Source organism: Pseudomonas sp. CLCA07, from assembly GCF_053615335.1.
In genome coordinates this window covers 4,409,724-4,637,057 of sequence record NZ_CM132131.1, presented here as the reverse complement: position 1 = coordinate 4,637,057, position 227,334 = coordinate 4,409,724, and the positions used below count along the sequence as shown (strand labels likewise).

At 58.8% G+C, this 227,334-nt stretch carries 213 protein-coding genes, 4 tRNA genes, 4 pseudogenes and 1 riboswitch; of the genes and pseudogenes, 109 read left to right on the top strand and 112 right to left on the bottom strand.

Features of this window, described 5'->3' with window-relative positions:
* Positions 1-402: 402 nt before the first annotated feature.
* Complete coding sequence (locus tag ACWGZX_RS21305) at positions 403-1,338, top strand: LysR substrate-binding domain-containing protein (RefSeq protein WP_452625320.1); 936 nt, start codon at positions 403-405, stop codon at positions 1,336-1,338.
* Between the two features lie 3 nt (positions 1,339-1,341).
* On the opposite strand, the gene ACWGZX_RS21300 is transcribed toward ACWGZX_RS21305, so the two are convergent.
* The 6 genes from ACWGZX_RS21300 to ACWGZX_RS21275 form a co-directional block, all read right to left on the bottom strand.
* Positions 1,342-1,707 (bottom strand): 5-carboxymethyl-2-hydroxymuconate Delta-isomerase, encoded by a 366-nt coding sequence (locus tag ACWGZX_RS21300; protein WP_452625319.1) that lies wholly within the window; start codon positions 1,705-1,707, stop codon positions 1,342-1,344.
* A 57-nt stretch (positions 1,708-1,764) separates the two neighbouring features.
* Positions 1,765-2,691 carry a LysR substrate-binding domain-containing protein gene (locus ACWGZX_RS21295; RefSeq protein WP_223511400.1) on the bottom strand — a complete coding sequence of 309 codons (927 nt, stop codon included), beginning with the start codon at positions 2,689-2,691 and terminating at the stop codon, positions 1,765-1,767.
* A gap of 72 nt (positions 2,692-2,763) precedes the next feature.
* Positions 2,764-4,890: a DUF6311 domain-containing protein gene (locus ACWGZX_RS21290; protein ID WP_452625318.1), complete on the bottom strand. Its 2,127-nt coding sequence runs from the start codon at positions 4,888-4,890 to the stop codon at positions 2,764-2,766.
* Positions 4,887-5,273, bottom strand: a complete 387-nt coding sequence (locus ACWGZX_RS21285) for a GtrA family protein (RefSeq protein ID WP_452625317.1) — start codon at positions 5,271-5,273, stop codon at positions 4,887-4,889. The genes ACWGZX_RS21290 and ACWGZX_RS21285 overlap by 4 nt, the downstream gene beginning before the upstream one ends.
* Positions 5,270-5,980 carry a class I SAM-dependent methyltransferase gene (locus ACWGZX_RS21280; protein ID WP_452625316.1) on the bottom strand — a complete coding sequence of 237 codons (711 nt, stop codon included), beginning with the start codon at positions 5,978-5,980 and terminating at the stop codon, positions 5,270-5,272. The genes ACWGZX_RS21285 and ACWGZX_RS21280 overlap by 4 nt, the downstream gene beginning before the upstream one ends.
* Before the next feature lie 3 nt (positions 5,981-5,983).
* A complete protein-coding gene (locus tag ACWGZX_RS21275) occupies positions 5,984-6,952 on the bottom strand; it encodes a glycosyltransferase family 2 protein (RefSeq protein WP_452625315.1) in 969 nt (322 codons plus the stop codon).
* A gap of 276 nt (positions 6,953-7,228) precedes the next feature.
* Here ACWGZX_RS21275 and ACWGZX_RS21270 point away from each other — a divergent pair, with 276 nt between their 5' ends.
* Positions 7,229-7,420, top strand: coding sequence for a YegP family protein (locus ACWGZX_RS21270; protein ID WP_010462174.1), 192 nt, complete (start codon positions 7,229-7,231; stop codon positions 7,418-7,420).
* Between the two features lie 178 nt (positions 7,421-7,598).
* Here the strand turns inward: ACWGZX_RS21270 and ACWGZX_RS21265 are convergent, their stop codons facing one another.
* The 18 genes from ACWGZX_RS21265 to ACWGZX_RS21180 all read right to left on the bottom strand — a co-directional run bounded on the left by ACWGZX_RS21265 (position 7,599) and on the right by ACWGZX_RS21180 (position 30,606).
* Positions 7,599-8,303, bottom strand: coding sequence for an NAD(P)H-dependent oxidoreductase (locus ACWGZX_RS21265; protein ID WP_452625314.1), 705 nt, complete (start codon positions 8,301-8,303; stop codon positions 7,599-7,601).
* A gap of 9 nt (positions 8,304-8,312) precedes the next feature.
* Complete coding sequence (locus ACWGZX_RS21260; protein WP_452625313.1) at positions 8,313-9,968, bottom strand: ABC transporter ATP-binding protein; 1,656 nt, start codon at positions 9,966-9,968, stop codon at positions 8,313-8,315.
* A 2-nt stretch (positions 9,969-9,970) separates the two neighbouring features.
* Entirely contained in the window at positions 9,971-10,798 is an 828-nt protein-coding gene (locus ACWGZX_RS21255) for an ABC transporter permease (RefSeq protein ID WP_223511389.1), read from the bottom strand.
* A 3-nt stretch (positions 10,799-10,801) separates the two neighbouring features.
* On the bottom strand, positions 10,802-11,761 hold the full coding sequence (locus tag ACWGZX_RS21250) for an ABC transporter permease (protein WP_223511388.1): 960 nt from the start codon (positions 11,759-11,761) through the stop codon (positions 10,802-10,804).
* 63 nt (positions 11,762-11,824) lie between these two features.
* Positions 11,825-13,426, bottom strand: a complete 1,602-nt coding sequence (locus ACWGZX_RS21245) for an ABC transporter substrate-binding protein (RefSeq protein ID WP_452625312.1) — start codon at positions 13,424-13,426, stop codon at positions 11,825-11,827.
* Positions 13,427-13,532: 106 nt separating this feature from the next.
* Positions 13,533-14,948, bottom strand: a complete 1,416-nt coding sequence (locus tag ACWGZX_RS21240; RefSeq protein WP_452625311.1) for an aldehyde dehydrogenase family protein — start codon at positions 14,946-14,948, stop codon at positions 13,533-13,535.
* Positions 14,941-16,131, bottom strand: coding sequence for a pyridoxal phosphate-dependent aminotransferase (locus ACWGZX_RS21235; RefSeq protein WP_452625310.1), 1,191 nt, complete (start codon positions 16,129-16,131; stop codon positions 14,941-14,943). The genes ACWGZX_RS21240 and ACWGZX_RS21235 overlap by 8 nt, the downstream gene beginning before the upstream one ends.
* Before the next feature lie 27 nt (positions 16,132-16,158).
* Positions 16,159-17,766: a 5-guanidino-2-oxopentanoate decarboxylase gene (locus tag ACWGZX_RS21230; RefSeq protein ID WP_452625309.1), complete on the bottom strand. Its 1,608-nt coding sequence runs from the start codon at positions 17,764-17,766 to the stop codon at positions 16,159-16,161.
* A 10-nt stretch (positions 17,767-17,776) separates the two neighbouring features.
* Positions 17,777-19,876 (bottom strand): acetate--CoA ligase family protein, encoded by a 2,100-nt coding sequence (locus tag ACWGZX_RS21225; protein WP_452625308.1) that lies wholly within the window; start codon positions 19,874-19,876, stop codon positions 17,777-17,779.
* An 18-nt stretch (positions 19,877-19,894) separates the two neighbouring features.
* Positions 19,895-21,055 (bottom strand): acyl-CoA dehydrogenase family protein, encoded by a 1,161-nt coding sequence (locus tag ACWGZX_RS21220; RefSeq protein WP_452625307.1) that lies wholly within the window; start codon positions 21,053-21,055, stop codon positions 19,895-19,897.
* A 40-nt stretch (positions 21,056-21,095) separates the two neighbouring features.
* Complete coding sequence (locus ACWGZX_RS21215) at positions 21,096-21,887, bottom strand: enoyl-CoA hydratase/isomerase family protein (protein WP_452625306.1); 792 nt, start codon at positions 21,885-21,887, stop codon at positions 21,096-21,098.
* Between the two features lie 327 nt (positions 21,888-22,214).
* Positions 22,215-23,627 (bottom strand): amino acid permease, encoded by a 1,413-nt coding sequence (locus tag ACWGZX_RS21210; RefSeq protein ID WP_452625305.1) that lies wholly within the window; start codon positions 23,625-23,627, stop codon positions 22,215-22,217.
* Between the two features lie 193 nt (positions 23,628-23,820).
* Complete coding sequence (locus tag ACWGZX_RS21205) at positions 23,821-26,082, bottom strand: ATP-binding protein (protein WP_452625304.1); 2,262 nt, start codon at positions 26,080-26,082, stop codon at positions 23,821-23,823.
* A complete protein-coding gene (locus tag ACWGZX_RS21200; protein WP_452625303.1) occupies positions 26,079-26,852 on the bottom strand; it encodes a substrate-binding periplasmic protein in 774 nt (257 codons plus the stop codon). The genes ACWGZX_RS21205 and ACWGZX_RS21200 overlap by 4 nt, the downstream gene beginning before the upstream one ends.
* Before the next feature lie 5 nt (positions 26,853-26,857).
* Entirely contained in the window at positions 26,858-27,574 is a 717-nt protein-coding gene (locus ACWGZX_RS21195; protein ID WP_452625302.1) for a response regulator, read from the bottom strand.
* Between the two features lie 92 nt (positions 27,575-27,666).
* Entirely contained in the window at positions 27,667-28,314 is a 648-nt protein-coding gene (locus ACWGZX_RS21190) for a TetR family transcriptional regulator C-terminal domain-containing protein (RefSeq protein ID WP_452625301.1), read from the bottom strand.
* A gap of 383 nt (positions 28,315-28,697) precedes the next feature.
* The gene (locus tag ACWGZX_RS21185; protein ID WP_452625300.1) at positions 28,698-29,480 is read right to left on the bottom strand and encodes a class II aldolase/adducin family protein; all 783 of its coding nucleotides are present in this window, start codon (positions 29,478-29,480) and stop codon (positions 28,698-28,700) included.
* 76 nt (positions 29,481-29,556) lie between these two features.
* Positions 29,557-30,606, bottom strand: coding sequence for an ABC transporter substrate-binding protein (locus tag ACWGZX_RS21180; RefSeq protein ID WP_452625299.1), 1,050 nt, complete (start codon positions 30,604-30,606; stop codon positions 29,557-29,559).
* A gap of 216 nt (positions 30,607-30,822) precedes the next feature.
* On the opposite strand from ACWGZX_RS21180, the gene ACWGZX_RS21175 reads away from it, so the two are divergent.
* Both ACWGZX_RS21175 and ACWGZX_RS21170 read left to right on the top strand, forming a co-directional pair.
* Positions 30,823-32,784: an oxidoreductase gene (locus tag ACWGZX_RS21175; protein ID WP_452625298.1), complete on the top strand. Its 1,962-nt coding sequence runs from the start codon at positions 30,823-30,825 to the stop codon at positions 32,782-32,784.
* A 68-nt stretch (positions 32,785-32,852) separates the two neighbouring features.
* The gene (locus tag ACWGZX_RS21170) at positions 32,853-33,452 is read left to right on the top strand and encodes a cupin domain-containing protein (RefSeq protein ID WP_452629046.1); all 600 of its coding nucleotides are present in this window, start codon (positions 32,853-32,855) and stop codon (positions 33,450-33,452) included.
* 29 nt (positions 33,453-33,481) lie between these two features.
* On the opposite strand, the gene ACWGZX_RS21165 is transcribed toward ACWGZX_RS21170, so the two are convergent.
* The gene (locus ACWGZX_RS21165) at positions 33,482-33,811 is read right to left on the bottom strand and encodes a hypothetical protein (RefSeq protein ID WP_452625297.1); all 330 of its coding nucleotides are present in this window, start codon (positions 33,809-33,811) and stop codon (positions 33,482-33,484) included.
* A gap of 587 nt (positions 33,812-34,398) precedes the next feature.
* Here ACWGZX_RS21165 and ACWGZX_RS21160 point away from each other — a divergent pair.
* Entirely contained in the window at positions 34,399-34,689 is a 291-nt protein-coding gene (locus ACWGZX_RS21160; RefSeq protein WP_452625296.1) for a DUF3077 domain-containing protein, read from the top strand.
* A gap of 139 nt (positions 34,690-34,828) precedes the next feature.
* Here ACWGZX_RS21160 and ACWGZX_RS21155 read toward each other — a convergent pair.
* The 5 genes from ACWGZX_RS21155 to dapA form a co-directional block, all read right to left on the bottom strand.
* Positions 34,829-34,918 (bottom strand) — tRNA-Ser (locus ACWGZX_RS21155).
* Between the two features lie 83 nt (positions 34,919-35,001).
* Positions 35,002-35,715, bottom strand: a complete 714-nt coding sequence (gene purC / locus ACWGZX_RS21150) for a phosphoribosylaminoimidazolesuccinocarboxamide synthase (protein ID WP_007944067.1) — start codon at positions 35,713-35,715, stop codon at positions 35,002-35,004.
* 28 nt (positions 35,716-35,743) lie between these two features.
* Positions 35,744-36,502 (bottom strand): MBL fold metallo-hydrolase, encoded by a 759-nt coding sequence (locus ACWGZX_RS21145; RefSeq protein WP_452625295.1) that lies wholly within the window; start codon positions 36,500-36,502, stop codon positions 35,744-35,746.
* Between the two features lie 4 nt (positions 36,503-36,506).
* The gene (gene bamC, locus ACWGZX_RS21140) at positions 36,507-37,622 is read right to left on the bottom strand and encodes an outer membrane protein assembly factor BamC (RefSeq protein ID WP_452625294.1); all 1,116 of its coding nucleotides are present in this window, start codon (positions 37,620-37,622) and stop codon (positions 36,507-36,509) included.
* A 17-nt stretch (positions 37,623-37,639) separates the two neighbouring features.
* Positions 37,640-38,518 (bottom strand): 4-hydroxy-tetrahydrodipicolinate synthase, encoded by an 879-nt coding sequence (gene dapA, locus ACWGZX_RS21135; RefSeq protein ID WP_452625293.1) that lies wholly within the window; start codon positions 38,516-38,518, stop codon positions 37,640-37,642.
* Between the two features lie 327 nt (positions 38,519-38,845).
* Here dapA and ACWGZX_RS21130 point away from each other — a divergent pair, with 327 nt between their 5' ends.
* Together ACWGZX_RS21130 and ACWGZX_RS21125 are read left to right on the top strand one after the other, a co-directional pair.
* Complete coding sequence (locus ACWGZX_RS21130) at positions 38,846-39,406, top strand: glycine cleavage system protein R (RefSeq protein ID WP_027925530.1); 561 nt, start codon at positions 38,846-38,848, stop codon at positions 39,404-39,406.
* Between the two features lie 10 nt (positions 39,407-39,416).
* On the top strand, positions 39,417-39,890 hold the full coding sequence (locus tag ACWGZX_RS21125; RefSeq protein ID WP_452625292.1) for a peroxiredoxin: 474 nt from the start codon (positions 39,417-39,419) through the stop codon (positions 39,888-39,890).
* Positions 39,891-40,027: 137 nt separating this feature from the next.
* On the opposite strand, the gene ACWGZX_RS21120 is transcribed toward ACWGZX_RS21125, so the two are convergent.
* Together ACWGZX_RS21120 and ACWGZX_RS21115 are read right to left on the bottom strand one after the other, a co-directional pair.
* Positions 40,028-41,098: an AI-2E family transporter gene (locus tag ACWGZX_RS21120; RefSeq protein WP_452625291.1), complete on the bottom strand. Its 1,071-nt coding sequence runs from the start codon at positions 41,096-41,098 to the stop codon at positions 40,028-40,030.
* A gap of 31 nt (positions 41,099-41,129) precedes the next feature.
* The gene (locus tag ACWGZX_RS21115; RefSeq protein WP_028621876.1) at positions 41,130-41,369 is read right to left on the bottom strand and encodes a sulfurtransferase TusA family protein; all 240 of its coding nucleotides are present in this window, start codon (positions 41,367-41,369) and stop codon (positions 41,130-41,132) included.
* 97 nt (positions 41,370-41,466) lie between these two features.
* Here ACWGZX_RS21115 and ACWGZX_RS21110 point away from each other — a divergent pair, with 97 nt between their 5' ends.
* The gene (locus tag ACWGZX_RS21110) at positions 41,467-42,900 is read left to right on the top strand and encodes a M48 family metalloprotease (protein WP_452625290.1); all 1,434 of its coding nucleotides are present in this window, start codon (positions 41,467-41,469) and stop codon (positions 42,898-42,900) included.
* A gap of 74 nt (positions 42,901-42,974) precedes the next feature.
* Here ACWGZX_RS21110 and ACWGZX_RS21105 read toward each other — a convergent pair whose 3' ends face one another.
* The 4 genes from ACWGZX_RS21105 to rpoE all read right to left on the bottom strand — a co-directional run bounded on the left by ACWGZX_RS21105 (position 42,975) and on the right by rpoE (position 46,749).
* On the bottom strand, positions 42,975-44,402 hold the full coding sequence (locus tag ACWGZX_RS21105; RefSeq protein WP_452625289.1) for a DegQ family serine endoprotease: 1,428 nt from the start codon (positions 44,400-44,402) through the stop codon (positions 42,975-42,977).
* Between the two features lie 182 nt (positions 44,403-44,584).
* Positions 44,585-45,541 (bottom strand): MucB/RseB C-terminal domain-containing protein, encoded by a 957-nt coding sequence (locus ACWGZX_RS21100; protein WP_452625288.1) that lies wholly within the window; start codon positions 45,539-45,541, stop codon positions 44,585-44,587.
* 8 nt (positions 45,542-45,549) lie between these two features.
* Positions 45,550-46,137, bottom strand: coding sequence for a sigma-E factor negative regulatory protein (locus tag ACWGZX_RS21095; protein ID WP_223511329.1), 588 nt, complete (start codon positions 46,135-46,137; stop codon positions 45,550-45,552).
* A 30-nt stretch (positions 46,138-46,167) separates the two neighbouring features.
* On the bottom strand, positions 46,168-46,749 hold the full coding sequence (gene rpoE / locus ACWGZX_RS21090) for an RNA polymerase sigma factor RpoE (protein ID WP_007944079.1): 582 nt from the start codon (positions 46,747-46,749) through the stop codon (positions 46,168-46,170).
* Positions 46,750-47,304: 555 nt separating this feature from the next.
* Between rpoE and nadB the strand changes: the two genes are divergently transcribed.
* A complete protein-coding gene (gene nadB, locus ACWGZX_RS21085) occupies positions 47,305-48,921 on the top strand; it encodes an L-aspartate oxidase (RefSeq protein WP_452625287.1) in 1,617 nt (538 codons plus the stop codon).
* Here the strand turns inward: nadB and ACWGZX_RS21080 are convergent.
* Positions 48,890-49,342: a protein YgfX gene (locus tag ACWGZX_RS21080; RefSeq protein ID WP_452625286.1), complete on the bottom strand. Its 453-nt coding sequence runs from the start codon at positions 49,340-49,342 to the stop codon at positions 48,890-48,892. The genes nadB and ACWGZX_RS21080 overlap by 32 nt on opposite strands.
* The gene (locus tag ACWGZX_RS21075; RefSeq protein WP_007944081.1) at positions 49,326-49,580 is read right to left on the bottom strand and encodes an FAD assembly factor SdhE; all 255 of its coding nucleotides are present in this window, start codon (positions 49,578-49,580) and stop codon (positions 49,326-49,328) included. Before ACWGZX_RS21075 ends, ACWGZX_RS21080 begins: the two co-directional genes overlap by 17 nt.
* 149 nt (positions 49,581-49,729) lie before the next feature.
* Here ACWGZX_RS21075 and ygfZ point away from each other — a divergent pair, with 149 nt between their 5' ends.
* A complete protein-coding gene (ygfZ, locus tag ACWGZX_RS21070; RefSeq protein ID WP_452625285.1) occupies positions 49,730-50,671 on the top strand; it encodes a CAF17-like 4Fe-4S cluster assembly/insertion protein YgfZ in 942 nt (313 codons plus the stop codon).
* 35 nt (positions 50,672-50,706) lie between these two features.
* Positions 50,707-51,528, top strand: coding sequence for an HDOD domain-containing protein (locus ACWGZX_RS21065; RefSeq protein WP_452625284.1), 822 nt, complete (start codon positions 50,707-50,709; stop codon positions 51,526-51,528).
* Positions 51,529-51,668: 140 nt separating this feature from the next.
* Here ACWGZX_RS21065 and ACWGZX_RS21060 read toward each other — a convergent pair whose 3' ends face one another.
* Both ACWGZX_RS21060 and ACWGZX_RS21055 read right to left on the bottom strand, forming a co-directional pair.
* Complete coding sequence (locus ACWGZX_RS21060) at positions 51,669-53,057, bottom strand: sensor histidine kinase N-terminal domain-containing protein (protein ID WP_452625283.1); 1,389 nt, start codon at positions 53,055-53,057, stop codon at positions 51,669-51,671.
* A complete protein-coding gene (locus ACWGZX_RS21055) occupies positions 53,050-53,721 on the bottom strand; it encodes a response regulator (RefSeq protein WP_007944085.1) in 672 nt (223 codons plus the stop codon). The genes ACWGZX_RS21060 and ACWGZX_RS21055 overlap by 8 nt, the downstream gene beginning before the upstream one ends.
* Positions 53,722-54,114: 393 nt before the next feature.
* Between ACWGZX_RS21055 and ACWGZX_RS21050 the strand changes: the two genes are divergently transcribed.
* The 4 genes from ACWGZX_RS21050 to ACWGZX_RS21035 are packed head-to-tail and all read left to right on the top strand — an operon-like array spanning position 54,115 to position 58,158.
* Complete coding sequence (locus tag ACWGZX_RS21050; protein ID WP_452625282.1) at positions 54,115-55,092, top strand: Bug family tripartite tricarboxylate transporter substrate binding protein; 978 nt, start codon at positions 54,115-54,117, stop codon at positions 55,090-55,092.
* 58 nt (positions 55,093-55,150) lie between these two features.
* Positions 55,151-55,609 (top strand): tripartite tricarboxylate transporter TctB family protein, encoded by a 459-nt coding sequence (locus ACWGZX_RS21045; RefSeq protein WP_452625281.1) that lies wholly within the window; start codon positions 55,151-55,153, stop codon positions 55,607-55,609.
* Position 55,610: 1 nt separating this feature from the next.
* Positions 55,611-57,125 carry a tripartite tricarboxylate transporter permease gene (locus ACWGZX_RS21040; RefSeq protein WP_452625280.1) on the top strand — a complete coding sequence of 505 codons (1,515 nt, stop codon included), beginning with the start codon at positions 55,611-55,613 and terminating at the stop codon, positions 57,123-57,125.
* Entirely contained in the window at positions 57,118-58,158 is a 1,041-nt protein-coding gene (locus tag ACWGZX_RS21035) for an AbrB family transcriptional regulator (RefSeq protein ID WP_452625279.1), read from the top strand. The genes ACWGZX_RS21040 and ACWGZX_RS21035 overlap by 8 nt, the downstream gene beginning before the upstream one ends.
* 163 nt (positions 58,159-58,321) lie before the next feature.
* Here ACWGZX_RS21035 and ung read toward each other — a convergent pair whose 3' ends face one another.
* Complete coding sequence (gene ung, locus ACWGZX_RS21030) at positions 58,322-59,014, bottom strand: uracil-DNA glycosylase (protein WP_452625278.1); 693 nt, start codon at positions 59,012-59,014, stop codon at positions 58,322-58,324.
* Between the two features lie 132 nt (positions 59,015-59,146).
* Between ung and ACWGZX_RS21025 the strand changes: the two genes are divergently transcribed.
* Positions 59,147-60,259, top strand: coding sequence for an enoyl-CoA hydratase/isomerase family protein (locus ACWGZX_RS21025; RefSeq protein WP_452625277.1), 1,113 nt, complete (start codon positions 59,147-59,149; stop codon positions 60,257-60,259).
* A 50-nt stretch (positions 60,260-60,309) separates the two neighbouring features.
* Here ACWGZX_RS21025 and ACWGZX_RS21020 read toward each other — a convergent pair whose 3' ends face one another.
* Together ACWGZX_RS21020 and ACWGZX_RS21015 are read right to left on the bottom strand one after the other, a co-directional pair.
* The gene (locus ACWGZX_RS21020; protein ID WP_452625276.1) at positions 60,310-60,783 is read right to left on the bottom strand and encodes a hypothetical protein; all 474 of its coding nucleotides are present in this window, start codon (positions 60,781-60,783) and stop codon (positions 60,310-60,312) included.
* 168 nt (positions 60,784-60,951) lie between these two features.
* Positions 60,952-61,200: a hypothetical protein gene (locus ACWGZX_RS21015; protein WP_452625275.1), complete on the bottom strand. Its 249-nt coding sequence runs from the start codon at positions 61,198-61,200 to the stop codon at positions 60,952-60,954.
* Between the two features lie 285 nt (positions 61,201-61,485).
* Positions 61,486-61,587: riboswitch (guanidine-I (ykkC/yxkD leader) on the top strand.
* Between the two features lie 61 nt (positions 61,588-61,648).
* On the opposite strand from ACWGZX_RS21015, the gene ACWGZX_RS21010 reads away from it, so the two are divergent.
* The 13 genes from ACWGZX_RS21010 to ACWGZX_RS20950 all read left to right on the top strand — a co-directional run bounded on the left by ACWGZX_RS21010 (position 61,649) and on the right by ACWGZX_RS20950 (position 77,593).
* The gene (locus ACWGZX_RS21010) at positions 61,649-62,716 is read left to right on the top strand and encodes a putative urea ABC transporter substrate-binding protein (RefSeq protein WP_452625274.1); all 1,068 of its coding nucleotides are present in this window, start codon (positions 61,649-61,651) and stop codon (positions 62,714-62,716) included.
* Positions 62,717-62,732: 16 nt separating this feature from the next.
* Positions 62,733-63,548, top strand: coding sequence for an ABC transporter permease (locus tag ACWGZX_RS21005; protein ID WP_223511309.1), 816 nt, complete (start codon positions 62,733-62,735; stop codon positions 63,546-63,548).
* Positions 63,545-64,333: an ABC transporter ATP-binding protein gene (locus tag ACWGZX_RS21000; RefSeq protein ID WP_452625273.1), complete on the top strand. Its 789-nt coding sequence runs from the start codon at positions 63,545-63,547 to the stop codon at positions 64,331-64,333. The genes ACWGZX_RS21005 and ACWGZX_RS21000 overlap by 4 nt, the downstream gene beginning before the upstream one ends.
* A 12-nt stretch (positions 64,334-64,345) precedes the next feature.
* Entirely contained in the window at positions 64,346-65,071 is a 726-nt protein-coding gene (locus tag ACWGZX_RS20995; RefSeq protein WP_452625272.1) for an urea amidolyase associated protein UAAP1, read from the top strand.
* Positions 65,072-65,082: 11 nt separating this feature from the next.
* On the top strand, positions 65,083-65,724 hold the full coding sequence (locus tag ACWGZX_RS20990) for an urea amidolyase associated protein UAAP2 (RefSeq protein ID WP_452625271.1): 642 nt from the start codon (positions 65,083-65,085) through the stop codon (positions 65,722-65,724).
* A gap of 281 nt (positions 65,725-66,005) precedes the next feature.
* Positions 66,006-69,641 carry an urea carboxylase gene (gene uca / locus ACWGZX_RS20985; RefSeq protein ID WP_452625270.1) on the top strand — a complete coding sequence of 1,212 codons (3,636 nt, stop codon included), beginning with the start codon at positions 66,006-66,008 and terminating at the stop codon, positions 69,639-69,641.
* A 25-nt stretch (positions 69,642-69,666) separates the two neighbouring features.
* Entirely contained in the window at positions 69,667-71,445 is a 1,779-nt protein-coding gene (atzF, locus tag ACWGZX_RS20980; RefSeq protein WP_452625269.1) for an allophanate hydrolase, read from the top strand.
* A gap of 249 nt (positions 71,446-71,694) precedes the next feature.
* A complete protein-coding gene (locus ACWGZX_RS20975) occupies positions 71,695-71,889 on the top strand; it encodes a cysteine-rich CWC family protein (RefSeq protein WP_452625268.1) in 195 nt (64 codons plus the stop codon).
* A gap of 56 nt (positions 71,890-71,945) precedes the next feature.
* Positions 71,946-72,638, top strand: a complete 693-nt coding sequence (locus tag ACWGZX_RS20970; protein WP_452625267.1) for a pseudouridine synthase — start codon at positions 71,946-71,948, stop codon at positions 72,636-72,638.
* 313 nt (positions 72,639-72,951) lie between these two features.
* Positions 72,952-73,836 (top strand): alpha/beta fold hydrolase, encoded by an 885-nt coding sequence (locus ACWGZX_RS20965; protein ID WP_452625266.1) that lies wholly within the window; start codon positions 72,952-72,954, stop codon positions 73,834-73,836.
* A 180-nt stretch (positions 73,837-74,016) separates the two neighbouring features.
* Positions 74,017-74,090, top strand: a tRNA-Gly gene (locus ACWGZX_RS20960).
* A gap of 136 nt (positions 74,091-74,226) precedes the next feature.
* On the top strand, positions 74,227-75,651 hold the full coding sequence (locus tag ACWGZX_RS20955; protein ID WP_452625265.1) for an IS1182 family transposase: 1,425 nt from the start codon (positions 74,227-74,229) through the stop codon (positions 75,649-75,651).
* Positions 75,652-76,048: 397 nt separating this feature from the next.
* A complete protein-coding gene (locus ACWGZX_RS20950) occupies positions 76,049-77,593 on the top strand; it encodes a Fic family protein (protein ID WP_452625264.1) in 1,545 nt (514 codons plus the stop codon).
* 364 nt (positions 77,594-77,957) lie between these two features.
* On the opposite strand, the gene ACWGZX_RS20945 is transcribed toward ACWGZX_RS20950, so the two are convergent.
* The 4 genes and pseudogenes from ACWGZX_RS20945 to ACWGZX_RS20930 all read right to left on the bottom strand — a co-directional run.
* Positions 77,958-78,536: a plasmid pRiA4b ORF-3 family protein gene (locus tag ACWGZX_RS20945; RefSeq protein WP_452625263.1), complete on the bottom strand. Its 579-nt coding sequence runs from the start codon at positions 78,534-78,536 to the stop codon at positions 77,958-77,960.
* Entirely contained in the window at positions 78,499-80,046 is a 1,548-nt protein-coding gene (tnpC, locus tag ACWGZX_RS20940) for an IS66 family transposase (protein WP_452625262.1), read from the bottom strand. The genes ACWGZX_RS20945 and tnpC overlap by 38 nt, the downstream gene beginning before the upstream one ends.
* Before the next feature lie 35 nt (positions 80,047-80,081).
* Positions 80,082-80,426 carry an IS66 family insertion sequence element accessory protein TnpB gene (tnpB, locus tag ACWGZX_RS20935; protein ID WP_452625261.1) on the bottom strand — a complete coding sequence of 115 codons (345 nt, stop codon included), beginning with the start codon at positions 80,424-80,426 and terminating at the stop codon, positions 80,082-80,084.
* Positions 80,423-80,716: pseudogene (locus tag ACWGZX_RS20930) on the bottom strand (transposase); the annotation flags it as partial. The pseudogene ACWGZX_RS20930 and the gene tnpB, both read right to left, overlap by 4 nt.
* 661 nt (positions 80,717-81,377) lie before the next feature.
* On the opposite strand from ACWGZX_RS20930, the gene ACWGZX_RS20925 reads away from it, so the two are divergent.
* The 3 genes and pseudogenes from ACWGZX_RS20925 to ACWGZX_RS20915 all read left to right on the top strand — a co-directional run bounded on the left by ACWGZX_RS20925 (position 81,378) and on the right by ACWGZX_RS20915 (position 84,797).
* Entirely contained in the window at positions 81,378-82,856 is a 1,479-nt protein-coding gene (locus tag ACWGZX_RS20925) for a DUF1254 domain-containing protein (protein WP_452625260.1), read from the top strand.
* A gap of 858 nt (positions 82,857-83,714) precedes the next feature.
* Positions 83,715-84,072: pseudogene (locus ACWGZX_RS20920) on the top strand (helix-turn-helix domain-containing protein).
* Between the two features lie 455 nt (positions 84,073-84,527).
* Positions 84,528-84,797, top strand: coding sequence for a short-chain dehydrogenase (locus tag ACWGZX_RS20915; RefSeq protein WP_452625259.1), 270 nt, complete (start codon positions 84,528-84,530; stop codon positions 84,795-84,797).
* A 183-nt stretch (positions 84,798-84,980) separates the two neighbouring features.
* Here ACWGZX_RS20915 and tam read toward each other — a convergent pair whose 3' ends face one another.
* Positions 84,981-85,751 (bottom strand): trans-aconitate 2-methyltransferase, encoded by a 771-nt coding sequence (tam, locus tag ACWGZX_RS20910; RefSeq protein ID WP_452625258.1) that lies wholly within the window; start codon positions 85,749-85,751, stop codon positions 84,981-84,983.
* A gap of 349 nt (positions 85,752-86,100) precedes the next feature.
* On the opposite strand from tam, the gene ACWGZX_RS20905 reads away from it, so the two are divergent.
* Both ACWGZX_RS20905 and ACWGZX_RS20900 read left to right on the top strand, forming a co-directional pair.
* Positions 86,101-86,604, top strand: coding sequence for an inclusion body family protein (locus ACWGZX_RS20905; protein ID WP_452625257.1), 504 nt, complete (start codon positions 86,101-86,103; stop codon positions 86,602-86,604).
* 123 nt (positions 86,605-86,727) lie between these two features.
* Entirely contained in the window at positions 86,728-87,255 is a 528-nt protein-coding gene (locus ACWGZX_RS20900) for an AidA/PixA family protein (protein WP_452629045.1), read from the top strand.
* A gap of 165 nt (positions 87,256-87,420) precedes the next feature.
* On the opposite strand, the gene ACWGZX_RS20895 is transcribed toward ACWGZX_RS20900, so the two are convergent.
* Positions 87,421-88,506 carry a type I restriction endonuclease gene (locus tag ACWGZX_RS20895; protein ID WP_452625256.1) on the bottom strand — a complete coding sequence of 362 codons (1,086 nt, stop codon included), beginning with the start codon at positions 88,504-88,506 and terminating at the stop codon, positions 87,421-87,423.
* 237 nt (positions 88,507-88,743) lie between these two features.
* Between ACWGZX_RS20895 and ACWGZX_RS20890 the strand changes: the two genes are divergently transcribed.
* Complete coding sequence (locus ACWGZX_RS20890) at positions 88,744-89,154, top strand: low affinity iron permease family protein (protein WP_452625255.1); 411 nt, start codon at positions 88,744-88,746, stop codon at positions 89,152-89,154.
* 53 nt (positions 89,155-89,207) lie between these two features.
* Here ACWGZX_RS20890 and ACWGZX_RS20885 read toward each other — a convergent pair whose 3' ends face one another.
* The 5 genes from ACWGZX_RS20885 to fos form a co-directional block, all read right to left on the bottom strand.
* Positions 89,208-89,711: a DUF4142 domain-containing protein gene (locus ACWGZX_RS20885; RefSeq protein WP_452625254.1), complete on the bottom strand. Its 504-nt coding sequence runs from the start codon at positions 89,709-89,711 to the stop codon at positions 89,208-89,210.
* 65 nt (positions 89,712-89,776) lie between these two features.
* Positions 89,777-89,935, bottom strand: a complete 159-nt coding sequence (locus tag ACWGZX_RS20880) for a KGG domain-containing protein (RefSeq protein ID WP_007947610.1) — start codon at positions 89,933-89,935, stop codon at positions 89,777-89,779.
* Between the two features lie 116 nt (positions 89,936-90,051).
* Entirely contained in the window at positions 90,052-91,401 is a 1,350-nt protein-coding gene (locus ACWGZX_RS20875) for a diguanylate cyclase domain-containing protein (protein WP_452625253.1), read from the bottom strand.
* Between the two features lie 17 nt (positions 91,402-91,418).
* A complete protein-coding gene (locus tag ACWGZX_RS20870) occupies positions 91,419-92,057 on the bottom strand; it encodes a LysE family translocator (protein ID WP_452625252.1) in 639 nt (212 codons plus the stop codon).
* A 65-nt stretch (positions 92,058-92,122) separates the two neighbouring features.
* A complete protein-coding gene (fos, locus tag ACWGZX_RS20865; RefSeq protein WP_452625251.1) occupies positions 92,123-92,539 on the bottom strand; it encodes a fosfomycin resistance glutathione transferase in 417 nt (138 codons plus the stop codon).
* 53 nt (positions 92,540-92,592) lie between these two features.
* Between fos and ACWGZX_RS20860 the strand changes: the two genes are divergently transcribed.
* Positions 92,593-92,781 carry a hypothetical protein gene (locus ACWGZX_RS20860; protein ID WP_452625250.1) on the top strand — a complete coding sequence of 63 codons (189 nt, stop codon included), beginning with the start codon at positions 92,593-92,595 and terminating at the stop codon, positions 92,779-92,781.
* Positions 92,782-92,891: 110 nt separating this feature from the next.
* Here the strand turns inward: ACWGZX_RS20860 and ACWGZX_RS20855 are convergent, their stop codons facing one another.
* Positions 92,892-93,803, bottom strand: coding sequence for a LysR substrate-binding domain-containing protein (locus tag ACWGZX_RS20855; RefSeq protein ID WP_452625249.1), 912 nt, complete (start codon positions 93,801-93,803; stop codon positions 92,892-92,894).
* Between the two features lie 77 nt (positions 93,804-93,880).
* On the opposite strand from ACWGZX_RS20855, the gene ACWGZX_RS20850 reads away from it, so the two are divergent.
* Positions 93,881-94,369: a DMT family transporter gene (locus ACWGZX_RS20850; protein ID WP_452625248.1), complete on the top strand. Its 489-nt coding sequence runs from the start codon at positions 93,881-93,883 to the stop codon at positions 94,367-94,369.
* A gap of 140 nt (positions 94,370-94,509) precedes the next feature.
* Here the strand turns inward: ACWGZX_RS20850 and ACWGZX_RS20845 are convergent, their stop codons facing one another.
* The 4 genes from ACWGZX_RS20845 to ACWGZX_RS20830 form a co-directional block, all read right to left on the bottom strand.
* Complete coding sequence (locus tag ACWGZX_RS20845; RefSeq protein ID WP_452625247.1) at positions 94,510-95,841, bottom strand: MFS transporter; 1,332 nt, start codon at positions 95,839-95,841, stop codon at positions 94,510-94,512.
* 169 nt (positions 95,842-96,010) lie between these two features.
* Positions 96,011-96,937, bottom strand: coding sequence for a hydroxymethylglutaryl-CoA lyase (locus ACWGZX_RS20840; RefSeq protein ID WP_452625246.1), 927 nt, complete (start codon positions 96,935-96,937; stop codon positions 96,011-96,013).
* Positions 96,934-98,127: a CaiB/BaiF CoA transferase family protein gene (locus ACWGZX_RS20835; protein WP_452625245.1), complete on the bottom strand. Its 1,194-nt coding sequence runs from the start codon at positions 98,125-98,127 to the stop codon at positions 96,934-96,936. The genes ACWGZX_RS20840 and ACWGZX_RS20835 overlap by 4 nt, the downstream gene beginning before the upstream one ends.
* Before the next feature lie 236 nt (positions 98,128-98,363).
* A complete protein-coding gene (locus tag ACWGZX_RS20830; protein WP_452625244.1) occupies positions 98,364-99,272 on the bottom strand; it encodes a LysR family transcriptional regulator in 909 nt (302 codons plus the stop codon).
* A 200-nt stretch (positions 99,273-99,472) separates the two neighbouring features.
* Here ACWGZX_RS20830 and ACWGZX_RS20825 point away from each other — a divergent pair, with 200 nt between their 5' ends.
* The 3 genes from ACWGZX_RS20825 (at position 99,473) to ACWGZX_RS20815 (ending at position 102,984) form a co-directional block, all read left to right on the top strand.
* Complete coding sequence (locus ACWGZX_RS20825; RefSeq protein WP_452625243.1) at positions 99,473-100,708, top strand: aminotransferase class I/II-fold pyridoxal phosphate-dependent enzyme; 1,236 nt, start codon at positions 99,473-99,475, stop codon at positions 100,706-100,708.
* Between the two features lie 17 nt (positions 100,709-100,725).
* Positions 100,726-101,895, top strand: a complete 1,170-nt coding sequence (locus tag ACWGZX_RS20820; protein ID WP_452625242.1) for a multidrug effflux MFS transporter — start codon at positions 100,726-100,728, stop codon at positions 101,893-101,895.
* A 69-nt stretch (positions 101,896-101,964) separates the two neighbouring features.
* Positions 101,965-102,984 carry a DUF4917 family protein gene (locus ACWGZX_RS20815; protein WP_452625241.1) on the top strand — a complete coding sequence of 340 codons (1,020 nt, stop codon included), beginning with the start codon at positions 101,965-101,967 and terminating at the stop codon, positions 102,982-102,984.
* Positions 102,985-103,081: 97 nt separating this feature from the next.
* On the opposite strand, the gene ACWGZX_RS20810 is transcribed toward ACWGZX_RS20815, so the two are convergent.
* From ACWGZX_RS20810 to ACWGZX_RS20800, 3 genes are all read right to left on the bottom strand, one after another.
* On the bottom strand, positions 103,082-103,426 hold the full coding sequence (locus ACWGZX_RS20810; protein WP_452625240.1) for a YegP family protein: 345 nt from the start codon (positions 103,424-103,426) through the stop codon (positions 103,082-103,084).
* Positions 103,427-103,590: 164 nt separating this feature from the next.
* Positions 103,591-103,896, bottom strand: coding sequence for a ribbon-helix-helix domain-containing protein (locus tag ACWGZX_RS20805; protein ID WP_452625239.1), 306 nt, complete (start codon positions 103,894-103,896; stop codon positions 103,591-103,593).
* A 14-nt stretch (positions 103,897-103,910) separates the two neighbouring features.
* On the bottom strand, positions 103,911-104,492 hold the full coding sequence (locus tag ACWGZX_RS20800; RefSeq protein WP_452625238.1) for a DJ-1/PfpI family protein: 582 nt from the start codon (positions 104,490-104,492) through the stop codon (positions 103,911-103,913).
* A gap of 280 nt (positions 104,493-104,772) precedes the next feature.
* Here ACWGZX_RS20800 and ACWGZX_RS20795 point away from each other — a divergent pair, with 280 nt between their 5' ends.
* On the top strand, positions 104,773-105,663 hold the full coding sequence (locus ACWGZX_RS20795; RefSeq protein ID WP_452625237.1) for a DMT family transporter: 891 nt from the start codon (positions 104,773-104,775) through the stop codon (positions 105,661-105,663).
* Positions 105,664-105,749: 86 nt separating this feature from the next.
* Here the strand turns inward: ACWGZX_RS20795 and ACWGZX_RS20790 are convergent, their stop codons facing one another.
* The 4 genes from ACWGZX_RS20790 to ACWGZX_RS20775 form a co-directional block, all read right to left on the bottom strand.
* Entirely contained in the window at positions 105,750-106,964 is a 1,215-nt protein-coding gene (locus ACWGZX_RS20790; protein ID WP_452625236.1) for a class I SAM-dependent methyltransferase, read from the bottom strand.
* Positions 106,965-107,210: 246 nt separating this feature from the next.
* A complete protein-coding gene (locus tag ACWGZX_RS20785) occupies positions 107,211-107,828 on the bottom strand; it encodes a TPM domain-containing protein (RefSeq protein WP_223511439.1) in 618 nt (205 codons plus the stop codon).
* Positions 107,829-107,856: 28 nt separating this feature from the next.
* Positions 107,857-108,597 carry a TPM domain-containing protein gene (locus tag ACWGZX_RS20780; protein ID WP_452625235.1) on the bottom strand — a complete coding sequence of 247 codons (741 nt, stop codon included), beginning with the start codon at positions 108,595-108,597 and terminating at the stop codon, positions 107,857-107,859.
* Between the two features lie 33 nt (positions 108,598-108,630).
* Positions 108,631-109,239: a LemA family protein gene (locus ACWGZX_RS20775; protein WP_452625234.1), complete on the bottom strand. Its 609-nt coding sequence runs from the start codon at positions 109,237-109,239 to the stop codon at positions 108,631-108,633.
* 236 nt (positions 109,240-109,475) lie between these two features.
* On the opposite strand from ACWGZX_RS20775, the gene bglX reads away from it, so the two are divergent.
* Positions 109,476-111,767: a beta-glucosidase BglX gene (gene bglX / locus ACWGZX_RS20770; RefSeq protein ID WP_452625233.1), complete on the top strand. Its 2,292-nt coding sequence runs from the start codon at positions 109,476-109,478 to the stop codon at positions 111,765-111,767.
* Positions 111,768-111,925: 158 nt separating this feature from the next.
* Here the strand turns inward: bglX and ACWGZX_RS20765 are convergent, their stop codons facing one another.
* The 5 genes from ACWGZX_RS20765 to ACWGZX_RS20745 form a co-directional block, all read right to left on the bottom strand.
* Entirely contained in the window at positions 111,926-113,083 is a 1,158-nt protein-coding gene (locus tag ACWGZX_RS20765) for a phospholipase D-like domain-containing protein (RefSeq protein WP_452625232.1), read from the bottom strand.
* A 1-nt stretch (position 113,084) separates the two neighbouring features.
* On the bottom strand, positions 113,085-113,675 hold the full coding sequence (locus ACWGZX_RS20760; protein ID WP_452625231.1) for a YceI family protein: 591 nt from the start codon (positions 113,673-113,675) through the stop codon (positions 113,085-113,087).
* Positions 113,676-113,740: 65 nt separating this feature from the next.
* Complete coding sequence (locus tag ACWGZX_RS20755; RefSeq protein ID WP_452625230.1) at positions 113,741-114,070, bottom strand: amidase; 330 nt, start codon at positions 114,068-114,070, stop codon at positions 113,741-113,743.
* Positions 114,067-115,161: a serine hydrolase domain-containing protein gene (locus tag ACWGZX_RS20750; protein WP_452625229.1), complete on the bottom strand. Its 1,095-nt coding sequence runs from the start codon at positions 115,159-115,161 to the stop codon at positions 114,067-114,069. Before ACWGZX_RS20750 ends, ACWGZX_RS20755 begins: the two co-directional genes overlap by 4 nt.
* A gap of 158 nt (positions 115,162-115,319) precedes the next feature.
* Positions 115,320-116,198 carry an acyl-CoA dehydrogenase gene (locus ACWGZX_RS20745; RefSeq protein ID WP_452625228.1) on the bottom strand — a complete coding sequence of 293 codons (879 nt, stop codon included), beginning with the start codon at positions 116,196-116,198 and terminating at the stop codon, positions 115,320-115,322.
* A 154-nt stretch (positions 116,199-116,352) separates the two neighbouring features.
* Between ACWGZX_RS20745 and olsB the strand changes: the two genes are divergently transcribed.
* On the top strand, positions 116,353-117,108 hold the full coding sequence (olsB, locus tag ACWGZX_RS20740; RefSeq protein WP_452625227.1) for an L-ornithine N(alpha)-acyltransferase: 756 nt from the start codon (positions 116,353-116,355) through the stop codon (positions 117,106-117,108).
* Positions 117,108-117,899 carry a lysophospholipid acyltransferase family protein gene (locus tag ACWGZX_RS20735; protein WP_452625226.1) on the top strand — a complete coding sequence of 264 codons (792 nt, stop codon included), beginning with the start codon at positions 117,108-117,110 and terminating at the stop codon, positions 117,897-117,899. Before olsB ends, ACWGZX_RS20735 begins: the two co-directional genes overlap by 1 nt.
* A gap of 108 nt (positions 117,900-118,007) precedes the next feature.
* Here the strand turns inward: ACWGZX_RS20735 and ACWGZX_RS20730 are convergent, their stop codons facing one another.
* Positions 118,008-118,586: an acyl carrier protein phosphodiesterase gene (locus ACWGZX_RS20730; protein ID WP_452625225.1), complete on the bottom strand. Its 579-nt coding sequence runs from the start codon at positions 118,584-118,586 to the stop codon at positions 118,008-118,010.
* Between the two features lie 171 nt (positions 118,587-118,757).
* Between ACWGZX_RS20730 and ACWGZX_RS20725 the strand changes: the two genes are divergently transcribed.
* Genes ACWGZX_RS20725 through ACWGZX_RS20715 form a run of 3 tightly spaced genes read left to right on the top strand, consistent with a single transcriptional unit; the run spans position 118,758 to position 121,339 of the window.
* Complete coding sequence (locus ACWGZX_RS20725; RefSeq protein ID WP_150782171.1) at positions 118,758-119,060, top strand: ArsR/SmtB family transcription factor; 303 nt, start codon at positions 118,758-118,760, stop codon at positions 119,058-119,060.
* 34 nt (positions 119,061-119,094) lie between these two features.
* Complete coding sequence (locus tag ACWGZX_RS20720) at positions 119,095-120,261, top strand: MFS transporter (RefSeq protein ID WP_452625224.1); 1,167 nt, start codon at positions 119,095-119,097, stop codon at positions 120,259-120,261.
* Between the two features lie 28 nt (positions 120,262-120,289).
* Positions 120,290-121,339 (top strand): alkene reductase, encoded by a 1,050-nt coding sequence (locus tag ACWGZX_RS20715; RefSeq protein WP_452625223.1) that lies wholly within the window; start codon positions 120,290-120,292, stop codon positions 121,337-121,339.
* Between the two features lie 244 nt (positions 121,340-121,583).
* Here the strand turns inward: ACWGZX_RS20715 and emhR are convergent, their stop codons facing one another.
* Positions 121,584-122,216: an efflux system transcriptional repressor EmhR gene (gene emhR, locus ACWGZX_RS20710; protein ID WP_452625222.1), complete on the bottom strand. Its 633-nt coding sequence runs from the start codon at positions 122,214-122,216 to the stop codon at positions 121,584-121,586.
* Between the two features lie 265 nt (positions 122,217-122,481).
* On the opposite strand from emhR, the gene ACWGZX_RS20705 reads away from it, so the two are divergent.
* From ACWGZX_RS20705 to ACWGZX_RS20660, 10 genes and pseudogenes are all read left to right on the top strand, one after another.
* Positions 122,482-123,639, top strand: a complete 1,158-nt coding sequence (locus tag ACWGZX_RS20705; protein ID WP_452625221.1) for an efflux RND transporter periplasmic adaptor subunit — start codon at positions 122,482-122,484, stop codon at positions 123,637-123,639.
* Between the two features lie 3 nt (positions 123,640-123,642).
* Positions 123,643-126,807 (top strand): efflux RND transporter permease subunit EmhB, encoded by a 3,165-nt coding sequence (emhB, locus tag ACWGZX_RS20700; RefSeq protein WP_452625220.1) that lies wholly within the window; start codon positions 123,643-123,645, stop codon positions 126,805-126,807.
* Complete coding sequence (emhC, locus tag ACWGZX_RS20695; protein WP_452625219.1) at positions 126,804-128,264, top strand: efflux RND transporter outer membrane subunit EmhC; 1,461 nt, start codon at positions 126,804-126,806, stop codon at positions 128,262-128,264. The genes emhB and emhC overlap by 4 nt, the downstream gene beginning before the upstream one ends.
* A 303-nt stretch (positions 128,265-128,567) precedes the next feature.
* Positions 128,568-129,514: pseudogene (locus tag ACWGZX_RS20690) on the top strand (IS110 family transposase).
* A 361-nt stretch (positions 129,515-129,875) separates the two neighbouring features.
* Positions 129,876-131,138 (top strand): OprD family porin, encoded by a 1,263-nt coding sequence (locus tag ACWGZX_RS20685; protein WP_452625218.1) that lies wholly within the window; start codon positions 129,876-129,878, stop codon positions 131,136-131,138.
* A 353-nt stretch (positions 131,139-131,491) separates the two neighbouring features.
* Positions 131,492-132,013: a hypothetical protein gene (locus ACWGZX_RS20680; RefSeq protein ID WP_452625217.1), complete on the top strand. Its 522-nt coding sequence runs from the start codon at positions 131,492-131,494 to the stop codon at positions 132,011-132,013.
* Positions 132,014-132,049: 36 nt separating this feature from the next.
* Positions 132,050-132,292, top strand: a complete 243-nt coding sequence (locus tag ACWGZX_RS20675; RefSeq protein WP_452625216.1) for a DUF3050 domain-containing protein — start codon at positions 132,050-132,052, stop codon at positions 132,290-132,292.
* A gap of 130 nt (positions 132,293-132,422) precedes the next feature.
* Entirely contained in the window at positions 132,423-133,613 is a 1,191-nt protein-coding gene (locus ACWGZX_RS20670; RefSeq protein ID WP_452625215.1) for an NAD(P)/FAD-dependent oxidoreductase, read from the top strand.
* A 25-nt stretch (positions 133,614-133,638) separates the two neighbouring features.
* A complete protein-coding gene (locus ACWGZX_RS20665) occupies positions 133,639-134,010 on the top strand; it encodes a DUF1641 domain-containing protein (protein ID WP_452625214.1) in 372 nt (123 codons plus the stop codon).
* A 20-nt stretch (positions 134,011-134,030) separates the two neighbouring features.
* Entirely contained in the window at positions 134,031-134,852 is an 822-nt protein-coding gene (locus ACWGZX_RS20660) for a methyltransferase domain-containing protein (protein WP_452625213.1), read from the top strand.
* Between the two features lie 116 nt (positions 134,853-134,968).
* Here the strand turns inward: ACWGZX_RS20660 and pcaC are convergent, their stop codons facing one another.
* The 11 genes from pcaC to pcaR form a co-directional block, all read right to left on the bottom strand.
* Positions 134,969-135,361 (bottom strand): 4-carboxymuconolactone decarboxylase, encoded by a 393-nt coding sequence (gene pcaC / locus ACWGZX_RS20655; RefSeq protein WP_452625212.1) that lies wholly within the window; start codon positions 135,359-135,361, stop codon positions 134,969-134,971.
* Between the two features lie 10 nt (positions 135,362-135,371).
* Positions 135,372-136,178, bottom strand: coding sequence for a 3-oxoadipate enol-lactonase (pcaD, locus tag ACWGZX_RS20650; RefSeq protein ID WP_452625211.1), 807 nt, complete (start codon positions 136,176-136,178; stop codon positions 135,372-135,374).
* 11 nt (positions 136,179-136,189) lie between these two features.
* Positions 136,190-137,554: a 3-carboxy-cis,cis-muconate cycloisomerase gene (locus ACWGZX_RS20645; RefSeq protein ID WP_452625210.1), complete on the bottom strand. Its 1,365-nt coding sequence runs from the start codon at positions 137,552-137,554 to the stop codon at positions 136,190-136,192.
* A 45-nt stretch (positions 137,555-137,599) separates the two neighbouring features.
* Positions 137,600-138,904, bottom strand: coding sequence for an MFS family transporter (locus tag ACWGZX_RS20640; protein ID WP_452625209.1), 1,305 nt, complete (start codon positions 138,902-138,904; stop codon positions 137,600-137,602).
* Between the two features lie 210 nt (positions 138,905-139,114).
* Positions 139,115-139,681, bottom strand: a complete 567-nt coding sequence (pcaG, locus tag ACWGZX_RS20635; protein WP_223512214.1) for a protocatechuate 3,4-dioxygenase subunit alpha — start codon at positions 139,679-139,681, stop codon at positions 139,115-139,117.
* Between the two features lies 1 nt (position 139,682).
* Positions 139,683-140,387 carry a protocatechuate 3,4-dioxygenase subunit beta gene (gene pcaH / locus ACWGZX_RS20630; protein ID WP_452625208.1) on the bottom strand — a complete coding sequence of 235 codons (705 nt, stop codon included), beginning with the start codon at positions 140,385-140,387 and terminating at the stop codon, positions 139,683-139,685.
* Positions 140,388-140,424: 37 nt separating this feature from the next.
* Positions 140,425-141,630, bottom strand: coding sequence for a 3-oxoadipyl-CoA thiolase (gene pcaF, locus ACWGZX_RS20625; protein WP_452629044.1), 1,206 nt, complete (start codon positions 141,628-141,630; stop codon positions 140,425-140,427).
* Entirely contained in the window at positions 141,627-142,406 is a 780-nt protein-coding gene (locus ACWGZX_RS20620) for a CoA-transferase subunit beta (protein WP_007947286.1), read from the bottom strand. The genes pcaF and ACWGZX_RS20620 overlap by 4 nt, the downstream gene beginning before the upstream one ends.
* The gene (locus ACWGZX_RS20615; protein WP_223512219.1) at positions 142,406-143,263 is read right to left on the bottom strand and encodes a CoA transferase subunit A; all 858 of its coding nucleotides are present in this window, start codon (positions 143,261-143,263) and stop codon (positions 142,406-142,408) included. Before ACWGZX_RS20615 ends, ACWGZX_RS20620 begins: the two co-directional genes overlap by 1 nt.
* Before the next feature lie 214 nt (positions 143,264-143,477).
* Positions 143,478-144,824, bottom strand: a complete 1,347-nt coding sequence (locus tag ACWGZX_RS20610) for an aromatic acid/H+ symport family MFS transporter (RefSeq protein WP_452625207.1) — start codon at positions 144,822-144,824, stop codon at positions 143,478-143,480.
* Positions 144,825-144,977: 153 nt separating this feature from the next.
* Positions 144,978-145,820 (bottom strand): pca regulon transcriptional regulator PcaR, encoded by an 843-nt coding sequence (gene pcaR, locus ACWGZX_RS20605; protein ID WP_007947281.1) that lies wholly within the window; start codon positions 145,818-145,820, stop codon positions 144,978-144,980.
* A gap of 680 nt (positions 145,821-146,500) precedes the next feature.
* Here pcaR and ACWGZX_RS20600 point away from each other — a divergent pair.
* Together ACWGZX_RS20600 and ACWGZX_RS20595 are read left to right on the top strand one after the other, a co-directional pair.
* The gene (locus ACWGZX_RS20600; RefSeq protein WP_007935837.1) at positions 146,501-146,701 is read left to right on the top strand and encodes a hypothetical protein; all 201 of its coding nucleotides are present in this window, start codon (positions 146,501-146,503) and stop codon (positions 146,699-146,701) included.
* A 377-nt stretch (positions 146,702-147,078) separates the two neighbouring features.
* Positions 147,079-148,554, top strand: coding sequence for an inorganic phosphate transporter (locus tag ACWGZX_RS20595; protein WP_452625206.1), 1,476 nt, complete (start codon positions 147,079-147,081; stop codon positions 148,552-148,554).
* A gap of 264 nt (positions 148,555-148,818) precedes the next feature.
* Here the strand turns inward: ACWGZX_RS20595 and ccoM are convergent, their stop codons facing one another.
* The 3 genes from ccoM to ACWGZX_RS20580 all read right to left on the bottom strand — a co-directional run bounded on the left by ccoM (position 148,819) and on the right by ACWGZX_RS20580 (position 149,652).
* Positions 148,819-148,932 carry a cytochrome c oxidase subunit CcoM gene (gene ccoM, locus ACWGZX_RS20590; protein WP_317849332.1) on the bottom strand — a complete coding sequence of 38 codons (114 nt, stop codon included), beginning with the start codon at positions 148,930-148,932 and terminating at the stop codon, positions 148,819-148,821.
* Positions 148,933-149,076: 144 nt separating this feature from the next.
* Positions 149,077-149,238: a hypothetical protein gene (locus ACWGZX_RS20585; protein ID WP_223512222.1), complete on the bottom strand. Its 162-nt coding sequence runs from the start codon at positions 149,236-149,238 to the stop codon at positions 149,077-149,079.
* A gap of 72 nt (positions 149,239-149,310) precedes the next feature.
* Positions 149,311-149,652 (bottom strand): aspartate-semialdehyde dehydrogenase, encoded by a 342-nt coding sequence (locus ACWGZX_RS20580; protein ID WP_452625205.1) that lies wholly within the window; start codon positions 149,650-149,652, stop codon positions 149,311-149,313.
* Positions 149,653-149,870: 218 nt separating this feature from the next.
* On the opposite strand from ACWGZX_RS20580, the gene rapA reads away from it, so the two are divergent.
* From rapA to ACWGZX_RS20565, 3 genes are all read left to right on the top strand, one after another.
* The gene (rapA, locus tag ACWGZX_RS20575; protein WP_223512223.1) at positions 149,871-152,717 is read left to right on the top strand and encodes an RNA polymerase-associated protein RapA; all 2,847 of its coding nucleotides are present in this window, start codon (positions 149,871-149,873) and stop codon (positions 152,715-152,717) included.
* 352 nt (positions 152,718-153,069) lie between these two features.
* Complete coding sequence (locus ACWGZX_RS20570) at positions 153,070-153,897, top strand: lipid II-degrading bacteriocin (RefSeq protein ID WP_452625204.1); 828 nt, start codon at positions 153,070-153,072, stop codon at positions 153,895-153,897.
* Positions 153,898-153,997: 100 nt separating this feature from the next.
* Positions 153,998-154,420: a hypothetical protein gene (locus tag ACWGZX_RS20565; protein ID WP_452625203.1), complete on the top strand. Its 423-nt coding sequence runs from the start codon at positions 153,998-154,000 to the stop codon at positions 154,418-154,420.
* Between the two features lie 18 nt (positions 154,421-154,438).
* Here the strand turns inward: ACWGZX_RS20565 and ACWGZX_RS20560 are convergent, their stop codons facing one another.
* A complete protein-coding gene (locus ACWGZX_RS20560) occupies positions 154,439-155,788 on the bottom strand; it encodes a spinster family MFS transporter (protein ID WP_452625202.1) in 1,350 nt (449 codons plus the stop codon).
* 292 nt (positions 155,789-156,080) lie between these two features.
* Between ACWGZX_RS20560 and ACWGZX_RS20555 the strand changes: the two genes are divergently transcribed.
* Positions 156,081-156,446, top strand: a complete 366-nt coding sequence (locus ACWGZX_RS20555) for a YkgJ family cysteine cluster protein (RefSeq protein ID WP_452625201.1) — start codon at positions 156,081-156,083, stop codon at positions 156,444-156,446.
* Positions 156,447-156,449: 3 nt separating this feature from the next.
* Here the strand turns inward: ACWGZX_RS20555 and ACWGZX_RS20550 are convergent, their stop codons facing one another.
* Positions 156,450-157,337, bottom strand: a complete 888-nt coding sequence (locus ACWGZX_RS20550; RefSeq protein WP_452625200.1) for an NAD(P)-dependent oxidoreductase — start codon at positions 157,335-157,337, stop codon at positions 156,450-156,452.
* Positions 157,338-157,533: 196 nt separating this feature from the next.
* Here ACWGZX_RS20550 and ACWGZX_RS20545 point away from each other — a divergent pair, with 196 nt between their 5' ends.
* Positions 157,534-159,729: a hypothetical protein gene (locus ACWGZX_RS20545; protein WP_452625199.1), complete on the top strand. Its 2,196-nt coding sequence runs from the start codon at positions 157,534-157,536 to the stop codon at positions 159,727-159,729.
* A gap of 320 nt (positions 159,730-160,049) precedes the next feature.
* Here ACWGZX_RS20545 and ACWGZX_RS20540 read toward each other — a convergent pair whose 3' ends face one another.
* The gene (locus ACWGZX_RS20540) at positions 160,050-160,355 is read right to left on the bottom strand and encodes a DUF2288 domain-containing protein (protein WP_140666187.1); all 306 of its coding nucleotides are present in this window, start codon (positions 160,353-160,355) and stop codon (positions 160,050-160,052) included.
* A 350-nt stretch (positions 160,356-160,705) separates the two neighbouring features.
* On the opposite strand from ACWGZX_RS20540, the gene ACWGZX_RS20535 reads away from it, so the two are divergent.
* The 10 genes and pseudogenes from ACWGZX_RS20535 (at position 160,706) to ACWGZX_RS20490 (ending at position 168,429) form a co-directional block, all read left to right on the top strand.
* Complete coding sequence (locus tag ACWGZX_RS20535; protein ID WP_452625198.1) at positions 160,706-161,833, top strand: branched-chain amino acid ABC transporter substrate-binding protein; 1,128 nt, start codon at positions 160,706-160,708, stop codon at positions 161,831-161,833.
* 232 nt (positions 161,834-162,065) lie between these two features.
* On the top strand, positions 162,066-162,989 hold the full coding sequence (gene livH / locus ACWGZX_RS20530) for a high-affinity branched-chain amino acid ABC transporter permease LivH (protein ID WP_452625197.1): 924 nt from the start codon (positions 162,066-162,068) through the stop codon (positions 162,987-162,989).
* Positions 162,986-164,242 (top strand): high-affinity branched-chain amino acid ABC transporter permease LivM, encoded by a 1,257-nt coding sequence (locus ACWGZX_RS20525; protein ID WP_452625196.1) that lies wholly within the window; start codon positions 162,986-162,988, stop codon positions 164,240-164,242. Before livH ends, ACWGZX_RS20525 begins: the two co-directional genes overlap by 4 nt.
* Positions 164,239-165,006, top strand: a complete 768-nt coding sequence (gene livG / locus ACWGZX_RS20520; RefSeq protein WP_223512237.1) for a high-affinity branched-chain amino acid ABC transporter ATP-binding protein LivG — start codon at positions 164,239-164,241, stop codon at positions 165,004-165,006. The genes ACWGZX_RS20525 and livG overlap by 4 nt, the downstream gene beginning before the upstream one ends.
* On the top strand, positions 165,007-165,708 hold the full coding sequence (locus ACWGZX_RS20515) for an ABC transporter ATP-binding protein (protein WP_452625195.1): 702 nt from the start codon (positions 165,007-165,009) through the stop codon (positions 165,706-165,708).
* A gap of 298 nt (positions 165,709-166,006) precedes the next feature.
* Positions 166,007-166,312, top strand: coding sequence for a BufA1 family periplasmic bufferin-type metallophore (locus ACWGZX_RS20510; protein ID WP_452625194.1), 306 nt, complete (start codon positions 166,007-166,009; stop codon positions 166,310-166,312).
* Between the two features lie 25 nt (positions 166,313-166,337).
* Complete coding sequence (bufB, locus tag ACWGZX_RS20505; protein ID WP_452625193.1) at positions 166,338-167,192, top strand: MNIO family bufferin maturase; 855 nt, start codon at positions 166,338-166,340, stop codon at positions 167,190-167,192.
* On the top strand, positions 167,189-167,950 hold the full coding sequence (locus ACWGZX_RS20500; protein WP_452625192.1) for an HvfC/BufC N-terminal domain-containing protein: 762 nt from the start codon (positions 167,189-167,191) through the stop codon (positions 167,948-167,950). Before bufB ends, ACWGZX_RS20500 begins: the two co-directional genes overlap by 4 nt.
* A pseudogene (locus tag ACWGZX_RS20495) lies at positions 167,934-168,077 on the top strand (hypothetical protein); the annotation flags it as partial. The gene ACWGZX_RS20500 and the pseudogene ACWGZX_RS20495, both read left to right, overlap by 17 nt.
* Positions 168,007-168,429: a DoxX family protein gene (locus ACWGZX_RS20490; RefSeq protein WP_452629043.1), complete on the top strand. Its 423-nt coding sequence runs from the start codon at positions 168,007-168,009 to the stop codon at positions 168,427-168,429. The pseudogene ACWGZX_RS20495 and the gene ACWGZX_RS20490, both read left to right, overlap by 71 nt.
* Before the next feature lie 186 nt (positions 168,430-168,615).
* On the opposite strand, the gene ACWGZX_RS20485 is transcribed toward ACWGZX_RS20490, so the two are convergent.
* The gene (locus ACWGZX_RS20485) at positions 168,616-169,542 is read right to left on the bottom strand and encodes a LysR family transcriptional regulator (protein WP_452625191.1); all 927 of its coding nucleotides are present in this window, start codon (positions 169,540-169,542) and stop codon (positions 168,616-168,618) included.
* 104 nt (positions 169,543-169,646) lie between these two features.
* Here ACWGZX_RS20485 and ACWGZX_RS20480 point away from each other — a divergent pair, with 104 nt between their 5' ends.
* Complete coding sequence (locus ACWGZX_RS20480; protein WP_452625190.1) at positions 169,647-170,246, top strand: short chain dehydrogenase; 600 nt, start codon at positions 169,647-169,649, stop codon at positions 170,244-170,246.
* Positions 170,247-170,267: 21 nt separating this feature from the next.
* Here the strand turns inward: ACWGZX_RS20480 and ACWGZX_RS20475 are convergent, their stop codons facing one another.
* Positions 170,268-171,368, bottom strand: a complete 1,101-nt coding sequence (locus tag ACWGZX_RS20475) for an acyltransferase family protein (RefSeq protein WP_452625189.1) — start codon at positions 171,366-171,368, stop codon at positions 170,268-170,270.
* Between the two features lie 134 nt (positions 171,369-171,502).
* Here ACWGZX_RS20475 and ACWGZX_RS20470 point away from each other — a divergent pair, with 134 nt between their 5' ends.
* Both ACWGZX_RS20470 and ACWGZX_RS20465 read left to right on the top strand, forming a co-directional pair.
* Complete coding sequence (locus ACWGZX_RS20470) at positions 171,503-172,156, top strand: COG3650 family protein (RefSeq protein WP_452625188.1); 654 nt, start codon at positions 171,503-171,505, stop codon at positions 172,154-172,156.
* 95 nt (positions 172,157-172,251) lie between these two features.
* Positions 172,252-173,865 carry an NAD(P)/FAD-dependent oxidoreductase gene (locus tag ACWGZX_RS20465; RefSeq protein WP_452625187.1) on the top strand — a complete coding sequence of 538 codons (1,614 nt, stop codon included), beginning with the start codon at positions 172,252-172,254 and terminating at the stop codon, positions 173,863-173,865.
* A gap of 116 nt (positions 173,866-173,981) precedes the next feature.
* Here the strand turns inward: ACWGZX_RS20465 and ACWGZX_RS20460 are convergent, their stop codons facing one another.
* Positions 173,982-175,079 (bottom strand): PLP-dependent cysteine synthase family protein, encoded by a 1,098-nt coding sequence (locus ACWGZX_RS20460; RefSeq protein WP_452629042.1) that lies wholly within the window; start codon positions 175,077-175,079, stop codon positions 173,982-173,984.
* A 236-nt stretch (positions 175,080-175,315) separates the two neighbouring features.
* On the opposite strand from ACWGZX_RS20460, the gene nhaA reads away from it, so the two are divergent.
* From nhaA to ACWGZX_RS20445, 3 genes are all read left to right on the top strand, one after another.
* Complete coding sequence (gene nhaA, locus ACWGZX_RS20455) at positions 175,316-176,503, top strand: Na+/H+ antiporter NhaA (protein ID WP_452625186.1); 1,188 nt, start codon at positions 175,316-175,318, stop codon at positions 176,501-176,503.
* Between the two features lie 120 nt (positions 176,504-176,623).
* A complete protein-coding gene (locus tag ACWGZX_RS20450) occupies positions 176,624-177,808 on the top strand; it encodes a colicin E3/pyocin S6 family cytotoxin (protein ID WP_452625185.1) in 1,185 nt (394 codons plus the stop codon).
* On the top strand, positions 177,805-178,035 hold the full coding sequence (locus ACWGZX_RS20445) for a DUF7683 domain-containing protein (protein ID WP_452625184.1): 231 nt from the start codon (positions 177,805-177,807) through the stop codon (positions 178,033-178,035). Before ACWGZX_RS20450 ends, ACWGZX_RS20445 begins: the two co-directional genes overlap by 4 nt.
* Before the next feature lie 80 nt (positions 178,036-178,115).
* Here the strand turns inward: ACWGZX_RS20445 and ACWGZX_RS20440 are convergent, their stop codons facing one another.
* Positions 178,116-178,580 carry an outer membrane lipoprotein gene (locus tag ACWGZX_RS20440; RefSeq protein WP_223512259.1) on the bottom strand — a complete coding sequence of 155 codons (465 nt, stop codon included), beginning with the start codon at positions 178,578-178,580 and terminating at the stop codon, positions 178,116-178,118.
* Between the two features lie 166 nt (positions 178,581-178,746).
* Between ACWGZX_RS20440 and ACWGZX_RS20435 the strand changes: the two genes are divergently transcribed.
* Complete coding sequence (locus tag ACWGZX_RS20435) at positions 178,747-178,983, top strand: hypothetical protein (protein ID WP_452625183.1); 237 nt, start codon at positions 178,747-178,749, stop codon at positions 178,981-178,983.
* Positions 178,984-178,988: 5 nt separating this feature from the next.
* Here the strand turns inward: ACWGZX_RS20435 and pdxH are convergent, their stop codons facing one another.
* The 5 genes from pdxH to dinG form a co-directional block, all read right to left on the bottom strand.
* Positions 178,989-179,636, bottom strand: a complete 648-nt coding sequence (gene pdxH / locus ACWGZX_RS20430) for a pyridoxamine 5'-phosphate oxidase (protein WP_452625182.1) — start codon at positions 179,634-179,636, stop codon at positions 178,989-178,991.
* A gap of 24 nt (positions 179,637-179,660) precedes the next feature.
* Complete coding sequence (locus tag ACWGZX_RS20425) at positions 179,661-180,659, bottom strand: OmpA family protein (RefSeq protein WP_452625181.1); 999 nt, start codon at positions 180,657-180,659, stop codon at positions 179,661-179,663.
* A 113-nt stretch (positions 180,660-180,772) separates the two neighbouring features.
* Positions 180,773-181,918: a serine hydrolase domain-containing protein gene (locus ACWGZX_RS20420; RefSeq protein WP_452629041.1), complete on the bottom strand. Its 1,146-nt coding sequence runs from the start codon at positions 181,916-181,918 to the stop codon at positions 180,773-180,775.
* Positions 181,919-182,176: 258 nt separating this feature from the next.
* The gene (locus ACWGZX_RS20415; protein ID WP_452625180.1) at positions 182,177-184,678 is read right to left on the bottom strand and encodes a beta-galactosidase; all 2,502 of its coding nucleotides are present in this window, start codon (positions 184,676-184,678) and stop codon (positions 182,177-182,179) included.
* 95 nt (positions 184,679-184,773) lie between these two features.
* Complete coding sequence (dinG, locus tag ACWGZX_RS20410) at positions 184,774-186,918, bottom strand: ATP-dependent DNA helicase DinG (protein ID WP_007947234.1); 2,145 nt, start codon at positions 186,916-186,918, stop codon at positions 184,774-184,776.
* A 99-nt stretch (positions 186,919-187,017) separates the two neighbouring features.
* Between dinG and ACWGZX_RS20405 the strand changes: the two genes are divergently transcribed.
* Entirely contained in the window at positions 187,018-187,482 is a 465-nt protein-coding gene (locus ACWGZX_RS20405; protein WP_452625179.1) for a CopD family protein, read from the top strand.
* A 95-nt stretch (positions 187,483-187,577) separates the two neighbouring features.
* Here the strand turns inward: ACWGZX_RS20405 and ACWGZX_RS20400 are convergent, their stop codons facing one another.
* From ACWGZX_RS20400 to ACWGZX_RS20380, 5 genes are all read right to left on the bottom strand, one after another.
* Positions 187,578-188,525, bottom strand: a complete 948-nt coding sequence (locus tag ACWGZX_RS20400) for an IS110 family transposase (RefSeq protein WP_452625178.1) — start codon at positions 188,523-188,525, stop codon at positions 187,578-187,580.
* Between the two features lie 257 nt (positions 188,526-188,782).
* Positions 188,783-189,541, bottom strand: coding sequence for a collagen-like protein (locus tag ACWGZX_RS20395; protein WP_452625177.1), 759 nt, complete (start codon positions 189,539-189,541; stop codon positions 188,783-188,785).
* Positions 189,534-189,812, bottom strand: a complete 279-nt coding sequence (locus ACWGZX_RS20390; RefSeq protein ID WP_223512273.1) for a DUF1145 domain-containing protein — start codon at positions 189,810-189,812, stop codon at positions 189,534-189,536. Before ACWGZX_RS20390 ends, ACWGZX_RS20395 begins: the two co-directional genes overlap by 8 nt.
* A 146-nt stretch (positions 189,813-189,958) precedes the next feature.
* Positions 189,959-190,678: an OmpA family protein gene (locus tag ACWGZX_RS20385; RefSeq protein WP_452625176.1), complete on the bottom strand. Its 720-nt coding sequence runs from the start codon at positions 190,676-190,678 to the stop codon at positions 189,959-189,961.
* A gap of 91 nt (positions 190,679-190,769) precedes the next feature.
* Positions 190,770-191,459, bottom strand: a complete 690-nt coding sequence (locus ACWGZX_RS20380; protein WP_452625175.1) for an OmpA family protein — start codon at positions 191,457-191,459, stop codon at positions 190,770-190,772.
* Between the two features lie 188 nt (positions 191,460-191,647).
* Here ACWGZX_RS20380 and ACWGZX_RS20375 point away from each other — a divergent pair, with 188 nt between their 5' ends.
* The 4 genes from ACWGZX_RS20375 to ACWGZX_RS20360 all read left to right on the top strand — a co-directional run bounded on the left by ACWGZX_RS20375 (position 191,648) and on the right by ACWGZX_RS20360 (position 193,497).
* Positions 191,648-192,145 carry a DUF6231 family protein gene (locus ACWGZX_RS20375; RefSeq protein WP_046029312.1) on the top strand — a complete coding sequence of 166 codons (498 nt, stop codon included), beginning with the start codon at positions 191,648-191,650 and terminating at the stop codon, positions 192,143-192,145.
* Between the two features lie 4 nt (positions 192,146-192,149).
* Entirely contained in the window at positions 192,150-192,626 is a 477-nt protein-coding gene (locus tag ACWGZX_RS20370) for a YchJ family protein (RefSeq protein WP_452625174.1), read from the top strand.
* 170 nt (positions 192,627-192,796) lie between these two features.
* Entirely contained in the window at positions 192,797-193,291 is a 495-nt protein-coding gene (locus ACWGZX_RS20365; protein ID WP_452625173.1) for an LEA type 2 family protein, read from the top strand.
* Positions 193,288-193,497 (top strand): SEC-C metal-binding domain-containing protein, encoded by a 210-nt coding sequence (locus ACWGZX_RS20360; protein WP_150780435.1) that lies wholly within the window; start codon positions 193,288-193,290, stop codon positions 193,495-193,497. Before ACWGZX_RS20365 ends, ACWGZX_RS20360 begins: the two co-directional genes overlap by 4 nt.
* Positions 193,498-193,646: 149 nt before the next feature.
* Here the strand turns inward: ACWGZX_RS20360 and ACWGZX_RS20355 are convergent, their stop codons facing one another.
* Complete coding sequence (locus ACWGZX_RS20355) at positions 193,647-194,198, bottom strand: cysteine hydrolase family protein (protein WP_452625172.1); 552 nt, start codon at positions 194,196-194,198, stop codon at positions 193,647-193,649.
* Between the two features lie 214 nt (positions 194,199-194,412).
* Here ACWGZX_RS20355 and ACWGZX_RS20350 point away from each other — a divergent pair, with 214 nt between their 5' ends.
* The 8 genes from ACWGZX_RS20350 (at position 194,413) to ACWGZX_RS20315 (ending at position 204,283) form a co-directional block, all read left to right on the top strand.
* Entirely contained in the window at positions 194,413-196,863 is a 2,451-nt protein-coding gene (locus ACWGZX_RS20350; protein ID WP_452625171.1) for a penicillin acylase family protein, read from the top strand.
* Positions 196,864-197,055: 192 nt separating this feature from the next.
* Positions 197,056-198,090 (top strand): ligase-associated DNA damage response exonuclease, encoded by a 1,035-nt coding sequence (locus ACWGZX_RS20345; protein ID WP_452625170.1) that lies wholly within the window; start codon positions 197,056-197,058, stop codon positions 198,088-198,090.
* Positions 198,087-199,775, top strand: coding sequence for an ATP-dependent DNA ligase (locus ACWGZX_RS20340; protein WP_452625169.1), 1,689 nt, complete (start codon positions 198,087-198,089; stop codon positions 199,773-199,775). Before ACWGZX_RS20345 ends, ACWGZX_RS20340 begins: the two co-directional genes overlap by 4 nt.
* 312 nt (positions 199,776-200,087) lie before the next feature.
* Entirely contained in the window at positions 200,088-200,870 is a 783-nt protein-coding gene (locus ACWGZX_RS20335) for a transporter substrate-binding domain-containing protein (RefSeq protein WP_452625168.1), read from the top strand.
* A 56-nt stretch (positions 200,871-200,926) separates the two neighbouring features.
* On the top strand, positions 200,927-201,655 hold the full coding sequence (locus ACWGZX_RS20330) for an ABC transporter permease (protein ID WP_027925662.1): 729 nt from the start codon (positions 200,927-200,929) through the stop codon (positions 201,653-201,655).
* Entirely contained in the window at positions 201,652-202,362 is a 711-nt protein-coding gene (locus tag ACWGZX_RS20325; RefSeq protein WP_452625167.1) for an ABC transporter permease, read from the top strand. The genes ACWGZX_RS20330 and ACWGZX_RS20325 overlap by 4 nt, the downstream gene beginning before the upstream one ends.
* A gap of 24 nt (positions 202,363-202,386) precedes the next feature.
* Positions 202,387-203,505: a succinylglutamate desuccinylase/aspartoacylase family protein gene (locus tag ACWGZX_RS20320; RefSeq protein ID WP_452625166.1), complete on the top strand. Its 1,119-nt coding sequence runs from the start codon at positions 202,387-202,389 to the stop codon at positions 203,503-203,505.
* A gap of 13 nt (positions 203,506-203,518) precedes the next feature.
* Positions 203,519-204,283, top strand: coding sequence for an ABC transporter ATP-binding protein (locus tag ACWGZX_RS20315; protein WP_452625165.1), 765 nt, complete (start codon positions 203,519-203,521; stop codon positions 204,281-204,283).
* Positions 204,284-204,393: 110 nt separating this feature from the next.
* Here the strand turns inward: ACWGZX_RS20315 and ACWGZX_RS20310 are convergent, their stop codons facing one another.
* Positions 204,394-204,603: a hypothetical protein gene (locus ACWGZX_RS20310; protein WP_452625164.1), complete on the bottom strand. Its 210-nt coding sequence runs from the start codon at positions 204,601-204,603 to the stop codon at positions 204,394-204,396.
* Positions 204,604-204,710: 107 nt separating this feature from the next.
* Positions 204,711-205,277, bottom strand: coding sequence for a dCTP deaminase (dcd, locus tag ACWGZX_RS20305; protein WP_090187649.1), 567 nt, complete (start codon positions 205,275-205,277; stop codon positions 204,711-204,713).
* 355 nt (positions 205,278-205,632) lie between these two features.
* Between dcd and ACWGZX_RS20300 the strand changes: the two genes are divergently transcribed.
* Together ACWGZX_RS20300 and ACWGZX_RS20295 are read left to right on the top strand one after the other, a co-directional pair.
* Positions 205,633-205,842: a cold-shock protein gene (locus ACWGZX_RS20300; protein ID WP_002554837.1), complete on the top strand. Its 210-nt coding sequence runs from the start codon at positions 205,633-205,635 to the stop codon at positions 205,840-205,842.
* A gap of 132 nt (positions 205,843-205,974) precedes the next feature.
* Positions 205,975-207,411 (top strand): toxin-antitoxin system YwqK family antitoxin, encoded by a 1,437-nt coding sequence (locus ACWGZX_RS20295; RefSeq protein WP_452625163.1) that lies wholly within the window; start codon positions 205,975-205,977, stop codon positions 207,409-207,411.
* Positions 207,412-207,497: 86 nt separating this feature from the next.
* Here the strand turns inward: ACWGZX_RS20295 and ACWGZX_RS20290 are convergent, their stop codons facing one another.
* Positions 207,498-208,505: a DUF481 domain-containing protein gene (locus ACWGZX_RS20290; RefSeq protein ID WP_452629040.1), complete on the bottom strand. Its 1,008-nt coding sequence runs from the start codon at positions 208,503-208,505 to the stop codon at positions 207,498-207,500.
* 135 nt (positions 208,506-208,640) lie between these two features.
* Between ACWGZX_RS20290 and ACWGZX_RS20285 the strand changes: the two genes are divergently transcribed.
* The 4 genes from ACWGZX_RS20285 (at position 208,641) to ACWGZX_RS20270 (ending at position 213,442) form a co-directional block, all read left to right on the top strand.
* Positions 208,641-209,021, top strand: a complete 381-nt coding sequence (locus ACWGZX_RS20285) for an MGMT family protein (RefSeq protein WP_452625162.1) — start codon at positions 208,641-208,643, stop codon at positions 209,019-209,021.
* A 44-nt stretch (positions 209,022-209,065) separates the two neighbouring features.
* Positions 209,066-210,649: an AmpG family muropeptide MFS transporter gene (locus ACWGZX_RS20280; protein WP_223512293.1), complete on the top strand. Its 1,584-nt coding sequence runs from the start codon at positions 209,066-209,068 to the stop codon at positions 210,647-210,649.
* Between the two features lie 106 nt (positions 210,650-210,755).
* Positions 210,756-212,471: a proline--tRNA ligase gene (locus ACWGZX_RS20275; RefSeq protein WP_452625161.1), complete on the top strand. Its 1,716-nt coding sequence runs from the start codon at positions 210,756-210,758 to the stop codon at positions 212,469-212,471.
* Between the two features lie 17 nt (positions 212,472-212,488).
* Positions 212,489-213,442 carry a hypothetical protein gene (locus tag ACWGZX_RS20270; RefSeq protein ID WP_223512297.1) on the top strand — a complete coding sequence of 318 codons (954 nt, stop codon included), beginning with the start codon at positions 212,489-212,491 and terminating at the stop codon, positions 213,440-213,442.
* A 165-nt stretch (positions 213,443-213,607) separates the two neighbouring features.
* Here the strand turns inward: ACWGZX_RS20270 and dinB are convergent, their stop codons facing one another.
* A complete protein-coding gene (dinB, locus tag ACWGZX_RS20265; RefSeq protein ID WP_452625160.1) occupies positions 213,608-214,669 on the bottom strand; it encodes a DNA polymerase IV in 1,062 nt (353 codons plus the stop codon).
* 300 nt (positions 214,670-214,969) lie between these two features.
* Between dinB and ACWGZX_RS20260 the strand changes: the two genes are divergently transcribed.
* The 4 genes from ACWGZX_RS20260 (at position 214,970) to ACWGZX_RS20245 (ending at position 219,573) form a co-directional block, all read left to right on the top strand.
* Positions 214,970-215,046, top strand: a tRNA-Met gene (locus ACWGZX_RS20260).
* A gap of 231 nt (positions 215,047-215,277) precedes the next feature.
* Positions 215,278-215,354, top strand: a tRNA-Met gene (locus ACWGZX_RS20255).
* A gap of 278 nt (positions 215,355-215,632) precedes the next feature.
* On the top strand, positions 215,633-218,275 hold the full coding sequence (mprF, locus tag ACWGZX_RS20250; RefSeq protein ID WP_452625159.1) for a bifunctional lysylphosphatidylglycerol flippase/synthetase MprF: 2,643 nt from the start codon (positions 215,633-215,635) through the stop codon (positions 218,273-218,275).
* Positions 218,275-219,573, top strand: a complete 1,299-nt coding sequence (locus ACWGZX_RS20245; protein ID WP_452625158.1) for an AcvB/VirJ family lysyl-phosphatidylglycerol hydrolase — start codon at positions 218,275-218,277, stop codon at positions 219,571-219,573. Before mprF ends, ACWGZX_RS20245 begins: the two co-directional genes overlap by 1 nt.
* A gap of 534 nt (positions 219,574-220,107) precedes the next feature.
* Here ACWGZX_RS20245 and ACWGZX_RS20240 read toward each other — a convergent pair.
* A complete protein-coding gene (locus ACWGZX_RS20240; RefSeq protein ID WP_452625157.1) occupies positions 220,108-220,332 on the bottom strand; it encodes a type II toxin-antitoxin system RelE family toxin in 225 nt (74 codons plus the stop codon).
* Between the two features lie 11 nt (positions 220,333-220,343).
* Complete coding sequence (locus tag ACWGZX_RS20235; RefSeq protein WP_452625156.1) at positions 220,344-220,634, bottom strand: type II toxin-antitoxin system Phd/YefM family antitoxin; 291 nt, start codon at positions 220,632-220,634, stop codon at positions 220,344-220,346.
* Between the two features lie 517 nt (positions 220,635-221,151).
* On the opposite strand from ACWGZX_RS20235, the gene ACWGZX_RS20230 reads away from it, so the two are divergent.
* Complete coding sequence (locus tag ACWGZX_RS20230; protein ID WP_452625155.1) at positions 221,152-221,478, top strand: DUF3077 domain-containing protein; 327 nt, start codon at positions 221,152-221,154, stop codon at positions 221,476-221,478.
* A gap of 195 nt (positions 221,479-221,673) precedes the next feature.
* Here the strand turns inward: ACWGZX_RS20230 and ACWGZX_RS20225 are convergent, their stop codons facing one another.
* Positions 221,674-223,575, bottom strand: a complete 1,902-nt coding sequence (locus tag ACWGZX_RS20225) for a potassium transporter Kup (RefSeq protein ID WP_452625154.1) — start codon at positions 223,573-223,575, stop codon at positions 221,674-221,676.
* 288 nt (positions 223,576-223,863) lie between these two features.
* Here ACWGZX_RS20225 and rimO point away from each other — a divergent pair, with 288 nt between their 5' ends.
* The 4 genes from rimO to ACWGZX_RS20205 all read left to right on the top strand — a co-directional run bounded on the left by rimO (position 223,864) and on the right by ACWGZX_RS20205 (position 227,231).
* Positions 223,864-225,201: a 30S ribosomal protein S12 methylthiotransferase RimO gene (rimO, locus tag ACWGZX_RS20220; RefSeq protein WP_452625153.1), complete on the top strand. Its 1,338-nt coding sequence runs from the start codon at positions 223,864-223,866 to the stop codon at positions 225,199-225,201.
* 111 nt (positions 225,202-225,312) lie between these two features.
* Positions 225,313-225,786: an acetyltransferase gene (locus tag ACWGZX_RS20215; protein WP_452625152.1), complete on the top strand. Its 474-nt coding sequence runs from the start codon at positions 225,313-225,315 to the stop codon at positions 225,784-225,786.
* 187 nt (positions 225,787-225,973) lie between these two features.
* Entirely contained in the window at positions 225,974-226,684 is a 711-nt protein-coding gene (locus ACWGZX_RS20210) for an rRNA pseudouridine synthase (protein WP_150780411.1), read from the top strand.
* Positions 226,685-226,760: 76 nt separating this feature from the next.
* Positions 226,761-227,231: a DUF1456 family protein gene (locus tag ACWGZX_RS20205; RefSeq protein WP_452625151.1), complete on the top strand. Its 471-nt coding sequence runs from the start codon at positions 226,761-226,763 to the stop codon at positions 227,229-227,231.
* The last annotated feature ends 103 nt before the right edge of the window (positions 227,232-227,334 follow it).

Sequence of the window (227,334 nt, the reverse complement as noted above, 5' to 3'; positions counted from 1 at the left end):
TCCAGCGCCGGGCGCCGGACCTGTCAGAACAATCAACGGGAAATGCAGGAATCCGGTGGGCGTGCGTGACGACAGTGCCACAGCGCCCAGAAGGCCAACTCGGAGGGAAGTGCGACGGGACAATCGCCCATAGGTAAAACCGTAGAGGACAGATGAGTGGCAGCGTCACACGGGCGGTCAGGTCTTTAAATCTGGATTTGAAGAACTTTGGTTACGGGTTGGCTAAACAATCATCTCCTATGCACCGTCCAACCCTGTAGGAGCCGCCCGGAGCAAGCTCGGCTCCTACAGGGAATAATCAGAAATCTCCTACAGGGCATTCTCTTGGCACGATCGTTCCGTTAGGATCTTTCGCACACGTTTGCGCACTGTCAGCGCAAGGAGCACAGCGAGACAGAACGGATGCTGAACAGTAACTTGCTTAGAAAACTCGACATGCAGGACCTCATGGTGTTTGTCGCCGTGTACGAGCAAAGCAGCGTCACCGGTGTGTCGGAGGCGCTCTGCGTCAGTCAGTCCACGGTGAGTTACTGCCTGAAAAAGCTGCGTACCGGTTTTGACGACGAGTTGTTCATCAAAACCCGCACCGGTATGCGCCCCACCTACAAAGCCAGCACCATGTACACGCCTGTACTGAAAATCCTCGAGAGCATCAACCTGTGCCACGCCAGCGCCCCGGCATTTGACCCGACCCTGCACGCCGTGACCTTCAATATTTGCGCGCCGGAGTATTTCGAGCAGCTGATTTTGCCGCGTCTGCTTAAGCGCTTCGATTTCGCCGACCTGCCGGTGATGGTCAACATGTACAAGTTCGAAACCGACATCCCGGCCGACGAGTTGCGCGATGGTCGTCTCGACCTGGTGATCTGTTTCGGCCCGAATTTCCATCGCAGCCACACCGACTTCAAATCCCGGCTGTTACTGGAAGATGACTTGGTCTGCGTGTTCGACAAACGCGCCACGCCGCTGGAGCCGCGGTTAAGCCTGCAAGCCTTTGTGCAACGCCGGCATGTGTTTCCAACCCCATGGACGTCCAACACCAACATGGTCGACGGCTGGCTGGCGCAACAGGCGCACAAACGACAGATTGTCGCGCGTGCCAACAGCTACAGCGCGGCATTGAAGATGATCACTGGCACCGACTACATCCTGACCCTGCCCCGCCGTATCCAGCAATTGCTGGCAAACGAGGCAATCTTCAATCATTGCGAAGCCCCCAACGGCCTGCCGGGTTTCACCCTGGACATGCAGTGGAGTCAAAGCGCCGATCAGGACAGTGCCAACACCTGGCTGCGCGAGCAGGTGATCGACGTCTGCGCCGAGCAGGCACTGGCCTGAAATTCAGAGGTTGATGGCGGTCTTGGTGTAGGACTCGCGATCGATATCGAGGATTTCCACGCACAACTGCACTTCGACGCCGGCAGGCCATTCACACAGTTCCTGGACCACCGCCAGCAGGCTTTCGGACAGCTGCTGTTTAATCTGCGGTGAGCGACCACTCAACAATGCCAGCTTCACATGCACAAACGCCCGTTCACTCAACGCAGTACCGACCTTGAAGGTCTCGACCTTCAGCGCTCGGCTCTTGATGTCGGACTCCGCAGCAAACTGACCGGAAGCCACCAAGGCATTATTGAGTCGGATCAATGCCACGTCGGTGTTCAGCTCGGGCAGATTGGCGGTGTATTCCATGTGCAGGTGTGGCATGTGGCGGCTCCAGATATAGGGCAGAAAGATCCTACGTATAACACAGCACTGTCTTACTCACTGGGGCTGCGGCAATGGCGAGCGCTCACTCATGAACACTTCCAGACGCGAACGCAACCAGCGTTCGGCGGGGTCGGTATCGACATGGCTGAGCCAGACCATCGACAGGTCGAGGGTCGGGGTCTTGAACGGGAACGGTTCCTTGAACAGCAAACCGGATGCCGCCATGGCTTCGGCCGCGTAATCGGGCAAACTGGCGATCAAATCGGTGCCGGCGAGCAGGGCCGGCAACGAGCTGTATTGCGGCACGGAAAGGACGACCTGGCGCGTACGCCCTATCTCCGCCAGCCACTCATCGGCGTAACCACTGACGTTCGCGGTGTGGGAAACCAACACATGAGGGCGTGAGCAATATTCATCGAGCGTCAGCGGTGTGTCGGACGCATCGGCGCGCAGGATGCTCGGCATGATGTGCCGCAACAACTTGCGCTTGGCGTTGGCCGGCAGGCCACGGGTCTGGCTGATGCCCACGGTGATGTCGCCAGCCGCCAGCAAATCGGGAATGCGCCAGTAATCGACATGCTGAACCACAAACACCACCTTCGGCGCTTCCTGGCGCAAGGCGCGCAGGAGCGGCGGGAGCAGTCCGAACTCGACGTCATCCGACAGCCCGATGCGAAACGTCATGGTGCTGCTGGCCGGGTCGAAATCGTGGGTCAGGCTTAATGCCATCGACAGCGAATCCAGCGCTGGCGACAGGTATTGAATCAATTCCTCGGCGCGGGCTGTGGGCTCCATGCGGTGGCCGACGCGGATGAACAGTGGATCGTTGAACATCGTCCGCAGGCGGTTGAGCGCGGAGCTGATGGTCGGTTGACCGAGAAACAGCTTCTCTGCCACACGCGTCACGTTGCGCTCAAGCATCAACGATTCGAACACCACCATCAGGTTGATGTCCGCCTTGCGCAGTTCATTGCGATTCATTCCTTGCCCCCGGTCCCCGACACTAATGGCAGTGTAGGAAGGCGCGAGGGGAGCGTCTACGTGCAACTGCCATCAATTGACCGTCAGGGTTTTCAATCCGAGTGCGAGTACTCGCGCGTCCGGCCCCATCCCGAACTGTTTTGGTGTGACGGCATCGGCAAACTGAAATTGCAGCCTCAGTACACCCTGACTCGCTACCCGCGCTTGCATCTCGGCGGTGAGCGGCACATCGATCGTGTTGTCATCGGCCTGCTCAAGCCCCACATTCATGGCCGTCAGGTCATTGATGCTGATGGCGACACGTTGGCGGGCATGCCCGGGGGGAAGAAACGCCGTGGCCTCCAGACGCAAGGAATGCACGGGAGCCCGGACGCGGAACAGGACTTCAGCCTCAGGGTCCCTGGACCAGGTGCCCCAAAGCTCGGTATCGGACCAGCCCTTGGCCAGCAATACCGCCCCTTTGCCGCCGACGTTGAACAGTGTTTTTTGTCCGGGTTCCAGAGATGGGACCCACTCCAGCGGATTGATTTGCGAGGTGACCTGCAAACACGTGCTGCACTGTTTCCAGCCCGGAGCGAGCACCGTGAAGCCGTCAATCCTGACGAACAGATCCGTTTGGCTGTTCACGCTTCTCACGGCCTGCATCCACGCACGCTCATCGAACAGGTACAACGAATCAGCGTCGTACTTACCCGACGCCATTGCACGGGCCGTGTCCTGCTCGGACTTCATCCTGTTGGCCGTGTCCATCCGCCCCAGGTAAACGGCATTCGTGGCAAGGCCATGGACGCCGGCAAAATCAGCCACTGACATCCACTTCGGGGACTGGTTTTGCGGGACCACCCAGCGAATATTCCGGTAACGAGCCGCAGCACTGTTCCAGAACGGATCAACCATGGGCGAAGCCCACTTCGCCGCGGGCTCAACCATCAACTGCTTGCGTACCCCCACCCAGCCGGCATGGGTATCCAGAACCTGTATCAGCAATGCCAGGGACAACAGACTCACGGCGGTGCGGGGTGTATTGGCCCGGATCACCAGGAAGATGATGGCGAAGATAATCGCGTAATACACCGGCCAAAACATCCGCCCTGACGCACGGAAGATGTTGGCGATTGAAATCACCAAGGGTGGCAGTGGATAGGTCAATTCGAGCGAACCCATTGCCACATGGTTAGAAATCGAAAACAGGCTCAGCCCCACCAGCGCCGCCAGCAACAGTGGCCACCGCCGCAGTCGCAGGAAAAAACCGGTATTGCCTTGAAGCAACCCCACCAGTGCGCAAACGCCCAGCGTCATCAGCCCAAGGCCCAGAAAAAGAAACCCTTCAACATCGCCGAGCCCTTGAACGCCGGGTAAATCCTTCAGTACATAGGACCACTGCCCCGACCAATTCCCCGGATCGATCAGCGACAGCAGATTCATGGCGTACGTGCCAAAACCGGCCGCTATCGCCCCATCGCTGCCCACCGAAAAATAGCCCGCCTGCCAGCAGCAAACACTGACCAGCGAAAACAGCCCGATCAATTCGATGGCAGCAGACTGTAGTGTCAGTTTTTTCTTGAAATAACCGTTCGTGAGATCGGCGATCCAGATCACCGCAACCATCGCCAGAAAATACGCATGGATCAACGCAGCCGCCGCCAGCAACGCCCCCCAGGCCAGGCGTCGACGGCGCAATTGCGGATGCAGCCCCAGATACAACGAGGCCAGCACCAGAAAATGCCCACTCAGGGACAAATGGAAAGGCATGCGCAAGAGCATGGGCGGAACACACAGAAACAACGCCGTACTCACGGCACGAACACCCACATGGGTCGACACCAGCCCCACCAGTTTCCAGGCAAACCAGGCCTGCAAAACGAAGCAGGTCAGGAACCAGAGTCCGAAGTACTGGAAAGGCATTGGCAACAGTGAGGCGAACGGTTTGAACAGCAAAGCAAGCAGCGGATTGGAATCAGAAAAAATGATGCCATTGGCCAATTCCAGTCCATAGGAAGGATTGAGCCCGATTGGAAAGGCCCAGGGTGACTGCCGGAAAAACACCCAGCCCAGGTAATGCGTCGCCGGATCACCGTTGCCCAGCCATGCAATGTTTTGAGGGTTCAGCGCCCTTGGCCCAACGACGATGAAAAAGGCTAGAACACCGATCAACAAAGGCAACAGGTTGATCGGCAGCCGCTTAGCCAAGTCCTTCATCGATACGTCCAGAAGTTATGCAGTACAAAGGTGAAGGCCGGAATCGTCAGCGCTACCGCGCCAATCCCCAGCAAGTAATGCAGCCCGGCCATCTGTACAGCCCAGGCCACCAGCATCGCCAGCAGAAACCCGGCAACGGACACCATCATGAAACGCAGCAGTGTCCGACCGTGCAATCGCGCGGAAAAACTCCAGGTGGTATTGATCACGTAAGACACCACAGTCGCCACGGCAAACGCCACGCCATTGGCCAATGGCGGCAACGGCGACACGTAATTGATGAACAGAACCGCCACTAGCGCATGCAGGGCCGTGACGAACAACCCGGTCACGGCAAAGCGCAGGCCACGCTGGATCAGGGCGGATTTTTCGGCTGACGTCACGGCTTCTGCGCCAGTACAAACACCGTCAACCCGGCCAGACGATTGGCGTTCATGAACGGCAACTCGATGCTGCACAAGGACTTCAACAGCGTATTCACCAGCGGGTGATGGCGCTTGAGTTGCGAGCGCGGCGGCGAGGGTTGCGCGCCTTTGGGCAGCAATCGCAACGTGGCGGCAATCGGGAACACCAGGCCGAAGTAATAAGCACCCTGCTGCACCGTCAAACCAGCCGCACGGGCCACGGTTTCCAGTTGCGCCAAGGTGTAGCGGCGTTTGTGTTCAAGAAAGTCGTCGTGTCCACTCCAGAGAAACTGGAACGCGGGCACCGTCATCAGGAACCGGCTGCCGGAGGGGACTTTGTCGACATAGGCCTTGAGCAACCCGACGTCGTCGTCGACATGTTCCAGCACGTCCATCAGCAACACCAGGTCGGCGTCTATTGCCTCGATTGCGCGACGGTAATGCACCGGTTTGCCGGCGGTGCGGGCGTCCGAGTCGGCGTCGTAACTGATGTCCACGCACCACGCTTCGCTGGCCGATGAATGACTCAGAAGATGGTGAGTAAAGAACCCGGAGCCTGCGCCCACATCGAGAATTTTCTTGAACGGGGTGCTGCCGAGCACCCGCGTGGTCGCCGCCGCTTTGGAGGCGTAATACCAATGCTGATCGATGCTTGAACCGAGAATATCGGTTTCCTTGAGATCCACGGTTCAGTCCTTGGGGTCATAGACACGCCGCACCAGATACACCGGCCGGCGTTTGGATTCGATGTAGGTTCGGCCCAGGTATTCGCCCAGCACACCGATGCCGATCAATTGCAGACCACCCAGAAAGGTGACCGCCACCATCAGCGAGGCATAACCCGGAAGGTCGATACCGGAAATCAGGGTGCGCAATATGATGAAGATGGCGAACGAGAAGGAAATCAGCGAAACGAGCAGCCCGAGGTAGGTCCAGATCCGCAGCGGTTCGGTGCTGAAACTGGTGATGCCCTCCAAAGCGAAGTTCCACAAGCGCCAGCCGTTGAACTTGGTCGCTCCGGCCGCCCGCTCCGGACGTTCGTAGTTGACGTGAGTGGTGCGAAAACCGACCCAGGCGAACAGGCCTTTCATGAAGCGCCGGGATTCGGGCAAGGTCTGCAAGGCATCGATCACGCAGCGGTCCATGAGCCGGAAGTCACCGACGTTTTCCGGCAGATGTTGCTCGGCGATTTTGTTGTGCAGGCGGTAGAACCAGTTGGCTGAGGTCTGCTTGGCCCAGGAATCGGTTTTACGACTCACACGATGGCCCAGCACCACTTCATAGCCTTCACGCCAGCGAGCGATCATCTCGAGGATGACTTCGGGCGGGTCCTGCAAGTCGGCGTCGATGGGGACCACAACCTGGCCGGTGGCGGTCTGCAAACCCGCGGTCAACGCGGCTTCTTTGCCGAAATTGCGGCTCAGATCGACGATGCGCAGGCGCGGGTCCGTCCGTTGGCGTTCCAGCAACAGATCCAGTGTGGTGTCGGTGCTGCCGTCATTGACGAACACCATTTCCAGACTGATCAGCAGTTCATCCTTGAAGACGTTATTAATCCGCGCGATGAACAAATCGACGGTGGCTGCTTCATTGAACACAGGGATGACGAGCGATAACGCCAAATGCCCGGCCAGTTGCGTTCCGTGCTGATGAGTCAATTGATTGCTCTTTTTTATAGTGGTTTTTCTACAATCCGGGGTCGCCGACAGATTCTCGACGCCATGAGCCGAGTCATATTAAGCAGGACCATGGGAGGTGATGCAAGGGCGAATCTGCGGGGGTTCTGGCCATTCTCACCGGCCCGATGGCGCCGGCAGAAATATTTTCAAATGCCTGGAAACAAATGCCTGATGGCCAAAAAAACCAGCTCCGCTAGGCTTGCCCCGATGCGTCACACAGGTTGTCGCAATTACCCATCGCATGGAGCGAGCAGTATGTATTTCGAGATTTACAGGCAATCCAAAGGCACCCCGAGCACCGGCAAAGGACAATGGCGCTGGCGCCTGAGGGCGGGGAATCACGAGACCATCGCCAGCGGCGAGTCGTATGTGAACAAGGCCGATTGCCTGCACGCCATCGGGTTGATCAAAGGTGTTGAGGGGGAAACGCCGGTGAAGGAGATCTAAATCTGATAACCAATGCCGCGTCCAGGAGAACTGATTTTCCGGGTTGAATTCACTGGCCCCTTCGCGGGTAAGCCCGCTCCCACATTGGACCGAGTCATTACGCGGTCAACTGTAGGAGCGGGCTTGCCCGCGAAGGGGCCCGAAAATGCACCATCAAACTCTTGGGACAAACACGGCTTCAGACAGGCAACGGATACAACGCCTCATCAAATTGAGCCAAACGCGGAAACTGCATCGGCTGGTCATCGCTCACGTGCTCCAGTCGTTGCTGATAGTTCCTCAGGAATTCCTGGCGAGCCTCGTCGCTGATGTATGGCACGTGCCAGGCCACGAATGGTTGCAGCACGTCGAGGCCGACATACGCCAACGTGCCACGCAGGATCGGCCGTAGCATGTCTTCCAGCGGACCATGAATCGCGCCATCACCGAACATGTGCTCGCGCCCGCCCAGGGTGACAGTGACCAGCGCCTTCTTGCCGCTCAACCCGCCCTGATCGTAAAAGCGTTTACCGCCATAGCAAACTCCGGACACCAGCACCCGATCAATCCAGCCCTTGAGCATGGCCGGGGCCGAGAACCAGAAAATCGGAAAATTGAGGATCAGCAGGTCAGCCCACAGCAGTTTGTCGAGTTCTTGCTGGATATCCGGCGCCAGCGACTGACTTTTCACACCTAGACGTTGTTCCAGCGCATACACCAGGTACTCCGGGTTCTCCCGCGAAGAAAAATCATCGGCGCTGGCCACCGGGTTCCAGTTCATCGCGTACAAGTCGCTGACTTGGACCTCATGCCCCTGAGATTCAAGGGTCGAGACAGCCTGGTCGCGCAACGCGGCGGTAAAGGATTTCGGCTCTGGATGAGCGTGGACGATCAATACTTTCATGACAATTCCTTAAACATTTACCAGCGTTGAGTTTGAAGTCGGTAACGCGCGCGCGGCCAGCAACCGGTCGAGCCAGTCGGGGTCCATTTGCGGTTCGGATGAAAACAGCAGCCCGGTGTAATCCTGATGCGGCGGCGTGAAGATGGCGCTGCGCGAACCATGGTCGACCACCCTGCCCCGCTGCATCACCAGCACCTCATCGGCAATGGCCCGGACGGTGGCGACATCGTGAGTGATGAACAGGTAAGCGACGCCCAGTTGCTGTTGAATCCGGTTGAGCAGTTTCAGCACGCCTTCGGCCACCAATTGGTCCAGCGCCGAGGTCACTTCATCGCAAATGATCAATTGTGGATCGGCCGCCAAGGCCCGGGCAATGCACACGCGTTGCTTCTGACCACCGGACAGTTCGCGGGGTTGGCGCTCCATGAAGGTCGCCGGATCGAGCTCGATCATTTCCAGCAACTCGGCCACCCGCGCACGCATCGCCTTGCCTTTGAGACCGAGGTAAAAGGTCAGCGGCCGACCGATGATGTCGACGATGCGCTGACGCGGGTTCAGTGCCGTATCGGGAATTTGGTAGATCATCTGGATACGCCGCAGTTGCTCCTTGCTGCGCTGGCGAAAGTCAGCCGGCAGCACCTCGCCGTCATACAGCACCTGACCCGACGTTGGCGGCAACAAGCCGGTGATCAAACGCGCCGTGGAGCTCTTGCCGCTGCCGGACTCGCCGATCACCGCCAGGGTCTGGCCGCGATACAAGCTCAGCGAGACATCATGCAGAACCGGTTGATGACCGTAACTGGCGCAGCTTTGACGCAACTCCAGCAGCGGTTTTTCCTGCTGCGGGCACGGTTTCGGTTCGGTGTGGAAGCTGCGAACCGCCCACAATGACTTGGTGTAATCCTCCTGTGGGTCGCCGAGCATCTTGCGGGTCTCGGCCTCTTCCACCAGTTTGCCGTGGCGCAGCACCATGATGCGGTCGGCCATTTGCGCAACCACCGCCAGGTCATGGCTGATGTAAATCGCCGCGCTGCCGTACGTGGCTACCGCATCGCGAATGGCCGCCAACACTTCAATCTGCGTGGTGACGTCGAGGGCGGTGGTCGGCTCGTCAAATATGATCAAGTCCGGGTGGCAAGCCATGGCCATCGCCGTCATGACCCGTTGCAACTGTCCGCCGGACACCTGATGCGGGTAACGCTGGCCGATCTGCTCGGGATTGGGCAGACGCAGCACCCGATACAACTCCACCGCTTCGGCCATCGCCTGGGCCCGGCTCATGCCGCCGTTTTTGACGGCGGTTTCCACGTGCTGATCAATCAGTCGGTGGGCCGGGTTGAACGACGCCGCAGCGCTTTGTGCGACGTAGGCAATGCGCAAGCCACGCAGTTTGCGCAGCGCTTCGGGTTTGGCGCGCAGCAGGTCGATACCGTCAAATTGCACCGAGCCGCCGGTGATCCGGCAACCGTCGCGGGTATACCCCATGGCGGCCAGACCCAGTGTGGATTTGCCGGCCCCCGATTCGCCAATCAGCCCCAGCACTTCGCCGCGTTGCAGGGTCAGGTCGATGCCCTTGATCAGCGGATGCCAGGCGTCTTCGTAATGGCCTTCGATGTGCAGGTCGCGGATTTCCAGCAGCGGTTTTTCACTAGTGATCGCGTTCATGTTCAGCACTCCTTGAGGCCGCTGGATTTGTGCAGCATCCAGTCAACGACGAAGTTGACGCTGACCGTGATCAACGCCACGGCCAGGGCGGGCAGCAACGGGCTGATGTCGCCGAAGGTGATCAGCACCGCGTTGTCGCGAACCATGCTGCCCCAATCGGCGGTGGGCGGTTGAATGCCCAGGCCGAGAAACGACAGCGCGCTGATGAACAAAAACACAAAGCAAAAACGCAGGCCGAACTCGGCAATCAGCGGCGCAGCGGCGTTGGGCAGCACTTCGCGAGTCACCAGCCACCACAGGCCTTCACCGCGTAAACGGGCGGCTTCGACGAAGTCCTGCACCACCACGTTCATCGCCACCGCCCGCGACAGGCGAAACACGCGCGTCGCGTCCAGCAGCGCGATCACCAGCACCAGCGACGTCGCCGTGGTGCCGACCACGCTGAGGATCAGCAAAGCGAAGATCAGCTGCGGAATCGCCATCAGAATATCGACGATCCGCGACAATCCCTGATCGACCCAACCACCCTTGATCGCCGCGACCAACCCGCTCAAGCCGCCGAGCAGGAACGCCAGCACCGTGGTCAGGAAGGCAATGCCCAAGGTGTTGCGCGCGCCATAGACCAGACGGCTGAACATGTCGCGACCGAGGTTATCGGTGCCCAGCAGAAACTCGCCGCTCCACGGCGCGAAGCCTTCGCCCACCACTTGGGTTTCGCCGTACGGCGCCAGCAACGGAGCGAACAGCGCCACGAGGATGTAGAGGATGATCACCAGTATTCCGAACTGGGCGCTCAGCGGCGCCCGCACTAATTGTTTGAGCAGGTTCATGTTCTACCCCTTCGGATGCATCAGGCGTGGATTGCTGGCGATGGACAGCACATCCGCCGTGGTATTGAGCAGGATGTACGTCGCCGCGAAGATCAGGCTGCACGCCTGAACCACCGGGATGTCGCGCTTGGCCACCGAGTCCACCAGCAATTGGCCGAGCCCCGGGTAGACGAACACCACCTCGACCACCACCACGCCGACCACCAGATACGCGAGGTTCAGCGCCACCACGTTGACGATCGGCGCCAACGCGTTGGGCAACGCATGACGAAAGATGATCCGCGACTGGCTGATGCCCTTGAGCCGGGCCATTTCAATGTAGGGGCTGGCCAGCAGGTTGATCAGGGAGGCGCGGGTCATGCGCATCATCTGCGCGATCACCACCAGGCTCAGGGTCGCGACCGGCAGCACCGAGCGTTCCAGCACGCTGCCGAACGAGGCGTCCGGGGTCAGGTTGGAAATGCTCGGGAACCAGTTGAGCTTCACCGCGAACACCAGGATCAGGATGTAGGCGACAAAGAACTCCGGAAACGACACCGCGCTCAGGGCGCTGGTGTTGAGCAAACGGTCGAACCAGCTGTTGCGATACAACGCCGCGAGCATCCCCAGCAACAACGCGAGCGGCACCGAAACCAATGCCGCCAGCGCCGCCAGACTGAAGGTGTTGCCCAGGCGCGAGGCAACCAGATCGGCGATGGGCCGCTGATTGGCCAGCGAGACGCCGAGATCACCTTGCAGCAGGTGCCAGATCCAGTGACCGAAGCGGGTCAGCGGCGGCAGGTCCAGTCCCAGTTGCGTGCGAAATGCGGCAACGGTTTCCGGGGTGGCGGATTGGCCGAGCATGGCCTGGGCGATATCACCCGGGAGCATGCCGACGGCGAGGAAGATGATGACGGATACCGCGAAGAGCGATAGCAGGCCTAGGGCCAGGCGCTGCAGGAGCAACTTGAAAATACTATTCACCGCAAAGTTCCTCGTTGTAGCCAACAGGCATTTACGCCGTTACGCGCCCCTGTAAAAATCCCTTTACGCCTGCCACCAGCGCTCGATCACGCGCAGGCCGTCCAGTTCGCCGTAAGGTGCGGTCTGGCCGCCGTGCGCGACACGATTCGAACGTGCCGCCACCGAGCTGGCAAACAACGGCACAATCGCCCCGCCATCGTCCCGGCACAGCGACTGCATTTCGTTGTACATCTCACAGCGCAACGGGTCGTTCATCTCGCCACGGGCGGTATTCAGCAGCTGATTGAAGCGCGGGTTGTCCCAATGAGTTTCGTTCCACGCCGCGCCTTTGGCGTAACCGATGCTGAACATCCGGTCGGCGGTCAAACTGCTGTACCAGAACGAGGTGGTGAACGGCTGCTTCATCCAGACGTTAGAGAAGAACCCATCCGCCGGCTCACGAACCACATCGATTTCGATACCGGCCTGACGCGCCTGCTCCTTGAACAACACCGAGGCATCCACCGCACCGGCATACGCCGCGTCGGAAGCTTGCAGCTTGACCTTGAGTGAATCGACACCGGCCTGGCGCAGGTAAAAACGCGACTTGTCCGGGTCGTAAGCACGCTGTTCCAGCGCGGTGTTGATGAAACGGCTGCCCGGCTGGATCGGATGGTCGTTGCCCACCAGACCGTAGCCATGCAGCACCGAGGCCAGCAGCGTTTCGCGATTGATCGCGTGCTTCATGGCCAGGCGGACATTGCTGTTCTGGAATTGCTGGCTGTCGCACAACATCGGGAAGGTGTAGTGCTGGGCGCCTTTGGTTTCTTCGATCACCAGGTTCGGGTTGCGCTTGAGCAAGGCCACGGTTTTCAGGTCGACCTTGTTGATCACATCGACTTGCCCGGTGACCAGCGCATTGATCCGCGCCGCACCGTCGGAGATCGCGATCAACTCGGCGCTGGCGAAATGCGCGCGCCCCGCTTTCCAGTAATCGGGGCTGCGTTCCAGACCCATGCGAACGCCCGGTTCGAAGTCCTTGAGGCGATAACCGCCGGTGCCGACACCTGCCTGCCAATCCGACACGCCGTCCTTCGCCGGCATGATCACCAAGTGGTAATCGGCAACCACATAGGCGAAATCGGCGTTGCCCGAATGCAGTTCGAACACCACGCTGTCGCTGCCTTGGGCGCTGACCTTGGCCACATCGCCCAACACGGTCTTGGCCGCCGAAGTGGATTTCTCGCCGAGGTGATGCTGGATCGAAGCGACCACGTCTTCAGCGGTCAGGGTTTTGCCGTTATGGAAGGTCACGCCCTGGCGCAGCTTGAAAGTCCAGATACGTGCGTCCGGGGTCGACGTCCAGCTCTCGGCCAGTTCCGGAATCGAACTGCCGTCCACGGCAATTTCGGTGAGGGTGTTATAGACCGCCGAAAAGCCGACGAAGGTGAAAGTGTCGCTCCAGGAGCCGGGATCTTTTGAATCGGTGGTGCTGCCGCCCGCCAGGCCGAGGCGCAACACGCCACCCGGTTTGGGCGTCGCTTCTTGCGCAAAAGCCCCCATCGGCAACCCCATGGAAAACGCCCCCGCTACGGCCGCTGCAGCGGCGCTGTATTTGAGGAAATCCCGACGAGGAAAACTGAATTCATGGTTCGCTTGAGTAATCTTGTTTTTGTTATCGCTCATTGCATTGCCCCTGATCAAAAGCAGCGGAAGTAATGAATTACCGGTTTAAAGCCACGCAACGCACCGGGCCATGGCCCGGTGCGCAGATCAATTGAATCGTCAACGGTCACACCTGAATCGCCTTCACTTCAACGAACTCGTTGAGCCCTTCTTCGCCCCACTCCCGACCATTGCCCGATTGTTTGTAGCCACCGAACGGTGCCTGATAATTGAACGCCGCGCCGTTGAGGAAACACTGCCCGGCACGCAACTGCCGCCCCAGATGCAAAGCGCGCTCGGCGTTGCCGGCCCAGACACCGCTGGACAGGCCGAACGGTGAATCGTTGGCGATTTGAATTGCCTGCGCTTCATCGGCGTAAGGAATCAGGCACAGCACCGGGCCGAAGATTTCTTCCTGGGCGATGCGCATACGGTTGTCGACGTCGGCGAACAGCGTCGGGCTGACGTAGAAACCACGCTCGAACTCGCCAGCCGTGTCGCCGCCGCAGACCAGCCGTGCGCCTTCCTGCTGGCCGACCTGGATGTAATCACGCACGGTGCGCCGTTGCGCCGCCGAACACATCGGCCCGAGGAAACTCTGCGGGTCCAGCGGATCGCCCATGCGCAAGCTCTGGGTTACGGCGATAGCCAGTTCCACGGCTTCAGCGTAACGACTGGCCGGCAGCAGCATGCGGGTCAGCGCCGTGCAGGTCTGCCCGGAGTTGATCATCACGTCCTGCACGCCGTAGCGCACAGCGGCAGCAAGATCCGCGTCTTCGGCAATCAGCAGCGGCGACTTGCCACCCAGTTCCAGGCACACCCGTTTCACCGATGGCGCCGCCGCTTGCGCCACACGAACCCCGGCGCCGGTGGAACCGGTGAACGACACCATGTCCACGTCTGGGTGTTTGGCCAGCGCTTCACCCACCTTCGAACCCGGCCCGCTGACGAGGTTGAACACACCGGCCGGCAAGCCGATGGACTCGATCATCTGCGCCAGCAAAAAGGCGTGCAGCGGGGTTTCCTGACTGGGTTTGACCACCACAGTGCAACCGGCAGCCAGCGCCGGGGCGAGCTTGCCGATCAGTTGATGCAGCGGGTAATTCCACGGATTGATGAAGGCGCACACGCCCACCGCTTCACGTATCACCAGCGAGTTGCCGACCTCACGCACTTCGTCCATCAGGGCGGCAAGTTCGACGTATTGCTCCAACCCGATGATCGGGCCGTCGACCTGCACCGAGCGGCACCATTGCACCGGCATGCCCAACTCAGCGGTGATGACGGATGCCATCTCGTCGGCCCGCGCGCGCAACTGCTCGGCGAGGGCACGGATGTAGCCGGCACGCACACTCGACGGCGTGCGCGACCATGAACTGAACGCCTTGCGTGCGGCGGCCACCGCGTTGTCGACATCGCGCTCATCACCCAGCGGCACCGAGCCTGCAATCTCTTCAGTGGCCGGGTTGATCACCTCGGCGATGCCCTGCCCCGATGGGGATTGCCAGCGGCCATCGATAAACAGCGTTGTGTGGTTATGCATAGACGTGAGCTTCCATCAGTTCAGTGGCGCAACGGGTGATGCGCTGACAAGCGTCACGCAACGGTTCCGCGCCCAATACCAGCCCCAAGCGAATGTGCCCGGCGGCGCTCGGACCGAACGCTTCACCGGCCAGCACCGAGACGCCATGGCGGTCGAGCAAGCGGTCGGCAAACGCCTGGGCGCTGAGCCCGGTGTCGCGGATATCGACCATCACGAACATCCCACCATCGGGTTTCAAGGCTCGAACGCCAGGGCAATCGGCCAGGCATTCGCAGACCAGATCGCGGCGTTGGCGATAGGCTTCGCGCATCGCTTCCAGTTCTGGCAAGTTGCTTTCGAGGGCGACGACGGCGGCGTCCTGCACGAAATCCGGCAAGCCGTAGAGCATGCACAGCGCGAGGTTTTCCAGGTGCGCAGCGAGGGCGGGTGGTGCTATCGCCCAGCCGATTCGCCAGCCGGTCATGGCGTGGGATTTCGACAAGCTGTTGAGCGTCGCGGTGCGCTCGGCCATGCCCGGTAAACTCGCCGGACTGACGTGCTCACCGTCGAACAGCAACTCGCTGTAGACCTCATCGGAAATCAGCCACAGGTCGTGGGCGATGCACAGGTCGGCCAACGCTTGCCACGTGGCGCGGGACAAACTGGCGCCCGACGGATTGTGTGGACTGTTCAGCGCCAATGCCCGAGTGCGCGGCGTGATGCGGGCGGCGACGTCTTCAGGCAGCACGCGAAAACCGTTTTCGGGGCGCACGGGCACCGGCACCACCACCGCGCCACAGGCACCAAACACTGCCTCATAGGTCACGTACATCGGCTCGGCGACGATCACTTCATCGCCGGGGTTGAGTACGCATTGGGCAACGCTGAACAACGCGCATTGCGCGCCGGCCAGCACAATGACCTGATCGGCCTCGACCTGCTGGCCGCTGCGGCGTCCATAGTGTCTGGCGATGCTTTCACGCAGGGCGCGCTTGCCACGCACGTCAGCGTAGTGCGTGTTGCCGGTCAACAAGCTGTCGATGGCCGCCTGCACAATCGGCATAGGCGTGTCGAAATCCGGGTCGCCGACCGACAGCAGCAGAATGTCTTCACCCTGCTCTTGCAGCGCGAGTGCGCGGTAATGAATGTCCCAGGCGGCGGCGCCGTCACCGGCGATACGTTGAGTCAGATCGGAAAAGCGCATGGCGATACCTCTGCCAGAAAATGAAAATCAGTGCGCGCACGCATGCTTGAGTTCGATCAGGGTCACGCCGTTACGCTTGAAACCGTGGCGCAGATCGGTTTGCAGCTCGGCCAGACTTTGCGGCTGGTTCACGGTGCAGCCGAACGCGAGGCCAAGCGCGGCGAAATCCGGGTTGCGTGGCAGTACGCCAATCGGTTCGATGTCGAGCCCGAGCATGTCATCGCGGATCTGCCCCAGCGCGTCGTTGTTCCACAGCAACACCACCAGCGGGCTGTCGAGTTCTTCGACGGCGGTCGCCAGCTCTTGCGCGGTGTAGAGGAAACCACCGTCGCCGACCAACACCAGACCTGGCCGCTGCGGCGCACCGAACTTGGCGCCGATGCCTGCTGGCAAGCCGTAGCCCAAGGTGCCGTAACCGGTCGGATGCAACCAACTGCGCGGCGCCAGGCTGTTGAAGGCGTAGTTGCCGGTGTAGGCCAGTTGCGTCATGTCGGTGCTGATGAACGCATCCTCCGGCAACTCGGCGGCGATACGGTCGAGAATTGCCTGGTGGATCGACTGCAACGGGCCATGGCTTGCCTTCACGGCTTCGCGCAATGCCGCGACGGCAGCCATCGCCACGCTGGCATCACGCGCGGTGGACGGCAGACGTTCCAACAACGCGGCGAGGGTTTGCTGCGCATCGCCGTGCAACGCCAACGCGCACGGGTAGAAGTCGTTGAACTTGCGCGGGTCAATGTCCACGCGCAGCAGTTCGGCATTCAGCGGCAAGCGTTCGCGCCAGAAATCGGTGTCGGCCATTTCGGTACCAACCGCCAGCACCACGTCGGCTTCGGCGATCAGGTTCCAGCCGGGTTCCACGCACAACGTCGAGCCGGCGTTCAGCGGTGCATCCGGCGGCAGCAAGCCTTTGCCGGCAACACTGGTGAACAGTGGTGCAGCGAGTCGGGTACTGATGTCTTGCAGTGATAGCTGCGCATTCAACGCACCGCCACCGGCAATGATCATCGGCCGCTTGGCGTTTTGCAGTTTGACCACAGCCTCCTCCAGCGCCGTGGTTGACGCGGCGCCGCGACCCGGACGGCGCACGACGTCGTTGCTCCAGTCACGGGTGATTTTTGCGGACAACACGTCCAGCGGCACCGAGATGTGCACCGGACGCGGACGTTCGCTGTCGAACACCGCGTAGGCGCGGGCGATCAATTCCGGCAGGTCCTCGGCGCTTAATGCGACCGCCGAGAAGGCAGTGATCGGCGCGGTGATCGAGCGCTGGTCCTGGGTTTCATGCAGACAACCCCAGCCCTTGCCGAGGCTGGCGGTGTGGTTGACGCTGGAAATCACCAGCATCGGAATCGAGTCGGCATACGCCTGGCCGATGCCGGTCGCGGCGTTGGTCACGCCGGGGCCGGTGATGATGAAGCACACGCCCGGTTTGCCACTGACGCGCGCATAGCCGTCGGCCATGAAACTGGCGCCTTGTTCGTGACGAGTCAGGACGTGGCGAATGCCGCTGCCGGGCAGACCGCGATACAACTCCAGCGTGTGTACGCCGGGAATCCCGAATACGGTGTCGACGCCGTAGTTGGCCAGCAGACGTACCAGGGCCTGGCCGCCGGTCAATGTTGTGGTTTGCATATTCAATTCCTCATTCGTGGCCGAGGCGAATCAACGCATCGACCGCAGTCGTGCCAGCGGCACCGACCAACAATGGGTTCACATCGAGTTCCAGCAACTGCCCGGCGTTTTCGCAGGCGTAATCGGCCACCGCACGGATCGCCGCGACCAGTGAATCCAGATCCGCCGCTTCACGACCGCGAAAACCTTGCAGCAACGCGGCACTGCGCAGGCTCAACACGGCATTGCGAATGGCGCCGTCGGTGGTTGGCAGCAGCAGGCTGCGACTGTCCTTGAGCAACTCCACCAGAATCCCGCCAGCCCCGATAACCAGGGCGAGGCCGAAGTCGTTTTCACGCTTGATGCCGACGATCAATTCAGCCAGCGGCGGTTTAGCCATCGGCTCCAGCAGCACTTGATCGAACGGCACTTGCGGCGCGTACTCGGCAATACTTGCGCGCATTTTTTCCAGCGCGGCGCTCAGGGCGGTGGCGTCCTTGAGATTCAGCGCCACGGCACCGGCTTCGGTTTTGTGTGGCAATTGCGCGCTGACCGCTTTGAGCACCAGCGGATAACCCAGCGTATTGGCGTCACTCAGTGCTTTATCCGGCGTGCTCAGTACACCGTTGGGCGTCGGCAGGCCAAAGGCGCGCAATGCAGTCTTGGAATCCCACTCGTTGAGCAGGCGTCCTTCGCCGACCAAGGCGTGCGGACTGTACGGCACCAGCGCCGATTCACCGAGCGCCAGCAGCGCCTGACGATTGCGTTGATAACCGGCGATCCGGCCCCATGCAGCCAAGCCGTCTTCCACGCCTTGCAACGCCGCCACGCCCTGCGCATGCAGACGTTCACGAGCATGGGCTGGCAGCAGTTCCGGAAACGCCGAGGTGACGAAACCGGTCTTGCCGTGGCGGACCAGCGCGGCACAAAACAACTCCAGCAGCAGGTCGCATTCCTTGCGTTCGCCGGTGAACTGCGCCGGGTAATCGAGCACCAGCATCGCTGCGTCGGCTTCAGTGCGCAGGGCGCTGTCGAGCATGCGGTTCAAGGCTTCGCCATCGCCCCAGATCGCCGTGGTGAAATCCAGCGGATTGACCAGGTTGGCGTAGGTGGGCAACACCTGCGCCAGTTCTCCGACTTGGTCTTCATCGAGCTTGGGCAGACTCAAGTCATTGCGCTCGGCGTAGTCGGCAATCAAACCAGCGTCACCGCCCGAACAGGCCAGTGCGATCAAGCTGTTGCCCGTCGGTAACTTGCCGCACGCCGCCGCTTTCAGGGTTTCAACAAAACTCACCGGGCCACTGACGCGGATCACGCCAAGGCGCGCAAACAGGCTGTCGTACAGCGCATCGGAGCCGGACAGCGAACTGGTGTGACTGAGCGCCAGTTCGGCACCAATCTGCGACACGCCGGTTTTCAGGGCGATGATCGGGATGCCTTTCTCCAGCGCCTTGTGCGCGGCGCGGGCGAAACCCGGCACGTTTTTCAGGCCTTCAAGGTGCAAGCCGATGGCAGTGACGCGCGGCTCATCGAGCAACACGTCCATCAGTTCGGCGATGCCCAATTGTGCCTGATTGCCGACCGACGCCATGTAGGCCACCGGCAGCGAACGGTCGCTCATCGACAGGTTGTAGGCGAAGTTGCCGCTCTGGGTCAGCACGGCAACGCCCTTCTCCACCGGTTTGCCGCCATGGGCCACCGGCCACAGCGCGGAGCTGTGCAGGTAGTCGAGCAAGCCGTAGCAGTTGGGACCGAGCAAAGCCATGGTGCCGGCCGCTTTCAATAACTGTTGCTGCAAGGCCAGGCCTTCGGCGCCGGTCTCGGCGAACCCGGAGGCATAGCAGATTGCTCCGCCGGCACCCTTCGCCGCCAGTTCGGCGACGCAGGTCAGGGTCAGTTCGCGGTTGGTCGCGATGAACACCGCGTCCGGGCCGCACGGCAGTTCGGCAATGCTGCGCACACACGGCACGCCTTCAAGCGTGTCGTGCTGCGGATTGACCAGCCACATCTCACCCAGGTAGCCACCTTCAGCGCAGCGCTTGAGTGCGCGAGCCATGCTGCGGCCACCGACAAACGCCAGATGGCGCGGTGCGAGCAGGCGTTTGAGGTTGTCACGAATTGTCTGCGACATAGATATTCTCCGGGCCGATCAGCGCAACAGCGGCCGCAGCAATTCGCGGGAAATGATGTGGCGCTGGATCTCCGAGGTGCCTTCCCAGACGCGCTCGATCCGCGCGTTACGCCAGATGCGTTCCACCGGGCATTCATCCATCAGGCCCATGCCACCGAAAATCTGTACCGCCTCATCGGCCACTTTGCCGAGCACTTCACTGGCGAACAGTTTGGCCATGCCGGCCTCGCCATCGGTCATGGTGCCCTGGTCCATTTTCCAGGCGGTGTGCAGGGTCAGCAGTTCAGCCGCGCGGATCTGCGTGACCATGTCGGCGAGCTTGAACGAGATGCCCTGATAGGTGCCGATCGGCTGGCCGAACTGCTTGCGATCCGCCGCCCATTGCAGCGACACATCCAGCGCGCGTTGCGCCTGACCGACACAGTTGGCGGCGACCATGACGCGCCCGGCAGTGAGCCAGGCGTTGGCCACGTCCCAACCTTTACCGACTTCGCCCAACACTTTGGAAGCCGGTACGCGGCAGTCGTCGAAGAACATTTCGTAGGTGTGATAACCGCGGTTGCTCACGCACTTCGGACCACGGCGGATGGTCATGCCCGGCGTGTTGCGGTCGACCAGGAACGAGGTCACGGCGTTGCGCTTGCGGCCGTTGTGTTCGTAGGTGTCGGTCACCGCGAAGACGATGGCGAAATCGGCGTGACCGGCATGGCTGATGAAGTGTTTGCTGCCGTTCAGAATGAAGTCATCACCCTCACGTACGGCGCGGGTCTTGATCGCGTTGGCATCGGAACCGGCACCCGGCTCGGTCAGCGCGAAGCAGTCGATTTTCTCGCCCTGGATGCACGGCAACAGGTAGTCATTGATTTGATCACCGGTGCAAGCCATGAGGATTTTCGACGGCCGTGCGACGAACACATGCAGCGCCCATGAAACCTTGGACAGCTCACGCTCGATCAGCGCCTGCGACAGGTAGTCGAGACCACCACCGCCGACTTCTTCCGGCATGTTGAAGGCATAGAAACCGGCCGCGATGGCCTTGCCGCGAATCTGTGCCGCCAGCTCCGGGGAGACTTCGTCGGCACGGTCGACCGCTTCCTCATGGGGCAGCAGTTCCTTGGCGACAAAACTGCGTACCGCGTCCACCAACATTTCTTGTTCTTGGGTCAGTTGGAAATTCATGGAGCTACCTGTTGTTCATGTGCTGATGTGGTGTCGGGGCTTATCGACCGATAAAACTGGCCGGACGTTTTTCGATGGAGGCGCGTAGGGCTTCGTTGCCATCTTCGCTGCGACCGCACAACAGGCCGGCGGCCAACTCGGCTTGCAGTTGCTCCGGCAGGCTGCGTTGGGCGCCTTCACGCATGAGTTTTTTGGTCTGGGCAAACGCGAACGTCGGGCCGTTGGCCAGGCGAGTGGCCAGTTCAGTGGTGACGCCGAACAGTTGCTCATCGGCGCAGACTTCGCCGACCAGGCCGGCAGCCAGGGCGCGATCGGCGCCCCACAACTCGTCGAGGAACAGCAGGCGCTTGGCTTGTTCGGTGCCGATCAGCCGCGGCAGATGCCAACTGGCACCGGCGTCCGGCGAGTAGGCCATGCTGGTGTAACCGGCCTTGAAGCGCGCCGATTGCGCAGCAATGCGCAGGTCGCAGCACAACGTCAGGTCCATCCCCGCGCCGACGGCGGTGCCGTTGATGGCCGCGATGGTGGGTTTGTCCAGGCTGTACAAACGGCTCATCAAGGCGTGAGCGGTTTCGGTCCAGCCGTAGGTTTCGAGGGCGCCACGGGCTTCGGCTTCGGCCCACTCGGCGAGGTCGGCACCGGCACAGAAGCTACGACCGCTGCCGGTCAGCACAACGACTCGCACGGCGGGGTCGGCGTTGAAACTGTCCAACAACGCGTGGAGGTTTTTCAGGGTCGGGATGTCCAGCGCATTGCGCTGAGCAGTGCGATTGAGGGTGATCCAGGCAATGCCGGCTTCGACCTGACTGAGCAGAGAAGATTGAGTAGTCATGCGAATCCTCGAATTATTTTGATTGGTCTGAGGTGATGTGACTTGAGGCCATACTAAACGAGTGTTCAGTAAGGCGGCAATCAGCAAAGAAATGAGCTGTAACAGCTTTAAAAATAAGCTATCTGTTTGTATTTAAAGGATTTATTAGAAAATACCGGAGCTGTAAGGATTGCACTGTTACAACTTCGAACAACTGCCTACAGCCCACCGCAAAACAACTGTGGGAGCGAGCCTGCTCGCGAAGAGGGCATCACATTCAACATCTCTGTTGACTGATCCACCGCTTTCGCGAGCAGGCTCGCTCCCACAGGAGGTATGTTGTGGCAGTTATGCGGTTGGCAAACTCGGCGCCAGCACCGCTTCACGCTTGCGATGAATCAGGAAGTACGCGCCATAGCACAGCGCAATAAACCCAAAGCCCCAGTACAACGAAGGCCGTTGCGTTTCATCCAGCGCCAGAAACACAAACAGCGAGCAGCACAATGCAATGCACGTCAGCGGCAGCAGCGGGAACCACGGCGCGCGGTATTTCAGATCACTGAGTTTTCCGCCATCACGCAGATACGCCCTGCGGAATTTGTACTGCGCCAGCGCAATCACAATCCAGGTCACGGTGCCCGACATGCCGCTCACCGCCATCAGCACCATGAACAGCGTGTCTGCCGCGACAAAACTGGTCATCAGCGACACCAGCGCAAAGCACAACGTGATGCTTAGCGCCCGCAACGGCACGCCGCGCTTGCTCAAGGGCGACAGGCTTTTCGGCGCCATACCGGTCTTCGACATCGCCCACAGAATGCGCGTCGAGGCGTACAGCCCGGAGTTACCCACCGACAGAATCGCCGTGAGGATCACGAAGTTCATCAGGTCAGCGGCGTACGGAATGCCGACCATGTCAAACACCTGTACGAACGGACTTTCCATCAAACCGGCTTGCTGCCACGGCACGATTGCCGACAGAACCACAATCGCCAGCACATAGAAAATCAACACGCGAAACACCACGTTGCGCACCGCACGCGGGATGCTTTTTTCCGGTTGATCGGTTTCGCCAGCGGCCACGCCCATGATCTCGCAGCCCTGGAAGGCGTAGACAACGGTCATCATCACCGCGAACACCGCCGACAGGCCGTTGGGGAACAGTGAGTCGCCTATAAGGTTACTCATCATCGGTGCCGGTGCACCGCTGGTCAGCGGGATTGCGCCGAAGATCACCAGCACGCCGACCACGATGAAGCCAAGAATCGCCGCGACCTTGATCCCGGAGAACCAGTATTCCGCTTCACCGAAGGCGCGGGTCGCCAGTGCGTTCAAACCGAACAGCACCACCACGAACAACGCCGACCAGTACCAGATCGGCACCGCAGGAAACCAGCGCGTCATCAACATGCCCGCAGCCGTGAACTCCAGCCCCACGGTGGTCGCCCAGCTCATCCAGTACACCCAGCCGATCATGAAACCGGTGGCCGGCCCGATGAATTTGGTGGCGTGGGTTTGAAACGAGCCGGACACCGGCATTTGTACGGACAACTCGCCCAGGCACACCATGACCAGGTACATCAGGAAACCGGCAACCAGATACGCCAGAATCGCTCCCACCGGGCCGCCCTGATTGATGGTCACGCCGGAGCCCATGAACAGCCCGGTGCCAATCACGCCGCCTAGCGACAGCATGAAAATGTGCCGGCTTTTCAGGGCGCGGGTCAGTTGGATGCCTTTGGTTTCGGTAGATTTGCTCATGTCCACACCTCAATTATCAGCAAGGTGCGCGGCATGGCGCGGGGAAGGATCAGCTTTACGGCAGTTCATTATTATTATCTCCAATAAGCTTCGAAGACCGCGCGGTGGCGGTTGCGTCGATTATTGGAAGCCCATGTAAGGTCCCGTTGACCGTAAAGATCGAAGTTGTAAAAAGTCGTAACAAACTTGTACGTCAGCGGTGCAAAAGCTCCGCCAGCGTCTGTTGCGAGACCCGCAGTTGCTCCTGAACCTTGGGCGCCAACGCCCGTAATGCCGACTCGTCGTTAACCATCGCGGCCTCTTCCAAAGCGCGCAACACATTGGCCAACGCGCGAAAGCCCAATGAGTCGCTGCTTCCGGCTAGTCGATGCGCCAGGTGGGCGACTTCAGTGCAATCATCAGCCTCGATGGCTTCGGTCAGTGCTTCGCGATGCTGACTGATCGAGTCGCGCAACACCGCCAACAAGCCCTGAAGTTTCTGTTCACCGAGCAAGGTGCGATGGGTGTCCAGCAGCGGCCAATCCATCGCCTCGTCAACAGGCTGCGGCGCAGATACCGGCAATTGCCCAGCCAGCGCTTGTCGCAGGTTTTCGAGCTTCAGCGGCTTGGCGAGAATGCCATCCATCCCGGCCTCCAGATAACCGCGCATCAAGGCTGGCTGCACGCTGGCGGTCAGGGCGAAGACGCGGGTGTGACGGTTAGGACCTTGGTTGTGGCGAATCAATTTGCACAGCTCGACGCCGCTGATGCCCGGCAGGTGTACATCGAGCAGGATCAAATCGAAGGCCTGCCCGGCACATTGCACCAGCGCCTGCTCGCCTTCTTCGGCGAGCCAGACCTGATGCCCGTCGCGCTGCAACAAGCCGCTGACCACTTCACGGTTCAGCGCCACATCCTCGACCACCAGAATATTCAGTGCCCGCACGGTTTCGCTGTTCTGCACCACAACTGTAATGCCGGTTGACGCCTGCAACGTCAGCTCGAACCAGAAACAACTGCCCAGCCCGACTTCGCTTTCGACACCGATCCGCCCGCCCAATTGCTCGACCAGATGTTTGCTGATCGCCAGCCCGAGCCCGGTTCCGCCAAAGCGTTGCGCCACCTCTTCGCTGGCCTGGGTAAAGCGCTCGAAAATCTTTTCCTGCATGGCCGGGGCGATGCCGATGCCGTTGTCCGCGACGCTTATGCGCAAGCGTTGCCCGCTCTGTCCCGGAACTTGGGCCAGCAGCGCAACCTCGACCTCAACCTTTCCACCTTCGGTGAACTTGATCGCGTTGGCCAGCAAGTTGCTCAACACCTGACGCAGGAATTGTTCAGCACCGTGGTGCCGGTCGGCGACTTGCGGATCGATTCGGCAGTGCAGCGTTGTGTCGTTGCTCAACGCGCGCGGTTCCAGCAGGGTCAGCACCTCGTCGAGTAGTTGCCGGATCGAGAAATCGACCGGTTCCGGATGGCTGACGCCCTCCTCCAATCGGGCGAAATACAACACTTCGTTGAGAATCGACAGCAACCCTTCCCCGGCCTTGTACAGCGCATCCAGCCGTTTGCCGTCGAGCTCATCCAGACGTGCGCCGCGCAGTAACTCGGCCATGCCGAGAATCCCGTTGAGCGGGGTGCGCAACTCGTGGCTCATGGTCGCCAGAAACCGCGACTTGGCGAGGTTGGCGGCCTCGGCTTCGTCCTTGGCGCGCATCAGGCTGGCGGTGCGGCGCTCGACCAGCCTGAGCAGTTCATCGCGATTGTCTTGCAAGGCCAGCCGATCGGTTTCGCGCCGGTCAATGTCACTGAGAATCGCCCGACGCATATCGTCCAGCGCGTGGGCCACGGTGTCGATTTCGTCTTCGTGGGTATGCCGTCGCTTGTCCAGGTGCAAGGGCTCGTGCCAGTCACCGGCAGCGATGCGCCGGGCAAATTCGGCCATGACTTGCAGGTGACGGGTGACCAAGCGGTAAAACAGCCCCGACAACGCCACCGCCAGACCGCAAAGGAACACGCTCATCCACAACAGGCTGGTCAAACCGGTGGCGTACAGGCGCTGATGCACCGCACCCAGATCGGTGCTGACTTCTAACTGACCCAAGTGCCGGGAAGGCCCGGTCGGCGGTTGATAATCCAGTTCAAAACGCTCGATGCGTAATGGCCCGATCGGTTCGGGATTGCCTTGCAGCAGATCAAAATCGGGGCTGGTCAGGTGTACCCGCGCCACGTCGGAAAAGTCCACCAGCCCCCGCAGCTGCACGTTCAATTGTTCCTGGTTCAAGTCCCAAAGACTGCGCTCCAGACTGGCCAGATAACCGGCACGAATCAGCTCCATGCGTGAGTCAATGTCGCGCATTTCGCGGCGGTACTCGAAGTACAGCTGCACGGTGCTCGCCAGCACGGTGAAACACAGGCTGAACAACAGAATGAACAGCAGCAGACGCCGCAACAGTCCACCGGGCCGGGCGCGGATCATTTGGAATTCGCCGGCAGGTTGATCATGTCGCGGTAGGTGACTTCGCTTTCATTCAACAAACGCTCGACCTCCCCGGTATCGACCATGCGTTTCAGTTGCGCATCGATCTGCGGCATGCGCTTGGCCAACGGCGACTTGCGCGACACAGCCACCCGCAAATAGTCGACGCTCAAGGCATTGGGCAGCGCGACGATGTCTTTCGCGCCCGGCAGATTCTCGACGTAAAGCTGCCCGGTACGCCGTTCCGAGGTGATGAAATCGATTCGCCCGCGAATCAGTTTGCCGAAGTTCTGGCCACTGTCAGAGACCCATTCGATGTTCTGGTGTTGGGCGACCAAACGGTCGAAATCCACGCCATAACTTTCACCGAACAACAACCCGCCACGGTAATTGGCCAGGTCCTCCAGACGCTCGAATTTCACCGGGTGCTGACGATTGATGAACAACGCAACCTCCTCACGCAACACCGGCACCGTCGAAAAAACCATGCTCTGTTCACGTTGCGCGGTGCTGTAGGCCAACACCACATCGACCCGGCCTTCGGCGGCGTCGAGCAGGCAGCGTTTCCAGTTGCCCAGCACGATGATGTCGACGTCGTAGCCCAGTCGCCCAAAAAGGTTTTTCACCACGCTCGGGGCTAGGCCGCGCACGTGTTTGCCGTCACTCCAGGAGATCGGCGGGTACACCGGATAGTCGCAGTAGCGAACTGTTTCCACCGCCATCGCGCCGTTCGCGGCCAGTGCCCACAGCAGGCCAAGCACACGCAACATCGGGCTCAGGCCGCCACGCTGGCGGTAAACAGGTAACCGGCGCCGTGAATGGTAATGATCAACTGCGGCTCGGCCGGGTCATCATGCAACTTGCGGCGCAAGCGTCCGACCAGCACGTCGATGGAGCGGTCGTTGGGCACCCATTCGCGATTGCGGATCTGGTCCATCAGTTGATCACGACTCAAGGTGTGGCCACTGTTGCGCAGGAACACGCTGAGTAACTGGTATTCGCCGTGGGTCAGCAGGGTTTCGCTGCCAGTCTGGTCGATCAGCCGTCGGCGGTCCGTGTCCAGCGCCCAGGTGGCGAATTGTTTGACCGGTTTGGCGATGGCCACTGCCGGTTGCGGCGTCTGCGCGTGACGAACCCGGCGTATCAGGTTTTTTGCCCGGGACACCAGTTCGCGAGGATTGAGCGGTTTGATTACATAGTCATCCGCGCCGCATTCAAGGCCGACGATGCGGTCGATTTCGTCGTTGCGCCCGGTGATCAGAATGATCCCGACTTCCGAACGCACCCGCAGCTCTCGGGTCAGGGTCAGGCCATCCTTGCCCGGCAGGCGGATATCGAGCATCACCAGATCAACCGTCTGGCTCGCCAGGAAGGTTTCGGCCAGCTCCGCCGTGGCGGCGCAATGCACCTCATAACCCTCTTGGGACAAGTAGGCCTGCAGCAGTTCGCGTATCAGCGGATCGTCGTCGACGATCAATACCCGAGGAGTCATCGCATGGTGTCCCGCGTATGCCCGAAGGCGTATTTCTTATTAGAGTGTTTTGTTACTTTGGCGCCAGAGAGTATCGACAGCTGAACGACCGATCAACAACCCGTCGTCTGGACGCAAAACCGTTGGCGACCACCGGCCTGCAATCCGTCGACCCAGGCCTCGCAAATCTGGATGCCCTGCTCCGGCGTGAACGTGCCGGGATTGAGCCCCGACTCCAGCCACAAGCCGTCGAGCAATGCGCTGAGGCTGATGGCGGCCAGATCGGCGTCGAAATTTTCCCAGCTTTCTTCCTGCGCCAGTTCGGTCAATACCTTGCGCAAAATGCCACGGTACTCGCCATAGGAATGCTCGTGCGCAAGATTGATCGACTCGGCCGTGCGCACCGCGCCCCAGAATGCCAACCAGGCGTCGATCAATTGCGGATCGAGCAACTCGGCGGAAAACGAACCACGGAAGAACGCCGACAATCGCTCACGGGCGTTGGGTGCCGCGTGTTCCATGGCCTCGCGCAACAGGCTCATGACCCGACCGGTAATCGCCCGGTAGGCCTCGGCCACCAGTTCATCCTTGCCGGAATAGTGATGGCTGATCAGCCCGACCGAGACACCGGCTTCGGCGGAAATCTTGCGGATCGAGGCACCTTGGAAGCCATGGCGCTTGAGGCACACCAGCGTCGCCTCGATCAGATTGGCCTTGCGCAACTCCGGCTCCATGCGGGAAAAACGGGCTTCCTGACTCATGCGCGACACTCTCCGTGGATCAATCGTTAGGGACGCGGTGGGTTAATCCGCGCGCTGAACGACTGTACAGCAAGAGCGTGGCAAGTCTCCAGTCAGTTGCATAGCTCTGAGACCGTGTTGCCACCATCGCGGGCAAGCCACGCTCCTACATTTGATCTGTGTAAACCGGCAATTTGTGCCCGACACATAACCCTGTGGGAGCGTGGCTTGCCCGCGATGGCGGCATCACATTCAACATTGATGCCACCTGACAGTCCGCAATCGCGAGCAAGCTCGCTCCTACATTTGATCTGAGTTGCAGTCGAGTATTTGTGCCCGACACATAACCCTGTGGGAGCGAGCCTGCTCGCGAAGACGTCAGCCGCCTAATACAGGACCACAGGTCAATCCCGATAACCCGGCGCCACCCGATCAAGCAGGCGCAGCATCGCAGCCCACGCCAATTGCATAGCATCCGGGTCGCTCAACTCGCCTTCGTCCAGCGGCCGGCCAGGGTCGTTGAACTGGCGTTCGGTGTGTTCGCAGACCTGCGCCGGCGGCAAAACCAATTCACCGGCCGCTTGCGCGGCAAGCTGGATTTCGCAGGCTTTTTCCAGGTAGTACATGCGCAAAAAGGCCTGGCTGACGGTTTCACCCACGGTCAGCAAACCGTGGTTGCGCAGCATCAACACCGGTTTGTCACCGAGGTCTTGAACCAGACGCTGCTGCTCACTCATGTCCAGCGCCACGCCTTCATAGTCGTGGTAAGCAACCCGGCCATAGAACTCCATCGAGATCTGATTCACCGGCAGTAACCCGCATTTCAACGCGGCGACCGCACAACCGGATTTGGTGTGGGTGTGCAGCACGCATTGCGCGTCTTCGCGAGCACCGTGAATGGCGCTATGAATCACAAACCCCGCCGGATTCACCGGATACGGCGATGCCTCTACAGCCCGGCCATCCAGGCCGATCTTCACCAGATTGGACGCGGTGATTTCATCAAACATCAGCCCATACGGATTGATCAGGAAGTGATGCTCAGGCCCCGGCAGGCGCACCGAGATGTGGGTGAAGATCAGATCGGTCATGCGAAAGTGCGCGATCAATCGATAACAGGCAGCCAACTCCTCGCGCAGGCGTTGCTCGGTGGCGCTGCGCTGAGAAAACGTGGCGATCTCGTTCATTATTTTTAAGTCTCCAGGCTGATCGACTGCGTAAAACAGTAAGGCTGGACGCACGACGACGTCCAGCCGCTTGCGATTACTTGCTGGCCCAGGCGTTGAAACGTTCTTCAAGTTCCTCACCGTGATCAACCCAGAACGCCACGTCCATCGACAGCGCGCCCTTCAGGTTTTGCGGCGCGGTGGGCACCCATTGCGCGAGTTTGCTGTCCAGTTTGGCGGCAGCCTCGGTATTGGTCGGGCCGTAAGGGATTTGCTCGACATACTTGACCTGAGCCTCCGGCTGATTGGCGAAGGCGATAAAACGCTTGGCCTGATCGACATGTTTCGAGCCTTTGATGATCGCCCAGTAATCCATGCCATACAGACTGCCCGGCCACACCAGGTCGAGATGACTACCGCTTTGCGCAGCTGCGGCCACTCGTCCGCTGTAGGTCGAGGTCATCACCACATCCCCGGCCGTCAGCCATTGCGCCGGTTGCGCACCGGCTTCCCACCACTGGATATAGGGCTTGAGTTCGGTAAGTTTGGCAAAGGCGCGGTCGACACCCTTCGGCGTATTCAGCACGGAATACACGTCCTCGACCTTCACGCCGTCGGCCAGCAAGGCGAATTCCAGGTTGTACACCGCGCGTTTACGCAGGCCGCGCTTGCCGGGGATTTTCTGTACGTCCCAGAAATCGGCCCATGACGTCGGGGCCTGCGCCAGCTTCTGCGTGTCGTAGGCAATCGCCACGCTCCATACCAGCGCCGCCGAACCGCACGCCTGCGCGGCATCGGGAATCAATTGCTCGGCGCGGCCGAGTTTGGTCCAGTCCAGTTTCTCGTACATGCCTTCGTCGCACCCGCGCATCAGGTCCGGGCCTTCGATCTGCACCACGTCCCAATCGGCATTGCCGGTGTCGACCATCACTTTGATCCTGGCCATCTCGCCGTTGTATTCGCTCTGGATCAGCTTGCTGTGATCCGCGACGCTGAATGGCTGGAAAAAGGCCACATCCTGAGCCTTTTGGCCGGCACCGCCGTATCCCACCACCACCATGTCCGACGCTGCCTGAGCGCTGCCCAAGCCCATGGCCAGGGACAGCATCAAGGGATAAAAACCGTGCTTGAGCGTGTTCGATTTCATCAGTGGTTCCTCTTGCAGGTGCCACGCGACCAACGCCGCCGTGACCCATTTTTATTGTTGTGAGGTTCGCCCCAGGTGCGGGCGCCAAATGAATCTACTTCGAGCACCAGTAAAAAAACAAGTTGATTTTTTACTGAAGGTAAATTTCTATAGGCAAATAATAACAACGCCGAAAACCCGGCCTTTCGGCTTCAGCCCGCCTGGAGTACCCGCACCATGCCGTCCACTTCCGCCGCCTTTGCACACCTGTTTGAACCCTTGCAGTTGCGGGGAAAACGCCTGAAAAACCGCATCATGTCCAGCGGTCACGACACGTCGATGCCCACCGACAATTTGGTCAACGAGCAACTGATCGCCTATCACTCCGCGCGAGCCGAAGGTGGTGTCGGGCTGATCGTGCTGCAAGTGGCCGGGGTGCATGACAGCGCGCGGTACACCTCGCACGTGCTGATGGCCACGGACGACGCATGCATCGAGGGTTATCGAAAAATCGCTGACAGCTGCCATGCTCACGGTACGGTAGTGCTGTCGCAGATCTTCCATCCGGGGCGGGAAATCATGGAGTCCAGCGATGGCCTGCTGGCGGTTGCCTACTCGCCGTCGGCGGTGCCCAACGAGCGCTTTCGGGTGATGCCGCGTGCGCTGGATCAGACGATGATTGATGAGATCGTCACCGGTTATGGGGCTGCGGCCCGACGCCTGTATCAAGCTGGAATCGATGGTGTGGAAGTGGTCGCCAGCCATGGTTACCTGCCGGCGCAATTCATCAACCCGCGCGTTAACCGTCGCACCGATGGCTACAACGGTGAACTGGAGCAGCGCCTGCGTTTTCTGCGGGAAGTGATCGCCGCCGTGCGCGCTAACACCGATGAGCACTTCATCATCGGCTTGCGTATCTCCGCCGACGAGCGCGATCCAGAAGGGCTGACCGAGGACGAATCCCTGGCCGCCGTGCAATCGCTGCAACCGCTGCTGGATTACGTGCACATCGTCGCGGGCACCTCAGCCTCCTTGGGTGGCGCGGTGCACATCGTGCCGCCGATGGCGATCGAAGCGGCGTACCTGGCCAAGGAAGCCGGCACGTTCAAGGCCAGCCTGTCGATTCCGCTGTTCGTCACCGGGCGCATCAACCAGCCACAGGAAGCCGAACTGATTCTGGCGCGCGGCCAGGCAGACGTTTGCGGCATGACCCGAGCGCTGATCTGCGACCCGCAAATGCCCAACAAAACCGACACCGGCCACGTCGAAGATGTGCGGGCCTGCATCGCCTGCAATCAGGCGTGCATCGGCCATTTTCACAAAGGCTTGCCGATCTCCTGCATCCAGCATCCAGAAACCGGGCGCGAGCTGATCTTCGGACAACGGCAACCGGCGAAGCAACGTAAACGCATCATGATCGCGGGCGGTGGGCCCGCAGGCATGAAAGCCGCCGCCGTTGCCGCCCAGCGCGGACATGACGTGACCCTTTACGAAGCCAGTTCGCAACTCGGCGGCCAAGTCTTGCTCGCGCAACTCTTGCCCAAGCGCGCCGAATTCGGCGGCGCCAGCACCAACCTGCAACGCGAAATGGAACTGGCCGGCGTGCGCGTCGTGCGCAACACCCGCGTCGACCGGGCGCTGGTGGAACGCGAACGGCCGGACATGGTGATCGTCGCCACCGGCGCCGAACCCTATTGGCCGGCGTTCGAGCGCGGCGGTGAATTGCAGGTGGTAGACGCCTGGCAAGTGCTGCGCGAAGAGGTGCCAATCGGCCGTTCGGTGATGGTGGTCGACTGGCGCTGCGACTGGATCGGCCCCGGCATCGCCGAACGCCTGGTCCGTGCCGGGCATCAAGTGCAACTGGCGGTCAACGGCACCCATTGCGGGGAAAACCTGCCGCTGTACGTGCGCGATCAACTGGCCGGCGAACTGCACAAACTCGGCATCCCGATCACCCCCTACGCCCGCCTGTATGGCTGCGACGACAACACCGTCTACCTGCAGCACACCGCCAGCGGCGAACCGATGCTCTTTGAAAACATCGACACATTGGTGCTCTGCCAGGGCCATCAACCTGTCGATACCCTCGGCGCAGAGCTGCAAGGCCTTGTGGAGTTTCGCCGCATCGGCGACTGCCTCGCCCCACGCACCGCAGAAGAAGCCATTTTCGAGGGCTTGAAAGTCGCGTGGGAGCTTTAAGGCTGTTTATACTCCGGGGTTTTGACAGACACCCAGGTGGGGAGCACGCCATGAGCAACAGCAGCAAGATGCAGCCTGCCACTGGCGCGTCCACACCGGACAGCGCCAGCGTAGCGCCGCATTTTCTCGGCACCCGGATTCGTGGTCTGCGAAAACGCCGGGGCATGACCCTGGCGGAACTGGCGCAGATGAGCGAACTGACGGCGGGGTACATCAGCCAGCTAGAACGCAACCTCGCCTACCCTTCCATCCCTGCCCTGTTCAACATCGCCCGGAGTCTGGGCGTAACCATTCAATGGTTCTTTGCCAGCGAAACTCAAACTGCGCCGGAAGATGACGGCATCGTCGTGCGTAAAAACAGCCGCATGAGCGTGCATTACGAAGACGGTATTGTTGATCACCTGCTGACACCGCAACCGAATCGGCAGCTGGAAATGCTGCATTCGCGGTTTCCGCCGGGGTCTTATAGCCAGCAGAGTTATAGCCATGAAGGGGAAGAGGCTGGGTATTTGCTGTCAGGGAGTTTTGAGCTGTGGGTGGGGGAACGGCATTTTTTGCTGGGTGAAGGGGATAGTTTCAGCTTTTCGAGCCAGGAACCGCATCGGTATGGGAACCCGGGAGATGTGGATGCGGTGGTGATTTGGGTGGTTACGCCGCCTACGTTTTGAGCGCTTGGCATTGGCTGCCCCATGTCCGCTCACAGACTCTTCTGTTGAGCTGAATCGTCAGCAGACAGGATGAGCGGCGGCGCTGCCAGCTCCGAATCGGTATCAGCGTTCGCTTGAGGCTGGGATCTGGCGGTGACAAAAGGGGCTGCTAATCGCCGCACACCTCTTTCAATCAATGTGAGGAGTCCAAAGGTGATGAAGCCGAAGAACAGCCCGGCAACCAGAATACTCAACGGGTGTATTCGCTCTGCGTCAGAGCTGTCCATCATGTAGAAGAAAGCCTGAACCCCAACAGCCACACAGGCCGCTACGGCTGCTACCAGCTTCACAGACAACCAAAGCCGTTGCCATTTGTTCATGCTTCCTCCGTCATCCGGGCATTTGCTGTGTATTGCATGATAGCTAATGACGTGGATTTGCCTTCGAACAGTCGCTTCCTGTTTTGGCGTTCAGGTTTTGTGTTGCACAGTTAGCAGACTATCCGGGTGACTCTTGATGAAGTTGTAGGCAAAATCCGAGAGTTGCGTAAGGGGGTACGCTTGCTGTGCTTTTGAGCAGGTTACCGCCTTGTTGGCCATATATTCGGCGGGATACTCTCCAGACGTCGCTGAACATTCAGTGATCGGGCTTGGTAACCCGTCGAGTTACGCAACAGCGCTTCCTTCACAGCTTCTGGCAGTCTTACGCCTGCGAACTTGTGTTATGGCGGCTGTGCGTGGGACGCCTTCTGGCGTGCCGGTTTCCTTGACTCCCGGTTTACCAACCTGCGCGCAGCTGCCACCCATTCGCTTGGTAACGAAAGTGGCAGCTCCTTATGTCAAGGAGTTGGAAAAATGCACACTGTAAATCCGTACAAAATTGGTCTTTTCTCTCAGCGCGACTCCATGTTGCGTAAAGTTCCATCGCTCGATCTCTTCCAAAACCGCCCCTTCACTGGAGGTGGAAAATGACCGAATCTGCAGAAGCAAAAACGATCGGCTTCACCCCCATTTATTGCTCAGACAATGCAATGTTCCACGTAAGCGCGGGAGTGCCCATCAGTCTTGCATTGGCACAGGCTTCTGATTTTCTGTTCCTGGCTAAGGCGCTCGCAGAGGATGCAGCTTATGCAAAGGACACCGACCGTCATGCTTGGGCTGCGCACTATTTGACTTCGATGGGAAAAGCGCTGATCGATGATGTGGTGAAGGCTGTTTCGCCACGGCCTGTTCGGAAGAGTGAAAAGACAGCAAGTTAGTGCCTCGCCACTCTGAGTATTCGCCCGAGATATAGGGGCCTCCAACTCTGGTTGAAAGCGCAGCTAAAAATGCCCTGAGCGAAACGTCAGAAACGAAAAAGCCCCGTAACTTTTCAGCTGCGGGGCTTTTTCTATGTAATGGCGGAGAGATAGGGATTCGAACCCTAGGTACCGGTGAAGGTACAACGGATTTCGAATCCGTCCCATTCGGCCACTCTGGCATCTCTCCAACGGCGCGCATCATAACAACACTTTCGCAGGAAGCGAACCCCCTAAGCGAAATTTTTCCGTGCTATCAGATGCTTGCGTCGATTAAAGCGGTACGCCCAGACGATTGGCGACTTCTTCGTAGGCTTCGATGACGTCACCGAGGCCCTGACGGAAGCGGTCCTTGTCCATTTTCTTGCCGGTGGCCTTGTCCCACAGGCGGCAGCCGTCCGGGCTGAATTCGTCGCCCAGGACGATGGAGCCGTCGTGGAATACGCCGAATTCGAGTTTGAAGTCGACCAGCAACAGGCCGGCGTCGTCGAACAGTTTGCTCAGGACTTCGTTGACCTTGAGCGACAGTTCTTTCATGCGAACCAGTTGCTCGGCGGTGCCCCAACCGAAGGCCACGACGTGGGATTCATTGATGAACGGGTCGCCCTTGGCGTCGTCCTTCAGGAACAGTTCGAAGGTGTAAGGGTTGAGCTTCATGCCTTCTTCGACGCCCAGGCGCTTGACCAGGCTACCGGCGGCGTAGTTACGCACAACGCACTCGACCGGGATCATGTCGAGTTTTTTCACCAGGCATTCATTGTCGCCCAGCAGTTTGTCGAATTGCGTCGGCACGCCGGCGGCTTCGAGTTTCTGCATGATGAAGGCGTTGAACTTGTTGTTCACCATACCTTTGCGGTCGAGCTGCTCGATGCGCTTGCCGTCGAACGCCGAGGTGTCGTTGCGAAACAGCAGGATCAAGCGGTTAGCGTCGTCGGTCTTGTAAACCGATTTGGCTTTGCCGCGGTAGAGTTCTTCACGTTTTTCCATGATGGGCTCCGCTTGCTAAGTAGGTGGGCTAGGCGATGTGTCGCCAGTCGAGCCCTGAATCTTGATCGGCCAGTTGCAGCCATTCCGGATCGCACCCGAGGGTGTCGACAAAACATTGCCGGGCCAGCTGCGGCAGGTTGTTCTTGCTGCTCAGATGGGCCAGGACCAGGTGTTGCAGGCCTTGCCAGCCCAACTCGGACACCAGGAATGCCGCCTGGTGGTTGTTCAAATGTCCCAATTCACCGCCCACCCGCTGCTTCAGAAAGTACGGGTAGTGACCGCGAGCCAGCATGTCACGGCAATGGTTGGACTCGATCATCAACGCATCGAGGTCCCGATAGCCGTCCAGCACCTTGTTGCAATACGAGCCCAGGTCGGTCAACAGGCCGAAGCGCCGCTCACCGTCGCTGAAGACGTATTGCGTCGGCTCCTGTGCATCATGGGCCACGGCAATGACACCGATGCTCAGAGCGCCGATCTGCAGTTGCTCGCCGCCGGCCAACAGGCCAGCCGGTTCAATCGGTTTGCGCATCCCGCGCAGGGTCCCGCGACTGAGGTAGACAGGCAGATTGTAGCGCCGAGACAGCAAACCCACGCCATGCACGTGGTCGGCATGTTCGTGGGTCACGAGTATCGCGCTCAGCTGCGCCGGCTTTACACCCAGGCGCAGCAGGCGTTTTTCGGTTTCTCGCAGGGAGAAACCACAATCCACCAGCACATACGTGTCATCGCTGGCTATCAGCGTGCCGTTCCCTTGGCTACCGCTGCCGAGAACGGCAAAACGCATGTGATCAGCCCAGTTTGTCCTGAATCTCGCTCAACACTTTGCGCGCCACGTCTGCCGGTGCAACGGTGTTAATGTTCTTCTCGACGGTGACCTGGACGTTTTCGCCAACCTTGCTCAGGCGAACCTGATAACGCTCGGCACGGGCTTCCACTTCTTCCTTGCTCGGCGCGGTGCCGAACAGGCTGCTGAGGAAACCAGGCTTATCGTCTTTATTCTCGGCTTTTTCGGACAAGTTGATGTAGTACAGGCCCAGGCTGCGGTTGATGTCTTCAACGCGCCATTCGCCCTGTTCCAGCGCACGACCGACGCTCGACCAGGCACGATCCAGGTCGGTGCCGACGTTCAGAACCGGGTTGCCGCTCCCGTCTTCGCTCAGGCTGACACGACTTGGTGTATCGAAATCACGCGAAGCCAGCATGGAGACCGAACCGCCCTTCTCCGAAATGCGGCTCATGCTCGCGAGCATGTCGTTGGTCAGTGCCGCGTCCAGGCCGGTGTTGAGCGAACGGTTGGTGAACTCCACGTCGGCAGTGCTGCCGGCAGGACGTTCGGCGCTGACCACATAGATTTCACTGGTGTTGCGCTGCACGCCCGGCTCGATACGTACCCGCACGCGGGTTTGGCTGTCGGTGCTCACGCCGGCTGCGCTCATGCGCTTGGCCATTGCGGCGGACAGTTCGTCGGAATGCTGCCAGGTTGTGGTGAATTCGCCGGTTTGCGGACGCTGTTCATCCAGACGGAAACCGTTGTCCTGGAAGAACTGTACAGCCACTGGCCAGATTTCCGCCGGTGGGTTTTGCGCCAGGATCGAGCGCGAATCGCCGACTTTCTGCAGGGAGTAAGGACTGGCATCGACCGACGCCGACAACGGCTGTGGACGAGGAACGATGTATTCGCCCTTGGCGGTGTCATCAGCCACGTTACGCGGAATCGGCAGCAGCGGGTCCAGACGTTTGGCGTCTGTGATATTCGCTGGCAATTGCATCGGTGGAGTCTGTTGCGCTTCCAGGTAATCGCTACCACGGTCACGGAAATAACCTTCCGGGCCCCAGACCCATCCACAGCCACTCGTGCTGGAGATGATCAAGGCAAGTGCGGAAAGTCCGGCCATTCGCTTCATGCGTTGTACTTCCTCAATTAAACCAGGACGCCGGACTGGCGCATGGCCTGCCGCAGCGGTTCGTGACAGGCAGCACTGAGCCAGGTGAGCGGCAGACGGATACCGTCCGGCATCAAGCCCATTTCATGCAGAGCCCATTTCACGGGAATAGGGTTGGATTCGATAAACAGGGTTTTATTGAGCGGCATCAGCTTTTCGTGAATCGCGCGAGCGGTCACGGCATCGCCTTTCAGGGCAGCGTTGCACAGGTCGCTCATGTCACGCGGCGCAACGTTGGCGGTGACCGAGATGTTGCCTTTGCCGCCGAGCAGGATCAGCTCGACTGCGGTGGCGTCGTCACCGGATAGCACCACGAAATCTTTACTCACACCATCAATGATGGCCTTGGCACGGCTCAGGTCGCCGGTGGCTTCCTTGATGCCGATGATGTTTTTCACGGTCGACAGGCGGATCACGGTTTCGGTCAGCATGTCGCACGCTGTACGGCCGGGCACGTTGTAGAGAATTTGCGGGATATCGACAGCTTCGGCGATGGCCTTGAAGTGCAGGTACAGGCCTTCCTGGGTCGGCTTGTTGTAATACGGAGTCACCAGCAGGCAAGCGTCGGCACCGGCGTTCTTCGCATTGGTGGTCAGCTCGATGGCTTCGCGAGTCGAGTTCGCGCCAGTCCCGGCGATCACCGGAATGCGCCCTGCAACCTGCTTGACCACGTAACGAATCACTTCGATGTGCTCGTTCACGTCGAGGGTGGCCGATTCACCTGTAGTGCCGACCGCCACGATGGCGTGGGTGCCGTTTTGCAGGTGAAAGTCCACCAGTTTGCTCAGGCTGTCCCAGTCGAGATTACCTTGTGCATCCATGGGTGTGACCAGTGCCACCATACTGCCCGCAATCATGCAACCGCTCCTGCCGGAAAAAGAGAGCCGTAATGGTACTGGCGCCAAGATGCTTGTACAAGCGAAGTACTGCGCTGCCGCCATTCCCCTTGGCGCTGCTTTTCGCTACCCTTCAGACTTTGATCGGTACTGATAAGCTCGTACGCCAGTTTCCAGCCTCCATTTACGGCATCACAAGCCCCGATCCAGCGTTGCCACCCCTCGCTCCTGCCTCACTGGAGCATGTTGCAACCTTGTGGCTCGGGTTTTCTGAATTCGCATCCGCAGGCTCGTTCCCGGAAAAAAGCCTTTTGACGTATCGACCGCTCATCGCTTTAGGAATGCTGCATGTCCACCCCCACAGTTCGCGAACAATTCCTTGTCATCAGTGCCCTCGGCGCCAACCCCATGGAGCTGACTAACGTCCTGTGCCGCGCCAGCCATGAAAATCGCTGCGCCGTGGTCACTTCCCGCCTGACCCGTCATGGCGAGTGCAGTGCGTTGATCCTCGAGATTTCCGGCAGCTGGGACGCCCTGGCGCGCCTGGAAGGCAGCCTGCCGAGCCTCTCCAAAAAGCATGCGTTCACCGTCAATGTGGTGCGTAGCGCGGCGTTGGAGAATCGTCCTCAGGCGCTGCCTTACGTGGCTTATGTCAGTTCGGCCTATCGCTCGGACATCATCAATGAGCTGTGCCAGTTCTTCATGGACCACAACGTCGAACTGGAAAACCTGACCTGCGACACGTATCAGGCGCCACAGACAGGCGGCACCATGCTCAACGCCACGTTTACCGTGACCTTGCCGGCCGGCGTGCAAATCAGCTGGCTGCGCGATCAGTTCCTGGATTTCGCCGACGCGCTGAACCTGGATGCCCTGATCGAACCGTGGCGCCCACAAAACCCAATGTAAGGAAGCTTTCATGGCCGTTGCCATCGACCAACCGGTCGCCGACTTCGAAGCACCCGCCACCAATGGACAGACCGTCAGCCTCGCGGGCCTTAAAGGCAAGCAGGTGGTGATTTACTTCTACCCGAAGGACAGCACGCCAGGCTGCACTACTGAAGGCCAGGGCTTTCGCGATCAGCTAGAGGCTTTTAAAGCGGCCAACACCGAAGTGTTCGGCGTATCCCGTGACAGCCTCAAGTCCCATGAGAACTTCAAGAGCAAGCAGGCGTTCACCTTTGAGCTGATCAGCGACAAGGAAGAAGCACTTTGCCAGTTGTTTGATGTGATCAAGTTGAAGAAGCTGTATGGCAAGGAATACATGGGCGTTGATCGCAGCACGTTCCTGATCGACAAGAACGGTGTGTTGCGCCAGGAATGGCGTGGCGTGAAGGTGCCGGGGCATGTGGATGCAGTTTTGGCAGCGGCTCAGGCGTTGAACAAGGGCTGATTTATTCGGCGCCTGTTCGGACGCCTTCCCGAGCAGGCTCGGTCCCACCTTGGTTTTGTGTTCACCACAAATCATCTGTGGGAGTGAGTCTGCTCGCGAAGAGGCCCTTTGCCTCACCTCATTTTCCAGAATGATGCTTAAAGCAGCGGCGCCACCTCCGGTTCCTTACGCGGCCACGCATCCAGCACGGCTTTGAACAGCGTCGCCAGCGGAATCGCAAAGAACACACCCCAAAACCCCCACAACCCGCCAAACAACAGCACCGCACAAATGATCGCGACCGGGTGCAGGTTGACCGCCTCCGAGAACAGCAATGGCACCAGCACGTTGCCGTCCAGCACCTGAATAATCCCGTAGACCGCCATCAAGTAGATGAACTGATCGCTCCAGCCCCACTGGAACAGCGCAATCAGCATGACCGGCACGGTCACCACCACGGTGCCGACGTACGGCACCACCACCGACACGCCTACCAACAAGGCCAGCAGCGCCGCGTAGTTGAGGCCAAGAACGACAAAACCGATATAGGTCACACCACCGCAGATGAAAATCTCGATGACCTTGCCGCGAATGTAATTGGCGATCTGCCGATTCATTTCGTGAGCGACTCGGGTGATCAGTGCCCGCTCACGGGGCAGGTAACCGCGAACCCACTGGCCGATCATTTCCCGATCTTTCAGAAAGAAGAACACCAGGATCGGCACCAGAACGAGGTAAATCATGATGTTCACCAGCAGCGGCAGACTCGACAACGAGAACGTCAGCGCCCACTGGCCGAACTTGCCGATTTCGCCGCGCGCCACTTCGATGAACTGCAATACCTGTTCATCAGACACCATATGCGGATAGCGCTCGGGCAACAGCAATAACAACGACTGCCATTTTGCGAGCATGCCGGGCAACTCGTTGAACAGTGTAAGCAACTGATGCCAGAGCAACGGCACCACGACAATCAAGAAGACCAGCAGTGCCCCCATGAACAGCGCGAAGACCAGCCCCACCGCCACGCCACCGGGCATGCGCAGGCGTTCGAGGGTGGCCACCAGGCCCTGCATGAGATACGCCAGCACCATCCCGGCCAATACCGGCGCGAGCATGCCGCCCAAGGTGAGTACGGCGGTGAATGCCAGAAACAGCAACACGGCCAGCACCACGGCTTCTTCATCGGAAAAGTAGCGCTGAATCCAGTCGCGTAACACTTTGAACATCAATATTCCTTAGAAACGAACGCCGCAGGTTTCAGGCTTTTTTTAACCAGTAGCGGTAGACACCCGCCTCATCTTCTTCACGAAGCAGCGTATGACCGGCCAATCGGGCAAAGGTGCGGAAATCGCGCTGAGAACCGGCATCCGTGGCGATCACCTTGAGCACCGCGCCACTGGCCATGCGATTGAGTTCCAGCTTGGCCTTGAGCAACGGCAACGGACAATTCAGGCCGCTGGCGTCCAGTTCGGCGTCATGGGCTACAGCATCGGTCATTACTTCACTCCGGGCACGTGGTTGAGAGGCTTAGAATATCTGGTCGCAAGCCCAGTGTCCGGCTACAGTAAGGACTTTGTCGACTAAGGCTTTGTGCATGACTTTTTTGCGCCCTACCCTGCTGACGCTCGCTTGCCTGCTTGCCTCACCTGGCTTTGCCGACGACCTGCCGTCACTTGGCGACGCCAGTTCTGCCATCGTCTCGCCGCAACAGGAATACCAGTTGGGCCGTGCCTGGCTGGCACTGTTGCGCAGCCAGGTCCCGCAACTCAACGATCCACAACTCAAGGATTACGTCGAATCCAGCGTTTACCGATTGGTGGAAACCAGCCAGGTGAGCGACCGGCGACTAGAATTCATCCTGATCAACAGCCCGCAACTCAACGCCTTTGCGGCGCCGGGCGGGATTGTCGGGGTCAACGGCGGCTTGTTCCTCAATGCGCAGACCGAGGGCGAATACGCGTCGGTACTGGCTCACGAACTGGCTCACTTGTCGCAACGCCACTTTGCCCGAGGCATTGAAGCCCAGCAGCGCATGCAAGTGCCGATGATGGCCGCCCTGTTGACCGGGATCGTGATTGCGGCAGCCGGTGGCGGCAATGCCGGGATTGCGGCCATTGCGGGCACTCAAGCGGCGGCCATTCAGGAGCAACGGCGTTTCTCGCGCCAGAACGAACAGGAAGCCGACCGCATCGGCATTGTCAATATGGAAAAAGCCGGTTACGACCCACGCTCGATGCCGAGCATGTTCGAGCGCTTGGCGCGCCAGTACCGCTTCGACGCCAAACCGCCGGAATTTTTGATGACTCACCCGGTTACCGAGTCGCGGATCGCCGATACCCGCAACCGCGCCGAACAGGCCCCACCGGGCGGCATCGAAGACTCCATGCGTTATCAGCTGATTCGTGCACGAGTCCAGTTGTTCTATGAAGAAACCCCCGGCCTGGGCGCCAAGCGCTTCCGTGCCTTGCTTGATGAAAACCCGAAAAATGATGTCGCACGCTATGGTTTGGCGATTGCCCAAATCAAGGGGGGTCGGCTGAATGAGGCTCGGGAGAACCTCAAGCTGCTGCTGGCAAAATCGCCGAACGAGATCATCTATAACCTGGCGCAGATCGATCTGGACATGACCAACAATCGTCTGCCGGATGCTCAATCTCGCGTCGACCGAATGCTCGCTCAGTACCCCGGTAACTATCCGCTCAATCAGATACGTGTCGATTTGCTGCTGAAACAGGACCGCACCGCCGATGCTGAAAAGGCACTGGAAGGCCTGCTCAAGTCGCGTCCTGACGATCCCGACGTGTGGTATCAGGTGGCCGAGACTCGCGGCCTGTCGGGCAACATCATCGGCTTGCATCAGGCTCGCGCGGAGTACTTTGCGTTGGTCGGCGACTTTCGCCAGGCCATCCAGCAACTGGATTTCGCCAAACGTAAGGCCGGCAGCAACTTCCCACTGTCTTCGCGCATCGATGCGCGTCAGCGTGAGCTGATGGAACAGGAGCGCATGATCAAGGACATGATGGGCTGACTTTCAGCTTCAAAAGCCGGACACAAAAAAACCGCCTCTTTCGAGGCGGTTTTTTTATTCAGCCAACAACCGGATTAATCAGCCAGTTTGAAGGTGATGAAGCTGGCACGACCTTGGCGCAGAACCCGCATCGAAACCGAACGGTTCTTCGGCAGTGCCTTGGCAATGTCGGTGAACTCCTTGCTCGAGCCGATGGCCTGGTTGTTCAGGTGAGTGATGATATCACCTGGCTGCAAACCAATCAGGGATGCAGGGCCTTCCTGAACTTCCTTGATCACCACACCACCTTTGAGGTCGTAGGTTTTCTTCTGCTCATCGGAAAGCTCGGCGACGGAGACACCCAAACGATTACTGCTGATTTCAACGCCCGATTTAGGCATCGTACCCATATCTTTTTCTTCGTCAGGAATCGCGCCAACCGTTAGCTCGACATTCTTGCGCTTGCCTTCGCGAATCACTTCAAGATTGGCCTTGGAGCCCGCTTTCAGCGCGCCCACCAAGTGTGGCAAATCGGCTGACATGATGATCGGCTGGCCATTCATGCTCAGAATGACGTCACCGACTTGCAGACCACCCTTGGCAGCCGGGCCGTCGTCCTGGATCTGAGCCACCAGTGCACCGGCCGGCTTCTCAAGACCAAACGACTCGGCCAGGTCCTTGTTCACTTCCTGAATTACCACCCCCAACCAGCCACGGCTGACTTTGCCGCCATCTTTCAGTTGATTGGAAACATCCATGGCGACGTCGATAGGGATCGCGAACGATACGCCCATGAAGCCACCGGAGCGGGTGTAGATCTGTGAGTTGATCCCGACCACTTCGCCATTCAGGTTGAACAGCGGACCACCGGAGTTACCCGGATTGATCGGCACGTCGGTCTGGATGAACGGCACATAGTTTTCGTTCGGCAGGCTGCGCCCGATGGCGCTGATGATGCCTTGGGTCACGGTGTGGTCGAAACCAAACGGCGAACCGATGGCGACAACCCACTGACCGGCTTTCAGGTCCTGGGATTTACCGAGCTTGAGAACCGGCAGGTCCTTGCCTTCGATCTTCAGCAGCGCCACGTCGGAGCGCGGATCGGTACCGACCAGTTTGGCTTTCAGTTCACTGCGATCAGCGAGACGCACGAGGATTTCGTCGGCATCGGCAATCACATGGTTGTTGGTCAGAATATAACCATCAGGCGAGATGATGAAACCCGAGCCCAGGGACTGAGCTTCTCGCTGGCGATCACCGCGAGGCGAACGCGGTTGTTGAGGCATGCCCCTTTCAAAGAACTCGCGCAGCGCTGGCGGCAAGCCTTCAAGGTCCGGCATTTGCCCGGACACTTTGCGGTCAGGCAATTTCTGTGTGGTACTGATGTTCACCACGGCAGGCGAGGCCTGCTCGACGATCTGGGTGAAATCCGGCAACTCGGCTGCTTGAGCAGTGACCGCCTGACCAAGGATCAGCACGGTGGAAAAAATGGCGAGGTAGGACTTAAAGCGTGGTATCGACATACGGCTCCCGTTACGACGAGCAGGGTTGAGCGATATGGAGCAAGGGACACCGGGAACAATACGCCGGTATTTTTGTTCCGGAAACAACAAAACAAGGCTAGAGCCGTGAAACTCTAACCTATAGAAAAATTCAGGTTTGTTTGCAAATTGAAATGCTCACCAAACATTTCGACATTCACTCACTACTTGGTTGCAGTAGCATCGGTGCGCATCGACAGCGCAATCCGTTCAGCAGTGCCTATCGGGATCTCACCGACCACGGTCACCATCATTTCGCCCTGAGGCGTGGTCAGGCGCCGGGATACAGCGACAGTGGGTCCCAACTGTGTGCGGGTGTCCGTCACAGTTGCGCCATTCAATGGTTCAAGGAATACCGAGAAACGCGTCAGACCGTCGTCATACATCAGACTGTTGACCTGAGCTTTGGTCTGCGGGTCCTTGCGAGCGCTGCTGCTGGTCAATTCGAAACCGGGTGGTAACCAATCCGAATGCCAGACTTGAGCCGTTTTAATGGCGGAAGCCTTGTCACTGTCGAGAGTGACGGCCTTGCAATCGTCGCCTGCCTGCAAGTCGCTGTCAGACGGCACCTTGGTGGTATCCAATTGCGTAAACTGGAATCGCTCCAGCAACTGCCCTTTGTCATTGAGCAACAATGACTTGAGCGGCAGGCCGGTTTCTTTATCCAGATGAAGCTCAAAACCGTATCGGTGCTGATCACGTGGCGTCAGCGAAACAATCACCGCCGCACGCCCAGCCACACGCGACTTGCCAATGACGGCAAGGTCGTACCAATTCTTTAACTTTTGGGGATCCAGTGCACGAGCAGCGGAATTGGGAGTATCCCCAAGTCCTGCTATCAGGGTGCCGCTGACGCATTGAGTATGCCCATCAATGCGCACGACTTCCTGTGCTGAGCCATCGAGCTGGAGTAAACGCTCTCGGACTTTGCCATCCTGGACGCGATGCCAGATGTTATGGGTAGAAAAACTACCGTTACGCTCGTAAACGAATGTGCCGTGAAAGCTTTGCTGTTGCTCGGCCTGACCCAGACGGGTCAACCAATCCTGGGCCTCATCAGCGTGGGCTGGAACAACAAACCAGCCTGCGAGTAGAAGCGAAAGTAGAGGTATGGAGCGCATGATCCTCCTTAACGGTTTTCCAGGCTTGCTGCACGAGCATAAGGCAGCGCACTTTCAGTGCCTTTCAATGCAGCCTGTTGAGCATGTTGGCGCAAGTAGCTTGGCAGACGCTGATCGTGCCAGCCTGGCTGACCTTGCAAAACACCGTTGGCCATGGGGCCAGTGGCATCCGAACTCTCATTGTAGCCTGCTAATACAGCTGGGCCTTTAACCTGAGGAGCGGCCAGACCTGGTTGATTGGATTGCTGAGCCAGTTCGACACCAGCGATCTCGTCCTGATTGTACAAACGAACGCCAGCCAGTACAGCAAGTGTGACCGAAGCGGCAACTGCCAGACGACCCAGGCTGCGCCATGGACCACGGGAGGCTTTTGCCGGCACAGCTTCGTCGGCCAGCGCAGCAGACACTGCCGCAGCGATATCCAGGCGTGGAAGCAGCAAGTCCTTGTGCATGACTGCCCGAGCGATTTGGTAACGAGCCCAGGTTTCACGGGTTTCAACATCGTCCAAGGCATTTAATACCCGACGCAATTCCAGTTCATCCGCTTCGTTATCCATCACTGCGGACAGCGATTCCTGCAGGGCTTCACGACTCATGGCGTTCCTCTCTTGGCTATCGCCGCTGTCTCAGTTTTCCTGCAACAACGGCTGCAGGGCTTTATCGATGGCTTCCCGAGCGCGGAAGATCCGGGAGCGCACGGTACCCACCGGACACTGCATGACTGCCGCAATGTCCTCGTAACTCAGACCATCAAACTCACGTAAAGTTAAAGCTGTACGCAAATCTTCTGGCAGTTGCTGAATGGTTCGATGGACGGTGCCTTCAATCTCATCCCGCAGCAACGCACGTTCTGGCGACTCGAGATCCTTGAGGCCATGATCGCCATCGTAGAACTCTGCATCCTCGGAACTGACATCACTATCCGGCGGCCGACGACCGCGTGAAACCAGATAGTTTTTCGCCGTGTTGATGGCGATGCGGTAAAGCCACGTGTAAAACGCGCTGTCTCCGCGAAAATTTCCAAGCGCTCGGTACGCCTTGATAAAGGCTTCCTGCGCCACATCCTGGGCTTCATGGGTGTCGTGCACGAAACGCACGATCAACCCGAGAATTTTGTGCTGGTATTTCAGCACTAGCAGATCGAAAGCTCGCTTGTCGCCACGCTGAACGCGCTCGACCAGCTGCTGATCCTCTTCCTGGGTTAGCATGAACACTCCTCGATAAGCTCGGAGGAGGCTTGCATAACTGAACGACCAGACTTGCAAACATAGACTCGGGCTTTTCGCAAAAGTTCTCCCCCTCCAAGCAAGTTTCCTGCGGGCTCTGATTTGGCACGCACGAAAAGCGCAGCGCGGTTTACCCGGCTGCGCGAATAATCTTGTCATCGGATTCGCCAGCAAGGATCAAACTACAGATCCTGCCCTGAAGCCGACACTGTCCCTTGAATCTGGCAACCGTCTATTGATCTTGGGCCTTTGGCAAAAGTTCCATATTTATAAATGGACGGCACCGAGATTGTGCAACCGTGAATAGAAAAATACTGTTAAATCGACGATACAGTCGTCTTGTCGTCGATTCGACCAAAAAACCATCCGACGAAGCGTCGGGTATTTCCCGTCACAGTAGTTTCACAATGCCATTGACGCTCGGGTATTGTGCCGCGCCCCCCCTCTATATACTAGTGGGCTGTGTGGCCGACTGACTCGCCGTTCCAGCAGTCATGCGCCAACCCCGACCCGGGTCGCTTTGAGCGGAATCCTGAAATGAGCCAACAGTTTCAACATGATGTTCTGGTGATTGGCAGCGGTGCTGCCGGTTTGAGTCTTGCGCTGACCTTGCCCGATCATTTGCGCATCGCGGTACTGAGCAAAGGCGACCTCGCCAATGGCTCGACTTTCTGGGCCCAGGGCGGCGTCGCGGCCGTTCTGGATGATGCCGACACCGTCGAGTCTCACGTCGATGACACTCTCAATGCCGGCGGCGGCCTGTGCCACGAAGATGCTGTTCGTTTTACCGTCGAACACAGCAAAGAGGCGATCCAATGGCTGATCGACCAAGGTGTGCCGTTTACCCGCGATGAACAATCTGGCACCGAAGACGGCGGGTTCGAGTTTCACCTGACCCGCGAAGGCGGCCACAGCCATCGGCGCATCATTCATGCGGCCGATGCCACGGGCGCCGCGATATTCAGAACATTGCTGGCCCAGGCAAAACAACGGCCTAATATCGAATTGCTGGAACAGCGCGTCGCGGTGGACCTGATCACCGAAAAACGTCTGGGTCTGGAAGGCGACCGCTGCCTTGGCGCTTATGTGCTCAATCGCGGGACCGGCGAAGTCGACACCTACGGCGCACGCTTCGTCATCCTCGCATCCGGTGGCGCGGCCAAAGTCTACCTCTATACCAGCAACCCGGACGGTGCCTGCGGTGATGGCATCGCAATGGCCTGGCGTTCTGGTTGCCGGGTAGCGAACCTGGAGTTCAACCAGTTCCACCCCACCTGCCTTTACCACCCGCAGGCAAAAAGCTTCCTGGTCACCGAAGCCCTGCGCGGCGAAGGTGCACACTTGAAGCTGCCTAACGGTGAACGGTTCATGCAGCGCTTTGACCCGCGCGCAGAACTGGCACCACGGGACATTGTTGCCCGGGCCATCGACCATGAAATGAAGCGCCTGGGTGTCGACTGTGTCTATCTGGACATCAGCCACAAATCCGAAGCGTTCATCAAGTCGCACTTTCCAACGGTGTACGAACGCTGCCTCGAGTTTTCCATCGACATTACCAAGCAGCCGATCCCGGTGGTTCCGGCGGCGCACTACACCTGCGGTGGCGTGATGGTCGATCAGAACGGCCGCACCGACGTGCCAGGGCTGTATGCCATTGGCGAAACCAGTTTCACCGGCCTGCACGGCGCCAACCGCATGGCCAGCAACTCGCTGCTGGAGTGTTTCGTCTACGCCCGTTCAGCGGCGGCGGACATTCTTGAACAGCTGCCGCACGTGCCAATGCCAGTCGCACTGCCCATTTGGGATGCGAGCCAGGTCACCGATTCCGACGAAGACGTGATCATTGCGCACAACTGGGACGAACTGCGGCGATTCATGTGGGACTACGTCGGTATCGTGCGCACCAACAAACGCTTGCAACGGGCCCAGCACCGTGTGCAGCTGTTGCTGGACGAAATCGATGAGTTCTACAGCAACTATAAGGTCAGCCGCGATTTGATCGAGTTGCGCAACCTGGCCCAGGTAGCAGAACTGATGATCCAGTCAGCCATGGAACGCAAGGAAAGCCGGGGCCTGCATTACACCCTAGACTACCCCAATATGCTCCCGGTTGCCCTGGACACTATTCTGGTGCCGCCCACCTACGTCGACTGAACGCAAGTCGAACCCGCAGGCGTCGGTGCACATCCGCCGCCTGCGAGTCGCGGGGGACGCAGATCGATCTGACCCGCCGTTCGCCGCGCAGGCGAAACCGTAGCACCACGATCAATGGCAGCGCGAGGCTGTCCGGGCGCAGCTGCACCGGCTGCCAACCCTGCGCCTGATTCCATAACTGCCAACCCTCGGCGTCGCGTCGCAAGCCGCGAAATGCCTGTGGGTGTGTCAGCAAAACCTGACGCGGCAATACCCAAACGCCATGCGTCAGACAGCAGAAAGCGCCGAGCAGACTGGCCCAGACCGGTATAGACAGAAGAAACAACGAACCCAATGCGAATAGCTGGGCCAGGAGATACGCCGCCAGCAACTGCCGTGAGGCATGCCAGCGGCATTCGAACGTATTACTTGGGCTGGACACGGTCCAGGATCATGCGAACCATGCGCTGAAGCTCCGGATCTTCGGATTCGGCGCGTTCCATGAACCAGCCGAACATGTCCTGATCTTCGCACTCAAGCAGCTTGCGGTAGCAATCGCGGTCGACATCATTGAGGTGCGGGTAGACCTCTTTTACAAACGGCACCAGCAATACGTCCAGCTCAAGCATGCCGCGGCGGCTGTGCCAGTAGAGGCGATTCAGTTCAACATCTTCGACCATGGAGCGCTCCTCAAATAGGCGGCAAGTATACAGCCCCGGGCAGCGTCGAACAGTCGGCTTTGGTCGGGCACTGCCGACCTTTTGTGAACTACCCATTTCATGGTCGCCCCCTTATGATGTCCCCCAGACTCTTTACCCTGCGATGACCCATGGCCGATTCTGCTTTTTTCTGCACCCTGTCTCACGAAGGCGTTCTCGCGGTCCGCGGCGCGGATGCCGGCAAATTCCTGCAAGGCCAATTGACCTGCAACCTCAATTACCTGAGCGATACCCAGGCCAGTCTGGGCGCCCGTTGCACGCAAAAAGGCCGGATGCAGTCGAGTTTCCGCATTCTGCTGGAAGGTGACGGCGTTTTGATGGCGATGGCCACCGAGCTGCTGGAACCGCAGTTGGCTGACCTGAAAAAGTACGCCGTGTTCTCCAAATCCAAACTGACCGACGAAAGCGCCGCCTGGGTCCGCTTCGGCCTCGATCATGGCGATGCCGCGCTGAGCAGCCTCGGTCTTGAATTGCCGGCAGACACCGACAGTGTCGTGCGTCATGAAGGTCTGATCGCCATCCGCGTTTCACCGGATCGCGCTGAACTGTGGGTCGCCGCTGATCAGGCCAACACCATCAAGGGCAAGCTGACCGCCATGTTGCCCGAAGGAAATCTGAACCAATGGCTACTGGGCCAGATCCGCGCAGGGATCGGTCAGGTCATGCCAGAGACACGTGAACTGTTCATCCCGCAGATGCTCAATCTGCAAGCCGTCGGTGGCGTGAGCTTCAAGAAAGGCTGCTACACCGGCCAGGAAATCGTCGCGCGCATGCAGTACCTGGGCAAACTCAAGCGCCGCTTGTATCGTCTGACCCTCGATGCCGGCGCACTGCCCGTCCCCGGCACGCCGCTGTTTTCCCCGTCCCATGGCAGTTCCATCGGCGAAGTGGTCCTGGCGGCCAACGCGGAACAACACATTGAACTCCTGGCCGTGCTGCAAGCCGAAGCAGCTGAGGGAGGTGACATTCACCTCGGTACCCTCGAAGGACCGGCCCTGAACTTGCTCGACCTGCCTTACTCACTGGATCGCGACCGCGAAATCCAGCGTTAACCGCAGCATTTGTTGCAACACCCTAGAGAAACGAAATGAACGATCTGGCGGAAAAGGTCCAACAGGATTTGGTTGAGGCCATCGATAACGATGACCTGGTTCTGCCAACATTACCGGAAGTGGCCATGCAGATTCGCAAGGCCGCCGAAGACCCGGAAATCAGTGTCAGTACACTGAGCAAAGTGATCGGCCGCGATACGGCGTTATCGGCGCGCCTGATCAAAGTGGTCAACAGCCCGCTGCTGCGTGCGACTCAAGAAGTGAACGACCTGCACACGGCGATCACGCGACTGGGCGTCAACTACAGCAGCAACCTGGCGATCGGCCTGGTGATGGAACAGATTTTCCACGCCCGCTCCGAGGTGGTGCAACAGAAAATGCGCGATGTCTGGCGCAAAAGCCTGGAAATCGCCGGGGTCAGCTATGCCTTGTGCCGCCATTACACACAACTCAAACCCGACCAGGCCGCCCTAGGTGGTCTGGTGCATCAGATCGGCGTGTTGCCGATTCTGACCTACGCCGAAGATCACTATCAGCTGCTTTCTGACCCGGTCAGCCTCAACCATGTGATCGATCAGATTCATCCGTTGATCGGCGACAAACTGCTCAGGGTATGGGAGTTTCCGGAGAAACTGGTGAAGGTGCCAGGGCAATACCTGGACTTCAAGCGTGAGTCTGACCGGATTGATTATGTCGATCTGGTGCAAGTGGCCAGTCTGTATTGCCACAAGGATACCGATCATCCGCTGGCTCGAATCGATGTGTTCAACGTGCCGTCGTTCAAGAAGCTAGGGATCGATCCGCAGAACGAGGCGATGTGCCGGGATCTGGAAGAATCGCGGTCGATGTTTTACTGATCATTGTGGCGAGGGGGCTTGCCCCCGTTGGGTCGCGCAGCGGCCCCAGCTACTTGGCTGGCCAGAAACATAGTCTGTGCAGGTTTTACGACTGCTTCGCAGTCGAACGGGGGCAAGCCCCCTCACCACAGGTGATGGCTTCACTCCCCGGCAATAAAACTCACCCGAACCTTCAACCCCTTCTTTTCACCATCATGCAGGCTGATCTGCGCCAGATGCGCACGGCAGATCTCGCCGACAATCGCCAGGCCCAGCCCCGACCCGGCCACCTGCTGATTACGTCGGTAAAAGCGCTCGAACACCCGCTCCCGCTCTTCAATCGGAATCCCCGGCCCGTCGTCCTCAACCTCCAGGACCGCTGGTGCAGTGACCCGCAGAATCACATTGCCGCCCGACGGTGTATGGGCCAGTGCGTTATCCACCAGATTACTCAGCAATTCATTCAACAGCGTCGGTTCACCGCGCAGCCACACCGGCTCGTCCGCTTCCAGTGCCAGGGCAACACCGCGTGCGTGGGCCAGCGGCGCCATGGCCATGCCCAACTCCCGCGCCAACTGACTCAAATCCAGCAACTGCGCCCCGCCCTCGGCAATGGCTCGGGCACCGTTTTCGACCCGTGCCAGCGACAGCAATTGATTCGCCAGGTGCGTCAACCTATCCGTGCCTTGGGCAGCGGTTTCCAGGGTGTTGCGCCAGGTTTCGGGCTCACTCGCCCGCAGGCCAAGCTCAAGCCGCGCCTTGAGCGCCGCCAACGGCGTACGCAGTTCATGGGCGGCATCGGCGATGAACTGAGCCTGACGCTCGAACTGCTCGCGCAGCCTCTCGGTAAAGTGATTGAGCGCGCGGACCAGCGGCCACAACTCGTGTTGCACTTCCACCAACGGCAATGGCCGCAGATCATCTGACTGGCGCTCTTCCACTGCCGTGCGCAAGCGTTCCAGCGGGCGCAACGCCGCACTCACCGCAAACCACACCAACAGCAGCGCGCCAATCGCCAGCATGCCCAGCCGCAGCAACGTATCCGCCGCCAGGCTGCGCGCCATGCTGACCCGTGCCTCATCGGTTTCCGCAACGCGAATTTCCGCCATGCCATTCATGTTCGGCTCGCTGACCGGTTTGAGCAGGCTGACCACCCGCACGTTCTGCCCGCGATACGTGGCGTTGTAAAACCGTGCCAACGCCGGGTAGTCATCGGTGCGCGGCGTTCCGGGAGGTGGTGCGGGAAGGTTTTCGTAACCGGAAATCAAATTCTGATGGATGTCATTGACCAGGTAAAAGATTCGCCCCGCACTGTCGTAGGCAAACGTATCCAGCGCCACGTAGGGCACGTCGGCACTGAGCGTGCCGTCACGCTGGGTGACACCCGCCGCAATGGTTCGCGCCGACGCCAGCAAAGTGCGGTCATAGGCCGTGTCGGCCGCTTCGCGACCATTCCAGTACGCGCTCAAACCGCTGGCCAGCATTAACACCACCAGCAACAGCGCGAGGTTCCACAGCAACCGCCAGCGCAGGCTGCTGGGCTTATGCATCGCGGCTTTCCAGCAAGTAGCCAAGACCGCGGAAGGTCACGATCGCGACCGGTTGGCCGTCGAGTTTTTTGCGTAAGCGATGCACGTAGATTTCGATCGCGTCAGGGCTGGCTTCTTCGTCCAGACCGAACACCTGGGAGGCCAGTTGCTCTTTGCTCATCACCCGTCCGGGCCGGGCGATCAGCGCCTCGAGAACGGCCTGTTCACGCGAGGTCAGGGTCAGCAATTCTTCACCGAGGGTGAAGCGCCGGGTGTCCAGATCATAGGCCAGCACACCGCAGCGCTGCTGACGTTCACCGCCCAGCACACTGCGGCGCAACAAGGCTTTGACCCGCGCTTCGAGTTCGGTCAGTTCAAAGGGTTTGGCCAGGTAATCGTCAGCACCAAGGTTCAGGCCATGGACCCGATCCTTGACGTCGCTACGCGCGGTCAACATCAGCACCGGCAGGTTTTTCCCCCGGGAGCGCAAGCGCGCGAGCACTTCAAAACCATCCATGCGCGGCAGGCCGACATCGAGAATGGCCATGGCGTATTCCTCGCTGCTCAAAGCCAGGTCTGCAGCCACGCCATCGTGCAGCACGTCCACCGTCAGCCCGGTGCTCTTGAGCGCCTGGGCGACACTTTCGGCAAGCTGCAAGTGGTCTTCGACGAGCAGAACACGCATGGATCTTTACCTCATTCAGGGGATGGTCGACGCCATTCTTTGGCGCGAAGTTTACAGCCGCATCCGCTGCTGTGAAGCCTGTAAACCGTGAAAGCCTGCTGAAAGGTTAGTGAAAGGTTGGCCCGTTAGAGTCGGCCCACGGATGGTTTCGAATGCCGACCCTCCAATAGTGCTTTGAAATGTAGCTCCCGAAAAACGCCATGACGCGTTTTCGTCAATAAGAACAATAAATGAGGTACTGCACCATGCTGTCTACGCAGCTTCAGGCTTGTCCGTCCCGCCCTTTATCCAGAATCCCGTCGTTTACGCTTGCCAGCGCCGTTGCCGGCTGCACGACGCGAAACCGCCGCACCTGAAACATCCCCAAAAACAAAAACTCCCATGGAGACAATAATGAATCGATCCCTGCGCCGTTTCGCCCTCGCCGCCAGCTGTATGCTGTTCGCCGGTCAATTGATGGCCGAACCCAAACGCCCGGAATGCATCGCCCCGGCCTCACCGGGCGGTGGTTTCGACCTCACCTGCAAATTGGCGCAGAGTGCGCTGATCAACGAAAAGCTGCTGACCAAACCGATGCGCGTGACCTACATGCCCGGCGGTGTCGGCGCAGTGGCGTACAACGCGGTGGTCGCTCAGCGCCCCGCCGACGCTGGCACGTTGGTGGCCTGGTCCAGCGGCTCGCTGCTGAACCTGGCGCAAGGCAAGTTTGGTCGATTCGATGAAACCAACGTGCGCTGGCTGGCCGCCGTCGGCACCAGTTATGGCGCCATCGCAGTGAAAAGCGATTCGCCTTACAAAACCCTCGACGATCTGGTCAAAGCGCTGAAAGAAGACCCGAGCAAAGTGGTGATCGGCTCCGGCGGCACCGTCGGCAGCCAGGACTGGATGCAAACCGCACTGATCGCCAAGGCAGCCGGGATCAACCCGCGCGACCTGCGCTACGTCGCCCTTGAAGGCGGCGGTGAAATCGCCACCGCCCTGCTCGGTGGGCACATTCAGGTCGGCAGCACCGACATCTCCGACTCCATGCCGCACATCCAGAGCGGCGACATGCGCTTGCTGGCCGTGTTCGCCGAGAAGCGCCTGGACGAGCCGGAAATGAAAGACATCCCGACCGCCAAAGAGCAAGGCTACGACATCGTCTGGCCGGTGGTTCGCGGCTTCTACCTCGGGCCAAAAGTCAGCGACGAAGACTACGCCTGGTGGAAAGACGCCTTCGACAAGCTGCTGGCGTCCGAAGACTTCGCCAAGCTGCGCGATCAACGTGAACTGTTCCCGTTCGCCATGACCGGCCCGGAGCTGGACACCTACGTGAAGAAGCAGGTAGCAGACTACAAAGTGCTGGCCAAAGAGTTCGGCCTGATCCAGTGATCGCCTCTGTCTAGCGGCTGCGGCCTCGTTTCGCGGGGCCGCGGCACAGGAGTTTCCCATGCTCTTACAACGCTTTTTTGCTTCGGTGCTGTTGCTGGCCTGTGTTGGCCTGGCGCTGATGGCCTGGCCGTATCAAGCGGCTTTTTCCTACGAACCGGTGGGGCCCAGAGCCTTTCCGCTGTTGATGCTCGGGCTGATGGGCCTGGCGCTGTTGTATATGGTGTTTCGTCCCGCGCCGATCAAGCACGACGCTGACGAACCACCGATGGACCGCGAAACCCTGACCAAAATCGGCATATGCGTGGTGCTGTTGCTGGTGTTTGCCGGCACATTCGAACCCCTTGGTTTCATCGTCGCCAGCATCCTGATCGGCATTCCAATGGCGCGCCTATATGGCGGTCGCTGGGTGCCCAGCATTGTGATCATCACGCTAATGGCCGTCGGCCTTTATCTGCTGTTCGACAAGTTGATGGACGTGCCGCTGCCCTTGGGCGTGCTCGACGTTCTGGAGAACTGATATGGATACGCTTGGCTATTTGGGTCAGGGTTTCGGCGTCGCGCTGAGCCCATACAACCTGGTGACCGCCCTGTGCGGCACCCTGATCGGCACCGTGGTCGGCCTTTTACCGGGCCTGGGCCCGATCAATGGCGTGGCATTGTTGATCCCGATTGCATTCGCCCTCGGCCTGCCACCGGAGTCGGCACTGATTCTGCTGGCAGCGGTGTACCTGGGTTGCGAATACGGCGGACGGATCAGCTCGATTCTGCTGAACATTCCCGGTGAAGCCTCTACCGTCATGACCACGCTGGACGGTTACCCGATGGCCCGCAAAGGCCTGGCCGGTGTCGCGCTGTCGTTGTCGGCGTGGAGTTCGTTTATCGGCGCGTTCATCGCCACCTGCGGCATGGTGCTGTTCGCCCCGCTGCTGGCGAAATGGGCGATTGCCTTTGGGCCGGCGGAATATTTCGTGCTGATGGTGTTCGCCATTGTTTGCCTTGGCGGCATGGCCGGTGACCGACCGCTGAAAACCTTTATTGCGGCGTTGATCGGCCTGTTTCTGTCGAGCGTCGGGATCGATGCCAACAGCGGCGTTTACCGATTCACCGGGGACAACATCCACCTGACCGACGGCATACAATTTGTCGTGTTGGTGTTGGGTCTATTCTCCATCAGTGAAATTCTCCTGCTGCTGGAAAAAACCCATCATGGTCAGGAAGCAGTGAAAGCCACCGGCCGCATGATGTTCAACTTCAAGGAAGCCTCGGCGGTGTTCGTGGTGAACCTGCGTTGTGGCGTGCTGGGCTTCATCATGGGCGTGTTGCCGGGAGCCGGCGCGACCCTCGCCAGCGCCGTGGCCTACATGACCGAAAAACGTATCGCCGGTGCCAAAGGCACGTTCGGCCAGGGCGACATGCGTGGCCTTGCGGCACCGGAAACCGCCATCGGTGGCGCAGCGTGCGGCGCACTGGTGCCGATGCTGACCCTCGGTGTTCCCGGCTCTGGCACCACGGCGGTGATGATCGGCGCCCTGTCGCTGTACAACATCACGCCGGGGCCGCTGCTGTTCCAACAGCAACCCGACATCGTCTGGGGCCTGATCGCCTCGTTGTTCATCGCCAACATCATGTTGGTGATCCTCAACATCCCGATGATCCGTATCTTCACTCGCATCCTCGCCGTGCCTAACTGGGCGCTGGTACCGGTGATCGCGATCATCACCGGGATCGGCGTCTATGCGGTGCACGCCACCACCTTCGACCTGTTCCTGATGATCGGTATCGGCATCTTCGGCTACATCCTGCGCAAGCTGGACTTCCCGTTGTCGCCGATTTTGCTGGGCTTCATCCTCGGCGGCTTGATGGAACAAAACCTGCGGCGCGCGCTGTCGATTTCCAACGGTGCACTGGAAATCCTCTGGTCCAGCCCGATCACCTTCGGCTGCTGGGTACTGACCGCGATCATGCTGCTGATGCCATTGTTGCGGATCTGGCGTAAACGTTCGGCCGCTCAACGCGCTATCGCCGATGTCTGATCGAACGCCGCTCAAAGCCTGGTGGGGAACACCGCTGGTCGGTCTGCTGGGCGGTTACCTCGCCAGCCAGATCGGCTGGCCGCTGCCGTGGATGGTCGGCTCGTTGCTGGCGATCATCCTCGTGCGTTGCCTGACCCCTTGGCAATTGGCGGAAATCCCTGGCGGCCGCAAGTGCGGCCAGTGGATTGTGGGAGTCGGCATTGGCCTGCACTTCACCCCGGTGGTGATGGAGCAGGTGCTGGGGCATTTCGGTCTGATCTTCTTCGGTGCGTTGGTCACCAGCCTGTCGGCCGTGGTCGGGGTCTGGTTGATGCGCCGTACCGGCGAGGATCGCGCCACCGCGTTCTTTTCCAGCATGCCCGGCGGCTCCGGAGAGATGGTCAACCTCGGTGCTCGCAACGGTGCGGTGCTCAGCCGTGTGGCGGCGGGACAAAGTTTGCGGGTGCTGGTGGTGGTGTTGTGTGTGCCGGCGGCGTTCAAGTATTTGTTGGGTGACGGTGCGCCGGTTTTGCACGCCACGGCCGTGGACTGGCGCTGGTTGGCCTTTTTATTCCCGGCAGGCGCCTTGGCGGCGTGGCTGTGGGAGCGCCTGCGTCAACCCAACCCATGGCTGTTCGGGCCGTTGCTGGTAAGTGCGGCGGTGAGCATCGGTTGGGATTTGCACATCGGTTTGCCCAATGGCGGAAGCCAGATCGGCCAATGGCTGATTGGTAGCGGCTTGGGTTGTCACTTCAACCGACAGTTTTTTCGGCGTGCGCCTTCCTTCATGGGCCGGACCTTGATCGGCACGGTGCTGACCATGTTGATCGCCACGGCGGCGGCGCTGGGGTTGAGTGCGCTGACCCATCTGGATTTGCGCTCGCTAACCCTGGGCATGATGCCCGGCGGGATTGCGGAAATGAGCCTGACGGCGGAGACGCTGCAGTTGTCGGTGCCGCTGGTGACGGCAATGCAGGTGATGCGGTTGTTGTTTGTGTTGTTTCTGGCGGAGCCGTTGTTCAAGTATTGGAACCGGGTGCCGGAACAGTCCTGACCCGATCCCTGTGGTGAAGGGGCTTGTCGGAACGCCGCACCGCCCCGTTCGGCTGCGTAGCAGTCGTAAATCCTGCTGATTCAGTATTGCTAGGGAATGTAGGGGGCCGCTACGCGACCCAACGGGGGCAAGCCCCCTCGCCACAAAGCTCCACCAACTGACATCAAACCGGTGGCAACCGCCACTCAATCGGCGTCTCGCCATTCTGCTCAAGAAACTTGTTGGTCCGGCTGAAGTGCCCGCATCCCAGAAATCCGCGATACGCGGACAACGGCGACGGATGCACCGACGTCAGCACCAGGTGCTTGGTCGCGTCGATCAGCTTCTGTTTGCTCTGGGCATGTGCGCCCCACAGCATAAACACCAGATGCGGCTGCTGCTGGCTGACGATCTCAATGATCCGGTCCGTGAAAAACTGCCAGCCCTTATCCTTGTGCGCATTGGCATTGGCGCGCTCGACCGTCATGGTGGTGTTGAGCATCAGCACGCCTTGGTCGGCCCAGCTCTGCAAATAGCCATGGTTGGGAATATCGATGTTCAGGTCGCGTTTCAACTCTTTATAGATGTTTACCAGCGACGGCGGCGCCGGCACGCCCGGTTGCACCGAGAAGCACAAACCATGGGCCTGGCCCGGGCCGTGGTAGGGGTCTTGACCGAGGATGACGACCTTGACCTTGTCCAACGGCGTGGAGTTGAGCGCGTTGAAAATCATCGGGCCCGGTGGATAGATCTCCTTGCCCGCCGCACGCTCCTGTTGCAGGAAATCACGCAACTCTGCCATGTAGGGCTGGTCGAATTCGGCACGCAGTGCCTCCTTCCAGCTCGGTTCGAGTTTGATACGGTCGTCAGCAGTCATGGTTACATCCGGCAAAAACAATGGGGCGAACCCTAGGAAAGCCCATCACACTTGTCAATTGATCTGACGCACATCCGGCACTTTCCTGTACAGCGATCATACTGAACGCTCAAATTCCCGATCGAGGTCACGATGAATCTGCACTTCGAAGAACTCACCGGCACCGACGGCGCTCGCATCGGCATCGCCAGCCTCGATGCCGAAAAGTCCCTCAACGCCCTGTCCCTGCCGATGATCAACGCCCTGCGTGATCAAATGGACGCTTGGGCCAAGGACCCGCAAATAGTCTGCGTGTTACTGCGCGGCAACGGCGCCAAGGCCTTCTGTGCCGGCGGTGAAGTACGCAGCCTGGTGGAAGCCTGTCGCGCTCATCCCGGGGAGGTGCCGCCGTTGGCCGCGCACTTCTTTGCGGCGGAATATCGCCTGGACTTCAAACTGCACACCTACCCGAAACCGTTGATCTGCTGGGGTCATGGTTATGTGCTCGGCGGCGGGATGGGTTTGTTGCAAGGCGCGAGTATCCGGATTGTCACGCCAAGCACTCGGCTGGCAATGCCTGAAATCAGCATTGGCCTGTATCCGGACGTTGGCGCCAGTTGGTTTCTGTCGCGAATGCCCGGCAAGCTCGGGCTGTTTCTGGGCCTGACCGGTGCCCACATGAACGGCCGCGATGCAATTGACCTGGACCTGGCCGACCGTTTCTTGCTCGATGAACAACAGGAGGAACTGATCGAAGGGTTGCTGCAACTGAACTGGCAGGAACAAACGCCGATGCAGCTCAACAGTTTGCTCAAGGCCTTGCAGCAGGAAGCCGTCGGGCAAATGCCCGAAGCCCAGTGGTTGCCACGGCGCCAGCACATCGACGAATTGTTGGACGTCAGTAATGTGAGTTGCGCCTGGAAGGCCATCAGCCTGCAACGCGACAGCGCCGACCTGCTACTCAGCCGTGCCGCAAAAACCATGAGTGAAGGCGCGCCGCTGACCGCGCATCTGGTCTGGGAGCAAATCGCCCGGGCCCGGCACCTGTCGTTGGCTCAGGTTTTTCAGATGGAATACACGATGAGCCTCAACTGTTGTCGACATCCGGAGTTCAGCGAAGGTGTGCGCGCACGGTTGATCGACAAGGACCAGAAACCGCACTGGCACTGGCCGGACATCAACAACGTACCGGATGCGGTGGTGGACGCGCACTTCCAGAAGGCCTGGGAAGGTCGGCACCCACTGGCGGATTTGTCCGAATACTGAAATTCGGGCACAAAAAAGCGGCGCTTCGTGCGCCGCTTTTGTGTGAACGGTTACCGGTGGCCACCTCGGCCCATGTGGTCACCGCGTCCGCCGTGATGGCGTCCACCCCCCCGGTAATCATTATTCCAGCCACCTCGGTTGTCATTATTCCAGCCACCTCGGTTGTCATTACTCCAGCCACCTTGGTGATGACCGTCCCAGCCCTGATTCTGATGTGACCGGTAATAGCTCCGGGATTGGTAATAACGCGGGGCCGGTTGATAGATCCTTGGCTGATAGTAATAGCGCGGAGTCGGCTGGTAATACCGCGCTGGCGGTGAGTAGTACCGGGGCGGTGGCGAGTAATAACCTCCGCCACCTGAATAGTAGGATCCGCCACCGGCGTAATAGGTTGGCGCTGGCGAGGTATAGACCTCGGAACTGTAGTAGTTGGCTCCTCCATCGGAATAGGGCACGCACGCACCAAGAGACAATCCCGATAGAGCAATCAGAAGAATTCGGCGGAGCTGTTTTCGACAGAGCATGGCGGCCTCCTGGACCGCGAGTGAGCTACACCAGCGACGCTGGTGAGCGACAGTCAATTAATCGGTGACTGTCGAAAGATCAGACCTCGTTTTTCGAAATCTGGTGCGCCCATGAAACACATTGAAACATCTGCCCGATGAAAGGTTTTTCATCTATTCACGCACTGATTAATGGTGCCAGCCGTGATATCCACCGCCGTAATAACGCGGTCCGTGGCCCCCGTAATAACGGGAGCGATACCCCCCGTAATACCGTGGACCGTAATTGCCACCATGGTAGTAAGGCGAGTAATAACCGGGGTAGTAATAACCGGGGTAGTCATTAGGTGTGGCGTATGCGTCATAGGGGCCTGCGTAGTAATAGCAACCAGACATACCCAAACTGAACAACACCGTAAACACAATTCGACGCAGCATGACGGCCTCCGAAAAGACCTTGGGACAGCAGCCGACAACGGCCGGCTGACATTGCTTTTGACTTGAAAAACGGCATCGAGTGCTGGTCCGCAAATACCTTCAGATCAGCGGCCAAACCGTCCCATTGCGGTGCAGTCGCGCACCATCACAAGGCAACCGTGCAGCCCCCTCCCGACGTGGCTCTCGCGTCATCCCCCACGCTAGGGCGCTCAAGCCGACTTGGCACGTCTCTCGCTTTAGTAAAAGCGTGCAGGAGTTCTTTACAGGTTCGCGGCACCACAATTTGCAATGGCTGACTAGGGTTCCGGCTCGCTTTGAGCGAGTGGCTGGTCCGAGAGTTGGCGACCTCCAGTTGAGGTTACACGGCGGGACAAAAGCCCGGGAGACAAGCCACCGTTCGCGGTGCCGCGTTGACTCCTGCTCGCCCCTGATCAACTGGAGAACCACCATGTCCCAGCTTCGCTTACCCGCCCTGCTCGCCGCTGCGTTCGCAGCCTTCGTGAGTTTCTCGTCCCAGGCCGCCCAGAAAGACCACTTCAGTGTCTGCTGGACCATCTATGCCGGTTGGATGCCGTGGGAATACGCCGGTAGCCAAGGCATCGTCGACAAATGGGCAAAGAAGTACGGCATCAAGATTGATGTGGTGCAGCTCAACGACTACGTCGAATCGATCAATCAATACACCGCTGGCCAGTTCGACGGTTGCACCATGACCAACATGGACGCGCTGACCATTCCGGCCGCTGGCGGCGTCGACAGCACCGCGCTTATCGTCAGCGATTTCTCTAACGGCAATGACGGCATCGTGCTCAAGGGTGACGGTAAGAAAATCACCGACCTCAAGGGCATGGACGTCAATCTGGTGGAGCTGTCGGTTTCTCATTACCTGCTGGCCCGGGCGCTGGATTCGGTGGACCTCACCGAGAAAGACCTCAAAGTGGTCAACACCTCCGACGCCGACATCTCCGCCGCCTTCAACACCGAACAGGTCAACGCCGTCACCACCTGGAACCCGATGCTCTCGGACATCAAGGCCAAGCCCGAGGTGACTGAAGTCTTCAACTCCAGCCAGATCCCCGGCGAAATCATGGACATGATGGTGGTCAACAGCGCCACCCTCAAAGACAACCCGGCGCTGGGCAAAGCGCTGACCGGTGCCTGGTTCGAAGTCGTCGAATTGATGAACTCGAAAAACGCCGCCAGCAAAGCCGCGCTCGAACACATGGCCAAGGCCTCCGGCACTGACCTGACGGGTTTCCAGTCACAACTCGACACCACCAAATTGTTCGCCACGCCCAAAGAAGCCCTGGACTTTTCCACCAGCAAGCAACTGCCGGCGACCATGCGCAAAGTGGCCGAGTTTTCGTTCCAGCACGGCTTGCTCGGCGAAGGCGCCAAGGACACCAGCGCCGTCGGCATGGCGTTCGCCAATGGCGTGACCAGCGGCGACACGGCCAACCTCAAGCTGCGCTTCGACCCGACCTTCGTGCAGATGGCTGCCGACGCCAAGCTGTAAGCAGGAGGAGCTGGCCATGCGCCTGATCAATCGCCACCCGGATCGCCCGAGTCGCCTGTTGCTGGTGATCCTGCCGTTCGCCCTGGTGCTGTTCGCCTACTTCATGGGCTCGGCCGAGCGGCTGACGGACAACCCCAACGACAAGCTGCTGCCGAGCGCTGTGCAGATGACCGACGCGGTGAAACGCCTGGCCTTTGTGGCCGACACCCGCACCGGTGAATACCTGCTCTGGCAGGACAGTGCTTCGAGCCTGCGCCGCTTGGCTATCGGCCTCGGTATCAGCGCGCTGGCCGGGCTATGCCTGGGCATGGCGGCTGGCACCCTGCCGCTGTTCGGCGCGCCGCTATCCCCGCTGCTGACGGTGCTGTCGATGGTGCCGCCGCTGGCGATCCTGCCGATTCTGTTCATCGTGTTCGGCCTTGGGGAATTGTCGAAAGTGATGCTGATCGTGATCGGCATCACCCCGGCCCTGGCCCGTGATCTGGAACAACGCGCCCGGGAAATTCCGGTCGAGTTGCTGATCAAGGCCCAGACCCTCGGCGCCTCGACCTGGACCCTGATGCTGCGCGTGGTACTGCCGCAACTGCTGCCGCGTTTGCTGATTTCGCTGCGGCTGATGCTCGGTTCGGCATGGTTGTTCCTGATCGCCGCTGAAGCCATCGCCTCGACCGACGGCCTCGGCTACCGGATCTTCCTGGTGCGCCGTTACCTGGCGATGGACGTGATCCTGCCGTACGTGGTGTGGATCACCCTCCTCGCCTGGCTGATGGACTGGGGCCTGAAGCGCCTGACCCAACGTGCTTTCCCTTGGTATGAAGGAGCACGCGCATGAGCTTCATCACCGTAAAGAACGTATGGCAGCAATACGGCGATCAGGTGGTGCTCGAAAGGCTAAGCCTCAACGTCAACGAGGGTGAGTTCTGCACACTCGTCGGCGCCTCAGGCTGCGGAAAATCAACCTTCCTGCGCTTGTTGCTCGGTCAGGAACGTGCGAGTCGAGGCGAGATTCTACTCGACGGTCAGGCCCTGGCCGGTGAACCGGACTCGAGCCGTGGCGTGGTGTTCCAGCGCTACTCGGTGTTCCCGCATTTAACGGTGCTGGACAACGTCGCTCTCGGCCTCGAACTGCCGCGTTCGCCACTGCTCGGACGCCTGTTCGGCAGCGCCAAACGTGATGCGCGGGAACAGGCCTCGGTGTTGCTGCACAAAGTCGGCCTCGGCCACTCGCTGGACAAGTACCCGGCGCAGCTTTCCGGTGGCATGCAGCAACGGCTGGCCATCGCTCAGGCACTGATCATGAAACCCCGCGTGTTGCTGCTCGACGAACCGTTCGGCGCCCTCGATCCGGGTATTCGCAAAGACATGCACGCCTTGCTGCTGGAACTGTGGCGCGAGACGCAACTGACGGTGTTCATGGTCACCCACGACCTGTCCGAAGGTTTCAGCCTCGGCACGCGTCTGCTGGTGTTCGATAAAGTCCGCGTTGACCCGCACGCCCCCGGTGCCTATGGCGCGCGCATCACCTACGACATCCCTTTGAACAGCGACCGCCGCACCACCCGTGCCGCCGTCGACACCCTGCCGATGCCCCTGGCAGGCACGCTTCGTATCGCTTAGAGGAATCTGCAAATGACTGATTCGACCCTGCTGTTCACACCCTTCGCCGAAGAATTGCTGCCCGGTGGCGGTCATCGTTCGTTCGTACTGAAACGCGGTCAACTGCTGCGCCTGACCGATCTGCGTGGCGGTGCCAACGTCAGCCTGACGCTGCTCAACGCCAATGAAAAAACCGAACGCCTGAACCTGCCCGACAGCCTCAAATGCCAACACACCGCCAAGCTCACCAGCGGCCATTGCCTGTACTCGGACATGGGCCGCGTGCTGGCTGCGATCACAGCCGACACCTGCGGCTGGAGCGACAGCCTCGGCGGCGTGCTCTGTGCTGAAGAAGTCGCGGAAAAATACGGCGCGGGGCGTTATCAGGAACTGCGCAACGGCTTCTTCCGCAACGGCACCGACAACCTGTTGGTGGAGCTGGGCAAGTGGGGCCTCGGCCTGTCGGACTTGCTGATGACCCTCAACCTGTTCAGTCGCGTCAATGTCGATGAAGCCGGGCGTTTCCACTTCGTCGAAGGCAATTCCAGGGCCGGTGATTACATCGAGTTGTACGCGCCGATGGACACACTGGTGGTACTCACCGCCCTGCAACACCCGATGGACCCATCGCCCGAATACGCACCGAAACCTCTGAAGCTCAGCTGGATGAACGCCGACGCCAGCGTCGCCGAACACTGCCGCACCTTGCGCCCGGAAAACGAGCGCGGCTTCATCAATACCGACCGTCTGTTCGCCTGAGGATCGCCGCCATGTCACTTGCAATCGCTACAGCTCAAAAGCACCCAGAAGCTGCGGTGTACCGCGCGACCATCCCGGCCGGCGAACCCTGGCTGATGGAAGTCAAAGCTGGCCAGACCTTGCGCATCCTCGACCTGGAGGGCAATCAAGCGGTCGACACCTTGTTCTACAGCGTGGCCAATCCGAAAGAACGCTATGACGTGCAACGCACTTTGCGCCGGCAAAACAGCGTGTACCTGAGCACCGGCAGCGTCCTGTATTCCAACCTCGGCAAACCGATGCTGACCATCGTCGCCGACACCTGCGGGCGCCACGACACCCTCGGCGGCGCCTGCGCTCAAGAGAGCAACACCGTGCGCTACGCCCTGGAAAAACGCTACATGCACAGCTGCCGCGACAACTACCTGCGCGCCTGCGTCCACGACGGGCGACTGGGCAAAGGCGACATCGGGCCGAACATCAATTTCTTCATGAACGTGCCGGTCACGGCGGACGGCGGGTTGACCTTTGAAGACGGCATTTCGGCGCCGGGCAAATACGTCGACCTGCGGGCCGAAATGGACGTGATCGTGCTGATCTCCAACTGCCCGCAACTGAACAACCCGTGCAACGCCTACAACCCGACACCGGCGGAGTTATTGGTATGGAACTGAAACTGGCGCGGTTGCGTAAATGGTTGTTCGCCCTGTGCCAGGCCCGTTCAAGCCAGTGCATCAAATAACCGCTCTCCTGTGTAGGAGCTGGCTTGCCAGCGAAAGCGGAGTGTCAGTCGACATCAATGCTGGAGATGACGGCCTCTTCGCTGGCAAGCAGCGCCTACAAGGGTGGTGTGAATTTCTGTCATCGGGGACGGCCCTGGTGCATTTCGAAAAACTGCGGGACGGCCCGCATCCCAGGTCGAGGCTGATGCGCTATCGCCTCCGGGGGTTATGCCATGTTCGAAAAAATCCTGATTGCCAACCGTGGCGCCATTGCCTGCCGCATCCTGCGCACCCTGCGTGAATTGCAGGTCAAGGGTGTCGCCGTGTACTCCGAAGCCGATGCCGCCAGCCTGCATATCCTGCAAGCCGATGAAGCCCACAGCCTCGGTGAAGGCGCGGCCGCCGGCACCTATCTGGCGGTCGACAAGATTCTCGCCATCGCCAAAGCCACTGGCGCCACAGCGATTCATCCCGGCTACGGTTTTCTCTCAGAAAACGCCGCGTTCGCCGAGGCCTGTGAAGCCGCCGACATCGCCTTCATCGGCCCCACACCCAAACAGCTGCGTGTGTTCGGCCTGAAACACACCGCCCGCGCCTTGGCCAAGCAACACGGCGTACCGATGCTCGAAGGCACCGAACTGTTGGACAGCCTCGACGCAGCACTAATCGCAGGCGAACAGGTCGGCTACCCGGTGATGCTCAAAAGCACCGCCGGTGGTGGTGGCATTGGCATGCGCGTGTGCCGCAGCGCGGCGGAGTTGAGCGAGTCCTTCGAAGCGGTGAAACGCCTCGGCCAGAACAACTTCAGCGATGCCGGCGTGTTCATCGAGAAGTACATCCCGCGCGCGCGCCATCTGGAAGTTCAGGTGTTCGGCGACGGCCGTGGCGAGGTGATTGCCCTCGGCGTACGCGACTGCTCGGTACAACGGCGCAACCAGAAAGTCCTCGAAGAAACCCCGGCGCCGAACTTGCCCGACGGCATGGCCGAAGACCTTTGCGCAGCCGCCATCAAACTGGCGAAAGCGGTGAATTACCGCAGTGCCGGCACCGTGGAATTTGTCTTCGACAGCGAGGATCAGCGTTTCTACTTTCTTGAAGTGAACACCCGCTTGCAGGTGGAACACGGCGTGACCGAACAAGTGTGGGGCGTCGACCTGGTGCGCTGGATGGTGGAACTCGCGGCCGGTGATTTGCCACCACTGCGTGAGTTGAGCCAAGGGTTGAGAGCCGAGGGGCACGCGATTCAGGCACGCCTGTATGCCGAAGATCCGCGGCGCGATTTCCAGCCGAGCCCCGGCTTGCTCACCGCCGTGAGTTTCCCTGCCGCCAACGGCATCCAACTGCGTATCGACACCTGGGTCGAGGCCGGTTGCGAGATCCCGCCGTACTTCGATCCGATGATCGCCAAGGTCATCAGCTGGGCACCGACCCGCGAAGAAGCGCGCACCGATCTGCATCAGGCATTGGCTGACAGTCAGCTCTATGGCGTGGAAACCAACCGCGATTACTTGCGGCAAATTCTGCTGGATGTTCCGTTCGCCAGCGGCCAGCCGTGGACGCGTTGCCTGGAAGGTTTGGTCTATCAGGCCAACACCTTCGAAGTGCTCAGCGCCGGGACGCAAACCAGCGTTCAGGACTATCCGGGGCGTCTCGGTTATTGGGCGGTGGGCGTGCCACCGTCGGGGCCGATGGACAGTCGCGCGCTGCGTCTGGGTAACCTTTTACTGGGCAACGAAGAAGGTGCCGCAGCGCTGGAAATCACCATGAGCGGCCCGTTGCTGCGCTTTAATTGTGATGTGGTGGTGGCGGTGACCGGGGCGGTGATTCCACTGACGCTGAACGGTGAAACCGTCGCGATGAATACGGCGCTGTTGGTGCCGGCCGGTGCCACGTTGAGCCTAGGCACGATTGCCGGTGCAGGCGCTCGCAGCTATCTGTGCGTGCGCGGTGGTTTGCAGGTTCCGGATTATCTGGGGAGCAAAAGCACCTTCACCCTCGGCCAGTTTGGCGGGCATGGTGGTCGGGCCTTGCGGGCGGGTGATGTGTTACATGTGCCGGCCTTGATCGACCGGAGTGTCGATGCCGAACTGTCTGATATCCAAGTCACCGAGTTGCCCGCTGTGCGGCTAATCCGCGTGATCTATGGCCCGCATGGCGCACCGGAATACTTCACTGAAAAATACATCGGCACCTTCTTCGCGACCCAGTGGGAAGTGCATTTCAATTCCAGTCGAACCGGCGTGCGACTGATCGGGCCGAAACCGGAATGGGTGCGTGCCGACGGGGGCGAAGCGGGACTGCATCCGTCGAACATTCATGACAATCCGTATGCCATCGGGGCGGTGGATTTTACCGGGGACATGCCGGTGATCCTCGGTCCTGACGGCCCGAGCCTCGGTGGCTTTGTGTGCCCGGTGACAGTGATCGAAGCGGACCTTTGGCAGCTGGGGCAACTCAAGGCTGGGGACAAAATCCAGTTCCTCCCCGTCGATCTCCAGACCGCCCGCACCCTCTCCCTGAAATGGAACACCCCCTGTAGGAGCTGGCTTGCCAGCGAAGGGGCCAGTCCAGACACCGCATCAACTTCATCGCTGGCAAGCCAGCTCCTACAGGGGGTTGTGTCGCCTGTGGTGTTGGATATTGGTCAGGGGGATACGCGGCTGGTGGCGAGATTATCGGGGGACACTCATCTGCTGCTGGAAATCGGCGCGCCGGAACTTGATCTTGTTTTACGCTTCCGCGCCCACGCCCTCATGCAAGCGCTGGAAAGCAAACACCTGCACGGCGTGATCGACCTCACCCCCGGCATCCGCTCGCTGCAAGTGCACTACCAACCCGAGCAACTGCCGCTGTCCGACCTGCTCGGCATCGTCGCCGGTGAATGGGACGCGGTGTGCGCCGCCAAAGACCTGCAAGTGCCCTCGCGCATCGTGCATTTGCCGCTGTCCTGGGACGATCCGGCCTGCCAGTTGGCCATCGAGAAATACATGACCACCGTGCGCAAAGACGCGCCGTGGTGCCCGAGCAATCTGGAGTTCATCCGCCGCATCAACGACCTGCCCAATCTCGACGAAGTGCAGCGCACGGTGTTCGACGCCAGTTACCTGGTGATGGGCCTGGGCGACGTTTACCTCGGCGCCCCCGTCGCCACCCCGCTCGACCCGCGTCATCGTCTGGTGACCACCAAGTACAACCCGGCCCGCACCTGGACCGCCGAAAACTCGGTGGGCATCGGCGGCGCCTACATGTGCGTCTACGGCATGGAAGGCCCCGGCGGATATCAGTTTGTCGGGCGCACCTTGCAGATGTGGAACCGCTACCGCGAAGTCGCCGCGTTCGATGGCAAACCGTGGCTGTTGCGCTTCTTTGACCAGATCCGTTTCTACCCGGTGAGCGCCGATGAACTGCTGCGCATCCGCAAGGACTTCCCGCTCGGGCGCTTTGAGCTGAACATCGAACACAGCCAATTGAACCTCGCGGATTACCAGGCATTCCTGACGAAAGAAGCCGAGACCATCGCCGCGTTTCGCGATCAACAACAAGGCGCGTTCAACGCCGAGCGCGAACGCTGGATCGCCAGCGGTCAGGCGCATTTCGACAGCGAAGAATTGGCCCCGCAAGCGACCGAAGAGGCAGCGCTGGCCAGCGGTGAAATGAGCGTCGACAGCCACATCGCCGGCAACCTCTGGCAGGTTCAGGTGGAAACCGGCAGCCGCGTGGCCGCCGGTGATGTGCTGGTAATTCTGGAGTCGATGAAGATGGAAATTCCGCTGCTCGCGCCGATGGCCGGCGTGGTGCGTGAGATTCGTGTGCAACCGGGTTCGGCGGTGCGTGCCGGACAGCGCGTTGTGGTGCTGGAAGTCGACTGAACCCATTTCGAAAAGGATTAACTCCATGACCCTCAATCTGCAACTCGACGCCCTGCGCAGCGCTTACCGTGACGGCAGCACCACGCCTCGACAACTGCTGTCGAGCCTGCGCGACAAAGCTGCCGCGCTGAACCCGGACTATCACCTGCTCATCCACTTGCTCAGTGTCGAAGAACTGGAATCGTACCTCGCCGCCCTCGACGGTCGCGACATCGACAGCCTGCCACTGTACGGCGTGCCGTTCGCGATCAAGGACAACATCGACCTGGCGGGCATTCCCACGACGGCGGCGTGTCCCGACTTTGCCTATGTGCCAGAGCGTTCGGCGACCATCGTCGAGCAGCTGCTGGCGCTGGGGGCGATTCCGTTGGGCAAGACCAACCTTGACCAGTTCGCCACTGGCCTCAACGGCAGCCGCTCGCCGTATGGCGCGTGCCCGAACAGCGTGTTGCCGGAGTATCCGTCGGGCGGTTCCAGCGCCGGGTCTTCGTTGGCGGTGGCGCTCGGCGTGGTGAGTTTTTCGTTGGGCACGGACACGGCGGGATCTGGGCGTGTGCCAGCGGGTTTGAACAATCTGGTGGGACTGAAAGCCACCAAAGGATTGATCTCCACGGCGGGTGTGGTGCCGGCCTGTCGCACGCTCGATTGCGTCACGACCTTTACCGCGACGGCTCGCGAGGCCAGTCAATTGCTCGCGCTCACCGCACACCTCGACCCGCGCGATGAATACAGCCGCAGCAACCCGCAGTGGAATGACGGCTCGGCATTCGGTACGCCGCGCCCTTTCCGTTTCGGCGTGCCGCGCGCGCATGACCTGGAATTTTTCGGTTGCCCCGAAGGCCCGCTGTTGTTCGGGGATGCCATCGACCAACTCAAGGTGTTGGGCGGTGAAGCCGTCGAACTGGATATGTCGCCGTTTTTTGAAGCCGCACGTTTGCTCTACGAAGGGCCGTGGGTGGCCGAGCGCTACAGCGTGGCCGGGGAATTGATGGAGCAAAATCCACAAGCGGTGCTACCGGTGATTCGTGCAGTGCTAGCAAAGGCGCCGGCGGTGACAGGCGTGCAAACCTTCCGCGCGCAATACCGACTGCAAGCCTTGAAGGCGCTGTGCGACAAGGCGCTGGAAGGGCTCGATTGCGTGGTCACGCCGACCATCGGCCGCCCGGTGACACTGGCGCAGCTGGACGCCGAACCAGTGCTGCGCAATTCGGAACTGGGTTACTACACCAACTTCATGAACCTGCTCGATTACGCTGCCGTCGCCGTGCCCAGCGCTTTCATGGGCAATGGCCTGCCGTGGGGCGTAACACTGTTTGGCCGGGCGTTTACCGATCAGTATTTGTTGAGCGTGGCGGACGCTTTCCAGCGCCAGCAAGGTCTGACCACGCCGACACCCACGGCGGTTGCGCGTAATGACCGGGCGCGGTTGGTGGTGTGTGGCGCGCATCTGGACGGGCTGGCGCTGAACTGGCAGTTGAAGCGGCGCGGGGCTCGGTTGGTCGAGACGACGTTCAGTTCGCCGGATTATCAGCTGTATGCGTTGGCCGGTGGCCCGCCGTTTCGTCCGGGAATGGTTCGGGTGAAAGATGGCGGCGTGGCGATTGCGGTGGAGGTGTGGGATTTGCCGAGCAGTGAATTGGGCTCGTTCTTGACCGGGATTCCGGCGCCGCTGGGGTTGGGCAAGGTGCAACTGGCGGATGGGCGCTGGGAGAGCGGGTTTATCTGTGAGGCGTATGGTTTGGAAGGAGCGGTAGATATCAGTCATCTCGGTGGGTGGCGGGCGTACCTGCACTCCCTGACCTGAACACCCCCCCCCTGTGGGACACCAACCCCTGTGGGAGCGAGCCTGCTCGCGATAGCGTCAGCACTTCACAATTGATGCCGACTGATACACCGCCATCGCGAGCAGGCTCGCTCCCACAAGGTCCAGCGCAATTGCGCCAGTTATTTTCCAGCAGTGCCGTTAGAATGCTGCCATCGGCTCACAGCCAAGCAATCCCGCCGTAACCGCACTTGCGTGGAAATGTCTCACTCGCGTTATGAGTAACCCTTTATGAACCGGCCTGAACTGTGCCCGGCCTGCGGCGCGTCCAACGACTGCACCCTGGCCGCCCCGCAAACCGCTGATCGCGCGTGTTGGTGCTACGGCGTCAGCATCGACCCGGCCGTGCTCGAAGCGCTGCCCCCTGAACTGCGCGACAAATCCTGCCTGTGCCCCCGCTGTGCGCAGGTCGAAGCGCAGCTGTAAGCACGCGTCCGGCCGATCACGTAAGATACGCGGCCCTTTTCCACCGATCTATTGCCATGCGCGTTGACCGTTTCCTCAGCAATCTGCCGCGCTTCAACCGGAAGCAGGTACGCCTGTTGCTGGTGGAAAAGCGCGTGCGGATCGACGGAACCATCGTCAGCGACCCGCACGCCGAAGTGCTCGAATTCAGCCGCGTCGAAGTCAACGACGAGGTCCTGCAAGTCGGCAAGCCCGCACGCTACTTCATGCTGCACAAGCCACCCGGTTGCGTCAGCGCCACCCGCGACCCAGAGCACCCGACGGTCCTCGACCTGATCGATGAGCCGGACAAGGACGAGTTGCACATCGCCGGTCGCCTTGACTTCAACACCACCGGCCTGATGCTGATCACCAATGACGGCAGCTGGTCGCGACGCCTGACCCAACCGCAAACCAAACTGCCCAAGGTCTACTACGTCGAGACCGAGCAAGATATCGGGCCGCAATACGCGCTGAAATTCACAGAGGGACTGTATTTCGCCTTCGAAGACCTCACCACTCAGCCTGCCGAGCTAGAGCTTCTGGGACCGAAGTCGGCGCGTCTGAGCATCGTCGAAGGCCGGTATCACCAGGTGAAGCGCATGTTCGGCCACTTCGACAACAAGGTCCTGCGCCTGCACCGCGAGCGGATGGGGCCGCTGGTGCTCGATAACGCGCTAAAACCGGGCGAGTACCGCGCCTTGCGCACCGAAGAGATTCATTTGATCTAAGCAGGCGACCGCTCAGCAGAAGTTGTCGAACAATTTACGAATGGCTCTTGCGCGAAGGCGTCTCCCCTGCTTGAATCAGGTCGTCAGCCGAAATGTGACTGACGAGTCACCACATACTTCTAAGAAACTTTTTGCCGGTTAGAGAACCCTCAGGTTCCGCCTCAGACCGGCAGACTGCCCGCCAATAATAATACCCGTCGACCTGCTGTACCGGATCGACATGGGCCATTCAAATTCCAGGCGTATGCCTACCTGTCACAAAGCTCGTGCAATCTCATTTGCGCGCATACCCGCTTGCCAGGAGTCATATGACATGAGGCCAGAAATCGCTGTGCTGGATATACAGGGTCAGTATCGGGTCTACACGGAGTTCTATCGCGCAGACGCCGCAGAGAAGACCATTATCTTGGTCAACGGCTCGATGGCCACGACTGCGTCGTTTGCACAAACCGTGAAAAACCTTCATCCGCAGTTCAACGTGGTCTGCTACGACCAGCCCTACGCGGGCAGGTCCAAAGCCCACAACCTGCACGAAAAATTGCTGACCAAGGAAGTCGAAGGGCAGATCCTTCTGGAACTGATCGACCACTTCGGCGCCGAACACGTGCTGTCGTTTTCCTGGGGCGGCGCCGCGACCCTGGCCGCCCTCGCCCATCGACCACGACGGATCGAAAAAGCCGTGATCAGTTCGTTCTCCCCGGAGATCAACGCGCACATGCTCGATTACCTCGAGCGCGGCGTCGATTACCTCGGCAGCCGGGACGGCGACCGGGTTGGCAATCTGGTGAACAGCACCATCGGCAAACACTTGCCTAGCCTGTTCAAGCGCTTCAATTACCGGCACGTCAGCAGCCTGGCCGATCATGAATACGGGCAGATGCACTTCCACATCAGCGACCTGCTGCACAGTGATCGCCAGTGCTTCCTCAAAGCCTCGGAAAAAATCAACGTGCCGGTGCTGTTCATGAACGGCGAATGGGACGAATACACCGCCGCCGATGGCGCGCGACTGTTCGCCAACCACGTGCAGCACGCCACCTTCACGACACTGGAAGCGACCGGCCACTTTCTCGACATGGAACACAAAGCCGCCTGCCGAGACAGCCGCAATGCCCTGCTGGGGTTCCTGAAACCATCGCAGCCTGAAAGCCGAACGCGTTACCACTACGTCCAGGATCACCATGCACTGGCAATCTGAAACAGCGTCCTCGCGAGCAAGCCCCGCCCTACAGTGTTGAACGCATTCCTGTAGGCGCGTGGCTTGCCCGCGAAAGACCGCCACACGGTCTTTGGCTTGTTTCACCTGCGCTAAAGTCATCCCGCGCAAAGAAAAACTTCATTTCCACGCGCACATCTGGTACAAAGTCAGCCGCTCTGAGCGGGTGTCGTATAATGGCATTACTCCAGCTTCCCAAGCTGATAACGAGGGTTCGATTCCCTTCACCCGCTCCAATCAGACTTCAGTCTCACGTCGCTTTTTGACGGGGGATAAAAAAACCGGCCTTGATCAGACTGTGTGAAAACCTAGCAATCTGCCTGGCGATCAAAGAAAATGCTCCGCATCGAAAGATACGGAGCATTTTTCGTTATGGCCTACATCCAGGGACAGTCCCGTACCCAGACCAGTTTGTTCCCGGTTTCGCTGGAGGAGTTGATCCCTGAGGATCACCTCGTTCGCGTTATCGACATCTACGTCGCCAAGCTGGACCTGGTGCGACTGGGCTTTGATAAAGCGCTACCCAAAAGCACTGGCCGCCCCTCCTACGATCCGGCCGATCAACTTAAACTCTACCTCTACGGTTATTTCCAGCGCATCCGTTCATCACGGCGCCTCGAAGCCGAGTGCCAGCGCAATATCGAAGTGATGTGGCTGATCAATCGACTCAGGCCCGATTTCAAGACCATCGCCGATTTCCGTAAAGACAACAAACCCGCTTTTATCGCGACGTGCCGGGCCTTCGTCCAGTTTTGCCGAACGGCAGGTTTGATCGCGGGTGATCTGGTGGCGATTGATGGCAGCAAGTTCCAGGCTGTTGCTTCCTCGCGGCGTCATACGAGCTTGCAACGGCTCAAACACCAGGAGCAGAAGCTGGATAAACGCATTGCCCAGTACTTGGCCGAGCTGGATGAGGCGGATAAAACCGAAGCCGGCGAGAGGGTTGACCGCAGTGCGATCAAGACGGCGTTGGCGCAACTTGAGGTCAGGCATTCCAATAACCTGACGTGCCAAGCGCTGATGAAATCAATGGAGCTTGAGCAATTCAATAGCCACGAAAGCGATGCCCGAATGCTGCGAACGCACAAAGGGCCGCAGGTCGGGTACAACGTACAGACAGCCGTGGATGCTGAGCACTGCATGATTGTGCACCATGAAGTGACTCAGGACAGCGATGATCGCAAGCAACTTGAACCGATAGCCAAGGCCGCCAAGGAACAACTTTCACAAGATGAACTCACGGTCACCGCAGATGCGGGCTACTCGAATGGAAAGCAGTTCCAAGCGTGCGAGGATGAAAACATAACGGCTTATGTGCCTGTGGCGCGGTCACTCAACTCCTGCGGCAAGGAGCAGGCGTTTTTCGATCGAACAGCATTTGCCTACGATGCGTCGCAAGATCGATATCAATGCCCTGCCGGAAAATGGCTGATCTTTAAACAGATCAGCAATAAAGGCCGAATCTACCAGGCGGCGGTCAGCGACTGCGCAAGCTGCCCGTTAAAAGCGCAATGCACCGACGCCCAACGCCGATACCTCTCACGCCATCTGCACGAAAAGGCTTTCGAGCGAATGGAACGGCGAATGCAGGCACACCCCGAAATGATGGTCAGCCGAAGATCCATCGTCGAACATCCCTTCGGCAACCTTAAACAGTGGTTATTTGGTAACGCTCGCTTCTTGCTGCGACAGCTTGAAGGCGCGAGGGCTGAAATGGCCTTGGCGGTGAACGCCTATAACCTGAAAAGAGCGATTAACGTTCTGGGCGTGCGTCAGATGATGGCGCTGATGGGCTGAAAAGCCTTTTTTCGTCTGCTGTGAGCACAAAAGCAAACGCCCCGAACAAGTCGGGGCGTTTGCTGGAACCACCATCAGTGTGTTTTCACACAGTCTGTTGATGGCCGGTTTTTTTGTGTCTGGGGTTTGGGCGCATGGGTAACTGGGTGATTTTTTGATAAATGAATGGTCCCCATTTTTATCCGTCCCTTCGTCCATCTTCCCGCTGATCAATCAGCAATTACTCCTCCGGCAGTAGCAGCTACGCTGAAGCCCGTTAGCGTTTTTTTCGTAAATCACGGTTTCAGTATCAAATTTCAATCCGTATTAACATTTTCGCACGCTACAAAAATTAACGTTTTCGCATAAGATCGACGTTCTGGTAGCGTTTTTCTTACCCCGATAAAGGATTTCGTCAATGCAAGTCGGTTTCAAGACCCTCGCGAACCGTTATGGCATTGCACTGGCACAGCCTCTACGCATCGAGTCGACGATTGGCACTGTTCGTGTCAGCCGTGAAATTGACGGGTATGTGGAGAACCGGTACCCCCCAAGTTATCGGCCCACAGACGATTTCCCGGGTCACTTCGAATTCGGCCTCAAGTACGAAGAGATTCATCTTGAGTTCTTTGCTCGCCTGTTTGCAGCGATAGGCCCGCAGCCTATTGAAGACTGGTGTCGACGGGAGCCTTTCGGCCAGTACGCCCGTCGTACCGGGTTCCTTTACGAATGGCTGACAGGGGAACGTCTGGATGTGTCTGACGTGACCAATGGTCGCTATGTTGATGCAGTTTCGCCACACGATTACCTGACTCGGCGAGGGGCACTGCGAACGCGGCGGTGGCGAGTCAATAACAACCTGCCGGGGACTGCCGGGTTCTGCCCCTTGGTTCGCCGAACGGTTTCGGTACAGGAAGCTCTGCAATTCGATCTGAGCAAGGCATTGGAGGAGTTGGATCAGGCCTTTGGCCCCGACATTCTCATGCGCACGGCCAGTTGGTTGACGTTCAAGGAATCACGCGCGAGCTTTCTCATCGAAAAAGAAGCCGACCAGGCCGATCGCATCCAGCGGTTTGCCCATGTCATTGCTCAGCACTGCGGACACATCGAAAACCCGTTGAGCAACGACAGTTTGCAGTCCCTGCAAGCCGGCATTCTGGGGCGTGACGCCATAGGACTGGGCTTTCGGCGCTCCCCTGTATTCGTGGGTCAGGCCACGATGCGCGAAGACATCGTGCATTACATTGCGCCTCATTTCACGGATCTCGCGCAGCTATTGGCAGGGCTCAACGAATTTGAGGTCGCAACGCGTGGTGCGGAGTCATTGGCACGTGCCGCCGTGTTGGCATTTGGCTTCGTGTATATCCACCCCATGCGCGATGGCAATGGCCGGATACATCGTTTCCTGATCAACGACACCTTGATCCGGGACAAGGCCGTGCCCGACGGCGTGATCCTGCCGGTATCAGCCACAATCACCAGTTCGATCGACTTCCGGGCCGGCTACGACCGTACGCTCGAAGCGTTCTCGCGACCGTTCATGCGACGTTACGCGACAGCCTATCGCTTCGCCGAACTCGTGACCTACGAGGACGGTACTCCCAGCAATTTCATCTTCGAAGAATACGAGGACGCATGCTTTGCCTGGCGGTATCCCGATCTGACTGAACACGTCCTGTACACCGCACGCGTCGTCGAGCACACGATTCGCAAGGAAATGGCGGATGAAGCCAGAGTACTGGTGATCTTTCAGCGAGCTCAAGAGCAGCTAAAAGAAGTACTGGAGATGCCAAACCAGGATGCAAACCGCATCATCCGCTCCATCAAGGAAAACAGCTGGACAGTGTCGGGCAAGCTAAAGAAAGGGTACCCGCAGCTTGACGATGAGGCCATGGCGAAACGCGTCGTGGAGGCCGTACGTTCCGCGTTCGAGGATCGAGAGATTAGGGTTGGCGAAGAGTGATTTTCGGCGGATCTGGATAAGACGTTGGGGTCGATCGGGAAAAACAGTCTTGAAGGGGCAAGTCCAGGTGTTATCGGATATTACGGGATACTCCTACCGCCATGCCCCTTTGGACTAATGAGTCCTCCTGTCTATCAATCGAATATTCAGCAATCCACGGTGCGCAACGCAGTGCTTTAGTCTTGTGGACAAAGTGCCACTAGATATCACCGTTCAGACTCCGTAGCGTTCAACTGACATAGGGTTGGTACGTCTGACGGGCGGCCAAGACGAAAAACCGGTCCTCAGTGACCGGTTTTTTGTGGGCACGATTTAGTTGAACCGTTGATTCTTCGTAAGCGTCCGAACTACACCGCCTTGAATCTCAGACCTTGATCTCCTTTAACCACTGATTGACACGCTCCCATTCAAAAACCGTTGGATCGAAGGTACCGCCATGCCACTCCATCATGTCTTCATGCTCTGGGTGGTTGGGGTCTGCCATCACTTCAAGGAAGTCGGCATAACCTGGCCCACCGCCGATGTCTTCAGGCGGGCAAGCATTGGCGCCGTCGATGCAATACGGCACCTGAGGACATGCCACAGCGGGTAATTTCTTTTCAACTTTGATTCGGTGATCCCAGCCATCGCCGAAGTCATAGAGGTAGCGAAACGTCTTTTTCCCGTTCAACGCTTTGATCAGGGTTTTGCGGGCATCGGAGTTCACGGGTGGGCCCCATCCATCGGGGTCAGGAGTGCCGTAATTCTCTCCGGCAATTTCAAATTCATGCAGATGCTCACCTTCCCAGCCCATTGCGAACTGGATCACTGTGTGCAATTTGCTCAAAGTAATGTTCTCGGGCACCGCCACGCGGCGCCAGATGGCAGGTTCGATCCATTTCAATTCAATGTGCAGTAACAGCAAGTCAGGTTCGGGTTTTAGCAAACGAACTGTTTTGGCCATGGATCATGGTTGCCTCGCAGAATTCAGTAAGTGTGAGAGAAACGTTCCAGGGCAGCAGTTCGTCAACCCGATTGATCGGGTGCTCGGCGATGCGCTCCAGTACGTGTGTCAAATAGGCTTGTGGGTTCAGGTCGTTGAGTTTGGCCGAACCCACCAGGCTGTAAATTGCAGCAGCTCGCTCTCCGCCGGCATCGGAACCGGCAAACAGGTAGTTTTTGCGGCCCAGCGCGACGACGCGCAGCGCCCGTTCGGCGGCGTTGTTGTCGATTTCGATTCGGCCGTCATCGCAGAGGCGCGTTAAAGCCTGCCACCGGTTGAGGGCATAGAGGATTGCACCGCCCAATGTCGATTTTTTCGACAGTTGAGCCAGCGTCTGGTTAAGCCACGCGTGCAGGTGCTCCAGCAGTGGACTCGCCCGACTTTGCCGAACCGTTTTTCTATGATCTGGCGGTTGTCCTCGGATCTCGCTTTCGATGGCATACAGAGCCGCAATCCGTTGCAGCGCCTCGCCAGCAAGTGGTGAAGCCTGGTCTTTGTGGACATCGTAAAACTTGCGGCGGGCGTGAGCCCAGCACGCGGCTTCCTGAATGGTGCCCGTAGCATACAGCTGAGTAAAACCAGCGTACCCGTCAGCCTGCAAGATGCCGTTGAAGTCCTTGAGGTGAGCACGCGGATGCTGCCCCTTGCGATCCGGCGAGTAGGCAAACCAGACCGCCGCCGGTGTCGTGTAACCGGCAGGTCGGTCGTCGCGCACGTACGTCCACAGGCGAGCCGTCTTGGTCTTGCCATTGCCAGGCGCAAGTACGCCAATCGGTGTGTCGTCGGAGTGGACTTTATGGCCGCTCATGACGTGACGCTCAAGGGCGTTGATCAGGGGGCGCAGCAGTTGGCTGCTCTGGCCGACCCAGTCGGCCAGGGTTGAGCGCTCCAGATCCACGCCCTCGCGGGCGTAGATCTCGGACTGCCGATACAAGGGAAGATGATCGACAAATTTGGAGACCAGGACATGGGCCAGTAACCCCGGGCCTGCAAGGCCTCGGGCTATCGGGCGACTCGGCGCCGGCACTTGGGCGATGTGCTCACAGCAGCGACACACCCGCTTCGGACGCACATGGCGAATCACCTTGAAACGCGCTGGAACGTACTCCAACACCTCAGACACATCCTCACCCAACTGGCGAAGCTTCCCACCGCAACCAGAGCACTGCGACTCGGGCTGATGGACGTGGATTTCGCGAGGCAGATGTTCGGGCAATGGCTTGCGCCGAGAGACGGTGCGAGGTGGCGGTGCGGTGGGCGGCGTCAGTTCAGTCTGACTGACTTCCAACTCTTCAAGACTCAGCTGGAGCTGGTCGATCATCGCATCCAGTTGCTCGGAGTTGCGACCGAACTGCGTGCGACGCAGCTTGGCGATCATCATCTTCAAGCACTCAATCTCTGCCTGCTGGGCAGAGACCAGCACCTTCAAGGCTTGAAGATCATTCGGCAGGGAGTCGGTCACGAGAGTCATGACCGCATGTTACTAAGGTTTTTCAGCGCGGCAAGTCAGACCGAGAGGACAGGTGCTGTACGAATTGGCCTGCGCCAATCAATGCCCTCCAACAGCATTGATAGCTGCGCAGCGGTCAGCGACACGCTGCCGCTGGTTGCTTGTGGCCAGACGAAGCGCCCTTGTTCCAGCCGTTTGCAAAACAGGCATAAGCCGTCGCCATCCCACCACAACAATTTGATCCGATCACCACGCCGTCCGCGAAAGGCAAAAATCTGGCCGGAGAACGGATCGGCTTCAAGCTGAGTTTGCACCAGTGCCGCTAAGCCGTCGAAGCCACGGCGCATGTCGGTGACACCAGCGGCGATCCAGATACGGGTTCCAGCGGGAGGGGCAATCATCGCAGGAACTGCTGCAAGATAAGTTGCACGGTCTGCGGGTCAGGCGTACCGGTGATGCGCAGCTTGGCTTTTCCCACTTCAACAATGATCTCGGAGTGACACTCTGGCTGTGGTTGAACGTACGGCAGATCCGTGGGCATCTCGATCACCTGGACAGGCAAGAGCGTTGCACTTTGACTGACCGGGCCGAATATCCCTTCTTGGTATTGCTGCCGCCAGCGAAACACCAGGTTGGCGTTGACGTCATGTTCGCGAGCGATCAACGACACGGAGGCACCAGGCTGAAAGGTGGCCTCGACGACTTGGCGTTTAAAGTCCAGCGGAAAGTTGGGACGTCGGCCGGCGCGACGGGCAGGGGCGATTGTATCCAAGATAGTGTCCACTAAAAAATGGTGGACACTATCTTGGCTAATTTTGGTGGCCGTCAGGAGTGGGTGCTGAGCGGACGCTTACCTACCACATAACTGGCAACCGGTTTAATTACGCAAGACGAATGCCCGAACGCAAATAAAACACCGCTCAACTGACCACGCAGCTTGCTCTGTCGAACCTTGGGTTTTGAAAAGCTCATGGGCATGGGACGAAGCCGGCCCGCAACAAATTAGAACGGGACGTAAAGCTAGATGGCCCGGTACCTACAGCAATTTTCTGCGCATAAAAAAGCTGGAGGGGCTGTTGTTTGGACTGGTGACGCATTCACCTTGATTTGTCCAGAGATTTCCTAGCGGCGTAAGGTTCTTGGGCGAACAGTCACATGTTCGCCCCTCGCCACTTTCAACCTAATTCGCTCCATCGAATAGCAACATGAAATATCTAATCTATAGTTCGAGCAGTGGCTAGGGACTCTTTTCCTCATCACTATGAGGCGTAGGGGCAAAGCTCGGTGGAAAACCGAATCGCACTTCACCACTCACCAAAACGTTTTCCTTGTTCTGCATTGAAGAGGTGTTAATGCAATTTAAAAATTTAGTTTACTGTGTATCATTAGCAAGTTGTGCTTTGAGTATTTCCGTAGCGCTACCGACGCAAGCTGAAATCCGAGGACAGGCCTCTCCGGAGCAGATTAAGGCCATTGAGGACTGGACTTACACCCTGGCCGTCCAAGCGGCAACCTATGGTGCGCCGCTGGTAGCCATGTACAACCTGCGCTCCACCGTAGCGTTGGGTCAAAGTCCCAAAGCCAAGCCGAACACCATCTGGAAAATGGTCGATATTTCTACACCAAAACTCGCAGCAGAGTCCGGTTATGTATCTCCTAACCTCGATGTTATTTATGGGTTTGGCTTCGCCGATCTGAATGCCGAACCGGTCATCCTCAAAGCACCAGATTCCAACGGCCGCTACTACATGATCGAAATAGTCGACATGTGGACAAATGCTTTTGCCTATCCCGCTGGCGGCGCCTCGGGATACAAAGGAGGTACTTTTGCCTTGGTAGGGCCGGGTTGGAAAGGAGAACTCCCCCCAAACGTTAAACGAATTGACAGCCCAACCCGCTGGGTAGAACTGCAACCACGAGTGAATGTGAAAGGCGAAGCTGATTTACCGGCAGCTCGAAAAGTATTGGAAGCTATTACGTTGGAGCCTCTCTCCCAGTATCTGGGAAAACCAGCAGCCCCTTCTGCTAATTATAATTACGAAGAACCAAAAATGAAGGCAGGTGTAGCGACCAGCCACATGCAGTTCGATGAACCAGTACAGTTTTGGTCTCTCTTTTCAGCGGCGATGAATGAGAATCCGCCACCTGCCGATCAAATAGGTCCCATACTGGAAAAGTACAAGTATCTTGGTTTGCAATTGGGTAAACAGTGGAAACCAGAAGATGTAGATCCACTAATTCTCGCGCAGATGAAAAAAGCAGCGGCAACAATCGGTCAACTGGCGCTGGGCACCATGCCGCTGGCAGGTGCGCTTAAAAACGGCTGGGTCATTCCGCCTGCCAATACAGGCTTCGGTGGCACCGATTACCTCTCGCGCCTTGACGTAGCTGTGTTCGGTCTCACCGCCAATATTGTTCCTCAGGCGATTTATTATTCCGGCGTTGTTGATGGGAACAACGAACCCATGACCGGGGAAAAGAGCTACACCCTGACCTTAACCTCCCCAATGGCCTATGCGCAGCCTGTGTCACCAGGATTTTGGTCAGTGACCATGTACGATAAGGCAACCGGTTACACCACACCAAACCCGATAAATCGTTATCATCTGGCAAGTTACGACAAAGTTCAGAAAAACGCCGATGGTTCTATGACACTGTTTCTACAAGCCAGTAGTCCCGGAGCGGACAAGCAGTCGAACTGGTTGCCCACACCCAAAGGGCCGTTCTATTTGATTTTCCGTAACTATGCACCCGCGCCAGAGGTCTCGGAGGCGCTGACGAAGAACTTCCGAGACTTCCAAGGGCCGCCACCGGTTCTGCCAGTCAACTGATAGAGCCGCAAGTGTAATCACCACACCAACCTTTGCCATGTCCACCTGGCATGGCAATGGTTGCTCGGATGTCACTTATAAAGCTGGAAGACAGCATTTTTCGGGCTCGCATGTCGTCGAAACAACAACCAATCCGCGAGTAAATTCGAAGGTCTGGGAAGGTGTGTTGCCCGGACGGTTACCTTCAACCTTACTTTATCGTTAGTTGGTATTGCGTTAGCGAATGTCTAACTTCTCGAAGTGGAAGCCCTCGAATACACGCCGGATGTCCGGATGCTCGTTGATGCTGACCATCACCTTACCTTTGCCCGCAGCATAAAGTCGGCCATAGGCTGCGTACTGCAGTCAGCCAGTGGTACTTTTTCGCCACGTTGAGCGCGCCCTGAAGGGGTCGTACTTGAACAACCAGCATATCGCCCTGTCCTGCCACCGCGTTGGTTCAATGCCATGTATTTGAGGGGGAGGGCCTCGTCACAATATTTGCAACGCCTGAAATATGCCCTGCATGGCTACAAGCTCTAGTCTGCAGGGCTTTCATCTATCCCACCCCCTCCCGATCAAAGTTAGGGTGCCAACTCCGGTTTGATCGAACCCTCTTTTGAAAGTCCACCCATTCAGATGTTTTTTCATTTTTCAGTCCATGAAATCGGGGCCACCGCATCTCCCCAATCGTGACAGCCCGTAACACCGTTACACAGCCGCGCTGCATTTACTTTCATAACCTTGCACTCTGTGCAAAGGCCGATCCCCTGGAGAGCCTCACGGCCTGCCTGGGCTGCAGGTTCGATTGCACTACTTTCGAACTTGCACAAAAAAAGGACACAAAGCCCGTCGGCGGGAGGGGGAAAAGTGCATTCCTTGCCTGCGCTTTCTTCGCGCAAAAGAGACCTGACCGCTGCATTTGCTCGAGTGGAGCAACTGTGGGGGGGCAGACATTGGTTCGCCTAAAGGCGATGAGCTGGAAATTCTGGCGCTGCTCATCGAGAAATATGAAGACGAGCATTACCCAATGCCGCCCTCCGATCCGATTGAGGCCACCAAATTCTGCATGGATCAACAAGGTCTGCCCCCTCGTGATCTGGAACCTTTCATCGGTACGAGCGGGCGCGTATCCGAAGTGCTGAATCGTAAGCGCAAACTGAGCCTGTCGATGATCAAGCGTCTGCACGACGGATTGCGAATTCCTTACGAGAGTTTGCTCGCTGATGCTGCCTGACGGGCGGCCAGAACGAAAACCGGTCCTTAGTGACCGGTTTTTTGTGGGCAGGATTTGTGTGAACTGCCAGTCAACGCCTGCCAAATCAGGTGTCGACCAACTATTCACTGGTGGCGCGAAAGTGGCCAATTTTCGAAAAGGCAACGTCCTACACGACACTGGGAATTGTCCGTACACTTGCGCATTGCTGTGTTTTTACCATGAAGCCTATAGTCGACCCGCGCCCCAAATGGCGTATCGGGTTTGGCGACTCGATTCCATGGTACAGAAGCCTCCGAGTATTTCTCGGAGCGTTTTTGAGCGCACTTGGCTGCCTCTTTTTGGTGGCTGTGCGTGGGAGACCTTAGGGTCTGCCGGTTTTACCATGGCCCGGTTCGCCAACCCGCGTACAGCTACCACCCAATTGTTTGGCGACGATTGAGTGGTAGGTCTTCCTCCAATCATGGTGATCACTAATGAATGAATACATGGCTTTAACCAGCAACGCCGACGATCTACCTTCTCTGTTCGTCAACACCACCCAACCGCTGCACTCACTGCTCAGCACAGCCAGTTACAGAATTCGGGCCGTGACGCAGATCCTCGAAAACCTCGCAATGCGAGGTGACATCACGACTGACTCGGTCATCCTCAGCGATTTTGCAATGCTCTGCTGTGTGCCTTTGCGCGACGGTTGCGATGTGCTGGATGTCATCGCTCGACGTATGGATGCGGAACCATCCTGACGTGATAACGGGCGCCTTTCGGGGCGTCCTTTGCGTTTCATGGCCGACTATTGTGACGTATCACTGTGGCGAGGGAGCTTGCTCCCGCTGGGCTGCGAAGCGGCCCCCTCTTCACCCAAAAAGAAGGGGACTGCTGCGCAGTCCAACGGGAGCAAGCTCCCTCGTCACAGGTTCAGTGTGTGCTTACCGAGTCGCGACAATAAACAACCGCGGAAACGGCAACAGCACCGAACCATCGCTCAACGCCGGATAAGCCTGCTCTATCGCAGCATGGTATTGCTTGAGGTATTGCACCTTTTCCGCGTCATCCAGCGGTTCAAGAAACGGCCGCAAACCGCTGCCCTTGAACCACTCGACCACGCCCGACGCACCGTCCGCCAGCGGATGATGGTAGGTGGTGCGCCACACATCGACTCGCGCACAGTGCGGTTGCAGCATCGAGTAGTAATCGCTGGCACTCGCCATCTCTGTGCGTTGCCCGGCGGCGTCCGCCAGTTTGCTGGCCCACGGCCCCTCGGCGGCCACTTCGCGCATCAGGCGATGGGATAGCTCGTTGAGGTTGTCGGGCATCTGAATGGCCAGGCTTCCGCCCTGGGTCAGTCGGGCGGCCAGCGAAGGCAGTAACGTCCCGTGATCGGGCAGCCACTGCAACACTGCGTTGGCGAATATCACGTCGAACGGACCGCTGTCGTTCCAGGTGCCGATATCAACGGTGTCGAACTGCACGGTTGGCAAGCGCTTGCGAGCGGCTTCGATCATGTCGGTCGAACTGTCGACGCCACGCACCGTGGCGCCGCTGAAGCGCTCGACCAGTAACTCGGTCGAATTGCCGGGACCGCACCCGATGTCGATGGCTGAGCGCGCGTCCACGGGCGGGATAGCGGCGAGCAGGTCGCGCGCCGGGCGTGTGCGTTCATCTTCAAAAGCGACGTATTGTTTGGCGGACCAACTCATAGCGTTCTCCTGTCGGTGCATTGTTGTAGCCAGAGGCAGACAACCGGTTCGACACGATACCTCGACCGGTGCGTGCGGCTCTATCCCGACCTTGGACCAACACAACACATCGACCGCTCGTCGATCCAGCCATAAAGCGATTTTGACAGTCCGAATATCGCATCTATAGTCCAATCGCGGCCCGTCGGAAGGAACCCGAACCCGGTAGTTTGCACGCAAGGAGCAAGGCCAGCTCATGTTCGTGACAGGTGGGTTCCGCCCGTAGTGTTTGCGCAACGACCGCAAGGCAAGCAAGCGTTGTTGTGCCTGGAAAGATGCCAGGCGTTCACTATGAAAAAGGAGCTTTACTATGTCTCGAGTCACGGATGTACTGGTTTCGATCGACACTGAAACCATCCTGAAAAACTACCCGAACATCAGCAAAAACCCTGCCGCGCCGACGATGATCGACGTCAATCATGTGTACATGGTCACCAACCAGAACAACGTGATCAATGGCCAGGCGGGTGGCGAACTGAACTTGAAAGCACAAGTGGGCGACCTGATCCGCTGGCGGGAAACCAGCCTGTCGCAGAGCTTTGAAACAGCCGTGATTTTTTACAAATTCATCGGCAATGCCGGCAACGAGCTGATATCCACCCCCACGCCACGCAAGGCCACTGCTTGCGTGGCCGTCCCTAACACCAGTAATCCTTCGGTGCCGAGCTGCCAGAAAGTCGACAACTATTACTGGTCTTCGGAAACCCTGGCGTGCGGTAGCGTGACCTACCACTTCAACTTTTTGATCGTGGACCGCGAGTGCAAGATCGTCGGCTGCTGTTCGTGGGATCCGTTCATCACCATCCGTAATTGACGAGAGTCTGGCCCCTTGGCAACAAGGGGCTTGCCACGCAAGTTGCCGCCTCACAGGAACGGGATGTCTTGCATGAACCGAAGCGGCTGCCGTCATGTGCCAACATCATGAAAGGAATCCATGATGACTTCCGAACCGATCAAATCCCCTTCATCCAGCGTCGCGACCGCGAACAACGTATTGCTGATCGTCGATGCCGAATCGTTACTTTCACGCTATCCGCAACCCAGTCTCAAACCGCAACTTCCGACGGTGATTGAGGACGGTTTTATCTTCTTCATCGGCGGAATGCAAAGTACCAATAATGACAGCAATATGACATTGAACGCGGATAACGGGACAACGTTCCATATCCGTGGAAGAACCGTCAGTTTGCTCGCCGAACACAGTGTGGTGTTTTACGAGATGTCCGTGGGCGATGCCGGCGTACTGTCAGCGCCCAAGTTGGTGGTCCATGGCAACCTGACGGTACCTGCGCCAGACCCTGCAAATCCAACCGAGCCAGGTAACCATGTGGCTGACGATCATTATTGGGAATGCACTCGGCTGTCCTCCGGGGTGGAGGCGTGTGAGCTGAATTTCATGCTGATCAACAAAAGTTGCGAAGCATTGGGTTACTTCAGTTGGGCAGTGGACGTGAAGCTGAAGTAGCAAACAGCAGCCACAAAAAACCGACCGCTTGGGCTTATGCCGGAGAAAGCACAAGCAATAAGAAACCTGTGGCGAGGGAGCAAGCTCCCTCACCACAAGATCAGCATCATCCTTAACTGGCATTAGCCGCATGGGACAATTTTTGCTGGTTTACGGCAAGCGGTGCTAGGCGTAATACCCAACCGTTTTCTTCAAATGATCCGAATACTCGTAGATATCGTCTATCGAATTTATCGCATGTCGGGTTTCATTCTTCTCTTCGTCAAAAATGCCGATGTACTTCTGTGAACGATTGAAGTGCAGACGGCAGATCGGTTTACGGTTGTTGTCGTCGAGCAGAATACCGAAGTAACTCTGAGTGTCGCGCTGAACAATCCGCTTTGCATCGACCACAGACCGAACCACGGCACGAACGATGTGATAACCCTCCAGTTCTTCCAATGTCGTCAGGACCTTGTCCTCTGACTCGTCCCGCACATCCACCTGCTCAGCCCCACTGGACGAAACTGGCAAAGAAGCCAACGCAGGTTGTATTGCACCGCTCATGGCGGATTTTAGTCTTTCGTTGATTTGGTCATTGAGAAATTGCACGACCGCTTTTCTTGTCAGTTCATGAAACTGCTCGCGAACCTTTTGAGTAATCACCCCGTCGTAGACACGCGAAGCGAACACTTTGACGAAGTCGTCATCGGGTTTGCTGACCTGAGCCGCAATGACCTTTTTAATTTGGCTGACGTACTTCAACTCACCTGCGGCGCTGATGATCGAATCCACATCGAAAGCTGACTTAGTGAGTTTCACCAATTCCGGGACGGAATATTCATCGATGTCCAGCAGGTCGAGTTCAAGGAACGGCTTCTCATCCATCTTGTTGGGCGCATCCAGGTCAGTGAAGAATTTGTAGACCTGACCGTTAGTAAGGATGGAGATTCGAGCACTGGTGACATGGAAATAACGAAACAACTGAGACGCGTGATTGATGTGCAGTGGCTCGCCTATTTTTTTGCACTCGATAAGGATCTGAACTTCTCCACCCTTCATGATTGCGTAATCAATTTTTTCTCCTTTTTTCGTGCCGATATCGCAAACGAATTCGGGAGTCACTTCAGTCGGATCGAAGACATCGTAGCCCAGCACTGTGCTGATAAAGGGCATGACAAAAGCGTTTTTGGTCGCTTCTTCCGTCTGAATTGCAGCGCTCTGCAAACGAACTTTGGCGGCTAGACTTGCTAACTTTTCGAAGAATTCCATGAGTGACCTCTTAGCTGGTTTCGATCCGTGTGCTTGCATGCTGGCAAATTGATTGCCCTTGATACTAGACACAAACCGGCACAAAGAAAGATTCCGATCAGGAATTGCGAAATACGGAGGTTTCTTACATCCGAATCCAGTGCAATACGGGTTTCAATGAATACGCAAAGCCCGAAAGAATTTTCATCCTGCCCGCGCTGTCACACATTCAGGCGCATCCCAATAAGGAACACGGCAATGAAATTCGCAAAAATCTCGCAGAAACTCGCCCTGTGGGCCGGCAGTCCCAAGACGTTTATGGGGGCGCTGATTCTTATTGCTCTGTGGGGCTTGAGTGGGCCGATTTTTGGTTTCAACGACACTTGGCAACTGGTGATCAACACGTCCACCACGATCATCACGTTTCTGATGGTGTTCCTGATCCAGAACACGCAGAACCGCGATACCGACATCCTGCATTTGAAAATCGATGAGTTGCTGCGGGTGAACAAGGAGGCGAAGAACGCGATGCTGGGGCTGGAGGTACTGGACCTCAAACAACTGGAAGCGCTGCGCCGGCACTATCGCGCCATGGGTGAAAAAGAGGTGCATGACCTGGCGGGGCTGGCGACATCGAGCCAGCGCAAACAGAATTTTAACGAGTGCTGAGCAAAATGAAACGGCGCGTGATGTGAGTCACGCGCCGTTTGCTTTAAATGCCACTATCGACCGGCTTGCAACGCCCTGGCCATTTGCAGATGGTTTTGCAGTTTGGGCAGGGTTTCTTCAGCGAAGGCTTTGATTTCCGGCAAGTCGCTGGTCTGCGCTTCCTGCTGGAGTTGTTCAATGGCTGCCTGGGTGGTTTTCACCTGACTCGCGGCGTAGGCCTGATCAAAGGTTGCACCGTCCATCACTTGCGGCATCAAGGCTTTGGCCTTCTCGACCACTTCCTCCCGCGGGGCTACTGGCAAATCCAGTTGTTTGGCAATTTTCGCCAGGTGCTGGTTGGCGGTAGTACGGTCATTGATGACGACGATGGTGTAGTCCTTGACCTCTTTGGATTCGGTTTTCTGGTGTGCCAGTCGACTGGCTTCAATGTCGGCCATGCTTTGGGCCGAGGCATCGTTGATGAATTCTGCGGGGGACTGGGCAAAAGCGCTGCTGGCACACAGGCTCAGTAACGTGACAAAACCTGCATGACGTATTCGGGTGGCCATCCTGTTCATGGTCGCGCCCTCCTTGTAAAAAAATTCAAACGGGAGCTTTCGCCCCCGCCTCTCAATCACCACCACTACTTGGATTTCTGACCACCTTTGCGGCCCATTTCGGGTTTCGAAGAGTCTTTATCAACAGTCGTGGTGGTAGTTTTCCCACCTTTGCGACCGGCTTCAGACGCCTTAGTTCGATCGTTGGCGAAGTTTCCCGAGTTCGAGTTTCTTGAGTTAGGCATGATTCTCTACCTCTTGGTTATGACCCAGGCGAGCAACAGCCCGCATAAAATCAGAATCGAGTGGCCCCAAAAGGTTTAGAAAAGCTGAAAACGCAGCGACGAACGGCGGCGCAGTTTCAGACTTCGAGCCGCAGATGATGCTGGCGTTTGGCGGTGTACATGGCCTCGTCGGCATACCTGAGCAACTGCTGTTCTTCGGTGCCGTGTTCGGGGAATTGAGCGACGCCGATGCTGATCTGGATGTTCAGGCTGTGCCCGTCCAGACGCAGCGGCTGCGCCAGGACCCGAAGGATTTTTTCCGACACACGGTCAGCGTCCTCCGAAGCGTGGATGCTGTGCAGCAGCACCACAAACTCGTCGCCGCCGATGCGTGCCACGGTGTCGGTTTCGCGAACACAACCCTTTAGTCGATTGGCCACCGCTTGCAACAGCATGTCGCCCACCGTATGGCCGTGGGTGTCGTTGACGTCCTTGAAACGATCGAGGTCGACGTACAACAACGCCATGCACCCGCCATCTGCCCGAGCCTGCGCCAATGAAGCCTTGAGACGATCACGCAGCAGCCCGCGATTGGGCAATTGAGTCAGCTGGTCGTACTGCGCCATTTGCTGCAGTCTGGCAAGCAATTGCTTGCGCTCGATGGCGGTCGCGACCTGAGCGCAGACGTATTGCAACAGTTCCTTGTCCTGCTCCGTATAGCGCTCGCCCCCCGGTACGCTTTTGACGATGAGCGCGCCGATGGTGCCGTTTTTCGAGTTCAGTGGCACACCCAGCCAGCAGGGCGAATTCGGGCCTTCAACCGACATCTCGAAGCCTGCGTGCGAATGGTCCTGTTCCGGGGACAGTAAAATCGGCTGACCGCTGCGGATCACTTCCGCACCCAGGCGCCCGGTCATGGTGCCAGGCTGCTCGGATTGCAGTTCTTCGTCGTCGACGTGATAAGGAAAATTCAGCTGCGCGCAGTGTTCGTCATACAGCGCCACGGAGAAATTCAGTGCGGGCAGCCATTCGCCGATGATCAAGTGAACGCGTTTGAACAGCGTCAGTAAATCTTCAGCGGCGTGGGCCGCCTCGGAGATCGCATACAACGCCGCTTGCCGGGATTCAGCCTGCTTGCGTTCGGTGATGTCCCGGGCCACGGCGATGCGCAACTGATCGACTTCCGACCAGCGTGCCGACCAGAGGATATGCACCACTTGGCCGTCCTTGCGCAGGTAGCGGTTTTCGAAGTTGAGTTTGGGCTCGCCGCCCATGATTTCCCGAGCGGCGTCGAGGGTGCGCTGGCGATCGGCAGGATGCACCAGATCGATCATCGACTGGCCGATCATCTCGTCGGGGGTGTAACCGAAAATGTGCTCGAAAGCCGCACTGACAAATACGAAGCGACCTTGCTTGTCGACCGCGCAAACGGCGTCCAGCAACAGATCGATATAGCTCGCCAGCGGCGCGGAGTTTCTGTTTGCCATGGAGCCCTGCTCTAGATTCAAGCCTTGTTCGCGACCAACCCGGGCAACGCGTGCGCCAGGGCGTTAATGGCAAAACCGATAAACATTACCCCGCACAACCGGGTGATCGCCAGTTCATGGCGCTGATACAAGGTACGAACCTGCCGCGCACCGACGATGCCGATGAGAATAGCGTAGGCGATCAGGCCACCGACGAAGCTCAGGACAATCAACCAAGGCAACATCGACCAGTGCAGCAGTTCCGCGCGACTCGACAATAGCGCCGTGAACGTGGCCACCGCCACCGGGTAAGCCTTGGGATTGGTCAGACCGAACAGAATTCCGTGCCAGAACGGCTGGCGAGCCGGGCCTTGAGGCGCCTCGGCACTGCTGCGTTTCGCCCGCACGGCGCGCAAACCGAGCCAGAACAAATAGAGACCGCTGAGCACGCCCAAGACATCGAACGCCGTGCTGCCGATTTCCCGCGCGCCGACAATCGCGATCAACGCGGTGCTGCACCAGACCACATCACCGAGCAAATGCCCGCACAAAAACCCAGCCCCTGCCCGCCGGCCGCGCGCCGCGCCAATGCCGAACACCGCCAACACACCCGGCCCCGGCGTGATGCCGTAGATGAAGCCCGAGGCGAGAACAGCCATTAGCAGCGATGGAGTCATCGGGAAATCCTTTTGAACTATTTGGTGAATGGGCGCCAGTCTATCTCAGGTCCTTGCGCCTCGACTTACTGATCGTCGAAGAACTTCATTCCCTCATAAGGCCGCTGCCGACAGGCCGCCAGTCGTGACGCCAGATCGCCGACATGGGCTTCAAGCTTGTGGCCGTCCGGGTCGAGGAAATAGAACGACGCGCCTTCGCTGCGGTTGTCGCGCCATTCTTGAACATTGGCGGATCGCAGGCGCTCGACGAGCATGGGGAAATCCGCTGCGTCTAGGCTGAAGGCGTAGTGGGTGTAGTCGGCAGCGGGCTCGGACTGGCGCAGTGGATCGAGGGAAAGGCACAGCCAGAGCCCCGGAAGCGAAAGGTAGGCGCCGGTGTCCCAAGTCGCTCCGAGGCGCAGTTGCAGGAGTTTTTGGTAGAACGTCACGCTGCGGTTCAGATCCGTGACGGCGAGGGTCAGGTGGTTGAGGCCGGTTAGCAATTTCGTTACCTCACGGGTATGTTCTGAATGGCAGTATCTGGAGCGCAATACTAATGGAAAAGGCTAAACCCAAAAATCTCAGCGAATTGCTATCGACAGGCTTGGCGCACGAGTACTCAGTGCACGAGGCCTTGATGATCGACGAAATTCAGCGAGCCCTGAGTGAAGCGGATAATGGTGATTTCGTGAGCCCAAAAGAGCTGAAAGCAGTAATTAGCAAATGGGTAACTGATATCAGCTGATAGCAGAATTTCAAAACCGTATTGCTCGTCTCAACCACAATACTGTTCGCTTGAGAACTCTAGAGTTGAGCAAAAAATCTGTGGCGAGGAAACGTGTAGGAACATCGCGATCAGCCGCGCGTTATCACGTCCTCAATCCGCCCATTCAACCAATTCAACGCCTGATCCCCGCCCCGCCGCTTGTGCCACACAAGCACAAACGTAAACGACGGAATATGAAACGGTGGCGGCACCACCACCAACGACCGCTCATCAATGTCGCGCAGTCCACGCGACGCCACAGTCAGAATCAAATCCGTGCCGCTGATGAATTCCGGCGCCACGCTCCAGTGCGGCAGGCTGATGGCGACCCGTCGGCGCTCGCGCAATGCCGTCAGCGCCCGTTCGATTTCCAGGGTGCCGCTGCCGCGCATTTCCAGCAGGACATGTGGACGGGCGAGGTAGGTTGGCAGGTCCAGCACGCCGTCAGCGGGCAGGCTGTTGCGGTCGACGAGGCAGGCGTAGTGCTCTTCGAATAGCGGGGTGCTGCGTAACTCGTTCGGCAACTCTGGAAAGACGCCCGCCGCGACGTCGATGTCGCCGTTGAGCACGCCATCAAGCATGCCTTCGCGGCTGGCGTGGCTGATTTGCAGGTCGATACCGGGCGCTTCCCGGCGCAAGGTTCGAATCAGCCCTGGCAAGACAATCGCGGCGCCGTAGTCCGACATGGCCAGGCGAAAGGTGCGCTTGGCGGTGACCGGATCGAAGGTGTTCGGCGCCAACAGCGATTGCACCTGGGCCAGCGCTTCGGCCAGCGGGGCGACGAGCTCCAATGCTCGCGGCGTGGCAACGAGACCGGCCCCCGCGCGCACCAGCAATGGATCGCCGAGCATGTCACGTAATCGCGCCAGGGCATGGCTGACCGCCGGCTGACTCAGGTGCAGGCGCTCGGCGGCGCGGGTCACGTGCTGCTCGCTGAGCAAGGCGTCGAGGATTACCAACAGGTTGAGGTCGATGCGTCGTAGATCATTCATCTGATGCATGTTCTGGATAGCAATTTGGAATTTAAATCTGCGCGACGAATACTCTAGAGTCCAGCAAAACCTGTTGGAGAACGATCATGAGTACGTTGCATTGGGCCGGGTTGTTGCTGCTGGCCGTGATTGCCGGAGCGGTGGTGCCCTTTCAAAGCGCGATCAACGCCAACCTCACGCGCGGTTTGGGCCATCCGTTGTGGGCGACGCTCGCGTCGTTGCTGGTGAGTATCGTGGTGTTGCTGCCGATTATTGTGGCGCTGCGTTTACCGTTGCCGTCGATGGGGTTTATCAGCAAGGCGCCGCTGTGGATGTGGGCCGGAGGGGCGTTTGGGGTGTGTTTTATTTCGTTGGCGCTGATGCTGCTGCCCAAGCTCGGGGCGTCGGGATTTATTGCTTTAGCGCTGGCGGGACAGGTGGTGGCGTCGTTGGTACTGGATCACTTTGGGTTGTTTGGGTTGGTGGAGCGGCAGATGACCTTGCCGCGGGTGATTGGGGCGGTTTTGTTGGTAGCCGGTGTCGCGCTTATTCAGTTCAGTGGGACGCCGGCCAAGGGATTGGTGACGGCGGGTTGAGGGGATAACTGACAGTGAGATGTTGACTGTCAGGCCGCCATCGCGAGCAGGCTCGCTCCCACCTTTGATCGGCGGCGTGGCACAGATCGAGTGTGGGAGCGAGCCTGCTCGCGATGGCGGCACATGCAGCACCGCAGATTTCAGAACTTGTCGAGTGTGCGCAGCTTCTGCGGCAACCCCCACAACAGCAGTGCAACCGCGATCAGCGCGCAGACACCGATGACATACAACGCCGGTGTGGTGCTGCCGGTCAGGTCCTTTATCCGTCCGACCATCACCGGGCTGACGATGCCGCCGAACTGACCGAGGGTGTTGATCACCGCAATCCCGCCCGCCGCCCCTGCGCCGGCACCGGCCAGCAGTTTTGGCGGCAGGGTCCAGAAGCTCGGTATCGACGCGATAATCCCGGCACCGAGCAAGCCCAGCGCAACAATCAGGAAGGTCGTGTGGTTGGCGAAGATCCCGGCGCAGAAGAAACCCACCGCGCCCACTGCCACCAGTCCTGCGACAAACTTGCGCCGCTCACCGGTCGAATCTGACAACCGCCCGATCACCACCATGCTGATTGCGCCGCAGATGTAAGGGATGGCAGTCAGCAAACCGATCATCACCGGGCTTTCAGTGCCCGCACTGCGGATCAGTTGCGGGGCCCAGAAATTCAAGCCGTAGGACGCCACTTGAATCAGGAAGTAGATCAGCCCCAGCGTCAGGAAACCCGGAATACGCAGCGCGGCGAGCAGCGAGCCGCCACTCTTGTGCGGTTCATGGTGCGCGATGCGGCTGGCCAGCAGCGTCTTCTCTGACGGCGTCAGCCAATGGGCGTCTTCGATGCGGTCCTTGAGCAACGTCAGCACCAGCAAGCCGAGGCCGATGCACGGCACGCCGCCGAGCAGGAACAGCCAGTGCCAACCGCGCATATCGAGGAAACCGTCGAGGTGTTGCAGCACCAGCCCGGAGAACGGTGCACCGACCAGACCAGCAAACGCCGACGACAAAAACAGCATGGATGTAATGCGCCCGCGATAGTGCTGCGGGAACCACAGCGTCAGGTAATACAGGACTCCCGGCGCAAAACCGGCCTCCATCGCGCCAATCACAAAGCGCAACGCGTAGAACTGCCATTCGCTGTTAACGAAGACCATGGCGGCAGTGGCGAGGCCCCAGGACATCATGATCCGGGCGATCCAGCGCCGCGCACCGACCTTGTACAGCATCATGTTGCTCGGCACTTCGAATATCACGTAACCGACCACGAACAGCCCGGCGCCGAGGCCGTAAGCGGTGTCGCTCAGGCTCAGGTCGGTTTGCAGCTGGAACTTGGCGAAGCTGATGTTGATGCGGTCGAAAAACGCGAACAGGTAGCAGACCATGATCAGCGGCATCAGGCGCCAGGCGACCTTGCTGACCAGGGCTTTTTCTTCGTCTTGGCTAACGGACGGGCTCGCACCCGCCTCCAGTACATTGAGGCTCATGATGATTCTCCAGGCGGACTTCCCTTGGGTGTCCGATTGTTTTTGTTGTCTGGTTGAGATGTGTAGGAGCCGAGCTTGCTCGCGATGACAGAGTCACATCCAACATTGATGTCGACTGAACCACCGCTATCGCGAGCAAGCTCGGCTCCTACAGGGGATTTCGGTGTGGTCAGTAAGGGCTCGGGTGCAGGTCGCAATTGCGTCCGGCCTTGGCCAGTTGACCGGGCACTTCATGGCCCAGCAGCGCGGGCAATCCTCGGGACAAGCGCAGCAGCAGCGGCAGATCGATGCCGGTGTGGATGCCGATTTCATCGCACAGGTTGACCAAGTCTTCAGTACAAATATTGCCCGAAGCACCCGGCGCGAACGGGCAACCACCGAGCCCGCCGAGCGCCGCGTCGAACCGTCGGGCTCCGGCCTCGTAGGCCGCCAGCACGTTGCACAAGCCAAGGCCGCGGGTGTTGTGGAAATGCAGGGTCAAATCCACGGGCGAAACCCGTTGCAGGACTCGACGGACCAGGCGGTCAACCTGTCGAGGATTGGCCATACCGGTGGTGTCGGCCAGGGTAATGCCTTGAATCCCGAGTTCCTGATAGGCATCGACGATTTGCAGCACGCGATCCTCATCAATCTTGCCTTCGAACGGGCAGCCAAAGGTGGTGGCGATGCTGCCGTTGAGTCGCACCTGCGTGCCCTTTACGTAGTGCACAATCTCGCCGAACGCGGCCAACGAGTCTTCGCAACGCATGCGCATGTTTGCCAGGTTGTGAGTCTGGCTGGCGGACATCACCAGGTTCAGCTCATCGGCTTGCGTCGCCAATGCCCGTTGCGCGCCCTTGAGATTGGGGATCAACGCGACGTAGATCACCCCCGGTTGCCGGGTGATGCCCTTGAACACTGACTCGCCATCGCGCAACGCCGCAATGGCTTTGGGCGACACGAACGAGCCGGCTTCGATGCGGCTGAAACCGGCCAGCGACAGCTGATCGATCAGGGCAATCTTGTCGGCGGTTTCGACCCACGTCGGCTCAATCTGCAAACCGTCGCGCGGTGAGACTTCCTGAACGATCAGGGTTTGGGAAAAGTCAGTGATCATTGCACCACCCCTTCAGTTTTCAGGCGTTCAATGTCGGAGTCCGTCAGGCCCAGCCCAGCGAGAATCCCGTCGGTGTGCTGGCCCAGGCTTGGCCCCGACCAGTTCACCCCACCGGGGGTTTCCGAAAGCTTTGGCACGATACCCGGCATCTTCACTTTGGCGCCGCCCGGCAGGTCGGCACTGAGCAACATGTCCCGCGCCTGATAATGCGGATCGGCGACGATGTCGGCCACCGAATAGATGCGCCCGGCGGGGACTTCGGCAGCTTCCAGCGCCGACAACACAGCGTCGATGGGCAGACTGCTGGTCCAGTGGGTGATCGCGGCGTCGAGCACATTACTTTTCAATGCACGGCCATCGTTATGGGCGAATTCCGCTGCATCAGCCAGATCGCGCCGACCGATGACCTCCATCAAGCGCTTGTAGATCGGGTCGCTGTTGCCGGCGATTACCACGTAAGCGCCATCGGCCGTCAGGTACGTATTGGACGGGGCGATGCCCGGCAAGGCACCGCCGCTGCGCTCACGAACATGGCCGAGCATGTCGTATTCCGGCACCAGGCTTTCCATGACATTGAATACGCTTTCGGCCAGCGACACATCGACCACTTGCCCGCCGCCCTGCCCGGTTTTGACCCGCAGCAACGACATCAAGGCGCCGATCACCGCATGCAGCGACGCGAGGGAATCGCCGAGGCTGACACCCACCCGCGCCGGCGGTGAACCGGGGGTGCCGGTGGTGTAGCGAATCCCGCCCATGGCCTCGCCGATGGCGCCGAAACCCGGGCGATCACGGTAGGGGCCGGTCTGGCCATAACCGGAAATCCGCACCAGCGTCAGGTTAGGATTGAGGGCGTGCAACACGTCCCAGCCCAAGCCCAGTTTTTCCAGCGCGCCGGGGCGCAGGTTTTCGATCAGCACGTCGGCACTGGTCGCCAGTTGCTTGACCAGTTCGATGCCTTCAGGGGATTTGAGGTTGAGCGCCAGCGACTTCTTATTGCGCGATTGCAGGTACCACCACAGCGACGTGCCTTCGTGCAGTTTTCGCCACTTGCGCAGGGGATCGCCCTGACCCATGGCTTCGATCTTGATCACCTCGGCGCCGAACTCGGCAAGCATGCGCGCGGCGAAAGGTGCGGCGATCAGCGTGCCGATCTCGATCACTTTGATGGCGCTCAGTGGGGCAGTCATCGCGGGGTACCTCTTGTTCTTGGAATATGAGCCAAGGCTAGAGGAGCGAGGGGTGAGGAATCCAACCTTCAGTTGGCAACGGGCGTTCGTGAAATGCGAACGCTTCGGAAGATTGCCGCGACCTCAGGTCCGCCATCGCGGGCAAGCCCGGCTCCTACAGTGGTTTTGTGAACACTGGAGATCCAATGTGGGAGCCGGGCTTGCCCGCGATGAGGCCGGCCCTACCAACGATAATCTCAGACCAGCCCGCGCAACTGCTCAAACAACATCCGACTCACCGGCGACAACCCCGCTTCATCCCGCACCACAATGATCAACGCCCGATCCGACCACTCATCGGTCAACGGCACCGCATGCAGCCCCAACGCCCGGCCAAACAACTCATAAGCCTTTTGCGGCAAAATCCCGATGCCCATGTTGGCCTGGACCATCCGGCACATGGCATCGAAACCCGGCACATGAATGCGCAACCGCAACACTTTGCCCGCCTGACGCGCCGCCGCATGGGTGCGCATGTTGATCGAACTGGCCGCATGCAAACCGACGTAATCACTGTCCAGCGTGTCCGCAAACGCCAGGCTCGAACGACTCGCCAACGGATGATCCGGCAGCATCAACACCACCAGCTTGTCCTGCCGGTAAAGCACGCTGTGCAACCCTTTGATGTCGCTGTCGATGGAGCAAATGCCGAGGTCCGCCACGCCGTCCAGCACCCCCTGAATCACCCCGCTGCTGGGACGTTCTTCAAGGTCGGTCTTGACCTGCGGATGACGCTCGGAAAAGTCCCGCAAGTCTTCAGGCAAAAACTGAATGATCGCCGAGAGGTTGGCGAGCATGCGCACATAGCCGCGAACGCCGTGACTGTGTTCGCCCAGTTCAAGGCCCATTTTCTCAACGTTGAACAGCATCTGCCGGGCATGGTGCAGCAAGGTTTCGCCGGCCGGCGTCAGGGTCATGCCTTTGGCCTGGCGCACGAACAGACTGATCCCCAGCGCCTCTTCCAACTCCATCAAGCGCTTGCTGGCCGCCGACACCGCGATGGCTTCACGCGCGGCGGCACGGGTCAGCGTGCCCTCTTCGTGGACGGCGACGAACAGCTGGAGGGTGATCAGGTCGAGACGGCGGATCAGGCTTTTTTGCAGCATGGAGGGCTCGATGACTTCTGTGCGGCTGAATGGGCAGGATAACCGGGTTTTGCCCCACATCCACACCGCCATCGCCCTACACATAAATCTCTTGTAACACTCAACCGAAGCGGAAACGGCCGATTCAGCGTCAACCTCGCACTCTGTAAAGTCTGGCAACACACACGGACGGCTTCACCACTCAAGGACAGACACTTCAAATGGACCAGACAACGCACGCGGCAAATACCTTCACCAACTATCGAAAACTGATCGCGCTGGCCGATCACGACTGGGAGGTCGCAGAAACCGGGAAAGTCGCGGGACTGAATGTCGACATCAGAAGCAGCAACCGCATGGTTGACCAGCACGGACGCGCGTTTCATCACTTCTGCACCACCTCATACCTGGGCCTGGATCACCATCCCGACTTGCTCGACGGCGCCATGACTACCTTGTGGGAAACCGGCACCCTGCGCGTCGCCAACTCAAAAAACCGCTGCAAACTGGCGATCCTCGAACAGTACGAAACCGAGCTGTCAGCGTTGTTCGGCGCCACCTGCCTGAGCACCTTGTCGTGCAGCGCGGCGAGTGCCGGCATCCTGCCGCTGCTGGCCAGCGGCGTGTTCACCGAAAACCGGCCGCCGGTGATGGTGTTTGACCGCTTGGCGCACTACTCGATGAATCACCTCAAAGCCGCCTGCGCCGATGAAACCAGGGTGGTGACCAGTCCGCACAACGACATGGACTTTCTGGAAACCCAGTGCCAGCAAAACACCAGGGTTGCGTATGTTGCCGACGGTGCGTACAGCATGGGCGGGGTCGCCGACATGGACAGTCTTTTGTACCTGAAGGACCGTTATGGGTTGTTTCTCTACCTCGACGACTCCCACGCGCTGTCCGCCGTTGGCACATTCGGTGCCGGCCTGGTGCGCCCCAGGTTTCAGGCCCTGGAAGATGACGGCCTGATCGTTGCCTCATTGGCCAAATCGTTTGGCGCCAGCGGCGGGCTGGTGATGCTGGGCAATGAACGGCAGAAAAAGCTGATTCAACGCTACGGCGGCCCCAGCAATTGGTCGCAAAGCCTGAACAGCGCGGCCATCGGTGCGGGCAGAGCCTCCATCCAGTTGCATCAAACGCCGGCATTTGTCGCGTTGCAGGAAAAACTTCAGGTTAATATCCGGCTCTTTGACAGCCTGATCCGAACCGCACAGCACGGCAGCAACATGGCGATTCGCTTGATCCACTGCGGTGAAGCGGTGCTGGCCAACCGCATCGCCATCGCATTGGCCAATCTCGGTTTCTTCACCTCGGCGGTGTTTTTTCCGGTGGTCGCACAAGGCAAGGCTGCTCTGAGAATCACTTTGCGGGCGGACATGGAACCGATGCTGATCCGCCACTTTTGTGAGCTTGTCACTGAGCTTTTATGCACACCCGCCGGGGTCGTCGGCGACTGAACACCAGGGAAGATGTCATGAAGAGCCGCACCACCCTCCTCGTCACTTGCAGCACGGTTTTTCTCGCTCAACTGGGTATGAGCATTTACCTGCCGGCTCTGCCGGAAATGGCTCGGCATTTGTCAGCCGACGCCTCGCAGGTGTCCTGGGGGTTGGCGGTGTACTTGATCGGGATGGCGCTGCCGATGTTGTTCTGGGGCAGCCTTGGTCAGCGCATTGGTCGCAAGCCGGTATTGCTCGCGGCGCTGGGCATTTATGGGCTGGGCAACCTTGCACTACCGCTGGGCCAGACACTTGAATCGTTCCTGATGATTCGACTGATTCAAGGCATCGGTGCCAGCGGAATTTCGGTGATGGCCCGGGTGCTGATCCGCGACAGCTTCCGCGGCGATCTGCTGGCGAAGGCGTTGTCGTGGATTTCGATTTCATTTGTGGTGGCGCTGGGAATCGGCCAGTACTTGGGGTCAGTTATTCAGGTGGCGCTGGGCTGGTCAGCGATCTTCTATCTGTTAGGGGGCGCGAGCCTGCTGATGGCGACGGTTGTGGCGCGGGTCCCGTTTGCGCTGCTGACCGAGGACAATGTGCAGTCGTCCGCATGGCCGAGTTACGGGCGCATTCTGCGCGATCGTGCCTTCCTGCTGCCGGCCCTCACCGGCGGCCTCGGTTATGGGGTGATCGTCGCCTTCAACACCGCCGCGCCGTTGATTCTGCAAGGTCCGTTCAATTGGTCGGCTGTGGAATACGGGCTGCTGGGCTGGCCGATCAGTGCGGCATATTTTTTGGGGGCGTTGGGGGTCAATGGCTTGGTACTGCGCACCGGTCAGCGCCGATTGATGACGGCCGGCGTCGGACTGGTACTGGCCGGCAGCGCGGTGATGTTACTGGGCAGCGTCGCTGGCACAGCCATTGCGCTGCTGTTCTGGTTGCCCTATTGCGTGGCGGTGTTCGGGCAATCGCTGACCTACCCGATCAGCCTGTCGCTGGCTAACGACGGCTCACCGGTCGGCGGCGCTTATGCGATGGCCCTGAGCGGCTTTATTCATCAACTGATGGCTGCCGTGATTGGCGCGATTGCCAGCCTGATTGCCAGTCCGCAGGCGTGGCCGCTGTCGCTGTTGTGCACGTTGCTGGCGGTGGGCGCGATGCTCTGCGTAATGCTCGCGCCGGGTCGCCAACCTACATGTTGATCTGACTCGACGCCCGGCCGTGATAAAGTCGCCGCCCATTAGCCCCTTTGCTTCGAGACGACCACCGCAATGACCGATTTCCAGGATGTTGATGCCCAACTTGAAGACTGGAACGCCTTGCGCGCCACCGCCTCGTTCAGCGGCTTGCTGGTAGGCAACGGCGCCAGCCGCGCCGTGTGGGACGATTTTGGTTACGACTCGCTGTTCGAGAATGCGCGCACCGTCGAAGAAAAACCGCTGAGCCAATCCGAGCTGAGCGTGTTCGAGGCGATGCAGACGCGCAGTTTCGAACAAGTCCTGAGCGCGCTGAAAACCACCAGCCGGGTCAACAAGGCGTTGGCTGTCAGCTCCGCCGCACCGCGCAATCGTTATTACGCGATCAAGGAAGCGCTGATCAACACCGTGCACGCCGTGCATATTCCATGGCGGCTGGTGGTGTCTTCGACGTTGGCGACCATCAGCCAGGAACTGGGTAACTATCGGACGGTGTTTACCACCAACTATGACTTGCTCAATTACTGGTCCATCCAGCATCAGCCAGACGCGATCACCGACCTGTTCCAGGGCACCGAGCCGGGCTTTGACCTGAGCGCCACGGCGACCGAGAAAACCCGTTTGTTGTACCTGCACGGTGGTTTGCATCTGGTGCGAAATCAGGACGGTACGGCGCGCAAACTGATGTCGACCGAGGGCACGTTGCTCGGCAGTTTCGCGATCAACAATACGATCAAGACGCTGGATGACGTGCCGCTGTTTGTGAACGAAGGGCCGGCGCAGGACAAGCTCAAGACGATTCGCAGCTCGGATTATCTGTCGTTTTGTTATGACCAGTTATTGGGGCATGGCGACGGGTTGTGTGTCTTTGGTCATGCGTTGGGCGAGCAGGACAGCCATATCGTTCATGCGCTGCGCCAGGCGAAACCCACGGTGGTGGCGATCTCGATTTATCCGCGCAGCAAAGCGTTTATTCAGCATCAGAAGCGACATTACGCGAAGGTGTTTGAAGGGACGGGATCGCAATTGCGGTTTTTTGATTCGAAGACGCATGTGCTGGGTAGTCCTAAGCTGACTGTTCCAGTCGAGGTTTAGGGGCGACCCGGCTGGCCTCTTCGCGAGCAGGCTCGCTCCCACCTTTATCGCGTTCCCGCAGGACAAATGCGGTCGAAAGTGGGAGCTGTGGTTTGGTTTAGAGCACCGGCAAGGTCTTGTCCTTGATTACCGTGGTCGGCCCGTTGGCCTTGACACTGGCGATGCCTTTTTCCCGTGCGGCATCGGAGGAATAGGCTTCGCTGCTGCCGATGATTTCGTGGTTGGCGGCTTTGAGGTTGAAGTAAGGATGGCCATCCTTGGTGGTCTTTTTCTCGTAGCGTTCATCCAGCGGACTGTTCTTTTGCACCGAGGCAATGCCGTTGTCGGCCGCGCTGCGGGTGGTGTAATGCTCGCTGGACAGAATGGTTTCGGCATTGGCCGCCTTCAAGACAAACCGAAACTGGCCGCTGCTGGTTTTGCTCACTTCGTACCATCCGGACATGCTCTTTCTCCTTGGCAATTGAGAGGCTTCGCGCTTCAGAGTAAAGACCAGCCTGCTGATTCTGTCGCCTGTACCGGCCCCTTCGCGAGCAGGCTCGCTCCCACATTGAAATACGGTCTAATGTGGGAGCGAGCCTGCTCGCGAAGGGGGCAACCCGGTATTCGCTACTTCACCACCGCCCGAACCACCGACAACTCCGGCGCAACTACCCGCCGCTGACTCACATAGCGCATACAACTCACCCGCAAAAACGACGCAAAATTCACCACTTCCCCGCGATAATCCATCACCTCCTCATAGAGCTTGGCGATCAGCTGATTAGTGGTCATACCGTCGACTTCGGCGATTTCGCTGAGGATGTCCCAAAACTGATTCTCCAGCCGCAGGGTGGTGACCACCCCGCAGATGCGTAGCGAGCGGGAGCGCGATTCGTAGAGGATCGGATCGGCCTTGACGTAGAGCTCGCACATGGACAAGTCCCTCGTTACAGCGTGATTTTGGTACCCAGCAACCCGAGGAAACCGGCGAGCCAGCTGGGGTGCGCCGGCCAGGCCGGGGCGGTGGCCAGATTGCCTTGAACATGGCCCTGCGTCACCGGGATGTCGATGAACGTACCGCCGGCCAGTCGCACTTCCGGGGCACAGGCCGGGTAAGCGCTGCACTCGCGCCCTTCGAGAACGCCGGCCGCCGCCAGCAATTGCGCGCCATGGCACACGGCAGCAATCGGCTTGCCGGCCTTGTCGAAGGCGCGTACCAAATCCAAAACTTTTTCATTCAGGCGCAGGTATTCCGGCGCACGGCCGCCGGGGATCAGCAGCGCGTCGTAGTCGGCTTCAGCGACTTTGGCGAAGTCGAAGTTCAGGGCGAACAAGTGGCCGGGCTTTTCACTGTAGGTCTGGTCGCCTTCAAAATCGTGGATGGCCGTGCGCACGGTCTGGCCCGCGGTTTTGTCCGGGCAAACGGCGTGGACGGTGTGGCCAACCATCAGCAGTGCCTGGAACGGCACCATCACTTCGTAGTCTTCGACGTAATCGCCGACCAGCATCAGGATTTTTTTAGCAGCCATGGGGAGGACTCCTCTGGGGGGACATTCGCAGGAGTATTCAAGGTAGTCCTTATCCGCGGGGTCGGGTAATAGCCAGCTACTACCGCGTTATCGTTCATCGCGAGCAGGCTCGCTCCCACAGGGAATTTGTGAACGCCATAGATCCAATGTGGGAGCGAGCCTGCTCGCGAAGGGGTCCTCAAACTGTACGGATAACTCTGCGCCTAGCTGTAACAGCTCAGCCAGCGCGGTTTGTGGCTAGATGAAGACTCTTCCCCCACTCTGAATTCTGGTTGCCATCATGTCCTCGCGCGAAAACACCGGCATGGCCCTCGGCCTGCTCGGTGTTGTGATCTTCAGCCTCACCCTGCCCTTCACACGGATCGTCGTGCAGGAATTGCATCCGCTGCTCAATGGCCTCGGCCGGGCTCTGTTTGCAGCGGTGCCAGCAGCGATGCTGTTGCTGTGGTGTCGGGAGAAATGGCCGACCTGGAAACAGGTCAAAGGCCTGACCCTGGTGATCGCCGGAGTCATTCTGGGTTTTCCGGTGTTGTCGGCCTGGGCCATGCAAACCTTGCCGGCGTCCCATGGTGCCTTGGTCAATGGTCTGCAACCGCTGTGCGTGGCGCTGTACGCCGCGTGGTTGTCCCATGAACGACCGTCAAAAGCCTTCTGGGCCTGCGCCGCGCTGGGCAGTGCGCTGGTGCTCGGTTATGCGCTGATCAGCGGTGCGGGCAGCATTCAGGCCGGTGATTTGCTGATGCTCGGGGCGATTGCGGTGGGTGGTTTGGGTTACGCCGAGGGCGGACGCCTGGCCAAGGAGATGGGCGGCTGGCAGGTGATCTGCTGGGCACTGGTGCTGTCGACGCCACTGTTGATCGGGCCGGTGGTGTACCTGGCGCTGCAACATCAGGGCGAGATTTCGGCCAAGACCTGGTGGGCGTTTGGTTACGTTTCGCTGTTTTCGCAATTCATCGGCTTCTTCGCCTGGTACGCAGGGCTGGCCATGGGGGGGATTGCTCGGGTCAGCCAGATTCAGCTCCTGCAGATCTTCTTCACCATCGCCTTCTCGGCGCTGTTCTTCGGCGAACACATCGAGCCGATCACCTGGCTGTTTGCTGCCGGGGTGATTGTGACGGTGATGCTGGGGCGCAAGACCGCGGTTAAACCCGCACGCATTGCCACCGCCTGAACTGTAGGAGCCCGGCTTGCCGGCGATGGCGTACTCGAAATCGCCATCGCCATCGCCATCGCCGGCAAGCCGGGCTCCTACAGTGTTTAGAGGTAGCCGTCAGCTCGGAGCAGGGTTTCGAGACAGTGTTCGCTGATGTGGTAGAAATCCTTCAGCTCCTGAATCTTCACCAACAGCTGGGCCGGGTCCACCGGCTCGGCGCGTTTGACCGCCAGGATCATCTTGTTCTTGTTGGTGTGGTCCAGTGAAATGAACTCGAACACCTTGGTTTCATAACCGCAGGCTTCGAGGAACAACGCGCGCAAACTGTCGGTGACCATTTCTGCTTGCTGACCCAGATGCAGACCGTATTGCAGCATCGGCTTGAGCAGTGCCGGACTCTGGATTTGCAGGCGGATCTGTTTGTGGCAGCACGGCGAACACATGATGATCGAGGCGCCGGAACGGATGCCGGTGTGGATCGCGTAGTCGGTGGCGATGTCGCAGGCATGCAGCGCGATCATCACGTCCAGTTCGCTCGGCGCCACGCTGCGCACGTCACCGCACTTGAACACCAGCCCCGGGTGCTCAAGCTTCGCGGCGGCGGCGTTGCACAGGTTGACCATTTCTTCGCGCAACTCAACGCCCGTCACCACGCCTTCGGCGTTCAAGGTGTTGCGCAGGTAGTCATGGATGGCGAACGTCAGGTAGCCCTTGCCTGAACCGAAATCCGCCACCTGCACCGGCTTGTCCAGCGCCAGCGGTGAGGTGGTCAGCGCATGGCTGAAGACTTCGATGAACTTGTTGATCTGCTTCCACTTGCGCGACATCGCCGGGATCAGCTCGTGCTTGCTATTGGTCACGCCGAGGTCGGCGAGGAACGGCCGGCTCAGGTCGAGGAAGCGGTTTTTCTCGCGGTTGTGCTCGGCGGACGGCACTTCACGCAATTGCTGGGGTTTGCTCTTGAACAGCGAAGACTTGCCCTTTTTGCTGTATTCAAGCTGGGCTTCGTCGGTCAATGACAGTAAATGCGCATTTTTGAACGAGACTGGCAGCAACGCAGCGATGGTCGCGACGCCCACTTCAAGCGGCAAGTTTTTGGTGATGTCGCGGGTTTTGTAGCGGTAGACGAAGGACAGGCAAGGCTGATCCTTGACCGTCAGCTGCTTGATGATCAGGCGCTGCAAATCCACTTCAGTGCCGACGTACTTGGCCAGCACCAGCTTAATAAAGGCGTTGGCGTCGAGGCTGGTTTGCAGCAGGTCGATGAACTGGGCGTGGTGATCCGGCGCGAGGCTGGCGGGAGTAACGGTGACAGACATGGAAAAAACGGCCTCGGGCGGTGCGGATCGGGAATGGCGGGTATTTTAGGGGGGATGGCCGTTCGGGACACGCAGTTATTTACCGAACGGTGCAATCTGTAGCAGCTGGCGCAGCCTGCGTCCGGCTGCGCAGCAGTCGTAAAACCGGCATGCTTGGTTTACCTGAAAGACCGCAGCGCCTGAATTCACGACTGCTACGCAGCCGAACGCAGGCTTCGCCAGCTGCTACAGGGAATGAGTTGCGGCTTAGCCCAACACCACCAACCGGTTCGGCAACTCATTCCTCTCCTGCGTTACCGGCACATGCACTTTGAGCAACTCGCCACATGCCTCGATGCAGGTCACGAACCCTTGCAACGTCTGTCCCTGCTTCACCTGCTGGGTAAACGCCGCAACTATCGCGTCCCAGTTCTTGTTGTCCAGCCGTCTGGAAATCCCTTCATCCACCAGGATCTCCACATAGCGCTCCGCCTCGCAGACAAAAATCAGCATCCCGGTGCTGCCGACCGTGTGGTGCAGGTTCTGCTCCAGAAATTGCCGGCGCGCCAGGTTCGAGGCGCGCCAATGCCGCACCGAGCGCGGGACCAGGTGCGTGGTGACTTTGGGAAGGCGGAACACCAGGCACAGCACGATAAAGGTAATCCATTGCACCAGCAGCAAACTGTGCAGGGTCAGCCAGCCGGTCAGGTAATGCACGATCCCCGGCACCATCAGCGCCAGCAGGCTGGCCCACAGTAGCGGGATGTACGCATAGTCGTCGGCGCGGGCGGCAAGCACAGTCACCAGTTCGGCGTCGGTGTCGCGTTCGACCCGGGCAATCGCCTCGGCGACTTTGCGTTGTTCGTGTTCAGTCAGTAACGCCATGTTTAAAAGTGCCTGCTCATTATTGTTATCACCAGCCGCCCGACGAACCGCCGCCCCCGAAACTGCCCCCGCCGCCGCTGAAGCCCCCGCCTCCACCGCCACCACCAAAACCACCGTTCGAACCACCCGACCCTCCTCGGCCGGCAGGCAGAATCCCGAACATCTGCAAAACAAAAAACGTCAGGATGAACAGCATCACCAGAAACACAAAAATGCCGGGATGGCGCGCAACGAAGTCGCTGTTTTCATCACCTCGCGGTTCATAGACCGTCGACGGCTCATCCAGCGAACTGCCACCCAACACCACCAGCATCGCCGCAACCCCGTCGCTGATGCCTTTACTGAAGTTGCCGGTCTTGAACGCGGGGGTGATCACCTGATTGATGATCACCGAACTTTGCGCGTCGGTCAGACGGTCTTCGAGGCCATACCCGACTTCGATGCGCAATTTACGCTCATCACGCGCGACGATCAGCAGCGCGCCATTGTTTTTGTCTTTCTGCCCAATACCCCAGGCGCGCCCCAGTTGGTAGCCAAAATCCGCGATATCGGTGCCTTGCAAGTCCGGCAGGGTGACCACCACCAACTGCTCGCCGGTGGCGGTTTCATGGGCCTGAAGCTGCTGGGTCAGCTGCTCGCGCACCGACGGCTCGATCATCTGGGCGTTATCGACCACCCGCCCGGTCAGTGACGGAAACTTCAACTCGGCCTGCGCCGTCAGGGCACACACCCAGAGCACCAGCATCAGGCCCACTTTCAACACACGCATTGGCAATCTCATCCGTGGTAATGCTTCAGCCGATCAAAATTTCACTTCGGGCGCCTTATCGGCATCCGGCGTGGTCGCCTCGAAGGTTTCGCGGATCGGCAAATCGCTGTACATCACCGTGTGCCACAGGCGACCGGGAAAGGTGCGGATTTCGGTGTTGTATTTCTGCACCGCAAGGATGAAGTCACGACGGGCCACGGCGATGCGGTTCTCGGTGCCTTCAAGTTGCGACTGCAATGCGAGGAAGTTCTGGTTGGCCTTGAGGTCCGGATAACGCTCGGACACCACCATCAAACGACTCAAGGCACCGGTCAGTTGATCCTGGGCCTGCTGGAACTGTTTGAGTTTTTCCGGGTTATCCAGCGTCTTGGCGTCCACTTGAATGGACGTCGCCTTGGCCCGTGCTTCGATCACTGCAGTCAGGGTTTCTTCTTCATGCCTGGCGTAGCCTTTGACGGTTTCCACCAGATTGGGGATCAAATCGGCGCGGCGCTGATACTGGTTTTGCACCTGGCCCCACGCGGCTTTGGCCTGCTCGTCGAGGGTCGGAATCGTGTTGATGCCACAGCCCGCGAGCACGGTGGTCAGCAACATCAAGGCTGCAACCTGCAGGCTAGACCGATAGTGGTGTCTTGCATTCATCTGGGTCACTCCCTGGCACATTCCATTGAAAAACAACCTGTACCCTTCTGACCGGGCACTTGGGGCATAATCTGCCGCCGCCACTGGATTGCATCGAGCCAATGGGCTAAAAGATGCCCCCAGCGCAAAACACTGCGCAAGTGTGCATGCATTTACCTGAACAACAATAGTCGCTCCCTAACTTTTGGCTGACCGGCGCGTATTCACGGCCGTTTAGGCTTTTGAGAAAACCATTCATGAAGAAGCTGTGTTTGTTGGGCCTGTTCGTCAGCCTGGCCAGTCATAACGTATTGGCCGCCACGACGCCCGCACCTCTAGAGAACAAGGACGCCTTCATCAACAATTTGATGAAGCAGATGACCCTCGATGAAAAGATCGGCCAGTTGCGCCTGATCAGCATCGGCCCGGAAATGCCACGCGAGCTGATCCGCAAGGAAATCGCAGCCGGCAACATCGGCGGCACGTTCAATTCGATCACCCGCCCGGAAAACCGTCCGATGCAGGACGCGGCCATGCGCAGCCGGTTGAAGATCCCGATGTTCTTCGCCTACGACGTGATCCACGGCCACCGCACCATTTTCCCGATCCCGCTGGCCCTGGCCTCGAGCTGGGACATGGACGCCATTGGCCTGTCCGGGCGCATCGCCGCCAAGGAAGCCTCATCGGACGGCGTCGACCTCACCTTCGCGCCGATGGTCGACATCTCACGCGACCCGCGTTGGGGCCGTACTTCCGAAGGCTTCGGTGAAGACACCTACCTGGTGTCGCGCATTGCCGGCGTCATGGTCAAAGCCTTCCAGGGCACCGGTGCCAACGCGGCCGACAGCATCATGTCCAGCGTCAAACACTTTGCCTTGTATGGCGCGGTCGAGGGCGGTCGCGACTACAACATCGTCGACATGAGCCCGGTCAAGATGTACCAGGATTACCTGCCGCCATACCGCGCCGCGATTGACGCCGGCGCTGGCGGGGTGATGGTTGCGCTGAACTCGATCAACGGCGTGCCGGCCACGGCCAACACCTGGCTGATGAAAGACCTGTTGCGCAAGGAATGGGGCTTCAAAGGCCTGGCCGTCAGCGACCACGGGGCGATTTTCGAGCTAATCAATCACGGCGTTGCCCGTGACGGTCGCGAAGCCGCGAAGCTGGCGATCAAGGCCGGCATCGACATGAGCATGAACGACACCTTGTACAGCAAAGAGCTGCCGGGGCTGTTGAAAGCGGGCGAGATCGAGCAAAGCGACATCGACAATGCCGTGCGTGAAGTGCTGGCGGCCAAGTACGACATGGGTCTGTTCAAGGACCCGTACCTGCGCATCGGCAAGGCCGAGGATGATCCGGCCGACACCAATGCCGACAGCCGCCTGCACCGCGCCGAGGCCCGCGATGTCGCGCGCCGCAGCATGGTGTTGCTGAAGAACCAGAACGAAACCTTGCCGTTGAAGAAAACCGCGAAAATCGCTTTGGTGGGGCCGCTGGCCAAGGCACCGATCGACATGATGGGCAGTTGGGCCGCCAACGGTCGCCCTGCGCAATCAGTCACGCTGTTCGACGGCATGACCGCTGCACTGGGTTCGCAATCGGCGCTGATCTACGCCCGTGGTGCCAACATCACCAGCGACAAGAAGATGCTCGATTACCTGAACTTCCTCAACTTCGACGCCCTGGAAGTGGTGGATGATCCGCGTCCGGCCAACGTGTTGATCGACGAAGCGGTGAAAGCGGCCAAGGACGCTGACATAGTGGTGGCAGCGGTTGGCGAGTCCCGTGGCATGTCGCACGAATCGTCGAGCCGCACGGACATCAACATTCCGCAAAACCAGCGTGAACTGATCCGTGCCCTGAAAGCCACCGGCAAGCCACTGGTGCTGGTGTTGATGAACGGCCGTCCGCTGTCGATTCTCGAAGAGAAAGAACAGGCTGACGCGATTCTGGAAACCTGGTTCACCGGCACCGAAGGCGGCAACGCCATCGCCGACGTGCTGTTCGGCGACTACAACCCGTCGGGCAAACTTCCGATCACCATCCCGCGCTCGGTGGGTCAGATTCCGACCTACTACAACCACCTGAGCATTGGCCGGCCGTTCACTCCGGGCAAACCGGGCAACTACACCTCGCAGTATCTCGATGACACCACCGGTCCCCTGTTCCCGTTCGGCTTCGGTCTGAGCTACACCGACTTCAGCCTGAGCGGCATGGCCCTGTCGTCGACCACGCTGAACAAGACCGGCAAGCTCGACGCTAGCGTCACGGTGAAAAACACCGGCAAGCGTGACGGTGAAACCGTGGTGCAGTTGTACATTCAGGACGTGACCGGTTCGATGATCCGACCGCTCAAAGAACTGAAGAACTTCCAGAAAGTCATGCTCAAGGCTGGCGAACAGAAAGTCGTGCACTTCACCATCACCGAAGACGATCTGAAGTTCTACAACACCCAGCTCAAGTACGCTGCTGAGCCGGGCAAGTTCAACGTGCAGATCGGCCTCGACTCCGAGGACGTGACACAGCAGAGCTTTGAATTGCTCTAATCCACCAGGCAACACATAACCACTGTAGGAGCCGAGCTTGCTCCGGGCGGCGTTCCGACGATGAGGCAATAACATCCAACACCAATGTTGACTGTTACACCGCCATCGCGAGCAAGCTCGGCTCCCACAATAGTTTTAGGGTGTTGCAGAGATTGGTATCAACCCCTGAGATTGAGCAGATTCACCACCAACCGATCCACCCATCCCCAGACCCGTTGCTTGACCCGCTTCCACAGCGGTCGGCGTTGCCATGCCTCCAGGCTGACCTCCTGACTCTGCGCAAAGTCGCGCTCGAAACTCCCCGCCACTGCCCGCGTCAGCCCCGGGTCCAGCGCTTCTAGGTTGGCTTCCAGGTTAAAGCGCAAATTCCAGTGATCAAAATTGCACGAGCCGATGCTCACCCAGTCATCGATCAAGACCATTTTCAGGTGCAGGAAACACGGCTGGTATTCAAAAATCTTCACGCCAGCCTTGAGCAGTCGTGGGTAATAGCGATGCCCGGCGTAACGCACCGATGGGTGATCAGTGCGCGGCCCGGTCAGCAGCAGGCGCACATCGACGCCTCGACTGGCGGCACGACGCAGTGAGCGGCGGACTTTCCAGGTCGGCAGGAAATACGGAGTTGCCAGCCAGACCCGTTGCTGGCCGCTGTTCAACGCGCGAACCAGTGATTGCAAAATGTCGCGATGCTGGCGGGCGTCGGCATAGGCCACCCGGCCCATGCCCTCACCCATCGACGGCACCCGTGGCAGGCGCGGCAAGCCGAAATGCGCGACCGGTTTCCAGGCACGTCGATAGCGGTTAGCGATCCATTGGCGGTCGAACAGCAACTGCCAGTCAATGACCAAAGGCCCGGTGATTTCCACCATCACCTCGTGCCATTCGCTGGTGTCTTCACCCGGCGTCCAGAACTCATCGGTAACGCCCGTGCCACCGACCACCGCCAGGCTTTGATCCACCAGCAACAGCTTGCGGTGATCGCGGTAAAAGTTGCCGATCCAACGGCGCCAGCTCAGGCGATTGTAAAAACGCAGTTCGACCCCGGCCGCCATCAGGCGCTGACGCAAGGTCAGCGTAAATGCCAGACTGCCGTAGTCATCGAACAGGCATCGCACCCGCACACCGCGCTCAGCCGCCGAAACCAATGCTTGCACCATGGCTTCGGCACAGGCGCCCGCCTCCACCAGATACAGCTCCAGTTCGACCTGTTCTTCGGCGCGGGCAATTGCTACCAGCATGCGCGGGAAGAACTGCGGACCGTCGATCAGCAGTTCAAAGTGGTTGCCTTCACGCCAGGGGAAAATTGCACCAGCCATGTCAGCGCGCCGTGAAAATCAGTACCGCACCCACCGGCACCGACAAGCTGATGACCGACAAACCGGCGACCTTGCGCAACGCTTCCAGCCCGGGAGCCAAATCGAAGTCTTCGGCATTGATGACCAGTGGCTCGAGCGTTACCACCTGAAAGCGTCGATCGTCGAGACGCGTCGCCAGCAGTTCGGCGTTGTATGAGTGTTGCTTGCCATGCAGGTTGACGGTCAGCGGCAAGCGCAACTCTAACTGCGCGCCAGGCGCGAGGTCGTTGATGGGACGCAGATCAATCTGCGTGGTGATCAACGCTTCGGGAAAGGTCTGGATCTCGAACAACTCCTTGCGCATGCGTTCATCGCGCAACGGGATGCCACTGTTGACCGACTCCAGCTCGACTTCCACCTCGGCCAGGCCATTGGCATCGACCTTGCCATGCAGCACCAGAAAGCGCTGCACTTCGGAAATGTTGGCGTTTTTGGTGCTGATGAACGACAGCCGCGAGGACTCGCCGTCCAGATACCAATCGGCCTGGGCCGACAGCGTGGCGCCGGCCAACAGCAGGAACGTGAGAGTTTTGCGCAGGGAGCGGTTGAACATAGAGACTCGTGGGGCAGATAAACCTGCACGAACCTTAACCGCCCGGCAGCCAATTGCAAAACTTGCTACGGAATCAGACGGCATCCTTGGCGTTCGCCGAGCCACGCCGCGCTGTTGCTGCGGCCCATTCCGCTGACGGTCACGCGTTTGCTGGCGGCGTCATCGACAAAGCGGCTGGTGGGCAGCCATTGCATTACATAGCTGTGGCAATACCCGGCCTCGTTGTTCATCACATACCGGCACGAGCAATACTCCTTGGCGGTGTAGGCGCTGATGATTTCGGGGAAGGCCCACAGCGCCACTCGCTCCTGCCAGACCCAGCCAAGCAAGGCGATCAGCAGAATCAACAGCAACGTGCTGAACGGCCGGCGACGAAAAAATCCTCGGCGACTCATGGCTGCACCTTTTGCGCAAATGCCTTGAGCGCAAGTTTGAGCAAAACATTGTGCTGGTAGCTGCCGTCGCGATCATCGCCATAGCGCACGATCACCAAACGTTCACTGGGGATCACATACAGCGCCTGGCCCCAATGGCCCAGCGCCGCGAAGGTGTCGGCAGGAGCATCGGGCCAGGGTTGTGTCGCCCCTTCCACCGCGCGGTTGAGCCACCATTGACCACCGGGCACAGCGTCATCCTGATGGGCTTGATAGTGGGCAAACGGTTCACGATTGAAGGCGACCCAGTCTTTGGGCAGCAACTGACGATCCTGCCAGCGCCCGTCGCGAGCCATCAACAAACCGACTCGCGCCAGATCCCGAGCCGTGAGGTAAGCGTAAGACGAAGCAACGAAAGTACCCGTGGCATCAGTTTCCCAAACGGCATGATGGATGCCCAAAGGCTCGAACAGTGCGGTCCATGGATAGTCCGGATAACGCGTCGGACTGACGATGTTTTTCAGCGCGGCGGACAGTAGATTGCTGTCACCGCTGGAGTACCGAAAGGCCTGACCGGGTTTGGCGTACTCGGCGTGATCGGCAGTAAATGCGGCCATGTCCTGATGTCCACGGGTGTAGAGCATGGCCACCACCGAGGACTTTAACGGTGCGTATTCGTAGTCTTCCTGCCAGTCCAGCCCCGAGGCCCAGTGCAACAGGTCAGCCATGGTCACAGCGGGGTGTTTTTTTATCGGTGGATAAAACGTCTGCACCGAATCCTGGAGTTTGAACAGGCCTTCGCCATACGCCACCCCCAGCACCGTGGCCATGAGGCTTTTGCTGATGGACCACGTCAGGTGTGGCGTGTCGGCGGTGGTCGGGCCGGTGTAGCGTTCGTAGATCAACTGGCCGTCGCGGATCACCAGCAAGGCGTCAGTGCGGATGCCTTTGCGGGTGCTGTCGTCGCGGGGTGGGAAGGCGTAGGTTTCCAGGGTTTGTAGCGCCGGGCCGTTGACGGTCGGGCCGGGAGACCATTGCTCGGCTGGCCAGTTTTCGGCGTGGGCTGTGAGGCCGAGCAGTAGCAGGACAATCAGGGACAAGCCTTTGAACATGGCGTGGGCTCGGGAGGATTAACGTGCAGAGCCTAGTTGAGGTTGATGACAGTTTTGGAGTTTGTGTTGACCTTGAGGCCGCCATCGCGAGCAAGCTCGGCTCCTACAGTTTGAAATGCATTCCCCTGTAGGAGCTGGCTTGCCAGCGAAGGGGCCAGTCAGATCACCGCCAATGCCTTAACCAACCGCTTACCTCTGGCCCCTGCCGCCAAATCCATCACCAGCCGATCGCGCTGCCACATCGCCGCCCAATGCGGCGGCCCGTCAGCCAGCGCCTGATCAATCTCGACCTTGAGCCCCTCGAACTGGGCAAACAACCCACCCAGCAACACATGCCCGGCCGGATTGTTCGGTGCCTGACGGCTGACTTCCGCGCACCCGGCCAGCAGCGCCAGTAACCGCAGTTGCAAGGCTTGCGGCCAGTCACTGTCCTGGCCAATGCCATACAGCCACGCGGTCATGGCGCTCAATACGTACACATCTTCAAGGGTGCGGAACGGTTTGACGTAAGCGTCCCAACCGTCCCCCGCCAACAACTCGCACAGGGCGTTGTCGAGAAACAACTTGCCATGACTGATGTCCGGTATCAGCGCAATGGCCGGGAGTTTTTCCAGGCGCACGCCCGGTTCATCGGGGTAGACCACGGCCAGGCTCAGGCGAGCCGCCTCGCCGGGCGCGTCACTGCGGGCGGCGATTAACAGCCACTCGGCGGCATCACCGGCGGTGACGAAATCCTTGCGCCCGCTCAGACGCAAATCGGTGAGGCGGGTTTGCATGTCTGCCGGCCGCAGGCTGCGCTGTTCGGTCGCGCACAACGCGCCGAGGCTCAGCGGCGCGCTCGGCCAGAGCATCCGCAACGCCGCCTGATACCCCACCAGAAACGCCAGCCCCGGCGTGGCCATCAGGCGCGCGCCCGCCACTGCCAACTCGAACGGCGTCACCGTGCCCAATTGATGCAACAAGGTCGCGAAACCTTCCGCCAGGTCCGGGTTGGCGGGCAGGCGTTCGCGGCGCTTCAACAGGGTTTGCCAGGGCATAAGAGGCTCCTCGTGGGCTGTCATATAAGCATCACCAAAGCTTAATGGCGATGACACTGGGGCTACATAGCCTGACCTTGCACAAAACGGCTACATAAAGAAAGTCGATCCGCTGTAACCCACGTCAGGTGAACAGCCCGCAAGGAGATTTGCAATGACTCAGATCGCCCGCATCAGCGACACCGGCAACGACCGCCGCCTGCAAGCCGAACGACTGATCGGCAGCGAGGCCTTGCAGGAAGCCCAGGCCTTGCGCTTCAACGTGTTCAGCGGCGAATTCAACGCCAGGCTGAAAGGCGCCGAGCTGGGTCTGGACATGGATGACTATGATGTTCACTGCGCCCACATCGGTGTGCGTGACTTGAACACCGGTCGTCTGGTGGCTACTACCCGTTTGCTCGACCACACGGCGGCCAGCAGCCTGGGCAAGTTCTACAGCGAAGAAGAATTCAGCCTGCACGGCCTGGTGCACCTCAAAGGCCCGATCCTGGAAATCGGCCGTACCTGCGTCGACCCGGCCTACCGTAACGGCGGCACCATCGCCGTACTTTGGGGTGAACTGGCCGAGGTGTTGAACCAGGGCGGCTACAGCTATTTGATGGGGTGCGCGAGCATTCCGATGCAGGACGGCGGCATTCAGGCCCACGCGATAATGCAGCGTCTGCGCGAACGCTACCTGTGCACCGAACACCTGCGCGCCGAGCCGAAAAAGCCGTTGCCGAGCCTGGATATCCCCTCCAACGTCATCGCCGAAATGCCGCCGCTGCTCAAGGCCTACATGCGCCTCGGTGCGAAGATCTGCGGCGAGCCGTGCTGGGACGAAGACTTCCAGGTCGCCGACGTGTTCATCCTGCTCAAGCGCGACGAGCTCTGCCCGCGTTACGCCAAGCACTTCAAGGCGGCCATGTGATGAACCGCCTGCGGGTGTACGCGCGGATTGCGCGAGTGCTGGTGGTGGTCGCACTGGGTTTGAGCATGGCCAGCGTGTTCGGACTGTTCGAGCGTATGGGCATCGCCCACTCGATGGTCCGCCGCCAGCGCTGGTCGCGATTTTTCATGGGGCGATTGAGCAATGCCCTGCCCTTCCACGTCACCGTGCATGGCGAGTTGCCCAAGCAACCGATGCTCTGGGTCAGCAATCATGTGTCCTGGACCGACATCCCGCTGCTGGGCATGCTCACGCCGTTGTCGTTTCTGTCCAAGGCCGAAGTGCGCACCTGGCCAGTGGCGGGCTGGTTGGCGGCCAAGGCCGGCAGTCTGTTTATCCGTCGCGGGTCGGGTGACAGTCAGCTAATCCGCAAACAAATGACCCGGCACCTGGAACAGGCCCATCCGCTGCTGATGTTCCCGGAAGGCACCACCACCGATGGCCGTTCGTTGCGCACGTTTCATGGGCGCTTGCTGTCGGCGGCGATTGATTCAGAGGTGCAGCTGCAACCGGTGGCGATTCGTTACCTGCGCGAGGGTCAACTCGACACCTTGGCACCGTTTATTGATGACGATGATCTGCTCTCGCACTTGATGCGCTTGTTTGCCAATGACCGGGGGAATGTGGAGATTCATCTGCTCAAGCCGATCGCTTGTGAAGGCCGGGAGCGTGCGGCGCTGGCGTTCGAGGCGCAGCAAGCGGTGCAGACAGCGTTGTTTGGGGCAATTCCGGAGAAGCAGGAAGCCCCGATGCGCCCCGCAATCGCAGCATAAACACACATCCCTTGTGGGAGCGAGCCTGCTCGCGAATGCAGTTTGTCATCCAACATTGATGTCGACTGATACACCGCATTCGCGAGCAGGCTCGCTCCCACAAGGGGTTTATGGTGTTGGGTAGTTTTGGGCGAATACCTGAAGCTGTGGATAGAAAAGCCTGAAGTCCTCGCTCAACGGCTCATACAAGCGCCGCAACTCCTGCATCGCCCCCGCCAGTTCCTCAGGCCGGGTCAACCGCCGCGAAATCCCCCGCAACACCTGCTCCAGCACCTCAAACTCCCGGTAGGAACCCAACCAGTCATTCGCCACCATGTGCGGCGCGATCTTTGCCAAACGCTCCGGCAATTGCGGCTCGGCCGTCAGTACCCGGTACACATCTGATGTGAACAATGCCAGTGGCCGGTCGGCGTACAGCGTCCAGTCGCGTGCCAGGCAATGGTCGAAAAACACGTCGAGCACGATCCCGGCGTAACGCCGGCGCGTCGTGGAAAACCGCGACAACGAAACATCCACCAACGGATGGCGGTCGGTAAACACGTCGATGCTGCGATGCAGCTGGATGGCCGCCTCAATCTCCGGATCGTATTGCCCTTGCAGCCGTCCTTTGACGAAATCGCCATACAGACTGCCGAGCAATTGTCCGGGACGCTGGCCACCGAGGTGAAGATGTGCGAGATAGTTCATGGGCGCAGCTTAGCACTGCACCATTGTTTCTTTACACTCACGCATCGTTATAACCCGATATACCGATTTATGCGGTCATCAGACCAAAATCATATTGGTATATCGCGAAATACCGATTTAAAGTTCGCCTCATCGCGATATAGCGTTTTACTAATCACGAGCTCCCAAGCCATGAACCTCGACCTCGACGAAATAATAAAAGCCCTGGCACACCCAGTACGGCGAGAAATCCTGCACTGGCTCAAAAACCCGGACGTCGAATTCCCTGACCAGTCCCACAGCAACGAGCACGGCGTTTGCGCCGGGCAGATCGATCAACGTTGCGGCTTGTCGCAGTCCACGGTGTCCGCACACCTGGCAACCCTGCAGCGCGCCGGCCTGATCAGCAGCCGCAAAGTCGGCCAGTGGCATTTTTTCAAACGTAATGAGGAAACCATCCAGGAGTTCCTCAAGACCTTCAGCAAAGAGCTCTGACCCTTAACGTCAGTCAGCCAACAAGGAATCAACAATGCCCCTCTCGCTTCTCATTCTGGCCTTGAGCGCCTTTGCCATCGGCACCACCGAGTTCGTCATCATGGGCCTGCTGCCTGATGTGGCGGCGGACCTCGGTGTGTCGATCCCCGGCGCCGGCTGGTTGGTGACCGGTTACGCCCTAGGCGTGGCCATCGGGGCACCGTTCATGGCACTGGCCACCGCCCGGCTGCCGCGCAAGGCTGCACTGGTTGCGTTGATGGGTATTTTCATCGTCGGCAATTTGCTTTGCGCCCTGGCCAGTGACTACAACGTGTTGATGTTTGCACGAGTCGTCACGGCCCTCTGTCACGGTGCCTTCTTCGGTATCGGTTCGGTGGTGGCGGCAGGCCTGGTGCCGGCCAACAAACGCGCTTCGGCTGTGGCATTGATGTTTACCGGCCTGACCCTGGCCAACGTGCTCGGCGTTCCACTGGGCACCGCGCTCGGTCAGCAAGCCGGCTGGCGTTCGACCTTCTGGGCCGTGACCGTGATCGGTGTGATCGCCTTGATCGGTCTGATCCGTTTCCTGCCGGCCAAGCGCGATGAAGAAAAACTCGACATGCGCGCCGAACTGGCCGCACTCAAGGGCGCCGGGATCTGGTTGTCCCTGAGCATGACTGCGCTGTTTGCCGCCTCGGTCTTCACCCTGTTCACCTACGTCGCTCCGATGCTGGGCGAAGTCACCGGTGTCTCGCCACGTGGCGTGACCTGGACCCTGATGCTCATCGGCCTAGGCCTGACTGTCGGCAATATCATTGGCGGCAAACTGGCGGACAAAGGCATGGCCGCAACGCTGATCGGCGTGTTCATCAGCATGGCGGTGGTGTCCACCGTACTGACGTGGACCAGCGTCGCGCTGATCCCGACCGAAATCACCCTGTTCCTCTGGGCCACGGCATGTTTTGCCGCCGTCCCGGCCTTGCAAGTGAACGTGGTGACCTTTGGCAAAGCGGCACCAAATCTGGTGTCGACCCTGAACATCGGCGCTTTCAACATCGGCAACGCACTCGGTGCCTGGGTCGGCGGCAGCGTGATCGCCCACGGCTACGGCCTGACCAGCGTACCCCTCGCGGCCGCCGCACTGGCGGTGCTCGCCCTGCTGGTGACCCTGATTACTTTCCGTCAGAGCGGCAATCCCGAACTGGCTCCAGCGACTCACTAAACCACTGAGACCTCACGAGGGTGCATTCATGACGACTATTTTCGATCCGATCAAACTGGGCGACATCGAGTTGGCCAACCGCATCATCATGGCGCCGCTGACCCGCTGCCGCGCCGACGAAGGCCGCGTGCCAAACGCGCTGATGGCCGAGTACTACGTCCAGCGCGCCTCCGCTGGCCTGATCCTCAGCGAGGCCACGTCGGTCACGCCGATGGGCGTCGGCTACCCGGACACCCCGGGCATCTGGTCCAACGACCAGGTCCGCGGCTGGGCTAACGTGACCAAAGCCATCCACGGCGCGGGCGGCAAGATCTTCCTGCAACTGTGGCACGTCGGCCGGGTTTCTCACACGTCGTACCTGAACGGCGAAGCGCCGGTCGCACCGAGCGCCATCCAGCCAAAAGGGCACGTCAGCCTGGTTCGCCCATTGGCCGATTACCCAACCCCGCGTGCCCTGGAAACCGCTGAAATCGCCGACATCATCGACGCATACCGCACCGGTGCCGAGAACGCCAAGGCCGCGGGTTTTGACGGCGTGGAAATCCATGGTGCCAACGGTTACCTGCTTGACCAGTTCCTGCAAAGCAGCACCAACCAGCGCACCGACCACTACGGCGGTTCCCTGGAAAACCGTGCGCGCCTGCTGCTGGAAGTGACCGACGCTGCCATTGAAGTCTGGGGCGCCGGCCGCGTTGGTGTACACCTGGCACCGCGCGCCGATTCCCATGACATGGGCGACGACAACCTCGCAGAAACCTTCACCTACGTCGCTCGCGAACTGGGCAAACGTGGCATCGCGTTCATCTGCTCGCGTGAAAAAGAAGCCGGCGACAGCCTTGGCCCACAATTGAAAGAAGCGTTCGGCGGCCCGTACATCGCCAACGAACGCTTCACCAAGGACAGCGCCAACGCCTGGCTGGCCAGCGGCAAGGCGGATGCGATCGCCTTCGGCGTGCCGTTCATTGCCAACCCGGACTTGCCGGCACGTTTGAAGGCCGATGCGCCGTTGAACGAAGCGCGTCCAGAACTGTTCTACGGCAAAGGCCCGGTGGGTTACATCGACTACCCGGCGATGTAAGCATTAATCACTGAAATGCAAAAAAGCCCCGACTCGTGAGAGCCGGGGCTTTTTCGTTTTCAAGTGGCGTGCACACACACATTCACACCCAAGACACAAATTCCCTACAAATTACGTAGCTCGCTACCTGTCATCCTGGCGAGCGTGCGTATATAAAAGCACCCCAATGTTGTCAGGCGAGCACCGAAGGCGTCAGCGCCTGCCTTTGCAGCTGATACAAGCGGAACCAATTACGCTTTTTGTTTCATTTGCGCAGGCTTGGGCTCAAGCGCAGCATATCCAGCCCGGTCTCCACCCAACGCTCGGCGTCGGTGTGCAATTGAAAACTGTCGGGCGCCAGCAGCCACTGGTACAGGATGCCATCGACATACGCATGCAGACTGATGGCCGCGCGCGCCGTGTCGAGGTCTTCGGGCATTTGCCCCCGATTCACGGCATTACTCAGGGCCAAGGCGATTCGCACATTGCATTCCAAGCTGACCGTTCGGCGCTGCTGACGCAGGTCGCACATTTCATCGGTGAATTCGCACTTATGAAACAAAATCTCATTAATACGTCGAGTCTTTGGATCCAGCGCAACTTGATGAAACAAATGAATCAGCAGCTTGCGCATGCAGCCGAGCGGATCGAGCTCATCTTCGCTTTCACTGGCCCTGGCCATCTCATCCAGCGGCTCATGCAAGGTATCCAGCATGGCCTGCACCAGATCAGCCTTATTGCTGAAATGCCAGTAGATAGCACCGCGAGTCACGCCGGCCAAGGTAGCGATGTCCGCCAGTGTCGTGCGCGCCACGCCCCTTTCATAAAAGGCTTTCTCTGCCGCTTCAAGTATCTGGCTGCGGGTTTCTTGGGCTTCCTCTTTCGTGCGACGGACCATGGCAGTAAAACCTCAATCAGGATGCTTCAGCGATGTCTGAACATCAGCTGAATAAAAGTGGAGCAACCGCTCTTGGGCGCCGTCCCCGTCTTACAATTCAAACCTTTGAACGGCTTTTGTAACGATGTGGGTACACAGCCAAGGTGTTTACAAACAGCCATGAACGTAAGTATATTCCTTAGCAAGCTACTTATCCACTCAGCACCCCATTTTTACCCTTCCACCTTTCTCGTGCGCATTCTGCGCGCCTGACCCGAGGATTTTCATGCAATTCAAGCCAGCTGTTACCGCTCTGGTCACTGCCGTCGCCTTGGCATCGCTGCTCAGCGGATGCAAAAAGGAAGAAGCCGCACCAGCCGCACCGCCTCCTCAGGTCGGCGTTGTTACCCTGCACCCTCAAGCCTTCACCCTGACGTCCGACCTGCCAGGTCGTACCAGCGCATACCGCATCGCCGAAGTTCGTCCGCAGGTGAACGGCATCATTCTCAAGCGCATGTTCAAGGAAGGCGGCGACGTCAAGCTTGGCCAGCAGCTGTATCAGATCGATTCGTCGGTGTATGACGCTACGTTGAAAAGTGCAGAAGCCAACCTGCAACAGACCAAGTCGATCTCCGACCGCTACAAGCAACTGGTCGCCGAACAGGCGGTGAGCCGTCAGGAATACGACACGGCCGTGGCCAACCGGATGCAATCGGAAGCCGCCCTGCAAACCGCTCAGATCAATGTGCGCTACACCAAGGTTTACGCACCGCTGACCGGTCGTATCGGTCGCTCTAACGTGACAGAAGGCGCGCTGGTGACCAGCGGCCAGGTCGATCCGATGGCGGTGATCCAGCAAATCGACCCAATCTATGTCGACGTGACCCAGTCCTCGGTGGAATTGCTGCAACTGCGCCACGAACTGGAAAGCGGTCGCCTGCAAAAGGCCGGCGACAACTCGGCGACGGTGAAGCTGACCCTCGAAGACGGCAGCCAGTACAAGCTGGACGGCAAACTGGAATTCTCCGAAATCTCGGTTGACCAGACCACCGGTTCCGTCACTCTGCGTGCCGTGTTCCCGAACCCTGAGCACACCCTTCTGCCGGGCATGTTCGTTCACGCCCAGTTGCAGTCCGGTGTAAACGCGGCAGCGATTCTGGCGCCGCAACAAGGCGTAACGCGCGACCTTAAAGGTACGCCGACTGCACTGGTCGTCGGCCCTGACAACAAGGTCGAACTGCGTCAGCTCAAGGCCAACCGCACCGTCGGTAGTCAATGGCTGATCGAGGACGGACTGAAGGCAGGCGATCGCCTGATCACCGAAGGGCTGCAATTCGTCAAGCCTGGCATCGAAGTCAAAGCCACTGAAGCGACTAACGTTGGCGTAAAGAACCCGGCCCCCGCACAGGCAGCTGACAAAGCTTCCAGCGGCAAAGGGGAGTAAACCATGTCGAAATTTTTTATCGACCGTCCGATTTTCGCCTGGGTGATAGCCCTGGTGATCATGTTGGTCGGGGCACTGTCGATCCTCAAACTGCCGATCAACCAATACCCGAGCATTGCGCCACCTGCGATCGCCATCTCCGTGGCCTACCCGGGTGCTTCGGCACAAACGGTACAAGACACCGTGGTACAGGTGATCGAGCAACAGCTCAACGGTATCGACCACTTGCGTTATGTGTCCTCGGAAAGTAACTCCGACGGCACCATGACCATCACCGCGACCTTCGAGCAAGGCACCAACTCCGATACCGCGCAGGTTCAGGTCCAGAACAAACTGAACCTGGCCACCCCGTTGCTGCCGCAAGAAGTGCAGCAGCAAGGTATCCGCGTCACCAAGGCGGTAAAGAACTTCCTGTTGGTGATCGGCGTGGTCTCGCGTGACGGCAGTATGACCAAGGACGACCTGTCGAACTACATCGTGTCGAACATGCAGGACCCGATCTCGCGGACAGCCGGTGTCGGTGACTTCCAGGTATTCGGCTCCCAGTACGCCATGCGTATCTGGCTCGACCCGGCCAAGTTGAACAACTTCAACCTGACCCCGATCGATGTCAAAACAGCCATCGCCGCACAGAACGTCCAGGTGTCATCCGGCCAGCTCGGCGGCTTGCCTGCCCTGCCCGACACACAGCTGAACGCCACGATCATCGGCAAGACCCGCCTGCAGACCGCTGAGCAATTCGACAAGATCCTGCTCAAGGTCAACAAGGACGGCTCTCAGGTTCGCTTGAAAGATGTCGCCGATGTCGGTTTGGGTGGTGAAAACTACAGCATCAACGCCCAGTTCAACGGCGCGCCGGCTTCCGGGCTGGCAGTGAAACTGGCCACCGGTGCCAACGCTCTGGATACCGCCAAGGCTCTGCGCGCGACCATCGACAGCCTCAAGCCGTTCTTCCCTGAAGGGATGGAAGTGGTGTTCCCATATGACACCACCCCGGTGGTGACCGAATCGATCAAAGGTGTGGTTGAAACCCTGGTCGAAGCAGTCGCACTGGTGTTCCTGGTGATGTTCCTGTTCCTGCAAAACTTCCGCGCCACCATCATCACCACGATGACCGTGCCGGTGGTGTTGCTGGGTACGTTCGGCATCCTCGCGGCAGCCGGTTTCAGCATCAACACCCTGACCATGTTCGGTATGGTCCTGGCCATTGGCTTGCTGGTGGACGACGCCATCGTTGTGGTGGAAAACGTCGAACGGGTGATGAGTGAAGAAGGCCTGTCGCCCAAGGAAGCCACCAAGAAATCCATGGGCCAGATCCAGGGCGCACTCGTCGGTATCGCCCTGGTGTTGTCGGCGGTTCTGCTGCCAATGGCGTTCTTCAGCGGCTCCACCGGCGTGATCTACAAGCAGTTTTCGATCACCATCGTCTCGGCCATGGCCTTGTCGGTACTGGTTGCACTGATCTTCACCCCGGCGCTTTGCGCCACGATGCTCAAGCCGATTCCGAAAGGCGAGCACGGCACCCCGAAACGCGGTTTCTTCGGCTGGTTCAACCGCAACTTCGACCGGGGCGTCAAAAGCTACGAGCGCGGCGTAGGCAACATGCTCACGCAGAAGGCACCGTACCTGCTGGCCTACCTCATCATCATTGTCGGCATGATCTGGTTGTTCACCCGTATCCCGACGGCGTTCCTGCCTGAAGAAGACCAGGGCGTATTGTTCGCCCAGGTGCAGACACCGGCCGGTTCAACCTCCCAGCGCACCCAGGTGGTCGTGGACGAGATGCGTGAATTCCTGTTGCGTCCGGGCAAGGATGGTGGTGAAGGCGATGCGGTGAACTCGGTGTTTACCGTGACCGGCTTCAACTTCGCGGGTCGTGGCCAGAGCTCGGGTATGGCGTTCATCATGCTCCGGCCATGGGACGAACGTAACGCCGACAACAACGTGTTCAAGGTGGCGGCCCGTGCCCAGCAGCACTTCTTCACCTTCCGTGATGCCATGGTGTTTGCCTTCGCACCACCGGCGGTACTGGAACTGGGTAACGCCACCGGTTTCGACGTGTTCCTTCAGGACCGTGCCGGTATCGGTCACGAAAAACTGATGCAAGCACGCAACCAGTTCCTCGGCATGGCAGCACAAAGCAAGATTCTGACTCAGGTCCGTCCGAACGGCCTGAACGACGAACCGCAATTCCAACTGGAAATCGATGACGAGAAGGCCAGTGCCCTGGGCATTACCATCGCCGACATCAACAACACCCTGTCGATCGCGCTGGGCAGTAGCTACGTCAACGACTTCATCGACCGTGGTCGAGTGAAGAAGGTTTACGTACAAGGTCAGCCCGGCTCCCGTATGAGCCCTGAAGACCTGCAGAAATGGTATGTGCGCAACAGCGCCGGCACCATGGTTCCGTTCACGGCGTTTGCCAAGGGTGAATGGATTTATGGGTCGCCGAAACTGGCCCGTTACAACGGCGTAGAAGCGATGGAAATCCTCGGCTCCCCGGCGCCGGGCTATTCCACCGGTGAAGCCATGGCCGAAGTCGAAGCCATAGCCGCCAAACTGCCGGCGGGTGTCGGTATTTCCTGGACCGGCCTGTCGTACGAAGAACGGTTGTCCGGTTCGCAAGCGCCAGCGCTGTACGCCCTGTCGCTGCTGATGGTGTTCCTGTGTCTGGCGGCGCTGTATGAAAGCTGGTCGATCCCGATTGCGGTGATGCTGGTGGTGCCTTTGGGGATCATCGGTGCACTGATGGCGACCAGCTTGCGTGGCCTGTCCAACGACGTGTATTTCCAGGTGGGTCTGTTGACGACCATCGGCCTGGCGGCGAAAAACGCCATTTTGATTGTCGAATTTGCAAAGGAACTGCATGAGCAAGGGCGCAGCCTGCGCGATGCAGCGATTGAAGCCAGCCGGATGCGTTTGCGACCGATCATCATGACCTCGCTCGCCTTCGTCCTGGGCGTGGTGCCACTGGCCATTTCCACCGGTGCAGGTTCGGGTAGCCAGCATGCCATCGGCACCGGAGTGATTGGCGGTATGATCACCGCTACCGTTCTGGCGATCTTCTGGGTCCCACTGTTCTTCGTCACTGTGTCGTCCATCGGTCAGCGCAAAATAGTCGACCCGGATGACGCCACTGAAACTCCTAAAGAGGCTGGCCAATGAGCAAGTCGCTACTCTCCCTAGCCGTCGCCGCGTTTGTGCTTGGTGGTTGCTCGCTGATACCCGATTATCAGCAGCCTGAGGCACCAGTGGCAGGCCAATACCCGCAGGGTCCGGCGTATTCGCCGGCCCAGGCGCCGAGCCAGGCTGCGGCGGAGCAAGGCTGGAAGCAGTTTTTCCATGACCCGGCCCTGCAACAGCTGATTCAGGTCGCACTGGAAAACAACCGCGACCTGCGTGTCGCGGCGCTGAACATCGATGCCTTTGCGGCTCAATACCGCATCCAGCGTGCCGACCTGTTCCCGGCCGTCTCGGCCAATGGCAGCGGCAGCCGCCAGCGCGTTCCGAATAACGCTACGCAGACCGGCCAGTCAGGTATCGTCAGTTCCTACTCGGCCACGGTCGGCATCAGTGCCTATGAACTCGACATGTTCGGTCGGGTTCGCAGCCTCAGCGAAGAAGCGCTGCAAAAATACTTCGCCACGGAAGAAGGTCGACGCAGCACGCAGATCAGCCTGGTGGCCAACGTGGCCAACGCCTACCTGACCTGGCAAGCCGACAAGGAACTGTTAAAAGTGACCCTGGACACCCTCGGTGCGTTCGAGGAGAGCTACAAGCTCACCGCGCGCAGTGCCGAAGTCGGTGTGGCGTCGGCACTGGACCTCGCCCAGTCGCGCACCTCGGTGGAAAACGCCCGGGCGCAACTGGCGAAGTACACCCGCCAGGTCGCTCAGGATCAAAACAGTCTGGTGCTGCTGCTCGGCACCGGCATCCCGGCCAACCTGCAAGCCGCCAAGCCGCTGTCTGACGATTTGCTCAGCGATGTGCCAGCCGGTCTGCCATCGGACTTGCTGCAACGTCGTCCGGACATTCTCCAGGCCGAATACAACCTCAAGGCCGCCAACGCAAATATCGGCGCGGCACGGGCTGCGTTCTTCCCGAGCATCAGCCTGACGGCCAACGCCGGCACCCTGAGCCCGGACTTGTCCGGTCTGTTCAAGGGCGGTTCGGGCACCTGGTTGTTCCAGCCGCAGATCAACTTGCCGATCTTCAACGCCGGCAGCCTGCGCGCCAGCCTGGATTACTCGAAAATCCAGAAAGACATCGGTGTGGCGAACTACGAGAAGTCCATTCAAACGGCCTTCCAGGAAGTCGCCGACGGCCTGGCCGCCCGCGAGACCTACACCGCTCAGTTGCAGGCTCAGCGTGACTTTGTCACCGCCAACCAGGACTACTACCGTCTGGCCCAGCGTCGTTACCTCATTGGTGTCGACAGCAACCTGACCTTCCTCGATGCCCAGCGTCAGCTGTTCAACGCCCAACAAGTGTTGATTACCGACCGTCTGGCGCAACTGGTCAGCGCGGTCAACCTGTACAAGGCCCTGGGTGGTGGCTGGAATCAGCAGACCGCCAAGGTCGAACCGCTGAAAGAAGAAGCGCCGAAGATGAAGTTGTTCTGATAGCGCGGTGAAAACAATGAAGCCCACCTTTTGGTGGGCTTTTTGTTGGCTGCTGAAAAGTTGAGTGGCCAGTTCCGGCCTCTTCGCGAGCAGGCTCGCTTGTATGGTAGGACTTGAAGGGAGGAGGAGGGACAAGGCTCGTTTCTGACTGTTGACGCAGTACAGACCGTGGGAGATTTCGCCCCTCCTCCTTTCACCCAAGCGCCGATAAAGAATGCTTCTGGCTAGACCGACGATAGGAACAAGCCTGCGCCTCTGGGTGAGCCCTTCAAGTGCTTAAAACCTTATCCCGGAGGAAATCCAATGGCAATGCCGGTTCTTGTTTCAAAGCCGATCGTGGGTGTGGATGTCGCCAAGAATGAATTGGTGATTTATCAGGCAGAGTTCGATTTGCTCGAAGAAATCCCCAACACCAAAGCGGCCATCAAGCAGTGGTTGAAGGCCTTGCCGGGGACAGTGGCGATCGCCATTGAGGCCACCAACATCTATCACCTGGAGTTTGCTGACTTGGCCTATGAGGCCGGTTGCACTATTTACATGGTGGGCGGCTATGAACTCAGTCATTACCGAAAAGGTGTCAAAGTTCGCGCCAAAACTGATGCGCTAGATGCCAAGTTACTTGCCCGTTATTTAAAGAACGAAGCTGAGGAGCTTCATCCGTGGACCCGCCGTCACCGCTGTACCGCCAGCTCTTGAGCCTTTTCCGCCGCCGGGCGGCTTTGGTCCAGGCGCGAGTTGGCCTGGTGCAAAGCTGGGCGAATGAACCGTTGCTGAAAACCGCTTTCGCCGAGCAAGTGAAATCCATGCAGCAACTTGAAGTGCTGGTCGAAAAGACGATTAAGGACCATCTGAAAGAAGCCGGCTTGCTCGGCCAGTTAAAGCGGTGTCTGAAAGTTGAAGGTATTGGTTTTTTGACCGGAGCTCGCTTGATTGCGGCTTTTCAGCGGGGTGACTTCAGAAACGCGAATGCCTTTATCGCCTTCTTGGGAATGGATTTGCGGGTGGCGAAGTCAGGACAAAAAGATTGTCGCCGGAGTTTGAGCAAGCGAGGTGACCCAGAGGCCCGGCGCCTTTTGCACAATGCAGCGATGTCGGCCAGCCGAACGGCGGCCTGGAAAGGATTTTACGAAGCGCAAAGAGCTCGGGGCTTCAGCACCACTCAGGCGCTGGTAATGCTGGCTCGCAAGCTTGCTCGGGTTGTATTCGCCCTGCTGAACGGGCAAAGCGAATACCAACCGAAAACCAGTTGAGGGCTTCCCCTCAACCATAGAATCTCCCACAGGGGGGCCTCAATGAACACAATACTGATGAACAACAGAGACCAATGTGGGAGCGAGCCTGCTCGCGAAGAGGCCCGCCCATTCACCACAAATCCCTGGCCAATCTTACGTTCGATAATCGCCCACATCCCGCTTTCACCAATTGAACCACCTAGTACATTCCCCGCACCATCCTTCGCACAAGACCAACAACATCAGGTTCACCCTATGCCCCCGCGCCCTGCCCTGTCCGGCTGATTCCGCTCCGTTTAATCAATCCGTTCTTTTGACTGCAACCCGACGTTGCGGCAGCGCCCTGTTTCATCCCCAACAATTAGAGAGACCCGAGCCCATGACGCCTTCTTCCGCGCAGTATTTGTTCCCCGGCCTGATTGCCATTGCTGTGGCCACGGCGGCCCTGCCCGCCCAAGCCGAGGATTCGGGGTTTGTCGAAGACGCCAAGGTCAACCTGAACCTGCGCAACTTCTACATCAACCGCAACTACGTAAACCCGGCCTTCCCCCAGGGCAAGGCTGAAGAGTGGACGCAGAGCTTCATTTTCGACGCCAAGTCCGGTTTCACCCAAGGCCCGGTGGGGTTCGGCGCGGATGTGCTGGGACTGTTGTCGGTCAAGCTCGATGGCGGCAAAGGCTCGGGCGGCACCCAGCTGCTGCCGATTGGCAGCGACGGTCGCCCGGTCGATGACTTTGGTCGTCTGGCGGTGGCCGGGAAGATGAAAGTGAGTAAAACCGAAGTGAAGGTCGGCGAGTGGATGCCAATACTGCCCATCCTGCGTGCAGACGATGGCCGCTCGCTGCCGCAAACCTTCCAGGGTGGCCAGCTGACGTCCACCGAGATCAGCGGCCTGACGATCTACGGCGGCCAGTTCCGCCAGAACAGTCCGCGTAACGATGCGAGCATGGAAGACATGTTCATGAACGGCAAATCCGCGGCCTTCACTTCGGACCGTTTCAACTTCGGCGGCGGTGAATACACGTTCAACGACAAACGCACCCAGGTCGGTGCCTGGTATGCAGAACTCAGCGACCTCTACCAGCAACAGTATTACAACCTGAACCATAGCCAGCCGATTGGCGACTGGGTCCTCGGCGCCAACCTTGGTTATTTCATCGGCAAAGAAAACGGCAGCGCCCTGGCCGGCGACCTCGACAACAAAACCGGGTTCGCCATGCTCTCGGCCAAGTACGGTGGCAACACCTTCTACGTCGGCCTGCAAAAACTCACCGGTGACGATCAATGGATGCGAGTCAACGGCACCAGCGGCGGTACCCTGGCCAACGACAGCTACAACTCCAGCTACGACAACGCCCAGGAAAAATCCTGGCAGGTGCGCCACGACTACAACTTCGTCGCCCTGGGCGTTCCCGGTCTGACGCTGATGAACCGCTACATCAGCGGCGATAATGTGCATACCGGCACAATCACCGACGGCACGGAATGGGGCCGCGAATCGGAACTGGCCTACACCATACAAAGCGGCCCGTTGAAGAGTTTCAACGTCAAATGGCGCAACGCGAGCATCCGCAAGAGCTTCAGCACCAACGAATTCGATGAAAACCGTATCATCATCAATTATCCGATCAGTTTGCTGTAAGGGCATCCCACCACGAAAAACCAAAACACTAAGCCACATCGGAAGTGGCTTATTCAAAAACGTCGAGCATGCTTTCGTTGCCGGACAATCTTATAACCAATCCAACGCCCTCCTATTATTAAAACGCCTTAAATCCTGTTAGTTTTAACAGTAGATGGCCATCCACCAAACTTCTAATATCTGCCTAAAGCAACACTCCGCAGATGACAACCATGGAAGGGAATACTATGAACTGGTGGCAGATCGATACATTGATTATGTTTTCTTATGGCTTCGTCCACTCCTGCCTGACAACCCAGCCGGCGATGAAACTTTACGAATTATTATTCCCCGAATGGAGCTGAAACCTCGGCATGTGTGTGTTTTCTGCCGCCACACTGGCGCTCGGCATCATTTACTGGCAACCCTCTGGGCATTATATCTATGTCTTGATTCCGGGCAGCCCGCTGTTTCACTTTGCAGCGTTATCAATGGTGACTCTATTGGGCCTCACTATTTACTGCTTTCGTTATACCTCCACATTTTGGCAGTGGCTCGGTGCTCACCAATTAATTGCCAAATTAAGAGGTCAAAAAGCCCCTACGCCTTACCGAATGAACGTACAAGGCATCAAACGATACATACGTTTCCCCCATCATACTTTTCTGATGTTGTTTTTCTGGGCCCACCCGATCATGACCTACGACACATTGCTCTTTTCGGTCGGCACCACGATCTATATGTATTTGGGTACATGGCACATGGAAAAACGTCTCGAGTCCATTTTTGGAAATGAATGGCGAGCTTATAAAAAAGTGACTGGATTAACGCTGCCGTCACCTAAGGCATGGTCACGACTTTTTGCAGATCTTCGTCAACCGCGCAATGCCATTTAACGCAAGCGCTTAAACCTCTTTGCAAGGAAGCAATCCATGTTTGAAAAAGAGCTCAGGCCGTATCAGGATCGATTGGCCCAACACCCGATTTATGACGCTATTCGTTCGGTCGAACACGTCAGAATATTCATGAGTCGCCATGTCTTTGCAGTATGGGACTTTATGAGCCTGGCCAAACGCCCGCAACGCGACTTCACCTGTGTCGAACTGCCCTGGATGCCGGTGCCGAGTGAAAATAGTGCCCGCCTCATCAATCAAAAAAAATATTGTCTCGATTAATCATCACGCCGCAAGTGCGGGAAAAAGCACTGCGCGCAGCTGTTGGATATCGACAGTTCAGAGCAAACCTTTTTTCTTCCGTTATCTGCGGATGCTGTACGTGAAGATGCCATGACCACGGAGGTCAGATATGAGCAAGCGAATAGTTATCGTCGGTGGCGGCGTCGGTGGAACCATGTTGGCCAATCAACTGGTCAACAAGCTGTATCCAGAAATCCTGCGCGGCGAAGTCTCGATTGCACTGCTGTCCAACTCCCCCGATCACTACTACAAACCTGCGTTCATGTACGTGGCGTTCAACCAGTTCTTTGCAGAGGATCTCAAGCGCCCGGAACGTTCTTTGTTGCGCCCGGAAATCAGCTTTCACGTCGAAGAAGTCACGCGTTTCGATTTCCCTGGCCAACAGCTGAAAACCCGCAGCGGCAAACACTACAGCTATGACTTTCTGGTCATCGCCACCGGTTGCGTCCCCGCGCCTGAGCGTATTGAAGGCTTGAAAGAAGCCGGCGACCACTTCTACCAATATCAACCCGCCCGGCAATTGGCAGAACGCCTGAGCACGATCAAGAAGGGCCGGATTTTCATCACGGTCTCATTCCCGCAAACGCCCAATGTGCCGCACCAGTGCGGCATTGCCCCGGTGGAAACCACGTTGATGCTCGACGATTTCCTGCGCCGTCGCGGCGTTCGCGACAAAATAGAAATCGTCTACACCTACCCAACCACCGCTCAGTTGTTGCGTAACTGTCTGTTCCTGCAGAGGCCTACCGGGGAAATACTGCCGGGCATTTTCGAGCAGAAGAACATTCACTTCCAACGCGGCTTCACCCTCGACAAGGTCGACAAGGATGCAAAGATCGCCTACTCGGCAGAAGGCGACGAGCAACCCTTCGACATTCTGATGGCAACGCCGCCGATCCGCGCCGTGGATGCGGTGCTGGAATGCGGCGTCTCGCAAGCACCGAACCACGAAGGCTGGCTGCCGACCAACCATGAAACCCTGCAAGTCTATGACCTGGACGGCGTCTACGTGATTGGCGACACCGTCGACCTGCCGGTGAGCAAGGCCGGGGGCGCCTGCCATAACCAGGCGCCGGTGATCGCCAACAACATTGCCGCCGAAATTCGCCTCGGCGCGCCGAACAGTGTCTACGACGGGCGGGTTCAAGCCGTGGCGCAAATGGGCCTCAATGCCGGCATGCCGCTGTGGTACGACTACGCCCGGGACGTGTTGCCGACCCCGCCAACCAAACTCGGCGGCCTGCTCAGGCATGGCTTCAATCGTGGCCTGTATTGGGCGGTTGCCCGTGGAATGCTTTGACCCGCACAGGGAGGAGTGAACGGTGATGAACCCATTGGATGAAACACTTGCGGTCAGTGCCACCGAAACGCCGGAGCTGAGCGCGTTGATGGCCAAACTTCAGCCGCTGATCGACGGCGGCCGGCTCGACAATATTGTCGATCTGCTCTCACTGGCCTCGGACATGATCGACTTGCTGGACACGGCGATGGTGGAAAAACTGGCGCAATTGTTCGAAAGCGCCACCGCCACCACATGGGCAGTTGGAAACGCCGTGCGCATGGCCAAGGCCGACATTGGCGCCAACCCCGAGCCGCCCGGCGTCTATGCGCTGATCAAACTGCTGAACGACCCGGACACGCGTAAAGGCGTCGCCGTGGTCCTGAAAACATTGAACGTCATCGGAAGACAACTGTAATCGCCAGAGAGGATCACCTCATGAGCGTCAAACTCGAAACGGCAGGGATAGCCTGTACTGACTGGGACGCCAAGGCGTACCAGCAATTCTCCCGACTTCGACAACGACCGGTGAATGAATTGCTCTACCGTGTCGACATCAAAAAGCCCAAACGCATCTACGACCTGGGGTGCGGCACAGGCATTGCGACGCAGGTTCTGGCCAAGCGCTGGCCCCGAGCGCACCTGTTGGGCATCGACAGCTCGGAGCAAATGCTTCAGGAGGCCAGGTGTTTGCCGATCAGGGCCCGATGGAAACACTGCGACCTGCAAAACTGGCAACCCGAACAACCCGCCGATCTGCTGTTTGCCGCCGCCGTGCTGCATTTCATCGACGATCATCCACAGCTGTTGCCTCGATTGCTCAAGCACTTGAACCCGGGCGGCTGTCTGGCGGCGCACATGCCCGATTGGCGCGATGCGGTGTGGTATCAGCTAATGCTCGACACCCTCGACAGCGGCGGCCACAACGGTCAACCGCTAGGGACACCGCAGCTACGTGAAAGCATGGCGCGGCGGCCGCTGTTGTCGCTGGAGGACTACTACCGTTTGCTGGCGCCGCTCTGCGCCACGCTGGATATCTGGGAAACCGAGCAGCTTCAGGTCGTCGATGGCAAGTCGCCGATTTATGACTGGATCAAGGTGTCTGCGTTGCGGGCGGTGATGCAGGGATTGAAGGATGACGAACAGGCGAGGTTCATCTATCACTTCACGATGCGGGTGCATGCGCATTACCCGCAGGAGGGGGATGGGCATACGTTGTTTCCATTCAAGCGGGTTTTCATTGTGGCCACCGTTGAATAAGGATCAAGGCGACGACCGCTTTCGCGAGCAGGCTCGCTCCCACATTGAAATGCGGTCAACTGTGGGAGTGAGCCTGCTCGCGAAGGCGTCAGTTCAGGCACCATCAAATCCCGAGATCACTCCCGCGACTCAACCCCCAACTCATCCCAAACTGACTCCGCCAAATGGAACGTCGCATTCGCTGCCGGGATGCCGCAGTAGATCGCGCTCTGCATGATCACTTCCTTGATCTCGCCCCGGGTCACGCCGTTGTTGGCGGCGGCACGCAGGTGCAGTTTGAGTTCTTCGTTGCGATTCATGCCGATCAGCATGGAAATGGTGATCAGGCTGCGGGTGTGGCGCGGCAGGCCCGGGCGAGTCCAGATGTCGCCCCAGGCGTGGCGGGTGATCATCTCCTGAAATTCCGAGTTGAATTCGGTCAGCGCGTTCAGGCTGCGGTCGACGTGAGCGTCGCCGAGTACTGCGCGACGGACTTTCATGCCCTCGTCGTAACGTTGTTTCTCGTCCACAACAATCCCCTTAATGAGTGTTCAAAAACGCCAGGACCCGCTCGCTGAATGCGGCGCTGGCCTGGACGTTGGACAAGTGTGCGGCGTAGAACTCGGCGTATTCGGCGCCTGGCACATGTTCTTGAATGAAGTGTCCGCCAGACGGCGGCGTGACCGCGTCTTCAGTGCCGGCGATTACCAGCAGCGGCGCCTTGATCGAAGACAGCTGTTCACGGAAGTCGGCATCACGCACCGCCGCGCAATTAGCCGCGTAGCCTTGAGGCGAAGTGGCGGCCAGCATGTCGGTGATTCGCTTCGCGGCAGACGGATTGGCTTCGGCAAAGTCTGGGGTAAACCAGCGTGCAATCGAGGCATCGCGCAGTGCGACCATAGCGGCAGGACCGTCACGCAGCACGGTTTCAATGCGCGGGTTCCAGATCGACGGGTCGCCGATTTTCGCGGCGGTGTTGCACACCACCAGTTTGTTCAATCGATCACCGGCATTGATCCCCAGCCACTGGCCAATCAAACCGCCCATGGACAAACCGCAGAAATGCGCGCGTTCAATGTGCAACGCATCCAGCAGCGCCAACACGTCACGGCCCAGCTGCTCGATGCTGTACGGGCCCGGGGTCACCAGCGATTGGCCGTGACCACGGGTGTCGAAACGCAACACCTGGAAGTGTTCGGTGAACGCTGCAATCTGTGCGTCCCACATGTGCAGGTCGGTGCCCAGCGAGTTGGACAGCACCAATACCGGTGCCTCCTCAGGCCCATCGAGTTGCGGCCCTTGAATTTGGTAGTGCAGTTCGCCCTCGGCGAGTTGTACAAAAGCCACAGTAATCTCCTTCAGGCAGTCAACGCAGAATGTTCAGCTACCGCCCGCTCGACCCAGGTATGGGCCTGGCCGAGGTAATGGGCGGGGTCCAGCAGACGATCAAGTTCAGCAGCAGAAAGCTCGGCGGTCACTTGCGGCTCGTCACCGAGGACGGCGCGCAGATGACGTTGTTCAGCCACCGCACGTTTGCAGCAGAGTTCCAACAAATGATGCGCGGTGTCGCGGCCGACCCGTTGGGCGAGCACGATGCTCACCGCTTCGGCCAGCACCAGGCCTTGGGTCAAATCGAGGTTGCGAGCCATGCGATTCGCGTCCACTTCCAGTCCCTGCGCCACCAGCAATGCTTGCTTGAGGCTGCCGGACACCAGGCAGCAAATCTCTGGCAGGGTTTCCCACTCGGCATGCCATAGACCGAGGCTGCGTTCGTGTTCCTGCGGCATCGCGCTGAAAAGTGTCGAGAGTAAGCCCGGCACACGCGTCGCCGCACCGATCAGCACTGCCGCACCGACCGGGTTGCGCTTGTGCGGCATGGTCGAGGAACCGCCCTTGCCCGGCGCCGAAGGTTCGAAGACTTCGCCCGCCTCGGTTTGCATCAACAGGCTGATGTCGCGGCCGAGTTTGCCCAGGCTGCCGGTGATCAATCCCAGCACCGAGCCAAACTCCACCAGACGATCACGCTGGGTGTGCCAAGGTTGATCCGGCAAGGTCAGTTGCAGTTCCTCGGCCAATGCTTCAGCAATCGGCATCGCCTGTGCACCCAGGGCCGCCAGGGTTCCGGAGGCGCCACCGAATTGCAGCACCAACAGACGTGGCTTGAGCTCTTGCAAGCGTTGACGGCTGCGAGTGACCGCGCCCAGCCAACCGGCGATTTTCATGCCGAGGGTGACCGGTGTTGCATGCTGCAACCAAGTGCGGCCAGCCAAGGGTGTGGTGACATAACGTTTGGCTTGAATCGCGAGGGTGTCGCCCAGTTGCGCCAGGTCACTTTCGATCAGCGCCAGCGCCCCACGCAATTGCAACACCAGGCCGGTGTCCATCACATCCTGGCTGGTCGCGCCCAAATGCACATAGCGCTCTGCTTCGGCATCACTGACCGCGATCTGCTTGCCCAACGCCTTGACCAATGGAATGGCGGAATTGCCCGCGGTAGCAATCGCCTCGCCGAGGGCGGCAAAGTCGTAATGTCCGGCCTGACACGCGGCTTCAATGGGGGCGACAGCCGTTGGCGGAATCAGTCCGACATGCGCCTCGGCCCGGGCCAGTGCGGCTTCGAAATCGAGCATGGCCTGTACGCGGCCTTGATCGCAAAACACCTCACGCATATCGCGCGCAGTGAAATAGGCATCGAACAATTGATTGCCCGGTCGCTCGTTCATAAACAGTCCTTGGAGGCGCGGGCCCGTCAGGCCCGCACGTAAAGATCAAAGGTCGTGTTGCAAATACTTCGGCTGTTTCGGCAGACGCAAACTGAACAGGAACGCCACCGCCATCATCACCGTAACGTACCAGTAGAAGGAGTTCTCCATGCCCACGGCTTTCAGGCTCAGGGCAACGTATTCCGCCGAACCACCGAAGATCGCATTGGCCACCGCATACGCCAGGCCAACGCCCAGGGCGCGCACTTGCGGCGGGAACATTTCGGCTTTTACCAGGCCACTAATCGAGGTGTAAAAGCTCACGATCGCCAGCGCCACGGTAATCAGCACAAAGGCCAGGAACGGACTGCTGACACTTTTCAGGCTCAACAGAATCGGCACGGTGCACAACGTCCCGAGGGCGCCGAACCAGAGCATCGAGTTACGTCGACCGATCTTGTCGGCGAGCATGCCGAAGAGCGGCTGCATGCACATATAAAGGAATAGCGCGCCGGTCATGATGTAACTGGCGGTCTTGGCCTGCATCCCGGCAGTGTTCACCAGATACTTCTGCATGTACGTGGTGAAGGTGTAGAAAATTAGCGAGCCACCGGCGGTATAACCGAGCACGGTAATGAACGCGGCTTTATGGTCGCGGAACAACGCACTGATGCTGCCGGCGTCCTTGTTTTCGCGCATTTCCTTGCTGGTGGTTTCTTTGAGCGAACGACGCAGGTACAGCGAAATCAGCGCCGCGCACGCACCGACCACGAACGGAATGCGCCAGCCGTAGGCGCGCAACTCATCCTCGCTGAGGAACTGCTGCAGAACCACCACCAGCGACACCGCCAGTAACTGCCCGCCAATCAGCGTCACGTACTGGAACGAGGCGAAGAAGCCGCGCTGGCCCTTGAGCGCGACTTCGCTCATGTAGGTTGCGGTGGTGCCGTACTCCCCGCCTACCGATAAACCTTGAAGCAAACGCGCGAACAGCAACAGGATCGGCGCCCAGACACCGATGCTGTTGTAGGTCGGCAGGCACGCGATGAGCAACGAACCGAAGCACATCATCAGAATCGAGATCAACATCGAATTCTTGCGCCCGTGTTTGTCCGCCAGTCGACCGAAAATCCAGCCGCCGATAGGGCGCATCAGGAACCCGGCGGCGAATACGCCAGCGGTGTTGACCAACTGCACCGTAGGGTTGTCGGACGGAAAAAAGGCAGGTGCAAAATAGATCGCGCAAAAAGCGTAGACGTAGAAATCGAACCATTCCACGAGGTTGCCGGACGAAGCGCCGACAATGGCAAAGATCCGCTTGCTGCGTTCTTCACCGGTGTAGTGAGCTGTAATAGCCGTGGGCGTTGTCATTGTTTTTCACTCAATGAGGACAGTGAGAGTCTAGACACACTTCGCAACAATCCCGTTCCGCAAATGCATTAGCAACACAGATCCCCTGTAGGAGCTGGCTTGCCAGCGAAAGCGGTGTGTCAGGCGACATCTATATTGACTGACACACCGCTTTCGCGGGCAAGTCGGATCGCCGCACCGCCGCTCCTACAGGGTTTTTGTGGTGTTCATTCAATAATCGAAGAACACCGTCTCCGCGTCAGTGCCCTGCAAAATCACATTCCATTGATAAACACCCGACGCATCCTGCTTCGCCAGCAATGTACTGCGGCGCTCGGCCGGTACACATTCCAGCAGCGGATCCGCCACGTTGGCCGGTTCGCCATCGAAGTAAATCCGCGTCAGCAAGTGCTTCACCAACCCGCGCGCAAACACCAGCACCACCAGGTGCGGCGCCTGGGTCGAGCCCTTCAGGCCTTCAACCGTACCCGGCTTGATGGTGGTGAAACGAAAGCGCCCTTCGGCATCCACCGGCACCCGGCCAAAACCTTCGAAGTTCGGGTCCAGCGGTTTATCCTGATCATCCTCCGGATGGTCGTACTTGCCGGCGGCGTTGGCCTGCCAGACTTCCAGCATCGCGTCGTTGACGACATCGCCGTTGCCATCGATGACTTGCCCGGTGATCGCCACGCGCTCGCCTAGGGTTTTCTCCACTGTCAGGTCTTCGCGGTTCAGCCAGGTCAGGCCAATGTGGTAATACGGCCCGACGGTGTGGGACGTGGTCGCGTTCAGCGTCATCTTATTTCTCCATCGGCGTGGCATCGCGGCCGCGCAAGACGATGTCCCAGCGATAACCGAGGGCATAGGAAGGGATGGTTTTTTCCAGATCGAACGTCGCGATCAAACGCTCTTTGGCGCTGGTATCGGGCACGCAGTTGTAGATCGGGTCGTAGGCCAGCAGCGGGTCGCCCGGGAAATACATCTGCGTGACCAGGCGCGTCAGAATGCTCGGCCCGAACAGCGAGAAATGGATGTGCGCCGGGCGCCACGCGTTGTGGTGGTTGCCCCACGGATAGGCGCCGGGCTTGATGGTCTGGAACTGATACCAGCCATCGGCGTCGGTCACGGTGCGGCCGGTGCCGGTGAAGTTCGGGTCCAGCGGCGCGTCATGAAGGTCGCGGGCGTGGTTGTAGCGACCGGCGGCGTTGGCCTGCCAGATTTCCACCAGAATCCCCGGCACCGGCAGACCGTTTTCATCCAGCACGCGACCGTGAATGATGATGCGTTCACCCAGTGGCTCGCCCTGGTGCTGAACGGTCAGGTCGTTGTCCGTCTCGTTAACGCGATCGGCGCCAATGGTCGGCCCGGTGATCTCCGACAGCGAGTGCGGCAAAAACACCAACGGCTTGGACGGCGAGCGCAGGTTGGTGGATTGATACGTCGGGTGCAGGTAGTCGGGCTGAGTGCCCTCCTGCGGGCGGCGGTAACCAGGCTTGTCAGTCATTTCGCTTTCCTCTGTTCTTATTTGTCGACGCGGCGTGTCAGACGCGTTCGATCGCCAGGGCCAGACCCTGACCCACACCGACGCACATGGTCGCCAGACCTTTCTTGCCACCGGTTTTTTCCAGATGATGCAGCGCAGTCAGCACCAGACGCGCACCGCTCATGCCCAGCGGATGGCCCAAGGCAATGGCGCCACCGTTCGGGTTGACCTGCGCCGCGTCGTCCGCCAGTCCCAGTTCACGCAACACTGCCAGGCCCTGGCTGGCGAAGGCTTCGTTCAGTTCGATCACGTCGAAATCACTGACCGCCAAGCCAAGACGCTCGGTCAGTTTGCGCACCGCCGGGACCGGGCCGATGCCCATCACCCGAGGCGCAACGCCAGCGCTCGCCATACCCAGCACTTTGGCGCGGGCGGTCAGGCCGTGTTTTTTCACGGCTTCGGCCGAGGCCAGAATCAACGCCGCCGCACCGTCGTTGACGCCCGAAGCGTTGCCAGCGGTGACGGTTTTGTCGGGGCCATTGACCGGCTTGAGTTTGGCCAGCATCTCCAGTGTGGTATCGCCACGAGGATGCTCGTCCTGCGTGACGACTGTTTCACCCTTCTTGTGGGCAATTCGCACTTCAACGATTTCTTCGGCGAAAAATCCTGCGGCTTGCGCGGCGGCTGTGCGCTGCTGGCTGCGCAGTGCAAAAGCGTCCTGGTCTTCACGAGACACTTCGTAATCGTCGGCCACGTTATCGGCGGTCTGCGGCATCGCATCCACGCCGTACTGCGCTTTCATCAACGGGTTGATGAAACGCCAGCCGATGGTAGTGTCTTCCAGTTTCATGTTGCGCGAGAACGCCGCGTCGGCTTTGCCCATCACGAACGGTGCGCGGGACATCGACTCGACACCGCCGGCAATCGCCAACTCCATTTCGCCGCTGGCGATCGCGCGGAATGCGGTGCCGATGGCATCCATACCCGACGCGCAGAGGCGGTTGAGCGTGACGCCCGGAATGGTTTCCGGCAGCCCTGCCAGCAGCAACGCCATGCGGGCAACGTTACGGTTGTCTTCGCCGGCCTGGTTGGCGCAGCCGAAGAACACCTCGTCCACCGCGTTCCAGTCCACCGACGGGTTGCGTTCCATCAGCGCCTTGAGCGGCACAGCGGCCAGATCGTCAGCGCGAACCGCCGACAGACCGCCGCCGAAACGGCCGATGGGGGTGCGAATGGCGTCGCAGATATAAACGTCACGCATCAGGCTTCTCCGGGTGCTTGGCCGTGGGCGGCAGCAGTGCGAGCTTCCAGATCCCTGAGAGCAGTGAGTTCGACCTCAGTGGGCTCGGCCGTGTTTTCAACCGTGTCGGCGAAGCGAATCGCCCAACCGGTGGCGGCGACCACTTGCTCACGGGTCACGCCTGGGTGCAGCGCGGTGACTACAAATTCATGGGTGCCGGCTTCCGGTTCCATGATGCACAGGTCGGTAATAATGCCCACCGGACCGGCGCCCGGCAGACCGAGACGCTTACGTGAATCACCGCCCTCGCCATGGCCGACCGATGTAATGAAGTCGAGTTTGTCGACAAACGAACGCGCCGACTGCTTGAGGATGATCAGTACGCTTTTGGCCGAACCGGCAATCTCCGGTGCGCCACCAGCCCCCGGCAGACGAACTTTCGGCGCATGGTAATCGCCGACCACGGTGGTGTTGATGTTGCCGAAACGGTCGACTTGCGCAGCGCCGAGGAAGCCGACGTCAATGCGCCCGCCCTGCAACCAATAGCGGAAAATCTCACCGGTCGGGACCACGGTGTCGGCGGTTTCCGCCAGCTCACCGTCACCAATCGACAGCGGCAATACGCTTGGCTTGGCGCCAATCGGACCCGATTCGTAGATCAGGACAACGTCTGGCGAGGAGGTAAGACGCGCCAGGTTGGCCGCTTTCGACGGCAGGCCGATGCCGACGAAACACACCGAACCGTTCTTCAAACGGCGAGCAGCGGCAACAGTCATCATTTCATTGGTGGTGTAGGTCATTACTTGGCCTCCGAAGCAGCGGCCAGCTTGGCCTGGAACTCGCTGAAGTCAGCGCAGCCGTGGATGTATTCGTTGATCCACGCCGTGAAGGTTTCACGGTCGCGGGCAATCGGGTCCCAGGCTTGGTAGAAACGGTTGTCACGCTCGGTGTAACCATGAGCGTAGGAAGGATGCGCGCCGCCAGGTACATGGCAAACTGCGCTCAAGGCCCAGGTCGGCAGAACACAAGCGTTCATCGGTGCATTGAGGTCGTCGACGATTTCTTCGACGGTGACGATGCAACGCTTGGCGGCCAGTGCGGCTTCTTTCTGCACACCGAGAATGCCCCACAGCAGCACATTGCCTTTGCGGTCGGCTTTCTGCGCGTGAATGACCGTGATGTCCGGACGCACCGAAGGCACGGCTGCCAACACTTCACCGGTAAACGGGCAGGTGACGGTTTTGATCAGCGGATTGACCTTCGGCAGGTCAGAACCGGCATAGGCCCGCAGCACCGCGAACGGTAGGCCAGAGGCGCCAGCGACGTAGGCATTGGCCAGGTCGGCGTGGCTGTGTTCTTCGATCTCCAGCGCGTGCGGCCACTGCTTTTCGACGGCATCACGCAGACGGTGCAGCGAACCCACACCCGGGTTGCCGCCCCAGGAGAAAATCAACTTGCGAGCACAGCCGGCGCCGATCAACTGGTCGTAGATCAGGTCCGGGGTCATGCGTACCAGTGTCAGGTCTTTCTTGCCCTGACGAATGATTTCATGACCCGCCGCCGTAGGGATCAAGTGAGTAAAGCCTTCGAGCGCGACTGTATCGCCGTCGTTTACGAATTGCTTCACCGCGTCGTGCAGCGAAAGGATTTCAGCCATGGGGCAGGCTCCCGTTTTGTTATGAACCGACAGTGGAAGAAAAAGGCGCGATGCGCAGCGCCGGAATGACTGAAGGTTAAGCCTGTGCAAAACGCCAAACAATCCGATAATCGACTAAGTGTTCGTTTATCGAACATATTGTTGTCTCGCTACCGATCCCCAAAAAGCATCGCGAGCAGGCCATCAAAACCACTCGATATTCCGGATCAGCCCCTCAGGTCGCATCCGCATGACTGACCATGCCCTTGATCACCACCGCCGTGGTCGCCAACGCCGCCGGAATCACCAGCGCCGTCAGCACTTGCTCAAAATTCCAGCCCAGCCCTAGCAATGTTGCGCCCATCCACGCACCGAGAATCGCGCCGAAACGGCCAATCCCCAGCATCCACGACACGCCAGTCGCCCGCCCTTGCGTCGGGTAAAACCGCGCCGCCAGCGATGGCATCGCCGATTGCGCACCGTTGACGCACATGCCCGCCACCAGCACCAACGTCGCCAACAGCGTAATGTTGCCCAGGCTCTGCCCCACCGCGTAGGCAAACACCCCGGCCAGCAGGTAGAAAATGCCGATGACTTTGTGCGGATTGAACCGGTCCATCGCCCAACCCACGCCCACCGCACTTAGCACACCGCCAAACTGGAACAGCGCGCCAATGAACGCGGCCTGCTCCATGCTCGCGCCGCTATCACGCATCAACGTCGGCAGCCAACTGGTCAGCAAGTACACAATCACCAGGCCCATGAAGTAGGTCAGCCACAGCAATAAGGTGCCGGTGCTGTAGGTGCCTGAGAAGATCACCGCGAACACGTTGCGCGCCTTCACGGTTTTCTGTTCCGGTACGCTGAAGCTTGAAGCCTGGGCGACGATGGTCGGGTCGATGGGGGCCAGCGTCTTGCGCACTTTGTCGGTGCCACGGTTACGGACTACGAGGTAGCGCGCCGATTCCGGCAGCCAGAACAACAGGACGACCGCGAGGATCAGCGGCAGAATCCCGCCGATCAGCAACAGGCTGTGCCAGCCGAACGCAGGGATCAGCTTGGCCGAGATAAACCCGCCGCCGGCCATGCCGAGGTTGAAGCCGCAGAACATGCTGGTCACCAGCAGGGACTTTTTGCGCTCCGGGGTGTATTCCGACAGCAATGTCGTGGCGTTCGGCATGCCGGCGCCAAGACCCAGGCCGGTGAGAAAACGCAGCACCAGCAGTTGATCGACATTGGTGCTGTAGGCCGACGCCAGACTGAAGGCACCAAACAACAACACCGCGCCGACCAGCACGACTTTTCGCCCGAAACGGTCCGCCAACGGGCCAGAACCCAGTGCGCCGAAGACCATGCCAATCAACGCAGCACTCATGACCGGCCCAAGACTGGCGCGGTCGATGCCCCAATCCTGCGACAACGCAGGCGCAATAAAGCCCATGGCCGCCGTATCGAGGCCATCAAGGAAGACAATCAGGAAACACAGGATCACCACTCGCCACTGATAGCGCGAAATGGGTTGAGCATTGATGAAGGACTGCACGTCGAGGCAGTTACCTACAGCAGACTGGGGCTGGTTCATTATTTTTATTCCACACAAGAACGCAGTCGGACATTTGCCAGCCTGGGCCGGCGCTGCCGCGACAGTAATGATCCTGGGGAAAGACCGTCAATTCGATAAACGCAAGTCTGTGCGTTTATCGAACAGCTTAGACAGAGGGCTTGGAACGGGGGCTTAGGCGAAGAGCTGCGCGCTGAGGTCGCGGCTGGCACTGAGCAGTCCAGGCAGGAATCGTTGCTCCAACTCATTGCGACTGACACGACCGGCGTGGGTGCTGACGTTTAAGGCAGCCACCACTTGACCAGAAGCGTCGTACACCGGCACGGCAATCGAGCGCAGGCCCTGTTCCAGTTCCTGATCGACGATGCACCAGCCTTGTTGCCGCACTTCTTGCAGGCATTCGAGCAACGCCTCGGGTGTATGCAGGGTGCGGCTGGTCTTGGCTTGCAGTTCTGCATGATCGAGGTATTCGCGCAGCGAGGTGTCATCCAGCGCGGCGAGTAGAATCCGCCCCATTGAAGTGCAATAGGCCGGCAAGCGCCCCCCCACTGAAAGGTCGACCGAAATCAGCCGTTGAGTCGTTGCCGAACGGGCGATGTATAAAATGTCGTCCCCTTCCAGCGTGGCCATGTTGCACGCCTCATGAAGTTGCTCACTCATGCGGTCCAGGTACGGCTGGGCCGACACCGCCAAAGGCGTCGACGACACGTAGGCATGGCCCAGGGTCAACACTTTGGGCAGCAGCGAATAGGTGCGACCGTCGGTGGTGGCGTAGCCGAGTTTGATCAAAGTATGCAGGCAACGTCGCACGGCCGCGCGGGGGATTTCCGTGCGATGACTGATCTGGGCAATGGTCAGATGCCGCTTGCGCTCCTGAAACGCTTGCACCACCGCCAAGCCACGAGCCAGAGAGGTCATGAAATCGGGGTCACCAGTCAGGGCCTGAATTCGCTTGGCAGGTGAGGCGACAATCGGCGGCGCGACTGAAGTGAAGGAGTTGCGCATTTGATCGTTCATGACAGGTCCTTTCCGAGGCGGATCAGCAGTTATTACACGCGGCCCCTGCTTCATCAGACAAGACAGGGATCGCCGAGATTGGGCGATTATCGAACCAAAGACCGATAATCGCAATCAACCCTGCACCCGGCCCAGCCTGTTCACCGCTGATTTTCGCGCTGACCACTAGATGCTTTTAATTGTGTTCGATCACGGACTTGAAAAGTCATGTATTCGGCCTGACTTATCGACTTCATGGCGCCAGAAAGACATCACTGCAAAGTGACATCATCGGCCACCTTATTAACGTAGAAAGTTGTGAGAAACAAAACCGTCACACACGAAGAACTACTTTTAACTCTCAAATGATAGTGTTCTTCGAATCGACCGCTATAATACACCTCAGTGGCAACCCGATTTTTATGTACCGGTTGCACCACTGGACAGCCCGGTATTCTACCGTTGCTGCCCGCAGCAAGCGCTTGGCACTCATTCATATGCTCCGCCAACGTCCTCGCTGAAACAGGTAACTGATGCTACGTCAGCTGTTTTTCTCTGGTGCCGTGGCCGCCTGCAACATGGAAGTATTGTTCGCATGCCGTAAAACGATGCTTTTGGCATTGTCCCTTCCGCGAGTGTGGTCAATAAATTCGATGCAGCGCGTTTCACCAGAATTAATCTCAACTCATACAGGTAGCACTGTGACGAAAGACGAACTGCGCGCGGAACTTGAGCGCCAGGAACAACGTTACAAGGAAGTTTACGGCGGGGAAGTCACCACCTACGCCGCCCAGCCCGAACCGGAACGTAAACCCTGGCGTAAACGCGCCACCGTTCAGGATCAGGCGTTCACTCAGGAATTGCAGAAGATGGAAAAGGAACTCAAAGCCGAAGAGCCTTGACCGCCTCGGTCCAAATCCTTTCAAGGGTCTGCGTCTGCTCCCGTTAAAAACGGGTTGCATTGATGAAGCCTTTCGCGCCCGCTACACGCGGGCAGCGGCTACCTCACCCATCGGATGAGGTAAATGGCTCCTTTCTGACCCTCTTCTCAGATATTTCCCACAGGTGTTTAAACCTCTCGACTTCACGAGAGAAACCCTTGTGCCTGCTGCATTTCCCCAAGAATTCAATGACTTGCAAATCCCGGTAAAACGCTGGGAGATAGGCTATCGCCACACATTAATTCGTTGAAGAATGTTACCGATGTGCAGCAAGTGCATTGATTAGCAGTCTTTTCTGGCATAATCGCGCCCCCTTACGACCGGGTCAGAAAACCTTCATGATCGATTTATTCAGCGGACTTGATGCTTGGGTGCTTGTGAGCCTCTTGCTCGCCCTGGCCTTTGTCCTCGCCTTCGAGTTCATCAACGGCTTTCATGACACCGCAAACGCGGTGGCTACTGTTATCTACACCAAAGCCATGCCGCCTCATCTGGCGGTGTTCTTTTCCGGTGTGTTCAACTTCCTCGGCGTGCTGCTGGGCGGTGTTGGCGTGGCGTACGCCATCGTCCACCTGCTGCCGGTAGAACTGCTGATCAATGTGAACACCGGTCACGGACTGGCCATGGTGTTCTCGCTGCTTGCTGCCGCCATCACCTGGAACCTGGGCACCTGGTACTTCGGTATCCCGGCGTCCAGCTCCCACACCTTGATCGGTTCGATTCTCGGTGTCGGCCTGGCCAACGCGTTGATCAACGACATTCCGCTGGCCGATGGCGTGAACTGGCAAAAGGCGATCGATATTGGTGCCTCCCTGGTGTTCTCGCCAATGGCCGGCTTCCTCGTCGCAGCACTGGTGTTGATCGGCCTTAAATGGTGGCGTCCACTGTCCAAGATGCACAAGACGCCGGACCAGCGCCGCAAGCTCGACGACAAGAAGCACCCACCGTTCTGGAACCGTCTGGTCCTGGTGATCTCGGCCATGGCCGTGAGCTTCGTGCACGGTTCCAACGATGGCCAGAAAGGTATCGGCCTGATCATGCTGGTGTTGATCGGTATCGTGCCGGCGCAGTTCGTACTCGACCTGGGTAGCACGACTTACCAGATCGAACGGACTCGCGATGCGACCCTGCACCTGAGCCAGTTCTACAAGCGCAACGCCGACACCCTGGGTGAATACCTGGCGCTGGGCAAAAGCATAGAGGGTGATCTGCCGGAAAAATTCCGTTGCAACCCGCAACAGACCGAACCGACCATCACCGCCCTGCTCGGCACCCTCAAAGGTGTATCGGACTACCACTCGTTGTCGTCGGAAAGCCGCATCGAAGTACGTCGCTACCTGCTCTGCCTGGATGACACGGCAAAAAAAGTCGCCAAGTTGCCTACCCTCAATGCCCGTGAAAAGGCTGATCTGGACAAACTGCGCAAAGACTTGACCACCACCACCGAATACGCCCCGTTCTGGGTGATTCTGGCGGTTGCACTGGCGTTGGGCCTGGGCACAATGGTTGGCTGGAAGCGCGTGGTACTGACCATCGGTGAGAAGATCGGCAAGCAAGGCATGACTTACGCCCAAGGCATGTCGGCGCAGATCACCACCGCGTGCATGATCGGCCTGGCCAACATCTTCAGCCTGCCGGTGTCCACCACCCACGTGTTGTCCTCGGGCGTGGCCGGCACCATGGTCGCGAACAAAAGCGGCTTGCAAGGCGGCACGGTGAAAACCATTCTACTGGCCTGGGTCCTGACCCTGCCTGCGACGGTGGCCCTGTCGGCCGGCCTGTTCTGGCTGGCGTCGAAGGCGCTGGGTAGCTGATCCATCGCTGAATCATGAAAAAGCCCGACCATTGAGTCGGGCTTTTTTGTGGGCGCAATTTCAAATTCAACGGAGAACCCTTGTAGGAGTGAGCCTGCTCGCGATGGCGGCGGCACATCCAGCATTAACGTGACTGACACACCGCTATCGCGAGCAGGCTCACTCCTACAAGGGTTTTGTATTGCCAGATATAAATTACAGGAAAAAAAAAGGGCAACCGAAGTTGCCCAAAATGCCTTGCGTGCTCATTACATCCGGAAAGAACTACGATTTGCGCTTGTGCGAATCTTTCCAGATAAAAATTCCTAATCCTGCGAAAAACATAACCATGAGGCTGACAGTCAGCACTCCGGCGAACACCACGTTGTCGAAAAACATGACTGGCCTCCAGGACTTGCTCTGTTGCGATAGGGCTAAGTTAACCAAACAGGCAGAGGAGAAAATTGACCTGGATCAATGTCGCCCGAGACCGGACGTAATGGAGGGGAAATAACTGACCTGCATCAAAAGATGCAGGGTACTTCAACGCTTTTTCGGCTTGTTCTTCGGTTTCTTCTTGGTTTTACCCAATGGCATCGCCTGCTCAAACGCCTGACGAACTTCGTTCAGACGTTTTTCATTAAGGTCGTGAACCCGCTTGGCGCGTTCAGAATTGAGATCAATCAGCTTATCGTCTTGGCTCATGGTGCTCTGTGCATCGTTCGACAGGGTTGTCCTAATAATGCGGTCTGACGGCCGCGCTGACCAGCCGCAACCTCAAATCTGAATATCGACCCACAAGCCCTGACGCGGCTGATCTTCCATCAACGGCACCACCGGTACCGTGTTGTCGGCATTCAGTTCGTCACCGGGAATCGCCAGATGTTCCTCCGGGTCTTCATCGGCCTCGCGACGGCGACGCTCGCGCTCCTGCTTGCGGCGCTGCTCCTCGCGCAGCTGAAAAGCGGCTTCCTCGGGATCGCGCTGCTGCAAGTCGATCGTGCTTTCGTTGGAGCTCTCCTGCACCGGCACCACCGGCGGAATATCCGGGCGCTGACGAATCGGGTCCTGCTGTGAGGTGATCGGCACGGCACTCAAGGGGAGCATCGGTGGCAGCATAATTATTAGTCTCCTGTCAGCAGGCTGTCGGCCGCGAGGATGGCGACTTGAGCCATCGGTCGCAAACTGTGACCCGTTTGACACTAATGGGTGCCCTGGCCTGCGGGCATGGTTTCGTTGGGCTAACGTAAGACTGCGAGTTTTTATGAGAGTCCTTTGGCCCTGAAGGTCTCATTCCGTTAAGATAGCCCGCTTTTTCAAGGTGGGAGTCAGGCAGCATGGCGCAGCAGTATCAACCGGGGCAACGCTGGATCAGTGACAGCGAAGCCGAGCTGGGTTTAGGCACCGTTCTGGCACAGGACGGCCGCTTGTTGACCGTGCTCTACCCGGCCACTGGCGAAACTCGCCAGTACGCGTTACGGAATGCGCCCCTCACCCGCGTGCGGTTTTCGCCCGGTGACTCGATCACTCACTTCGAAGGCTGGAAACTGACGGTTCAGGAAGTCGACGACGTCGATGGCCTGCTGGTCTACCACGGCCTCAACGCACAGAACGAAGGGGTGACCCTGCCGGAAACCCAGCTGTCGAACTTCATTCAGTTCCGTCTGGCCAGCGACCGTTTGTTCGCCGGGCAGATTGACCCGCTGGCCTGGTTCTCCCTGCGGTACAACACCCTGGAACACACCAGCCGCCAATTGCAGTCCGCTCTTTGGGGCCTCGGTGGCGTGCGTGCGCAACCGATCGCGCACCAATTGCACATCGCCCGTGAAGTCGCCGACCGCATTGCGCCGCGCGTTCTGCTGGCGGACGAAGTAGGCCTGGGTAAAACCATCGAAGCCGGTTTGGTGATCCATCGCCAACTGCTCTCGGGCCGCGCCAACCGCGTGCTGATCCTGGTTCCCGAGAACCTGCAGCACCAGTGGCTGGTCGAGATGCGCCGCCGCTTTAACCTGCAAGTCGCGCTGTTCGACGAAGAACGCTTCATCGAAAGCGATGCCGCCAACCCGTTCGAAGACACCCAGCTCGCGCTGGTCGCACTTGAGTGGCTGGTCGAAGACGAAAAGGCTCAGGATGCGCTGTTTGCTGCCGGCTGGGACCTGATGGTTGTCGACGAAGCCCACCACCTGGTGTGGCATGAAGACAACGCCAGCCCGGAATACACGTTGGTCGAGCAGCTCGCCGAGACCATTCCCGGCGTGCTGTTGCTGACTGCGACCCCGGAACAACTGGGTCAGGACAGCCACTTCGCCCGTCTGCGCCTGCTCGACCCGAACCGTTTCCATGACCTGGCCGCCTTCCGCGCCGAAAGCGAAAACTATCGCCCGGTAGCCGAAGCCGTTCAGGAGCTGCTGGACAAAGGGCGCCTGTCGCCTGAAGCACACAAGACCATTCACGGTTTCCTCGGCAACGAAGGCGAAGCCCTGCTGGCCGCCGTGAACGACGGCGACACCGAAGCCAGCGCCCGCCTCGTGCGCGAACTGCTGGATCGCCACGGCACCGGCCGCGTGCTGTTCCGTAACACCCGCGCCGCCGTGCAGGGATTCCCGGAGCGCAAACTGCACCCGTACCCGCTGCCATGCCCTGACGAATACCTCGAACTGCCACTGGGCGATCACGCCGAGTTGTACCCGGAAGTCAGCTTCCAGGCCCAGCCGGACGCCAGTGAAGAAGAACGCTGGTGGAAATTCGACCCGCGCGTCGAGTGGCTGATCGACACCCTGAAGATGCTCAAGCGCACCAAAGTGCTGGTGATCTGCGCCCACGCCGAAACCGCCATGGACCTGGAAGACGCCCTGCGCGTACGTTCCGGGATTCCGGCCACGGTCTTCCACGAAGGCATGAACATCCTCGAACGTGACCGCGCCGCCGCTTACTTCGCCGATGAAGAATTCGGTGCTCAAGTGCTGATCTGCTCGGAAATCGGCAGTGAAGGTCGCAACTTCCAGTTCTCGCACCACTTGGTGCTGTTCGATCTGCCGTCGCACCCGGATTTGCTGGAGCAGCGTATCGGTCGTCTGGACCGAATCGGCCAGAAGCACACCATTGAACTGCACGTGCCGTATCTGGAAACCAGCCCGCAAGAGCGCCTGTTCCAGTGGTATCACGAAGCGCTCAACGCTTTCCTCAACACCTGCCCGACCGGCAACGCCTTGCAGCATCAGTTCGGCCCGCGCCTGCTGCCGCTTCTGGAAGAGGCTGACGACGGCGAGTGGCAAGCGCTGATCGACGAAGCCCGCACCGAGCGTGAGCGTCTGGAAGCCGACTTGCACACCGGCCGTGACCGCTTGCTGGAGCTCAACTCCGGCGGTGCCGGTGAAGGTGACGCACTGGTTGAAGACATTCTTGAGCAAGACGATCAATTCGCCCTGCCGATCTACATGGAAACCCTGTTCGACGCGTTCGGCATCGACAGCGAAGACCATTCGGAAAACGCGCTGATCCTCAAACCGAGCGAAAAAATGCTCGACGCCAGCTTCCCGCTCGGCGACGACGAAGGCGTGACCATCACCTACGACCGCAACCAGGCGCTGTCTCGCGAAGACATGCAGTTCATCACCTGGGAGCACCCGATGGTTCAGGGTGGCATGGACCTGGTCTTGTCCGGCTCGATGGGTAACACCGCCGTGGCGCTGATCAAGAACAAGGCGCTCAAGCCTGGCACCGTGTTGCTGGAACTGCTCTACGTCAGCGAAGTGGTTGCCCCGCGCTCGCTGCAACTGGGCCGTTACCTGCCACCGGCCGCCCTGCGCTGCCTGCTCGATACCAATGGCAATGATCTCTCGGCCCGCGTGTCGTTCGAGACCTTGAACGATCAACTGGAAAGCGTACCGCGTGCCAGCGCCAACAAGTTCATCCAGGCTCAGCGTGATCAGTTGACGCCACGGATCAATGCTGGCGAAGAGAAGATCTTCCCGCGTCATGCCGAGCGTGTTGCCGAGGCGCAGCGTCGTCTGGCGGCTGATACCGAAGAAGAACTGGCGCGCCTGACAGCGTTGCAAGCCGTCAACCCGACCGTACGCGACAGCGAACTGGTTGCCCTGCGCAAACAGCGCGAGCAAGGGTTGGCCATGCTTGAAAAGGCTGCGCTGCGACTGGAAGCGATTCGGGTGTTGGTAGCGGGTTAATCTTCCACATCTACTCCGTCAATAAAAAAGGCCCGCAGCGATGCGGGCCTTTTTTATTGGACGAATTCCTGGTCTTGTCAGTTCGGGACTTCAAACCTCCAAGCAGAGCTTTCTAATAATTACGCAGGACGTTTCCGACAACCGAATAGGACAATTCGTTACAACCATAGAGCAGCAACAAATACATTTAACGCCGCCTCTTCTCCACGCCCAAAAAGTACTTTCCTACTCAACTCTCAGACCCATTCTTACTATTAACATACTAGTATAAAAACACAGACCGCCGCACCAGGCGCGAGCGATACACGTAGCACACGCTACTGACAACCATAAAATATTTTAGGATTTTACAATGAGTAATGGATTAACTCTCCCGCCCCTCAACATTACAGCTGCTGCACCAGGATATTCCCCACCACGAGGAGTCACTTGGCCTGCACCAAACCCTGCACTCGTTTTTACCGCCCAACAACACGAACGTAACGCTTTCTATGGCCAAGGCATGTGGCGAGAGATGATCATAAAGATCACCAACGAACAAAAGCCCTATATTAAAAACGGAGTTGCTACCGGCATTGTTCAATCCATAATCCGTGACATGCAAACCATTCCATTTGCTGACAACTATATTTGCTTGAATCCGAATTTGTCGCCTGCTCAAGCGTTGCATTATGCAACTAACAACTTTAAAGCGGGATCTGTTCCGGAGTCCAAAGGATTATCTGGAGGGCTTTTAACTACATTTGCTGCCTTTGGCCATTTCCTTTTTGGAAAAGGAGCTACCGCTGAAACTAATATCAACAGTTTGGGTTTGAGTCTCTCTAGCACAACGATTCCAATGCTGGAGTCGGCGTTCATCAATGCTCCGACGGGGCAAACAGCAATTGTTCTTGATAAGGTACCGTACAATACCGGTTCAAACTCCTTTTTCACCGAGACGTGGCTTGGCAATATTACTTTAAAAATTGAAGGCACAATCATGAAACATGAAAGTGGCAAATTGTCCTTCAATGGTGGCGCTCGATCTTACAATGACATCTACGACGCTAACCCAGGTGCTTTTCGCAGTGCAATAGGTGAAAATTCTACCCGTGTTCTTGCCGCCGTTGAAAAATACTTGAACGCCCAACCTTATCAAATAGCAATCAAAGGGACGAATGTGATAACAATAGAGCGCTAACCGCCATCAGCAACATATTATAATCTGCGACATTATTCATAGATGTAAAATTGGTCGCGCACACAATGGCGACCAATCCATATACCAGGAACAACACTCCATGCGACCATACCAACGTCTACTCAGTTCATTTGTACTATTCATTGCAGCCTGGTTTTCCTTGTTTCATGCAGCAATCCAGCTCCCACCAAACTCGAAGGATCTTTCCGACACATCAGGCCTATCTATTGTATTACTGCTGACAATAGCACTGCTAACCATAGGCATTCCAGCCATCGTATTTTCAAGCGCAGGCATTCTTATATCGATCTTTACAAAATCCAAATCATTTTCTGCAAGGCTACTTATTTTTTCAATTTCTAACTTCCCCCTATTGCTTGCCTCACTTCTCGGAATACTCGTGATTGGTTTGTTTGTGATAGAGACATTAAACAGTATCATCGGGGTCATTCTTTTTGCAGGTGTGATGGGCCTGATAATGTCTGCCGCCCCTAAACGGGTAGCAGACAAAAACCAAAAGTGACAACTCCCTTCAACGCGCTCAGGCAGTCGCCACAGCAACTCCAGGCTCAACCACCGCCACCAACCCGTCCTTCATCCGCTTCGCATCCCGCACAAAACACCGCGATGCCATAAACAGAAACACCATGGTGAAGAACAACGCCACCGGAATCAGGTACATCGCGTCATGCAGCCCGACCGCCTTGAACGCCTCGGTCATCTGCTCGGCACCGGCCGACAGCATCGCCGTGTGCGCAAAGTGGTCGGACAAACCACCCACCACCACCGGCCCCAAACCACCGCCCAGCAAATAAAGGCCGGCAAAGAACAGCGCCATCGCCGTGGCCCGCAGGCGTGGCTCGACCACATCCTGAATCGCGGTGTAGACGCAGGTATAGAAGTTATAGGCAAACAACCAGCCCACACTGAAGACCGCCACAAATACACCAATCTCGATTCGGCCGGAATGCAGCGCCCATGCCGTGCACAGGGTCGAGATAATCAGGCTGAACCCTGCAAACAACAGTCGCCCGTTGGCCACCCGCTGATGAATCTTGTCGGCGACCCAACCGCCGAGCGTCAGACCGAACAGGCCGGTGACGCCGACGATTACACCCGTTGCTACCGCAGCCTCCTGCAATGGCATCAGGAAGTAGCGTTGCAGCATCGGCACCAAAAATGAGTTGCAGGCGTAGGTCGCAAAGTTGAAACACAACCCCGCCATCACCAGCCACAGAAAAGTCGGCACCGCCAGCACCCGGCGGATCGGCCGGTCTATGCGTTCCTGAGACACCTGCACCGCTTCTGCTGCGCCGCGTTTCGGCTCCTTGATGAAGAACATGAAGATCGCCAGGATCAGCCCCGGCACCGCCGCGATAAAGAACGGCGCGCGCCAGCTGTCGAACGCCTTGACCATTGCACCGATGGTGAAGAATGCCAGCAGCAACCCCAACGGCAGGCCCAGCATAAAGATGCCCATCGCCCGCGCCCGGCGATGCGCCGGAAACAAATCGCCGATCAGCGAGTTGGCGGCGGGTGCATAACTGGCTTCGCCGATACCGACGCCCATACGCACGATCAGGAAACTCCAGAAGCTGCCCACCAGCCCGTTGACCGCCGTCAACCCGCTCCAGACTGCCAGGCCCCAACCCATCAATTTGCTTCGCGAACCGGTATCGGCCATCCGACCCAGAGGCAGGCCGGCTATTGCATAAACGAGGGTGAAAGCGGTGCCGACGATCCCCAGCTGAAAGTCGCTGAGGTGCCATTCCATGCGGATCGGCTCGATAATGATGGCGGGGATGGTGCGATCGAAGAAGTTGAACAAGTTGGCCAGAAACAACAGGAACAGAATGCGCCAGGCATTTGCCGCTTGGGTCGAGTTCTGCATGGGTCCGTCTCTTTTATTGTTATTGGGGTCTCACTGTCCCCGGAACCGTCAATCTAGACAGGCCCGCCAACACTGTCTGTCATCATTCGCAAGGCTGATATCAGTCCATGGCATTCAAGCAGACCTGCTGACCGCCAAGCCCAGGTTTCACGGGTATCCGGCCGGTGTTTTCACGGTGCCGCCCGTCGTTGAAAAATACCTTTCGCCCCCCCTTCCAAAGCCCGTTGCGAAGCCTAGAATAGCGACCTTGCTCGCCCCCCCTGCGCGCCCACTCCTCCTTAGATAAACGCCCATGTCCGAAGTCAGTCCATGCCTGAATTGCGGTGCCTGCTGTTCTCATTTCCGTGTGTCTTTTTTCTGGGGTGAATGCACCTCGGCCGGGGGAACGGTGCCTGACGACCTGGTCGCGTCGATCAGTCCCAGTCGAGTGGCGATGCTTGGCACCGACTGCAAACCCACCCGATGTGTCAGCCTGGTGGGAGAAGTCGGCAGCGAGGTCAAATGCTCGATTTACAACGAACGTTCCAGCACCTGCCGTGAGTTCGAGGCCTCCTGGGAAAATGGCGAGGCTAACGTGGATTGCGACGCGGCCCGGGCAGCGTTCGGCCTTCCGGCCTTGCAACCGGAGTTCGACATGCCCTACGAACAAAGCGCCTGAGGCTTAGTCTGGCTCGCGGTACATCTGCACTAACGTCGACGGATCTTTTTCCAGGAAACCCTGGCTTCCATGCAGCCGCATCAGCTGTGCAGCCAATCCACTGAGTGGAGTGGCCGAACCCTGTTCGCGGGAAAACTTCACGGCGCTGTCGAGGTCCTTGAGCAGCGTGCGCACATGCCATTTCACCGGTTCAAATTGGCTGTGGGCCATTTGCGGAGCGAGGATCTGCAACGGTTTTGAATCGGCAAAACCACCGGCGAGAGCCTCGGCGATCAGTCGAGCATCAACCCCGGAACACTCAGCCAGCGCCACCACTTCGGCGATGACCAGCGCATTACACGCCACGATCATCTGATTGCACGCCTTGGTCACCTGCCCGGCCCCGACTCCGCCCATGTGGGTGACACGCTGGCCCAGTGTCAGCAAAAGCGGACGCACTCGCTGCAGATCCCCGGCCTCGCCACCCACCATGATCGCCAGACTGCCAGCCTCCGCGCCGACCACGCCGCCGGACACAGGAGCATCCAGCCAACTCATCCCAGTGGTGTCGATCAACTGTTTGGCCATTTCTCGTGTGGCGCTGGGCTCCAGGCTGGAAAAATCCACCAGTAGCTGACCGCTTTTCGCCCCCACAGCCACCCCCGCCGGGCCAAAAACCACCTCACGCACCACTGCGGTGTCCGCCAGACACAGCATGAGAATGTCGGCGTGCTGACACAGTTCAGCCGGTGTTGCCACTTGTCGGGCACCGGCTTCAACCAGCGGCGCGCACTTGGCCGGATTGCGATTCCACACGGTCAACGGATAGCCCGCCGCCAACAGGCGCCGGCACATGGGCAGGCCCATCAGACCGATTCCGGCGAACCCCAACGAAGGTAGCGTTGACATCATTTAGCCTCCCTTTGATTAAAGAACGCCGAATATTGGCCGATTCATCATGACTAAGGAAAGGATTCCCCCACTGTTGCTCAGGCAAGTCCCTGAGACTTGGGCCAAATACGCGCAAAAAAAGACGCGAGCCCCCCATTCCGTGAATGGTTTGACGACAGTTGTCGCTCAACCAACAAGTCCAGGTAGACGGCGCACAATGACTTCTAAAAATAACCCGGCCATTGCGGTCTCCGATCTGCTTCTGAGTCCTGCGGCGAACAGCCCCTCACCGTTGAAGCCATTGACCCCGGCGCGCCCGCTGGCCACTCAGCAATACCTGTATTTCACCGAAACCAATACCGACCGTATCCTCGATAACCTCGACGGCCTGCGCGACATGGTGTTCCCGCGCCCACCTCATCTGGAAGGCGCCAGCGAGCAGCACAGCGACCAGGAGTTCCCGTCGGTGTGCCTGATTGGTCTGGGCCGCTGCGGCTCGAACATCGCCCTGGACGTTGCGGAACTGGTGTACAACGCCCGCAAGTTTTATCTCAACGAATTCAATAACGAAGACCGTCTGTCGCCGGACAAACGCTATGCGGAAAAGGGTTACAGCCCGGCACAATGGATTCGTAACAACCTGCGCCTGGGTACCAACAAGGGCGCCAAACCGGTGTTCCTGGTGGAACCGCTGGTCATGCTCGGCGACCTCGACAAAGACATTGCCGGTCGCATCCGTTTCTCGCGCAAGGGCGAAAAAAGCGGCTTCCTGCGCGACTACAGCAAAATGAAAATCATGGACTTGTCGGAAGTCCACGCCGGAGGTGCCGGTAACGCGCCGATTCTCGGTCAGTACCTGGCCAAGATCATCCTGAACAAGGACACCCAGCGTTTCTCAAGCCCTGACTGGAAGATGATTCACTCGTACCTGATCGACAGTTGCGGGATCAAGGCCAACCAGTCGCGCCTGTATTTCTCGATTTTCAGCGCCGGCGGCGGTACTGGCTCGGGCATGGCTTCCGAGTTCGGCCTGGCCCAGCAGCACTCATACATGAACAAAACGTTCGACACCAAGCCGATGGACGAGCATGACAGCAAGAGCGGTCATTCCTTCGTCTTCGAGCCGATCTTCACCAGCGGTATTTGCGTACTGCCGAACATTTCCGATCACCGCAGCGAAATGTCCGAGGCGCTGCACATCAACGCCGGTCGCCTGCTGTGTAAATACCTGTCGGAAGAGTGGGACTTCTCCTACAACTTCGCCAACGAAGACAGCAGCGAAGCCAGCGTCATGGGGCGTATCCGCCCATGGAACGCCATGATGCTGATCTCCAACGACATCATGCGTTATGCCGAAGAAAGCGATGACGGCAACATCCAGAACATCGACGTCAATGCGATGGAAAAACACGCCAACCAATACATCTCGCAGCAGATCTTCAACATCCTGACAGCACAAGCGGTCACGACGGACTACGACCAGAACTATTTCCGCCGCGCCGGCATCGACATCGGCGAAACCATTCGCCTCGACGCCAACGACTTGTTCATGAGCCTCGCCGGCCCGGTGGCGATTGCCTACGCCGAGTCCGTGGTGCCGGAAACACCGCCGCCAAGCAGCGACAAGTTCAAAGTCTTCGAGAAAGAACCACAGCGCCTGAACATCGACGATTTGTTCTTCCGCTCCATCGACCTGCCGCACTTCAACAAAGTGACCCAGGCGATCGAAGGCATCAGCCTGCTGCCGATCGAGTCCAAGCGCTATCGCGCGTCGCTTGAGCAGTACAAGAATTCCGGTTACGACGCGGCGGCGTTGCACGACCTGCACTTCTTCAAGAACTGCTCGTCGGTGGTGTCGATTGTGTCGTTGCCGAAAGACTACAAGCTGTCCTACATGGACCTGAACCGGTTGAAGACCCACCTCAACAGCCTGTTCCCGAACACCACGCTCAAGCGTTACGCGCTGGTGATCGGCGCATCGGCCAACTTGTCGCTGACTACCCTGATCGCCAAGAGCCCGTGCCTGTCGGACGACTTCCTGACGCTGATCGTGGCGTTCATCAAACGCTGCTTTGCGAAAAACCCGTACCGCTTCGACGAGACGCTGGATAACTCGATCCTCGACTTCATCATTAATGAAGAGTTCGACGAAGACCGGATCGACGAGTTGCTAAATGAATTCGAGAACCCGGCGAAGATCCTCGATACCAACTGGTACGCGATCAAACCGATGTACGAGAAAAAGTACCGCGAACTGATCAACGACAAGGACAAGTTTGTCTCGATCAACGACATTCGCTTGTCACGCGATTGCGTGAAGAAGGCGATCAAGTACCTGCGTGAGATTTACCGTCACCGGATTGGCAAGACCAAGGTTATTTCCCTCAATAACCATACTGGCAAGACCGCCTAAGACTCGGCGCAATACCGCGTCGTGGCCAATCGCGAGCAAGCTCGGCTCCTACAGGGGTCGGTGGCGTTCACAAATTTTGTGATCGACATCGTCCCTGTAGGAGCCGAGCTTGCTCGCGATTGGCGGCATCAGATTCGCCACAAATCCACAATCCAGAAACAATTAAGCAGCCATTCGGCTGCTCACTGAACTGTTCCCGTTACGTTTACGTCACCGTGATGCTGGCCCACTTGTGGCCTTTCTCCACGGCAACATGCCATCTCGCTACTCACATACACACTTTTGGCCGCCAACAGGGCGCATCAATGAAGTGCGCAGACTCAGCTCGTCGCCCTTTCCTGGATCAGAATCCACGGCGAAACTACCACGGCCCACAGCTGCGGATCGCGTTCAAAAAGATCCAGCGCCCGCGTTTCAGACAGCTTGGCGACTTGGTCGGCGGCCAGCCAGGCAGCCACTTTCTCGCCTTCGTCAGTAGCTACTGCCTCGGCGGCGGCGATCAAATCAAGACCAGGGTCGACCCACAATAGGGCACCCCTGGCGAAGAACGGCTCCAGCTCTTTCCAGGTAATAGATGCGGTTTCACCAAGCAGCTTGGCATAGAGGGTGCTAGGTTCTTGAGTCATGGGTCCTGTCCGGAAAAGAAATCGACGCGAATGATAACGTTGGTGGTCCGTCAGAAAAACCCGGATGCAATTGAGTTACCGATTGAATAAACGCAGGAAAGCCAAGGAATGCTGCTGAATCAAGCAATTAGCCAGCTAGCGTCCGCCGTGATTCTGTCTTTTTCTTTCAAAAAAGCGACACCCGCAGAATTTGCCCCCTTGCGCCAGCTTCCCAGGCTAACAATTGGCGCTCTACACTGTACCGGTACAGTTGTCGGGGGCATTTTCCGGAAGGTATCGAAGATATCTGACCCGGTTCTGCTGCTACGGCGCCAGGACTATAAAAACTACAACAGTAAGAGTGGAGCACTATGACTAAGGCTACTAAGCAGATTTCCAAACTGTTTGCCGCTATGGTTCTGGCCGGGGTTGCCAGCCATTCGTTCGCAGCTGACACCATCAAGATCGGCATCGCCGGCCCTAAAACCGGCCCTGTAGCCCAATACGGCGACATGGAGTTCAGTGGCGCCAAAATGGCCATCGAACAGATCAACGCCAAAGGCGGCGTAAACGGCAAGCAACTCGTAGCCGTTGAATACGATGACGCCTGTGATCCGAAACAAGCGGTAGCGGTCGCGAACAAAGTCGTCAACGACGGCGTCAAGTTCGTGGTTGGCCACCTGTGCTCCAGCTCCACTCAACCGGCTTCGGACATTTACGAAGACGAAGGCGTGATCATGATCACCCCGGCTGCCACCAGCCCGGACATCACTTCCCGTGGTTACAAAATGGTGTTCCGCACCATCGGTCTGGACAGCGCCCAGGGCCCTGCCGCCGGTAACTACATTGCCGATCACGTGAAACCGAAAATCGTTGCTGTGCTGCACGACAAACAGCAATACGGTGAAGGCATCGCCACCGCCGTCAAAACCACCCTTGAGAAGAAAGGCGTAAAAGTCGCCGTGTTCGAAGGCGTCAACGCCGGCGACAAAGACTTCTCTTCGATGATCGCCAAGCTCAAGCAAGCCAACGTCGACTTCGTCTACTACGGCGGCTACCACCCAGAGCTGGGCCTGATCCTGCGTCAAGCACAGGAAAAAGGCCTGAAAGCCAAGTTTATGGGTCCGGAAGGCGTGGGTAACGACTCCATTTCGCAGATTGCCAAGGACGCTTCCGAAGGTCTGCTGGTAACCCTGCCGAAATCCTTCGACCAGGATCCGGCCAACGTTGCCCTGGCTGACGCGTTCAAAGCCAAGAAAGAAGACCCGAGCGGTCCGTTCGTGTTCCCGTCCTACTCGGCTGTTCAAGTGATTGCCGGTGGTATCACTGCAGCCAAGAGCGAAGACACTGCCAAAGTGGCTGAAGCTATCCACGCAGGCACCTTCAAGACTCCGACTGGCGACCTGCAGTTCGACGCCAAAGGCGACTTGAAAGACTTCAAATTTGTGGTTTACGAGTGGCACTTCGGCAAACCAAAAACTGAAGCTGCACCTCAGTAAGGCTTTGCCATACTGACTGCCAATAAAGCCCACGGCGTGCCGTGGGCTTTGTTTTACGAACGTTTTGGGCCGCGCTGGCGTGATCCGCCAGTCTCCCCACCTGAAAATCTCAAAACCGTCATCAGCGGTTCGCTGGCAAACCTCGAATTCGAAGTGGATGCAGATCCACGGGGCTCGAGCGGGAAAATGACTCCACCAGTGAAATGCGTATCAGGTTTTTAGGAGCGCTGTAATGCCTGACATCTATCACTTTTTCCAACAGCTGGTTAATGGTCTGACCATTGGCAGCACGTATGCCCTGATCGCCATCGGCTATACGATGGTTTACGGCATCATTGGAATGATCAACTTCGCCCACGGTGAGGTGTACATGATTGGTTCCTACGTGGCGTTCATCGCCATTGCCGGGCTGACCATGATGGGACTCGACAGCGTTCCGCTGTTGATGACTGCCGCTTTTCTCGCGACCATCGTCGTGACCAGTGCCTACGGCTACAGCATCGAACGGATCGCCTACCGCCCCTTGCGCGGCAGCAACCGTCTGATCCCGCTGATTTCCGCCATCGGCATGTCGATCTTCCTGCAGAACACGGTTCTGCTGGCGCAAGACTCCAAGGACAAATCCATCCCCAACCTGATTCCGGGCAACTTTGCCTTCGGGCCAGGTGGCGCACATGAAGTGCTGATTTCCTACATGCAAATCGTGGTGTTCGTGGTGACCTTCGTCGCCATGCTCGGCCTGACGATGTTCATCTCCCGCTCTCGCCTGGGTCGCGCCTGCCGTGCCTGTGCCGAAGACATCAAGATGGCCAACCTGCTGGGTATCAACACCAACAACATCATCGCCCTGACCTTTGTCATCGGTGCTGCTCTGGCGGCCATCGCGGCTGTGCTGTTGAGCATGCAATACGGCGTGATCAACCCGAACGCCGGTTTCCTCGTCGGCCTCAAGGCCTTCACCGCAGCAGTACTGGGCGGTATCGGCAGCATCCCCGGCGCCATGCTCGGCGGGATCGTGCTGGGGGTAGCGGAAGCCTTTGGTGCCGATATTTTCGGCGACCAGTACAAGGACGTCGTGGCTTTCGGTCTATTGGTTCTGGTGTTGTTGTTCCGGCCAACCGGCCTGTTGGGCCGTCCGGAGGTTGAAAAAGTATGACTAGGAATCTTAAACAGGCGTTGTTCAGCGCCTTGCTGGTGTGGGCCGTTGCCTACCCGGTACTCGGTCTGAAACTGACCATTGTCGGCATCAACCTCGAAGTTCATGGCACCAGCAAAGCAACGCTGATCACCATCGCTGTGTGCTCGGTGCTGATGTTCCTGCGGGTGTTGTTCGACCAGCAAATCAGCGCAGCCTGGAAAGCCTCGCCGAACATGCCGGTAATGCCGGCCAAGGCCAGTAACTTCCTGACCCTGCCGACCACCCAGCGCTGGATCATCATTGCGCTGATCATCGGTGCGCTGGTCTGGCCGTTCTTCGGCTCGCGCGGCGCGGTAGACATCGCCACTCTGGTGCTGATCTACGTGATGTTGGGCCTTGGCCTGAACATCGTGGTCGGTCTGGCCGGCCTGCTCGACCTCGGTTATGTCGGTTTCTATGCCGTCGGCGCCTACAGTTATGCGCTGCTGTCGCATTACTACGGTCTGAGCTTCTGGATCTGCCTGCCAATCGCCGGCATGATGGCGGCGACGTTCGGCTTCTTGCTGGGCTTCCCGGTATTGCGTTTGCGCGGGGACTACCTGGCGATCGTGACCCTGGGCTTCGGTGAAATCATCCGTCTGTTCCTGCGTAACCTGACCGACCTCACCGGTGGCCCGAACGGCATCAGCAACATTCCCAAGCCAACGCTTTTCGGACTGACCTTCGATAGAACGGCCGCAGAGGGACTGCAGACGTTCCACGAGTACTTCGGCCTGGAATACAACTCGATCAACAAGGTGATCTTCCTTTACCTGATCGCGGTGTTGTTGTCGCTGTTCGCCCTGTTCGTCATCAACCGCTTGCTGCGCATGCCTCTGGGTCGTGCCTGGGAAGCGCTGCGTGAAGATGAAATCGCCTGCCGTGCGCTGGGTCTGAACCCGACCATCATCAAGCTTTCGGCCTTCACCCTGGGTGCGTGCTTCGCCGGTTTCGCCGGTAGCTTCTTCGCCGCGCGTCAGGGTCTGGTGACACCGGAGTCCTTCACCTTCATCGAGTCGGCAACCATTCTTGCCATCGTGGTGCTGGGCGGCATGGGCTCGCAACTGGGCGTCGTGCTGGCGGCCACGGTGATGATACTGTTGCCGGAAATGATGCGTGAGTTCAGTGAATACCGCATGTTGATGTTCGGCGCCTTGATGGTGCTGATGATGATCTGGCGCCCTCAAGGCCTGCTGCCCATGCAACGTCCTCACATGGAGCTGCGCAAATGAGCCGCGAGATCCTGAAAGTAGAAAATCTGAGCATGCGCTTCGGCGGCTTGCTGGCGGTCAACGGCGTCGCCCTGTCCGTGAAGGAAAAACAGGTCGTGGCATTGATCGGCCCCAACGGCGCCGGCAAGACCACGGTGTTCAACTGCCTGACCGGTTTCTACAAGCCGAGCGGCGGCAGCATCCTGCTGGACGGCGAGCCCATCGAAGGCCTGCCGGGCCACAAGATCGCCCTCAAAGGCGTGGTGCGCACCTTCCAGAACGTACGATTGTTCAAGGACATGACCGCGGTCGAGAACCTCTTGATCGCCCAGCACCGTCACCTGAACACCAACTTCCTGGCCGGGCTGTTCAAGACCCCGGGCTTTCGCAAAAGCGAACGCGAAGCCATGGAGTTCGCCGCGTACTGGCTGGACAAGGTCAACCTCACGCAGTTCGCCAACCGTCCGGCCGGCACCCTGGCCTACGGTCAGCAACGTCGCCTGGAAATCGCTCGCTGCATGATGACCCGCCCGCGGATCCTTATGCTCGACGAACCGGCTGCCGGTCTGAACCCGAAGGAAACCGAAGACCTCAAGGCGCTGATCAGCGTGCTGCGTGAAGAGCACAACGTCACCGTGCTGCTGATCGAACACGACATGAAACTGGTCATGAGCATTTCCGATCACATCGTCGTGATCAACCAGGGCACGCCCCTGGCCAACGGCACGCCGGAACAGATCCGCGACAATCCCGAAGTGATCAAAGCCTACCTGGGGGAAGCGTAAATGCTGCAATTCGAAAACGTTTCCACCTTCTATGGCAAGATCCAGGCCCTGCACAGCGTCAACGTTGAAGTCCGCCAGGGCGAAATCGTGACCCTGATCGGCGCCAACGGTGCCGGCAAGTCGACCCTGCTGATGACGCTCTGCGGTTCGCCGCAAGCCCACAGCGGCAGCATCCGTTATATGGGTGAGGAACTGGTCGGCCAGAGCTCGTCGCAGATCATGCGCAAAAGCATCGCCGTGGTCCCGGAAGGTCGTCGAGTGTTCTCGCGCCTGACCGTGGAAGAAAACCTCGCCATGGGCGGCTTCTTCACCGACAAGGGCGACTATCAGGAACAGATGGACAAGGTTCTCGAACTTTTCCCACGCCTGAAAGAACGATTCGCCCAGCGCGGCGGCACCATGTCCGGCGGCGAACAGCAAATGCTCGCCATCGGCCGTGCGCTGATGAGCAAGCCCAAGCTGCTGCTGCTCGACGAACCTTCGTTGGGCCTGGCACCGATCATCATCCAACAGATCTTCGACATCATCGAACAACTGCGCAAGGATGGCGTGACCGTGTTTCTGGTTGAGCAGAACGCCAACCAGGCGCTGAAAATTGCTGATCGCGCGTACGTTCTGGAGAACGGCCGGGTGGTGATGACAGGCACTGGGGAAGCGCTGCTGACTGATCCGAAAGTACGTGACGCGTACTTGGGTGGTTGAGTCTTTGCGGTAAACAAAAACGGCCTTCGGGCCGTTTTTTTGTGCCTGCCACAAACCCATGACGATGACATTTCCCCTGTGGGAGCGAGCCTGCTCGCGAAGGCGTAGGGTCAGTCAATATGCATGTTGAATGACACACCGCCTTCGCGAGCAGGCTCGCTCCCACAGAAGATTGGTGGTGTTTTGAAATTTTTTAAAAATTATGGGGACAGCTGTAACGCATCGCCACGACCTTTCTCTAGAGGGGTAAGCCAGCACAAACGCTGCTTACCAAAACTTCAAAAACCGGAGAAACATCATGACTGCTACCACCCGCACCCTGTCCGCCACCGCCCTGGTTCTGGCCCTCGGTTCTGCCTTGAGCATGGCCGCTGTCTCCACCGTCCACGCGGCCGACGACAACATGGAAAAATGCTTCGGCGTGGCCATGAAAAGTCACAACGATTGCGCAGCAGGCGCTGGCACCACCTGCGCCGGCACCTCGAAAACCGACTTCCAGCCTAACGCTTGGAAACTGGTCCCTAAAGGCACCTGCGCCACCACCGAAAGCAAGACCTCGTCGACCGGTTTCGGTCAGATGGAAGCCTTCAAAGCCAAAGCCTGATCTGAACTCCGCCCGAGTGTCGACCATGAACCATTCACCGTTCGGGCTCCCGCCCCGCGCCGGGCTGGGGCTCAAGACCGAGCACTTTCGTGAAGTGCTCGGTTCACTACCGGACATCGGTTTTTTCGAAGTCCACGCCGAAAACTACATGGTGGCCGGCGGCCCGTTTCATCATTACCTGGGGTTGATTCGCGAGCAGTATCCGCTGTCGCTGCATGGCGTGGGCTTGTCGATTGGTGCCGAAGGTCCGCTGGACACTCAGCACCTCAAACGCCTCGCCGCACTCATCGAGCGCTATCAACCCCACGCCTTTTCCGAACACCTGGCCTGGTCCAGCCACGGCCCGGTGTTCCTGAATGACCTGTTGCCTCTGGCCTATGACAACGCAACGCTGAACCGCGTTTGCGAACACATAGACCAGGTACAAAGCACCCTCAAACGCCCGATGTTGCTGGAGAACCCGGCCACCTACCTGGCGTTCCAGCGCTCGACCATTGATGAAGCCGGCTTCATCAGCGAAGTCATCCACCGCACGGGCTGCGGGCTGCTGCTTGATGTGAACAACGTCTACGTATCGTGCATCAATCATCATCGCGATCCAGTGGCCTACATCGACGCCCTGCCCCTTCATGCCGTCGGCGAGATTCATCTGGCAGGCTTTGCCGAAGACACCGACAGCCTCGGTGACCGTCTGCTGATTGATGATCACGGCGCCCCCATCGATAACGCCGTCTGGTCGTTGTACCAGCACGTGCTGGAGCGAACAGGCCCGATAGCCACCCTGATCGAACGCGACAATCAGTTGCCGGCCTTCAGTGTCTTGCAGGCCGAGGCGCGTCAGGCCGATGAGTTGTTGCTGTTCCCGGGAGGTCGGCCTTGAGCACACAAGCCGCTTTTGCCGCCGCCCTGCTTGATCCTCAACTGGCCTGCCCCGAGGGATTGTTCAGTGCCAACGGCGCCGACCCCGCCAGCCGTTTCGCGGTGTATCGCAACAATGTGCAGAGTTCGTTGATCAACGCCTTGACGCACAGTTACCCCGTGGTGATGCAATTGGTCGGCGATGAGTTCTTCCGTGCCATGGCCGGAATTTATTTGCTCAGCAACGCGCCCCTGAGCCCGCTGATCAAAGATTACGGCAACCATTTTGCGCAGTTCATCGACGGCTTCGAACCGGCGAACAGCGTGCCGTATCTGGCCGATGTCGCGCGATTTGAGCGCGTACGAACCCTCGCTTATCACGCAGCCGACTCCCAGCCGCTAAGCCACGACCAAATCGGCGCAGCGCTCGCTGATCCGCAAACCCTGAGCGAGCTGACCGTCGAACTTCACCCCTCCCTCAACCTGCTGACATCTGCCTTCGCCGTGGTCTCGATCTGGGCGGCCCATCAGCAAGACGCCACGTTGGCCGGGATTGATCTGAACCACGGGCAACACGCACTGATCCTGCGCAACGGTCTGGACGTTGAAGTCTTCGTCATCGAACCCGGTGCCAGCACCTTCATCCAGAACCTGCAAAGCGGCCAGCCGCTGATTCAGGCAGCAGAAACCGCACCCGCGTTCGATCTCAGCCAGACCCTGGCCCTATTGATCGGCCACAACGCCATAACTCACTTACACCACAATAAGGTATCGCCATGAACACACAGAACCCGATCAGCCGCGCCATCGCGCTGCTGGCGTTGATTCCACAGAGCCTGATCGCTTTTATTGCGCGGGTCTCCATCGCGGCGGTGTTCTGGAAGTCCGGGCAAACCAAAGTCGAAGGCCTCGCCATCGACCTGATCGAGGGCACGTTCGAGTTCGGCTGGCCACACCTGGCCGACTCAACCATCCCGCTATTCAAGAGTGAGTACCCCGTGCCGTTGCTGTCACCAGAGATCGCTGCACACATGGCGGCGTTCGCCGAACACTTTTTCCCGGTGCTGATCCTGATAGGCTTTGCCACGCGTTTTTCGGCGCTGGCCTTGCTGGGCATGACCCTGACCATTCAACTGTTCGTGTACCCCGATGCTTATCCAACCCACGGCACTTGGGCGGCGGTGTTGCTGTATCTGATGGCGACCGGGCCAGGTAAATTGTCGATTGATCACCTGATCGCCCGGCGTTACGCCAGCTAACTCAGATCCCCTGTAGCAGCTGCCGAAGGCTGCGTTCGAACGCGAAGCGATCGCAAAACCTGCAAACGCGGTTTACCTGTCAGACCACAGTGACTGATTTTACGACTGCTGCGCAGCCGGACGCAGCCTCGCCAAGGCTCGACAGCTGCTACAGAGCCGGACGCAGCCTCGCAAGCTCGACAGCTGCTACAAAGACCGTGCGAGACTAAGGCGATCCAGCGCCTCACCGCTGCGCTTGAACCAGCCGATCAGGTAATCCGCCAACACTTGCGTGCGTTTCGGCAGGCCGCCCTGATACGGATGAACCAGGTACATCGGCATGCGCCGCGTCTGATAATCGCGCAGGAGCCAGCGCAAACGTCCATCCGCCAATTCCGTTTGCAGCAGGTACGACGGTAAACGGGCGATACCGGCACCCGCCAATGCGGCTTTTTTGAGCAAGCTGTAGTGATTGCTGGCGAACGGCCCTGACACTCGCACCCGCAGCAACTCGTGTTGCTGGTGATAGAGCCATTCTTCGCGACCACTGTAATGGCTGTTGAGCAAGCAACGGTGTTCAGCCAACGCCTGGGGCGTCAGCGGTTCGCCGAACCGTTCAAGATACGCCGGGCTGGCGCAGGTCATTTCGTGCCAAGCCAACAATGGTCGCGCCACCAGACGCTCGTCCTTGCCCACCTCGGAGCGAATCGCCAGATCGAAGCCATCCCGTGACAAGTCGTGAAACTGGTTGTTGAGGTCGAGTTCGATCTGTACTTCTGGGTATTTGCCGGAGAACTCCAGCAACAAACCGTCGAAGAAGGTTTCCCCCAGCGACACCGGCACTGTCATGCGCACCGGCCCGGCCATGTCGTCCTTCAACCGCGCCAACGCCTGACGCGCTCTCTCGACTTGCACTACCAGCGCCTGAGCTTGGGGCAACAGCGCTGCACCTGCCGCCGTCAGGCTTAAGCGGCGGGTGGTGCGTTGCAGCAGCACCACGGAAAACCGCGTCTCCAGCAAGCTGATGCGCTTGGATAGCTGCCCCTTGCTGCAACCCAGTTGCTGAGCTGCCAAAGTAAAACTACCCGCTTCGATCAATACCGCAAACGCCGCCAGGTCATCCATCTCGCTCATGGATTGTTTCCATTTGAAAACCAAAGGTTGCCTATTAGTGCGCTTATCAGCAGAAAAAACCACTCTAGACTGAGACCTCATTCAACCAATCGAGGAACAGCACGATGAAAATTCTATTGATAGGCGCAGGCGGCACCATCGGTTCGGCGGTCGACAAGGAGCTGTCCCAGCGTCACGACATCATCCGCATCGGCCGCAATAGTGGCGACTTTCAGGTGGATATCAGCGACAGCGCCTCGATCCGCAAGTTGTTCGAACAGACCGGCAAGTTCGATGCGCTGATCTGCGCGGCGGGTAACGTGACCTTCGCGCCACTGGATGAAATGACCGAAGCCAGCTTCGCGCTGGGTCTGAAAGATAAGCTGATGGGCCAGGTCAATTTGCTGCTGATCGGCCGCGAGTTCGCCAACGACGGCGCCTCGTTCACCTTCACCACGGGCGTGCTCAGCCATGACCCGATTCGCAGTGGCGCCTCGGCAGCGCTGGTCAATGGTGCACTGGACAGCTTCGTGCGCGCCGCCGCCATCGAACTGCCTCGCGGCCTGCGCGTGAACTCGATCAGCCCGAATGTACTGGTGGAAGCCATGGGCAAATACGCGCCTTACTTCCGTGGTTTCAAACCGGTTCCGGCAGCCGATGTGGCATTGGCCTACGCCAAAAGTGTTGAAGGCTTGCAAACCGGTCAGACCTTTCACGTTGGCTGACCGTCCTTTCTGACAGGCGCGTTACTGGCGAGCGATCACGCCGCTCGCCAGGCGCTCGCGCCCGAACTGTCGCAGCCACTGTTGCATTGGTCGTTCGAACCAGCGATGGCAAATCAGGCTGACACCGATCAACACAACAAAGAACAGCAGCAACGTCCACGGCTGATAAAAGACGCTACGTCCCGGGAAGAATTTATCCGCCAGCAGCGCGGCGAAAATTTGCAGCGGGAAGTGCAGCAAATAGGAGGCGTAGCTGATATCACCCAGCCACGCCAAGCGCCGGGCGAGTGGCTCCAGCAACTGATGACACGCCGCAATGGCCATGATCGTCAGCGGAAACAACAGCGCAAACTTGATCAACGGCTGATCAGCGCCGAGCAGCCACCAACCCGCCGCACAACCTATCGTCAAACCCATCCCCACCCAACGGACCGGCGCCCGTTGCAGCAGCCACGCCACAAGGATAAAGCCAACGCCACCGCAGAAAAAACTGAACACACCAAGAGTGATTTTGTACTGCGCTGGAAAGACACACGCAGCCACAGTGATCAAAAAAATACTGATCAGCGTTGGAAAAGGCGAATAGCGCCACAGCAGGAAAAACGCTGCGTAGAGCAGCACTTCAACAGAGATCGACCAGGCCGGGCCATTGAAAGACCAGCCCTGTTCCAATCCCCACGCAGGGGCGAGAAAAACGTTCAACACGCCGTGATAGATATCATTGAACGGATAAACAAAAGCGTTCCCCGTATACCGGGAGTAGACCATCTGTAACAGCGCAACAGCAGCGAAGGTTGCCAGATGCAATGGATAGATGCGGCTGAAACGCTCGATGAAAAACTGTTTTCCAGTCAGATCCCCTCGCGCCACGGCTTGACCGAACAACCAGAAAAAGATGAACCCGGACAAGCTGAAGAACAACGCGACCGCATCGCCACCGTGTCGATAAAACAATGCAAACACGCTGTAGAAAGGTTGCTGTTCGGTTTGCAGCGGACCCGGCAACGCCCCTTGAAAAAAGAAGTGCTGCCAATGCCAGAACACCACCGCCAACGCCGCGATACCGCGCAGCGCATCCAATGCGTACAACCGTTTGGGGAAAACAGACTGGTGTTGGTTCATGCCGAAGTGGGCCCGATCCTGGACAAGTGCGCCACTATGCTGGGACGCACCCGGCAACTCAATCCCTGGCACACAAGCCTTGTGATCGCAGGCTTGCCTGAGTAACGTGGCAGCACTTGTCTGGAGAGCCAAAGATGCGTGTTGCCCGTCCCTTAGTCGTTGTTGCCCTGCTGCCGCTGTTTGCGGCCTGTCAGTTGTTCGATGGCCAGCGTGAAAACGCCTCCCACGTGGGCCAGACCCGCATGCAAGGCCAGTTGACGGCGGTGGACGGCAAATTGCAGTTCCAGCCGTGCAATGAAACACGCAGCTTTGTGGTCAACGACACCGGCAACACCAGCGTACTGCAACAGGCCGCGTCCCTGGCCGATAGCAAGGGCAAGTTGTTCGCCGACGTGCGCGGGCGCATCGTCGACAGCCGTCTCGATCTTGAGCAGCTGTACCGCGTCGAGCGCTCGGGCACGGCATGCGACGATCCCAATTTCAAACTGCAGACTCTGCGCGCGGCCGGTCACTCGCCTGAGTGGAACGTCAAGGTCACCGGTAAAGGCATGGTGATTGATCGCGCTGGTCAACCGCCTCTGGCCCTGCCTTACGTGGAAGAGCAACTGGGCGATGGCCGTTTCAACCTCGGCACCGAAGCCAATAACCAGCACATCGAACTGTGGGTCACGCCGCAACGTTGCGTCGACAGCACCACCGGCAGCGTCCAGCACATGAGCGCCGAACTGCGCATCAATGGCCAGGTACAACGCGGTTGCGGGTATTTCGGCGGTTCGCGTGACGACTGATCGTTTAAGCCTCACGGGAATCCTCCTTTGGGGCTTATAATCGCCGGTTTCAAACGCCTTGGCGCAGTTGTGCGCCCCGCGAACCGGGTCCTGCCATGTTACGAATCACTGAACTCAAGTTGCCGATCGACCATCCCGAAGAAGACCTGCGCCCTGCCATCGTGCAGCGCCTGGGCATCGCCAGCGATGACCTGCTCGATTTCACCTTGTTCAAGCGCAGCTACGATGCGCGCAAAAAGTCCTCCGAACTGTGCTTCATCTACACCATCGACCTCACCGCCAAGGACGAGGCCGCGTTGCTGCACACATTCGCCGATGACCGTAACGTCAACGTGGCGCCGGATGTCAGCTACAAAGTGGTCGGCCACGCGCCGGCCGATCTGCAGCAACGTCCTGTGGTTGTGGGTTTCGGGCCGTGCGGGATTTTCGCCGGATTGCTGCTCGCGCAAATGGGCTTCAAGCCCATCATCCTCGAGCGCGGCACCGAAGTGCGTCAGCGCACCAAGGACACGTGGGGCCTGTGGCGCAAAAGCGTGCTCAACCCCGAATCCAACGTGCAGTTCGGTGAAGGCGGCGCGGGGACGTTCTCCGACGGCAAGCTCTACAGCCAGATCAAGGACCCGAAATTCATCGGTCGCAAAGTCCTGCACGAGTTCGTCAAAGCCGGTGCGCCGGATGAAATCCTCTATGTCAGCAAGCCTCACATCGGTACGTTCCGTCTGACCGGTGTGGTGGAAAACATGCGTGAACAGATTCGCGCCTTGGGCGGCGAAGTACGCTTCCAGCAACGCGTCACCGATGTGCTGATCGAGGACGGCCAACTGGTCGGCGTCGAACTCAATGGTGGCGAGCAGATCCATTCGAAGCACGTGATTCTGGCCCTCGGCCACAGCGCCCGGGACACTTTCCGCATGCTCCACGGCCGTGGCGTGTTCATGGAAGCCAAGCCGTTTTCCGTGGGTTTCCGCATTGAACACCCGCAGTCGCTGATCGACCGCGCGCGGTTGGGCAAGTACGCCGGCCACCCGAAACTCGGGGCTGCCGACTACAAACTGGTGCACCACGCCAAGAACGGTCGTTCGGTCTACAGCTTCTGCATGTGCCCAGGTGGCACCGTGGTCGCGGCGACGTCAGAGCCGAACCGCGTGGTCACCAACGGCATGAGCCAGTACTCGCGTAACGAGCGCAACGCCAACTCCGGGATCGTCGTCGGCATCACCCCGGAAGTCGATTACCCGGGCGGCCCGTTGGCCGGTATCGAATTGCAGGAACGCCTGGAATCCCATGCCTTTGTGCTGGGCGGCAGCAACTATGAAGCACCGGCGCAACTGGTCGGCGACTTCATTGCCGGCAAGCCGTCGACTGAACTGGGCAGCGTTGAACCGTCCTACAAACCAGGTGTTGCATTGGGTGATCTCGCGTTGGCCTTGCCGGCGTTCGCTATCGAAGCGATTCGTGAAGCGTTGCCAGCGTTCGAGAAGCAGATTCGCGGTTACTCGCTGCATGACGCAGTGTTGACCGGGATCGAGACACGCACCTCGTCGCCGTTGCGCATTACCCGTGACGAGTCGATGCAGAGCCTGAACGTGAAGGGATTGTTCCCGGCGGGCGAAGGCGCGGGTTATGCGGGCGGGATTTTGTCGGCGGGTGTGGATGGTATTCGGATTGCCGAAGCCGTGGCCCGCGACATCCTGGGCCTGGAAGCCTGACCGAGATCCTGTAGGAGCGAGGCTTGCCCGCGAAGAAATTGACGCGGTCTTTCTGAAAGACCGCATTATCGTTCTTCGCGGGCAAGCCTCGCTCCTACGGGGGGCGAAGTTTGGTATTAGATATTAGCGCGCAGCACGCTGGCCGGAAGCGCCTCACCGCGCTCGACACTCGCCGCCACGGCATCCATCAGACCACTCAACTCATACCCCTGGTCCTTGAGCCAATCCTGATCGTAATAGGTGGCGGCATAACGTTCGCCGCCATCACACAGAATCGCCACGATCGACCCCGACTCCCCCGCCGCCGCCATCTGCTGAGCCGCCATCAAGGCGCCGATCAGGTTGGTCCCGCTCGATCCGCCAACCCGTCGTCCCAGGCGCTGTGCCAAGTAGTGCATGGCCGCCAGAGACAACGCGTCCGGCACTTTGACCATGGCATCAATCACCTTGGGCAGGAACGACGCTTCCACCCGTGGCCGACCGATGCCTTCAATCCTCGATCCATAGTCCAGGCGCAGGCTGGCATCGCCGGTCTGGTAGTAATCGAAAAACACCGAACGTTCGGCATCGGCGCACAGCACACGGGTGCGATGCTGGCGATAACGCACGTAACGGCCCAGCGTCGCGGTGGTGCCGCCAGTGCCGGGGCTGGAGATCAACCAGCTCGGCTCCGGGTGCTGCTCGAAACGCATTTGATGGAAGATCGATTCGGCGATGTTGTTGTTCGCCCGCCAGTCCGTGGCGCGTTCGGCGTAGGTGAACTGGTCGATGAAATGACCATCATGCTCGCGCGTCAGCCGTTCGGACTCGGCGTAGATCTGGGTCGGGTCATCGACCAGATGGCTCTTGCCGCCATAGAACGCAATTTGCGCGATCTTCTCTTTGGAGGTGGTTGCCGGCATCACCGCAATAAACGGCAAACCCAGCAAGCTGGCGAAGTACGCCTCGGAAATCGCCGTCGAACCGCTGGACGCCTCGATCACTGGAGCACCGGGTTTCAACCATCCATTACACAAGGCGTAGAGGAACAAGGAGCGCGCCAGGCGGTGCTTCAGGCTGCCGGTGGGGTGACTGGATTCATCCTTGAAATACAACTCGATGCCCGGAAAACCCGGCAGCGGCAAGGGGATCAGGTGGGTATCGGCGCTACGCTGGAAGTCCGCTTCGATGATCCGGATGGCTTCGCGGGCCCACTGTCGGTTGTCGCTCATGATGGTTTTCTCGTTGAGTCGGCCTTAATTGCAAGGCTCAGGTATCAAGCTTAGGAAAAAACCTACAGCACGCACAGGTACAGCTGACGCTCAATACGGCCGGCAACTGCTAGGCTCAAACCCGGCCCCGTCCTTCAGGTTGTTACGGTATATAACAAAAAAGAATATAACTTTTGTTTTAACAACTAACGGTACGGGTTAGGGTGTGCCACCTTTTGAATTATCGATGGAGAGCGACCTTGCCTCTGCGTAGCACTTTCACGCGTTTCTTTCAGTTGGAAGCTGCCAGCGGTCTGTTATTGATCGCCGCTGCAGCCCTGGCTTTAATCATCAACAACTCTTCCCTGTCGTGGCTCTATAGCGGGCTGCTGGACACCCCTGTCGTCGCTCAGATTGGCGCGCTGAAAATTGCCAAGCCGTTGCTGCTGTGGATCAACGACGGCCTGATGGCGATGTTCTTCCTGCTGATCGGCCTGGAAGTGAAGCGCGAAGTCCTCGACGGCCAATTGTCGAACCCCTCGCAAATCGTCCTGCCCGGCGCCGCGGCGATTGGCGGCATGGTCGTGCCGGCGCTGGTCTACTGGTTTTTGAACCGAGACGACCCGACAGCCCTGGGTGGCTGGGCCATCCCGATGGCCACCGACATTGCCTTTGCCCTCGGCGTACTCGCCTTGCTGGGCAAACGGGTGCCGGTGTCGCTGAAGCTGTTTCTGATGACCTTGGCGATCATTGACGACCTGGGCGCGATCATCGTCATCGCCATCTTCTATTCCGGGACGCTGTCGACGCTGTCGCTGGCACTCGCTGCCGCCTGCATCATCGCGCTGATCGCCATGAACCGGCTCGGCGTGGTGAAGCTCGGGCCGTACATGATCATTGGCTTGATCCTCTGGGTGTGTGTGCTCAAGAGCGGCGTCCACGCGACCCTCGCCGGTGTGACGTTGGCCTTCTGCATACCGCTGCGCACCAAAAACGCCGAGACCTCGCCACTGCTGACCCTTGAACACGCCCTGCACCCGTGGGTGGCTTACGGCATCCTGCCGCTGTTCGCCTTCGCCAACGCCGGTCTGTCCCTGAGCGGTGTCACCGTTGAAAGCTTCACCCATCACGTACCGATGGGCATTGCGACTGGCCTGTTGCTGGGTAAAACCGTTGGCGTGTTCGGCCTGACCTGGCTGGCCGTGAAAATCGGCATCGCCGCCCTGCCCCAAGGCGCCAACTGGGGCCATGTGCTGGGTGTATCGATCCTCTGCGGGATTGGTTTCACCATGAGCCTGTTTGTCGGTTCACTGGCGTTTGAACCAGGCGTCAGCGACTACGCCGGGATGGACCGGATGGGAATTTTGACCGGTTCGATTCTGGCAGCGTTGATCGGTTATGCCGTGACGGCGATGGCAAGCCGCAAGAGCGCCGTGCTGAAATCCTGAGTGATAGAGAACTCTCCTGGCAGCATTAAGGATTCGTCCTACAGCCACGATTAGCCTCGTTCGTTAACGTCGCATAGCTCCTCTTCGGGAGCTGTCGACGGACGAACGCAAGGAAGATCAGTGGCTGGCAACAAGGACGTTCCCAGGGTTAAAAACCCACCCTCCGGTGACGGTCATCACGTCACCCACCGCTTCATGACCGCTACAGAACTGGCCGAGCGCGAGGCGCGACAGAGCGCTTACGACGCCATGCTCGCCCGGCAGCAGGCTTTTGAAGATTGTCTTCAGGTTTCGGCGAAAAAGACCGAAATCGCTCGCGCGGGATGCGTCTTCGCCAAGTCCTGCAAACTTCCCGACGCCATCATTGATTACTCGAATCCTTCGGGCGTCGTTCCGACTGACAGTCTCAAGGACTACGGCGAAATCGCCTGGCTTGGCGCTCGCAAAGCAGATGACGCCGGGCTGCTGAATCTCGAAACAATCAGTGGCAGTACCGTCTCGCTCGGCATAGGCCGTCTTGCGCTTAGCATCCCGACACTCGCCGCCCCGGTCTTGGCACTTGAAGCTGCCGCAGCCGCCACATTGGCCGGTGTCGTCGCACTGTTCTGGACGCCGAGCCTGGGTGATAGCGCGCTCTACACCGAAGACCAACTGCGAGCCCTGAAACAGGCCAGAACGCGCGTTCGTTTGCAGGTCGAGCAACAGGCTGACGGCAGTCTCAAGGGCTACGGTTTCTACACCGGCAAGAACCGCGATTGGGAAATGGTCGATGTCGTGCAGTTCACTTTGCGCGGCAGTCAGCAGGTGGCGGATCTCGGCGACGGCGTTGAGCTGATCTGGACGCCAGCGGTGGATGGCTCGGACATCCTCGGTATTCCAGCACTGGAGGCTGCGCCGCAAGCGCCACATATCTGGGTGTATCCGCCGACGCCTGCGGCGGACAGCATCATCGTGAACCCGGTGTATCCGCCTGAGTACAAGGATTTCATTCTTGTTTTTCCGGCGGATTCGGGGGTGAAGTCGGTTTACATTGTGGTGAGTGTTTCTGATCACAATTACCATCCGGCACCGACAGGCCTTACTGCTTTTCCTGACGCGACAAAATCAAATCGTAAGACTTCCGTAAAAGGCGGTGGAGGTCTTAGGAAGCGATGGAAAAACCCAAAAGGGATAATTTTCGAATGGGACTCGCAGCACGGGGCTGTCGAGATGTATGACAAACGTGGCCGTCATCTCGGTGAATATGATCCAACCACTGGCGAGCAGACCAAACCCGCAGATAAGACTAGGAATGTGGAACCATGATTTACGTCATAGAAGCATTTGATAAAAAAACCGAGTTCATCGCATTCGAAGAAGAATTGCCGAGCGGCTACGAAAAAGAACTGAAAGAAATTATGGGATGGACGGCGGACCAACAAGGCTGGGAGGGATACAACCTCACCACCGAGCAGCTTGGTGCGTTGGAAGGAATACTCGGCAAGAAAATTTATGATCCTGCCTATCTATTTCAGCTGACCTGCAACGTTTAGATACAGCCGCGCTCAATTTTCATTTCAAATAAAAACCCCGACCAGTCACCTGATCGGGGTTTTTCTTTACCCATTCCCGCTTAGTGCGAAACGCGGCTAGTCCCATCAACAGTAGCAATCCGCACCCGCTCGCCAACGCGGAACACTTCATTCTCCTGAACCTGCTGAACATAGGCGCGCATGCTGCCGTCGTCTTCGCGTACGGTGATTTCAACACCTTGAGTACGGGTCAGGCCTTCTTCGGCCGCAGAGCCCACCAGGCCGCCGGCGACTGCGCCGATGACAGCCGCGACAATGCTGCCTTTGCCGCCACCAATGGAACTACCGCCTACACCACCCACGACTGCGCCAGCGGCGCTGCCGATTGGGGTTTTGGTGCCTTCGATTTTCACCGGGCGTAGCGCTTCGATGGTGCCCATGCGAATCGTTTGTACACGACGCGCTTCATCACGGGAGTAGGAGTCACCGGTCAGGCTGGATTGGCAGCCAGTGAGCAACATCGCCATCGTGGAAAAGGAAGCAACCAACAAAACAGACTTACGCATAGCATCAACTCCAAAGGACAGGTATTCATTAAACCCCGCAGCTTGACGTGTGTCACGGCATCGCCCGGATAAAAGTGGTTTGATTCAGGACCGGTACAGGCGCCCTGAAAAACTCACCAACCGGTTAGCGACAATTTCCGCAATCCACGTCGCCCCAAGGATTTTCATGGACTACTTCATCATTGTCGTCACGACTATCGCGGGTCTGTACTTCCACGGGTGGCTGTACCTGCGGATAAAACGCTGGATGGATCGCGACCTGGCGTTGGCCCTGGCTGGGGAAGACGAGCAGAAAAAAGCGTTCATGCTCCAGCAACTGGCAAACGCTCAAGCACAGAAAATCAAGCGTCGGGACCTGCAGCAGTGGCTTGACGCCGCTGCTGCACGGTATCCCGAACGGTAGACTGCCTAGGGTGCCAGACGTTCAAGAATCCAGTCGGCGCCCTGTAAGCGGTAGTTGAGGCGATCATGCAGGCGGCTCGCGCGACCTTGCCAGAATTCGATGCGCTCCGGCAGCAAGCGGTAACCGCCCCAGTGATCTGGGCAGTGTGGCGCAGTGTCGCTGAAACGTTGTTCGGTGTTCTTGAGCAGAGCTTCCAGTTCCGCACGATCCGCAATCACCTGGCTCTGCGGTGAAGCCCAGGCACCAAGTCGGCTGCCCAACGGACGAACCTGGAAATAGGCGTCGGACTCTTCAGGCGTGACCCTCACCACCCGACCTTCGATGCGCACTTGGCGCTCCAGGGCCGGCCAGAAAAAGGTCATGGCCGCGAACGGATTCGCCGCCAGATGCTGTCCCTTGGCACTTTCGTAATTGGTGAAGAACGTAAAGCCCTGCGCGTCCAAACCTTTGAGCAACAGAATGCGGCAATGTGGCCGACCGCCCTGATCGACCGTCGCCAAGGTCATGGCGTTAGCCTCCACCGGCACTTGCTCGGTTTTCACCGCATCGGCAAACCACTGGTGGAACAACCCGAACGGCTCTGCCGGAGCTTGAGCCTCGGTCAGGCCATCACGGGTGTAGTCACGACGCATATCAGCCAGGCGCTGGGTCATGGCGCATTCCTTTTGGTTAACAAATCACTTTTTGGTGGCGTCAGCGGCGACGTCGGCTTTCTTGGTGTCGGCAGCCGCTTTGGCCGGAGTCGTTTTCTTCGCCGGCGTTGCGGTTTTAGCAGGCGCTTTCTTGGCGGTGGCTTTGCTGGCCGGGGCCTTTTTCGTGGCAGGTACAGCCGCTTTCTTCGCGGCAGGCGCCGGGGTGACCGGTTTGGCCGGGGTGGCCACTGGCTTGATGTCCTTGGCAGCGACCGTGGACACTGGCGCCGGGGCCGGGGCCGGCATGTTGTACTTGGCTAGCAGCGCCACCATGGTGTTTTGCGGGGTCACCAGCAATTCCACGCGACGGTTCAAGGCACGACCTTCGACACTGTCGTTAGCCGCACGCGGGGCGTCACCGCCCATGCCGCGGAGCATCAGGCGATCACGCTGCAAACCGCTGAGGCGGAAAATCGCGGCCACTGCTTGAGCACGTTCCTGGCTCAGTTTCACGTTGGCCGGTGCGGCGCCCGACGTATCACTGTGGCCCAGAACCAGAACGGCCGTTTTCGGGTCGACTTCGAGGATTTTCGCAACACGGGTGAACGGGCCGAGGGTGACCGGCAGCAGCATGGCCGGACGATCCGGGTTGAACGAGCCTTCTACCGGCGCGATGACCACCAATACGTTTTCACGGCGCTCAAGTTTCAGGTTGCTGTCCTTGATCGCTTCGCGCAGGCGCGGCTCGTACTCATCGAGCCAGGCCTGGGTGACTTTGGGGTCTGGCATCGGCACGGCTTTGGCGGCGCTCTTCTCGCTGCCGCCGAACGGCCAATACCAAGGGCTGGTGCTTTCGGTTTTTGCAACCGGGGCAGTAGCAGCAGGCTTCAGTGGGACCGGGGCCGGGGTGGGTTCTTTAGCGGCGACTTTGTCGGAGGAGCCGAACGGCCACCAACTGCCGCCATCGGAATCACTTTGTGGGGTCTGTGCGCAACCGGTGATTGCGAAGCACAGGGCCAGGGCGAGAGTTGGTTTGGATGACATTGGATATCCACAAAGTTGAAGTAATGAAAAGTCAGACCAGATCGGCCCGCACAAACTGACGCTTTGAAACAGAAAAGGCTGCCGGGTTCCGTTCTGGAATCCGGCAGCCGGTTTTACAGACAAGTGGCCAGTACTCGCGCAAGGTTTTGCGCGCGTGGATCCATCAAGACGTACGGCCCCAGCGTATTTGTCACAAAACCGAAGGCTACATCGCGTTCCGGGTCAGCAAAACCGATGGAGCCGCCAGCGCCCGGATGACCGAACGCACGCGGGCCGAGGCCGTAAGTCGCGTTGGGTACATCCGGCTGATCGAGCATGCAACCCAGACCGAATCGGGTCCGGGTCAATAAAGTCTTGTCGTCGCCGAGACTGTGTTCGCGGGTCAGCTCGTCGAGCATTTCACCTTCCAACAAGCTGCCATCGAGCAGACCGGAGTAGAACCCCGCAAGGCTGCGCGCATTGCCGTGGCCGTTGGCCGCGGGTTGCTGCATGCGCCGCCATTCGGGTTTATTGGTGCTGGTCATGATCGACGGCGGATTGGTAAAGGCGCGAGTGGTCATTGCAGTTGGCTCGCGCATGGTCACTTGCAACAAGCGCTGGGCGGCGGCATCGCCGACGTTACCCTTGCCACGGGCGATGTGCGCCACGCGATGAAACTCTTCATCGGCCAGGCCAACGTGGAAATCCAGCCCCAATGGCTTCGCAATCCGCGCCACGATGGACTCGCCCGGCCCACGACCGTCGGCGCGGCGCAGCAACTCGCCCACCAGCCAGCCGTATGTGATCGCGGCATAGCCGTGGCCTTGACCCGGCGTCCACCACGGTGCTTCGGCCGCCAGGGCATCGACCATGGTTTGCCAATCGTAAAGCGCTTCCGGCGCCAGCAATTCGTGCAACGCCGGCAAGCCTGCCTGATGGCAGAGCAACTGACGCAGGGTCACGGATTCTTTGCCAGCCGCGGCAAATTCGGGCCAGTAGCGGGCAACCGGCGCGTCCAGTTGCAACTTGCCTTCAGCGACCAATTGCAGGGCCGTAACGGCGGTGAACGTTTTGGTGCAGGAGAACAGGTTGGCGATGGTGTCGCTGTGCCAGGCTTCGCTGCCGTCCTTGTCGCAGGTGCCGGACCAGAGGTCGAGGACGGTTTCGCCACCGATCTGAATGCACAAGGCTGCGCCACGTTCCTGAGGATCGTCGAACAGCGCCGCGAAAGCTTCGCGCACCGCTTCGAACTTAAGCTCGTAATGACCCTGAATCTGCACCCGCATTGCTCCCGGATAATCGCTATACAAAGTGGCCCGCATTGTTCCAGCCCTTGAGGGTTTTGGGAACAGGGCTGGGCCGGGCGGTCGCCTGTTGAAATGACTCAGCACAACCACTTGTGGCGAGGGGGCTTGCCCCGTTCGCCTGCGTAGCAGGCGCAATAACAGTAAATTGAAGAGCAACCAAGGGAATGGGGCGCGGCTAATAAGGGCCGCTACGCGCCCCAACGGGGGCAAGCCCCCTCACCACAGGAGAAATCAGTGGCCCTGGCCGGAGTGTCCACCCGCGCCCTTCCCCGGGCCTTTGCCGGCCTCGGCCTTTCTGCCACCTTCGGCATCGTGGCTGGTTTTGTCGGCCTCGGCCGCCGCTTTCTCGGCTGCTTTGCCCAACTGGTCGACAGTCGCCAGGTTGCTCTTGCGCACAGACTCGACAAACCCCTGGAACGGCAGATCGGTGATGCCCACCAGACCAAAGTGACCATTCTCACCATCCAGCAAACGTCCGGTCACGGGTTGGTCCAGGTACTGGAACCAGTGCACACCGACAATCGAAGGTTCGCTCAGCGCTTGTTTAAGGAAGTTCGCGTAGGCCGGCCCACGGTCTTCTTCCTTCGCCAGTTGTGTCACACCGCCCCAGAACGGGCCGCGATCCGTCGAGCCGAAGTTGAATTCGGTGATCAGCACCGGTTTGTCGAGGCTGCGTAACTTGGCGAAGTCGTAACCGTCCTGCGGTTTCAGGGTGTACATGTTAAAGCTCAACACGTCGCAATACTGGGCGCAGGAGTCCACGGCTTCCGGGGTGCTGATGGCGAAGCGGCCGCCCAGCAACAGCTGGTTCGGCGCATGCCACTTGAGCGAATCGGAGATGGTTTTGAAATAGGTGTCGGCGAAGACCTTCTGGAAGTATTTGAAGTCGGCCTCGATTTCCGGGTGTTCAGCGCTGGGCAGCGGCGGCACGAAGCCCGGGTCTTCCATCAATTCCCACGCCGGCAAGTCAATGCCCCACGCTTTGGACAGCCCCGCCTGATTGCGATATTTGTCGCGTAGTTGCTTGAGAAACGCACGTTTGGCCGGCACGTCGGTGGTCATTTTCAAGGTGCCGTAAGCCAAGGCGTAACGGGCTTTCGGGTCATCACCGGGACCGGCCCAGGCCAATTCGTTGTCAGCGTAGTAACCGATCAGCCACGGATCGTCGCGATGATCGCGGGCGACAATGGCCACGGCACGTTCGGTGGCCATGGCGAAACGCGGATCGAACGGGTCGGGCATGCCACCCCACCAGTCGGTGCCGGTGCTGATGCTCGCGTAATCGCCGACGATCGACAGCGGCAAGGTGTAGGGCACTCGATCAGCATTGCCTAGCGCCGCAGCGCTCCAATTGCCAATGGTGTTGAACCCCCAGGCTTGCAGGCGATCCAGGGTGTGGCCGGTCCAGCGTTGTTCATCCACCACCGCTTTGCAGGGTTCGGCCGGTTTGTTCTCAGCCGCTTTCGCCTCAGTCGCGTCGACGGCGCCAGTCTTGGCAGCTTCGGCGACACCGGCTTCGGCGGTCGACGGGATCACAGCTGGCTCGGCGGCCTTCTCGACCGTCGCTTCGACCGCGTCAGCCTTGGCCGCTGCGGCGACGCCAGCCTTGGTGTCGCTGCCCAATGCACAGGGTTCGCCATACAGACGTTGCAAGTTGGCGCCGTAAAAGTCGTACCAGCGACCGGCGTCGTAGCTACGGCCCTGATCGGCACCATTGCCCCCGCGGTTGCTACCTTCACCAAAATGATTGGCCAGCGCTTCGTCGGGTTTCGGCAGGGACTCGAACATCCACTCGCGACCGGCGACGTAAGTCTGGTTAACGTCTGGGGTCACAGTGTTGACCCCAAGCGAATAGAACGGATGCCCTTGCGGGGTCACCAGATACCAGCGACCGTCGCGCTTTTCGGTGCGGAAGAAACCGCTGGCCTTGAACGTCGGGCCTTTGGTCCAGCCACCGAAGGTGTCCAGGGATGATTTTTCGCGCTCGGCCAGCCAGGTTTTCAGTTGTTGCTGTTCCTTGGCGGCGGCGCTTTTGAGTTGTTCATCGCTGCTGACCTTTTCCGGCCATTTGGCCCGGGTCGACTGACCGTAAGCATCCACCAATCCGCCATAAACAGCCTGGATCACGGCCTCGCCGTCCTGCACGCCAAAACGTTCCAGCAAAATGTTCTGGGCGACTTTCGGTTGATCCATCGACAAGGTCACCGACACCACTTGGCCACGATCCAGTTGCCCGGCGCTGCTGGCCAGCAAAATGCGCTGCCCGTCGACCGTCATCGGCATGGGTGGCCCGGCTTTCATGCCTTGGCTCAAGGGTGAGCTTGCCACCAAAGGCACCAGCAAGGTCTGCGCAGGGCCGGCGGGCAAATCGACACGACTGAACAGTGTCTTGCCGTCATTGCTCTGGATTTTTACGTAAAGGGTCACGGCCCAGTCCATCGCACTCTGAATCCGCAGGCTCATGACGCCCGACTGCGACCAGTCCCAGGCACCGCTTTGCGGCGTCAGTCGCAAACTCGGCTGGGCCACCGGGTTGAAAGTGACACGACGCAAGACTTCGCCTTCGGCTGTTTGCTCCGCATTGGATTGCGGCAGGCTGGCATCCTGAGTCGTCACCTGGACCACATCGGCAGGGCGTACAAAGTTGAACAGCGTCTGTTGGCCGGCGGGGGCCGCCAGCAAAGGGGCTGCGAACATCAGGGCAAATACAGCGGGCAACGAACGGCGAATCATAGGAACGTGGATCTCCCTAACGACCTTCAATGGTCAGTGGAAAAGCGATGGTAGAGAGATAGACAACGCGGTGGGCAAATGTGCCCACCGGTGTATCAGGAAATTTCGCGACGGAATGGCGGCAACGCATTGAGGATGGCTTTGCCGTAGCGCTGGGTGACCAGACGTCGATCCAGCAAGGTGATGGTGCCGCGGTCTTCTTCGGTGCGCAGCAAGCGACCGCAGGCCTGGACCAGTTTCAGCGAGGCATCGGGCACGGAGATTTCCATGAATGGATTGCCGCCTCGGGCTTCGATCCATTCCGCCAGCGCCGCTTCGACGGGATCGTCCGGCACCGAGAACGGGATCTTCGCGATCACCACGTGCTCGCAGTACGCGCCCGGCAAGTCGACGCCTTCGGCGAAACTCGCGAGGCCGAACAGCACACTGGAGTCCCCGCCATCAACGCGTGCCTTGTGCTTGTTCAATGTTTCCTGCTTCGACAGGTTGCCTTGAATGAACACTTGCTTGCGCCAGTCGCGGTCGAGGCCGTCGAACACGTCCTGCATTTGCTTGCGGGAAGAGAACAACACCAGCGTACCCCGCGAGCCCTCAACCAGTTGCGGCAGATCACGAATGATCGCGGCCGTGTGGGCCGGTGCATCCCGCGGATCGGCTTTCAGATCCGGTACTCGCAGCACGCCGGCATCGGCGTGGTGGAACGGGCTTGGAACCACGGCGGTCACGGCTTTTTTCGGCAGGCCGGCGCGCATGCGGAAACGGTCGAAGGTGCCGAGGGCCGTCAACGTCGCGGAGGTCACCAGTGCGCCGTAAGCGACGTTCCACAAATTGCGACGGAGCATTTCCGCCGCGAGGATCGGGCTGGCGTTGACCTCGATGTCGAACAGCGAACCGCTTTCGGCCAGGGTCAACCAACGGGCCATGGGCGGGTTGTCTTCCGGGTCTTCCGCGGTGAACGCGCCCCACAATTCCCAATTGCCCGAAGAACGGGACAACAGACTGCCGAAAAGGGGATACCACTCTTCGGCCTGATTGCTGGCGATGCCGATGTTGACCTCGCCGTCCATGCCTTCCTTGAGCAACTCGGTGAGCCGGGTGAACAGGTCGGTCAGACGGGCAAAGCCCTTCTTCAACTCGATGCCCATCTCGCGCATGTGCTCGGGAATCACCCCGCCAACGAATCGGTGACGCGGCCGCTCGCGACCTTCAACGTCTTCGCCGGGTTTGAAATCGGCGGCCTGTTCACAGGCGGTGAACATGAATTGCTGCTGGGTCTTGATCTCGCGGGCCAGTTCCGGCACCTGCTCGATCAGCTTGCCCAAGTCGCCGGGCAACGGGTGCTGGGCGAGCAATTTGGTGAGGTTTTTCGCGGTGGTTTCCAGCCAGTCGGCGGTGGAACGCAGGCGCGTGTAATGGGCGAAATGGCCGATGGCCTTGTCCGGCAGGTGGTGGCCTTCATCGAACACGTAGATAGTGTCGCGCGGGTCCGGCAAAACGGCACCGCCGCCCAAAGCCAGGTCGGCCAGCACCATGTCGTGGTTGGTGACAATGACGTCGACCTTGCCCATGCCTTCGCGGGCCTTATAAAAGGCGCACTGGCCGAAGTTCGGACAATGACGGTTGGTGCATTGGCTGTGATCAGTGGTCAGGCGCGCCCAGTCGGCGTCTTCCAGGGCCGTGGACCAACTGTCGCGGTCGCCGTCCCATTTATTGCCGGCGAGTTTTTCGATCATGCTGGTGAACAGCTTCTGACTGGCCTCGTCGACCTCGATCTTGAAGCCTTCTTCTTCGAACAACTGCGCGGTAGCGGTTTGTGCGTGGCCTTCCTGCAGCAGCATGTCGAGCTTGGACAGACACATGTAACGCCCACGTCCCTTGGCCAACGCGAAGCTGAAATTCAGCCCGCTGTTGCGCATCAGGTCAGGCAAATCCTTGTAGACGATCTGCTCTTGCAGGGCCACGGTGGCCGTGGCAATCACCAGGCGTTTACCGGCAGCCTTGGCGGTCGGGATCGCCGCCAGGCTGTAGGCCACGGTTTTGCCGGTACCGGTGCCGGCTTCCACCGCAACAATCGCGGGGTCGCCACTGCGCCGGCCTTCGTCGTCGGTGTCGATGTCACCGAGGACTTTGGCGATTTCGGCGATCATCAGGCGTTGGCCGTAGCGCGGCTTGAGGCTCTTGGCTTCGAGAAAACGCGAGTAAGCGCCCTGGATCGTGGTTTTGAGTTCGGTGCTGATCATGGATTGTCGGGCGCGAAAAACGCTGGATAAATTTTCAGTGGTTCGGATGGGCAGCTATCATACCCCGCTAATTAATCCCGCGCAGAACGGAGTACCCCAATGACACCTTTTGGCATCGTTTATACCCTGCATGTCCTTTCCGCCCTGGTATGGGTGGGCGGCATGTTTTTCGCCTGGATGGTCTTGCGCCCCGCCGCAGTGAAGGCGCTGGAGGGCCCTGCCCGGTTGAAGCTGTGGGTGGAAGTGTTTCAAGGATTTTTCCGCTGGGTCTGGGTCGCGGTGGTGCTGTTGCCGATCAGCGGTGTCGGCATGATTCATCTGCAACACATCGGGTTTGAGACCGCGCCGCGCTATGTGCAGGTGATGATGGGGTTATACGTGGTGATGACGGCGCTGTTTATCCGGATTCAGGCGCTGATGTTGCCGGAGTTGCGCACGGCGGTGACGGCGCAGGATTGGCCGGCAGGGGCGGCGGTGCTAGGGAGAATTCGGCGGTTGGTGGGGATTAATCTGCTGGTGGGTTTGTTGCTGGTGGCGATTGCTGCGGCGCGACCTATCTTCTAAAAAAGTATTGTCTGATCGAATGCCATCGCGAGCAGGCTCGCTCCCACATGGAGAGTGTGATCCCTGTGGGAGATTCTATGGTTGAGGGGAAGCCCTCAACTGGTTTTCGGTTGGTATTCGCTTTGCCCGTTCAGCAGGGCGAATACAACCCGAGCAAGCTTGCGAGCCAGCATTACCAGCGCCTGAGTGGTGCTGAAGCCCCGAGCTCTTTGCGCTTCGTAAAATCCTTTCCAGGCCGCCGTTCGGCTGGCCGACATCGCTGCATTGTGCAAAAGGCGCCGGGCCTCTGGGTCACCTCGCTTGCTCAAACTCCGGCGACAATCTTTTTGTCCTGACTTCGCCACCCGCAAATCCATTCCCAAGAAGGCGATAAAGGCATTCGCGTTTCTGAAGTCACCCCGCTGAAAAGCCGCAATCAAGCGAGCTCCGGTCAAAAAACCAATACCTTCAACTTTCAGACACCGCTTTAACTGGCCGAGCAAGCCGGCTTCTTTCAGATGGTCCTTAATCGTCTTTTCGACCAGCACTTCAAGTTGCTGCATGGATTTCACTTGCTCGGCGAAAGCGGTTTTCAGCAACGGTTCATTCGCCCAGCTTTGCACCAGGCCAACTCGCGCCTGGACCAAAGCCGCCCGGCGGCGGAAAAGGCTCAAGAGCTGGCGGTACAGCGGTGACGGCGGGGTCCACGGATGAAGCTCCTCAGCTTCGTTCTTTAAATAACGGGCAAGTAACTTGGCATCTAGCGCATCAGTTTTGGCGCGAACTTTGACACCTTTTCGGTAATGACTGAGTTCATAGCCGCCCACCATGTAAATAGTGCAACCGGCCTCATAGGCCAAGTCAGCAAACTCCAGGTGATAGATGTTGGTGGCCTCAATGGCGATCGCCACTGTCCCCGGCAAGGCCTTCAACCACTGCTTGATGGCCGCTTTGGTGTTGGGGATTTCTTCGAGCAAATCGAACTCTGCCTGATAAATCACCAATTCATTCTTGGCGACATCCACACCCACGATCGGCTTTGAAACAAGAACCGGCATTGCCATTGGATTTCCTCCGGGATAAGGTTTTAAGCACTTGAAGGGCTCACCCAGAGGCGCAGGCTTGTTCCTATCGTCGGTCTAGCCAGAAGCATTCTTTATCGGCGCTTGGGTGAAAGGAGGAGGGGCGAAATCTCCCACGGTCTGTACTGCGTCAACAGTCAGAAACGAGCCTTGTCCCTCCTCCTCCCTTCAAGTCCTACCATACAAGCGAGCCTGCTCGCGATGGGTATCGTTCAGTCGGCAAACCTTTCGGAAACTGCTTACAACCGTTGGACGCTCACCGAACCCGCCGCACCGGCAGGGCCAGGCTGACCATCAGCACCCGGCCGGCCACTCTTGCCACCCTCGGTGGTGTACACGAGACAGCCCTTGGCCTTGCCACCGGCCCCTGGTTTACCGCCAGGACCTGCAAGTCCACCGGCACCTCCCGCCACCTGCACCTTGATTTTATCCGCCGGGTATTCGCGCGGCACTTCCAGCCTTACCTGCGCACCGGAAGCACCCGGCTGACCATCACTGCCATCGCTGCCATCAGCACCGCGACCAGCCTGCCCCCAAGTGCAACCCGGTGCCTGGCCATTGCCGCCATCAAGTCCAAAAAAACCCGGTGCGCCCGCGCCGCCGCGAGCATCTACCGACAGTTGCGGTGCGTTCAGTGCCTTGATCTGCAAGTTCAGGTTACGCCCCGACCGTGCCGCTTTCTGGAAGCTGCCTGGCGCGCCCCTCGCGGTAATCTGACTGCCTTCCGACAACTCGGCGCGCAGGACTTTCAATTCCAGTGCCTGCTCACTCGGCACGATGGCAATTCGCGCCTCACGCCCCAGATGCAACTCGCCCACCGTCACTTCGGTTACATTCGAAGGGATCAGCAACGTGCCGTAATCGGCGACTACCAGCCGTTCAAGTTGCAAGGTGCTGGCCGTGTTGGGCAGGCGCATCAGCGAGTTGGTTTCGACACTGACAACCTGAGCGCAAGCCAGTGGACTGATAAAAGCGGCGAGCAGACAGAGATTACGCATGGGAAGCCTTCGATGCGGAGGGAGCCGGGAGGGTTTGCAGGTGGAACACGCCGAAAATGGCAATCTGAAGGCGATCACGCCAAGGATGGGCGCGGCCTTTGAGGCTGCGGTTGCAGAACACCAGTTCCAGAAGATGGAACAGTGCCAGCACGCCACCGGCCAGATCGACCAACGAGTGCAGCGGATAGATAAATGGCGTGAGCAGATTGACCAGCACCACCAACCAGAACAGCAGGGTCAATAACTTCCCCAGCCCCCAAAACACCTTCATACGCTCCCCCGCTGATCATTATTCTTTGCGAGCACAGTAACGGCTTCCACGAGGAATACGCCAGAGGACAACAGAAAAATCTTGATGCAGACCGCCCAATGGCCGTCGTCCCACCGCACGGGTGGTCGACGGCTGTATTTCGTGGCTCAGGTCAAATTGATGTGCAAATCCACGCGGCGGTTTTTCGCGCGCCCTTCTTCTGTATCGTTATCAGCCACAGGCTCACTTTCGCCCTTGCCTTCACTGGTAACTTTGTTCGGCGCCACGCCCTGACTCAGCAGGTAGTCCGCCACACTGCTGGCGCGACGTTCCGAAAGCGCCTGATTGTAGGCATCGGAGCCGACGTTGTCGGTATGGCCGACCACCTTGATACTCAACACATCGGCGCCTTGCAACCTGGACATCAAGGCATCCAGCTGACTCTTCGCTGCGGGGGTCAGGTCAGATTGGTTGGTGGCAAACAGCACATCGCCCGCATCGCTGAGGGTGATGACTTCCGATTGCACAACAGGTTCTTTCACGCCGCCGGGGTATTGCGGCTGCGGACAACCATGTTGTTCGACGGGCGTATTGGCAGGAGTATCGGGGCAACGATCACGTCGATCGAAGACACCATCGCCATCTTGGTCGCCATCCTGGGCGTAACAGATCAAGCCGCCGGTCAAGATTCCGAGCGCTGCGCCTCCGGCCGCCCATGCACCACTTTCGATGGCGCCCAAACCTCCGCCCACAAGACCGCCAATGACGCTGCAGATCGGCCAGTTTTCTTGATTGAGAGGGGCAGTGCCATCATTGTGAGTTGCGCAACCGGTCAACAGGCTGCCAAGCAGCAGAACCGGCAAGACTGTCCTTGTGAGAACGCTCATGTTGAAAGCTCCTGTGTTACCGGCTTTTTACCGGTTACACAGGAGTAAAGACCCGCATCCGCGACTGCACAAGCCGCGGAGCGGAAGGGGCTTAGCGGTTGATTTTGATTTCCGTGCGACGGTTCATCGCGCGGCCATCAGCAGTTTTGTTATCGGCGACCGGATTGCTTTCACCAGCACCGGTCACAGACACGAAGCTGCTGCGTGGCACACCTTCCTCGATGAGGTATTCAACCACCGAGTGAGCGCGTTTATCCGACAGTTTCTGGTTGTAGGCATCGCTGCCCACGCTGTCGGTATAACCGGTAACAGTCAATTGAGCAGTAGGTGCTTCCGCTTTCAAGCGAGTGGCAATCTTGTTGAGTACCTCTTTGTCAGATGCGGTGAGCGTAGCTTTGTCAAACTGGAAGTGAACATCGCGGATGACGATCGTTTCTTCCTTGACCACAACGGCCTCTTCGACCACTGGCGCAGGTGGAGGGCAACCGTTGGCATCGACTTTCACGCCGTGAGGTGTGCCTGGGCACTTGTCGCGGCTGTCCGGTACACCATCGCCATCTTCGTCGCCGTCACCGTGCACCCAGCAATAGGCTGCTGCCGTGCCGCCGACAAGCAGCGCACCATAGCCTGCCCATGCCGAGCTCTCGGTCGCGCCGATACCCGCACCCACGACACCACCGACCAACGCACAGGTCGGCCAGTCGGTTTTCTGCAAACCTGCGCAACCAGTCAACACACTGGTTAGCAGAACCAAGGGTAATGCTGTCCGAACTATGCTCATCTAGTTTTCTCCTGAGGGATCGGCTTAGAACCGATTCTGGTAGTAAAGACCCGAGTATTAATCTGCGCCAGCAACAGGCCATGGCTGTTTTAAAGGTGTTCACCACGGATTGGCTTATTTGCTGTAAACCTGCGCTAGGCCCGCACGTTCAGGCAGGCTAGTCTTGGCGCTCTGATTGAGGATCTTTGATGATTGCAGGTATTTCTTCGCGCACGCCGCAGCAGGCGCTGGCTGCTTTGCTGGACCGTTACGCCCCCGCGCAGCTCTTGTTGATCGGCGCCAGTGAGTTCCCCGCGCTGGAGGCATTCAAGCTTGCCCACCCGGATACGTGTGTGGCCCATGCGGCTCCGGGGCCGTTGCCGGAGGAACTGGCGGCGCGCCGGTTTGACCTGGCGCTAGCGGTCGATTGCCTGGAACATCTGCCCAAGCGCGATGGCCTGAACCTGCTCGGCGGGATCCGCAACCTCAACGCCAGCCGCATTGCCGTGCTGGCGGACTTGTCAGCCAGTGGCTGGCAGGAGACGGATTTTTTCTCCCTGGCCCTGCAAGCGAGCGAGCGCTTCCAGCGTGACGAGCAAGTGTTGACCCTGTTCACCTACGATCTGCTTGAATACAAGCAAGTACCCGACTGGCTCAACTCACGCTTTTGGGCCAATCCGGAAAACTTCGGGAAATATTGGTGGTAATGCAATGAGTACATCCATTTGCCCTTGTGGCAGCGGCACCCTGCTCGATGCCTGTTGCGGTCATTACCATGCCGGGCATCCGGCGCCGTGCGCCGAAGCCTTGATGCGTTCGCGCTACAGCGCCTACGTGTTGGGGCTGATCGACTATTTAGTGGCGACCACCCTGCCTGCGCAACAGGCCGGCCTGAATCGTCAGTCCATCAGCGACTGGAGTGCGCAAAGCACCTGGCTGGGCCTGGAAGTCGAAAGCTCCGAAGTCTTTGGCGGCCAGCCGGAACACGCCTTCGTGACCTTTACTGCGCGTTGGCACGATGGCAGCGGCGAACACAGCCACCGCGAGCGCTCGTCATTCGTGCAGAACGCCGGCCACTGGTACTTCATCGACCCCACCGTGCAACTCAAGGCCGGGCGCAATGACGCTTGTCCATGCGCCAGCGGGCAAAAATTCAAGAAGTGTTGTGCGGGTTATTTCAGTAGTTGAGTGACGCCTCGTAGCAGCTGCCGGAGGCTGCGTCCGGCTGCGAAGCAGTCGTGAAATCAAGCAGCGCGGTGTTTCAGATAGACCGAGCAAGCAGGGTTTGCGACTGCTTCGCCCGAGCGCGGACCGGCCGACGCAGGCTTCGCCAGCTGCTACAAGGGAGATACACGACCATGATCACCCGGCGACACGCACTTTATCTGTTCAACCTGCTTCTGTTTTTGGGGCTCACCGGCTGTGCGTCCTGGTTCGATGATGATGAGCCGGACCCCGAGGTGCATCTGGTTAAGGTTGAAGTCGTGCGGGCAAAACTGCTGGAACAGAAATTTCTCCTGCACTTTCGTATCGACAACCCCAACGACAACGACTTGATCGTGCGCAGCCTCGAATACCGCATTCACTTGGGCGACATCCTGCTGACCGAAGGCGAGTACGACAACTGGTTCACGATCGGCCCCAAGCACAGCGCCTACGTAAAAGTGCCGATCCGCACCAACCTGTGGCCCAAGGTACGAGACCTGGTGAAAATGCTGAAAAAACCCGACCAACCCATTCCCTATCGTCTGGAAGGTGAACTGAAAACCGGTTTTTTCATCCCTCATGACGTGCACCTGGCGCGCAATGGCGTGATAATCGCCGCCGATTTAATTCCGGAGCAACCCCGATGACTCAGCAACCCCACGTACATGGCCCTGACTGCAACCACGATCATGACCATCACGACCACCATGATCACGACCATGGCCATGTTCACGGCCCGAACTGTGGCCACGCCCCCCAGGAACCGGTGCGCAACGCCCTTAAAGACGTCGGCCGCAACGACCCTTGCCCATGCGGCAACGGCAAGAAATTCAAGAAGTGCCACGGCGCTTGATGCTTCGGGCGAAGATATTTTTCGCCTGTTGAATAGCCTTCGCGAGCAGGCTCGCTCCCACATTGGATCTGCGCCAGACACACATTTTGTGTCAACATCAGATCTTTGTAGGAGCGAGCTTCCTCGCGAAGAGGCCCTCAAAGTCACCCTCAACTCAGAATCTGCGCAGTGCTGACGACCGTCGCATATTCCCCGTGCAAATTCCCCAGCGACATCGCATGCACGTATTCGGCTGATCGGGCATTACCAAAATAATCCGCCTTATCGAAGGTAAAACACGCATCCTCCGCCACCCACGTTTCAAACCCCAGATTCCCGGCTGTTCGCGCAGTGGACTCCACCGAGTTGTTGGTTGCCACTCCGACGATAATCAACTGATCAATTCCTGCTTCGCACAAACTCCTCTCCAACCCAGTCCCACAAAAGGCATCCGGTACCTGTTTCTGAATCAGCTGTTCGCCAGTCATTGGCTCAAACCGTTGCTGAAATCCCACGCCTGATTGCTGCGGCCAGAACACTGAATCCGGCGAGCGGGACAGGTGCTGCACATGAATCACCGGTCGCCCGGTTCGACGCCAAAACGCCAACAACTCAAGAATTCGTTCCTCGGCCTGTGGATTATTTCGGCGACCGAGTCGCGGATGCAGAATGCCTTTTTGTTGATCAATGATGATCAGCACTGCGTGGGTCTTGAGCTCCATTGCGGTTTTTCTCATGCAAGGTCATTGAGTTTCACGCACTTCAACATCACCTCCTCTGACAGGCAAGGCATTGAACACCGGAGGACTTCCCGACTGTATTGCGACAGTTCAATCAGACAAATCTTGAAATAACCCCGCCCGCCGCTTGCGCGCCCTCCTCCTGCTCACTAACGTAGCGCCTTTATTGCGCCTCTACCCCCGCAGGAGCTTTGCCATGGCCTCGCCAGCCCTTTCACATTTTCTTCCCCGGTTCGGCGTTGCCGCAGCAGTAGCCAGTGTTTTGAGTCTGACCGGTTGTCAGACCATGAACGCTCAGGACACCCTCCCGCCGACCTCCGGTGTGCTGCCGCTCAAGGGCTTGGCTCAGAACGTTTCGGTACGTCGCAATGCCATGGGCATGCCGCTAATCGAAAGCAACAGCTACCACGACGCGTTGTTCGCCTTGGGTTACGTCCATGCCAGCGACCGCATTACGCAAATGGTGACGTTGCGCCTGCTGGCCGAAGGTCGTCTGGCAGAAATGTCCGGCGCTGACATGCTGGATGCCGACCGCTATATGCGCGCGGTCAACCTGAAAAAAAATGCCGGCGAGCTGTATAAAGCCTCTTCGCCGCGCCTCAAACGCTTCTTCGAAGTCTATGCTCGCGGCGTCAACGCCTACCTGTTCCGCTACCGCGATAAGCTGCCGGCGGACCTCGCGGCCACCGGTTACAAACCGGAATACTGGAAACCGGAAGATTCGGCACTGATTTTCTGCCTGCTGAACTTCAGCCAATCAGCCAATTTGCCGGAAGAAATTTCCTCGTTGATGCTGGCTCAGACCGTCACCACCGACAAACTCGCCTGGCTGACGCCGTCCGCGCCCGATGAAAAGCTGCCGCTGGCTGAAGCCGAAAAACTGCAAGGCCTCAAGCTCAACGGGGCCATCCCTGGGTTGGCCGAGATCAATAAAGCCACGGGCCAACTGTCCGACCTGAATCTGTTGGGCGCCGGCTCGTCAAACAACTGGGCGATCGGCCCGCAACGCAGCCGCAGCGGCAAAAGCCTGCTGGCCAGCGACAGTGATGGTTCGCTCGGTGTGCCGTCATTGTTCAGTTACGTGCAGATCCGTGCGCCGAAATATCAGGCCTCGGGCGTGACCATTGCCGGATTGCCAATGGTGCTCGGAGGTTTCAACGGCAAAGTGGCCTGGAGCATGACCGCGGTCATGGGCGACAACCAGGACCTGTTCCTGGAAAAAATCAAACGCCAGGGCAACGGCCTCACGTACGAAGTGGCCGGCAAATGGCAGCCCGCAGTCGTGCGCAACGAAACCTACTTCGTCAAAGGCCAGCGGCCAGTTCGCGAAGCAGTGTACGAAACCCGTCACGGTCCGCTGCTCAACAGTGCCCAAGGCACGACACTGGCGAACGGTTTCGGCCTGGCCCTGCAAATGCCGAATTTCACCGACGACAAAACCCTGGACGCTTTTTTCGACCTGTCCCGGGCCCAGACCGTTGAGAAAGCGTCGGACGCCAGCCGCGAAATCCGCGCCATCGCACTGAACCTGGTTTTCGCAGACGCCAGCAACATCGCCTGGCAAGTCACCGGCCGCTACCCGAACCGCCGCGAAGGCGAAGGCCTGCTGCCGTCGCCGGGTTGGGAAAGTCGCTACGATTGGGACGGTTACGCCGACCCGATGCTGCATCCCTACGACCAGGACCCGGCCCAAGGCTGGCTCGGCACCGCCAACCAGCGCGTCATTCCCCATGGCTACGGCATGCAATTGTCCAATTCCTGGGCGGCACCGGAGCGGGGCGAACGCCTGGCCGAACTGGCGGGCGCGGGCAAACACGACACGCGCAGCGTGATCGCGATGCAGTATGACCAGACCACCACTTTCGCCGCCAAACTGAAGAAAATGTTTGAAGCCCCGGGCATGGCCCAGCCACTCAAGCAGGCGATTGAAGCGTTGCCGGTTGCCGATCGAGCCAAGGCTCACGAGGCGTATACGCGCCTGATAGCGTTCGACGGCAAGCTCGCCGCGACCTCCGCCGATGCAGCGATGTATGAATTGTTCCTGCAGGAAAGCATGAAACAAATCTTCCTCGACGAACTCGGCCCGCAAAGCAGCCCGGCGTGGAAAGCCTTCGTGGCCAACGGCAAGTTGTCCTACGCCGCTCAAGCCGATCATCTGCTGGGGCGCGAAGACAGCCCGTTCTGGGATGACGCGCGCACGCCGCAAAAAGAAGACAAGCCGGCGATCCTCGCACGCATTCTGGCAGCGGCGATCAGCACCGGTGACAGTCAGTTGGGCGGCGATCACAAAGCCTGGCAGTGGGGCAAACTGCACCGCTACGAATGGAAAAACGCCAACGGCCAGACCGTTCGCGGGCCAGTCGCGGCGGGCGGTGACCACACCACGCTGAACACGTCGGCCTTCGCTTGGGGTCAGGACTTCAACACCACACTGGCGCCGGCCATGCGCTTTATCGTCGACTTCGGCCAGGCCGAGCCGCTGATGGGCCAGAACAGCACCGGTCAATCGGGCAACCCTGCCAGCCCTAACTATCTCAACAGCATCGAGCCTTGGCTCAAAGGGCAATACATGAGCCTGCCGATGCAGCCACAGAACTTTGACAAGGTGTATGGCAAGACGCAATTGACCCTGACACCTGGCAAGTAACACCCCGATCCTGTGGGAGCGAGCCTGCTCGCGAAGAGGCCCTGTCAGCCAACATTTTAGGTGACTGACACACCGCTTTCGCGAGCAGGCTCGCTCCCACAAGGGGAATGTTGTTCGTCGATGACATCTCGATAGAACTTCTGGCTTCACGCCAACCTCATAGCTAACAAGCCCCTCCATCTTGGCAAAGACATGGATCTTGTTATCGCGCGTCCTGAAGGTCTGTATTGCCCGGTCGGGGATTTCTATATCGACCCGTGGCGGCCTGTCGAGCGCTCGGTCATCACCCACGCTCACAGCGATCATGCCCGCAGCGGCAATCAACATTACCTGACGGCATCAGCCGGCGAAGGCATCCTGCGTGCTCGCCTCGGCGCAGACATCAACCTGCAAACCCTGCCGTACGGTCAGCCCCTCAAACATCATGGCGTCACCCTGAGTTTTCACCCCGCCGGCCATGTGCTCGGTTCGGCCCAAGTGCGACTAGAATATGGTGGCGAAGTCTGGGTCGCCTCGGGGGATTACAAGACCCAAGCCGATGGCACCTGTGCGCCTTTCGAACCGGTGCGTTGCCACACCTTCATCACCGAGGCGACCTTCGGCCTGCCGATTTATCGCTGGCAACCTCAGGCGCAGGTATTTGCCGAGATCAATCAGTGGTGGCAGGCCAACGCCGCCGCCGACGTGGCCAGCGTGCTGTTCTGCTACTCGTTTGGCAAAGCGCAGCGAATTCTCCACGGCATCGACCCCAGCCTCGGCCCCATTCTGGTGCATGGCGCCGTGGAACCGCTCAATCAGGTCTATCGCCAGAGCGGCGTTTACCTGCCGCCAACGATCTATGCCGGCGAGGTTCAAAAGAGTAACCCGATGATGCGCAAAGCGCTGGTCATTGCACCACCGTCAGCGGGCGGCAGTACCTGGATGCGTCGTTTCGGCGAGTACAGCGACGGCTTCGCCAGCGGCTGGATGCGCTTGCGCGGCACCCGGCGCCGGCGCGGTGTCGACCGCGGATTTGTGCTGTCCGACCATGCCGATTGGCCGGGTCTGCTCTGGGCCATTGAACAAACCGGCGCTGAGCGGGTAATGGTGACCCACGGTTCGGTCGCCGTCCTGGTGCGCCATCTGCGTGAACAGGGCCTGGATGCACAGAGTTTCAACACCGAGTACGGCGACGACGAGGAAGAAAACGCCCGGGTCGAACCCGAGCAAGACAAGGTGTTGCCATGAAGGCCTTCGCCGAGTTGTATGCCGAACTCGACGCCACCACGTCGAGCAACGCCAAATTGGCCGCCATGCAACATTACTTTGCGCAGGCCGCGCCGCAAGACGCCGCGTGGGCGGTTTATTTTTTGTCTGGTGGGCGGCCTCGGCAGTTGGTGCCCGTGCGTGTGCTGCGAGAGCTGGCGGTAACGTTTTCCGGGCTTCAACCCTGGCTGTTCGAAGAGAGTTATCAAGCGGTGGGCGATCTCGCAGAAACCATCTCGCTGGTGCTGCCCGAATCACCGCATCGTTCCACCGACGGATTGGCGGTATGGATTGAAGACAAGCTGCTGCCCTTGCGCGGCGAGCCCCCCGAAGTGCTTGCCGAACAATTGCCCAGCCTCTGGTCTCAACTGGGCCGCACCAGTCTGATGCTCTGCATCAAACTGATCACCGGCAGCTTTCGTGCGGGTGTCTCCAAGCTGCTGGTGACCCGCGCACTGGCGGCCATGGCCGGGCTCGACAGTAAGCGCGTGGCCCAGCGAATGGTCGGTTACACCGACCTGTCCCATCGGCCGAGCGCTGCCAGTTACCTGAAATTGATCGCGGCTGAATCCAGTGATGAACACGCCCAGCGTGGAGGGCAGCCTTATCCGTTTTTCCTGGCTCATGCGATGTCGCAACCGGTCGAGCAATTCGAAGCGCTGCTCGGCCCCGCGAACCAATGGCTGGTGGAATGGAAATGGGATGGTATCCGTGCCCAGGTGGTCAAGCGCGACGGGCGTCTGTGGATCTGGTTGCGGGGTGAAGAGTTGGTGACTGAGCGCTTCCCTGAGCTAGAGCATCTGGTGCATGGTTTGCCCGACGGCACCGTGATCGACGGCGAAATCGTTGCCTGGAAAACGGCCGGATCCGACACCGAGGATGCATTTGATCCAACCGTACCTGCCACGCCAGCCGTGCAACCGTTTGCCCTGTTGCAACAGCGCATCGGACGCAAAATCCTCAGCAAAAAAATCTTCGACGATGTACCCGTGGTGGTCCTCGCTTACGACCTGCTGGAATGGCAAGGCGCCGACTGGCGCAATCAACCACAGGCCACACGTCGCACTCAGTTGGAAACCGTTGTCGCCACCTGTAACAGCCCGGCGTTACTCGCCTCACCGATACTCACCGGAGAAAACTGGTTCGACCTCGCCCGCCAACGGGAAGCCTCCCGACGTCTCGGCGTCGAAGGCATGATGCTCAAGGCGCGAGATGCTCTGTACGGCGTTGGTCGAACCAAGGACATGGGTGTGTGGTGGAAATGGAAAGTCGACCCGTTCAGCGTCGACGCTGTGCTGATCTATGCGCAACGCGGCCACGGCAGACGGGCCAGTCTCTACAGCGATTACACCTTCGCGGTGTGGGACGCGCCGCTCGATGCCAGCGAACGCAGCCTGGTGCCCTTCGCCAAGGCCTATTCCGGGCTGACGGATGAAGAGATCCGTCAGGTCGACAACATTGTGCGCAAAACCACCGTTGAGAAATTCGGCCCGGTCAGCAGCGTGAAACCGAGCCTTGTCTTTGAGTTGGGGTTCGAAGGCATTGCCCGGTCAAAAAGACACAAGAGCGGGATCGCCGTGCGTTTTCCGAGGATGCTGCGCTGGCGTCAGGACAAGACGGTTGAAGAGGCTGACGACCTCGGCACATTGCAGAATTTACTGAGCTGACCCGATCTCTTTGTGGGAGCGAGCTTGCTCGCGAAGAGGGAGTGTCAGCCACATCCATCTCGACTGATACGCCGTCTTCGCGAGCAAGCTCGCTCCTACAGGGATTTGTGCCATCCTGAAACAACTTGGTGCAGCGCTTTCATGACGCCCGTTTTCGTGCACAATTGCCGCGCAGTCATTTCTTGTATGACCTTTTAAAACGCTTGTTCGGGACTCTGGTTCGGAAATTGCTACTTTCATCAGGTCTTACGCTTTCCAGTAACAATAATTCTGCGCCACAAGCGCTCATATTGGTTCTTAAGGGATTGAATAATGAAAAAAGCATTGCTGACCTTTTCTGCACTGGCGTTGTGCATGGCTGCGGGCTCCGCGCTGGCCAAGGAATACAAAGAATTGCGTTTTGGCGTTGACCCTTCCTACGCACCGTTCGAGTCCAAAGCGGCCGACGGTAGCCTGGTCGGCTTCGACATCGATCTGGGGAACGCGATCTGCGCCGAGCTGAAGGTCAAGTGCAAATGGGTCGAAAGCGATTTCGACGGCATGATTCCTGGCCTCAAGGCCAATAAATTCGACGGTGTGATCTCTTCGATGACCGTCACCCCGGCCCGCGAAAAAGTCATCGACTTCTCCAGCGAGCTGTTCTCCGGCCCAACCGCCTACGTGTCCAAGAAGGGTTCTGGAGTGACGGCGGACGTCGCTTCGCTCAAGGGCAAAACCGTCGGCTACGAACAAGGCACCATTCAAGAAGCCTATGCCAAAGCCGTTCTGGACAAGGCCGGCGTGAAAACCCAGGCCTATGCCAACCAGGATCAGGTCTATGCCGACTTGACTTCCGGTCGTCTCGATGCAGGGATTCAGGACATGCTGCAAGCCGAACTGGGCTTCCTGAAGTCGCCACAGGGCGCCGACTATGATGTCAGCAAGCCAGTCGACAACGAACTGCTACCAGCCAAAACTGCCGTCGGCATTAAGAAAGGTAACACCGAGCTGAAAGCACTTTTGGATAAAGGTATCAAAGCGTTACACGATGATGGCACCTACGCCACCATTCAGAAGAAACACTTTGGCGGTCTGAATCTGTTCAGCGGCAAATAATGCCCGGCGCCCATCTCGCGATGGGCGCTTTTTTCATCCGATCAGGTTGCTGATTTATGTTCGAAAACCTATTACAAAATCTGGGGCTCTCAGCCTTCAGCCTCAAGGGCTTCGGTCCGTTGCTGATGCAAGGCACCTGGATGACGATCAAGTTGTCGGCGTTGTCGCTATTGGTAGCCGTGTTGCTCGGGCTACTCGGCGCCAGTGCCAAGCTGTCAAAAGTCAAACTGATGCGCGTGCCTGCCCAGCTTTACACCACACTTATTCGCGGCGTTCCGGACCTGGTCCTGATGCTGCTGATTTTCTACAGCCTGCAAACCTGGCTGACGTCGCTGACCGATTACATGGAATGGGAATACATCGAGATCAACCCGTTCAGCGCCGGGGTCATCACCCTTGGCTTCATCTATGGTGCGTATTTCACCGAAACCTTCCGTGGTGCGATTCTCGCCGTCCCACGGGGTCAGGTCGAAGCGGCCACCGCTTATGGCCTCAAGCGCGGCCAGCGTTTCTGGATCGTAGTGTTCCCGCAGATGATGCGTTATGCCCTGCCGGGTATCGGTAACAACTGGATGGTGATGCTCAAGGCCACCGCGCTGGTGTCGATCATCGGCCTTGCCGATCTGGTCAAGGCTGCGCAGGATGCCGGTAAAAGCACCTATCAGCTATTTTACTTTCTGGTACTTGCCGCGCTGATCTATCTGGTAATCACCAGCGCGTCCAACTTCATTCTGCGCTGGCTTGAACGTCGTTACTCCGCCGGTACCCGGGAGGCCGTACGATGATCGAACTTCTGCAGGAATACTGGAAACCTTTCCTCTATAGCGACGGCAACAACATCACCGGCCTGGCCATGACGATGTGGCTGCTCAGCGCCTCGATCTTCATCGGCTTTCTGGTGTCGATCCCGTTGTCTATCGCCCGGGTATCGCCGCACTTCTACATCCGTTGGCCGGTGCAGTTCTACACCTATCTGTTTCGGGGTACGCCGCTCTATATTCAGCTGCTGATTTGCTACACCGGGATTTACAGTCTGGCTGCCATTCGCGCCCAACCGGTGCTGGATGCGTTCTTTCGCGATGCGATGAACTGCACCATCCTCGCCTTCGCCCTGAACACCTGCGCCTACACCACAGAGATTTTCGCCGGGGCGATTCGCAGCATGAACCACGGTGAAGTCGAAGCCGCCAAGGCGTATGGCCTGACCGGCTGGAAGCTGTATGCCTACGTGATCATGCCGTCAGCCCTGCGTCGCTCGCTGCCGTATTACAGCAACGAAGTGATTCTGATGCTGCACTCGACGACTGTGGCGTTCACCGCGACCATTCCGGACATATTGAAAGTCGCTCGGGACGCCAACTCGGCGACCTTCCTGACCTTTCAGTCGTTCGGCATTGCCGCACTGATTTACCTGACCGTGACCTTTGCGCTGGTTGGCCTGTTCCGTCTCGCCGAACGGCGATGGCTGGCCTTCCTCGGGCCGAGCCACTAGGACCCGCTTTAGGAATAAAGAGACATGCGCCACCAGATTCATGACCTGCTGGCCCCGCTGCCGGGGACCGCACGACAGATTCACAGTTTTCATTACGGCCCCACGTCGGCCCAAGGCAAGATTTACATTCAGTCGTCACTGCACGCCGATGAAATGCCCGGCATGCTGGTCGCTTGGCACCTCAAGCAACGCTTGGCCGAACTCGAAGCCGCCGGCCGGCTGCGCAGCGAGATCGTATTGGTGCCGGTGGCCAATCCGATCGGGCTGGAACAAGTGTTGTTGGAGGTTCCGCTGGGGCGTTTCGAGCTCGAAAGCGGTCAGAACTTCAATCGCTGGTTCGTCGATGTGAGCGAAGCGGTCGGCAATGAGATCGAAGGCCAACTCGGCGACGATCCGCAGCGTAACCTCGGGCTGATCCGCGACAGTTTGCGCAACGCCCTGGCCAAGCAAACCGCCAGCACTCAACTGCAATCCCAGCGACTGACCCTGCAACGCCTGGCCTGCGATGCGGACATGGTGCTGGACCTGCATTGCGATTTCGAAGCCGTCACGCACCTTTACACCACGCCGGAAGCCTGGCCGCACGTCGAGCCCTTGGCGCGATACATCGGTGCCGAGGCGAGCTTGCTGGCCACCGATTCCGGCGGTCAATCGTTCGATGAATGTTTCACCCTGCTCTGGTGGCAGTTGAGGGAGCGCTTCGGCGAACGCTTCGACATTCCGCTGGGCAGTTTATCGGTGACGGTCGAATTGCGCGGCCAGGGTGACGTCAATCATCCGCTGGCCAGCCTCGATTGCCAGGCGCTGATCAATTACCTGATTCACTTCGGCGCCATTGCCGGCGAACCGGCGCCACTGCCTGAGCTGCCCTACCCGGCCACGCCGCTGGCGGGCGTGGAACCTGTAGCCACTCCTGTCGGTGGCCTGCTGGTGTTCACCGCGCTGCCGGGGGAGTACCTGGAAGCCGGGCAACTGATCGCCGAAATCATTGACCCGATCAATGATCGCGTCACCCCCGTTCATTGCACCGCCGCCGGGCTGATGTACGCCCGCTCGCTACGTCGCATGGCCACTGCCGGCATGGTGATCGCGCACGTCGCGGGCGCCGAAGCCTATCGCAGCGGCTACCTACTTTCGCCTTGAGGATGCATGCCCCATGTACAAACTGACCATCGAAGGCCTGCATAAAAGCTATGGCGATCATGAAGTTCTCAAAGGCGTTTCGCTCAAGGCCAACACCGGTGATGTCATCAGCCTGATCGGCGCCAGCGGCTCGGGCAAAAGTACGTTCCTGCGCTGCATCAACTTTCTTGAACAACCCAACGACGGCGCCATGAGCCTCGACGGGCAGAACATCCGCATGATCAAGGATCGTCACGGCATGCACGTGGCCGATGCCAATGAGCTGCAACGGATCCGCACCCGCCTGGCCATGGTGTTCCAGCACTTCAACCTGTGGAGCCACATGACCGTGCTGGAAAACATCACCATGGCCCCGCGCCGGGTGTTGGGTTGCAGCAAGGAAGAGGCCGAAGACCGCGCCCGACGTTATCTGGACAAGGTCGGCCTGGCCTCGCGCGTTGCCGATCAGTACCCGGCGTTCCTCTCCGGTGGCCAGCAACAGCGGGTCGCCATTGCTCGCGCGCTAGCCATGGAACCAGAAGTCATGCTGTTTGACGAACCGACGTCGGCGCTCGACCCGGAACTGGTGGGTGAAGTATTGCGAGTGATCCAGGGTCTGGCCGAAGAAGGCCGGACGATGATCATGGTGACGCACGAAATGAGCTTCGCCCGCAAAGTCTCCAGCCAGGTACTGTTCCTGCACAAAGGGCTGGTGGAAGAAGAAGGCGCGCCGGAAAACGTGCTGGGTAATCCGAAGAGCGAGCGGTTGAAGCAGTTCCTCAGCGGCAACCTGAAATAATCCATCACCCGTAGGAGCAAAGCTTGCTCGCGATGAATGCAACTCGGTCCATTAACGACCGCGTTTTCGTTCATCGCAAGCAAGCATTGCTCCTACGTGCATTTTGGGTGTCAGGCTACGGGCGCTGGAGGCGGCTCATCCGGCAGCGTCGGCTCGCCAGGCTCGGTGGGTTCTTCGTTGGGGGTATCGGGATCAGGCTGGCCGGGGATACCACCTGCCATGCTGATTGGCGGGTGTGCCAACAAGGACCATGCCAAAACGCCAACCTGATTGGGCTCAAGCCTTGCCAGTTCGGCACTTATTCGCGGATCGATCTTCATAAAGCACTCCTGAGCGAAGGCCCGGTCCGCTGTGCGCGAACCGGGCAGTACACCCCATAGAGTGTCTACCCGCTCCAGAATTCCCGCTGACTGTCCAGATGAACGGATCAGGTGCGCGGCAGGGTGACGCCGAGCTGGCCCTGATATTTGCCGCCACGGTCTTTATAGGAAACTTCGCACTCTTCGTCGGATTCGAAGAACAGCATCTGTGCAACGCCTTCGTTGGCGTAGATTTTCGCCGGCAGTGTCGTGGTGTTGGAGAACTCCAGCGTCACATGCCCTTCCCACTCAGGCTCAAGAGGCGTCACGTTGACGATAATGCCGCAGCGCGCGTAAGTGCTTTTACCCAGGCAGATGGTCAGCACGTTGCGTGGAATGCGGAAGAATTCCACGGTACGGGCCAGGGCGAAAGAGTTTGGCGGAATGATGCAAACATCGCTTTTAACGTCGACGAAGCTCTTCTCGTCGAAATTCTTCGGATCAACGGTTGCCGAATTGATGTTGGTGAACACCTTGAATTCATCGGCGCAGCGCACGTCGTAGCCATAGCTCGAAACACCGTAGGAAATCACGCGCTCGGCGCCTTCCCCGCGCATCTGGCGCTCAACGAAGGGTTCGATCATGCCGTGCTCTTGCGCCATGCGGCGAATCCACTTGTCCGATTTGATGCTCATGGCGGGTGTCCTGAATAGCGAGGTGGAAAAATTCTGTCCGGCATCTTACCGGGCGCGCGCTCCGGGTTCAAAGTCCAGGGGCACAATTCTCCCGGATCCCCCCTGAATTCAGGGCCTTTCCCCAAATTCGATAGACCGTCAGTCCTGAATTCAGAGAAACCTTCGCAAGAAGCATTGGCACGTTCGGGAAAAAGGGTTAAGGTGGCGCCACTGTGCTGCTTGTGTCACTGAGAATCTCTACACGATATGTTGAATTTCGATCCAACCATCTACAAGAATTTTTCCTGCTCTTTGCACTCAGTCTCGGCCAGGGTTCTTCCTGAGTCGCAGTTATCTTTGTTCAAGGAGTTACACCATGTCTAATCGCCAAACCGGTACCGTTAAGTGGTTCAACGATGAAAAAGGCTTCGGCTTCATCACTCCACAATCCGGTGACGACCTGTTCGTTCACTTCAAAGCTATCCAATCCGACGGCTTCAAAAGCCTGAAAGAAGGCCAACAGGTTTCTTTCATCGCTACCCGCGGTCAGAAAGGCATGCAAGCTGAAGAAGTTCAAGTTATCTAACTTGTACTTGCTTTAGTAAAAAGCCCCGCCCTTAAAAGCGGGGCTTTTTTGTGCCTGAATGTTTTGTATCCCCCCATCTCAGCTTCACCTCTATATGATTCGCGCCCTGGAAAATCACATGGAAGAAGCAGGATGCAATTCATCTCTTGGAAGTCAATCAGCTCCGCGCTGCTCGTACTCACGCAGCCACTCACAACCTACGCTGAAACACCCTCCGACCACCCGACAGTGATCGTCGACATGAACCCTCGCGCAACCTATTTAGCGAAGGGTCCCGAGGTCAATGGTCACGCCGCCATTCAGCTTAGAGCTGCAGCGCTCCTGACGCTTTCAACTCCTCACGCTTGCGGGAGTAATGAGATCTACCTCACTCCGGAATCCGCAGGCATTCCAGACGAGTCGTTTCGTCGCGCCCTCGACGAAGTCCAGGAACTGATCGACCAAAAAATCCCACTCTTGATAACGCTCTCGGCTTGCGAACGTAAACGAGCGTTTTTTGAGAAGGTGCGCCCCTGCACTCCAGAAGAGTGCGGCGAACTGATGACACCTTTGGTCAATGGCAAGCTCTATCTCGACGAGCATTTTGCGCCGATCGGCAAAGGCCAAGCGTCCTTCTATTTGAAGATGCCAATGCCTTACGACACCGACCTTAAGGCATGGAAAGCGGAAATTTTTTACGTCGACACCCAAACTCTACGTCGCGACTATTTCGTCAACGCCGAGGATTTTGTTTCAGGCAGCCCCGTCTTCACCTCCAAAGCGTTTTACCCAAGCGGAAAACTCCGCCGGGTCCAGCAGAACGATGCAAATGGCTTGCGCCAAGGCGAAGCCCTAACACAATCCGAAAACGGTATCGTCATCAAGCGTGAAAACTATCTGAATAACAAACTGGAAGGCTGGCAGACCATTTATCACGACAATGGCAAGATCGCAGAGTCGTACAACTGGTACCAAGGCAAGCGGGTGGATGGCGAATACCTCGAATACGACGAAAACGGAGCACTGATCGGCCGCACCAATTACAAAAATGATGTCTGGGACGGCCCCGCCCTCAGCTACTACCCTAGCGGAAAGCTGAAAAGCCGAACAATTTTCGTCTCAGGCAAATCGCAAGGCCCAAGCCCTCACTACTTTGAAAACGGCGCTGTACGTCACACTCGTGAAGATAAGGACGGAAAACCAGATGGCTGGCTGATGAGCTACTTCATCAATGGCAAGGTGGAAGAAAAGCAGTTTTACAAGGATGGAGTTCAACGTAGCTATGAGCGATGGAATGAGGACGGCGTAAAAACCGTGCGATGGCAGTGGGACGAAAAGCACCGCGAGCAGGGTGATTTTGAGGAATGGTACGAAAACGGCCAGCTTAAAAATCAAAAGACCTACAAGGACGGAAAACTTGAAGGCTACCTACGCACCTGGTACGAAAAAGGCCAGATGAATACGTCAGTTGAATACAAGGATAACCTTACGCAGGGTATCGGCCGCTTCTGGGCACAGGACGGAACCTTGAGCCTTGAGTGTCACTACGAAGCAGGTGAACGCCAAGGCGAATGCACGCGAATGAATTAATTGAGGACGGGACACGCACTCAAAAAAATCCCCACAATCGATGTGACTGCAGGGCTTTTCGCTCTTAACAACTTAAAGACACCAGCCTACCAGGCCACGCCAAACCCGGCGGTGTAGCGGGTCTGGTCCAAATCAGCGTCTTCGGTACCGCTGACGACGTCGCGCTCAGCCTTCAGGTTAAGCGACGCCCATTCGGTCACCTTGTAGCGCAAGCCCATTTCAGTATCGAGTGCGTAATTGGCCACGTCTGACAACGGCTTGGCCACTTCACCATTGGTGAAGAACTCCACCTTCTTGCCAATCAGGTAGCGGTTGTAATCCCACGTCATCGCCAGGGCATAGAAGTTGTCCTTGTTGCCGTCCGTGAACTCATAGTCCGTACGATTGACCAGCGAGCCCAGGGAGAATGCGCCCAATTCGTCGTCCCAGAACTGGTAACCCGGACCGGTACCCAAGGTGCGCTGACGGGAAAGGTTTTCGACTTTGTCGCGCTTATAGACTGCCCGGCCTTGCCAGAACCATTTCTCGGTCAAGAAGCGGTCGAGCGAGTATTCAGCCCGCCAGTTGTCAGTCGTAACGACGTCATCCTGGAATTCGCGGTTGTACTCGCCTTCCGCTGTGTGCCGCCATTTACCATGGCGCGCAGTCGTCTTGAAGTTGATGCCGTAGTCATCTGTATCGTTTTCCGCCCGCTGGTAATCCAGCGCTGCGTCGATGTTCCCCTTCCACACCAGATCTTCGACCACCGGCTTGGGCTTGAGAATCTGCTGAATACTGGCCAGTTCCACCGTCTTGGGAGCCTCGCCATTTTCCAGCGTCACCTTGCCGTCGCCGGCAGCATGCAGTGACTTGGCCTTCTCGCCCGTGTACGCATCCTGCTTGACCAGCAACTCCTGGTCGCTTTCCAGGGTTTTGACCTGTTTCCAGTCGATCGGGACCGCGCCGGCGTACTCCGTCTGGATCACCAATTTGCCGCCATCGAACAACGTGATCTTGCCGCTCAACTTGTCACCGTTCTTCAACCAGACGGTATCGGCGAGCAAGGGTGTGGCAGCACTCAGGACTGCGAGGCAAAGCAGGGTTCTGGACAACATAAGCAAAAACAGACTCAGTTTGCGATAAAAAGTCGGCATTATCCTCTGGAATAAGACCCTAGCAAGGACTGATCCGACTATTCCTGTTGAGTTCATTTCTCAAACAGTGATCCGGGATTTACTCTACAAACGGCAATGCGACCTTTTTCAGGAATTGCGGACGTGACCGAACCAACCTCTGAATCCGACAATGCAGCGCAAATCCGACGCACGGCGCTCTACCTGACCCTGGCCCAAGTGCCTGAAGGCAAAGTGGTGAGCTATGGTCAACTCGCGGAGCTGGCCGGACTCGGTCGCGCTGCCCGCTGGGTCGGACGCACGTTGAGCCAATTGCCGGGCGACACCAAACTGCCCTGGCATCGGGTTCTCGGTGCCGGCGGTCGGATCAGCCTGCCTGTGGGCAGCCCTTCGGGGGATGAGCAGCGCGCGCGATTGCGCTCGGAAGGTGTCAGCATCCAGAATAATCGTGTTGATATTCAGCGCCATGGCTGGCGCCCGGTAGAGCACAGCGGTTAGAGTGCGCGCTTTGTTTCCGTAATTCTTGAGGCAGACTCCAGCCCATGCCCCGTAAAACCTGGCGCGCCGCGCTCGCCGCCTATGCCAGCCCCTCGACGCTTGTGTTGTTGCTGCTTGGTTTCGCCGCCGGCCTGCCCTACATGCTGGTGTTTTCGACGCTTTCCGTCTGGCTTCGCGAGGCAGGTGTAGCTCGCGAAACCATTGGTTATGCAAGTCTCATTGGCTTGGCCTACGCCTTTAAATGGGTCTGGTCCCCCCTGCTCGATCAATGGCGCCTGCCATTTCTCGGCAAGCTGGGGCGACGACGCTCGTGGCTGGTGCTATCGCAGGCGCTGGTGATCCTCGGCCTGGTAGGCATGGGTTTTTGCGACCCACAAAAGCATTTGTCCTGGCTGATCGCCATCGCGGTGGTGGTCGCCTTCGCCTCGGCGACGCAGGACATTGCGGTCGACGCCTATCGCCTGGAAATCGCCGAAGACAGTCGCCAGGCGGCACTCGCCGCCAGTTACATGTCGGGTTATCGGATCGCCGCGCTGCTTGCGACTGCCGGCGCGCTGTTCTTCGCCGAGGGTTTCGGCTCCACCGGTTTCAACTATCAGCATTCGGCCTGGGCGGGTACCTACGTGCTGTTCGGCGCCCTGATGGTTCCAGCATTGATCACCTCGGTGTTCATGCGCGAACCACCCGTACCACTGCGCACACAGCTTCAGGCCGGCCGTTACAGCTTTGTGCATCAACTGGCGTCAGTGTTTGTGCTGATCGTGTTGCTGGTGTCCGTGCCCGCCATGTTCACTCAGCTCTACTACACCGACTTCGCCAGCGTCCTGTTTGAAGGTGTGAGCCTGCTCGACCTGGTACTCGAAGACCGGGCGCTTCTGCGGGCGATCCTCTACATCACGCTGACCGCCCTGTGCCTGTCGAGCATGGGCCGCCGCGGACTGGCGCCGGTGCTGACGCCGGTCAACGACTTCATTCTGCGTTACCGCTGGCAAGCCTTCCTGCTGCTGGGGCTGATCGCCACGTACCGGATGTCCGATACGGTCATGGGCGTGATGGCCAACGTGTTCTACATCGACCAGGGTTTCACCAAGGATCAAATCGCCAGCGTCAGCAAAATCTTTGGCTTGATCATGACCCTGGTCGGCGCCGGCATGGGCGGCCTGCTGATTGTGCGCTTCGGCATTCTGCCGATTCTGCTGATCGGCGGCATTGCGTCGGCCGGCACTAACCTGCTGTTCCTGATGCTCGCCGACATGGGCGCCAACCTGAACATGCTGATCCTCACCATTTCCCTGGACAACTTCAGCTCGGGCCTGGCGACATCGGCGTTCGTCGCCTACCTGTCGAGCCTGACCAACCTCAAGTTTTCCGCCACCCAGTACGCCCTGCTCAGCTCGATCATGCTGCTGCTGCCACGCCTGATCGGCGGCTACTCGGGGGTCATGGTCGAGAAGTTCGGCTATCACAACTTCTTCTTGATCACCGCCCTGCTCGGCGTTCCGACACTGCTGTTGATCGCCCTCCACTGGTTCCAGGAGAGCCGTCGCGCAGGCCCGACACCGACGCCAGAGCCCGCTCCGCCCCAAATCGTGGAAGAATCGCAGGAATCATCGCAAAGGGCGGTGTGATTCCCGCCCTCCTGCCACACCACCGACCGCATGCCTGTACGCCAGCGGATCTCGCCCGTACAATGCTCCGTCATTTCTCGTCATCAGCAACCGACAACGGCCAACCATGCGCACCAGTCAATTTTTGCTCGCCACACAGAAAGAAACGCCTTCCGACGCGGTCGTGATCAGCCATCAGCTGATGCTGCGCGCCGGCATGATCCGCAAACTCGCCTCGGGCCTCTACACCTGGCTGCCGATGGGCTTGCGAGTGATGCGCAAGGTCGAAGCCGTCGTTCGTGAAGAAATGAACGCCGCAGGCTCTCTTGAAGTGTTGATGCCGAGCACACAACCGGCTGAGCTGTGGCAGGAATCCGGTCGTTGGGAAGAGTACGGCCCTGAATTGCTGCGCTTCAAGGATCGCCATGGTCGTGATTTCTGCGCGGGCCCGACCCACGAAGAAGTGATCACCGATCTGATGCGCAATGAGTTGAGCAGCTACAAACAGCTGCCGATCAACCTGTACCAGATCCAGACCAAATTCCGCGATGAAATCCGCCCACGCTTCGGTTTGATGCGCGGTCGTGAATTCATCATGAAGGACGCCTATTCGTTCCACGCTGACCAGCCTTCGCTGCAAGTCACCTACGACCGCATGCACCAGGCTTACTGCAACGTGTTCACCCGTCTGGGCCTGAAGTTCCGCCCTGTAGAAGCCGACAACGGTTCCATCGGCGGTGCCGGCTCCCACGAATTCCACGTATTGGCCGAATCCGGCGAAGATGACATCGTCTTCAGCAACGGCTCCGACTACGCGGCGAACATCGAAAAAGCCGAAGCGGTACCACGCGAAACCTCGCGCGCGCTACCTGCCGAAGAGCTGCGCCTGGTCGACACCCCGAACGCCAAGACCATTGCGCAACTGGTCGAAGGCTTCAACCTGCCGATCGAAAAGACCATCAAGACCCTGGTGGTTCACGCTGAAGAGCCAGGCAAGCTGATTGCCCTGATCATCCGTGGCGACCACGAACTGAACGAAATCAAGGCCGGCAACCAGCCAGGCGTTGCCAGCCCTCTGGTCATGGCGTCCGAAAGCGAACTGCGCGACGCCATTGGCGCCGGTGCCGGTTCCCTCGGCCCGTTGAACCTGCCGCTGCCGATCATCATCGACCGTTCCGTCGAGCTGATGAGCGACTTCGGCATTGGTGCCAACATCGACGACAAACACTACTTCGGCGTGAACTGGGAGCGTGATCTGCCTGTTCCAACCGTCGCTGACCTGCGTAACGTGGTAGCCGGCGACCCAAGTCCTGATGGCAAGGGCACGCTGGAAATCAAGCGCGGTATCGAAGTCGGGCACATCTTCCAGCTGGGCAACAAGTACAGCAAAGCGATGAAGTGCGAAGTGCTGGGCGAGAACGGCAAGCCGGTCACCCTGGAAATGGGTTGCTACGGCATCGGCGTTTCCCGCGTGGTGGCGGCCGCCATCGAGCAGAACAACGACGCCAACGGGATCATCTGGAGCGACACGCTTGCGCCGTTCCAGGTTGCGCTGGTGCCACTGCGCTACGAAACCGAACAGGTTCGCGAAGCCACCGACAAGCTCTATGCAGAACTGACTGCAGCCGGCTTCGAAGTTCTGCTGGACGACCGCGACAAGAAGACCAGCCCGGGCATCAAGTTCGCGGACATGGAGCTGATCGGCATTCCTCACCGGATCGTGGTCAGTGATCGTGGCCTTGCCGAAGGCAATCTGGAATACAAGAGCCGCACCGAACCTGAAGCGCAAGCGCTGCCGGTCGCCGACGTGCTGTCTTTCCTCCAGGCCCGTATCCGCCGCTGACACCAGATAGAGAAGTCATGTTCAAGCGAAACACCTTAGGCCTCGGTGGTGCCGCCCTGTGCGGCACCCTGCTGGTCAGCGGCTGCGCCAATCAGATGTCGCAACGTAGCGAGCACGAGGAACGTGTCGAGCGCAAATTGCTCGATCACAGCCTGCAGATCGATGTCGGTGATCCCAAGGTGCTTGATCTGCCGCAACGTCGGGTGAAAATCCACGAGCAGAAGACCTTCGAAGTCACCGAATTCGAAGTCACTCGCAACTATGATCGCTACACACCTTACCAACCCTGGCGGGAGGTCTATGAGATCCCACTGGGCGCGGTGGCTGTAGTGGCCGGTGTCGGCGCGAACGTGGTCAACGTGTTTACGCTTGGCAACCTGCCGGACAGCGTGACCAAGGATTGGCTGAGCTACGGTTTCGCCGGGCTCAACCCGTTCATGAACGTGCAGTCTCACGGTCGTGCGCAACAAAACCTGGCCGGCATCGACGAAGTTCAGCTCGACAAACGCACCGAATACTCGAGTCTGCCATGGAGCGAGCGTCCGGTGGAGGTCAAGGCCGGCAAGGAAACGTTCGAGCTGAGCACCGACAAAAACGGCGTTTTGCGCGTGAATCTGCTGGACAGCCCGTTTGCCGAACATGACATCAACCATTTAACCCGCCTGCTGATCAGCGTCGAAGATGGCAACGACGATGTGCACACCAACACATCCCTGGAAGTCAGCAGTTCTTTGCGTGGCAAGTTGCTCGAAGCCCACGGGCTGATTTACGACGATCTCGAAGACGACGAAGTGAGCCAGTGGGTACACCGGGTCAAGCGCCTGTCGGAACTGGGTCTGGAAGAAGAAGCCAGCGAGCTGGAGCAAAGCCTGATCGAACTGACGCGCAACGATCCCGAGTTGCAGACCGAATTCCTCAAGTCGTTGACCAAGGATGCCGGGCGCTTGGTTGCGGATCCGGGGCCGAATTAAAAGCTAAAGCTAAAAGCTTCGTCGGAACGCCGCCCGGAGCAGGCTCGCTCCCACATTAGTCCGCGTTCGTCTGAACAACTCGGTCAACTGTGGGAGCGATGGTGCGACGATTCGACCTGCTCGCGAAGGCGGCCTTACATTCACTTCAACATTAAGATCTGCCCACTACCGCTCAAACAACTCCATCTGCTCAAACCCGCCCCGCAAATCCTCAAGCCTTACCCCAACCCCCAACAACCGCACCGGTTTCCCGCCGCGATTGAACGCCTGGGTCAGCAGCAACTGATAACTCCCCAAATCCCGCCCTGCTCCGGCCTGCTCCAGTGTCGTCTGGGTAAAGTCATGGAATTTCACTTTGACGAACGGCTTGCCGGGCCGATAGCTGCTGTCGATTCGCGCCATGCGCCCCGCGAGGGTTTCCAGCAGCTCAGGCAATTTATCCAGACAGCTCACCAGATCCGGCAGGTCCACGTCATAGGTGTTTTCAACACTGATCGACTGCCGACGACTGTCGTTGTGGACCAAACGCTCATCGATCCCACGGGCCAGGCTCCAGAGTCGTTCGCCGAAACTGCCGAATTCGCGCACCAGCGCCAATTTGTCCCACTCGCGCAAATGCGAGCAATCAACGATGCCGAGCCTGCCTAGCTTGTCAGCAGTGACTTTGCCTACACCGTGCAACTTGCTCACCGGCAAGCCGCTGACAAAGTCTTCCACTTGATCCGGGGTGATGACGAACAAGCCGTTGGGCTTTTTCCAGTCACTGGCGATCTTGGCCAGAAACTTGTTCGGCGCCACACCGGCCGACACGGTGATGTGCAATTGATTGGACACTCGCCGACGGATGTCCTGGGCGATACGCGTAGCACTGCCACCGAAATGCGCGCTGTCCGACACGTCGAGGTAGGCCTCATCGAGGGACAGCGGCTCGATCATGTCGGTGTAATCGCGAAAGATCGTGTGAATTTCCTTCGACGCTTCTCTATAGGCATCCATGCGCGGCTTGACGATGGTCAGGTCCGGGCACAGCTTCAACGCATGCCCGGAAGACATGGCCGAACGTACGCCATAGGCCCGCGCTTCATAGTTACAGGTCGCAATCACCCCCCGTCGATCCGCCGAACCACCCACTGCCAACGGTTTACCGGCCAGGCGCGGGTCGTCACGCATCTCGATGGCGGCGTAGAAGCAGTCACAGTCGACGTGGATGATTTTTCGCTGAGTCATATAAAAGCGCAGTTCGTGACGAAGAAAAGGAGCGTTGGAGAGTCAGATAGGCAGTATCTCACTGACACCTGTATATAGCACCAGTACTCGGAATGTTCTTTTTCACCCGTAGGAAAGTACGCCGTGCATTTATTTTTTCAATCGAACGCAACCTGCCAATAGAGCTGCAAGCCTTGCCACGCCTGCCTTACAGCCATTTACGCCACCCTATTTTCAAGCTAAGCGGTTGAACAGGAAGAGGTTTTTCCAATATTGAAGGTTGACACCCCAGCGATCCTCTGTAGAATGCCGACACACAGACGCGGGATGGAGCAGTCTGGTAGCTCGTCGGGCTCATAACCCGAAGGTCGTCGGTTCAAATCCGGCTCCCGCAACCAAACATCAAAAAAGGCTACTCGAAAGAGTGGCCTTTTTTGTGCGTGTCTGTTTTGTATTCAGAGCGAAGCAAAGGAGCATTTGGGCTGATGCGGTCTGAAATGAGAAATCGTTCTGATTCCGAAACTTAGGTCTCCCCTGCAACCATTCGCCGCTCAACTACACTTATTTGACCCTTCTTGGGATTAACGGTTGACACCTCGCCGTTCGCCTGTAGAATGCCGCCACACAGACGCGGGATGGAGCAGTCTGGTAGCTCGTCGGGCTCATAACCCGAAGGTCGTCGGTTCAAATCCGGCTCCCGCAACCAAACATCAAAAAAGGCTACTCGAAAGAGTGGCCTTTTTTGTATCTGCCGAAAAAGTCCTTTCGCAACAATGATCTGTCACAGTGCCGGGAAGCGTCAGGGATCTTCAAACTGCTGAGTCCAGACTATGCTGGAACTCAGGCCGCCCCCTCTTCGACTCATGACGCACCATCGCCGGAACCCGGTGAGAGGCGTTAATATTCGTGATTATTTTTATCTACAAGGATTGGTAACTTGGCTCGATACCTCCATCCTGTCGCGCACGATCCAAGAGGTGATTGATGCGCGCCAACTCGTCTGATCCACAAGACACTGTCACAGCGACACAGCCGATCAAGGCCGAGCGTTTGCGCCTGCTCGATCAGGTCAGCAAATATCGTCAGCCCATCGGCCTGGCGGTCACCCTGCTGTTGTTCGCTATCGCGCTGATTGCCTGCCGTCACCTGTTGAGCGAACTCGATCTGTACGCTTTGCACGACTCGATTCTGGAAGTCCCGAAACCGGCATTGCTGGGCGCCTTGGGTGCGACCGTGGCCGGCTTCATTATTCTGTTGGGTTACGAATGGTCGGCCAGCCGCTATGCGGGCGTGACGCTGGCGCCTCGAATTTTGGCGCTCGGCGGGTTCACGGCCTTTGCGATCGGCAATGCCATTGGCCTTTCAATGCTTTCGGGTGGCTCGGTTCGTTACCGTTTATATGCACGTCATGGTCTGGGGGCTTCAGAAGTCGCTCACATGACGTTGTTTGCCAGCCTGTCGCTCGGTTGCGCCCTGCCACCGCTGGCCGCCCTGGCAACCCTCAGCAACCTGCCTGCCGCCTCTACTGCCTTGGGGCTGTCCGAGACATTGCTCGGTGCGATTGCCGCGGCAGTCCTGCTGCTCTTCAGCGTCCTGGCCATCGGCATCTACCGCCGTCGCCTGCCGGATCAGCCTTCACCTGACAACTTGCTGGTCAAAGTCGGCCGCCGCACCTTGCGCCTGCCCGGCCGCCGCCTGACTTTCCTGCAACTGATCATCACCGCCCTGGACGTGGCTGCCGCCGCGACCGTGCTCTATCTGTTGCTGCCCGAGGCCCCGCCCTTCGGCGCTTTCCTGCTGGTGTACTTGCTGGCATTGGCCGCGGGCGTGCTCAGCCACGTGCCGGGCGGGGTCGGCGTATTCGAAGCGATCCTGCTGGCAGCCTTTGCCGATTCACTCGGCGCGGCACCACTGGCCGCCGCCCTGCTGTTGTATCGACTGATCTATGTGGTGTTGCCCCTGTTGGTGGCCTGCCTGTTCCTGCTGATCAACGAAGGTCAGCGCCTGTTTCAGTCGCGTCAGTCCCTGCGTGCAGCTTCGGGCCTCGCGGCACCGATTCTGGCGGTGCTGGTGTTCCTGTCCGGCGTGGTGTTGCTGTTTTCCGGCGTGACCCCGGAAATCGACACCCGCCTGGAACACGTCGGTTTTCTGATCCCGCATCGCCTGGTCGATGCCTCGCACTTCGGCGCCAGCCTGATTGGTGTGCTGTGTCTCTTGTTGGCTCAAGGCTTGCGTCGACGCCTGTCTGCGGCCTGGATGCTGACCACCATTTTGCTGCTGGTCGGCGCCCTGCTCTCCCTGCTCAAGGGTTTTGACTGGGAAGAAGCTTGCCTGATGACCCTCACAGCCAGTTTGCTGGGAGTTTTCCGCCGCTCGTTCTATCGCCCGAGCCGCCTCACCGAACTGCCGTTCTCGCCGCTGTATCTGGTGTCCAGCCTGTGCGTGCTGGGTGCCTCGATCTGGTTGCTGCTGTTTGCGTATCAGGACGTTCCGTACAGCCACCAACTCTGGTGGCAGTTCACCCTCGATGCCGATGCGCCGCGTGGCTTGCGCTCGCTGCTGGGCGCCGCCGTGCTGCTGGTCGTGGTATCCCTGACATGGCTGCTGCGCACCGCCCGCCCAGTCATTCACTTGCCGTCGCCGGATGAACTGAACCGCGCCGTAAAGATCCTCATGGCTTCCGCCCAACCGGATGGCGGCCTGGCCCTGACCGGTGACAAGGCGCTGCTGTTCCACCCTAACGATGAGGCGTTTCTGATGTACGCCCGCCGTGGACGCAGCCTAGTGGCGTTGTATGACCCGATTGGTCCAACGCAACAACGGGCCGAGATGATCTGGCAGTTCCGCGACCTCTGCGACGTCCACCACGCCCGCCCCGTGTTCTATCAAGTGCGCGCCGAGAACCTGCCGTACTACATGGACATCGGCCTGACCGCGATCAAACTGGGCGAAGAAGCCCGGGTGGATCTGCATCGCTTTGATCTCGAAGCCAAGGGCAAAGAGATGAAGGACCTGCGTTACACCTGGAACCGTGGCACCCGCGATGGTTTGTCGCTGGAGATCTTTGAGCCGGGCCACGCCCCGATGGATGAACTCAAGGTCATTTCCGATGCCTGGCTGACCGGCAAGAATGTCCGCGAGAAAGGCTTTTCGCTCGGCCGTTTCAGCGATGACTACCTCAAGCACTTCCGCATTGCGGTGATTCGTTTCGAAGGTCGCCCGGTGGCATTCGCCAATCTGCTCGAGACCTATGGCCATGACCTGGCCAGCCTCGACCTGATGCGTGCGCACCCGGACGCGCCGAAGCTGACCATGGAATTCATGATGGTCGGCCTGATTCAACATTATAAAAAACATGGATACGCGCGTTTCAGCCTGGGCATGGTGCCGTTGTCGGGGTTGCAACCCCGTCGTGGTGCACCACTGACTCAGCGTCTGGGCTCGATGGTTTTCCGCCGTGGTGAGCAGCTCTACAACTTCCAAGGCTTGCGCCGCTTCAAAGACAAGTTCCAGCCTGACTGGGAACCCCGTTATATGGCCGTGCCCGCCGGACTCGATCCGCTGGTTGCCCTGGCCGATACTGCTGCCCTGATTGCGGGCGGCTTGACTGGATTGGTGAAACGCTGATGATTCAACGCTCCTTGCGGTACGTACTGGCCACACTGGTAGTGCTGGCCCTGATTCTCGGTGGCGGTTTCTGGTACATGAAACGCCCGGCACCGGCACCGACGCTCGAACTGTTGACGCCCGCTGGTGGCGCCGCGATGACCCGTGTGATTCCCGGCACCACGCCGAAAGCCCAGGTACTGGTGGCGGTCAATGAAGACCAGAAGCTCAGCGACCAACAACTGATGACCCTGAGCCGCTCCGGTTCGGCGCAGATTGTTCAAGTGATTCTGCCTAAAGACTGTTTGCTGCAAAGCCGAGCACTGCAATCGGGCTTGAGAGAACTCAAAGGCCCGGCAACCTTGGTCAGCGGTATCGGCCCTGGCGCCGTGCTGGCCTGGCGCTGGTTGTCCGAGCAAAAGGATGACAAGGCTCAAGCCATCTCCGTCGACCTGGCCCTGGAAAAACCAGGCTGCACCCACCTACTGCCGAAAACCGCTGCTCACGGCCACTGGCTGGTGGCGTGGAACGACAACCCGGACGACACCAGCGCCGGCTTCGTACGCGATCAACCCAACGCCGAAACCAGCATCAGCGACTACGACATCAACCTGCCGCAAGTGCTGAACAACGAACTGCGCAAAATCCTCGTCGGCGGCGACAAAGCCGCTGGCGGTCTGCAAATCCCGGTTGTTGAAGTACCGGCTGGCCAAGCCAAGGACACCGTCACCCTGTTCCTCTCCGGTGACGGCGGCTGGCGCGACCTTGACCGTGACGTCGCGGGCGAGATGGCCAAGATCGGCTATCCAGTCGTCGGCATCGACACCCTGCGCTACTACTGGCAGCACAAGAGCCCGGAGCAAAGCGCCCTGGACCTCGCCGAACTGATGCAGCACTACCGCCAGAAATGGGGCACCAAGCGCTTCATCCTGACCGGTTACTCATTCGGCGCTGACGTACTGCCGGCGATCTACAACCGCCTGGCCGAATCCGAACAACAACGCGTCGACGCCATCATTCTATTGGCCTTCGCCCGCACCGGCAGCTTCGAAATCGAAGTCGAAGGCTGGCTCGGCAACGCCGGCAAAGAAGCCGCCACCGGCCCGGAAATGGCCAAGCTGCCACCAGAGAAAGTGGTGTGCATCTACGGTGAAGAAGAAGTCGACGAAAGCGGCTGCACCGACAAGACCGCCGTGGGCGAAGCGATGAAACTGCCTGGTGGCCATCACTTCGACGAGAACTACCCGGCACTGGCCCAGCGTCTGGTGGACATCATCGAGAAGCGTCAGGCCAAGGAAGAGGCGACGGCACAGGAGTGATCTGAGCCCCCGCGACGAAAAAGCCCCCGCAGCCGTTTGGTTGCGGGGGCTTTTTTACATGTACTGTCTCATCCTAAAAAGCATTCTGCTTAGGTGCAGGCTGGCCATCTTGCACAAAAGAAAAATGTCTTGACTCTTCATCAAGCTAGAAAGTCCAAGTGTCCACATTCCATAAAACGTGGACACTTTTTTCTTTGGAAAAATCGAGCCGTCAACACCGTTCGATAGATCCTGACCTCGCGACCGGCCCGGACAAAGACCAATCTGAAGAAGAACTGCCTGAAAGCAAGTAACACCGCCGCCCCCTGTGGGAGCGAGCTTGCTCGCGATGACGGACGAGCAGTCACCATTGATGTCGACTGACAGACCGCTATCGCGAGCAAGCTCGCTCCCACTGGGGATGCTCAGTGGATTCAACACCACCGGGCACAAAAAAGCCCCCGCGACCTTTACGGCAACGGGGGCTTCCTACTTATAGGCGACGCTCTGCGGCGTCATAGACCTCTTCGTCACGTCTGGCCCCGACTGCGACGATCAATACCTGAAGGCCTTGCCGTCGACTCGATATACGATCCGCGTGTCGCCTGTCCGGATCCGTCTACAGCCTGCAAGACTGGCTCTAAGGGGCTTGCCGCTCTTGTCCGGCTCACCATTGATAATCCGCTCTTCGATCACATCAAGAATGCGGTTCGCCGCTACAGCTCCCAGCAGATCCAGATCCTTCTGGACCTCCGGATGATAGATAACGCCCCAAACCATCCACAGCTCCTTTAGTCTTTCTTGGCGTACCGCGCCCGCATATCGTCATGGCTGACCGCTTTGGCCTGATCAAAATCTATCAGTCGCTCCCGAGCCGCTGCTTCGATCCGAAAGTCCTCAAGTTCATCGAGCATTTCCTGATATGCATCGACATTGATGATGACCGCTGCTGGCTGATTGTCTTTGAAGATGACCAGTCGCTCGGTGGCTCGGCTTGAAATCTCTTTTAGCCTCGCGCTGAACCCCCTGACCATTGCTGTCACCGAAATCGCTTGGTCAGCACGCTCCAGTAATGCCGTCATACTCACCTCTCTACACAATCATGCAAATTTGAACACACAGTTCTACGCAGAGTATCGCGTTGAATTAGACATACAGCAAGCTGCAAAAAAACCCGAATTTGTCATACGGCGTTATTCCATTCTGAGAAATATTGAGCCGAAGGACGTGAAACGCTCTCGCCGTGTTTAGTTTCGTTTACTTCTGGTGTCGCAATATCGGATGACGCCCGCAGACCTTGTAGGCAAACTCCGAATCTCGCGTTTGGGCACTTTGATGCCTTGTTGCGCTTTTCTTTGACGGGATAGTCTCCGGACGTCGCTGACCATTCAGCGATCGGGCTTGGAAACCCGTCGGATACTAGCCGCAATAGCGCCCCGTCATGATCGCATGCGTTTTTCGTGATCATGAGTTATGGCAGCTGTGCGTGGGACGCCCTCGGGCGTGCCGGTTTCCTAGTTCCCGGTTTCCAACCTGCGTACAGCTGCCACCCATTCGCTTGGAAACGAATGGGGTAGCTCCTCAACTAGGAAATTGACTATGACCAAAACAGATCCGTCCGCGATTTCAGATTTAAAAACCATCGGCTTCACCCCCCTCATCTACTGCTCGGATCAAGCGCTCTTCAACGTCCGCGCCGGCGTCCCCATCGTCGAAGCATTGGCCCAAGCCTCCGATCTGCTGTTCCTCGGTAAATCATTCGCCGAGGATGCCGCCTACGCAAAAGACACCGACCGCCACGCCTGGGCCGCGCATTACCTGACGGCAATGGGTAAAGCTGTGATTGATGATGTATTGAAGGTCCTGACCCCGCGACCTGTCCGGACAAAGACCGAATCCGAAGAAGAACCGCCCGAAAGCAAGTAACTCCCCAGACACTGCACATCCCCTGTGGGAGCTTGCTCGCGATGACGGATGAGCAGTCACCATTGATGTCGACTGACACACCGCATTCGCGAGCAAGCCCGCTCCCACAGTGGGTCTCCGTCGTTTTCAAGTTATGTGTTCGGACACAAAAAAGCCCCCGCCACCTTCACGGCAACGGGGGCTTTTTGATGTCGCTTACATCTCGACCTGAGTACCCAACTCAATCACCCGATTCAACGGCAGATTGAAGAAGCGCAAATTGCCGTTGGCGTTCTGCAACATAAAGGCGAACAGTGCCTCACGCCAACGGGCCATGCCTTCGAGCTTGGAGGCGATGACCGTCTCGCGGCTGAGGAAGTAGGTGGTGCGCATCGGGCTGAAGTTCAGGTCGTCGAGATGACACAACTTCAGCGCTTGCGGCACGTCCGGTTCGTCGATGAAGCCAAAATGCAGGATCACCCGGAAGAAACCTTCGCCGTGGGATTCCACCTCAAAGCGCCGGGTCGGTGGCACGCGCGGGATGTCTTCGTACAACACCGTCAGCAGCACTACTTGTTCATGCAGTACCTGGTTATGCAGCAGGTTGTGCAACAGCGCGTGAGGGACGGCATCCGGGCGCGCGGTCAGGAACACGGCAGTGCCCTGCACGCGATGCGGCGGTTGCACGGCGATACTGCTGATGAAAATCGGCAGGGGCAGCCCACCTTCGTCCATACGCTCCACCAGCAGTTGTTTGCCGCGCTTCCAGGTGGTCATCAGCACAAACAGCACGATACCGGCGATCACCGGGAACGCCCCGCCCTGAATGATTTTCGGCACGTTGGCCGCGAAGTACAGACCGTCTACCACCAGGAAACCAAGCAACAGCGGAACCGCGAGGACCGGAGGCCATTTCCACAGCAGCAATATCACCGCCGACACCAGAATGGTGGTCATCAGCATCGTGCCCGTCACGGCCACGCCGTAAGCCGAAGCCAACGCACCGGAGGACTCGAAGCCCAGCACCAACAGGATGACGCCGACCATCAGCGCCCAGTTCACCGCGCCGATGTAGATCTGACCCTGCTCGGCACTGGAGGTGTGCTGAATGTGCATGCGCGGAATGTAGCCGAGCTGAATCGCCTGACGAGTCAGGGAGAACGCACCGGAAATCACCGCCTGAGAAGCAATGACCGTGGCCAGGGTCGACAACCCCACCAACGGAATCAGCGCCCAGCTCGGTGCCAACAAGTAGAACGGGTTGCGAGCGGCTTCCGGGTCACCGAGCAGCAACGCGCCTTGACCGAAGTAGTTCAGCACCAGCGCCGGCAGCACGAGGATGAACCATGCACGAGCAATCGGCTTGCGGCCAAAGTGGCCCATATCGGCGTACAGTGCTTCGGCGCCGGTCAACGCCAACACCACCGCGCCGAGAATCGCCACGCCCATGCCCGGGTGAACCACGAAGAAACGCACGCCCCACACCGGGTTTATCGCCTGCAACACTTCGGGGTGCTGCATGATGCCGTAGACGCCCAGCGCACCCAGCACCACAAACCAGGTGACCATGATCGGCCCGAACAGAATGCCGATGCGCGCGGTGCCGTGGCTCTGGATCAGGAACAGCGCCACCAGCACGATCAACGACAGCGGGACCACCCAATGATCGATGCCCTCGAACGCCAACCCCAGACCTTCAATGGCCGAGAGGACGGAAATCGCCGGGGTGATCATGCTGTCGCCGTAGAACAGCGCCGCACCGATCAGCCCGCAAACCACCAGCAAGGTGCGCAACTTCGGATGCCCCGCCGCCGCCCGCCGGGCCAGCGCGGTCAGGGCCATGATCCCGCCTTCGCCCTGGTTGTCGGCGCGCAGCACGAACAACATGTACTTGATCGAGACAACCCAGATCAGCGACCAGAAGATCAGCGCCAGTATCCCCAGCACGCCGTCATGGTTGACCGGCACGCCGTATCCACCGGAAAACACTTCTTTGAGGGTGTACAGCGGGCTCGTGCCGATATCGCCGTAAACCACCCCGACCGCCGCGACCAGCATGCCGATCGGCTTCGTTGCCGAATGCCCGGCGCTCGCTGCCTGACTACTTGCCTGACCCATCCACCACTCCTACTACCCAGACCGGGCTTCTTTGGAAGAAGCACTATGCTTTGCCACGCAGCATGCGCTGTTTTACCTATGGTTACAGACGTTTTGTTGACTGTAAAAATTCGATAAAGCCTAACGGCGCGAAGCATAGCGCAGCACTCGTCGTATTTCCCTGCATAAAGCTGGTCAAGTGCGCTTACCATCGATAGAATTGCGCACTTTTTGATCAGAGGCACGCAAAGTGCCCGTCTGTCGCCTTGCCGTTTTCGGCTGGAGGCGTCCCAAATACCGAGGTTAGACATGTCCACCACTCCTGCGCCGGCCAATCCAAAGGTTGGCTTCGTATCTCTGGGTTGCCCCAAAGCACTGGTCGACTCCGAGCGCATCCTTACCCAGCTGCGCATGGAAGGCTATGACGTTGTGTCCACTTACGAGGACGCCGACGTCGTGGTGGTCAACACCTGCGGTTTCATCGACTCGGCCAAGGCTGAATCTCTGGAAGTAATCGGCGAAGCCATCAAGGAAAACGGCAAGGTCATCGTGACCGGCTGTATGGGCGTCGAAGAAGGCAACATTCGTAAGGTGCACCCAAGCGTGCTGGCCGTGACCGGTCCGCAGCAGTACGAGCAGGTGGTCAACGCCGTGCACGACGCCGTACCGCCGCGTCAGGATCACAACCCGCTGATCGATCTGGTGCCGCCGCAAGGCATCAAGCTGACCCCGCGCCACTACGCCTATCTGAAGATTTCCGAAGGCTGCAACCACAGCTGCAGCTTCTGCATCATCCCGTCGATGCGCGGCAAACTGGTCAGCCGTCCGGTCGGTGACGTCCTCGATGAGGCCCAGCGCCTGGTCAAGGCCGGTGTCAAAGAGCTGCTGGTGATCTCGCAAGACACCAGCGCCTACGGCGTCGACGTCAAGTACCGCACCGGTTTCTGGAACGGCGCGCCGGTGAAAACCCGCATGACCGAACTCTGCGAAGCCCTGAGCACCCTCGGCGTCTGGGTGCGTCTGCACTACGTTTACCCGTACCCGCACGTCGACGAGCTGATCCCGTTGATGGCCGCCGGCAAGATCCTGCCGTACCTGGACATCCCGTTCCAGCACGCCAGCCCGAAAGTCCTGAAAGCCATGAAACGCCCGGCCTTCGAAGACAAGACCCTGGCGCGCATCAAGAACTGGCGCGAGATCTGTCCGGACCTGATCATCCGCTCGACCTTCATCGTCGGCTTCCCTGGCGAAACCGAAGAAGACTTCCAGTACCTGCTGAACTGGCTGACCGAAGCCCAGCTCGACCGCGTCGGCTGCTTCCAGTACTCGCCAGTCGAAGGTGCCCCGGCCAACCTGCTGGACGCGGCTATCGTGCCGGACGACGTCAAGCAAGACCGTTGGGACCGCTTCATGGCGCACCAGCAAGCGATCAGCTCGGCGCGCCTGCAACTGCGCATCGGCCGTGAAATCGAAGTGCTGGTGGACGAAGTCGACGAGCAAGGCGCGGTTGGCCGCTGCTTCTTCGATGCCCCGGAAATCGACGGTAACGTGTTCATCGACAACGGCAGCAACTTGAAGCCAGGTGACAAAGTCTGGTGCAAAGTGACCGACGCCGACGAATACGACCTGTGGGCTGAACAGATCTAAACGCAAAAAATACGAAAAGCCCCGCTCTCTTGACGAGATGCGGGGCTTTTTTACGTCTATCGTTTTGTGGGAAGGGACTCGCACAATTAACTGCACACAGGACAGCCGGCCATGCGCCATCATTCGGTCATCCACACACCGAAACACAGTGACTACGAAGAACTCACCCGGGTCTGGGAAGCTTCGGTGCGCGCCACTCATGACTTTCTGCCGAACAGTTACATCCAGTTGCTCAAGGAACTGGTGCTGACCCGCTACCTCGATGCCGTGATGTTGATTTGCACCAAAGACCCGCGCCAGCGCATCACCGGGTTCGCCGGAGTCGCCGCCGGCAAGGTCGAAATGCTCTTCATCGATCCGGCTCACCGCGGCCAAGGCCTGGGCAAACAGTTGCTACGCTATGCCTTGGAACACCTGAATGCCGATAAGCTCGACGTCAACGAACAGAACTCACAAGCGCTGGGGTTCTATCTCAAGCAAGGCTTTGAAGTGATCGGGCGCTCCGAATGTGACGGTATGGGCCAGCCTTATCCGCTGTTGCACATGCGCCTGCGCCAGACGCAACAACTCACGCGCAATGGCTGACACAACGTAGATCAAATGTGGGAGCTGGCTTGCCTGCGATGCGGACGACTCGGTAGGTCAGTTAGACCCGGCTGATGCCATCGCAGGCAAGCCAGCTCCCACAAAAAGCCAAAGCACTGAAATGGAGCCGGGATTAACCGGCGCCAGGCAGGTACAATGCCCACCCCTTTTTTGTTACGGCCCTGTCATGACTGACCCGATTCGTCTCTCCAAACGCCTCATCGAACTCGTCGGTTGTTCCCGTCGGGAGGCTGAGCTGTTCATCGAGGGCGGCTGGGTGACCGTGGACGGTGAAGTCATCGATGAGCCGCAGTTCAAGGTCGACACTCAAAAAGTCGAACTCGATCCAGAGGCCAAAGCCACCGCGCCAGAACCGGTGACTATCCTGTTGAACGTGCCCGTGGGCATGGACGCGGACACCGCCATGGCCACCCTGAGCGCCGAGACCCTGAGCGAAGAACACCGCTTCAGCAAACGTCCGCTCAAGGGCCACTTCCTGCGCCTGACCGCCAGCACCGACCTGCAGGCCAACGCCAGCGGGTTGCTGGTGTTCACCCAAGACTGGAAGATCCTGCGCAAGCTCACCGCCGATGCCAGCAAGATCGAGCAAGAGTATGTGGTCGAGGTTGAAGGCGACATGGTGGCTCACGGCCTCAACCGCCTGAACCACGGCCTGACCTACAAGGGCAAGGAACTGCCGCCGGTCAAAGCCAGCTGGCAGAACGAAAACCGCCTCCGCTTTGCGATGAAGAACCCGCAACCGGGCGTGATCGCCCTGTTCTGCCAGGCCGTAGGCCTGAAGGTCGTTGCTATCCGCCGTATCCGCATCGGCGGCGTGTCCATCGGCAAAGTGCCGCTGGGACAATGGCGCTACCTGTCCGGCAAAGAGAAGTTCTAAGGCTTCTCCCGCCGCCACACATTCCGGCGCCGCTGTTTATTGCGGCGCCCACTGCTGAATATCAGGATTGCACACCATGATTCACAACGACGTACTGCGCAGCGTTCGCTACATGCTGGACATCAGCGACAAGAAAGTCATCGAGATCATCAAGCTCGGCGGCATGGAGGTGACCCTCGCCGACCTGCTGACTTACCTCGACAAGAAAGAGGAAGACGAGGAAGGCTTCGTCCGCTGCCCGGACGACGTCATGGCGCACTTCCTTGATGGCCTGGTGATCTTCAAGCGTGGCAAGGACGAAAGCCGTCCACCGCAGCCGATCGAAATCCCGGTGACCAACAACATCATCCTGAAAAAGCTGCGCGTGGCCTTCGAACTGAAAGAAGACGACATGCACGCGATCCTCAAGGCTTCCGAATTCCCGGTGTCCAAGCCTGAATTGAGCGCGCTGTTCCGCAAGTTCGGCCACACCAACTACCGCACGTGTGGCGACCAGTTGCTGCGCAACTTCCTCAAAGGCCTGACCCTGCGCGTTCGCCCGCAGTAAGCGTCCCGTCCCCTGTAGGAGCACAGCTTGCTGGCGATGGCGTTTTGAAGATCGCCATCGCCAGCAAGCTGTACTCCTACAGAAGCGGCCGCAGACCAGGCTG

Bases quoted from the DNA above. Each gene is read 5' to 3' on its own strand.
- ACWGZX_RS20780 (WP_452625235.1), bottom strand. From the start codon at position 108,597: ATGCGTGTGTTGAAAGTGGGCCTGATGCTGGTGCTCTGGGTGTGTGCC.
- ygfZ (WP_452625285.1), top strand. From the start codon at position 49,730: ATGGCCGATTCTGCTTTTTTCTGCACCCTGTCTCACGAAGGCGTTCTC.
- ACWGZX_RS21065 (WP_452625284.1), top strand. From the start codon at position 50,707: ATGAACGATCTGGCGGAAAAGGTCCAACAGGATTTGGTTGAGGCCATC.
- ACWGZX_RS20725 (WP_150782171.1), top strand. From the start codon at position 118,758: ATGAACCTCGACCTCGACGAAATAATAAAAGCCCTGGCACACCCAGTA.
- ACWGZX_RS21195 (WP_452625302.1), bottom strand. From the start codon at position 27,574: ATGACTCCTCGGGTATTGATCGTCGACGACGATCCGCTGATACGCGAA.
- ACWGZX_RS20345 (WP_452625170.1), top strand. From the start codon at position 197,056: ATGGATCTTGTTATCGCGCGTCCTGAAGGTCTGTATTGCCCGGTCGGG.
- ACWGZX_RS20845 (WP_452625247.1), bottom strand. From the start codon at position 95,841: ATGAGCCTCAATGTACTGGAGGCGGGTGCGAGCCCGTCCGTTAGCCAA.
- ACWGZX_RS21190 (WP_452625301.1), bottom strand. From the start codon at position 28,314: ATGAGTCAGGAAGCCCGTTTTTCCCGCATGGAGCCGGAGTTGCGCAAG.
- ACWGZX_RS20840 (WP_452625246.1), bottom strand. From the start codon at position 96,937: ATGATCACTGACTTTTCCCAAACCCTGATCGTTCAGGAAGTCTCACCG.
- ACWGZX_RS20570 (WP_452625204.1), top strand. From the start codon at position 153,070: ATGAGTAATGGATTAACTCTCCCGCCCCTCAACATTACAGCTGCTGCA.
- ACWGZX_RS20480 (WP_452625190.1), top strand. From the start codon at position 169,647: ATGAAAATTCTATTGATAGGCGCAGGCGGCACCATCGGTTCGGCGGTC.
- ACWGZX_RS20375 (WP_046029312.1), top strand. From the start codon at position 191,648: ATGATTGCAGGTATTTCTTCGCGCACGCCGCAGCAGGCGCTGGCTGCT.
- ACWGZX_RS20785 (WP_223511439.1), bottom strand. From the start codon at position 107,828: ATGGCGTTACTGACTGAACACGAACAACGCAAAGTCGCCGAGGCGATT.
- pcaR (WP_007947281.1), bottom strand. From the start codon at position 145,820: ATGAACGATCAAATGCGCAACTCCTTCACTTCAGTCGCGCCGCCGATT.
- ACWGZX_RS20835 (WP_452625245.1), bottom strand. From the start codon at position 98,127: ATGACTGCCCCACTGAGCGCCATCAAAGTGATCGAGATCGGCACGCTG.
- ACWGZX_RS20810 (WP_452625240.1), bottom strand. From the start codon at position 103,426: ATGTCCGGATGGTACGAAGTGAGCAAAACCAGCAGCGGCCAGTTTCGG.
- ACWGZX_RS21160 (WP_452625296.1), top strand. From the start codon at position 34,399: ATGACCGAATCTGCAGAAGCAAAAACGATCGGCTTCACCCCCATTTAT.
- ACWGZX_RS21105 (WP_452625289.1), bottom strand. From the start codon at position 44,402: ATGTCGATACCACGCTTTAAGTCCTACCTCGCCATTTTTTCCACCGTG.
- ACWGZX_RS20950 (WP_452625264.1), top strand. From the start codon at position 76,049: ATGCAAGTCGGTTTCAAGACCCTCGCGAACCGTTATGGCATTGCACTG.
- ACWGZX_RS20470 (WP_452625188.1), top strand. From the start codon at position 171,503: ATGCGTGTTGCCCGTCCCTTAGTCGTTGTTGCCCTGCTGCCGCTGTTT.
- tnpC (WP_452625262.1), bottom strand. From the start codon at position 80,046: ATGACTCTCGTGACCGACTCCCTGCCGAATGATCTTCAAGCCTTGAAG.
- ACWGZX_RS20765 (WP_452625232.1), bottom strand. From the start codon at position 113,083: ATGGCTGGTGCAATTTTCCCCTGGCGTGAAGGCAACCACTTTGAACTG.
- ACWGZX_RS20325 (WP_452625167.1), top strand. From the start codon at position 201,652: ATGATCGAACTTCTGCAGGAATACTGGAAACCTTTCCTCTATAGCGAC.
- ACWGZX_RS20510 (WP_452625194.1), top strand. From the start codon at position 166,007: ATGACTGCTACCACCCGCACCCTGTCCGCCACCGCCCTGGTTCTGGCC.
- ACWGZX_RS20405 (WP_452625179.1), top strand. From the start codon at position 187,018: ATGACACCTTTTGGCATCGTTTATACCCTGCATGTCCTTTCCGCCCTG.
- ACWGZX_RS20335 (WP_452625168.1), top strand. From the start codon at position 200,088: ATGAAAAAAGCATTGCTGACCTTTTCTGCACTGGCGTTGTGCATGGCT.
- ACWGZX_RS20915 (WP_452625259.1), top strand. From the start codon at position 84,528: ATGAATGAATACATGGCTTTAACCAGCAACGCCGACGATCTACCTTCT.
- ACWGZX_RS20545 (WP_452625199.1), top strand. From the start codon at position 157,534: ATGACTTCTAAAAATAACCCGGCCATTGCGGTCTCCGATCTGCTTCTG.
- ACWGZX_RS20995 (WP_452625272.1), top strand. From the start codon at position 64,346: ATGACTGATTCGACCCTGCTGTTCACACCCTTCGCCGAAGAATTGCTG.
- ACWGZX_RS21180 (WP_452625299.1), bottom strand. From the start codon at position 30,606: ATGAAATCGAACACGCTCAAGCACGGTTTTTATCCCTTGATGCTGTCC.
- ACWGZX_RS21040 (WP_452625280.1), top strand. From the start codon at position 55,611: ATGGATACGCTTGGCTATTTGGGTCAGGGTTTCGGCGTCGCGCTGAGC.
- ACWGZX_RS20820 (WP_452625242.1), top strand. From the start codon at position 100,726: ATGAAGAGCCGCACCACCCTCCTCGTCACTTGCAGCACGGTTTTTCTC.
- ACWGZX_RS20350 (WP_452625171.1), top strand. From the start codon at position 194,413: ATGGCCTCGCCAGCCCTTTCACATTTTCTTCCCCGGTTCGGCGTTGCC.
- ACWGZX_RS20675 (WP_452625216.1), top strand. From the start codon at position 132,050: ATGTTTGAAAAAGAGCTCAGGCCGTATCAGGATCGATTGGCCCAACAC.
- ACWGZX_RS21235 (WP_452625310.1), bottom strand. From the start codon at position 16,131: ATGCGCTTTTCCGATCTGACTCAACGTATCGCCGGTGACGGCGCCGCC.
- ACWGZX_RS21010 (WP_452625274.1), top strand. From the start codon at position 61,649: ATGTCCCAGCTTCGCTTACCCGCCCTGCTCGCCGCTGCGTTCGCAGCC.
- ACWGZX_RS20525 (WP_452625196.1), top strand. From the start codon at position 162,986: ATGACTAGGAATCTTAAACAGGCGTTGTTCAGCGCCTTGCTGGTGTGG.
- ACWGZX_RS20855 (WP_452625249.1), bottom strand. From the start codon at position 93,803: ATGCATCAGATGAATGATCTACGACGCATCGACCTCAACCTGTTGGTA.
- ACWGZX_RS20660 (WP_452625213.1), top strand. From the start codon at position 134,031: ATGAGCGTCAAACTCGAAACGGCAGGGATAGCCTGTACTGACTGGGAC.
- rapA (WP_223512223.1), top strand. From the start codon at position 149,871: ATGGCGCAGCAGTATCAACCGGGGCAACGCTGGATCAGTGACAGCGAA.
- ACWGZX_RS20945 (WP_452625263.1), bottom strand. From the start codon at position 78,536: ATGGCCAAAACAGTTCGTTTGCTAAAACCCGAACCTGACTTGCTGTTA.
- ACWGZX_RS20805 (WP_452625239.1), bottom strand. From the start codon at position 103,896: ATGTGCGAGCTCTACGTCAAGGCCGATCCGATCCTCTACGAATCGCGC.
- ACWGZX_RS20730 (WP_452625225.1), bottom strand. From the start codon at position 118,586: ATGAACTATCTCGCACATCTTCACCTCGGTGGCCAGCGTCCCGGACAA.
- ACWGZX_RS20720 (WP_452625224.1), top strand. From the start codon at position 119,095: ATGCCCCTCTCGCTTCTCATTCTGGCCTTGAGCGCCTTTGCCATCGGC.
- ACWGZX_RS20790 (WP_452625236.1), bottom strand. From the start codon at position 106,964: ATGTCTGTCACCGTTACTCCCGCCAGCCTCGCGCCGGATCACCACGCC.
- ACWGZX_RS20670 (WP_452625215.1), top strand. From the start codon at position 132,423: ATGAGCAAGCGAATAGTTATCGTCGGTGGCGGCGTCGGTGGAACCATG.
- ACWGZX_RS20745 (WP_452625228.1), bottom strand. From the start codon at position 116,198: ATGCCCTGGCAAACCCTGTTGAAGCGCCGCGAACGCCTGCCCGCCAAC.
- ACWGZX_RS20775 (WP_452625234.1), bottom strand. From the start codon at position 109,239: ATGAATGCAAGACACCACTATCGGTCTAGCCTGCAGGTTGCAGCCTTG.
- ACWGZX_RS21060 (WP_452625283.1), bottom strand. From the start codon at position 53,057: ATGCATAAGCCCAGCAGCCTGCGCTGGCGGTTGCTGTGGAACCTCGCG.
- ACWGZX_RS21300 (WP_452625319.1), bottom strand. From the start codon at position 1,707: ATGCCACACCTGCACATGGAATACACCGCCAATCTGCCCGAGCTGAAC.
- ACWGZX_RS20380 (WP_452625175.1), bottom strand. From the start codon at position 191,459: ATGAGCATAGTTCGGACAGCATTACCCTTGGTTCTGCTAACCAGTGTG.
- rpoE (WP_007944079.1), bottom strand. From the start codon at position 46,749: ATGCTAACCCAGGAAGAGGATCAGCAGCTGGTCGAGCGCGTTCAGCGT.
- ACWGZX_RS21255 (WP_223511389.1), bottom strand. From the start codon at position 10,798: ATGAACCTGCTCAAACAATTAGTGCGGGCGCCGCTGAGCGCCCAGTTC.
- olsB (WP_452625227.1), top strand. From the start codon at position 116,353: ATGACTCAGATCGCCCGCATCAGCGACACCGGCAACGACCGCCGCCTG.
- ACWGZX_RS21205 (WP_452625304.1), bottom strand. From the start codon at position 26,082: ATGATCCGCGCCCGGCCCGGTGGACTGTTGCGGCGTCTGCTGCTGTTC.
- ACWGZX_RS20990 (WP_452625271.1), top strand. From the start codon at position 65,083: ATGTCACTTGCAATCGCTACAGCTCAAAAGCACCCAGAAGCTGCGGTG.
- dapA (WP_452625293.1), bottom strand. From the start codon at position 38,518: ATGATTGCGGGCAGTATGGTGGCACTGGTCACACCCATGGATGCACAA.
- bglX (WP_452625233.1), top strand. From the start codon at position 109,476: ATGAAGAAGCTGTGTTTGTTGGGCCTGTTCGTCAGCCTGGCCAGTCAT.
- ACWGZX_RS20395 (WP_452625177.1), bottom strand. From the start codon at position 189,541: ATGCGTAATCTCTGTCTGCTCGCCGCTTTTATCAGTCCACTGGCTTGC.
- ACWGZX_RS20295 (WP_452625163.1), top strand. From the start codon at position 205,975: ATGCAATTCATCTCTTGGAAGTCAATCAGCTCCGCGCTGCTCGTACTC.
- ACWGZX_RS21025 (WP_452625277.1), top strand. From the start codon at position 59,147: ATGAATCTGCACTTCGAAGAACTCACCGGCACCGACGGCGCTCGCATC.
- bufB (WP_452625193.1), top strand. From the start codon at position 166,338: ATGAACCATTCACCGTTCGGGCTCCCGCCCCGCGCCGGGCTGGGGCTC.
- ACWGZX_RS21100 (WP_452625288.1), bottom strand. From the start codon at position 45,541: ATGCGCTCCATACCTCTACTTTCGCTTCTACTCGCAGGCTGGTTTGTT.
- dinB (WP_452625160.1), bottom strand. From the start codon at position 214,669: ATGACTCAGCGAAAAATCATCCACGTCGACTGTGACTGCTTCTACGCC.
- ACWGZX_RS20900 (WP_452629045.1), top strand. From the start codon at position 86,728: ATGACTTCCGAACCGATCAAATCCCCTTCATCCAGCGTCGCGACCGCG.
- ACWGZX_RS20275 (WP_452625161.1), top strand. From the start codon at position 210,756: ATGCGCACCAGTCAATTTTTGCTCGCCACACAGAAAGAAACGCCTTCC.
- ACWGZX_RS20270 (WP_223512297.1), top strand. From the start codon at position 212,489: ATGTTCAAGCGAAACACCTTAGGCCTCGGTGGTGCCGCCCTGTGCGGC.
- ACWGZX_RS20240 (WP_452625157.1), bottom strand. From the start codon at position 220,332: ATGGTTTGGGGCGTTATCTATCATCCGGAGGTCCAGAAGGATCTGGAT.
- ACWGZX_RS20310 (WP_452625164.1), bottom strand. From the start codon at position 204,603: ATGAAGATCGATCCGCGAATAAGTGCCGAACTGGCAAGGCTTGAGCCC.
- nadB (WP_452625287.1), top strand. From the start codon at position 47,305: ATGAGCCAACAGTTTCAACATGATGTTCTGGTGATTGGCAGCGGTGCT.
- ACWGZX_RS20580 (WP_452625205.1), bottom strand. From the start codon at position 149,652: ATGCTGCCACCGATGCTCCCCTTGAGTGCCGTGCCGATCACCTCACAG.
- ACWGZX_RS20925 (WP_452625260.1), top strand. From the start codon at position 81,378: ATGCAATTTAAAAATTTAGTTTACTGTGTATCATTAGCAAGTTGTGCT.
- rimO (WP_452625153.1), top strand. From the start codon at position 223,864: ATGTCCACCACTCCTGCGCCGGCCAATCCAAAGGTTGGCTTCGTATCT.
- ACWGZX_RS20210 (WP_150780411.1), top strand. From the start codon at position 225,974: ATGACTGACCCGATTCGTCTCTCCAAACGCCTCATCGAACTCGTCGGT.
- ACWGZX_RS20435 (WP_452625183.1), top strand. From the start codon at position 178,747: ATGGACTACTTCATCATTGTCGTCACGACTATCGCGGGTCTGTACTTC.
- ACWGZX_RS20245 (WP_452625158.1), top strand. From the start codon at position 218,275: ATGATTCAACGCTCCTTGCGGTACGTACTGGCCACACTGGTAGTGCTG.
- ACWGZX_RS21120 (WP_452625291.1), bottom strand. From the start codon at position 41,098: ATGTTCAAAGTGTTACGCGACTGGATTCAGCGCTACTTTTCCGATGAA.
- ACWGZX_RS20615 (WP_223512219.1), bottom strand. From the start codon at position 143,263: ATGGCTGAAATCCTTTCGCTGCACGACGCGGTGAAGCAATTCGTAAAC.
- ACWGZX_RS20425 (WP_452625181.1), bottom strand. From the start codon at position 180,659: ATGTCATCCAAACCAACTCTCGCCCTGGCCCTGTGCTTCGCAATCACC.
- ACWGZX_RS21045 (WP_452625281.1), top strand. From the start codon at position 55,151: ATGCTCTTACAACGCTTTTTTGCTTCGGTGCTGTTGCTGGCCTGTGTT.
- ACWGZX_RS21130 (WP_027925530.1), top strand. From the start codon at position 38,846: ATGTCCACCCCCACAGTTCGCGAACAATTCCTTGTCATCAGTGCCCTC.
- ACWGZX_RS21225 (WP_452625308.1), bottom strand. From the start codon at position 19,876: ATGTCGCAGACAATTCGTGACAACCTCAAACGCCTGCTCGCACCGCGC.
- ACWGZX_RS20550 (WP_452625200.1), bottom strand. From the start codon at position 157,337: ATGATGTCAACGCTACCTTCGTTGGGGTTCGCCGGAATCGGTCTGATG.
- ACWGZX_RS20365 (WP_452625173.1), top strand. From the start codon at position 192,797: ATGATCACCCGGCGACACGCACTTTATCTGTTCAACCTGCTTCTGTTT.
- ACWGZX_RS20445 (WP_452625184.1), top strand. From the start codon at position 177,805: ATGATTTACGTCATAGAAGCATTTGATAAAAAAACCGAGTTCATCGCA.
- ACWGZX_RS20415 (WP_452625180.1), bottom strand. From the start codon at position 184,678: ATGATTCGCCGTTCGTTGCCCGCTGTATTTGCCCTGATGTTCGCAGCC.
- tam (WP_452625258.1), bottom strand. From the start codon at position 85,751: ATGAGTTGGTCCGCCAAACAATACGTCGCTTTTGAAGATGAACGCACA.
- dinG (WP_007947234.1), bottom strand. From the start codon at position 186,918: ATGATCAGCACCGAACTCAAAACCACGATCCAGGGCGCTTACTCGCGT.
- ACWGZX_RS20290 (WP_452629040.1), bottom strand. From the start codon at position 208,505: ATGTTGTCCAGAACCCTGCTTTGCCTCGCAGTCCTGAGTGCTGCCACA.
- ACWGZX_RS21210 (WP_452625305.1), bottom strand. From the start codon at position 23,627: ATGAGCAAATCTACCGAAACCAAAGGCATCCAACTGACCCGCGCCCTG.
- mprF (WP_452625159.1), top strand. From the start codon at position 215,633: ATGCGCGCCAACTCGTCTGATCCACAAGACACTGTCACAGCGACACAG.
- ACWGZX_RS20800 (WP_452625238.1), bottom strand. From the start codon at position 104,492: ATGGCTGCTAAAAAAATCCTGATGCTGGTCGGCGATTACGTCGAAGAC.
- ACWGZX_RS20355 (WP_452625172.1), bottom strand. From the start codon at position 194,198: ATGGAGCTCAAGACCCACGCAGTGCTGATCATCATTGATCAACAAAAA.
- ACWGZX_RS20280 (WP_223512293.1), top strand. From the start codon at position 209,066: ATGCCCCGTAAAACCTGGCGCGCCGCGCTCGCCGCCTATGCCAGCCCC.
- ACWGZX_RS20880 (WP_007947610.1), bottom strand. From the start codon at position 89,935: ATGCCTAACTCAAGAAACTCGAACTCGGGAAACTTCGCCAACGATCGA.
- ACWGZX_RS20815 (WP_452625241.1), top strand. From the start codon at position 101,965: ATGACCGATTTCCAGGATGTTGATGCCCAACTTGAAGACTGGAACGCC.
- ACWGZX_RS20825 (WP_452625243.1), top strand. From the start codon at position 99,473: ATGGACCAGACAACGCACGCGGCAAATACCTTCACCAACTATCGAAAA.
- ACWGZX_RS20370 (WP_452625174.1), top strand. From the start codon at position 192,150: ATGAGTACATCCATTTGCCCTTGTGGCAGCGGCACCCTGCTCGATGCC.
- ACWGZX_RS20560 (WP_452625202.1), bottom strand. From the start codon at position 155,788: ATGCAGAACTCGACCCAAGCGGCAAATGCCTGGCGCATTCTGTTCCTG.
- ACWGZX_RS21215 (WP_452625306.1), bottom strand. From the start codon at position 21,887: ATGACTACTCAATCTTCTCTGCTCAGTCAGGTCGAAGCCGGCATTGCC.
- ACWGZX_RS20320 (WP_452625166.1), top strand. From the start codon at position 202,387: ATGCGCCACCAGATTCATGACCTGCTGGCCCCGCTGCCGGGGACCGCA.
- ACWGZX_RS21260 (WP_452625313.1), bottom strand. From the start codon at position 9,968: ATGAACGCGATCACTAGTGAAAAACCGCTGCTGGAAATCCGCGACCTG.
- ACWGZX_RS21005 (WP_223511309.1), top strand. From the start codon at position 62,733: ATGCGCCTGATCAATCGCCACCCGGATCGCCCGAGTCGCCTGTTGCTG.
- ACWGZX_RS20715 (WP_452625223.1), top strand. From the start codon at position 120,290: ATGACGACTATTTTCGATCCGATCAAACTGGGCGACATCGAGTTGGCC.
- ACWGZX_RS20645 (WP_452625210.1), bottom strand. From the start codon at position 137,554: ATGAACGAGCGACCGGGCAATCAATTGTTCGATGCCTATTTCACTGCG.
- ACWGZX_RS20905 (WP_452625257.1), top strand. From the start codon at position 86,101: ATGTCTCGAGTCACGGATGTACTGGTTTCGATCGACACTGAAACCATC.
- pdxH (WP_452625182.1), bottom strand. From the start codon at position 179,636: ATGACCCAGCGCCTGGCTGATATGCGTCGTGACTACACCCGTGATGGC.
- ACWGZX_RS20485 (WP_452625191.1), bottom strand. From the start codon at position 169,542: ATGAGCGAGATGGATGACCTGGCGGCGTTTGCGGTATTGATCGAAGCG.
- ACWGZX_RS20735 (WP_452625226.1), top strand. From the start codon at position 117,108: ATGAACCGCCTGCGGGTGTACGCGCGGATTGCGCGAGTGCTGGTGGTG.
- ACWGZX_RS21055 (WP_007944085.1), bottom strand. From the start codon at position 53,721: ATGCGTGTTCTGCTCGTCGAAGACCACTTGCAGCTTGCCGAAAGTGTC.
- emhC (WP_452625219.1), top strand. From the start codon at position 126,804: ATGAGCAAGTCGCTACTCTCCCTAGCCGTCGCCGCGTTTGTGCTTGGT.
- ACWGZX_RS20555 (WP_452625201.1), top strand. From the start codon at position 156,081: ATGTCCGAAGTCAGTCCATGCCTGAATTGCGGTGCCTGCTGTTCTCAT.
- ACWGZX_RS20215 (WP_452625152.1), top strand. From the start codon at position 225,313: ATGCGCCATCATTCGGTCATCCACACACCGAAACACAGTGACTACGAA.
- ACWGZX_RS20750 (WP_452625229.1), bottom strand. From the start codon at position 115,161: ATGTTCAAAGGCTTGTCCCTGATTGTCCTGCTACTGCTCGGCCTCACA.
- ACWGZX_RS21185 (WP_452625300.1), bottom strand. From the start codon at position 29,480: ATGAACGAGATCGCCACGTTTTCTCAGCGCAGCGCCACCGAGCAACGC.
- ccoM (WP_317849332.1), bottom strand. From the start codon at position 148,932: ATGTTTTTCGACAACGTGGTGTTCGCCGGAGTGCTGACTGTCAGCCTC.
- ACWGZX_RS20515 (WP_452625195.1), top strand. From the start codon at position 165,007: ATGCTGCAATTCGAAAACGTTTCCACCTTCTATGGCAAGATCCAGGCC.
- livG (WP_223512237.1), top strand. From the start codon at position 164,239: ATGAGCCGCGAGATCCTGAAAGTAGAAAATCTGAGCATGCGCTTCGGC.
- ACWGZX_RS20830 (WP_452625244.1), bottom strand. From the start codon at position 99,272: ATGCTGCAAAAAAGCCTGATCCGCCGTCTCGACCTGATCACCCTCCAG.
- ACWGZX_RS20975 (WP_452625268.1), top strand. From the start codon at position 71,695: ATGAACCGGCCTGAACTGTGCCCGGCCTGCGGCGCGTCCAACGACTGC.
- ACWGZX_RS21175 (WP_452625298.1), top strand. From the start codon at position 30,823: ATGCCGTCCACTTCCGCCGCCTTTGCACACCTGTTTGAACCCTTGCAG.
- ACWGZX_RS21125 (WP_452625292.1), top strand. From the start codon at position 39,417: ATGGCCGTTGCCATCGACCAACCGGTCGCCGACTTCGAAGCACCCGCC.
- pcaH (WP_452625208.1), bottom strand. From the start codon at position 140,387: ATGACTGACAAGCCTGGTTACCGCCGCCCGCAGGAGGGCACTCAGCCC.
- ACWGZX_RS20235 (WP_452625156.1), bottom strand. From the start codon at position 220,634: ATGACGGCATTACTGGAGCGTGCTGACCAAGCGATTTCGGTGACAGCA.
- ACWGZX_RS20685 (WP_452625218.1), top strand. From the start codon at position 129,876: ATGACGCCTTCTTCCGCGCAGTATTTGTTCCCCGGCCTGATTGCCATT.
- ACWGZX_RS20595 (WP_452625206.1), top strand. From the start codon at position 147,079: ATGATCGATTTATTCAGCGGACTTGATGCTTGGGTGCTTGTGAGCCTC.
- ACWGZX_RS21000 (WP_452625273.1), top strand. From the start codon at position 63,545: ATGAGCTTCATCACCGTAAAGAACGTATGGCAGCAATACGGCGATCAG.
- ACWGZX_RS21145 (WP_452625295.1), bottom strand. From the start codon at position 36,502: ATGCGTTTTGCCGTTCTCGGCAGCGGTAGCCAAGGGAACGGCACGCTG.
- ACWGZX_RS20970 (WP_452625267.1), top strand. From the start codon at position 71,946: ATGCGCGTTGACCGTTTCCTCAGCAATCTGCCGCGCTTCAACCGGAAG.
- ACWGZX_RS20440 (WP_223512259.1), bottom strand. From the start codon at position 178,580: ATGCGTAAGTCTGTTTTGTTGGTTGCTTCCTTTTCCACGATGGCGATG.
- ACWGZX_RS21035 (WP_452625279.1), top strand. From the start codon at position 57,118: ATGTCTGATCGAACGCCGCTCAAAGCCTGGTGGGGAACACCGCTGGTC.
- ACWGZX_RS20465 (WP_452625187.1), top strand. From the start codon at position 172,252: ATGTTACGAATCACTGAACTCAAGTTGCCGATCGACCATCCCGAAGAA.
- ACWGZX_RS21050 (WP_452625282.1), top strand. From the start codon at position 54,115: ATGAATCGATCCCTGCGCCGTTTCGCCCTCGCCGCCAGCTGTATGCTG.
- ACWGZX_RS20565 (WP_452625203.1), top strand. From the start codon at position 153,998: ATGCGACCATACCAACGTCTACTCAGTTCATTTGTACTATTCATTGCA.
- ACWGZX_RS20390 (WP_223512273.1), bottom strand. From the start codon at position 189,812: ATGAAGGTGTTTTGGGGGCTGGGGAAGTTATTGACCCTGCTGTTCTGG.
- ACWGZX_RS21015 (WP_452625275.1), bottom strand. From the start codon at position 61,200: ATGCTGCGTCGAATTGTGTTTACGGTGTTGTTCAGTTTGGGTATGTCT.
- ACWGZX_RS21020 (WP_452625276.1), bottom strand. From the start codon at position 60,783: ATGCTCTGTCGAAAACAGCTCCGCCGAATTCTTCTGATTGCTCTATCG.
- ACWGZX_RS20230 (WP_452625155.1), top strand. From the start codon at position 221,152: ATGACCAAAACAGATCCGTCCGCGATTTCAGATTTAAAAACCATCGGC.
- ACWGZX_RS21270 (WP_010462174.1), top strand. From the start codon at position 7,229: ATGTATTTCGAGATTTACAGGCAATCCAAAGGCACCCCGAGCACCGGC.
- ACWGZX_RS20875 (WP_452625253.1), bottom strand. From the start codon at position 91,401: ATGGCAAACAGAAACTCCGCGCCGCTGGCGAGCTATATCGATCTGTTG.
- ACWGZX_RS20965 (WP_452625266.1), top strand. From the start codon at position 72,952: ATGAGGCCAGAAATCGCTGTGCTGGATATACAGGGTCAGTATCGGGTC.
- ACWGZX_RS20475 (WP_452625189.1), bottom strand. From the start codon at position 171,368: ATGAACCAACACCAGTCTGTTTTCCCCAAACGGTTGTACGCATTGGAT.
- ACWGZX_RS21095 (WP_223511329.1), bottom strand. From the start codon at position 46,137: ATGAGTCGTGAAGCCCTGCAGGAATCGCTGTCCGCAGTGATGGATAAC.
- ACWGZX_RS20885 (WP_452625254.1), bottom strand. From the start codon at position 89,711: ATGAACAGGATGGCCACCCGAATACGTCATGCAGGTTTTGTCACGTTA.
- tnpB (WP_452625261.1), bottom strand. From the start codon at position 80,426: ATGATTGCCCCTCCCGCTGGAACCCGTATCTGGATCGCCGCTGGTGTC.
- ACWGZX_RS20895 (WP_452625256.1), bottom strand. From the start codon at position 88,506: ATGGAATTCTTCGAAAAGTTAGCAAGTCTAGCCGCCAAAGTTCGTTTG.
- livH (WP_452625197.1), top strand. From the start codon at position 162,066: ATGCCTGACATCTATCACTTTTTCCAACAGCTGGTTAATGGTCTGACC.
- ACWGZX_RS21230 (WP_452625309.1), bottom strand. From the start codon at position 17,766: ATGCAAACCACAACATTGACCGGCGGCCAGGCCCTGGTACGTCTGCTG.
- ACWGZX_RS20585 (WP_223512222.1), bottom strand. From the start codon at position 149,238: ATGAGCCAAGACGATAAGCTGATTGATCTCAATTCTGAACGCGCCAAG.
- uca (WP_452625270.1), top strand. From the start codon at position 66,006: ATGTTCGAAAAAATCCTGATTGCCAACCGTGGCGCCATTGCCTGCCGC.
- ACWGZX_RS21075 (WP_007944081.1), bottom strand. From the start codon at position 49,580: ATGGTCGAAGATGTTGAACTGAATCGCCTCTACTGGCACAGCCGCCGC.
- ACWGZX_RS20540 (WP_140666187.1), bottom strand. From the start codon at position 160,355: ATGACTCAAGAACCTAGCACCCTCTATGCCAAGCTGCTTGGTGAAACC.
- ACWGZX_RS21115 (WP_028621876.1), bottom strand. From the start codon at position 41,369: ATGACCGATGCTGTAGCCCATGACGCCGAACTGGACGCCAGCGGCCTG.
- ACWGZX_RS20850 (WP_452625248.1), top strand. From the start codon at position 93,881: ATGAGTACGTTGCATTGGGCCGGGTTGTTGCTGCTGGCCGTGATTGCC.
- ACWGZX_RS21305 (WP_452625320.1), top strand. From the start codon at position 403: ATGCTGAACAGTAACTTGCTTAGAAAACTCGACATGCAGGACCTCATG.
- ACWGZX_RS20705 (WP_452625221.1), top strand. From the start codon at position 122,482: ATGCAATTCAAGCCAGCTGTTACCGCTCTGGTCACTGCCGTCGCCTTG.
- ACWGZX_RS20680 (WP_452625217.1), top strand. From the start codon at position 131,492: ATGTGTGTGTTTTCTGCCGCCACACTGGCGCTCGGCATCATTTACTGG.
- ACWGZX_RS20315 (WP_452625165.1), top strand. From the start codon at position 203,519: ATGTACAAACTGACCATCGAAGGCCTGCATAAAAGCTATGGCGATCAT.
- ACWGZX_RS20385 (WP_452625176.1), bottom strand. From the start codon at position 190,678: ATGAGCGTTCTCACAAGGACAGTCTTGCCGGTTCTGCTGCTTGGCAGC.
- ACWGZX_RS21245 (WP_452625312.1), bottom strand. From the start codon at position 13,426: ATGAGCGATAACAAAAACAAGATTACTCAAGCGAACCATGAATTCAGT.
- ACWGZX_RS20755 (WP_452625230.1), bottom strand. From the start codon at position 114,070: ATGAGTCGCCGAGGATTTTTTCGTCGCCGGCCGTTCAGCACGTTGCTG.
- ACWGZX_RS20225 (WP_452625154.1), bottom strand. From the start codon at position 223,575: ATGGGTCAGGCAAGTAGTCAGGCAGCGAGCGCCGGGCATTCGGCAACG.
- ung (WP_452625278.1), bottom strand. From the start codon at position 59,014: ATGACTGCTGACGACCGTATCAAACTCGAACCGAGCTGGAAGGAGGCA.
- ACWGZX_RS20340 (WP_452625169.1), top strand. From the start codon at position 198,087: ATGAAGGCCTTCGCCGAGTTGTATGCCGAACTCGACGCCACCACGTCG.
- pcaG (WP_223512214.1), bottom strand. From the start codon at position 139,681: ATGACGCTGAACGCGACCACGTCCCACACCGTCGGGCCGTATTACCAC.
- ACWGZX_RS20535 (WP_452625198.1), top strand. From the start codon at position 160,706: ATGACTAAGGCTACTAAGCAGATTTCCAAACTGTTTGCCGCTATGGTT.
- ACWGZX_RS20665 (WP_452625214.1), top strand. From the start codon at position 133,639: ATGAACCCATTGGATGAAACACTTGCGGTCAGTGCCACCGAAACGCCG.
- ACWGZX_RS21170 (WP_452629046.1), top strand. From the start codon at position 32,853: ATGCAGCCTGCCACTGGCGCGTCCACACCGGACAGCGCCAGCGTAGCG.
- ACWGZX_RS20955 (WP_452625265.1), top strand. From the start codon at position 74,227: ATGGCCTACATCCAGGGACAGTCCCGTACCCAGACCAGTTTGTTCCCG.
- ACWGZX_RS20285 (WP_452625162.1), top strand. From the start codon at position 208,641: ATGCGACCTTTTTCAGGAATTGCGGACGTGACCGAACCAACCTCTGAA.
- ACWGZX_RS21295 (WP_223511400.1), bottom strand. From the start codon at position 2,691: ATGAATCGCAATGAACTGCGCAAGGCGGACATCAACCTGATGGTGGTG.
- emhR (WP_452625222.1), bottom strand. From the start codon at position 122,216: ATGGTCCGTCGCACGAAAGAGGAAGCCCAAGAAACCCGCAGCCAGATA.
- emhB (WP_452625220.1), top strand. From the start codon at position 123,643: ATGTCGAAATTTTTTATCGACCGTCCGATTTTCGCCTGGGTGATAGCC.
- ACWGZX_RS21290 (WP_452625318.1), bottom strand. From the start codon at position 4,890: ATGAAGGACTTGGCTAAGCGGCTGCCGATCAACCTGTTGCCTTTGTTG.
- ACWGZX_RS20360 (WP_150780435.1), top strand. From the start codon at position 193,288: ATGACTCAGCAACCCCACGTACATGGCCCTGACTGCAACCACGATCAT.
- ACWGZX_RS20400 (WP_452625178.1), bottom strand. From the start codon at position 188,525: ATGGCAATGCCGGTTCTTGTTTCAAAGCCGATCGTGGGTGTGGATGTC.
- atzF (WP_452625269.1), top strand. From the start codon at position 69,667: ATGACCCTCAATCTGCAACTCGACGCCCTGCGCAGCGCTTACCGTGAC.
- dcd (WP_090187649.1), bottom strand. From the start codon at position 205,277: ATGAGCATCAAATCGGACAAGTGGATTCGCCGCATGGCGCAAGAGCAC.
- ACWGZX_RS20610 (WP_452625207.1), bottom strand. From the start codon at position 144,824: ATGAACCAGCCCCAGTCTGCTGTAGGTAACTGCCTCGACGTGCAGTCC.
- ACWGZX_RS20330 (WP_027925662.1), top strand. From the start codon at position 200,927: ATGTTCGAAAACCTATTACAAAATCTGGGGCTCTCAGCCTTCAGCCTC.
- ACWGZX_RS20300 (WP_002554837.1), top strand. From the start codon at position 205,633: ATGTCTAATCGCCAAACCGGTACCGTTAAGTGGTTCAACGATGAAAAA.
- bamC (WP_452625294.1), bottom strand. From the start codon at position 37,622: ATGAAGCGAATGGCCGGACTTTCCGCACTTGCCTTGATCATCTCCAGC.
- purC (WP_007944067.1), bottom strand. From the start codon at position 35,715: ATGGAAAAACGTGAAGAACTCTACCGCGGCAAAGCCAAATCGGTTTAC.
- ACWGZX_RS20620 (WP_007947286.1), bottom strand. From the start codon at position 142,406: ATGACCTACACCACCAATGAAATGATGACTGTTGCCGCTGCTCGCCGT.
- ACWGZX_RS21265 (WP_452625314.1), bottom strand. From the start codon at position 8,303: ATGAAAGTATTGATCGTCCACGCTCATCCAGAGCCGAAATCCTTTACC.
- ACWGZX_RS20890 (WP_452625255.1), top strand. From the start codon at position 88,744: ATGAAATTCGCAAAAATCTCGCAGAAACTCGCCCTGTGGGCCGGCAGT.
- ACWGZX_RS21110 (WP_452625290.1), top strand. From the start codon at position 41,467: ATGACTTTTTTGCGCCCTACCCTGCTGACGCTCGCTTGCCTGCTTGCC.
- ACWGZX_RS21165 (WP_452625297.1), bottom strand. From the start codon at position 33,811: ATGAACAAATGGCAACGGCTTTGGTTGTCTGTGAAGCTGGTAGCAGCC.
- ACWGZX_RS20860 (WP_452625250.1), top strand. From the start codon at position 92,593: ATGGAAAAGGCTAAACCCAAAAATCTCAGCGAATTGCTATCGACAGGC.
- ACWGZX_RS20870 (WP_452625252.1), bottom strand. From the start codon at position 92,057: ATGACTCCATCGCTGCTAATGGCTGTTCTCGCCTCGGGCTTCATCTAC.
- ACWGZX_RS20205 (WP_452625151.1), top strand. From the start codon at position 226,761: ATGATTCACAACGACGTACTGCGCAGCGTTCGCTACATGCTGGACATC.
- ACWGZX_RS21200 (WP_452625303.1), bottom strand. From the start codon at position 26,852: ATGTTGCGTGTGCTTGGCCTGCTGTGGGCACTGGCCGCGAACGGCGCG.
- ACWGZX_RS20795 (WP_452625237.1), top strand. From the start codon at position 104,773: ATGTCCTCGCGCGAAAACACCGGCATGGCCCTCGGCCTGCTCGGTGTT.
- ACWGZX_RS21240 (WP_452625311.1), bottom strand. From the start codon at position 14,948: ATGCATAACCACACAACGCTGTTTATCGATGGCCGCTGGCAATCCCCA.
- ACWGZX_RS20760 (WP_452625231.1), bottom strand. From the start codon at position 113,675: ATGTTCAACCGCTCCCTGCGCAAAACTCTCACGTTCCTGCTGTTGGCC.
- ACWGZX_RS21220 (WP_452625307.1), bottom strand. From the start codon at position 21,055: ATGAATTTCCAACTGACCCAAGAACAAGAAATGTTGGTGGACGCGGTA.
- ACWGZX_RS20640 (WP_452625209.1), bottom strand. From the start codon at position 138,904: ATGACAACGCCCACGGCTATTACAGCTCACTACACCGGTGAAGAACGC.